This is a genomic window from Mariniradius sediminis, assembly GCF_021491425.1.
In the GTDB taxonomy this organism is placed as follows: Bacteria; Bacteroidota; Bacteroidia; order Cytophagales; family Cyclobacteriaceae; genus Mariniradius; species Mariniradius saccharolyticus.
In genome coordinates, this window is record NZ_JAKEVZ010000008.1 from 1 (window position 1) to 230,686 (window position 230,686).

Consider the following 230,686-nt stretch of genomic DNA (forward strand, 5'->3'; position numbering starts at 1 on the left):
TCTTTTTTGACTTTAAAATTAACTTATCCACCGTTTTCAACAAGTTATCAGTCTCCCCCCGGACCCCCCTCATTGTTGATAACTATACCGCTATTCTTAGAATATTAACATTTCATAAATCTAAAGGCTGGCAAAGTAGGAAATCGTCACACCAAATACTTCCCCTATGCCGTCAGCGAGATTTTCGTTGCGGGTACCTGATTTTTGCGTGGCTTGCTGTATTTGATTTTTACATTCCCGTTGAACCACCTTTTGTTGTCTTTTGGCGGAAAACTTTTTGATATCATCGGGACAGAAACGGCATACTTTCGTCCTTAGGCCATTTGAATATCAATTACTTGATTGGAAATTAAACCAAGAATCAAGAGTGATTCATGATGTTTAACCTAACCTTTCCAAACTATGAAGATTTTTAAGACAGTGATGGCGTGTTTGCTTACTATGATGCTCATGCCAGTTATTTCCCACGCCCAGGAACCCGTAACGACCCTGGAATTTCAAAATGCGGCAAAAGCTTTGGAGGTGGTGCAGAAATACACCAAAGCACTTCAGGCCGGAGATGTAGCCACCATGACAGCACAATTGGCGCCCGGAGCCATGGTCTATGGTTTGGGTGGTGGCTTGGATTCACTCAATGTGTCCCAGCACAAAGACTACTATACTAACAGCACAAATCAGTTCAAACACACGCTTTCGCAGGAACTTTATCTGCCCGTCAAAGTCACCAACAATTGGAACGAGGGCGAATGGGTCCTGTCTTGGGGCGTAAATACGGTTCAAAACAAGGCCACGGGCAAAACGACAAGGATCCCCTATCATACCGCAGGCCTGATTGTCAATGGCAAGATCGCTAGGTTACATTATTGGTATGACATGCTAAATGTCCTGAGGGGGCAAGGTTATGAAATAAAACCACCTTCCAATTGAGACTTTTTTTGTTGAAGACGATTGACTTTTTTCAGGCATTTGGAAATTGATTTTTCCAAGTGCCTTCATTTTTTTGATAGTGCTGAGTATCGAAAATCAGCATTTATTCTTTTATGGGAGCTTTGGCTATACTTTTTAGATTTTAAAGCCGGAAAGAAATCACCTGCATTCGGAAAGAAATACAGCACTTTGGTCCAAGATCGGTTTTGGGATTGTCTCATTCTCCTAATTTATATCTTAAAGTGCATGCCTCTCTCGGTACGACTCCAAGATGGCGTTCCACAAATCAATATTTATGTCTACCGAGTGCTAAAATCGCTTGGAAATGAGTAAATTATAAAGGGATTTTAAACTAATCTATTTCAACATCAACGAGCGATTACTGGTATGCATCAAGCTTGAATTTTAAACCCAAAAAGAAATGAAATTTTTGATTGTAGATGATGAAAGAGACGTGGAGATGCTGTTTCGGCAGAAGTTCCGCAGGGAAGTCCGAGATGGCTTGTTTGAATTGGAATTTGCCTTTTCGGGCAATGAAGCCCTAGAACTCCTGAGGAGTCATCTTCCTCCCGAGGTGATGTATATTTTTTCGGACATCAATATGCCGGGTATGACAGGATTTGAGCTCTTGGAAAAAGTGAAAGCCGAGTTTCCAGCAATTCAGGTAAGCATGATTTCAGCCTACGGTGATACCGAAAACCACGACAAAGCCATCAAGTCCGGAGCGAAAGAGTTTTTCACCAAACCCATTGATTTTGATTCCCTAAAGGCAGAGCTGCAAGAAATCCTCGACACCAACCAATAACACATGAACCCAGGCAAGCAAATAATCCGAGCTTTAACCATCGTTCTTTCCCTATTCCTGAATCTCGCCCAAGCGCAAACCATTGAAACACAGTTTGTTTCCGTTTCAGAAGGGCTGGCATCGCCTTTTGTGCGGGATGTAATCCAAGACAGCTATGGCTTGATTTGGGTGGCGACCAACAACGGGGTCCAAAAGTATGATGGGCTGAAATGGGAGACTTTCAAAAACATCCCCGGGAAATCCACCAGCATCCAAAGCATCAATGCCTGGGGACTCGAGGAAGATGCAGAGCGCAACATCTGGGTAGCCAACGAACGAGGAGTTTCCAAATATGATCGCATCAGGAACGTTTTTGTCAATTACGATTTCGAGAAGGAATTTGCCTTGTATGAAGGCGCTGGACGGACTTTCAATGTTTTTATTGATTCGGAGAATAGGGTATGGGCGACGACGCAGTACGTTGATTTGGTCCTTTTTGATCCCGAATCGGACAAGTGGGTATATCCAAAATATGAAATACCAAATATCAAGGAGCCGACACATAATGGGATGTCATTGGCGTTTGCGGAGGACAAAGGTGGCGGGTTGTGGTTTGGCTCTTTCATCCACGGACTGATGTACCGTCCCAAGAATGGCGATGCCTTTAGGCCCGCAGGACTGAATAATCAACCTACTTCATTTTTTTCCGATCCTGAAAACAGCATTACCGCGCTTTTTTCCGATCCAAGCGGAGTACTTTGGATGACCACGCTGCAGGGAGTCTACAAGTATTATCCAAAAGAGGGGATACTCAAAACGATCAAGGAGTATGATTTCGGAGCAAGAGAAGCGAGTTCCAATTGGAACAGGATACTCGCGGACAAAGAGGGCAACGTATGGATTTCCAACAACAATCACGGGATGCTGAGATTCGAGGGGCATTCGGATAATTACCAGGAGATCGCGCTTTCAGATAGCCGGAGGCTAAACAGTGGTGGATGGGAAATTATCCTCACTGATTTCATGATTGACAAATCGGGGATTTTTTGGTTTGGAAGTTCGACCAAGGGACTCATCAAATACAATCCTGTCAGTAAGCCTTTCGTCTATTTTTCACATGATGAATCCAATCCAAATAGCATCAGTCCAAATGGCGTATATGGACTCTTGGCTTCCAAGGCACGTCCGGGCATCGTGTATGTCGGTACCCGAGGCGGCGGAGTCAACGCATTCGATCCCCAAAAAAGGACTTTTTCCAAAATTACTTACAAGTCTTTCAACGATATGTTTGGAGGATCAGCAAGGAGCATAGCGGAGGATGCAGATGGGTCGCTTTGGGTCGGAACATGGGGAGACGGACTGATCAAGTTGGATCGAAATTTCAGGGAGGAAAAGCGCTATGTCTATGACCCCGCAGCCGGTACCGGAATTTCCAACAACCAGATCAGGGTAATCAAAAAGTCTAAGGAGGGAAAACTTTGGCTTGGGACCAATAATGGTCTGAATATCCTTGATCCAAAATCCGGGGAAGTCATCCGCATTCCCAGTACCTATTCCCGGCCCTATTCGGACGAAGTGATCGAGTTAGTCAGGGAACTTTTGGGCTCTGACAAAAAGGTCGGCAGCATCGAGGAAGCGACTGACTTCGCGGATGAAACTGCACCGTTTACAATCACCGAACCGGGAGAATATCTGCTTGTGTGTGTTGGGGAAGGGGATTTTCGGAGCATGGCGGATTACGGTTGGCTGGAAGATGAAAACAACGACACGATTGCGAATTTTCAGAATTTCCAAAAGAGTTTCTATGCCGGTGGACATGCTAAGAATAGGATAATTATCGAGCCGCTGAATTTGAATCCTGGCGCATATAAATTGCGGTACCGTGCAGATGATAGTCATAGTTGGGACAAATGGAACGAGGATCCACCTACCGAGATCCCACTATATGGGATCGCCTTGTTCAATTTATCTGACGAAAAGGTTTCCGGCAATCTTTCTGGATTATTGACCAAAGACAGTGATGAGGCTGTGGTATCAGGCTCAAGTGTCACGGCAATCGAGCACGGTACGGAGTATGTCTGGATTGGCACCAATCCTGATGGGCTTAATCGTTATGATTCCAAGACCAAGACGTTCCGCTATTATTTGCATGATCCTGAGAATCCAAATTCGCTGAGCAATAATACGATCACGGGCCTATTGGAGGACAAAAATGGGATACTTTGGATCACCACCAATGTTGGCTTGAACAAGTTTGACCCAAAAACCGAGACTTTTACGAGATATACCGATGAAGATGGATTGCCCACCAACCTGACGGAAGCGATCGTGGCCGGCGAAAATGGGGAGATGTGGATTTCTACCCAAAACGGGCTATCCCAAATGGTCACCAACGAAGCGCTAGGTAAAATCACTTTTATCAACTACAACTCGGAAGATGGCTTGGGAGGTGACACTTTTCTTTCGCTGGCGGGAGTAAGGACTCCTGATGGTAGATTTTACTTCGGAGGAGACCATGGTCTGACTTCCTTTGGAAACATTACTGCCAACAATACGCCTCCTTCACTTATTCTATCAAGTTTCTTGGTTTCCAACAAGTCGATCTATGATATGCGCGATGAATCGGACCTTCAGACCGATCTCGCCCAACTCGAACAGATCACGCTCAAACATGACCAAAATGCCCTCAGCTTTGAGTTTGCAGCCTTGCACTTTGCCAATCCCAAGAAAAACCAACTTGCCCATATGTTGGAGGGATTTGATGCCGACTGGATTTATGACAACCGGAATTTTGCTTCCTATACCAACCTTGAACCGGGAGAATACACCTTCAAGATCCGAGGTTCCAATGCCGACGGGATTTGGAATGAAGAAGGGAAATCCATCCGTATTGAGATACTGCCTCCCTGGTGGCGTACTTGGTGGGCATACTTCGGCTATGGGTTGGTTTTAGTTTTGGGCGTATTTTCTGTTGACAGATTCCAGCGGAAGAGGCTTCTCCAAAAGGAACGGGAGCATGCGCGAGACCAAGAACTCAAACATGCCAAGGAAATCGAGGTCGCCTACGAAAACCTGAAAGCGGCCCAAAACCAATTGGTACAACAGGAAAAACTCGCCTCACTGGGACAGTTGACAGCGGGCATTGCCCATGAAATCAAAAACCCCTTGAATTTTGTCAATAATTTTTCCGACCTGAGCGAAGAGCTAATCGAGGAATTGGAGGAGGCGCTTTCGAAAGGAGATACGAAAGAAGCCAACCAAATTGCCGCCGATATCAAGCTGAACCTCCAAAAAATCCACGAGCATGGCAGTCGTGCCGATCGGATTGTGAAATCGATGCTACTGCACTCCCGCGGTTCAGATGGCAAAAAGGAACCAACCGATCTGAATCAATTGCTGCGGGAATACACCAACCTGGCCTTCCACGGGATGCGTGCCGGCAAAAATCCCATCAATGTGGATATCCAATTTGATCTGGATGAAAGTCTAAAACCAATCCCGCTGATAGGGGAGGATTTTAGTCGCTTGGTTGTGAATCTAGCCAACAACGCCTTTGATGCAATGAGGGAGAAACTGTCCAAGACGCAAAACCTGCCTACCGGCCAGCCAGGCGCAAGACACAAGATGCAAGAAGCGTTGCCAACACATGCGGGTGAAAATGGAAAACCTGAATACCTGCCGACGCTGCGTGTGTCCACAAAATTACGTGATGGGAAAATTGAAATTGTGTTTGAAGATAACGGCCCTGGTATTCCCGAGGAGATTAAGGACAAAATCCTGCAGCCATTTTTTACCACCAAAAAGGGAACAGAGGGGACAGGACTTGGGCTGAGTATCACCAATGACATTATCAAGGCACACGGTGGCACATTGGACATTGACTCAGAGGCGAATAAGTACAGTAGATTTAAAATAACACTAACATAAACAATTAGTCATATGAAATTTTTGATTGTAGACGATGAAAGAGACGTGGAGATGCTGTTTCGGCAAAAACTCCGTCGAGAAATCCGGGAGGGTTTGTTTGAATTGGAATTTGCTTTTTCGGGCAACGAGGCCTTGGAAAAGCTACGCTCCCATAATCCGCCAGAGGTGCTGTACATTTTTTCGGATATCAACATGCCCGGGATGACGGGACTGGAATTGCTGGAGAAGGTAAAGACCGAATTTCCCACTATCCAAGTCAGTATGATATCAGCCTATGGAGACAGCGAAAACCACGACCGCGCGATGAGTTCGGGCGCCAAGGAGTTTTTCACCAAACCCGTGGATTTCGATACAATCAAGGCCGAGATGCATCAGATTCTGACGGGGTCGAAGTAATTGCTTCGACTAATTTGATCCGGATGCCCAATCGAGCGATCCAAGATATATATGAGAGAAACCTTGTCGGTTTTTCAAGCAGAATTGCCCAAAAGCCAATATGAAACAACGCCAAACAGACGCCGAGACTGAAGCCCTTCGCGTATATCAAAAGTACTGGGAAAGTTACCTCGGGGGAGACCTTGAGGCCTTTTCTTCCACGATTGATGACCGCCTCGAAATGATCGGCACCTCGGAAGGGGAGGTCTGTCATTCCAAAGCCGACGGGATTGCATTTTATAAGGCCCAAATGGCCGAGGTCGTGGGCAAAGTGGAAATGCGAAACCGCCAAAACACTTCCATCTGGCTCGATCCACTGGTGCTGATCAACGAAGCCTGCGATATCTATGTCAATACCGATGAAGGCTGGAATTTTTACTCCAAACTCCGGCTGTCTACACTTTTGAAAGAAACAAGCGAAGGCTGGAAGATCGTGCAGCAGCATGGTTCCCTTCCCGATATGCGTGTCGGGGATGGAGAGACCATAGCGATCGAGAAAATCAGCAAAGAGAACCTGGAACTACGCGACGCCATCAACCGGAGGACTATCGAACTGGAACAAAAAAACCGGGAGCTTGAGGTAGAAGCAGCGTTGGAAAGGGTTCGTGCCAGAACAATGGCGATGCAAAAATCCGAAGAATTGGGTGAGGTAGCCACGGTTTTGTTTAGTGAGTTGAATTCGCTGGTTGACGATCTTTGGACTTGCGGCTTTGTTTTCTGCGAAGAAAACCGCCCCGAAGATGAATGGTGGCTTAGCCTTGCCAATGGCTTAATCCAGCCATTTTTCTTGCCAAATGTGGGGGATTTTACACATGAAACCCTCTATAAGGGTTGGAAAAATGGTGAAGCCTACCGTACAGTCACGTTAGAAAATGAAATGCTGCGGGAGCACTATGACTGGCTGATGGAAATCCCCATTGCCAGGCAGATCTTTGATGAGATGGAAGGCTCTGGCATTCCACGTCCAAACTGGCAACGCCTGCATGCCGCGTATTTTAAGACTGGGTATTTGGTCGTCATCACAGAAATCCCCTGTAAGGAGGAGGAAATTTTCAAGCGCTTCGCCCAGGTGTTTGATTTGACCTACACCCGCTTCCTTGATCTCCAAAAAGCCGAAGCACAGGCAAGGGAGGCTGAAATACAACTGGCATTAGAACGTGTACGGGCCCGGAGTCTCGCCATGCATCATACCTCCGAACTACAGGAAGTGGTGAACATTGCTGCACAGCAATTACATGGAATCGGAATGGATATCGACGGGGGCGTATTTATCTGTATCAATGCCGAGATTGATGAGGATCTCACCATATGGGCATCAGGAGGTATGGCCGACTACGTGCAAAAAGTCGTGGCACCCGTATTGGATAAACCGATCTTCACGCAGATCCGGGATGCGATTCGAAAAGGCAACAGTTTCCTAGTCGAAAGATTCAGCGACAACGAAAAGCTGGAAATGTTTGCCCACTTATTCCAATTCCAACCTTGGAAAAGCTTGCCAAGTGAACGAAAGGACGAGCTGATGTCTCGGAGAGGAGGGTTTGCCAGATCGGTTGTGATTTCCCACTATACTAGCATCTCTATCACCAACCATCACGGCAAGGCCTTTTCGGAATACGAAAACGAAGTTCTAATACGGTTCGGGAAGGTCTTTGAGCAATCATATACCCGCTTTCTCGACTTACAAAAAGCCGAAGCCCAGGCAAGAGAAGCGCAGATTGAAAGCGCCATGGAACGCATCCGGGCAAGGGCCATGGCAATGCATTCTTCATCCGAACTGCTTGAAGTGGCGCAGGTGCTTCGGGAGCAGATGGGATGGCTTCATCAGCCCGACCTTGAAACTTCGGCCGTTTTGATTTATCATGAGGACCAAAAATCATGGGATTCCTGGTATGCATTTCGACCCACACAGGATTTTAAGGGAGTGATCCGTAACGGTATTGCCACTTTTAATAAAGATGACTGTAGATTTACAAGAGAGATTGCTCGGCGCTTTCAGTTGCCGGAAAAGGATTACACCCTTGCCTTGAGTGGTGCAGAGAGGGAAGAATGGATTGTAGTATTGATGAAGGCTGCGCCAGAGATTGCCGAAAATGCCCTGGCCAATGAAACCGTTAATTTTGATACTACTTATTTCCACTTCTCCGATTTTAGCGGGGGTTCTCTCTTAACGGTTACATACCATTCTCCTTCAGAAGAGATCAAATCATTGCAGCGGAGGGCGGCATCCGTTTTCGACTTGGCCTACAGGCGCTTCCTAGACCTCCAAAAAGCCGAAGCCCAGGCAAGGGAATCTCAAATTCAGTTAGCCATGGAGCGGGTAAGAGCAAGGACAATGGCGATGCAAAAGAGTAGTGAGTTGCCCGAAGCGGCTAACTTGCTTTTTCAACAAGTTCAATCACTGGGCATGCCCGCATGGAGCGCGGGCTATTGTACCTGGGATGATGATGAAAAATCATACGTTACGCTTTGGATGAGTAGTGAGGGTGTTTTGCAGCCACCCTTCTCTGCCCCGACTACAGAAGACCAATTGTTTATCCAGATGAGGGTAGGCGCTGAAGAAGGCAAGGATCTCCACGTGGTTGATCTGGGAGGAGAAGAATTGGAGCAGCATTATCGGTACATGCGGGGACTGCCTGTCGTGGGAGAGATTTTGGATTCCATTATTGAAGCAGGGCATCCATTACCCACCTTTCAGATCATGCATCAGGCTTATTTCTCAAAAGGGTTTCTGCTTTTTATTACCTATGAACCAGTTCCGGAATCACATGGTATTTTCAAGCGTTTTGCCAAAGTCTTCGACCAAACTTACACCCGCTTTCTTGATCTCCAAAAAGCCGAAGCACAGGCCCGCGAAGCCGAAATACAATTGGCGCTGGAGAGGGTGCGTGCAAGGGCCCTGGGCATGCACTCCTCGAACGAATTACCTGAAGTAATGTCGTTGCTGTTTCAGCAGTATGATGCGCTTGGAATAAAACCTGTTGTTGCGAATCTAAACATCATTCACCTCGAGAAAAATACATTTACACATATTTCTACGCTTAAGGGCGGTGGCACGGTGCTGCAACAACAGGAAATTTCTCTCGATGCCTCACCTGTATGGAAGACTGTTGTAGAGGATTGGAAAAAAGATAAAAGCCTAACTGTTTCTAAAATATTCTATCCACTAGATGTGATTCCAGGCATCCTCGAAATTTTTCATGAGATAAGATCAGCAATGCCTGAGGCACATAGACCAGAACTTGAAGATTTTCCAGAGGGGATGTTTCAGGTTTCTGTAAATTGTCAATTTGGCACCTTCGGCTTTTTGCACTCACGCGATGCCAATGAAGAAGAGTCGTCTATTCTTGTTCGCTTTGCCCTGGAATTTGAAAGAATGTATCAGCGCTTTCTTGAACTTCAAAAAGCAGAGGCTCGATCAAGAGAGGCCGAGATCGAGTTAGGCGTGGAAAGAGTAAGAGCAAGGGCGCTGGCTATGCATCAGTCAAAAGAAATAAGTGACTTGGCTGATACATTGCGCCACGAATTAGTCGCGTTAAAACTTCCGGTTGCTGCCGCCACCTTTTGTCTTAAAAGAGAAGATGGTAAAATTGGGTATTGGGACATCACATCAACTGTTGAATCTAAAGGAGGATATTACTTCAACAATGATTTTGTGTTAGACCTTGATGATGCAAGTCCCCAGGACTGGATTAGCAGAATCTGGGAACCTCAACAAAAATATTTTGTGATTATGCAGGATAAAGCCGATCTGCAGCGAACTGTTGCGTGGGTCCGGAAATATAGTCCTGAATATGCTGATATGGCCGAGCGAATGTTGATAGAGAACAACATAAAACAGGTTTGGCATCCCACCGTGTCGCTAGAGCATGGGAGATTGACGCTGGATATGGGGCAACTACCCCCTGCAGAAACAGAAACGATTCTGGTAAAGATGGGGGCTGCATTCGATTTGGCTTATAAGCGTTTCCTTGATCTGCAAAAAGCCGAAGCCCAGGCAAGGGAAGCACAGATAGAAGCAGCACTGGAACGGGTACGCAGCCGCACCATGGGTATGCAAAAGAGTTCCGAGCTCAACGAGGTGGCGTTTGTGCTCTTTGAACAGATAAGATTACTGGGCGGACAACTTTGGGGTACAGGCTTTGCCCTCTGCGATATGCCGGAAGGCGAGGATGAATTTTGGTTTGCCAATGAAATGGGTGTGATGCCCCCGGTGAGTATACCAAATACCGAAGACGATGTACATGTTGCCATGCTGCAGGGCTGGAAGAAACACAAGGATTATCTCTCATCACAGAAAGAAGGGGAAGCGCTGGTAGCACATTACCGGTACCTCTATTCGCTGCCCCAAATGAAGGCCTTCTTCGATCCAATGCTGTCAGCAGGTTTCGAATTTCCCACCTGGCAGCAATGGCACGCCGCCTATTTTTCAAAAGGCTACCTGCTCATCATTACGACAAAACCTTATACTGAGCCTGATATTCTCAGGCGCTTTGCCAAAGTGTTTGATCAGACCTACACCCGTTTCCTCGACCTCCAAAAAGCGGAAGCACAGGCACGCGAAGCGCAGATCGAAGTAGCTGTGGAAAGAGTGCGGGCCAAAGCATTGGCTATGCATAAATCAGAAGAGATCATTAGCGTGAATAAAGTGCTGATGCAAGAGCTTGGTAAACTACAAATACCAGGAGTGATTTCTACTACCATTTACCAGAAAGAGGAAGATGGCAGGATTCGCTTTTGGGACCTCACCGCCATGGAAGAGACTGAAGATGGCGAGCCACTCATCATGGATCAGTATTTGCGCTTGGAAGAGTGCCCCGACTTCCTCTGGTTTCAGCGCATGTTCCGGTCGAAAGAAAAGTACTCGATTGTTGAACAGGATCGGGATGAGTTAAAGCGGTCTTTGGAGTGGGTCAGGCAATCTGTTAATGAGGAAGTGGCTTCGTCAATGATCGCATTTTTTGAAGAAACCAATTCCTGGCATATTTGGCATCCACGGGTGCTGCTCGATCAGGGCATCATGAATATTGATCTTATCCAATCCCCGCCTGCTGAAGTGGAGACGATCCTGATCAAAATGGGTGCGGCATTCGATCTTGCACATAAACGCTTCCTCGATCTGCAAAAAGCAGAAGCACAGGCAAGGGAATCGCAGATAGAAGCGGCATTGGAAAGAGTTCGTTCTAGAACAATGGCCATGCAGCGAAGCGAAGAACTGCCTGAAGTAGCAGGTCTTCTTTTCCAACAGGTGAAAGCATTAGGCGTGCCTCAATTTCATTGCGGTTTCAACATTTTTGAAATTGATGATAAGGAATGTACATGGTATCCCGGAAGTGCTGACGGTGATATTCTTCCACCCTGCAAAATTCCGTTAACGGAACATCCGATTTTTATGAACTTCATCGAATCAAGAAAGAGAGGCGACGAACTTTGTATATATGAAAAGGAAGGCGAATATCAAGCTGGCCATTACAGGTATATGTTATCACTTCCAGTTTTGGGAGAGATATTGCAAAATATGTTGGATGCCGGCATCCCATTTCCAACTTTTCAAATAGATCATCTTGCAAATTTTTCACACGGCAACCTGCTTTTCATTACTTCTGAGCATTTTCCTGAAATGCATGATACTTTCAAACGCTTCGCCAAAGTTTTTGAACAAACCTACACCCGCTTCCTAGACCTTCAAAAAGCTGAAGCCCAGGCCAGGGAAGCGCAGATTGAAGCGGCATTGGAAAAGGTTCGTTCGCGCACCATGGCCATGCAATCTTCCGAGGAACTGGCAGATGCGGCCTACGTACTATTTGAGCAGCTGAAGTCGCTGGGCGTCACCCACGAGCGCATCAATATCGGTATCGTCAACGAAGACTACCAAACGATTGACTTTTGGATCACCGAACAGGGCGGGGATAAACTGAACACCAAATTCTCTGGCCGCATTTCTGAGCCTACGACGCTTTCCAAAGCCTATGCAGCGTGGAAGCATGGGGAGAAATCCCTGATGATTGATTTGCAAGGGGAGAAGTTGAAAAGCTGGTTATCCTATCTGAGCGATGAAATCAAAATCCCATTTAACAAATCTTTCCTGCACGACAGACGCGTGCAGACTGCGGGTTTCTTTTCGAAAGGAATGCTCATTTTGACAAGTCCCGAACCCTTGCAGCAAGAGGCCTTGTACCTTTTGGAGAAGTTTGCTGGCGTGTTCGATTTGACTTACACCCGCTTTTCCGATTTGAAATTGGCAGAGGCTCAGGCCCTTCAGGCCGAGAAGGATTTGATTGAAATCAAGATCGCAAGGAAAAATGCGGAAGATGCCCTCGCCGAACTCAAATCCACCCAAGCCCAACTGATCCAACAAGAAAAACTCGCCTCACTAGGTCAGCTTACCGCAGGCATTGCCCATGAGATCAAGAACCCGCTGAATTTTGTCAATAACTTTTCGGAGGTGTCGATAGAGATGATCGGGGAGGTAATAGATTCAAGACTCAAGACACAAGATACAAGACCCAAGACGGAGGCCGATGAAATTGAGGATGAGATTTTGGAGGATATAAAAGCCAACTTGGAGAAAATCCACGAGCATGGTTCGCGTGCCAATGGCATCGTGACGTCTATGCTTCAGCATTCCCGCGGAGGTTCGGGCAAGAAGGAACCCACCGACCTCAATGCCCTGATCAAGGAATATGTCAACCTGAGTTTTCACGGCATGCGGGCCGGCAAGAACCCGATCGATGTGGAGATTGCCTTGGAATTGGATGATACGATCAAGGAGATTCCCTTAGTCAGGGAGGATTTTACGAGGGTGATTATTAACCTGTGCAATAATGCCTTTGATGCCATGCGGCAAAAATTCAATTCAGAATTGAAAATTATGAATTCTGAATTATACCACCCCAAACTCACCGTCCACACCAAATCCGAAAAGGACCATATCCTCATTTCAGTCGAGGACAATGGCCCAGGCATTCCCGATGAAATCAAGGACAAAATCCTGCAGCCTTTCTTCACCACCAAAAAAGGAACCGAAGGAACGGGGCTTGGGCTGAGCATTACGCATGATATCGTGAAGGCGCATGGGGGGGGATTGGAAATCGAAACCGCAATAAACAAAGGGACCAATTTTACAATCAGGCTAAACAGATGAAAGCAAAATCAATCCAAGGAAAAACACCTTCAGAAATTCAGAAAGCTTTGGAGAAAAGTATAAGCGAGGGTTTCAGTCCTAATCTGGCCATCATCATGATAAGCAACATGGAAGAAGCTGAAGCGTTCCGGACCATTTTTGGGGAAAAAGGTATTGCAATCTTCGGAATCACAGCACCCCAAAAATTTTCCGAAGACGGAATTACAGAAGATGATATCCTCGTGATGCTCATGGATATTAAACCAGAGAATTTCAAAATAGTGTTAAACGATTATGAAGGATCGTCTGCCTATGAAGCCGCATATAATGCCGGTGTAGCTGGTAAGAACGCTTTTAAGAATCCGGGCTTCATTATTTCACCAATAGACTTCAGGGTTTCCAACGATGAACTGATCAGAGGATTGACGGATGCGGCGGGCCATGATGCCATGATTGCGGGTGGCGGTGCCGGTAATCCGGCTGACTTTTCAGGGGTCGTTTTTACCAATGGTGCGTCAAGTAAAGGGGGCTTGCTCGCACTCATTATTGATCAGGACAAAGTTTCGATAAGCGGTTTGGCAGTTTCAGGATGGAAGGCAATAGGGACAAGCAAAAAAATCACGAAATGTGAAGGCGACTGGGCGCTCACCATTGAAAATGAACCGGCGATGCATGTCATTCAAAGATTCTTAGGGAATGATATAGTAAGGAATAATTCAGAAGGAAGTGGATTTATTCCAACAGACCTTGGCTATCCGTTACAGTTTGAGAGAGCATCAGGGAATGCAATTATGAAACCTGCGCTCTTTTTTAATCCAGCCGACCAGTCCGTCATGATTGCAGGTGGTGTAAAAGAAGGAGATAATTTCCGTTTTTCCCTGCCACCGGATTTTGATGTGATAGACAAAGTGGTGGAAACCACCAGGATGTGTAAAGAAAAGGAGATGCCGGATGTAGATGTGTTATTTGTTTTTTCATGCGTGGGAAGATTAGGGACTTTTGGGCCTTTGATCTCCACAGAAATAGAAGGGCTGGCATCTACCTGGGGCAAACCCATGATAGGCTATTTCTCCTTGGGAGAATTTGGAAAATTGGATGAAGGTCGCTGTGAATTCCAGGGGACAACGGTGAGCTGGGTAGCATTAAAAGAAAATTAAACATCAGAAATAACCATGAAAGCTAAATCAATCAAAGGCACGTCTGCTGAAGAAATTAAATCTGCTTTGCAACAAAGTCTGGGGGATGGATTTAAACCGACCTTGGCCATTGCTTTTGTTTCTGTCAAACAAGACCGCAAAGCCATCTGCGAGGTATTGGATGAAGCGGGCCTTTCCATTTTTGGGGCGACCACCAATGGCGGTTTTATGGATGACCAGGTGGTTTTAGGAGAAGCAGCGATTCTGCTCTTGGATATGAATCCGGCATATTTCCAAATCTATTTTGAAGAATACCCACTCAAGAATTACCGTGAAGTTGCTGCCGGAATTGCAAATAAGGCATTGATGCGTTTTTCCAATCCTGCATTTCTAATGGCAGGCAGCCATATGGAAACCGATGCTGAGCAATTGCTATTTGGCTTTGAGGATGTCATTGGCAAACAAGTGAACATTTATGGCGGCATGGCAGGAGATGATTTCTCATTTACGAATCAATTTGTTTTCACTGCCAATGAAGAATCTAAAAGAGGTATAATCGTCTTAGCCATCGATGAGAATAAAATAAAAATAAAGGGGAGGGCTACCTGTGGTTGGAAAGCGGTGGGCACGGAACGAACCGTAACAAAGAGTGAAGGCAATCATGTTTTTACTGTGGATGATGTCCCGGTGCTTGACCTGACAGCAAAATATGGCGGTCTTGAAAATGTAACTCCGGAAAATGGTGGATTCTCCATTGAGGTGGCTGCACAGTTTCCCTTGCAGTTGCAACGGGAAGTGGGGGACCCGGTCATGAGACCCGGTCTGTTGGTTGACTGGAGTGACCATTCCTTTTATTGCAGCGGATCTGTGCCGCAAGGTTCAAAAGTTAGGTTTTCCCTTCCTCCGGATTTTGACGTGATCGAAAAGGTAATCAAAGCTTGCGAAGACTTGAAGGCTGAGGAAATGGCGGAAGCCGATGCATTGGTTATTTTCAGTTGTGCGGGAAGGTATATCACGCTGGGGCCTTTGATTGGGGATGAAATTGAAGGCATGGTCAACGTATGGGATGTGCCGATGGTGGGGATGTTTAGCAATGCAGAGCTTGCACGGGCAACGGGAGGAAACCTCGAGATGCATAATCTCACCACCTGTTGTGTGGTACTTAAGGAAAAATAAATGAACATACATCTCCAGCATATTCTCGACATCCTCCTTCAGCTTGAAGATATCTCTGAAGGGCAAAAAAATTCCCTCATTAAATCTTTGAAGGAAGCTGATAAAGAGTTGACGATTTTAGAATTCAAACTTGACCGCACTGAAAAGGTAAAAAGGACTACGGCCATTCTTTTGGAGGAAACGATCGAGGAGCTGGAGCTAAAGAGAGCAGCGGTGGAGGAAACGCTGAAAGAACTCAAAGCCACCCAAGCCCAACTTATCCAGCAGGAAAAGCTCGCCTCATTAGGCCAACTTACCGCAGGCATCGCACACGAAATCAAGAACCCGCTGAATTTTGTGAATAACTTTTCGGAAGTGAGTTTGGAGCTTTTAGATGAAGTAAAAGAGACAAGAATCAAGAACCAAGAAACAAGACCAAGGACAGAGGAAGACGAAATTGAGGATGAGATTTTGGAGGATATAAAAGCCAATTTGGAGAAAATCCATGAACACGGCTCCCGAGCCAATGGCATCGTCACCTCCATGCTGCAGCATTCCCGTGGTGGTTCGGGCAAAAAGGAACCCACCGACCTCAATGCACTGATCAAAGAATATGTTAACCTGAGCTTTCACGGCATGCGGGCCGGCAAGAACCCGATCGATGTGGAGATTGCCTTGGAATTGGATGATACGATCAAGGAGATTCCCTTGGTCCGGGAGGATTTTACAAGGGTGATAATCAACCTGTGTAACAATGCTTTTGATGCCATGAGAAGCAAAGTAGACCTGACAGGTTTTAAAAACCTGTCAGGTCTTGAACCTTACCACCCCAAACTCACCGTCCGCACCAAATCCGAAAAGGACCGCATCCTCATTTCAGTCGAGGACAATGGCCCTGGCATTCCTGATGAGATCAAGGACAAAATCCTGCAGCCCTTCTTCACCACCAAAAAGGGAACCGAAGGCACGGGGCTTGGGCTGAGTATTACGCATGATATCGTGAAGGCGCATGGGGGAGAGTTGAAGATTTTGACAAAAGTCGGTGAGGGGACTGAATTTCAGATACTGTTACCTTTTAATCAAACCGAAAAATGAGGTCAAAATCTAAGGGAATAATATTTAGAACGAGCATTCTGCTTACGATGCTGGTGCTAATGTGCACTCAAGTGGCTTATTCCCAACTTTCAGTAAAAAACCTGACCTGGTACACCGAAAAGGATGGATTGCCTGGCACCCAGGTAAATAAGATTATTGTAGACCAATTTGGGTATGTCTGGATAGGAACCATCAATGGTCTTGCGCGCTATGATGGATACAATTTCAAACGCTTTTACCAAAATCCCAATGACCCGGGATCTATCAAAGGACTGGTGGTCTGGTCGATTTTCGAAGACAGCAAGGGCAGGATTTGGGTGGGATCCCAGCCAGGCAACCTCAATGTGTATATCCCTGTAACCCAGTCTTTCAAACACTACAATTTTACCGACCTGGTGGAATCTGCACCAAATGTCGAAATGGGCATCGTTTCAATTACCGAAGATAATTCTGGTAAAATATATTTCGGCGTAACCGCGCTTTATTCCGACGAAATCACTTCCACCTTACTTTTTTTGGATGAAAAAGCGGATAAAATCGAAAAAGTAGCTGCGCCCGAAGGGCAGGTGATCAACAACATCAAGAGCTTGAACACGGACAGCAAAGGTAGCGTCTGGGTGAGTTGTTGGAATGGGATTTTCAAGATTGAAAATGATGGAAGTATCAAAAAAGTCAATCCAAGAATCAAATCAGGGGGACCGTTTTTGCTAGGCGAATATGAGGATCAGTTAATTTCTGATCCATCAGGCTTTGTGTGGGGGATCACGAATTTTGGCCGATTGTTGCGAATCGATATCGAAACCTATGAAACCGAGATCATAGCGCCTTTGGGAACCCTGGAGAATTATTACTTCAACAATTTGATGATGGATAAGCAAGGGAATATCTGGATTGGAACGAGCATTAACTTGTTTCAATACAATCCCGATACCAAAAAGATAATTGGATTTGACACCCAATCCAAAAGGGACTATCAGTATTCGGCGGTTAATACCCTGGCGCAGGATTCGTTTGGATCGGTTTGGATCGGTACCAATAGTACCGGGATGTACAAATACGAGGAACGATCGGTCTTCAAATCATTTGTCTCCAAAATAGATGACCCCAAGTCGTTGACCGCCGGCTGGGTCAACAATCTCCTTGAACTAAACGACGGAAAAGTTCTGGCGATAACTTCAGGTGGTGGGTTGAATGTTGTTGATTTGGAGAAAGATGAAGTAGTACCATTGCCGTACCAGCGATTCCTGCCTGGCATGCATGCGATTATCGGAGTCGTCGAGCATTTGCCCGGGGAATACTATTTAAGCACTGACATTGGTGTTTTTCGGTTTAGATATCCCAGCAACATATTTGAAGAAATGGACCTTTCCGGTGTTCCACCAAACGCCATTGTCCGACATTTTTTAAATGATAGGCAGGGGAATCTGTGGGCATTCACCTTCGAAGGTATATACAGAAAAGGTGCCTCCGATGTAGATTTCAAAAGACCCGAAATCAAAATTGAACCGGGTGATGAAGCTCGTCTCATGAGCTCCACCCGAGCTTTTGAAAGCACTGTCTATGGTTTATGGATCATAACAAATGATGGATTATTCTTATACGACTACAAATCCAACAGCATCACCCGCCTAGGGCATGACCCTTCCAAGGGCGATGTTTTTGTCACCCAGGATGTGAACGCGCTCTATGAAGATTCACCTGGGGTGGTATGGGTTGGTACCTGGCAAGGTGGACTGAGCCGTTTTGATGTAAAAAGTGGGAAGATAAGGACCTACACTACTGATGATGGATTGCCTTCGATGAGTATCCAGTCTATTGTCGCCGATGAAAAAAACCAATCGCTTTGGCTTAGCACATTCGAAGGTTTGAGTCGTTTTGACATCGCGACGGAGAAATTTTACAACTATTCAATTGAAGAGGGAATACAGGGGCAGCAGTTTGCCGATGGATCGTTTCTGAAAACCAAAAGCGGGAATATTCTTTTTGGCGGTTCAAATGGCTTTACGGTTTTCGATCCCGAATCAGTGAGGAAAGACTCAAAACCGCCTCTTGTTTTCCTAACAGATCTGAAATTGTTCAACAAATCGGTTGTTGCAGGGGACAATTCCGTACTCAATAAACCCATATATTACACCGAGTCGATTTCCTTGTCCCATGATCAAAACAATGTCTCGATTGAGTTTACAGCGCTACACTTCAGTAATCCGTCGAGAAATCGGTTTGCCTATAAGCTAGAGAACTACGACTCCGAGTGGAGAGAAGTCGCTTCCTTGCAAAGTGCTTATTATCCCAATCTTCCGCCCGGAGAATATGTGTTCCGAGTAAAGGCCGCCAACAACAACGGCGTGTGGAATGAAGAAGGGGCCACATTGGCTATTTTGGTTAGAGAGCCATGGTGGAACACGATATGGGCTTATGGTCTATATGGTGTACTTTTTCTTGCCGGTGTATTTGGCGCAGATAGGTACTTCAGAAACCGTGTCATTCAGAAGGAAAGGGAGCGTGCCCAAGCCAGAGAACTGGAACATGCCCGCGAAATTGAAAAAGCCTATTCCGAACTCAAATCCACCCAAGCCCAACTCATCCAACAGGAAAAACTCGCCTCGCTAGGTCAGCTTACCGCAGGCATTGCCCATGAGATCAAGAACCCGCTGAATTTTGTGAATAACTTTTCGGAAGTGAGCATTGAGATGATCGAGGAGGTAATAGATTCAAGACTCAAGACTCAAGATACAAGACCCAAAACGGAGGCTGATGAAATAGAGGATGAGATTTTGGAGGATATAAAAGCCAATTTGGAGAAAATCCACGAACATGGTTCCCGTGCCAATGGCATCGTGACTTCCATGCTGCAGCATTCCCGTGGTGGTTCGGGCAAAAAGGAACCTACCGATCTCAATGCCCTGATCAAAGAATATGTTAACCTGAGCTTTCACGGCATGCGGGCGGGCAAGAACCCGATCGATGTGGAGATTGCCTTGGATTTGGATGATACGATCAAGGAAATTCCCTTGGTCCGGGAAGATTTTACCAGGGTCATTATCAATCTGTGCAATAATGCTTTTGATGCCATGCGGCAAAAATTTAATTCAGAATTGAAAATTATGAATTCTGAATTATACCACCCCAAACTCACCGTCCGCACCAAATCCGAAAAGGACCGCATCCTCATTTCAGTCGAGGACAACGGCCCAGGCATTCCCGATGAAATCAAGGATAAGATCCTGCAACCATTCTTCACGACCAAAAAAGGCACAGAAGGAACCGGGCTTGGGCTGAGTATTACGCATGACATCATAAAGGCGCATGGAGGCAGCATCAAGGTGAACTCGGTGGCGGGGCAGGGTTCTGAATTTATCGTCGAAATTCCCGTTTGATTTTACGGAAGGGGTATGCGGATTTATCCTTATCCTGAAAAAAGAAACGAAGTACACGGCAACTAATTTTCGAAGTATATGCTCAAGCTTGAAAAAAACGAAGGTATTTCTAGGCCGAATTCATTACATTTGAAGAGGAGCAAAAAGGCGCATGGCTGGTTTGGGTTTTGAGGATTACGGCTTCGAGGTCTACTGTGTAATAGAAATTTATATAGCGAAATAATATGGTCTGGCAGATTGGGTCTGAATCCTTTTTTATGAAAAACAAGCATTTAATCTTCAATTCTATGGAGTGGCTCATTGATTCATCCAGACACCAATTCCAATATTTGGTTTTTTTTGATAAAAATAGTTCATTGGTCACCGTATGAAGTTTTTGAAGGTTATTCTTTTGTTCTTTTTGTTTCAGCTTGGGTTAATTGGCTATGCCGAGGCCCAGACCCCGAGGGCGGATAGCTTGCTGAATGTTGCGCAGACCGCCAAAGTCGACAGCCTTAAAATCCAGTCCTATATCGACCTGGGCAATGAGTTCATGGGTTCGGATGTCAACAGGGCCGACAGCTATCTCGATGAAGCGCTTCGACTTGCTACAGTTTCCAGTGACAGCATTAGATTGGCGCTTGTGTACAACACGAAAGGGAGATTGTTTGCCCAGCAGGGAAAGCTCCAGGAAGCAATGCAGATGTTTGAAGTCGCGCTCAGCCAATTCAGGCTGAATGGAGACAAGACCGGTGAAGCCAACGTCCTCAGCAACCTGGGTTCCATTTACTTTAGGATGGGCAATAACCAAAAAGCACTCGAACACCATTACCAATCCCTGAAAATTTCAGAGGAAATCGGGAATACCCTTCGGATTGCCACCTCGTACAACAACATCGGTACAGTATACCAGCAAGCGGAGGCAACTATGGACGATGCGCTAGCTTCCTACAAAAAGGCGCTTGAGGGATTCACCAAGATCGACAATCAACCTGGGATGGCAACTGTCGCCATGAATATCGGTGAGATTTATTTTTTGGAATCAAAGTATGATTCTGCGATACAGTACCATGAATTGGCACTTGGTCTTTGTGATGGAACCTTGGACGCTACTTTTCCATTGACCCAATTGGGTGAAATTCACGGTTTACAAGATAAATTCAACATTGCATTTGGATACCACAGGAGGGCCTTAGACATCGCAGAAAAACTGGACGCTAAGTATGAGGTAGCGCAGTGTTTGATTGGATACGCCAAAACACTCAAAAGACAGGGCGATATCGACGGCACGATTTCGGCACTGGAGAAGGCTAAGGATATCGCCATGGAAATCGACGCGAAAAGTGAACTTCTTAACGCCTACATGGTGCTTTCCGAGATGTATGCGCTTAAAGGCGATTTCAAAACGGCCTATCTCTATGAGCTGGAGGTCAAGAAGGTGAGCGATGAAATCTCCAAATCCAGTACCGAACAAATGATCCAACAGTTACAGTTTGATTTCGAATTGAGCCGGAAGCAGGCCGAAATCGAGCTGTTGCAAAAAGATACCGAGCTCAAAAATGCAGCGGTGTTCAACCAAAGGATTATCATTTTCACTGCGTTGGGCGGTTTAGTGCTTTTTATCGCGATTAGCATATTCCTTTTCCGAAACAATTTGAGCAAGCAAAAGGCAAACAGCCTCCTACAGGCACAACGGGATGAAATTCGAGAACAGCGGGAAAAAGTGGAATCAGCATTTGACCAGTTGAAATCAGCACAAGCCCAACTGATCCAATCCGAAAAGATGGCTTCCCTGGGAGAGTTGACCGCCGGAATAGCGCATGAGATCAGGAATCCGCTGAATTTTGTAAACAATTTTTCTGAAGTCAGCAACGAGCTCATCGTTGAAGTGCAAGAAGAGCGCGAAAAGCCAATAGAAATTCGCAACGAGAAGCTTATAGAGGATATTTTGGGGGATATCAAGGAGAATCTCTCGAAGATCAGCCACCATGGAAAACGTGCAGATGCGATTGTTCAAGGCATGCTGCAACACAGCAGGACAAGCACTGGCGAAAAAGCAATGACTGATATCAATGCCTTGGCTGCTGAATACCTGAGACTTTCTTACCATGGCATGCAAGCAAAGGACAATGCGTTCAACGTCCAATCAAAATCCTATTTTGACCCGAATCTTCCCAAAATAAAAGTGATTCCCCAAGATATCGGTCGCGTATTCTTAAATATCATCAACAATGCCTTTCAAGCTTGTGTCAACTACAAACCCGAGGTTGGTGAAGGTGACAACGGAAAGCCCGAGGATATTTACTTGCCGACCGTGACCGTCAAAACATCTCTGGTCAAATCCGCAGCGGGTGGTCTGTTGGCACAAGTCGCTATCGCCGACAATGGACCTGGAATTCCTGAATCCATCAAGGACAAGATTTTTCAGCCTTTTTTCACCACAAAACCAACTGGACAGGGGACTGGCTTGGGACTGAGTCTCAGCTATGACATCATCAAGGCACATGGTGGAGAGATAAGTGTTGACTCAACCGTCGGAAAGGGTACTGTGTTCACCCTTTCGCTTCCTGTTGTTTAGGTTTTTGAGATGGCTGGGATGAGGGTGGGAAATCGTAGCCCAGAATGCCAATGAGTTTCAGTTGTTGGGGTGAAAAGGCTTATTCCGTGCCGGTCCGTGGTTTTTTGTTTCGGTTTTTTCGATAAAGTACATGCATGATTCCATCCTTCAGTCCGACATCGGGTACGATCATTTTCTTGGAGGATGCGGCTTCCATCGCGGCCAGGTAGATTTTGGATGCGGGAATGATTACATCCGCGCGATCTGGATTTAGATTTAACTTATTCACCCGCTCGTCGATGGAAAACGATTCAAGGTAGGATTGGACTTCCTTGATTTTTTCGATGGTGAGAAACCGCTTGTTCTTACTTGGATTCGAAAGTTCAAAAATCTTGCTGATGTTGCCGCCGGTACCTATGGAGATGATTTGGTCTTTTTTGGTAACATGGTCGCCTATGAACTTGCTCATGCTTTTCCAAACTGTAAGGGGAATGGTATCTTCCAAGGCACGTACCGAACCGATTTTGAATGATTTGGTGGCGATTTTTTCCCGATTGATATAGATGTTCAATTCGGTACTTCCTCCGCCCACGTCGATGTGCAGGTAGGATTTGTCATCGATGTAATTGCCAAGGGCAAGGTTGATCAACTCGGCCTCGTGGTTGCCGTCGATGATGTTTATTTTTAGTCCAATATCCTCACGCACTTCTTCGACGATTTCTTTTCCATTGATGGATTCCCGCATGGCCGAAGTCGCGCAAGCCATATAGTCGTCTACTTCATAAAGGTCAATGAGCAGCTTGAATGCCTTCATCAATTTGACAAACTTCCGTTTGTTTTTGTCGGAAATCTTCTGCTCATGAAACACATCCAATCCCAGCCGTAATGGAAAACGCAGGTATTCCAGTTTCTTGAAGTTGGTATTGCCTTCGTAGTGCGTCACGTGGGTGATTTGGAGGCGGATGGCATTGGAACCTATGTCGACGGCGGCAAGTTTCAAAGGGTATAGGATTGGTTTTTTACAAATATCCTGATTTCAATTTAACCCAAGTTCTCCAAATATTCGAGAGGATTGTGATTTAAGTGCTCAAATAAAAAAGGGGTGATTTTTCACCCCAGCCAATTTCCCTCGATCACATTTCTTGATAATAGTGTTTTTTGAGCTTCTTTTTTACTCTGAAGAAGCTATAAACGCCAATTATCAGTGTCGCCAAACTCAGTGCAAAAGCCAAATAGCCTAGTTCGCGGATGTGTTCCAACGCATTCACTTCCATCAATGCGGTGCCACTTACCAAAAAATAAAGTGAAGTCCGAATAAAGGAAAGCAGGGTCCGGTCATTAGCCAAGTAGGTTCTCTGACGAGCCAAATAATCCCTCACAATCAACTCCTGTTCGGTAAAGTTTTCTTTTTCCATCTTTTCAATTTTTTTGCAAAGATAATTGTTTGTCATTTTTGCCAATGTGACAAAGATACCTGACCCCTAGGATCTGTATGTTCAATTCCTAATGATTCCTCTGACAAGTTCCATCTTCTGTTCCCATTCAAATCACTACCTTTGACCCATGATGGATTTTAGGACCAAGGGTAAGGTGGTCGTCACCTGCAAGGATAAGTTTGCACCCTTTTTAGAAAGAGAATTGTTAGAATTGGGTTACAAGCCCTTGTTGACCGGAAATACGCACGTGGAGTTGGAAGGCACCTTGTTGGATTGCATTGTGCTCAATCTACACCTCAGGACGGCAAGCCATGTTTTGTTTGAAATTCGCTCCTTTTACCTACACCATGCTGATGATATTTATCGAAGGATCAAGGCCATTCCCTGGGAAGAGTATATCACGGAGGATACCTATTTCTCTGTGATTTCTTCGGTGGATCATCCCAGTGTCAACAACCCGCTTTTTGTCAACGTCCGCATCAAGGACGCTATTGCGGATCGATTTCGTGAAAGGACGGGTGTCCGTCCGGATTCCGGTTCGGAATTGAGAGGAGCTGTTTTCCAAATGTTTTGGAAGGATACCCGGGCAAGTCTGTATTTCAATACTTCCGGCGAGACACTTGCCAAACACGGATACCGCAAGATACCTGGAAAGGCGCCTATGCTTGAGGCCCTTGCCTCATCCGTTATCATGGCGACCGAATGGGATATGTACAGCCCTTTCGTAAATCCGATGTGTGGCTCCGGAACCTTAGCGATCGAGGCGGCCATGATGGCAACAAATAGGTTTCCGGGTAGTCTGAGGGAATACTTTGCGTTTCAACATATTCTTGGCTATGAGGAGGAATTCCTCGAAAGGCAGCGAAGAAAGATGGAGGACAAAGTGACCAAAAAGCCAAACCTAAAGATCATCGCTTCTGACATCAGTACCCAAGCGATTTTGTTTGCTCGGGAAAATGCCATGCTAGCAGGAGTGGAAGATTTGATTGACTTTCAGGTTTGTGATTTTGAGGAGACGGAGTTTCCCGAAAATGCAGATGGAGTCGTGATTTTCAACCCAGAATATGGCGAACGGCTAGGAGAGGAGGGAGATTTGGCAGACACCTACAAGAGAATGGGGGATTTTATGAAACAGCGCTGCGCCGGATACACGGGCTATATTTTCACGGGAAACCCAAGTTTGGGAAAACGAGTGGGACTTCGCGCTTCGCGAAAAATTGAATTCTACAACGGCACCATCGACTGCAGGTTGATGAAGTTTGAATTGTACAAGGGAAAAAGTAATGCCTGATGGGCGCAGGGTTTGGAATACAATCGGATAAGATTGGCTCCTTGAAACGAAAAAAGGCTTCCGGAATCGAATCGGAAGCCTTTTTTATTTTCTGGTACACTCAGGATCAAAGCATCTTCAATACATTGTCGATTTTGGACTTGAGATCGATAATCGCCTTGCTGTAGCGCTCGTCCCATTCTGCGAGTCTTGCTGTGGATTTTGACTCTGTTTCGTATTTGATACCCGGCAAAATCCAAGAGGCATAACCGCTAAATGGGTCCGTGGACACGTAGAGCGAACGGTACCAATTTCCAAAATACATGCCTTTGGGATCGATGAAGCTTTTTTCCAGACTCAGCATAGCCTTGTTGATTTCCTTCGACTTTTTGCTTTCTATTTGGTCACTTGCTAGTGCTGCCGCCAATTTCTGATCCAAGGTTTCGGCACTTGCTTTTAATGCTTCGAGCGCTTGGGTTGATTTTTCAAAGCCTTTGAACCCGCTTTCGTATGATTTTACATTCTTTTCTGCCTGAGCGAAGTGTTCCTTGAGGTCTTTGGCATAGCGGCCTGCTTCATAAGGAATGATATCAGCATTTGCCAATCGAATCGCTGCAATACCTACAACCTGTTCGACGGTGCCACCCATCTTGAAGCTCGGGTCAGCGAATTTTTCATAAAAATATAGGTCATCATAGTTGGTGTGGTAGAGCGAGGGACCGCCGGCACCGCCACTCATGGACGGCACGCCCACATGCATGTAGAACGCGATATGGTCGGATCCGCCGCCAAGGCTCCCGATTACAGGTTCCTCCTGTTTTCCAGCCCAGACTTCGTAAACGGTCTTGGATGAATCCGGAAAAGCGACGGTTTTGGCTGATTCCATGATGATTTTCTTCAATGTTGGAGCCGCAGCAAATCCAAAATTCCTCCCCGAAACAGCCGCATCCAAGTTGATATAGGCAACAGCCTTGGCACTGAGTTCGTCGCGCAGTTGCTCCACCCATTCCGTCGAGCCGATGACGCCATGTTCCTCAGCATCCCAATGGGCGATCATAATCGACCGGGCCGGTCGTTTTCCTTCTTTTGCAAGTTTTCCTAAGGTCTCACTCATGCTAAGAAGCATTGCGGTCCCTGAGTTTGGATCTGTGGAGCCAAAATTCCAAGCGTCGTAATGACAGCCAAGAATTACCCATTCGTCTGGATTCGTGGCGCCCTTGAGTGTACCGACCACATTGTAGGCACGGGTGATGCCTTTTTCCTGGTTGACTTTGAGGCGTACGGTGAGTTCGCTGCCTCCCTCCAACCGATAGGTGAACGGAAGACCGCCCTGCCATCCAGCCGGAACAGGCTTCCCTTTCATTTTGCCAATGATTTCCTTCGCAGATCCATAGGAAATCGGAGTCACGGGAATGGTATGCAATCCGACTTCCTCGGGCTTCAGTCTTTTGATTTTGGTTTTCCCATCCATTGGCAATGCAGGTTCGAAGGGCGTAAGTGGATCGCCGGTCCAGTCCACGGTCAATAAAGATCCCCGTTGGATAGAACTTTCACTGAATCCCGTTCCTTCCGGAAAAACCAATCCCCTCATGTATCCCGCGTCGGCTGGGTCTGTAAAGATGATCAATCCCGCCGCACCGTATTGCTCGGCAAATTTTGCCTTATATCCGCGGAAGTTACCTCCATATCTTGCAAGCACTATCTTCCCCTTGATATCCACGCCCATTTCTACGAGTTTTTCAAAGTCTGCCTTGGTGCCATAGTTGGCATAGACTACCTCCGCCGTCACGTCACCACTTCCCGAATATGCATTCCAGCCTTTCCATAGGTTTGGATTGGCAGAATAAGGGTCCTCGGGCAAAATATTCTCCTGCTGGTTCAAAGGTTGCCGAATCGGTGTTACTAATTCGACGAGCGATTCCCCTGGCCCCTTTGAAAGGTAGAGGTCATATGGGTATATATTCACTTCCCAACCTGCGGCTTTCATTGCTTCAGCCATGTAGTCCCGTACCTTTTCGTTGGCAGGCGTGCCGGCGACATGGGGTTCGGAGGTAATCGCGAACAAATGCGTCTTGAATCTGCTAAAGTCGACAGATGATTGGAATGATTTTTCAAAGGCAACCTGTGCTGGTCGGTTTTTTGCGCTGAATCCGTCTAAATTTTGGCCCTTTGCCACAGAACCAAAAAGGACCAACAATGCCAAGAAAAGGAAATTTCGCTTTTTCATAAGGTCTTGGAATGTAATTCGTGTTTACGCAAAGATATTCAAAGGACCATTTGCAGTGTCCTAATCTTGTTGAATGGTATTTATTTTCCTTGGTCGAAAAAAGAAATCCCCACATGATTCATGCGGGGATTTCGACGGTTTAAGTTCAAGGGTAATAAATTCTTGGAGTATTTTTTAATTTCTAAGTCGGATGATTGAGTTAATTGATGGCTAACAAATAAACTATTGATTTTCTGTATTCCGAACGAATCCTTGATTTTTTTCGTGACTTTTCAATTGTCAACGTATTCAAATTTCAAGCCACTTATCCGATACCAATTCCCTCAAAAGAGGTAACATGAGAGAAGAATAGCAGCGTGGAATCTTTTTTGGAAACTATTTTGTTCAAAGGTAAGCATTTTCAACATCAATATGTAAAATTTACATATTGAAAATTTTATCGCAAATGATCGTTTCCAATCCCGAGTTACTGGCTATTCAAAATTCGGAAGTTGTTCCCCAATTGACCTTGGATTGTGTGATTTTCGGCTTTCATGCCGGTCAACTCAAAGTCCTTTTGGTCAAGTGGAAGGGCACCAGTTTTTGGAGTTTGCCGGGTGGAGTCGTCAGGCAGAGCGAATCCTTGAATGATGCCGCCACTCGAATTTTGACCCAAAGGACAGGATTGGTTGATATTTTCTTGCGACAGTTCTATACTTTTGGTGATAGTAATAGGTATGATAAGGAGTCTGTATCCGAGAAGCTCGCATCCGTTGTGCCGAAGCACATGTGGTATGACCGGGCGATTTCAGTTGGCTATTACGCTTTGGTGAATTATGCGCAGGTTTTCCCGACACCCGATGAGATGTCGGATTCCTGCGAGTGGAGGGGCCTGGACGAGCTGCCCGAGTTGCTTTTTGATCACTCTGAGATATTGAAAACCGCACTGGATTATTTGCGAAAGGAAATTGCCCATCAACCCGTTGGACTTAATTTGTTGCCTCTTAAATTTACCATGCCGGAAATGATGCGCATGTACGAGGCGATCTTGGGTAGAAAGATTGATCCAAGGAATTTCCAAAAGAAAATACTCAAGTCGGGAATCGTGATCAAGTCGAAAGAAGTGAAGAAAGGCACGGCCCACAGATCTCCGTTTTTTTACTATTTCGACAACAAAAAATATGGAGAAGTGCTTCAATCGGGCAGCCTGTTTTTTATTTGAAGCGTGATTGATACCTTGTGTATAGAATTGCCTACAATATGCCTTACAGCCTACCGAAGATCCAAAAAATAGCCTTTACGCTGGTCACGATAGTTTTTGGTGCTTTTATCCTCTATGTCGGTGATTTCATTTTTGTACCGCTTTTGTGGGGGACTTTCTTTTCGTTTTTGTTGTATCCAATCACGAATTGGCTGGAAAGTAAGCGCATACCAAGGGCCGTTGCCATATGGGTGACGATTGTGGTTATGGCGGCTTTGGTGGGCCTGATTTTTTACCTTTTGATCAATCAGGTATTGCAGCTGATTTTGGAAGTCCCCAACTTGAAGGTGGCATTTCAAGAAAAGATTAGTCGATATTTGGCCGATTTTTCTGAGATATTTGGTATTTCTTCCGAAACGGCAAATGGAAAGCAGTTTTTGACTTTCGAAAGGATCAACAGCGGGCTTCTTGAGACGGGGAAGTCGCTGGTACTAATCGGAATTATTCCACTCTATATTTTTCTGCTTTTGTACTACAAAGACTTTTTTATTGAGTTTTTGAAACGGATATCTGGGGCGCGTTTTGAGTCGGTTCAGTATTGGGTCAATGATTCGGGTGAGGTTATCAAATCCTACATCGTAGGGATGATCTTTGTAACATTCATTGTGTCCTGCATGGCTGGTCTACTTTTTTATTCAATCGGTGTCAAGTTCTATTTGTTGTTTGCGGTATTTATCGCGGTCATGAATTTGATTCCTTATGTGGGCGTATTGATCAGCTCATTTTTGGTCGTGTTTTATGTGCTGTTGACTACGGATAGTGTGTTTTATCCATTGTTTACGCTTTTTATGCTTTGGGTCATGCAGGGCGTGGAAAACAATATCATTACTCCATTTGTAGTGGGGACCAAAGTCAAAGTCAATGCACTTGCAGTTGTACTGGCAATCTTGGCTGGTGGCGCGTTGTGGGGCGTCTCAGGGATGATACTTTTTATTCCTATGGTTGGTGTATTGAAAATCACCCTGGATAGAATTCCGGGCTTGGCCCCATACGGGTATTTGCTCGGGGACAACGTGCCTGTGCTTGAGCGACGGGAGAATTTTTGGAAGATAATTATGAGGAAACTTGGCAAAAAGCAAAAAAACAAGTAGAGGGTCTCAGGTTTGTTTTGCGCACTGAGCAATAAAAAAAGAGGCCTTAAGACCTCTTGAGTGCGCACGAGAAGATTCGAACTTCCACGCCAAGGGCGCTGCCGCCTGAAGACAGTGCGTCTACCAATTTCGCCACGTGCGCAAGAATTAAATGGTCGGGGTGGCATCCCGATAGCTATCGGGAGAACCTACGACCTTTCTAACTTAGTGTCGGGGTGGCAGGATTCGAACCTACGACCTCCACATCCCAAATGTGGCGCGATACCGGGCTACGCTACACCCCGAACTGATATCTGAATTTATCCCCAAACTTGCTGGAGAAACCGGATTTTTCACACCCGTCAAATCGCAGAGAGTGGGGGATTCGAACCCCCGGTACAGTTTAACCCGTACGACAGTTTAGCAAACTGTTGGTTTCAGCCACTCACCCAACTCTCTTTTTCAGCTTTCGCTTCCCCTTTCCAATATTTAAACTGTCTGTCACAAACGGACGCATTTTTGGAAAGCGATGCAAATATAAACGATAATTTGCCACATTCACAAAGTACGATATTAATAAAACGCTCCTATTCGCGGGCGTTTCAGCATTGGATTTTTAATTGGTTGGAAATCAGAGTGAATCTGGAAGTATCAAGGCTTTACTTTTTTGAGTGGATTCAATTTGTTCTGCTGTTAAGTCAGCGCTGGGGTTTGATTGTTCATTTAAATGGTATTATGTAAATGTCTGATTTTTAAATTGATATTATCAATTTCATGTATCCCTACACTGAAATGGAACTCCAGGTTGTCAATTGGAGAAAAAATACCCTGTTTAGGGTATTTTTTGACTTCACGCTTATGTCTAGATTTATCAGCGCCAATTGGGCTACAGCAATCGGGCCAGCTTGGTCCAAGAAATTGGCGAAAAAAAAGACATATAGGCACAGGATTAAAAAATTTACGGCTATGATTATTCATTCTTTGTTTGGGAATTTTTGCGTCGTTGCAAATTCAAGGAAACCAGATGGTTTGTTGCTGCAATCCCGGTCAAGAATTGCCCTAAACAGAATTTTTGACGATAAGCGTGTAAGAGATAATGAATCAAGCGATTATCCTTTTGTTGTTGAGGTAGGCAGGCAGGAGTTTGCCCATGTGTTGATCACATTGACGAAGGATATTTCCTATGAGAATTTCGACAAGGATATATCGGAACTTGAAGTGATAGCATCGAGAGTGTAAGTCCGATAGCTTTATTTTTGAGGAAATTATTTCCAGGGTTTAAAAAAAATAGATTCATCGAATTGTGTTTTTTGTACTGTAAAATGTATTTTGTTGCCATTTTTTGCATTTTTTGATCAAATCATTACACTTAGATTGGTTAAGATTTATTATTTGGGTGATTTTGAAATTTGATTATTCAGTATATTTCAACCCTGATCACCCCAAAATCCCCTTAACTGAAGGCAAGTTTCGCTCCTTCATTCGTCAAAAACCATGTTGAGGTCCAAAGAAATCGAGATATACATGCCGTCGTATCTTTACGATTCGAAAAATCTATTGGTGTGTGTATTGGATGCTGATGGACAGATATTGCATGGTGGTGAGTTGTTTAAGTCTTTCTTTTCTCTTCCAAAGTTTTCCTTATTCACTTCCTTTTATAGTTTGACTCAGGATTCACAAAAATCTTATTTTGAGGATATTATGTTGGAAGTAATGGGGAGTCCTTATGAGATTTTTTCAGCAGTCCAGTATTATCCACGCGGCAACGTACAATGGGAATTTTCACTTTTGAAAAATAACGATGGCGATTTTTTGGGGATTATGGGAATTGGTACAGTTCGGAAGGAGTCTGATTCGAATATTTTGGCAACAACCGAGAATATTCGCCCAGAGAAGGATATCCATTTTCAACTCGATCAAAATTGGGAGATTATCCACCTTAACGACGCTGCGGAGGCCTTTTTTGGAGGAAATCGGCACGGACTTCTGAATCAAAAGGTTTGGCAGGTATTTCCCAACAGTAAGATATATGAGTATGCCTTGGAATTCAAAAAGGTAAAAGAAGACAAGCGGGAAAGGATTTTCGAGGATTTCATTCCAGAATTGGGGCGGTGGTACCAGATACACATCGACCCACGTTTGGAGCATTTGGACGTTTTCTTCAAAGACACCTCCGAGGTGCAATTGTTGGAGAATGAGCTTTCCAGATTGGGTTATTCCTTTGACGCGGTTTTAAATGGCTCAGAGGAAGCGATGATTTTGTTGAGCCATGATTTACGTGTACTGCGATTTAATCCGAAAGCTGCAGAACAAGTTGGCAATTTCTTAGACAAAAAGATCCAAGTAGGTGATAAATTCCTGCAAAATCTCCTCCCCGGAATTGAGCAAAAAATTCTCGGGCAATTGGAATCGATCATCAGCGGCCACGAGATTTGCTTTGAAAAGGAAATAGGAACCATTGGCAACCCAAATAACAAGCTTTTCCAACACCGAATTTTCCCAGTACGCGACAACATGGGCAAATTGATTGGATTCGTGTATGCCAACAGGGATGTACGCCAGGACGGTGATTTGGTCCTGAAATTGTCAAAAGACTACTACAACCTACGGGAAGTTACCTATCAACAATTTTTGGAACTCAGATCTCCTTTGTCTTCGATCTTAGGTCTGTTGGAGCTTTTAGATAAGGAACAATTGGACAACGAGAATCGAAAGTATTTGTCATATATCCGGATTCTTGCCGACGAATTGGATCAAATCATCCGTAAGAACTCGAAGAAAGTCAACGATTCCATTCATTGATTTTCGCGTATCCCGAAACATTTTTTTGGACAAACTGTTCCCAACCTGAATTCAAACTTTTGGGGAGATGAAAGAATTGTTGATTGAAGTGAAAAAGAATCGAAACGGTCATCATGGAATTGATGCCATCGAGCAAACTAAACCGCTTTTGATTTCGAACGGGCTTTTCATCAGGCACAAGGGAAACCTGATCAAAATCAAATGGTCAGATATCCTGTGGCTCAAGGGCGATGGCAACTATACTACCATGGTGACACGCCAACACGTGTATTCATTGAGAAATATTTTAAAGGAATTTGAGTCAATCTTGCCCGACAAGGAATTTTTTAGGATTCACAAAAGCTATATTGTAAGGCTCGACGAAATAATTAGTATAAACCCAAGAGAGATTCTGGTGGGTACCGATACAGTCCCGGTTGGGAGGTCTTACTTTCAAGAACTGCTGCAAGGGATCAGAAAGCTTGGAACCAACGGTACGGAGTAATTCAGAGGGTCTTTATGTAGCTGAATCAATACCAAAGTATGCTACTGTCCCCGTAACTCAGAAACCTATAATCGTTGTCTAGCGCAGTTTGGTACAATTCTCTCCACTTTCCTCTTGTAAATGCAGCGACCAATAGTATCAGCGTTGAGGAGGGCTGGTGGAAATTTGTAATGAGGCCGTCACAAACTTTGAATTCATAGCCGGGCATGATCATGATTTCCGTGTGGCCTGTTATTTCATATAGACCTCTTCTTTCCATCATTTTTAGGATTGCTTCAAAACTTTGTTGTCGATTCGGAAGCTCTTCATGACTTTGGTATGGGTACAATTTTGGAATCGAAAATTGCACATTTGCATCTGATCCCAACATCACGCCAAACCAATAAAGACTCTCCAAAGTCCGCATAGAAGTGGTCCCTACGGCGATGATTTTCTCTGAGTGTCGAGCCAATGCTTCAACAGTTTCTTTATTTATAACCATCTGCTCGCTGTGCATGGCATGGTTGGCGACCTGATTTTCTTTGACCGGAGCGAAGGTCCCCGCACTTACATGGAGGGTCAGAAATTCCTCCTTGACTCCTTTCCTTTTAAGGTTTTCCAGTACATCCTGCGTGAAATGCAACCCAGCGGTAGGTGCTGCCACCGCCCCTTCCTTTTCGGAATAGACCGTTTGATAGCGCGGCTTGTCCATCTCGGTGGGTTTTCGGTTGAGATAGGGTGGAAGGGGAACTTCGCCAGCTGCCTCTACGATGCTGACAAAGGGGATTTTTTCATGATTCCATTCAAAAGCGACAGCTTTGCAATCTCGATCTTCGAGAATGGCAAACACGGTGCAGGGCTGACCATTGATGAGGATTTCACCGCGTAGCTTTTCATTGATTTTCCATTTTTTCAGGTTGCCGATCATGCATTCCCACACAACCCGATTTGTCTGGAGCATGACTTCATTGATCAAGCCACTTGGTTCGAGTGGCTTCAGCAGAAAAATCTCTATTTTGGCCCCGCTTTCCCTTTGGAAGATTAACCTAGCCGGAATCACCTTGGTATTGTTGAAAACCATCATGCAATCGGCGGGTACCAAGTCGGGCAGGTGATAAAATTGATAGTGACTGATTTTTCCATCTCTGAGTTGTAGGAGTTTGGAATGGTCTCTCATTTCCAAGGGAAACTTTGCAATTCTCTCCTCGGGGAGGATATATTCGTAATCAGAGAGCCTGATCTCGGCTATGGATTTTGCCAACGAGTGCATATATTCAATTATCAGGCGGCAAATATAACCTCCATGTCAGAATATCTCCACAATATCCAATTTTCCTTCCAACCCTATGTGCTGAGGTTCAGGTTTGAGGCTGGCACCTCAAGAGGGGTTATGAATGAAAAAACGAGTTATCTTTTGAGGGCCTTTGAAAAAGACAATCCGTCTGTCGTTGGCTGGGGAGAAGCGGGGCCGCTGCCGAAATTGAGTGTGGATGATCTGCCGGATTTTGGGTCGATCATGGAGAATTATGTGGAGAAACTTTCAGGCAGCTCTATTCCCTGCGATCCAAAATCAGTTCTGGACTGGTGCAGTCGCCAAGTCCCGGAGAATCTTCCAAGCATACGTTTTGCCTTTGAAACTGCGCTGTTGGACTTGGCCCAGGGAGGCGAAAGGAAAATTTTTGACACGGGATTTTTTCATGGAAAAATGGCGATTCCTATCAACGGGCTAATTTGGATGGGAAAGAAGGAGATGATGATGGAGCAAATTGAAAAGAAGCTTTCCGAAGGGTATTCCTGCATCAAGATGAAAATCGGAGCTATCGGCTTTTCTGAAGAACTTGATTTGATCGCCCGTATTCGTAGTCGGTTCGGTGCAGACAAGATTGTATTGCGCGTAGACGCAAACGGTGCATTTTCTCCTGAAGAAGCTGGTGAAAAATTGAGAAAACTGGCGGAGTGGGACATTCATAGTATAGAGCAACCAATTAGGCCGGGTCAGCTTGATGAAATGGCAAGGCTTTGTCGAAGTGGAATTCTCCCAATTGCGTTGGATGAGGAATTGATCGGACTGACTGGAAGGGAGGAAAAACTGAGACTACTCGAAATAATAAAGCCCCAATACATCATCTTGAAGCCAACGCTACACGGAGGGATTCGGGCTAGTCAAGAGTGGATTCAGTTGGCGGAGGAATTAGGCATTGGTTGGTGGATGACATCCGCCCTGGAAAGCAATATCGGATTGAATGCCGTCGCCCAATTCACTTCAACCTACGCGATCAACATCCCACAAGGACTAGGAACGGGACAGTTGTACCACAACAATTTTAATTCGCCGTTGACAATATCGAATGGTTACTTACGCTATTTGCCGAATCCTTCACTTTGGGATATCAGGGTATAAACACGAAAAAGCCCCGGATGGCCAGGGCTTTTTCACTAGATGTCAATGTGGTGTATATAGATTAAACAACCTTTACATTCACTGCATTTAGGCCTTTTCTTCCTTCTTTCAGGTCGAATGTTACTTCGTCATTTTCCCTGATTTCGTCAACGAGACCAGTCACGTGCACGAAATACTCTTTGGAAGACTCATTGTCAACGATGAAACCGAAACCTTTGGTCTCATTAAAAAATTTCACTTTTCCTTTGTTCATGATAATTGTAATTGAATGAATAATTTGGGACAAATGTAAGGATACTTTTCGCATATCAAGCAGATATTCAGAAATATTCTTGATTTTGATTCGCTTTTAGCTTCCATCTCATTCCGAATGCTCGGCTATTGCCATTGGGCTGATTTAGTTTTACCTTGGAGTAGGCTTGTAGAGGAATTTTTCAAGCTTGATTGTATGAGAAAAACGCAGTTTATTTTGATATGGTTTGGATTTGCTTTCCTGATTGGGTCGCAGGTATGTGCGCAGGAAAAAGCCGATACGCTGCCGGAAAAGTCTCAATATGGTTTTTCTGGCGATGAAGCGGGCGAGGAATCCAGGCCTTTGGTGATCAAGCTATCGGACGATGGAAAAAAATACGTGCGCTTTATTCTTTGGGGGCAGATTTGGGCCAGGGCTTTGCAAAACAATCCCGGAACGCTGGGTGTGGATGGACGGCCTGTTGATTGGACGACAGACATTGGGATCAGGCGCGCGCGGATGCTAGCCTATGCCTCTGTTTCTCCGAGGTTTTTGATCATGCTGCATTTCGGGATCAATAACCAGACCTTTATGAACGGGGGTGTTCCGGGAGGAGGAGATTCCGGCAATGCAGGTCTATTGCCTATCGATCCGAATGTTCCAATCATTTTCAATGACATGAGTTCTGCCAAAAAGCCTCAGATGTTCATACATGATATTTGGAATGAGTTTAAGGTGACGCCTGAACTCTATATTGGGGCTGGTCTTCATTATTGGAATGGGGTTTCAAGATTATCGAGCGCGGGGACATTGAATTTTCTTACCATGGATGCGCCGATTTTCAATTGGGGAAACATCGAGCTTACGGATCAGTTTGCCAGGCAGTTTGGTTTCTATGCAAAAGGACAAATAAGGAACTGGGATTATCGAATAGCTTTGAACAAGCCTTTTTCTGTCGGCAGTGGTGGCACCTTTGATCCCGTGAGACAGCGTCCGATTGCATTCAACGATCAAAATGACAATTGGGCAACGCAGGGCTATATCGCCTATCAATTTTGGGAGCATGAGAACAATAAGCTGCCGTTTTTTGTGGGTAGTTATTTGGGAGACAAAAAGGTATTGAATGTGGGTGGGGGATGGCACCACCATCCTCAGGCAACCAGTTCAATCGATCAATCAGGATTGAAAAACCGTCATGATATCGGACTTTTGGGAATGGATGTCTTTTTGGATTTGCCTTTCCATACAGCATTGGGGATAGCGGCTATCACTTTTTATGGAGTTGCCTATCGTTATGACTTTGGGCCGAATTATATCCGAAACATCGGAATCATGAATACTGGTCTCGGCAGGGGAACGACCCAAAACGGACCTGGAAACAGCCAGCCGATGATTGGGACGGGGAATATTTTCTATTTCCAAAATGGATACATGCTCCCCAAAAAACTTATGGGAAACTTCGGTGGATTGCAGCCATTCGGTTCCTTGACTGTAAGCGATTTTGAGTATTTCGATCAGGCAGCGATGCAATACAGCCTCGGGTTCAATTATCTGATTTCGGATCACCGCGCCAAACTGAGTTTGGAATATCGGAGGAGGCCCTATTTCGAGAATTTCCTCCGCACAGGCGGTGCAGGGGAACTGATCCTCCAAACACACATTATATTATGAAGTACGCAGACTGCCAAAGTCTCGTTTTTTCCAGTGTCAATCCAATCCAAAGAAATAAACGGGTTTGTTGATTTTAGCTTCAAATGGAAGCTTGGTGAGTTTTCCCGTTTGAACGTTTCTTTCAAAAACCGTGATGTTGTTGGATGCTTGATGGGCGGCGAGGAGGTATTTTCCATCTTTTGTAAGGATGAAATTTCTTGGCATTTCTCCCCCCGTCTTTACCCTTTCCACCCACTCCAGATTTCCATCGCCCAATATTTTGAAAACGCTGATTTCATTGGCATCGCCGCGGTTGGAAACGTAAAGGTTCCTTGCATCCGGGGAAATCCGAACTTCAGCAGCACTTACATTTCCAACAAAATCATTTGCGGTGAGTGGAAAGGACGCGACGTACCCAACCTGCCCATTCTCAAAGGAATATGCCCCAATTTCTGCCGTGAGCTCATGAACCAAGTAAACTCTGCTACCATTTGGATGTATTGCCAAATGCCTTGGGCCTGAACCTGCAGCCACTTCAAAATAGGCCGGATCGGAATGGTTGAAAGGAACGGCGAAGCTGGGATTGAACTTGTAGATATGGATTTTGTCAGTCCCCAGATCTCCAACGAGTAGATATTTGCCATCTGGATGAAAGACAGTGCTATGGACGTGTGCCTTTTCTTGTCTATCGATATTGATACTTTGCCCCTCGTGCTGAATCGTCTGGACAGGTATGAGTTTTCCACCATCGATTTTAAAAGTCGAGAAATTTCCCCCGCTATAATTCCCAACCACCAAAAACCTCTCTTCTTCATCCATGGCAAGGTAGCAGGGGTGGTCGCCCTTTGTATCCTGCACGTCAATTTGTTCCAGCGAATTGTTTTGGCGGTCAAACCTGAATGACTTCACCTTTCCGCCATTTTCACCTGCTGTCTCTTCGACAGTATAGATCAATGTTTGGGCATTGTTGGCGATTACAAATGATGGATTCTGAATGCCGGGTGCCAAGACGGAGAAGTCCAGTACATTCCTTTTCGGGTCAAAGTTGAGTAGACCGATGCCTTGCGAATCATTATCGGTATATGCGCCAATGAGGAATGAATACGAAGTTTCCACTTTTTCTTCTTGGGGTTTATTGTCGCAAGCGATTGTGAGGCAGAGTGCGACAAGGATGCTGCCAACGATTTGCTTATTCCAGTTTTCCATCGGGCTTTTTGTCAAGTTTTGCTGGGTTTTTATCAGGAGATTCACTATGAAGGACGTGGGTTACCGGATCGTACTTTCCAGCCAATTCATCGATTTTTGTTCCTTTCCAAACAGGAATGTTGGTAATATAAGCCGCCTTTGCCAACATATGTCCTGCGATCGTCACTGTCAAAAATATAAAAAGAATGATAGCCAAAATCCTGGAAACCACCGGAAATGCTTCGAAATAAATGGCCGCAGCCAAGAGAATCATGCCGACACCCAAAGTGGATGCTTTGGCCGTCACCGAAATGCGGAGGTAAACATCCGGCTGGCGCAGCATGGCCACCGAGGTGGAAAGGATAAATAAAGCGCCCACCGTTGAGCAAATCATGATTATTACTTCCTTCATCTCTTGTTCTTTTGTTCGATGTAATAGGCGTATACAGTGGTACTGAAAAAGGCAATCAAGGCAAAGAGCATCGCAATATCCAGGAATGTACTTTGGTCAAATAACATGCTGAAAATGGCAATGATACAAATTGAAACCAAGAAAAGCATATCCAATGCAATCACACGGTCAGCCATGCTTGGTCCCTTCAGAAATCTGACGAATACCAAAATGACCGACACTGCCAACATTGGCACGATCACCCAATAGAAGTAGTTTTCGAAGCTCATGCGAATAATTCTATTAGTTTGTTTTCAAAATCTTCCTTCAGCTCCCGGATGAATTTGTCCTTGTCTTCCAGGTGCATGACGTGTACGTACATGACTTTCATGTCATCAGAAATGTCCATCACCATTGTGCCCGGCGTCAGTGACACCAAATTTGCCAGGGTGACTATATGAAACTCATCCTTGAGCGTGAGGGGTACTTTAACAATTCCTGGTTCGAGCTTGGATTTGGAATAAAGCGATTCTTTCACTGTTGAAATATTGGAGAGGATGAGTTTCCAAACCAAGAACAAGAAAAAATACACGAGTTTTGGAAGGATGACAAAATATTTTCGGTCCGATTTTTTTGTCGCCGTGATCCAAAGAATCCCAAGACCAATGATGAAGCCAAAAATGAAGTTCTCGGCAGTCGCTACTCCGGTGGCAATCACCCAAATTACTGCCAGCAGCAAATTGTTGAGAAGAAGTGACTTGTTCATGGTTGTGTGATTTGATTGCCCAAAACAGCCTGGATATAGGGACCTGTATCCATCAGGTCAGTGGAAATTTTCCTTGACACTTCGATGATATGTTCAGCCCCCAGGCCAATAAACAGAGAAACTGATGCCAGGAAAAAGATCGGCAAAACCATCAACCATCGGTTGGCTGCGCTCATTTGGTGAAAATATTGCCCATCGGCTGGCTTTGGTAGGTTTTCTGCTTGTTTCCAGAAAACCTCTAGCCAGATTTTCCCCACGACCCAAAGCGTGATGAAACTGCCCAAAATAATCGCTCCGATGAGGAAGTATTCCCGTGATTCGAGACCTCCTTGGATCAGGAATATTTTGGACCAGAAACCGGATAGTGGCGGAAATCCAACCAGGGAAAACAGTGGAATGGCCAAAAGAAGCGAAAGCAAGGCGTGGTTTCGATACATTCCGCCCAATTCATGGATATTCTCTGTCCCGTTCATTTTTAAAACCAAGCCTGAGATCATGAATAGGTTTGTCTTGACCACGATATCATGGATGAGGTAAAAAACCGCACCCATGATGGCCAATTCGGTAAACATTCCAAATCCCGCCATAATGAATCCAATATGACAAATGATCAGGTATCCGAATGTTTTGTTCATACTTTTCTGCAAAAGCGCGCCCATACCGCCCGTCAAAATCGTCAGCCCTGCGACCACGGAAAACAAAGGTCCGAGAAATTCGTCGCCGCCAAACATCAGCGTGAAGCAGCGGATGATCGAGTAAACCCCAAGCTTTGTCATCAAACCACCGAAAATGGCGGAAACCGCAGCCGGAGGTGTATGATAAGCTGCCGGCAACCAAAAATAAAGAGGGAATATTGCTGACTTGATCCCAAATGCAACAAAGAAGATTCCAGCCGTTGCATTGACCAGCCCGCGGTTGGGAATCTCTGCGATCTTGAGCGCCACATCGGCAAAGTTCAATGTCCCTGTCAATCCATAGATAAACCCGATTCCAACTAGAAACAGAGATGAAGCCAAGAGGTTGAGTGACACGTATTTCATCGCACCTTCCAATTGCTTTTTCTTTCCACCTAAAGTCAATAATACAAACGAGGAAATGATTACAACTTCGAACCAAACATAAAGATTGAAGATGTCGCCTGCTAAAAAAGCACCCATCAATCCCATCAGTAGAAAATGGAGGATTGGGAAAAAACCAAATTGTATCCGTTCCTTTCTTAAGCTTCCCGAAGCAAACATCGAAACCGCAAGTCCGGATAGGGATGCCAAAAGTACCATGGTGGCGCCAAAAACATCGGATACGAAACTAATCCCAAAAGGCGAATCCCAATTTCCGGCATGGCTGATTTGGATGCCTTGCTTCCAGGTAGTGTCAAACAGCCAAATTGCGATTCCCACCGAAATGAGCGAAAGCAGGATACTCAGCGTTTTTTGGATACCGATTTTTCCCCAACAGAAAAGCAGAATGATCCCTGCCAAAAATTGGAACACAATAGGCAATATCGTCAGGTTGTTGATCATATTTCCTCTTCGCTAGAATTCAGCTCATCCAGGTCATCCGTTTCGAGCACTTTGTACACTTTTTTGATCAAAATAATCGCAAATGACTGCAAGCCAAAGCCGATAACAATCGCCGTCAAAATCACCGCCTGCGGCAAGGGATCGGCATAGATATCGGTAAACACTTTCATCCCATCTGCCATCACCGGTGGATGTCCTTTGACCAATCTTCCCAAGAGAAAAATCAGTAGGTTGGCCCCATTTCCCAATAGGATCAATCCGATAATCATCTTGAACATGCTGCGGCGCAGCAGCATGTATACGCCGCCGGCATGCATCAATCCGATCAAAAAAACGAGCAACAACTCCATATCACACAGATTCAGAAATTGAAAAGAAAATTGTCAAAGTAGTTCCGATCACGACCAGATAAACCCCAATATCAAATACCAGCACGGAACTGACCGCACCGATAAACCTCAGTGGTTCGGAAAACCACAATCCGGTCAGAAACGGCAGCCCAACAAACCAGGGCGCGATTCCAGCCACCAAAGCCAACAAGAGTCCAACAGGCATAAGGTATCCAGGATTTACCCTGATGATTTTCCTAGTCTGGGTCAGTCCATATGCAAATGAATGGATCAAGAATGCCATGGATGCCACCAATCCGCCTACAAATCCACCACCGGGTTCGTAGTGCCCCCTCAGTAGCAGGAAAATGGAGAACAGGAGCAGCAGCGGCAGAAGATAATCTGAGGCTGTCCGGAAGATCAGTGATTTCATATCAGTGATTTTTTTGGGGATTTAGGTCCAACTTCATCAATGTGTATACGCCTATAGCAGCGATGACAAGCACGACCGTCTCAACGATGGTATCAGAAGCTCTGAAGTCCACCAAAATGACGTTTACGACGTTTCGGCCCTTAGCTAGGAGATAGGCGTTTTCCGCATGGAAAGTCGAGACATCAGTTTGTGATGGCGACTCAAAAACCTCCAAGGTCAGAATCGCAATAAATGCCCCAAAAACCAAGGAAATTATACCGTCACGGATTCGGATGGGATTGGAAGAAAGCTTTTTGTTTTTGGGTAGCCTGAAGAGCACCAGCATAAATAGAACCACCGTCAGCGTATCGATTGAAAACTGTGTCATCGCCAAGTCGGGTGCAGAAAAGAAGAGGAAAAAGAGACAATTGACAAAGCCAACAATACCCAAAGCGAGGATGGCCTTGGTTCGCGAATGTGTCAGGACGGCAATCCCAATAGAAACTGCCATCATGGCCGTCAAAATGACCTCGTAAAAGCTAACGGATGAGATTTGCTCCCAATCGATATGGATGTCCACACCACCTAAAAGGCGGTAACCCGTCACCAAAATAAGGAAGGCGAGGATGGTGATGAAATAGTTTCGCAAATAACCGTTTTGGAAGAAATCCGTCCAGAGTCTGGAAAACCGCAGGAATAGATTTCCGCCGCTTTCAAACAAGGTCTCCGGAGATGTGGACTCGAACCGAAACGTTTTGGCGAATTTGGTATCGCTGGGTTTCCAGAAAAAATACAAAGCAACACCCGCCCCAAGCGTGATTAAACTGAGCAATAGGACAAGGTTAAAGCCATGCCAAAGCTTCAAAGTAAACGTATTTGAACTCCCACTGATCGCCTGAAAGACTGGTTGAATCAAACTGCTGTCAATAAATACCGGAAATGCTCCGGTGAATATCGTAAGTGCAGCTAGCAGTAAGGGAGGTATCCAAAGTATGGCCGACGGTGACTTCACAGAGGACAGCGACGGGGGCAGCTTGCCCGCAAACGGTTTGATTCCGGCCCAAAAGCCTGCCACGAGCAGAAAAATTTTCGTCAATATCAATACCATCGCGGCAATAAGGCCAAAATCGCTCCTTGCCAAAACGCCTTCGTACATCACTTCCTTACTGAGAAATCCCAAGAAAAGCGGAAATCCGGCGCTACTCAATGCAGCCACCGTGCCACCTATTGCCACCAAAGGCATCACCTTTCCCAGTCCGGCCAATTCAGGAACATTCCGGGTACCCGTTTGGTGATCGATGATTCCTGTGACAAGGAATAATGCCGCCTTGTACAGCGCATGCGCCAGAATGAACAAGCCTGCTCCCAAAAGCGCTTTTTCGGTACCGACGCCCAGTAGAAAAACCAAAATCCCCAACGCCGAAATGGTAGAATAAGCCAATATGCTTTTCAAATCCACGCGGAATAAACTATGCGCCGCCGCATAAAACATCGTGATGCCGCCGACCCACAGAAGGGTATCATTCCAGATCGGATTAGCTCCCAAGACGGGAGTCATCCTTGCCAAAAGGTAGATTCCCGCCTTGACCATCGTAGCCGAGTGCAGGTAAGTGCTGACAGGCGTTGGAGCCTTCATGGCACCGGGCAGCCAAAAATGGAAGGGAAATTGGGCGGATTTGGTAAACGCGCCCACCATGAAGAGTCCTACAATCCAGACATAATGGGGGCTGTTTTGTATCGTTTCGGAAACCGGGGCTAAGGAAGAGAACGAGAAACTCCCACCAACCGCGCCCAGCAATACAACTCCTGCCAAAAGGACCAGCCCGCCGAAACCCGTAATACCCAGAGCCGTCAGTGCTGACTTGCGGGAGGACTTTTCCTCATGGTTGAAGCCGATCAAAAAGAAAGAGCTGATACTGGTCAGCTCCCAGAAAATGAACATCGCCATCAGGTTGTCCGATAGCACAAGTCCCAACATAGACGCCATAAACATGGACAGAAAGCCATAAAAACGATCAAGCGCCGGATGTCCCTTGAGGTAATAGGTCGAATAGAAGAAAACCAAACTACCTATGCCCGTGATTAAGAGTGCAAACAACAGCGACAATCCATCGATCCTGAAATCCAAATTGATCCCATAGCTAGGAATCCATGGATATCCGACCACTTGTGGACCGTTAGCCAGTGCCGGCAGCCAGCCAAGGAAATAGACAAACAATCCCAAAGGCAGTAGGGAATAAACCCAAGGAAAAACACCTTGGCCGAGTTTTCTTAATACAGGTGTAAAGGCCGCAAAGACAAATCCCAAAAAAACCGCTGTGATCATCCCGAATGCTTTCGATAATATGAAAATTCCATCGCCTAAAATACGAATTAATTTTTCCCGTATGGTCTCGCCTAAAAAAATCTCCAAGGTTTGATGTTGGGGCAATGTCGATCAATTTTTCCTTGAAAAACATACCAAGTCTGCCAGCCATTTCACGCCTTTATTTTCCACTTTTGCCCCAAATCCCTACCTTTGTGCCTTCTTCATCAAGGCTTCTACCGACACGCATGATCTTCTTTTTCCAATCCCCCCAGCACTTGGTCTATGCCGTCCAAGCGCAATTCCCCATTTCCGCCGCCGACACCGACAAATTGGTGTGGCTTTTTGGTGGCGCTACACTGCTCAACGGACCTTCAGTTACAGGTCGGTTTGCTGGACCGCGGAAGGAAATGATCACGCCTTGGTCCACCAATGCCGTGGAAATCACGGTCAACATGGGCATCGCGGGTATTCAGCGGATCGAGGAGTATTTCCCCTTGGGAGAAAAAGACAGTATAGATCCCATGCTGCAAAAGGCCTACACGGGTTTGGATCAGGATATTTTCGATATCCATTTGCAGCCCGAGCCTATCAGGGCAGTGGAAGATATCGGAGCATATAATGCCAAGGAAGGATTGGCGCTGAGTCAGGAAGAAGTAGATTATTTGGAAAATGTGGCCAAACAATTGGGCAGGCCACTCACAGATTCCGAAGTTTTTGGATTTAGCCAGGTCAATTCTGAGCATTGTCGTCACAAGATTTTCAATGGGACGTTTGTGATTGACGGGGAGGAAAAGGAAAAGACGCTTTTTCAATTGATCAAGGAAACTTCCAAGCGGAATCCCAACAAAATCGTCTCTGCCTACAAAGATAACGTAGCCTTCATCGAGGGTCCAGCGGTACAGCAGTTTGCGCCCAAAACGCAGGATAAAGCCGATTTTTTCGAGCCTGAGCCTATTGAGACAGTAATTTCGCTCAAAGCCGAAACACACAATTTCCCAACCACGGTCGAGCCATTCAACGGTGCCGCAACGGGTTCGGGCGGTGAAATACGCGACCGCCTCGCCGGTGGTACCGCATCCATTCCACTCGCAGGAACTGCTGTCTATATGACTTCCTATGCGCGTTCGGAGGAGGGGAGAAGCTGGGAAAAGAATCTTCAGCCAAGGAAGTGGCTTTACCAGACACCCATGGACATCCTGATCAAAGCCTCCAATGGGGCCTCGGATTTCGGAAACAAATTTGGCCAACCTTTGATCTGTGGATCGGTCTTGACCTTTGAGCATGAGGAAGCAGACAAATCCCATGGCTTTGACAAAGTCATTATGCTGGCAGGTGGTGTTGGATTTACTCGAAAAGAATTTGCGAAAAAACATGAGCCCGGCAAAGGGGACAAAATCATCGTCATGGGTGGTGATAATTACCGGATCGGCATGGGCGGCGGTGCTGTTTCCTCGGTAAATACAGGTGAATTTTCAAACGCCATCGAGCTGAACGCGATCCAGCGCTCCAATCCCGAGATGCAAAAGCGGGTTTCCAACGTCATTCGCGCTATGGCTGAAAATGCCGACAATCCGATCATTTCCATCCACGACCATGGTGCAGGGGGACATTTGAACTGCCTCTCCGAATTGGTTGAAAGTACGGGCGGGACGATCCATTTGGACCAATTGCCGGTGGGCGATCCGACACTTTCCGCCAAGGAAATCATCGGCAACGAATCCCAAGAGCGCATGGGATTGGTCGTTCACGAGAAAGACGTTGCAACCTTGCAGCGTATCGCCGAACGGGAGCGGGCTCCTTTCTATGTCGTCGGAGAGACGACTGGAGATATGCATTTCAAGTTTGAAAACAGAAAAACAGGGGAGAAGCCTGTGGATTGGGACTTGGCATACATGTTTGGAAGTTCGCCGAAAACTATTTTGGAAGACAAAACCCAAAGCCAATCGCTTGAAACCCCAAGTTACCAAGCTGAAAACTTACAGTATTATATAGAGCAAGTTCTCCAAATCGAGGCGGTTTCCTGCAAGGATTGGTTGACCAACAAGGTGGATCGGTCTGTTACCGGACGAGTTGCCAAGCAGCAAACGGTGGGTGAAATCCAACTTCCATTGAACAATGTGGCTGTGATGGCGCTGGATTTTACAGGAGAAAAAGGCATAGCGACTTCTATTGGCCATGCACCTGTCGCAGCATTGGCCAATCCCGAGGCAGGGTCAAGGTTGGCGATAGCCGAGGCTTTGACCAATTTGGTCTGGGCACCGCTGACACATGGGCTTGCGGGCGTTTCGCTTTCCGCCAACTGGATGTGGCCTGCCAAGAATTCCGGCGAAAATGATAGGCTTTACCGTGCGGTAAAGGCGATTTCCGATTTTTCAATTGCCCTCGGCATCAATGTGCCGACCGGCAAGGACTCGCTTTCGATGACGCAAAAGTATCCGGGTGGCAAAACGGTTTATTCTCCCGGTACGGTCATCATTTCCACGGTAGCAGAATGTGCTGCTCCCGCTAAAACAGTTTCTCCAAACCTGCAGCCGATTTTGGGCAGCAAGGTATTCTACGTTGATTTTTCAAAAACATCCGCCCAAATCGGCGGTTCGAGTTTTGCCCAAATCCTGAACAAAGTGGGCAATGAAACGCCTGACATACAGGATCACCAATATTTCTCAAAGGCATTTGGCGCTATTCAAGCGCTTATCGGCCAAGGACAGATATTGGCGGGACACGACGTTTCCTCAGGTGGTTTGGTCACTGCACTTTTGGAAATGTGCTTTCCATCCTCCAAAGTTGGTTTGTCGGTACATGTAAACCGTTTGGAAGAAAAGGATATCGTGAAAGCTTTGTTTGCCGAAAACCCGGGAGTCTTGATCCAGGTCATGAATCCTGAAGTGGTAAAGGGGTTCCTGGATAACCTTGGTATTACCTATATCTCCATCGCAGATGTGACAATGGATGGCAAGGTAGATTTGCAGGGTGCGAACCTGAGCTTGGAAGTAGCCGCCATGCGGGATATTTGGTTCAGATCTTCGTATTTGTTGGACAAGAAGCAAAGCGGCGAGAAACTGGCATTGGAGCGCTTCCAGAACTACAAGCATCAAACGCTTTCCTATAGATTCGGCAATGGCTTTTCGGGCAAATTCTCGAATTGGGCTTTGGACCCTTTCCGCAAGACAAAGTCAGGTGTCAAGGCTGCCATCATCCGCGAAAAGGGTGTAAATGGCGACCGGGAAATGGCCTATTCGCTATGGCTTGCAGGATTTGACGTGAAGGATGTCCATATGACCGATCTGATCAGCGGAAGGGAAAACCTCGCCGATGTACAGATGATCGTGTTTGTGGGAGGCTTTTCAAATTCCGACGTGTTGGGCTCGGCCAAAGGTTGGGCTGGGGCCTTTCTCTACAATGAAAAGGCAAAACAAGCCCTCGACAATTTCTATGCACGGAAGGACACTTTGAGTTTGGGCGTCTGCAACGGATGCCAATTGATGGTGGAGTTGGGACTCGTCACTCCCGAGCACGACCGGAAGCCGAAGATGCTGCACAACGCCAGCCACAAATTTGAGTCCTGCTTTGTCAATGTGGAAGTGCCTCAAAACAATTCCATCATGCTGGGTTCGCTTTCAGGCCAGCGCTTGGGCGTATGGGTTGCCCATGGTGAAGGCAAATTCAGCCTACCGAAATCAGAAGCTGATTACCATGTCGGCATGAAATACAGCTATAGCGCCTATCCAGGCAATCCTAATGGATCGGATTATGCCGTGGCAGGGATTGCCTCAGCAGACGGAAGACATTTGGCAATCATGCCGCATATCGAGCGCTCGCTGAAGCCCTGGAACTGGCCGTTTTATCCAACAGAGAGAAATTCAGACGAAGTCAGCCCTTGGATGGAGGCCTTTGTGAATGCTTTCAATTGGGTGAAAGCGCATTAAGAGCTCGCAAAGAAAAATGAGGTGCAAAGCGCGTGAACAAGTTTATGGCACGCAAAGGCGCAAAGCCGCCAAGAAAAAGAAATAGCGCCTGCAGCCACTTTGTACTCGTTGCCTTTCAGCGGTTTGCCGAGAAAAAAAATTGCCACGAATTCTCGAATGGCATTCCTCTGCCACCTGCCACAGATCTCTGTGTTCTATTAGTTGGCGTTCTTCGCGCCTGTGCTGTCTTTGCGAGAAGAAATAGCCAGGAATGATGTTCTCCGCTGCCAACTGCGACTGACCACTGCCTTCTATTTCTTCGCTCCTTCGCGGTCATTGCGAGGAAAAAATAGCCCCGAGTGTCTGCCAACTGCGACTGAACACTGCCTTCTATTTCTTTGCTCCTTCGCGGTCTTTGCGAGCGGCGCGAAAACACTATTCTTTTTTTCTTTCCATCACGACCACCAGCTTCTTCAATGGCTCGGAGTAGGCAAGACGAGTGATATTCTGGTATCCAACGACCTCGACGCTGCCGAGTGATTCCCAGCCTTCCTTTCCAATTTTTCGGATAAAAAGTTCATTGCCTATTCCCATCAGGAGTGTATTGGCATCCAGCCAGATAAAATCCTGTGATCCGGGCAGGCTCATTCCGAAGTCGATGTATTCCCTTTTCTCAATATCAAATCCAACAACACTGTAAGACTTGTGCCCATTCGATTCGGTCATTTTATCTAAGTCCAAATAGGCAATAGTGCTGGATTTTGGCCGCTTTTTGATGCATCGACCGACATTCTTGTCGATCGTGTGCAATTCGGACTTGCTGTCGGGATAGACCAGGGAATTCGGTTTGCCAAGGACAAACATCGCCGCCTTGTTGTCATACCAGTCATAATAACCGACAGGCTCTATATCATCGTAAAGCAACTCCGGTTCTCCAAAATTGGTGGGGTAGAGCCAAAGCCGTTGCTTTCCGTCCGGTTCAACGGTCACCGCCGATACGTAGAGGCCACAGTCGGTCAATGAAGGTGAAAACTCATTGCGATCTGCGGATTTCGTCAGGTTCGTGAATTTCCTCGATTCGAAGTTGTAAATGATGATGTCATGATTGCCTTTGTCGTCGGCTGCCGAGAAGGCCATTTGCTTGTCGTTGATAAAGGCGGGTTGATTGTCGTACAGGTCGCGGTCCGTGATCTTTTCAACGCCGTTGATACTCAAGGTCCATTTGCCCGTTTGTTTTTTCAGGTCGACAGCAATCAGGTCAAAACTCCCCTGGGCGATTAGTTGCGGGATACAAATAAGATAGGTAAAAAGGGTAATAAAGAATCTACGATACATAAATCAATTGCTTTTCGGAAACCAAATTACAAAATGAAGGTTAGAATGGGGTGGGAAAATTAAAATTATATACTGATGCCCGATTGGACTTGTTGCGGAAAAGAGGGGATGACCTTGCAGACCGGCTCGTGGTTTTTTTGATCCAAAATCCTGACTGGATCGAAAGGATCAATCATTGGGAGCAAATCCCTGCGGTACAGGAGGTATCGGATTTCCCGGAATTGGTCAAGGAATATTTCCTGTTTTTCCATGCCAAGCCCGATTTTATCGATCGGACGAGGACTGCCGCCGCGCAGGATTTTTTCCAGAAAAACTCCAACCTCTATCTCTCCCTCCTCGGATTTTATTCGCTTCCCTACTGCTATGCATTCGCCGATGGGGCGCAGGTTTTGGTGCGGTCCAAGCGGATTACGGAAGAAATTGGGGTCAGACTTTCTGAAACAGCGCTTTTCCTGATGGATGCGTTTTATCCCGGAATATTTTTGACAAATGACCAAAAGTTGATAACCTTGGCAAAGGTGCGTTTGACACATGCATTCAGCAGGTATTTTGTAGCGCGCTACGCAAAGGACTGGAATCCAGACTGGGGCATTCCGATCAACCAAGAGGATCTCATCGGTACGAATTTGGCGTTTAGCCTGATGGTCATGCGGGGCATGGAAAAGCTGGACAGATTTCCCGGCAAGGATTCCCTCGAGGACTTGCTGCACTATTGGAAGCTGATTGGTTTTTACCTTGGTTTGGAGATTGACTATTGGCCCGAGACTGCCAAGGAGGCTTTTGAACTGGAGAAATTGATCCGGAAGCGACATCTTAAGCCATCTGAGGCTGGGCGGATTTTAATGGATTCGCTTTTGAGATACTACAAAACGTCGATTCCGGATACCGCAATCACATCCGTAATGGATCAGTTTATTGGATATTTTTTGGGAATAGAGGCCTCTGCAGCATTGGGTATTTTAGCTGTTGGCAAATTGCCAAAGCAGGTATATGGTCTGGTATTGGACTTCAGCTTTTGGAAACAGGGGCGCACCCATGTAGGGTATGGGGGAATAAGAAGGGATTTGATGCAGCGCTTTAAAAGTGAATTTGGTCGTGACCTTGTCCTTAACCTGCCCATTCCAAAGCGTTCATAATCGTACACTTTTTGTCCGTGTGCGCGTCAGCGCTATTTCGAATGGTTCATTTTTGGCGTGATTTAAGGGTTTTTGGCATATGGCATCCTTTTCGTATTTTGAAGGACATATGAGAAATGTAAGTAACATTTTCCGCAAGTTTCCTTTGGAATTGGTCTTTTGGCTTGGTGCGATTGTTGGCATCTTTCTGATAGACCCTTATGGACCCCAACATTTCAGTCTATGCCCGTTGAGTAACCTAGGATTCGACTGGTGCCCAGGCTGTGGATTGGGGAGGTCCATGAGCTTGTTGACCAAAGGAGATATACAAGCATCCTGGTCCATGCATCCGCTGGCCATGTTTGCTTTCGCGGCGATTGGTTACCGCATCTATCAACTCATAAAACTCATCAAAACTTCTAATCACTATGGCTAATGTATTGAGACACCTTCCTGAATTGGAAGGAATGGAATTGGGTTACATCCAGGGAATCCTTAAAAACATGGATGACGATCAGGCTAACCTTTTCGCACAGGTTTACCGAGCAAGGAGGAAGGACAATCAGATGGTATTGATACTCTGTCTGTTGGGCTTCTTCGGATTTGCGGGTCTGCATCGCTTTGTTTTGGGGCAGATCGGATTGGGTATCCTGTATATATTGACAGTAGGTCTTTGCTTTATCGGTACGATTGTGGACTTGGTCAACTACAAGAGTCTTGCATACGAATACAACATCAAGGTAGCCCACGAAACGCTCTCAATGATGTCAAACGGTGGTATGGGCACCACATCAACCACCGCCTCAAATGTATAAGGATATAAAAGCAGTGTTTTTCGTAGCGGCCCTAGGCTTAATGCTTGGTGGCTGCTACGCACCTTCTGAAAAGACTGTTACCACAGATTATGAGGAAACCTTCTCGGGAGTCGAGGAAATCGTATTGGAAGGCAAATTCCTGGAAGTGTCCTATGAAGGGCGGGAAAATTCAACAGAAGTACATCTCAATGGCTATGTGGAGGCTCCGGAAAGTTCCGGTCTGCAAATCAAGTACCGAAAATCGGGTTCCAAGCTGATTGTCGAGGTTGTCGGTGACACAGAAATAATCGGCTGGAACTTCGGGAACAGATTTGACGGATTTATCAGCTTGACCGGACCCGAGAATATCAAGCTCGATTTTCAAAACGGCTCGGGTTCGATTGAGGTACTGAATGTAGTTCACGAGGTAATCGACCTGAAGGTTAATTCGGGTAGCATCAAGGCGATGGGCATAGAGTCAAACACCATAAACCTGCATGCATCCTCCGGAAGTATAACGGGCGAAGCTTTGACCGGGAAAGTCCTGGCCGAAGTCAATTCTGGTTCGGTCAAATTGACGGAGCTAGAAGGAGACGTGAGGGCCAACGCATCTTCCGGTTCCCTTAAGTTCGAAAATATCCAAGGAAAGGTAGACGCCAAGGTAAATTCCGGCAATATCCGGCTATCTGAAGTCAAGGAACTTGGACAGTTAGAGGCAAGTTCAGGCAGTATCAAGGCGGAAAGATCAGGTCTCGGACCAAATTCCAACTTCAAAGCCAACTCTGGTAGTGTATCAATCCAAACAACCTCTGATTTGAAAGCTTTCAATTATGACCTTTCGGCCACAAGTGGTTCGGTGAGGGTAGGTGACCAGGATTCAGGCAAAAAGTTGGACATCGATAATGGCGCAAGTGCTACTGTTGAAGGCAGGGTATCTAGCGGATCCATCAAAATTATCGTTGAAGGTTCTGAATCCCCTGAGTAGGTACTGTAAATTCGGTATCCATTACTTTCCCTGATGGTCTCGCGGTCATCAGGGATTTTTTTTTATTAAAGCAGGATGGGATCACAATCTCGAGATCTGCAACCAATAATTGAATTTCGATTCCAATGCGACTTGAATACTGCTTTGAAAAACTTGGGAATTTCCCACCATTGTCATGATAGCAATTCTAACGGCTGTGGATTACGGATTTTACGATCAAACAGGAATATATTTTAAAATAGAGCAACAGATTCTATTGGAATCATCGTTCCTGAACTTCAAAAATAGTAATACTAAAAACATAAAAGAAACAAGTAAAACGACTGTAATTAGTTTAAATGCAAAAAAAATGTAACAAAGTGCAAAAAAATGTTGATATAAATATTTTTTATGAATATCTTTCATTGAACTTTTAACCTTTCCCAATTATGAAAAATTTAACCAAAGCCCTGAGTACTTTTACAGGTCAAAGTTCTTTCAAAATCCAGCTAGGTTTCTTTGTTGCCTTGTTGTTTTTTTTGAACGCCTGTACGGAAAGTCTGCTGAAGGATGAAGACATCAGCAACGACTTGAGTTTGCTTTCACAAAACCTTGCGAAGGAGTTTGGAAAGCTAGGTATTTCGGACGCTGCCAACGGCGGCAGTGTGGACGAGTTTTATTTTCTGGCGCCGACTGTTGCCAAGGCTCCGAAGTATCACAAAAACTTTCACCCCAACCTCAGTCCAATTGTCGAAATCAGCGACGACTTGGGTTTTAAGAACTACCACGCTGTCTTCAACCGTGATGGTGCTGCAGACGGCAAAGTCGTAGTCAATAAGGCGGAGGAGAATTACTTTGTCGATTGGAATCCGAGTGAGACGAAGGCACAAATCGGGAAAATCTACCGGATTCGCGTTCGCATTGGGGAAAAAGTACTTGGCCACTTGGATGTGGGCGTAGTACCTTCCAATCAGACCAAATCACTCCAGGATGGTTTGATTCCTGTAGTTCAAAACCAGAATTTCAGAATCGCATTTCGGGTAGAGGAAAAAGAATGCCCGGCGCGTATTGAAATCAAGCCGGCTGAAGCAACAGTTCTTGTCGACGGTGAGCAGCAATATGAGGCAATCGTCTATAACTTTTACGGAGAAGTGCTGACAGATTTTGCGTTTTTGAATATCAAATGGTCTGTAGCGGATGGCGAGGTCGCCTCCATTGACCAAGATGGTTTGGCCAAAGGCAAGAAATTCGGTGTCACCGGTATCAAAGCCAAGTCTTTTGATGTAGAAGGAACAGCCACGCTTTTCGTACAGGAAGCAATTGCACCAAGGCCTGGTCGTGACGTCGTGGTATTCAACGACGTAAACCATTTGGATAATACGGGCCTAAACAACCCGAATAATAGACTTTTGGTACGTAATCTGATCGATTATCAAACTATCGGAAATCGTGCCAATGGAAAAACAGTATGGATGGACTGCGGCAGGAATTCCGGATATCCTCAGGCATGCCAAGGAAACAATACACATACGGCGTTGCATCAGTTTATTCAGAATTCTGGATATAGTCTCACATTTATCAATTCGACTAATACACCTTTGACCAATATTGATCCTGACGTGAAGATCCTTTTTTTGTGGTTGCCAAAAGTCCAGTTCTCTGTGGCTGAAATCAACGCAATGAAGGATTTTGCCAATGAAGGTGGGCGTATAATTTTCATCGGCGAGTGGGATGGTTTTTATACCAATGTCGGGCTTGCCGTAGAAAATCAATTCCTGATCAACATGGGCGCTGTCATGCGTAATGTGGGCAACGCAGTTGATTGCGGCTATAATACGCTTCCATTTGCATCGTTGAGGCCGCATCCAATTACGAGGGACATGACGGATATCACCATTGCCTGTGCGTCAGTTATCCAATTAGGTCCAAATGATTTTGCATTGTTCTACAACAGCACGAACTCACTTGTCCTTGGCGGCGTGGCCCAAATTGATACCAATCCGATAACAGAACTTCAGAATGCAAGGGTGGCGCCTAGCGATCAGTCAAGATTGAGGATTCTTGGCGAACTTGATCCAAGAAAAACTACAGGATTTTAACGGTTTCACTAAATAGCTTTTTTCAGTTGGACAGAGGGGAAATTTTTTCTCCTCTGTTTTTTTATTTTTGACGATCCAAGTATCTATTCATATGTCTTCGTCCCAATTGTTTTCCAAATCGATTCCATCCCTTTTGATTTGTATCGCGCTCATTTCCTGCAAGCCCAGCGCAGAGAGAAAAGCCATCGAATTGATTTCCAAATCCATCGATGCGCATGGCGGTTACAAGGAATGGAAAGCAATGGAGTCAATGACATTTCTGAAGGAAACGAGGCTTTACCATGCGGATTCCAGCCTTGAAAATGAGCTTTTCCAAGAAATCGAAATCAGGTTCCAGCCACATTTGGAGATTCGGATGAACTGGGAAAAGGACAGTATGAGGCATACAGCGTTGTTTGACGGTAAAAGAACAAGGTATTGGCTAGGGGAGAACGAAATCCAAAATGAAGACTTCTTGAAATCCAAAAAAAGGGATCTGGATGCAGCGGCCTATGTGATGACGAAGCCCTTTGATTTGTTGACGGGAGATAAACAAATTGAATACAAGGGGCTTGTCCTACTTCCTGATGGAAAAGAATATGAATCAGTACGGGTAGTCGATGGTCCGCACTCCAGTTCAAATGCTGACATTTGGGTGTACTATTTCAATCCGAGTGATAGTAGGCTGACGGCCTATTCAGTCAAGACCTTGGACCATACTAGTCTCGTTTTCAACGACGGATGGGATGTTTTTGGAGGTTTGATCCTACCTCTAAGAAGAAAGAGTTACCGGCTGCTTGAAAGTGGCGAAATTGAATACCTACGGGCTGAATATGAGTTTTCCGAATACCATATAAATAGATAGGCTATCACCGGCTCCAACTTTATTGGTTTCCCTACGCCCCGAGGCATTATTTCTTATTTATTTTATTGATTTTCAGATTAATAATTGATGATTTCTTAATTTATAAGCTATCGAATTTTTATATATTTGGATTTAGATATCCAGATTTTTGTATATGAAATTCAATTATTTGCATTCTCTTTTTCTCTTGGTTTTGATATGGTCTTGTCGGCCGACAGACGATCCGCCAAATCAGCTCATTTCCGACAACGTAGATGAAGGGATTATTTTTGTCAAACATTCCGATTCTGGCGTTTCGTTCCGGGTGAAAACAAACAATCCCGGCAAGTTTAAACCTTGTGCCAATAAACCCACTTTTGCAATTTCAGAGGATGGGCAAGCTGCGCTAACCTTGGAGCAGGGTGTTTATTGGATTGATATTCACTGGGCAAACGGTGAACCTTTGATCCAAACTGTACCTGTATTGGTTATAAAAGACGTCGAATACGCCAGAAAAACAGTGACAACACTGAAGAACCTAAAGCAGGGTGGGGGTGAATTTGCACTGGTTTTTAGACATGCAGATGCAAGTGTCGGCATCGATAAGCCTGCATCTACAATTCCCCAGTGGTGGAAATCCTGCGACCCGGATGTGGCACGGCAGCTTAGTGTAACGGGCATTGTTAGATCCCAGAGAATCGGGAAAATCCTTAAACAACTGCAGGTACCAATTAAGAAGGCTATAAGCAGTGAGTTTTGTCGAGCTGTACAAACCTTAGAGTTGATGGAACTCGGATTGCCAATCTCCCTTGACCCCAGACTCAACCATGAAAATGCAAATCCTGTTACTTTTAATTACCAAGAGGTATTCAATTCCTTGAATGAAAACCGAACTTCCTCGGGTGTATTGATTGCTAGTTTGCACTATAACATCTACAAAAACAACCCCCATTGGGATATTATAAGGCCCTTCAACATGACAGATGGATTCTTGGTGAGGGTTGAGGGGACTGGTGATCCTGAGCTTGTTGGAAGTCTGCCTTACTTCATTTGGGACCTATTTGAGGAGTAAACAGACGGTTAGATTTTTGCTCTGCTAATCGGCATCGTCATGCACCGCGGACCACCCAGACCCCGCGACAATTCTGAAGATGGAATTTCCAAAACCTCCACACCCATATTGCGGAGCGCATTATTGGTGTGTTTGTTTCTGTTGTAGGAAATCACCCTTCGCGGTCCGATGGCGAAGACATTTGCCCCATCAAACCACTGTTCACGCATCGAATAGTCGGGGTTACCATCCGCGGTTGATAGGATCTCGAGATGTGGAATTTCTTTTTCCAACACCGTCAACAAAGATTCATTAAGTACTTGGCGCTTGATATTCACTTTGTCGTCCCTGATTTCCTTGAGCGTGTATAGTGATGTCTGCAAAACCGCATTCAGGGCATCTGGATACGTCAGCACAAGATTTTCATCCAAGATCGTAAACACGGTGTCGAGGTGCATATAGTTCCGTTTTTTGGGAAGGTGGACCTCATAGACCCGCTCTACGGTTCCCTCCGCCAAAAGTGCCTTGGCGACCTGATAAATGGCTTTTTCATCAGTTCTCTCGCTGTTGCCAATGGCAATAGCTTTCTTGGAAAGTACGATGATGTCCCCACCTTCAATGCTTGGCGGGTTGTCGTTTCCGTTGATGGGATAGATCGGATTTACGTGATCCTTAAAATCGGGGTGGTTTTCAAAAATCGCCCTCAGAATGTCCGCCTCACGCTGACGTCCCTCCATCTTCATGCTGGAGAAAATGATGCCTCCCGGTGTGATCGCCATCGGATCGCGTTGAAAGTACAGGTTTGGACTCGGCGGAATCACGAAGGCGGAATCCATCAGCTCACCAGCAGGCAGATTCGGTATTTTTCTCTTGAGTTCATGCACTTTGACTCCTGCGGTAAGTGCCGTGGCGCATTCCGCTGTCGACAATCGGTCTAGGATATACTCTTGGAAATGGGTCAAACGCGACTTGACCAGCGCACTGTGCATCAGCTTTTCCAAAATTTCCCGGTTTGACAGGACCTGGATCAAGAGCTCGTGAAGGCGGTAGACGGTCGCACCAGTGGTTTGTTTGATAAGGTCGGTGAAGAAGTCATGCTCCTTTTGCATGGCCTCCAAGTAGGGGACATCTTCAAAAAGTAAATATTCCTTGTTGTAGGGGGTAAGACGGTCAATTTCCTTTCCAGGTCTGTGCATCAATACGGCCCTTAATGTGCCAAATTCAGAGTTTAATCGGAGATTCATGTCAAAAAAACACCATGTTTGCCGGAAAGATATTCAAAATTTAAATTCCTAAGCCCTAAAAAAAACTAATTTGACAATAATTTAAAAATGTCCTTTCTAAATCTACCTACGGTTGGATTCTTCAGCCACCTGAGAAAGGAGGCAACAGTGCCACTTCCGCTCCATGGGGAATAGCCGTGTTGCCGACGGTCTGCTTTCTATTTACCGCAATACTGAACTTCATGTGTCGCAGTTCGGGATATTGTTGGTGCAGGTGTCCCAACAGTGTATCCGTAGTCGGAATTCCATCGATCGTCAATTCCGAGGTTTTTATTTTCTCGGCAATAATTCCAAACGCCTTTACCGTGATCATTTCGCAACAATTCTGAGTTGAAAGGTAACCAAAATTGATCAGCCTGTCCATATTAATTTGACAGCCGCGACTACCAAGACCGCGGTTAGCAAATATTTGATGACCTTTGGCTGGAACTTGAATGCCCCCAAGTATGCACCAAGCGCGCCGCCCGCGATTGTCAGCGGCATCACTATCCATAGATTTGGATCGATCTGTGCGGCAAACCCACTTGCTCCCAGAAAACCCGAGACGGAATTCAGGAAGATAAACAAGGCCGATACCGCAGCGGTCTCCTTGATGTCTGTCCAGCCCAACATCAGAAGGATAGGAGAGAGGATGATGCCACCGCCGATACCTATCAAGCCAGAGACAAAACCGATTCCCAATCCCAAAACAGGCGCCATCCACCATTGTCTTTCTGAGGTTTGCTTTGGGCTGACGGGAAATACATTGAGGAATTTTAGGACAGGAAAAAACAACAGAATACCCAAAATCCTTTTGTACCATTCGGCATCGATACTGAGGCTTCCCCCAACATAGGCAGCTGGGATCGAGAAAAGCCCAAGTGAAATGAAAATCGCCCAAGGGAAATCGACCTTTTTACGAAAGGACAAAAAAGCCATCATCGAGACAAACATGTTCATTATCAACGCCGTAGGACGTATCTGTTCGGGGGGGAATTGCAACAATGCCAATACCATCAAGTAACTGCTCGCTCCGCCATGTCCGACCGAGGCATAGAGAAAGGCTGTTGTAGGTAGCAGCAGGTAAAGGAATATTTCTTCGAATCCCATATTTTACCATGAAAAGAATCTCACCATTGTCCCTTTTGGCAAAAAATCCAAATCTTTTGGGATTTCGGCAATGCCGTTTGCATTGCCATAGGCAATCAAATTGAAGGATTCCTGGCCGGGGAGGACTTTGATGCCTTCGTTTTCCAATTTGGCTTTTAGGAAAAAGGTCAAAGCACCCTTTTTGGAGAAATCTGTTTGCAGAGGGAAAGTGCCCATCGGTTGGAAGGTATTTTTTTTACCCATCCAAGCTTCTAAGCATGGTTTGACGTATTGGTTGAAGCAGGTGAGCGTGGAGGCGGGATTTCCCGGTAGGGCAAATACCCATTGCGTTTCGGTCCTACCTACCCACAGTGGCTTGCCCGGTTTTTGGGATACTTTGTAAAAAAGCTCCTCGACACCCTCGTTTTCCAAACCTTTTTTCACAAAATCATAATCACCGACCGAAATCCCACCCGAAATGACCAGCACATCCACTTCCTCCAAAAGCTCGTGCAATATGATTTGCAGCCGCTCCGGTTCATCGACCGCTTTGTAAATGGAAATATTGGAAATGCCCAAATCCCTGAGATAGGTGTTCAAGATGGGGCCATTGGCGTTGTAGATCTTCCCAAAGGAAAGTGGCTGCCCGACTTCCACCAACTCATCGCCTGTCAAAAGCAAACCTACCTTTGGCGCCGCGTAAACAGGAACTTCTGAGATTCCCACTGACGCCAGCAGTCCCACCATTCCAGGCGAAACGACCGTTCCTTTTTCAGCAATTAAATCGCCTTGACGGTTTTGGGCGCCCATTTTTCTGAAATTTGCGCCTTTTTCAAATCGCTCCCAATCAAAGTGAATACTTCCGTTTTGGACGGTGACATATTCTTGTGGGATGATGGTATCAGCGCCGGTCGGCGTTGGTGCTCCCGTAAAAATTCTGATGGCTTCGCCTGTTTGTATTGCGGTGTGATTGGTTTCACCGGCTCGCATCATGGATTGGGTTTTTAGCTTCCTGCTGCCGTTTCCCTGTTCCCAGCGGATCGCATAGCCATCCATCGCAGAATTGTCAAAGGAAGGAATGTCAATCGGTGAAAAAATAGCTTCTGACAATACGAATCCCAGCGATTCCAAAAGCGGGCACAAGGTGATTTTTCCATCAATCAAATTGGCTTCAAGAATGTTTTTAGCTGTTTCGACGGAAACCATGTACGACATCATCCACCTATTTTGATCATGCTTCTATTCTCGATTTCGTCGGCTTTTGCTTTGAGATAATCGGGACTGAATTGGCCGCCCAACATGGCGTGTTTGCGCTTTACGGATTCCATGATCAGCGATTCGACGTCCTGTCCTTTGCGGAGAGCGCCCAACAGGTCCATTTCTTCTTTTCCAAAGAGGCAGTTCTTCATCTTGCCATCGGCTGTAAGCCGCATCCTGTTGCAGTCACCGCAAAAGTGCTCGCTCATAGTCGTGATGAATGCAAAAGTACCCAGGAATCCCGGAACTTGGTATTTTTTGGCAGTGGCGTGTTTCTCATCCTGCAGTTTGACAATCGGAAAATTGCTGGAAACGATTTCCAGCATTTGCTTCGCAGTGATGACTTTTTCGCTCTTCCAATGATTGCCTTGAAATGGCATGAATTCAATAAAACGAACATGGAGCGGGAGCTTTTCCGTTATTCTGACAAAATCCAAAATCTCCTCTTCAATGATTCCTGCCAAGGCCACGGCATTGATTTTGACCCGAAAACCCTGATCCAATAGCAACAGGATGTTATCCCAAACCTTCTGGAATTGATCCCTTTTGGTAAGGTTGTGAAAAGTCTCACGGTTGATTGAATCCAAACTCACATTGATCGAGCGCATGCCTGCTGTTTTCATCAGCTCGATATGCTTGTGGACCAAAATCCCGTTGGTGGTCATGGTCAACTCAACAGGCAATTTTGAAAGTCTGTGGAGGATATCTGGAAATTCTTTTCTCACCAAAGGTTCTCCGCCGGTAAGACGGATTTTTTTTACTCCCAAACCTACAAAAGTCTTCGCCAGCGCCTCAATCTCCCCAGTCTGCATGAGGTGGGAGTGAGGCATTACTTCAATCTCCTCGTTGGGCATGCAGTAGGCGCAGCGGAAATTGCAACTATCCGTAAGGGATATTCTCAGATAATCATGAATTCTTTGAAATGAGTCGTAAAGCATTGCAACCAGTTACGAAATCGAATTCTAAATATCGCAAATGAGATTGGAAAAGCATCCGTTTGCTTGAGTAGTGGTTGGATTTACTTTTGAAATAATAAGATATCGGTGTCTTTTATCAGATACGGATTTGATCTATTTTTGGCGAAAATCCGCTATATGTTTTCCAAGGCCTGCCAATACGGTATCCGTGCCGTCATTTATATCTGTGGTGAAAGTCAAAAAGGCAACAAAGTTGGTGCGAAGCAAATTTCGGAAAAAACGGGCGTTCCTGAACCTTTTATCGCCAAGATACTCCAAGACCTTGCCCGCAAGAAGATCATTGGATCCACAAAAGGACCGACTGGTGGCTTTTTTGTAGACGGTAGTCACCAAGAATTGACACTAAAGCAGCTAGTGGATGCAATAGATGGCGAAGAACTTTTTACGGGATGCAGCCTTGGGTTGGAAAATTGCTCGGAAGCAAACCCCTGCCCGCTGCATGGCGAGATCAAACAGATCAGGTTAAGTATTGTCAGGATGCTTACCCAAAAGAGTATCAAGGAGTTTGCGGAGGAAGTTGAAAAGGGAGAGACTGTCCTCAGTAGGATGATTCAAACCTGATTTTCCGCGAATTCGGCCTTTCGCCGTACCGTTTCAAATATTTTTCCGAAAAGATTTAAAATTCACGTTTTTCATGATTTTTATCATAAAGGATAAAATTATCCTCTATTATCTTGCTCCCGCATTCAAAACCCAATCCATATGAAATCTCTATTTAAAAACTTTACCATTTTGGCGTTTTCAGCCATTCTTTTGTCTTGTGGTGGAAATCAACAGGCAAGCACCACGGCAGCTTCTTCTGCTGAACCCTCCGCCGGGCAGTCTGCAGTGAAAGATGACGTTTCCAATCCCAACATTGTACAAGTGGCGGTTGCTTCGCCAGATCACACGACATTGGTTGCTGCATTAAAGGCTGCTGAGTACGTAGACGCCTTGACCAATGTGGGTCCGTTTACGGTCTTCGCACCTACGGATGCCGCATTTAGTGCATTGCCAGCCGGTACGGTAGAATCTTTGGTGAAGCCAGAGAATCAGAGGAAACTCCGGGACATTTTGGAGTACCATGTTTTATTGGGAGTCTACAAAGCTGAGAGTTTTGTCAACGGCCAAAAAATTGGCACAGCCGAAGGAGGTTCCGTGACTTTGGAAGTACAGTCTGACGGAACAGTGCTCGTCAATGGCGCAAAAGTTATCGGATCGGTCCAAACTTCAAACGGCATGATCCACGTGGTAGACAAAGTGTTGTTGCCAGAATAAGATTAGCTTAATTTTAAGGTTGAATGGGTACAAAAATGCCGGGTCCATTGGATGCCGGCTTTTTTAATTTGACGCGGCGAAATCACTGATCACTAGCCTATTTTCACGAATTGGCTTATCTTTCCATCTCAACTTGATGCCATGTCAACAAACAATGCCATTTTCCGATTCATACTGCCGCTGTCGCTGGTTTTTGGTTTTTTTTCCTGTCAAGCCCCCGATCCTGCGCAAGGCATTGTGGACCAAAGTATCGTCGCACACGGAGGAAAAGCCTTTGAATCCAGCGTGATCAGCTTTGATTTCAGGGATCGACACTACCGGATTTTCAAGTCGTCGCAATCCTTTGAATACATTCGGGAATTTTCAGACAGCACCGGGCAAGTAAGGGATGTCTTGGACAACTCGGGCTTTGTCAGGACCATCAATGGCGCCAAGGTCGACTTGCCTGAGGAGCGAGTCGGTGCATTCAGTCGATCTGTGAACTCGGTTGCCTATTTTGCATTTCTGCCTTACGGACTCAATGATCCCGCGGTGAGAAAGACACTTGTAGGAGAGTCAGAATTGGAAGGGAAGAAGTACGATCTAATCCGGGTGACATTTGCACAGGAAGGAGGCGGTGAGGATTATGATGATGTTTTCCTATACTGGATCAATCAAGAAACGAAGCGTATAGATTTTTTGGCGTATTCATATCACACAGATGGCGGTGGCGTTCGATTCAGAAAAGCAGTGAAAACCCACGAGGTAGGTGGATTGGTCTTGCAGGATTATGAAAATTATGGTTTGGAAAGCAAAGAAACTCCGGTTGAGGAAATGGAAAGTCTCTATAAATCAGGTAAATTGGAGCTGCTTTCGACGATTGAATTGGAAAATATCCAAGTCGTAAAACGATAGCACCGACAAAAACCTGATTTACTTCCCTCCCTTGAAAAAGCCCATTTTTATTATTTCCATCTTTTTGATTGCTTTGGCCATTTGGACAATGCAGAATCAGGCAGCGGAGTTGGAGCTGGATTTTATTGTAGGGCAAAAACACAAAGGAGTTTGCTGGGTCGCTGGGCCGCGGCCACTCGAAGGCTGGGAACTGGATTCGCTGCGGGCATTTGGAGCGACGCACATTTCCCAAACTCCTTTTGGCTGGCAGCAGGACCCAAAGCAACCCGTAATCCGCTGGGAAAAGCATTCTGACCGTATGTGGTGGGGAGAGCGCCTGGCCGGATTGGAAGCAACATTGACAGATGGGCGAAATTCTGGCTTGGAAAGTATCCTGAAGCCCCACCTTTGGGTCCATGATGCATGGCCGGGAGAGATTGAAATGCAGTCGGAAGAGCATTGGGCGGAGTGGTTTGCCCAGTATGCGGAGTTCATTACCTACTTTGCGGACTTCGCGGAACAACACAAAATCCCGGTACTTTGCATCGGCACGGAGCTCGAAAAGACGGTCCACCGTGAGTCGGATTGGCGGAAAATCATCAACATCGTCCGAAGCCGCTACAATGGCAGGCTAGTCTATGCTGCCAATTTCACCGAGTACGAAAAGATAAAATTTTGGGATGCGTTGGACTATATCGGCATACAAGCCTATTTTCCCTTAGCCTCAACCGCAAACCCGGACCAAAAAGATTTAGATAAAGCTTGGGGGAAAGTGATTCCCCAAATTGAAAAAGTTGTCTCAAAATTTCAGAAGCCGGTGATTTTCACGGAAATCGGCTATTGTAATACTGCTGATGCGGCTGTGTCACCTTGGATTTGGCCACATGAGCGAAAGGGTACAGAGCTTTCCGAACAAGTGCAAGCGATATGCTACCGAGCCTTTTTTGACAATATTTGGAAGAAGGACTGGCTCGCAGGTGTCTATTTTTGGAAATGGTATCCTCAAGTCCGAGAATCTGAGATTGACTTTACCCCGCAAGGAAAAGAGGCGGCGGAAGTGATGCGGAGGGGATTTTTGGGGGAGATATGAGCATTTAGGGGAGGGAAGCAAGAAGCAAGATACAAGAAGCAGGAAGCAAGAGGCATGACGCAAGAGCCAGCGGTGGGAGAGAACGCGGTGGATGGAATCAGATTTTAAGCTCATTTGGCGGATTTTTACAGTGAAATTCAGGCCTCAAATTCACAGGTTTCCCACACTGCGACATCGGAGTTTTCGTGCATCCGTGGCTGACGCATTTCTTTAAAATGACTTCATTAACCAAAACTTAATCCCATACCCATCTGCTTTTTGGTATTTTTGGAACATGCCAATTCGTCGGATCATACAAAAAGCCAAAGGATTCCTTAGTCAGGGGTTGCAGCCCAGGGAATTGGCGGCAAGTATAGCTATTGGGACGTTGATTGGCGTTTTCCCAATCTATGGGACTACCACGGCGATCTTGGTTTTTTTGGCGTGGCGTATGTCGCTGAACTTGCCCTTGATGCTGTTTGTGAGTTACCTGATTACACCCCTGCAACTGTTGCTGGTGATTCCGCTGATGCGAGTAGGGGAGTGGCTGTTTGGATTTGACCATCTGGAATTGGACTTGGCTTCTTTGCAGCTTTCATTTCAGAACGGGATTTTCGAGACATTTTCCACGTTTTCGGGCAGGTTGGTGCTTTCTATCGTGGGATGGGGATTGCTTTTTGGTCCATTTGCTTTAGGGCTCTTTATTCTACTTTTTCAGATCTTCAGGTATTTCTTTAGGAGGAAAATGTTGGAGCGAATGGCCGAGTAGCGGATTTTTCTAAAGGAAAGGGCTAGTCGATTTTGATCTTGATTTCTCGGTTCTATTTGTGACAAATGTGACAGTCATTTTTTGAGGAGGGTTGTACTTTCAGCTTGTCTTAGGGAATAATTACCCCACCGACATTACATTCTTCCATTTACCATCAAACAAATGATTATGAAAAAGAACATGGGAAGTGCTGACAGGATTGTACGCATCCTGATCGCGCTATTGGCCGCTTATCTGTACTACGCCGGCATCGTCACAGGTACCTGGGGTATCGTGCTCATTGTCGTTTCCGTGATTTTCCTTTTGACGAGTGCGGTGGGTTTTTGCCCGCTTTATGCCGTCTTCGGCATCAGAACCTGCCCAGTGAAAAAGGCATAAATCAAACAGACTACTGTTTTATGTGAGACCTTGCGGAACAAAACCCGCAAGGTTTTTTCATTTTTTTGGGAGCGGACTGGATACAAAGCGAATAAAGTATAAATTCAAGCTTTACAAACTTTGGTAAATTATCGTCGCATCCAGATATCCTATACCCATGAGCAATAACCGCAGAGACTTCCTCAAAATCGCTGGCCTTGGCTTGGTTGGCGCGAGCATCCCCCATATCGGCAAGGCAGAAAGCCTGGACCAAGTCCACCAACTGAGTATGAAAAGCCATGTGCAGCAGTTCAACATGTGCAACTTTGCGGCTCCCAAGATTCCGGTCGTGCGCGTAGGTGTTGTTGGCTTGGGTATGCGGGGGCCGGGGGCAGTTGAGCGGCTGAGCAAGATTGAAGGAGTAGAAATCAAAGCCTTATGCGATTTGATTCCCGAGCGTGTGGACAAGGCAAAAAAGCTTCTGGAAGGTACCAAGCATGCCCCTGAATCCTATTCAGGCTCTGTTTATGCCTGGAAAAAGATGGTGGACCGCAAGGACCTAGACCTGATTTACATTGCCACGCCTTGGGATTGGCATACGCCGATGGCTGTCTATGCCATGGAAAACGGCAAACACGCAGCAGTGGAAGTGCCCGCCGCTAAGACACTGGAAGAGTGCTGGCAGCTGGTCGAAACTTCCGAGCGTACCAAAAAGCACTGCATGATGCTGGAAAACTGCTGTTATGACTTTTTTGAGCTGATGACCCTGAGCATGAAGCGGGACGGGTTTTTTGGGGAAATCGTCCATACCGAAGGCGCGTACATCCATGACCTGCTTTGGCTCAACTTTATGAAGGATTCGGAAGGCGGCTATCAGGATATGTGGCGACTCAAGGAGAACTATCGCAACGGCAACCTGTATGCCACGCATGGACTCGGCCCGATTTGTCAAATCATGGACATCAACCGCGGCGACCAAATGGACTACCTGACTTCGCTTTCCTCCATTGATTTCCAAATGGCCGGCAAAGCCCGCGAATTGGCCGAAGCAGATTCCTTTTTCGGTCCATTTGCAGAAAAGAAGTACCGTGGCAACATGAACACCACGCTCGTCAAGACCAAAAAGGGCCGCTCTATCATGATCCAACACGATGTGACATCACCACGGCCGTACTCGCGCCTGCATGTGATCAGCGGCACCGAAGGCTTTGCACAAAAGTACCCCAATCCGAAGGTCGCCAAGGGTCATAGCTGGATGAAGGATGAGGAGTTCAAAGCGCTCGAGGAGAAGTATACGCCCGAGATCGTCCGCAAGGTCGGGGAACTCGCCAAGCAAATCGGCGGACATGGCGGTATGGATTTTATGATGGACTGGAGGTTGATAGACTGCCTGCGGAATGGACTTCCGCTCGATCAGGACGTCTATGATGCTGCGCTGTGGTCGGCAATCTCCCCGCTGAGTGAATGGTCCGTGGCCAACCGCTCCAATGCCATTGACGTGCCTGACTTTACCGCCGGCGCCTGGAAATCCAACAAACCTGTCGAAATCACCCTGAAAGGGGGTGGGACGACGAAGGTGATTGTGTAGAGAGAATGCTGCCGAGATTTTTGTGATGGCAGACGACTTTGATCCAGCTTCCATGGACGAATTTCCTTTTTCCCAACAAAAAGAAATATTCAAAAACATGTCCTGAAAGACGGTGGAGTATGAAGCGCGTTTCAAGCAACTTGATCAAATCAAGCATATCCGCTTGGCGTTTGAAATTTACGCCTTCCTGTGTTTGTGGAAGTTCATTTACAAATTTCAACTAAATTTAACTGGATTTGTTTTTGCAGACTTGAAATGGAGAATGTAGAATTCAGGATTTTTAAAAAGGGTAGAGGCCCTATTATAACTGCAAATCGTGTTGTCTACGGGTTAGGTTTGATTTCGGCAAGCTTTATTTATCTGATTCCCAAATACCTTCAGGAAAGCGTAATTGAGAAAATTGGAGTTTTTGGAATGTTTTTAACATTAGTTTTGATGGTTATCTTGGGATTCACTAAGTTTTTTACAAGAAAATCGCTATCGGGTACATTGGATCAAGTCTTGAAGTTCTGTGAAAACGAGATTGGAGTCGGTGACCAGAGATTTAGCCTAAAAGACATCAACAAGATAGAGTTTACGGTTGGAGACTATTTTGACCAAATGGAATATTCAGAATCGAATCTCAATCCGGCTAGATCGAATGGAACCTCAAATACTTGCCGACTTATTTTGACAAACGGCACCCGTATTGAAGTTTCAATTGATTGAAAAATTTGAATTCAGGAAAATGAGGGAATTACTTATCCATTACCATACTAGTGGGAAAATCCACTTTCTTAGTCTTATTGATTATTTAGGAATTAAAGACTACAAAGAGATCCAAGAGTTCAAAAAATCATTACCAAGATAACGGCTAGGATGTATGTTGTCACCCATCCTCAAAAGCCGGTTTGATATTGGTCCAGAAGGCGTCGAGGGCGATGATGCGGGGCTTCAGGAAAGAGATGATTTCGGGCCAGGTATCCTTGTCCATCACGTTGGGGCCGGGCTTTACGGTTTGGATGCGGGAGATAAGTCGGCCTTCTGAATTCGGCACGTGCATTTCCCAAGTCCATGATTCGCCAAGTTCGGCTTCGAGGAGCTTTTTGAATTCCAGAAACTGCTCATAATACAGTTGCTGCATTTCCAGGTCCTTGTGGCAGATTTCGATCCCGATGGACGCGAAACCCTGCTCGGCACGCATCCTGAAGTAGATATCTTTGATGCCTGTCTTGTAGTTTTGCCAGTTGGTACGAAAACCCGTGGCCGAAGGGACCGGCTTCATGTACATACCGAAAGCCGTCCAAAAATCCTGTCTGACTTGGGAGTTTTCCGACCGACTGTACATGTCTCAGTAGCTTTTGTGGCTATCCAAAGGTAGGACAATGATGAAATCGGCTGAGCTTTGGTTTTTCGGATCCAAGGTGTGGATATTGTCCTGTTCTACAGTATTGATCGTCATGATTCGGACGGTGGGAAATTTCCGCTTGAGGTACCAAACGATTCCTTCATAGTTGTTGGAATGGTAGGAACCGTTGACATGGAAGATGGTTTTGCCTTTGTTGATATAGTCAAAAAGTGAATAGGCCATCGTCGCGTCCTTGACAGCCTGCGCCTCGATCATGTAGTCTAGGTTCATGCCGCTGCCATGCATCATATCCTTCATTCCGACGTAGCCTGGCAGCGTTTTATCCACCTCTATCGGCACGGGGGCGATATAGCTCTTGGCGGCATTGCTCAAGCTATCCAAGCCAGTCAAGCCCTGTCTGCTTACAAGAGATGCATATTTCCGCGGAATATTGGAAGCGACAAAGGGTATTTGGTTTTTTTTGGCATAGAGCATCAAAGGCTTGTAATCGGTCGCATAATTTTTCCACAGCTTCGCTTCCGCCTCAAAATTGCTGTCCCTCATTTTCCCCGCAAGCCATTCGTCGATGTTGAGTTGGTCGTCACGTTCAAAGAACTCGGCTCCGAGGACGACTTTTTTCCCAGATTCATGAAGTGATTTCAGCATTTGCAGCTGTAGCCAATGTGCCAGCGAGTTGTTGTGCAGCTCGCCAAAAAAGATGACCTCGTGCTGCCCGGCAATCTCCGCCATTGCTTCGAAGCGGACTTCATTCCCCTGATTGTTGTAGATTTTGTAGGGCGAAGTTTGCGCAATCGCCATTGCCGACAACAGGAATCCTGTGATTATGAGGCTGATTCTTTTAGACATAGTCTTGTGGATATTGTACCGTGACGACGGAGTAGTTTACCACGCCGCCGAGCGCGGGATTGTGTTTTTTGATGGTGATGGAGATATGCTTGAGGGCCGGATAGGTTTTGAGGATATCCTGGATCATCAGGTGGGCAAGGTGCTCGAGCAGTTTCACCGGTTCCTTCATGTGGGCCTGTGCAATTTTGTACAGCCTGCCGTAGTCGACGGTCTCTTTCAGGTCATCCTCGAGCATGGCTTTTTTGAAGTCAGTCTCGACGTGGATATCGACAGTAAACCTGTTGCCGAGGATTTTCTCCTCCGAGAACACACCATGGTATGCATGGAACTCAATTCCTTCCAAGGAAACCTTTCCCATCAGTCAAATTGGTCAAAAAATGAACTGCCCTTGTCGGGTTTGGCTTTTGGATCTTCTGTTTTTGGAGTTTCGTCCTCGCTTGGGCTTTCCTCGGTTTCAGCCTCTGCAAGTGGTTCTGAAGGAGCCTCAGCCATTTCATCCTCTACAGATTCCACTACTGAAACAGGCTCTTCTTTTGGGATTTCGACGGTTTCGGCGCCCACGTCCGGAACTGGCTGTTCGATGTCCGGGGTTGGCTCAGGTGTAGCGACTTCCGGTTCAGGTAGATTAGCAAGCGTAAATGCCTTTGACTTCTCCAATTCGCTGACCAAGTTGGCATGCGTTTGCACGTTTACCTTTTTGAAGGATTCCTGTGATACTTCGATGCTATGTTGGATATCTTCAGAGACTTTCTTTAGGTTTTTGAGTACCAAATCCCGCTCTTTCAAAAGTGATTCGTAGTCTTTGACCAATTTTTGGACATCGGCTTTCAGGTCTGCGAGGACCGTTTTTGCTTTGGCTTCGGATAGCTCCAGCAATTGGTTTGACCGCCTTCTGGCATCAGCAAGCATGGACTCTGCGTTGTTTTTGGCATCAGCGAGAATATCGTTGGCGGCTTGGTTGGCTTCTTCGATGATGCTTACGCCGGTATCTTCGGCGGTTTTCAAGGTTCTGAAAAGAGATTCCTCCACATCCTTGAGTTTTTTGGCCTCACGTCGGCTGATTTCGAGATCACGCTCGAGCGCGGCTTTTTCATCTTCCAGCTTGTCCCAAGCATCTGCTACGAGGCCTAGGTAGGCTGTGACTTCGTCTTTGTCATAGCCGCGGAAGTTTTTTTCGAATGTTTTTTGAAGGATGTCTTTGGAGGTTATTTTCATGTTTTTCTAAAATTCTAGGTTCCAAATGGAAATTTTTCTGTCGTCGCTGATGGAAATGATTTGTTGGTTGTAGGTACTCCAGAGGACTTTGTTGATGGAGGTGCCGTGCCCCGCATACCTTGCCTTGTCAATGACTTTGAGGAGTTTAAGTGTTTCGGTGTCCCAAACCTTAATGGATTTGTCCATGCTGCAGGTAACAAAATACCTGCCATCTTCCCGGAAGGAGAGGTAATTGATGGCATACATATGGGCTACGATGGATTCCTTGAGGGAGAAATCTGTGGTGTCCCAAATCTTAAGGTGTGCATCCCTTCCACCGCTGACCATGATCTTTGCATTGGGAGCAAATCCAAGTGCAAATACCGAGTTGGTGTGGGCGTTGAGGCTATGCAGTGGCTGTAGGGTTTGCAGGTCAAATACCTTTACGCTGTGGTCGCTCAATCCCGCCGCGAGGTAATTTCGGGATGGATCAATGGCCAATACGCGAACGCTTTTTTCCGAAATCTTGATATGTTTTCTGACGGACCTTTTGATACGGTCCACCACTGTAATCACCCCATCCGCTGTGGCGACAAATATATCGTTGCCAAATATTTTGATGTCGAAAATCGACTGGGAGGTAAGGTTGACAGACCAGAGTTCTTTTTGGTTTTCGAGGTCTATCACATGGATTCCCTCGAAATTGTGCCCAATGATCAGGTGGTTTTTTTCGATATCCACTTCAAGTGCATACACCGAATGTCCGACTTTGGCTACCAATCGCCCATCGGCCGGATTGTCCAAATCCCAAGCTACGACCATCCCATCTCCTGAACCCGTAAAAAAATACCTTGGGTCGGGGGCTTCTGCCAAGGCATAAATGCAGTCGTTGTGTCCGGTGAGGGTATGTAATTTATTTACTTGGATTTTCAGCATATTTTGATGTGATTAGCACTCATTCCCGGGTTGCGTCTATGCAAACAAAAATAGAAAAAATAAGTCCTTTGTCAGCCTTGGCTGTCAATAATATTGAGGAAGTCTCGCAGAATGGAACGGATTTTTTAAGTTTTAGGGAGAAGCTTGCGTATGCCAATATCTCCCGGCCAGACAAGCAAAAGGAATGGAAGGGCGCACGCCTCGCCATCAAGTTTGCTTTGGAATTGATCTCCCTGCCCTATCCCGGCTTCTTCAAAGATGAGCATGGTAAATCCCACCCAATGGATGGATATGGGTTTGTTTCCCTGACACATACCAAAGGTTTGGCAGCAGCCATTTTCCACAAAGAAATGCCCGTGGGAATCGATTTGGATTTCGTACGGGAGAAAGTTATTCGCCTGGGGCCGAAATTCCTGGACGAAGTTGAGATGGAATTTTTGGCCAACGACCCCTTGCTGTACACGATTGCATGGTCTGCCAAAGAATCCATATTCAAATGCCAGGGAAGAAAGGGAATCAGTCTCAGGCAGAATATCCGCTTGGAACCATTTACGATCGCGGATACCGTAGTGAAAGGTCGGGTCGAGCAATCCGAATTTTCGGACCATCATTACCAAGTGAAAGTGGAACATGAAAATGACATCGTTCTGACTTATACCATTTGGTAGGGAGATTGTATATTTGAATAAAGAGGGCTGAGGTACAAAGTACGATGTACCAAGTACAAAGTGCGGAAGACTTCGATGACTATTTAAGGAAGAAAAATTTGATGGGAAAAAAGAAAATGAAAAAGCTCATTACGTTTGTTTTGTGTTTTTTGCTGATCTGGCCTTCCTTTGGTCAGCGCGTGGAGGATTTCACGTTGACGGACGTGCTTAGTGGACAGGCTTTTTCACTAACTGACCACGCCGAATCGAAGGCGGTGGTGCTGGTGTTCACGAGTTTGAATTGCCCGTTTTCCAAATTGTACGAAGATAGGATTGCGCAAATGCATGCCGATTTTGGAGCAGATGGATTCGTGTTTACGATGATCAATCCCCATTTAGGATTGGAGGAGGGCGAAAATGTAGAGGCAGCCAAAGCCCGTGCAAATGAAAAGAAGTTCGTTTTTCCGATCTTGGATGACAAGTCTCAAGTTGTCACACGGCAATTTGGGATCACAAAGTTGCCTGAGGTGGTCGTTATTACACCCAGTCCCACGGGTTGGGCCGTTGCTTACCGGGGGGCGATTGACAACAATCCCCAAGTCGCAGCCAATGCCAACATGAAATACCTGGAAAATGCGCTTGCGGCCATCCAAAACAGGCGCAACCCAAGCCCCACATCCACCCGCCCAGTTGGATGCAACGTAAAGTCACGTTAATTCTCGAGTATCGAAAGCAATTCCCTGACTTCATCCATTTTTTCCACCTCGCCCAGCTTTTCGAATGCCCCGATCAAGTTTCTCAGCATGCGGGCAATGATGTCGAGGTTGGTGCAAGGCTCAAAAAACACGTCCTTCGGCTCTATCTGCAAGTGCTCCAGGTAGTTTGAAATATCGTTTTTTCCAAAAATCAGGCCTTTATTGAAAGCGTTGATGTAGAAGGTCGTTTCCTTGGATTTGTAGGTCAGGACAAAGAGGTTTGGTAAGTTGACGCCATAGATCGGCAGGCCCAGTTTCTTAGCCACCAAGAGGTATATGGCGCAAAGGCTGATGGGGTTGCCTTTTCTGCTCTCGATGACGTTGCTGATCATGCTGTTGCCGGGAGAATGGAAGTTTTTGGTATTGGCCGAAAAACGCAGCGTTCCGAAAAGCACCCCGTTGATGATCCGTACTTGCTCAAATGGCAACAGGTCATTTTTGAAAGCCGTCCAAACCTCAAAGTAGATCTGATGCATGTCGGCATTCAACTTTTCAAATTCCAAGTCGGGATATTGATAGGTATTGATGATCCAAAGCCCAGTAAGCAAATCCTGGTCTGGCGAATTTTTCCAATCACGAAGCCGGTCTTTCAAAAGAAAAAACTGCAAATGGTGGACGAGCTCCTCGATTTCCTTTTGTAGTTCGGGATTGAAAGAGTCCTCCCATTTCTTTTCCAAAAAAGGGATCACGGAGTGTCCGAGGGAAATGATTTTGTTCTTGACGTGGGATTTGACCTCTTGGTCCGTATCATCCAACAAGGATACCAGGGCGTTTAATTCGCTATCAGTCATTTTTTCTATGCCGATCGTTGGGTGAATAAGTTAACAAAATCTCTGCAGCAAGAAAAGGGCAAGAAGACAAAGTGTAGGACGAAATTTTGCCCACCTAGGTTTGGATAACGCCGACATTGAAGCGCTCGTTGATCGGGGCATGATTAGCGGCCTCAATACCCATGCTGATGATTTTTCTGGTTTCCAATGGGTCGATTACGCCATCCACCCAAAGCCTCGCCGCAGCGTAGTAGGGGCTGAGTTCCTCGTTGTATTTGTCTGTGATTTCCTTCAGCAATTGGTTTTCCTCCTCGGGGGAAATCACTTTGCCGGATTTTTGAAGCGCAGAGACTTTGATTTGCAGCAGGGTTTTGGCGGCAGATGCCCCACTCATCACGGCCATTTGCGCCGTGGGCCAGGAGAAGATCAGCCTCGGATCATAGGCTTTTCCGCACATCGCATAGTTGCCGGCGCCGTAGGAATTGCCAAGGATGAAGGTGAATTTCGGCACGACCGAATTGGCCATGGCATTTACCATTTTGGCTCCATCCTTGATGATGCCGCCATGCTCGGCTTTGCTGCCGACCATAAATCCACTCACATCCTGCAGAAAAACCAGTGGGATTTTGCGTTGGTTGCAGTTCATGATAAACCGGGCGGCTTTGTCGGCGGAGTCCGAGTAAATGACGCCGCCCATTTGCATTTCACCTTTCTTGGTTTTGACGATTTTGCGTTGGTTGGCAATGATGCCTACCGCCCATCCATCGATCCGGGCAGTGGCACAGATCAGTGTTTTACCATAGTCGGCCTTGTATTCCTCCCAATCCGAGTTGTCCACCAAGCGTGCCAAAACCTCATGCAAGTCGTAAGGCTTCACGCGATCGGTAGGGAACACATCATATAGGTCGGTAACATTTTTTGCTGGGGCCACAGGTTCCTTCCTGTCAAACCCTGCCTTTTCGCTTGCACCGATTTTGTCAAATATCTTCTTGATGGCATCGAGGCACTCCTGGTCGTTGGCGTATTTGTTGTCGGTCACGCCTGATATCTCACAGTGGGTAGTGGCGCCTCCAAGGGTCTCGTTGTCGACGACTTCGCCGATGGCAGCCTTTACCAAGTACGAGCCTGCCAGAAAAATCGAACCAGTTTTGTCCACAATCATGGCCTCGTCGGACATAATGGGCAGGTATGCCCCCCCGGCCACGCAGCTTCCCATGATGGCGGCCACTTGGATGATGCCCATGGATGACATGCGGGCATTGTTGCGGAATTGGCGTCCAAAATGCTCCTTGTCGGGGAAAATTTCGTTTTGCATCGGAAGGAATACCCCCGCACTGTCCACCAAGTAAATGATCGGGAGGCGGTTTTCCATCGCGACTTCCTGTGCACGAAGGTTCTTTTTGGCAGTCATCGGAAACCAAGCCCCAGCCTTTACGGTCGCATCGTTGGCCACGATGACACACATCCGGCCGCTGACGTAGCCGATTCCGGTCACCACGCCAGCCGATGGACAGCCGCCCTCTTCCTCATACATACCGTCCGCCGCGAATTGGCCGATTTCGAGGAATTCGGAACCAGCATCTGTTAGATAGGAGATCCGCTCTCTAGCGGTAAGTTTCCCCTTTTCATGTTCCTTGGCGATGCGGGATTTGCCTCCGCCAAGATGGATGGTTTCGGATTTGCTTCGTAAATGCTGGAGAAGCCGTTGGAATTCGGCTTCGTTGGCAGTGGGTGATTTGGTTTCCATCAAGTTATTTGGGTTCAGTTTTCAGGTGGTGCTAAAATAGGGCATATTTTGCCTAAACAAAACCCGTGGGTAGAGGAGTTTGTTGGAAAAATGAAATATCGTTTCAGTCAAGACCGCACCAGTTTAGGCCTGAGATTCCTTGAAATGGATTCAATGGGAAAGCGTGAAAAATGGAATTCATTTCATCCGATCGGTTGTCACCAAGACTAATCCTTTTGCCCCGCGCCAATTGGAATCCGCAGGTAGACGTTCAAAGAAGTGTTTTTGCTTGTGACGATTGGATCGACGCGGACGTCTACAAGGCCATAATAATACAGCATCCCAATACTCATACTCTTTAGCTCTTTTTTTAATTTGTATCCGACCCCGCCGATAAGGCCTGCATCAAGCCTGTAAAATTCATCACCAACTTCTCTCCGGAAATTGGCAGCACCATTTGCAGCCTCTACATCAAAATCATCGTAGGCTTTTGATCGTAAGCCTGCTTGGATACCTCCCTCCAAAAGAAACCTTTGTTTGATCCGCTGTTGCCACATGATGGGTACTGCGAATGTATTGATTTTGGTCGTAAGGGTCCCATTTTGAAAAATGGCGTCCAAGTTTGGGTCCCCAAGTTGGTAGGGCTTCATGCCAGTCGCTCCAAAGGAATTCTTCACCAAAACGCCGGTACTTAGAAATGAATTTTCCTTAAGCATAATATGAAAGTAAAACCCCAGGTTGAAGTTATTGAGGGCCTTTGTTTCCAATGTTCCGTTGAAGTCGGTACGGTTGAATCCGCCTGTAAGGCCAAACTCAATTTTGTCGGAATTGAGTTTATCACCAAAAAGCAAGGAAATCAGTACTTGTGAACGTGCCGTTCCAGAGAAGGAGAGGAGCAGCGTTACCAATATGATGGATTTTTTCATAGGGAATTCAGATGACAGGATATGGTTCTGTTTGCCATGACGAATGTATCCAAATTATATCAGGAAGGGAAGAAATAGGCGATGAGGTTTAATGCAAGGAGCGTTCCCTCATTGAAGCAGGAATTTTTCATCCACCAACTCCGGCAATGTCACCTTCAATCCAGGTGTTCTCTCCATTTCCCGCTTGATCGCAAATAAGGCCTCTTCGTTTCGTGCCCAAGCCCGGCGGGAAATGCCATTGTTGACATCGTAGAATAACATGGATTTGAGTTTCCGGTCTGCTTCGGATGTGCCATCAAGCAGCATTCCAAAGCCGCCGTTGATGACTTCTCCCCAGCCAACGCCGCCGCCGTTGTGGATGGAAACCCAGGTGGCACCGCGAAAACTGTCCCCGATGACATTGTGGATCGCCATGTCAGCGGTAAACTTGCTGCCATCGTAGATGTTGCTCGTTTCCCGGAAAGGGGAATCCGTGCCGCTTACATCGTGGTGGTCTCGTCCCAAGACGATTGGTGCGGAGATTTCACCAGCGCTCACTGCTTGATTGAAAGCCTCGGCAATTTTGATCCGACCTTCGGCGTCGGCATAGAGAATCCGAGCCTGTGAGCCTACAACAAGTTTGTTTTTCCCGGCTTCCTCAATCCAGCGGATATTGTCCTGCAATTGCTGTTGGATTTCCTTTGGTGCATTTGAACTGATTTTCTTCATCACCTCAAGGGCAATTTGGTCGGTCTTTTCCAAGTCGGCTGCGTTCCCCGAAGTACATACCCAGCGGAATGGCCCGAATCCGAAATCAAAACACATGGGTCCCAGGATATCCTGCACGTAAGAAGGGTACTTGAAATCGATGCCATTCTCTGCCATCACAGCTGCACCGGCGCGGGATGCCTCGAGAAGGAAGGCATTTCCGTAGTCAAAAAAGTACATTCCCTTGGCAGCATGCCTATTGATCGCGGTGGCATGGCGACGGAGGGATTCTTGGACTTTGCTTTTGAAGTTTTCAGGATCCTTTGCCATCATATCGTTAGCCTCTTCGAAACTCAGCCCCGCGGGATAGTAGCCCCCTGCCCAGGGATTGTGAAGGGAAGTCTGGTCCGAACCGAGTTCGACGTTGATGTTGTCGACGTCGAACTTTTCCCATACATCCACGACATTTCCCAAATAGGCAATGGACACAACTTCGGCGTTGTTTTGCGCTTGACGTACACGGGATACGAGCCTATCCAAGTCATCGACCAATTCATCCACCCATCCCTGTGCATGTCTCTTGTATGCTGCTTTCGGGTTGACTTCTGCGCAGACTGTGACACAGCCTGCGATGTTTCCGGCCTTAGGTTGGGCACCGGACATGCCGCCAAGACCCGCTGTCAGGAATACCTTTCCCCTTGGATTTACAGCCGTGCCCAGTTTTTTCCGAAAGGCATTCATGACCGTAATGGTAGTGCCATGGACGATTCCCTGTGGCCCAATATACATATAGGAACCCGCAGTCATCTGTCCGTATTGCGTCACGCCCAATGCATTGTAGCGCTCCCAATCGTCCGGCTTGGAGTAGTTGGGAATCATCATGCCATTGGTAACCACGACACGCGGAGCATCTTTGGAAGAAGGGAAAAGCCCCATGGGATGCCCTGAATACATGTGGAGGGTTTGTTCTTCGTCCATTTCGGCGAGATATTGCATGGTAAGCAGGTACTGCGCCCAGTTTTGAAATACCGCCCCATTGCCGCCATAGGTAATCAATTCGTGTGGGTGCTGTGCCACTGCCGGATCCAGGTTGTTTTGGATCATCAGCATAATGGCGGCCGCTTGTGGGGTTTTGGCCGGGTATTCAGAAATCGGCCGCGCATACATCTCATAATCGGGCCGAAACCTGTACATGTATATCCGCCCATAATCCTGTAGTTCGGCAAGAAACTCCTGCGCCAACTCTGCATGCCAAGCCTTCGGAATGTACCGAAGCGCATTTCTGACGGCCAGTTTTTTCTCTTCCAGACTCAAAATGTCCTTGCGCTTCGGCGCATGGGATACGTTCGGATCCAGTGGCTTTTTAGCTGGAAGCTCGGAGGGGATACCTTGGAGGATGAGTTCTTGGAATGTCATTGGGGGAAGTAATTGGCTGAGTGGTTATTGAGTTATTAGTTACCTGGATTGGAGGAGTGGTGTTTCGGGCGATATTTTTTTGGTGAATAACCAGAAAAAAGCAACGGGATAGAAGATTGAATTGCATCTTAAATCGTAATTGAGGGGCTATTTTCCAATCAGTTTCTTAAGTTGTATTTCCGGCTTGGGTAGATGGTATGAAAGAATTGACCAGATCATTTCGTCCGAAATACCATCGTAGGCATGGATGATTTGGTTTCGCAATCCGATAATGGAAACGGCTTCGGGCAAATATCCCAAGAATTCAGCATCCCGTTTCAGGATTCGATTGACCGCTTCACCAATGATTTCGAGATTCCGCTCGATTGCTCTTTTGAGCATCAACTTGTCTCGATATTCCTGAGCAGATGTCACATTTTCTTCGCTAAGAAACCCGTTGATTTCCGCTATCGCGAATTGGACATCGTAGAGCCATTTCTCTATTTTTTTATCCATAGATCAATTCTTTCGATTGGTTGATGGAATCGATCAGAACTGGATTTTTAAGGGTTTGTAACTCGACTAAGTCGATCTTGCGTCCAAAAACCCCTTGTAGTTCATTTTTTAGCACAAGGAAATTTTCGAAGTATTCGGTGGTTTTCATTTCCTTGAATTTGACCAAAAGATCCACATCGGAGCCTTCCGTCATTGTTCCTTTTGCGGCCGAACCAAAAAGATAAAGTTTCTCCACGTGGTGTTTATCGCAGAGCGTTTGGATTGAATCAAGCGGAATTTCCAAGGTTTTCATTCGCATAATTTACTTAATTTTTCCCTTTTTATCTTCATTTGATCATTTTCAGACTCTTTCCCCCCTTTTCCAAACGATCGAGGGCTTAAGCCTGCCTTGCTGGTAGGTGATCTCTCTGTAGTCGGCGGTTGGGAAAAGGATAAAGTCCGCGAGTTGTCCGAAAGCCAGGACTCCGCGATCCTGAAGTCCCAAAGCCGCTGCCGCCCGGAAGGTGATTCCAGCCAAGACCTCTGCATTGCTGAGTTTTTGGAAGGTCCCCAACACGCTTGCCTGCATCAGCAAATCACCCATGGGCGCGGAACCCGGATTCCAATCGGATCCGATAGCCAGGGAAGCACCTGCATCGAGGAGTTTCCGCGCGGGCGTGAAGCCTACCCCCAGTCCCAAAGATGCGCCGGGCAATGCCACGGGAATCGTATCGGAATTGGCCAGCAAGGCAATTTCTTTTCCCGTACTTGCCTCCAAATGATCTGCCGACATGGCCCCGAAATCCATTGCCACCTGCGACCCGCCCACATGAAACTGATCCGCATGGATCGTAATGTCAAAGCCCAAATCCTTGGCTTTTTCAAAATAATTTTGGATATCCTCGGCACTGAAGGCTGTGTCCTCTATAAAGGCATCCACGCGGTTTGTAAGGTTTTCAGATTTTAGGATGGGAAAGAGTTCATCGGAGATATTTTTGAGGTATTCCCGCTGGTTTCCCTCAAAATCCCTCGGTCGGATATGTGCGGCCAGGCAGGTAGCAATCAGGTCTGCCTCCGTGCTTTCGCCTGCAAGCTGGATGGCCCTCAGCATTTTCAATTCCTCTTCCACAGACAGTCCGTAGCCGCTCTTCACCTCGATCGTCGTAATGCCATCCTTCAGGTGCCTGTTGGCGCGCTGGGCGGTCAACTGGGCGAGTTTTTCCAAGCTCGCTTTTCGTGTCTGGGTTACGCTTTCCCAAATACCGCCGCCCGATTTGGCGATCTCGAGGTAAGATTTTCCCGCGTTGCGCATGGCGTAATCCTGTGCCCTTGAGCCGGCAAAGCAGATATGCGTATGGCAATCCACCATTCCCGGCATCGCTACAAAGTCGGCCTTGAGGTTGACCATCTCCGCTCCAATGGACTGAGCCTCTGGGAAAATATCCCAATAGCTGCCGATTTGGTGGATTTTGTCGTTTTTCAGGAGGATTCCAGCCTCTTGGATGATTTCCAAATCTTCATCTCGAAGTGCACCCTTCAGCGTCAGGTTTGCCATGGTGAGTACTTGCCGGATTGGGCCAATAAAGGTGTATTGGATGGTTTTCATCATAATGCCACAAATGCATGAATAAGTTTTTGGGACAAAGTCAGATTGGCAGCGGCCTTAGTCTTTTCAGAAAGACCTAAGGATTTTTAGGCTAGAAAGACACTGCAACATTATTTTTTTTCTTCCTTCTTAGTGTCTTTTTGGCAATTCAATCTAGAACCTATCAAACTCCTCCGACCACCTCGTATCCAGTGCCAAACCTGCCTTCGCGGCCACTTCTTTGGCTAAAGTTAGCAATTCCCCGCTACGGATGATCTCGATGGCCGTTTCCATATCCTCGTACATGATTTGGTCTTCGGTGACATGTTTGATTTTGGTGCGGACATGTTCGTAAAGGGCTGTCATGATCTTCCCCGACTTAAGTGGAGCATGGAAATCCACCGCCTGCGCCGCGCAGAACAGCTCGATGCCGAGGATTTTCTCCACGTTTTCGATGACCTGGAGGGCTTTTCGGGCGCCGATGCTGCCCATACTCACATGATCTTCCTGACCGAGCGATGTCGGAATGCTGTCTGCCGAAGAAGGAAAGCAGAGTCCTTTGTTTTCACTCGCCAAGGCAGCCGAGGTATACTGCGGAATCATAAATCCCGAATTCAGCCCCGTTTCTTTCAAGAGCAGCTTTGGCACCCCGGGCGTATCACCTTCCAGGGAAAGGTAAATCCTTCGGTCAGAGATATTGCCGATTTCCGAAGCTGCCAGGCAGGCATAATCCAAAGGCACGGCAATCGGCTGTCCATGGAAGTTTCCCCCGCTGATGGTATGATTTTCGTCAAACACGACAGGATTGTCCGTCACGGAGTTGATTTCTACTTCGAGCATCTGCTTCAGGTGCAGCCAAGCATTTCGGGAAGCACCGTGCACTTGTGGCATGCAGCGTAGAGAATAAGGGTCTTGGACGCGCGCACAGGCAGCATGGGAATGCACGATTTCCGATTCATGCAGCAGGTTTTGGATCGTTTGGGCCACATGCTGGTTGCCGGCGTAAGGTCTGAGTTGGTGGAGTTCTGCGGAAAAAGGTTTCACCGAGCCCAAAAGCCCTTCCAGCATCATCGCGCCTGTGATATCCGCATGGGCAAGGATATTGTAAAAACGCTCCACAACCTTGACGCCAAAGGCAGCTATGAATTGGGTTCCGTTGATCAAGGCCAGGCCTTCCTTGGGACCCAGACTGATGGGCTCGATGTCCAACAGTTGAAAGGCCTTGGTGGTCGACATGATTTCCCCTTTGAAATGGACCCGTCCCAAGCCAATCAAGGGCAGGAACAAATGGGAAAGGGGTGCCAAGTCACCCGAAGCACCCACCGAACCTTGTTTGGGGACGACGGGGATGATATTGTGGTCGATATGCCAGAGAATCCGATCGAGCGTACTTTCCCTAATCCCGGAATATCCTTTTGCCAGCGCATGTAGCTTCAGTACCAGCATCAATTTGGCAATGTCGATTGGGATCGGCTCGCCGATGCCCACCGCATGGCTTTTGAGTAGGTTTTCTTGGAGTTTTTGTGTCTGATCAGGGGAGATGAGCGTGGTGCATAGGGGACCAAATCCCGTGTTGATGCCATAGACCGGGTTTCCGTTGGCGACGATCTCTTGCACCGCTGCTGCTGATTTTTTGACCTGCGCGCGGGTTTCCGGGGATAAGACACCTTTGATTTCACCGTTAGCAATGCCGAGGGCAATGGAGGCAGTCAGGTGTTCTTGGCCGTATTGGAAGGTGTTTTTCATTGTTTCTTTTTTCTCACAAAGCCCCAATCGAGAAATGGGTGATTTGGATTATGGACAAATTTAGGTTCAATAATTCATACTTATAAATATCAAAAAGATCAGATAGTAATTACTATTGATTATTAAAAGCGATTTAAACGTTTAACTCGGGCCGTGAATTTTGTATCCAACGCCGTGCTTGGTAGATTGTCTTTATTCTTTCGGGGCGAGATGTGACAGATAGCGCCCTCTAACCTAAAGAGCGATGAAACATTCACAGGAATTGATATTACAAGAGCGGATTTCAAGAGCCATACATGTGGTCAGGAATCAAAAAACCATGATGGACAGTGATTTGGCTGAAATGTATGGTGTGGAAACAAAAGTGCTCAATCAGGCAGTGAAGCGGAATTTGGATAGGTTTCCGGAGGACTTCATGTTTCAGCTTACGGTCGAGGAGTGGGAGGGTTTGAAGGCGGAATTTGAGGAACAAAAAGGACGGGATTTTTTAAGGTCACAAATTGTGACCTTAGAAGATGGCAGGGGACGACACCGGAAGTACCTTCCCTATGTGTTTACCGAGCAAGGTGTCGCCATGCTGTCCTCGGTTTTGAACAGCCCCACTGCCATCCAGGTCAATATTTCGATCATGCGGGTATTCGTAAAAATGCGACAATGGGCAACAAACTATGAGGGCTTGGTCAAAAGGATCGAAGAGCTCAGCCAAAACCAAAGCGAGCACAACGAACATATCAGAAATATTTACCAAATAATTGAGGAGTTGATACGCCCGGGGTATTCCGAACGGAATCGCATTGGGTTCAAATAGGTGAGATGAATTCTTTCAGGGACGGTTAAATTCCCGTTCCTTCGAGAAAAGGCAGCTAGGGTATTTTATTCAAGGGGATTCGAATACATATACCATAGTATGCCCGCGTTCTAATGTATTGATTACTTTTGATTATTGAAGTAGAAACCATTGTGCAACAGCACCATTGTCTAATGTTGTGGAATTATTGGGAAAAGGCCACGAATGGACGAATGGCTCTCTGCCAACTGCGACTGCCAACTACTTTCAAGCTTTAGCATCTTCGTGGCAATAAACACATCAGTGCTTGAACATCGAACTCCGACACCTCGAATACTTCCGTGCGGTAGCCGAAGAACTGAACTTCGGGCGGGCAGCGGATCGCCTTTTCATTTCCCAACCGGGACTCAGCCGTCAAATCAAGCAGATGGAGGAAATCCTCGGCGTGCTGCTTTTTGAGCGGACCAAAAGGCATGTCGAACTGACCGCCGCAGGCATGTACCTCAAATCCGAGGTCGATTACATCTTCAACCACCTCCAACTCACCAAGTCCCAACTCCGGGAAATCGCCGCCGGGAATGTGGGCGAGCTTCGGATCGGATTCCTAGGTTCGGCAGCGCATACCATCTTGCCGGAGCTGTTGGTGAAGATCTCGCAAACCTTTCCCGGCATCCGCACCAATCTCGAAGAACTGAGCAATGCCAGCCAAGTCGAAATGCTCGAAAAGGACAAGCTCGATTTGGGATTTGTCCGCTTGGCACGGGTGCCGGATACGCTTCAGATGAAAATGGTGCAGCAGGACACCTTTTCGCTCGTCCTCCCACTTGGGCACCCGATAGAGGCGGAAAAGTTCAAGCATATCGGCCAGTTGAAGGACGAAAACTTCATCCTCTTTTCCCAAGACTACTCCTCAGTCTACTACGACAAAATCATGTCCATCTGTGAGGATAGGGGCTTTTCGCCCCGGATCACCCACAAGTCCGTCCATGCCCTGACGATATTCAAGCTGGTGGAGGCGGGTTTGGGCGTGGCGATTGTGCCGAGTTCACTGAAGGAGGGCTATGACTTGAAAGTGAAATTTGTCGAACTCGGAAATATTCGCCAAAAAACTGAGCTCTATGCCGTTTGGAAAAGGGGCAACCGGAATCCAGCTTTGGGAAAAGCCTTGGAATTGATTGTCGGATAGTGACAGATAGCCAGTTCGTTTTGCCTTCATCCTTGGCAATTCTCAAACTCGGAAATTGACCCTACTTCGTAGGACAACGAATTTTGTTTTATTATACGATATATGATCGTATTTTTGTAAAAAATTGATAACATGAAAGTTACTGCGATTATCCCGGATGATTTGGTGCAAGAAACGATCGAACTTTCTCAGGCTTCATCTGTGACGGAGGCTTTGAAGATTGCCCTAGTTTCCTACATCAGGTCGCAAAAGATCAAGAAGCTTGGTTCAAATATTTTGAACGAGCCCTTGGAGTTCAAGTATTCGGCCCAGGAACTTCGTGATCTGAACAGAAGATGAGAGGTGTAGTCTTGGATACCTCGGTATGGATTGAATACCTCCGTGGCAATCCCGATTTTTTTGGAACCTGCCAAGAACTTTTGGAAAATGGTAGGGTTTACGGTCTTGAACTGATTTTTGCGGAGCTGCTGCAGGGGGCAAGAGGAGAAAGGGAGATCGAGACCATTTTGGCATTTTCGTCCCTTGTTCCGAGTTTGGATGAACCTTTCATTGTCATTGACTCAGGTTTGATTTCGCAAAGGGAGAATTATGTCAATCAGGGTGTCGGCTTGATAGATGCGGTGATTGTCAATGCGGTAAGGAAAAATGGGCTCTTGCTTTGGACGCTCGATACCAAAATCCGCCGCGTGCTCGGATATGGTTTTTCTTTTGAGTTGGATTAGGTTGGTCTTTTTTGGGGATGTTTTCCGAAAAGAAATCGGGAATCCGCTTTAGTTAGTACGATCTCGATTTCTTCACCTGTCTTTTCTGGATTTCAGGGCCGAAACTAAAATCCCATATCTCATACCCCAAATTACAAATCTCACATCTCATATCACATATCACCCTTCTTCTCCCTCATTTTCCCAAATGCCGTGCAAATGTCGGGTCAAATCCGCTTAAATTGCGTGAGTGTTTCAATCATTTCCCTCCAAATTGCCATGGTCAAACAAACGATCTTAACAATGAAACAACCACAATTGGGCCAGAAGATCCAGGAATGGAGAAAGGCCAAAGGCATGACACAGGAGGAATTGGTCGAGCGCTGCAACATCAACGTGCGGACCATTCAGCGCATCGAGGCAGGGGAGGTAGCACCGCGTCCCTATACGGTAAAGGCGATTTTGGAGGTATTGGAGGTGAAATCGGAAGAAGTGAAGGAACTCAAATTGGATGGCGATGAGCCCGCAAAGCCTGATCAACTGCGCGCCTGGTTGCGGTTTTCTTTTGTCACGGGTATCATTTATTTGATTTTTGCCATCGTGGAATCCGTCCTTGACATGGCCTTGGTGACGGAAGGGCGTTCTATTGAAACTGGTTTCGGAATGCTCTATACCTCCGTCAAAATGGGGGTATTGGTCCTATTTATCATGTTTACCTCAGGATTCTTCAAGCTAGGGCAAGCGCATGGCAATATTTTGATCAAACTGGTTTCTATATTGATGATAGGTGCCACAGGTATCTTTATCGTCGATGATATCCTGACCTATTGGAATGGGTCGGATATTTATTCCGGCCTTATTTTTCGTTCGATAGTCGCTGGTTCGCTGTATGTGCTTTTTGCCACGGGTTTCCTACTCATGGCGCGGGAGAGGAGCAAATTGTACCTGATGACCGGCGTCATCGGCTTGATGACGGGCGTGAGTTTCCTGACTGTCGTGTTCGCGATACCGGGATTGGTACTGCTGACGGTCTTTGAGGTTTTCCTGCTTGTAGTCCTGCATTCTGAATACAAGGGGCAAGCCAGCACGGAGTCCATGGCCCTCGTCGGAAAAGCGCAGGTGCTTTGATTTGCAAAAACTGAGGAAATCGGATATTGGCGACTTTCTTCCAATTGAAAAAATTCCCATTCGGCTGTCAATAACTTGGCAGCCGTTTTTTATTTCAATACCGCAGCAATCTGCGCCTTGACCCATTTCAGCACCTCGGCGTTTTTTGGACTTTCGGACAGGATTTCGAGGATTTTGGGCCGCTCGCTTTTTTCGTAGAAATTGTTCAGTCCTGATTCCAGCGATTCTTGGTCGGCCGCTGCGTGGTAGCCAAAGCCGAATTCCGCTGCCAAGGATTTTCCGTCAAGCGGTTGCCGGGTTTCGAAATATTCCTCCAACTCCGGCTGCCGGGCCGGGCCATCGATCAGGCGGAAAATCCCACCCGCATGGTTATTCAGCAGAATGATGCGGAGGTTGGGCATAGGGTAATTGTGCCAATAGGCGTTGCGATCGTAGAAAAAGGCCATATCCCCGGTGATCAAGGTGACAAAACCATCGGAGACAAAAGCACAACCGACCGCCGTGCTGCTGCTGCCGTCGATGCCACTCGTGCCGCGGTTGCTATAGACTTCGGGGTCGATTTTTCCCAAAAAATTCAAATACCGCACGGCCATACTGTTGGCTACATGGATTTTGCTGGCTGCTGGTATTTTTGCCAAAACAGTTTGCAAAGCTTTGTATTCGCCAAAATCTGCCCCGTGGATCGTTGCAGGTAGGTGCTTGCGGACTTTTTCTTCCAGGGATGTCCAATGTTTTGCAAAGTCCAGGTTCGATTGGACTGTTTGCCCGATAAGCTGGAGGAAATCCAAAGCATCACAGGATATCGTTTTCTCCAGATGTTGGTAAGTGTCCGGTACATAGCCCGCTGGCTGGATGTGCCAATGGGCAGCTTCCGAGTTTCGCAGAAAAAGCTTCAAACTCTTGGATATGATCGATTTGCCAAAGGAAATAATCAGGTCCGGGTGAAGTGAATTTTTCAATTCCGAATTCCCAACATAATGGTCATGCAGGCAAATCGTACGGGAAGACTGTAGGTTGCTGATGCTATCTGTGACCACAACAGCCTGGTGATTGGCGGCGATTTGATCCAAGATCTGCCGCAATGCTAAATCCGGAAACTGCTGCCCCGGTACGATGAGGATTTTTCGATATATCAGCAACTCCTGTTCGATCACTTTCTTTTGATCCGTTGAGAGTGTCGGCCTTCCTTTGACTTGATTGATAACCTGCAGGTCTTTATCAAAGTCAAAGCGCTCTTCTTTTTCCGGATAGAATGGTTCCCTCAGGGGAATGTTGATATGTACCGGTCCTGCCGGGAAATCCGCCGCAAGATTGATCGCTTCATTCACGATCCGATTGGCATGCCAAACTTTGTCCGCGTGACCAAACTCATCGGGAAACTGGAAGAATCCCTTTACATGCTTCCCATAGATCTCGGTTTGGCGGATGGTTTGGCCGTCCCATTGGTCGATCCATTCGGGTGGTCTGTCGGCGGTCAGGATAAGTAAGGGAATCTGTTGGAAATAGGCCTCGGCAACCGCTGGAGCGTAGTTGTAAGCAGCGGAACCTGAAGTGCAGACCAGCGCTACGGGTTGTCCAAGCTGTTGCGCCATGCCCAGGGCAATGAATGCGGCTGACCTTTCGTCGGAGATGGTTTTGGTGTGGATTTCCGGATGTCTCGCAAAAGCCAAAGTGATGGGCGCACAGCGCGATCCGGGCGAAAGAATGGCATGTCTGATGCCCTTTTTGGCACAAAGGCTCACCAAGTCAACGATAGGCTGTAGGATCAAGGCCGTTGGTTTTTGAGGTGGTTGCCGATGATATCACATTTCATTTCGGTTTCTTCCCATTCGGACTCGGGGTCCGAGTCTTCCGTCACGCCCGCGCCGGCATATAGCCAAGCCGCGTTCTCGGTCAGCCTTGCGGTGCGCAGGTTGACAAAAATGGAAGTTTCCCCTTCCACATTGACAGGTCCGATGAAGCCCGCGAAGAGCGATCGGTCAAAAGACTCATTTTCCTTTAGAAACTCCAACGCTGCTTGTCTCGGCATGCCGCATACCGCGGAAGTCGGGTGAAGGAGTTGGAGCATCACGGAACCGAGTTGGGGGAAATTCGTCGCTTTCATGTCGACCCTAAAGTCTGAGCGCAGGTGCAGTAGGTTTCCGGCAACGACCGTCTTTGGACCGTGTTCGTCGTATTCCCGAAGACGTATTTTTTTGAAACAATCCACGATGTACCTACTGACCAAGGCCTGTTCCTCGATTTCCTTTTGGGTCCAAGCGGCATTTTTGATGGGATTGTCACCCTTTGCTTTTTGCGTGCCGGCCAGCGACATGGTATAAAAGGTATCACCCTTGGTCTGGATCAATACCTCGGGTGAAGCACCCAGCCAAGTACCGACTCCCGGTAGGTGGAAGAAATTAATAAAGGCGTTGGGGTAGGAGGAAAGCAGGTTTTTAAAGGCCGCTGCAAGGTCAAAGGAGGCTTCGAGCGGCAGGGTCTTACGCCGGGCGGGAACGATTTTGCTCAGTTGTCCGCTTTCGATCGACGCGATTCCTTTTTTCACCAAATCAAGGAATGCCGGCTTTTCCATGCCGACACCTGTTTTCCCTTCCTCGGTATGATCAACTTTTACAAAAAGATGCCTGATCTTTTGCACTGCCTCTGGGGTAGGGAGCATCAAAGGCAGTGGTTCCAATTCCTCCAATTGGCTTTCGATCGACTGCCCTAGGTCCACTTTGAAATATTCGCTTGCCTCCATGAAAAAGGCCATCCGGTCGGCTTGGTCTTCAAACGGATGCACAACAAATCCCGCAGGAAGCTCCTCGAGGTTGAGGGGTACCCTTTTCAACTGTCCCGATTTGTCGATCAGAACTTGGAGGAAATTGGATTTGGGCTTCCGCCAAATAGCGATTTGGCCACCCATTTCCATCCAATAGGCCAATAAATTGGCGAGGTAATGCTCGAGTCCTTCCAGTTTTGCCAGTGTGGTTTCCTGCATCTTATTTTTTGTCAATAATGGCCATGGTGATCCTGCTGATGCAGGTGAGTTCATCGTGGCTATTGTAGATTTTTATTTCCCAAACCTGCGTTTTCTTCCCCAAATGGATCGGCTTGGTCACGCCGCGAACCAGCCCATCCCGGACGGACTTGAGGTGATTGGCGTTGATTTCCAATCCTACACAATGCTGCCTGCTGGTATCCACGGTCAGGGTAGCCGCCACGCTACCCAGGGTTTCGGCCAGGACGACATTGGCACCACCGTGTAACAGTCCGAGCGGCTGTTTGGTTTTGTCCGTGACGGGCATGGTCGCCTCCAAAAAGTCCTCTCCAATCTGCGTAAATCGAATATCCAAAAAATCCGTCATCGTGTTTTTCCCCATTTGGTTGAGGGAATCCAAGCTTAAGTCCGGGGGAAATATCATGTATGAAGGGATAATTGCGTTTATTTGGGCTTCGAAACAAAAATAAAGAAACTTGCTAAGTAAAAAAATCTACCTCGTCCGCCATGGACAGACGGATTACAACCTCAAGGGTGTCGTGCAAGGCAGTGGTATCGACGCCCCGCTCAATTGGAATGGTCACAAGCAGGCGAGGGCTTTTTTTGAAGCGTACAAAAACGTGCCCTTTGAGAAAGTGTTTTACACCGGCCTGCAGCGCACCAAGCAGTCGGTGCAGGGTTTTTTGGATCTCGGAATCCCGCATGAGGCCGTACCCGAATTGAATGAGATTTCCTGGGGCCGCTATGAAGGTGTGCCGATGACGCCTGAGGAAAACAACTACTATACGGATATGCTTGAGCGATGGGCTTCAGGCGATTTGGACTATGCCATTGAAGGCGGGGAGAGTCCCGTATTGGTGGCAAAAAGACTAAGGAAAGGCATTGACCATATCCTCCGCCAGCCCGAACGAACGATCCTGATCTGCATGCATGGCCGTGCAATGCGGGTACTGTTGAGCTTGCTTTTGGGTTATGACCTCAGGCACATGGATACATTTTTACACCGTAACCTTGGACTATACGTCTTGAATCAGTCGGAATTGGGATTTTTCCGGATCGAAAAATACAATTGCGGGGAGCACCTCAAGGATTTGGATTTGCCTTAAGCGCTTTGTTGGGCTTTTTGGTTTTGGCATTGCGTGCCTCGTAGGATGCCAAAAGCGACTGAAAAGTGGATTTGGACTCGTCCAAGTCGATGATTTGGAAGGCGATCTCGTTGAGGGAAGCGGTACGGTGTTGGTTGATGCGGACAAACAAATCCCCGAGTTGGCAACGATCGATGCCTTCATAAGGCACTTGTACGAGGATTGCCGCATCGGAATTTCCTGAAAAAGATTTGGTGGTGAAAATATTCATCAAACTCAATTCGATGTAATCGGTACTGGTTTGATACTGCTTCAGTTCACTTTTGTTGAAGATAAGCAAAAACGTTTTCCCCTCAGGATCTTTGGAATAACCCGAGAAGACCAGCATAACCAACACTAACGCCAACAGATACTTTTTCATGAACGCAAACTAGGCATTTTAAACTTGGAAGTCAATGGTTTTGTTAGACTAAGTTTTGGGATTTTTGAAAGCGTCTTGAGGCTACGAGTCCATGCTTTCCTATTACCTTGAATCGCATCCGACAGTGATCGGATCTAAAAGAGAGCGGCTGTATACGAAAACCGTATGCCGTTAGCTATCGGCAGTGATGTGAGACCTGCCCGGCAGCAGGCGGGGACGCTCCTCACTGACTTAACGGTTGGCGAAACCATCTATCTGATCAGTTACAGTTTTTTCCTTTTATTCGTATAAAAATGGTTCGTTTCCTTCCGCCATTTTTCGTACATTCTCCAACACCTGTTTCATGTACATTTTGTAAAATGCGTTTGCGAAAAGCCACTGAAAAGGAATAAATAAAATCCCTTTTCCGTGAATGGTGTAGTCGTAGTTGATTTGTATTTTGTTAGGCTTGATTTCAGTTGTCGTCCACTCAAATGTGAATTTCCAAATGTTCAACATCCATGACTTAAAATTTCCAACTTCTACTTTCCAGTATTCATTTTCAATCCGCTCAATTACTTCGTCGGTCGAAACTTCACCACCCTTAAAGGTTAATGATCTTGCGGCATAAATATTCTTTATTGAACCGACCTTCCCCCAGTTCTCGTCATTTGTTGTCTTGGTAACGGCAGGCATAAGCCCGAATCCTGTGTGTACTTTAGTTACATCGCAAAGTATTGGTGCCCTAAATGCTCTTTCAAGTGAACAGTTGTAAATTGTTGTCGTGTGAATTTTGAAGTCCATTCATTATATTTTTCTCAATTGACTTTTCCTCTGTTTGAGGTATTTTTCATCTTTTCTGTTGTAAACGGTCGTATTTGAAATTGCCGCCGCCGATTTGCTTCACACAATCATTGCGCTATGGGAGGGAGTGAGCAACAGTCGCGGAAATTTTTCGATTACCTAAACTTAAACCTAAAGCTCTAAAAATCCAACCCGTCCATCCGCCATTTTTCTCGTCCGGTTTACTCTCTTCTCATTCAGGTCGTAGTCTGTGTTTTTCCGCCTGATACTTCGTTGCCTTTGGCAGATATGATTTTCTCGCGGTGCCCACTGCGTGAACCATTTTATTGTTTGCGAGTCCTCTTATATCAATTTAATAGACACGGGACCCCAGCCTCAGTCACAATCCACTGGAACTCCATGTAATTCCGCGTTTGATTTCGGGGGATTTTGGATAACTTGGAAATTCAATAGGGGTTTCAAAGCCTAATACTCGTCCTCGCGTTTTCTACTATTTCAACAATATTCATCAACATGCTTTCAAAAATATCTTCCCTGTTTCTTGGGGTATTCCTTTCGATTTCACTCTCTGTGTTTGCCCAAAAGAAAAAGGACATCGACCTCGAAACCGTCACCGAGAAGAACCTGAAGTCCGGCATTGCAATTCTGAATGACCTGATCTCGATTCCCAACGATTCCAATATCCCTGAGCAGCTCTGGCCAAATTTAGAATGGTGTGAACGGAACTTCGGTAGTCGGGGCTGGAAAACCCAAAGGCTCGAAACAGCAGGTTTTCCGCTGATGTTGGCAGAAATGTCAGTACCAAAAGCCACCAAGACCGTTTTGTTCTACTTTCACGTGGATGGACAGCCTGTCAATGCCAAGCAGTGGGACCAGGAAGATCCCTTTGGGCCCGTATTAAAACAGAGAAACAGTGTCGGAAAATGGGAAACCATTCCGATGAGTCGGCTGGACAATGGGTTCGATCCAGAGTGGAGAATTTTTGCACGCTCCGCTTCAGATGACAAAGGACCCTTGGCGATGTTCCTTACGGCTTGGGATGCGCTGAAGGCGGAAGGGAAATCACCCAATTTCAACGTAAAGGTAATATTGGATTTTGAGGAAGAGATTGGTTCTCCGCACCTCGGGCCCGCTGTAAACATGCATAAAGAAAAACTTGCGGCTGATATGATGTTGATCATGGACGGTCCCCGTCATATATCCAACGAGCCAACCTTGACCTTTGGTGCACGGGGAATCGCCGAAATTACGCTGACCGTATATGGGCCGCGCAACGATCAACACAGCGGTCACTACGGCAACTATGCGCCCAATCCGGCCTTCAGACTTTCTCAATTGCTCAGTAGTATGAAGGACGATGCCGGGAGGGTTGTGATTCCCGGTTTTTATGACGGTATTTCTTTGACAGAAGAAGAGAAAAGAATCTTGGCTGCGGTACCTCATGACGCAGAGACGGTCAAGAAATCCCTTGGAATTGGTTCCACCGACAAGGTAGGCGCCACGTATCAGGAGTCATTGCAGTATCCGTCATTGAATATTCGGGGACTGTATTCCGGAGGGGTTGGAAAAGAGGCAAGGACGATTGTCCCATCCACAGCGCTTGCTGAAATCGATGTGCGGCTTGTCCCCGAGAGCGACCCAGAGCGGCTTTTTGCCTTGATAAGGAAGCATATCCAACAACAAGGGTATCACATTTTGGACCAAGATCCGACCGATGTGGAAAGACAGAAATACCCCAAATTGGTCAAGTGGCAGGGGACAATCTCGTACAAAGCCTTTCGAACGCCCTTTGATTCAGCGCCGGGGAAAATGTTGAATAACGCCTATATCCGAGCCTTCGGGAAAGAACCCATCAAGAATCGAATATCAGGAGGGTCTCTGCCAATAGCGCCTTTTGTGGATGCCTTACAGATTCCGGCAGTGACGGTAGTTACGGTCAATTCGGACAACAACCAGCACGGCCCCAATGAAAATATCCGCTTGGGTAATTATAAAGAGGGAATCAAGACCGCTTTGGCGATCTTGACCGAAGAGTTGAAATAGGATTTTAGAGGGACTCGTCCTTCCGCATAAAACAAATTAAACCACAAACTAAACCCTATGAAGAAAATGAGCCATGAGATCCAAATCGTTGCCCCAGCAGCATCGGTTTGGGATGCGGTTGTCGATCCGCACAAATACCGGGCATGGACCCGGGAATTTCACCCGACATCCTATTTTGAAGGCGGATGGAATAAAGGCAACAAAATCCTGTTTTTGGGTCAAGACGATAAAGGAAGTATTGGAGGGATGGTGGCCGAGATTGCCGAGTCTGATTTTCCGAGATTCATCTCTATTCGCCACTTGGGCTATGTGCAGGATGGTTTCGAAGATACGCAGTCAGAGGCTGTAAGAGCCTTGTTTCCCAGTTACGAGAATTATTTTTTGGAAGAAATCGGCGATGGAAAGACCCGTTTCCGTGTCGAGTTGGATATGGATGAGAGCTATTGGGAAATGATGCAGGAAATGTGGCCGAGGGCACTCAAGGCCCTGAAAGATGTAGTCGAGCAAGCCGAATCACCTAAGATTTACCCCTGCCTTTGGTTTGACAAAGAAGCGGGCGAAGCCGCTGAGTTTTACTGCGGTCTTTTCAAACAGGGGCGCTTGCTAGAACAGAGTCCTATGGCGACGACTTTCGAAATCATGGGGACAAAAATCATGGGGCTCAATGGGGGACCGATGTACCAGAAGACAACAGCCGTTTCTTACTTTGTCTATTGCAACGGAACGGAGGAAATAGATAGGCTGTATGCCGCACTGAGTGAAAATGGCCAAGTGCTGATGCCATTGGACAAGTATGATTGGTCTCCAAGGTATGCATTTGTCCAGGACAGGTTTGGGGTAAGTTGGCAATTGGACGTCGAGGATATCAAATCTTCCCAGAAGATTGTGCCTTGCTTCCTTTTTGCCAATCGAAAGATGGGTATGGTAAAGAAGGCCATGGACAGGTTCGTGTCGATTTTTCCCAATTCACGCATATTGATGGAGGCGCCGTACCCGCCAGCGGCTGGCCTACCGGAAGGGACTTTGTTGTTTGCCCAGTTCAGATTGGCCGGCTTTATCTTCAACGCCATGAGTAGTACGCGTCCCGAGGAGTTTGATTTCAGTCCGGGAAATTCGATGGTTGTCGAGTGCGAAACCCAAGCCGAGATCGATCATTATTGGGAAAAGCTGGGTGAGGGGGGAAGGTACGAACAATGCGGTTGGCTTCAGGATGAGTATGGTATTTCTTGGCAGGTGGTGCCGGCGGTGCTTTCCCAGCTGATGGCAGACCCTGAGCGCTCCGGCAGGGTAATTGAAGCCTTTTTGAAAATGAAGAAATTTGATATCCAAAAACTTTTAGATGCATAAACCATGAAAAAATCACCGATTACCGTACAGGCAAGCATAGCCGCGCCACTTCAAAAAGTCTGGGATTATTGGACCGGACCTGAACATGTTACGCAATGGAACCAGGCCTCCGAAGATTGGCATTGCCCCAAGGCCAGCAATGACCTCAGGACCGGGGGTAAGTTTTCCTCTACAATGTCCGCAAAGGACGGCAGCATGAGCTTTGATTTCGAAGGCGTATATGATGAAGTTATCCCCGGTGAGTTGATCCGCTACACGATGGCGGATGGGAGGGAAGTCTCGATTTCGTTTGAAGTACAAGATGGGATGACCTTGGTCATTGAGACCTTCGATCCAGAATCCATGCATTCCGAGGAGCTCCAGCGTGCTGGCTGGCAGGCGATTATGGACAACTTCAAGCGCTATGTGGAAACCATGTCTAGAGACTAGTCCGCATTTTTTTGTGTTTATCGTTTTTCAAACCTGAAAACCGGCCACAATTGAAGTAGAATCTGCTACATGATTAAGATAAATAAAAAACCCCTCCAGAACATCCGGAGGGGTTAGTGTTCCATAGTGCTGGTACTTGTAATTGGCAAATGTTCAACTTGCGGGGGAATCGAATTTGACTCCTATTTCTTTTTTTGACATCAGTGTTGAATCCAGCGGAATCAGAGCCGGATTTAATTTAATACATAGTTAATCGGCAGCTTGACATTTTCTTTTTCGATTTCCTCTAGCGGATAGACTATCTCGTCCTCACCCAAGATCATGGTATGGAGAGAAGGCTTTTTTCCCGGATCTTTCCATTTGCTTCGGTCGAGGAAAAATTTGAGGTATTGGTACTGGACTTGGAGAAATACTGCCGCCTGAACCAGTTTCTCAGAGCGGATCGAGAACCCGTCGCCCTGTGCACCCTTGGACATGCCAGCCAAGGCGTCAACGGTATAGTCGTCCCAAATCCTTTCCTGCAAGCATTCATCGCGCAACTTGCCCGGAAAATGTCCAAAGAGGACAATTTCCCCGCAGTCAAACAAGTCAATCGCCGCGGCAATCTGATGGAGGGTAAATATCCCCGCGGCCTCAAGATTGAGGTCAAATACGGTTAGCAGACTTGTTTTTCCTCCGCAACTAAAGTCTATGCCGCGCGGCCAATGATGTGAACTGATGATCAGTGTGTTGGTTTCAATGCTTTCCAGAAATTCCGTTAGCGAACCCATCGGTGGGAAATTCATGCGTGGGCCGTTTTTTTGAGTTTTCTGGATGCCAATTCATGACTTGAACTTTTCTTCAAATGTCCCATTCCGCATAGCGTGAATTTTCCGCCGTCATGTTCATACTCATGCTGATAGTGGTGGAGGTTTTCCATCACAGTATGGTCGACTAAATTGGCATTGGTGAAGTCGATATTTATTGTCTTTTTTCTGGGAAGTGCATCAAGCGATTTTTTCAATTTGATGTAGTTGGAGAAAACAGCGGAGTGAAATACATCTACGGTATACACATCATCCTTGACCTGAACCGTAAATAGCGGCTTGAAAACGTGCTTCAGTGGCAGTCCATTGTATAAATGGAAAATGATCTTGGTGGTAATCCCGACTGCTATTCCGACTAACAAATCGGTCGCCAAAGTGACCAAAATCGTTACCAGAAATATCGCGAGCTGCCCTTTGCCGATCTGGTAGGTCTTGTAGAATTCCTTGGGGGACGCCAACCTAAATCCCGTATAGATAAGCATGGCTGCAAGTGCCGCCAAGGGGATTTGGTGGATAAGGTTTGGGAAAAAAGCCACAAAAACCAACAGGAAAACACCATGGAAGAAGTTGGACCATGCCGTTTTTCCACCATTGTTGATGTTGGAAGAGCTTCTCACGATTTCCGAGATCATCGGTAAGCCTCCGATAAAGCCAGCCAGGGTATTTCCAATCCCAACTCCGACCAAGTCTTTATTCATGTTAGACTTGCGCTTGTAGGGATCCAAGCCGTCGATTGCCTTAGTGCTTAGCAAAGATTCCAAGCTGCCTACTAGCGCAAACATGATGATGTATTTAATCGAAGTGCCGCTCAGGATTTGGGAGAAGTCCGGAAACGTGATGGCACTGAGTAGATTGTCAGGCAAGGTGACGAGAAATTTCGGCCCGATCGTGTATTCATGTCCATCAAGGAAAAGGTACTTGTGCTCGTGCTCTAGGTCAAAATAGATACCCAGCGGAATCGCTACCAGAATGACGATCAGCGGCGCAGGCAGCATTTTGAGGTATTTGTTTTTGAACAATGGAAAAAGAAACATGATCGCCAAGCTCACGAATCCGATGATGGCAATGTCGGGGTTCATTTCGCCAAATGCTTGGGGAATTTCCGCCAGAAGTTCCAAGGTCTCTTGTCCAGTTGCTTTTGCCCCAATGAGTGTGAAAAGCTGCTTCGCGATGATGATGATACCAATCGCCGCCAGCATGCCGTGCACAGCAGCCGAAGGGAAAAAGTCGGCCAATACGCCGGATTTGATCCAGCCAAAGACGATTTGGATGATGCCAGCGATCACGATCACTGCCAGCGTGAGTCGATAACCCAACATGGCATCTCCTTGGCCAAGTTCGGTGACAGCGCCGATTGCAATAACGATCAGGCCGGCCGCAGGTCCTTTGATCGTGAGTTGTGAACCACCTAGGAAACTGACCAATAGGCCACCAATGATGGCTGTGAAGATTCCCGCCACAGGCGGAAATCCCGATGCCATGGAAATACCCAGGCAAAGAGGCAGAGCAATCAGAAATACCAGAAAGCCCGAAGTAAGATCAGCTTTCCAGTTTTCTTTGAGACCGGCGAGACCAGTCGAGGGGATAGCGTGTTTTGAAGTCTTCATAATGATTAAGAAGATGGAAGTGCTTTTTGATGATAATTTTTGATATGAGGGCCCAAGAAAACCCGGGCATAAATCCGGATCAACGCTATTCCACCAAGAATAAAGCTAATCGCTGCAAATGAGGCCAGCAGGTATTGGTCCTCGTGGATATGGCTGTAAATCAGATCGAGTCCGATAAATGTCGGGCTGATCGGGAAGCCCATAACGCCAAGGGCGGTAAGCAGGAAAAACAGCCCGTACTTTGGGAATCGGCTGCCATGGCCGTAGTATTGGTTCAAGTCAAAGTGGTCGGGCTCTTTTTTCCTGACTTGGTCCAGCAGCCAGTATCCCAAAGTTCCGGCAATCGACACACCGCTGAGGTAGATGAGCGTTTGGCTGAAGTCAAAGGTCTCATTGAACGATACCCCGAGCGCGATCCAGAAATGGTTGGCCATGACAAGCATCAGCGCTAGACGTGGATAATTCCTTTCGGAAAATGCCTTGAACACCAGCATCATTCCAATAAATGAAAACAGCCCGGGGACATAGTGGCGAACCTGGACAGGAATCCATTCTTGATTGAAGTATAGCACCAAGCCCAGTCCATAAATCGGCAGGAAGTAGAGAAGGAGGTTCCGGGGTGTCAGGAAGTCGAGTTTTCGACCGATCTTTTTGATCGGATGGAAGACATACCGATTGAAGAACCTGTCCAGATTCCATTCCTTGAGCGACAGGATATAAAGGCTGTATTCCAACCTTTTGGGGAAGGTGTCCTCCAAGCTGATTTCTTTTGGCTGGAAATGGTAAAACTGATCCCGGATCATATAGGCCACGACCGACGGAGATACCAACAATTGGTAGGTGCGCAGGAAGGCATTTCCCGCAAAGTGGATCAGCGCCAAGACATGCCAACCCAGCGCCACTTCGACAAACATCAACCCGATCTGCGCGATCGACGCGTAGGCGATTTGGGTTTTAATCGTGGATTGGACCCGAGCAATGGGATAGGCCACGAGCGTAGTGGCCAGACCGACGGCTCCGATGAGGATTCTTGCCGTAAGCTGGTTTTCCCAGTATGGAAAAGTTCTCAGAAGCAGGAATACCCCGAAATGAACTGACAGGGAGCCGTAGAAAATCGCAGATGATGGTGTTGGCCCTTCCATTGCCCTGGGCAGCCAAGAAGAAAACGGCAACTGGGCTGATTTGGCCGCTGCCGCAAGCAAGAGACAAACGGCAATGAACAGGCCAATTCCACTGTGTTCCGCGATATGTTCGTTGACCGTTTCTTCGTTGAGTAGCGTGATGAAGTTGATGTTTTCATGCCAAAGGTGATGGCTAGCCCACATCGCCAGGATGATTCCGATATCACCAATCCGGTAGATCGAAAACACCTTTACTGCATTCCTCACCGGTAGGTATCTTTCCCTGTAGAATGCGATCAGGAGGAAAGACGATATTCCCAACATTTCCCAGCCTACAAAGAGGGTTTCAAAATTTCCTGCGAGGACTGTCAGGTTATAGGCCAGGTAGAAGAACAGGACGGTGTTGAAAAACCGCTTGTAGCCATCTTCCATATGGAGGTAAAACCTGCTGTATCGGGTAATCAGAAACGTCACAAACGCTCCGACGAAGAGATAAACCGCTGTAATTCCATCGAAATACAAATCGATGAGAAATCTGTAGCTCCCATTGTCGTATATCACCAGTTCTGGGATATTGATCGGGTTTCGCCCACCGAGGACCCATCCAATTGTGAAGACGACAATGACTAGCAGGTGAACACTTACCATTCCGACAGCCAGACGGGAAAATCCATTTTCATTTCCCGACCCAATCAGAAGCGAAGCCAGGAATCCAAATAGTGGAATCAGGACAAATGAGCTGATGATCAATTGGTTTTCCATGCTTTAGGCCAGTAAGTAAACGGGTAGGTTTTCGGATGTCGCTTCGAGGATCTTGTCCATATCCTGAGCCTTTTCGATCTTATCGGTGATTGGCACATAGGGTATCAATTCACCTTCCTTCAATACGAATGCCTCTTTGGTATCCGGATGGATACAGGCTAGCCGTACCCATTCATTGGCAAACCATTGGAAAGTAGGTTCATGAGCTTGGATGGTCTTCATCAGCACCTCCGGATAGTGCTCCACTGTTATCAATATCCTAAGCGGGTCATGGATATTGATCATTTGGAGTGGCAAGCCAGTCCTGAGGTCGCCATCCATACCATTGGCTACTCCGACCAATCCCATGACATTGTGTGGCAGTTTGCTTCCGGCACCAAGCATATGGTTGTCGACTTTGGAAAAATAGTATTCCAAGTTGATGCCTCCACAGACGGGAGCAACGGCTTTCAGAATACCCAGGAGGTATTGCCCGTCGGGATCAATCTCGTGGTCATAGGAATTTAGAAATGCACGTTTGTCGAGAAAAAGATGCTTATTGTTGGCCCTTTTTCCCACGACACAGAGGGCATTGGTAGCGTGGTTCCACTCTGGACGCGGCTCAAATAGCGAGAGCGCCCTCAATTTCACCTGTTCATGGATTTTTTCGGCATCCTGCGTGGAATCTATGGTATGAAACCTTCGGGAACGTTCCTTTGCATTGTAATTCAAGGCAATTTCAAATATCGACTGGTTTCGCTCATGGATAAGTTTCGAATCCATTTCGAGTTGATCCAGATCGTAAAACTCCATCTCATCCCGGGTAGTATCGTGCAGTCCGCCAACAAACCTTGTGCTTTCGGGAATGTCGATTCCGCGAAGTCGAAGCTGATCTCTGACCTCGGGATTGTTGCCAATCGTAGCTACCACACGGGCATTGACCGAACCTGACCTGCCACTGCATGCCCCGCAATCGTAACCCGCATAGTGGGTATTGTTGACACTGCTGGCACCGTGCCCGATGATATAGATGAATGGAGCGAAATCCTTGACCAAGCCAATACTCTTTAGCATGCCTTCCAGACTCGTGGTCATCTCCTCCAGGGTAAAGCCCACTTGCAGTCCGTGGTGGTGATCAGGATTTTTGCATTCGATACTCAGTTTGCCTTTCGGGTCCATGTGCTTGAAGGATGACACCATCGCAGGTGTCTCTCCCGGCCTCAGGATGTTCTTTGCCATTTTGATAGCAGACCAAAATCCCATCGTCTGGGAAATGGCCCAGCCGCCGAAAATGCCTTTTGAATGCTTGCTGAAATGTGCGTCCTTCTCGTGACGGATTTTGGCTTCGGTTTCCTTGATGACATGCTTTGGCGTTACGGGTGCGGGACAGACTTTGGTCATGAACTTGCCGTGCTCCGGTTGGAAGTAAAAGGGCAAATTGAAAAAGCCTGCTGTTCCAAATGTCTCACTATCGGGAGCAAACCGTTCGATGTATCTGCGAATGGAACATTCGCGATCATCTATGCACAAGACTGCCTGAAAGCTCTTTTGATTCTTAACACCATTGGTTTTTGGCTTAATCTGCAAGCCTTTGATGACTTGGTCAAAATAGCTCCATTCCAAAGCCTCCTGCCATAGTGAAAGCATGGTAAACCATTCGCTTGGCTGGAATTCTTTGAATAATCCCGGAAAACTGTCCTCCACATGAAGTCCAAGCGGCGTCCAAGTGCCGTTTCTTCTTCTGTCGAGTGCGTCTATTTCCAAAAGGGACTCTAGGAAAATCAGGTCGTGGAGCGAAACCTTCTTCTTGTCCAAAAGGGATTGGGGCTGATGCTCCAATACTGCTACCATGCCCGACCAGCCTGGATGGGCAAATTGCTGGTCAAACAGATATTGGGCATAGCGCTCCTCTTTACCGACCAATATGGCCAAGAGGTCCTGCAGTTTGGTTTTGGGATCAAATAGCAGGTTCCTTGCCCGTGAACTTTTTAGACAAGCCGTAAAGCTGCCTTCCTCGAGTTTTCTGAATGAAGTAAGAAGCCCTCCATTTCCAGCTGGAAATTTCCAAATCGCAATCCCCTGGTCCAGATAACTACTCACTAGCCTAAACAAGGTCTGATGGACTTCTTTGTCGAGATTGAGGTTGTAGGCTTTGCGCCATTGTTTTCGAAACTGGCCGATGGTCGGTTTTGGATATTCTTGGACGGGGCTTTCCAGCATAAGTTGTTTCCAGCGTCCGAGCTGGTCTTCGCCCATCTTTTCGCGAATTGCCCTTTCAAGTATGGCCGGCTGGATTTTGCCTTTGTGGTACAGGTCTTGGAATTTTTCCAGATCCCAATAAACCTTGTAGCCAAAGGTTTCCGACGCGATTTGCAAGGCCATGTGGAATGGCAAATCCTGAAAGGCATGGAGTGTGTTGTGGTGCACAAAATCCTTCAGCGGGGATTGCGCAGGTAAATAATGACCCAGTTCATGTAGAACATGATGCAGGTCAAATGAAGTCTTGGAATTCATTTGTTTGGGAATGAAATAAATGAAAGGGAGAGGGCATATGGCCCAATCTGAAGTATGAAGTCGGTTTAAAAAATCAACCCAAGTCGGACTTCAGACAGTGAAAAAGTAGATACAATTTAACCCTGGAATAGGATAGGAATTGCCCATTTGTGTCTGATAGACTGCCTCCGAAGATACTGATCGGAAATCCTTTACTTGCAGTGGCAAAAAATATATCAGAACCATTTGTTTCCGATTCAGACTCTTTTTCCTCTTTTTTTTCTTTCTCTTCGCTTTCTACCGTCGCGGACTCAATGCTGCTAGGGTCGGAAATAGTTGCGTGCTCGGAGGATATTTCGGTACTGTTAAGGAATTGGAACCCATCATTTCCTATTTCCAATTGGTGTGATTGGGCCCCAAAAAACAACCCAAGAGAAAGGCACAAAAAGAAAAGTGTATGAAAGACTATATGGTCATTCATCTTTTCAATCCTTATCGACGGCCTCTGTTTCATTTATTACAGTTAGCAACATCAAATGTAAGCTTATTGACAATCTTAAAGGAAAATTTTTGCAAATATTTTAATGATGTGTGACAGAGGTTACAATTCTAGAGAACCTGATTTCGGTCACGAAATGATCTTGATTCATCAAGAAGCTGCGATTTCCGAGATAAACGTCATCCCTTCCCGGTATTCTTCTGCGCTCTGTAGATGTTCAAGCATCAATGGAACTTCAGGGAGTTTTCTCAATTCAGCCACAAAAACCCGATAGTCCATTTTTCCCAAGCCCGGCCTGACTTCTTCAAATTGGGGCATGAATGTTCTTTGCTTGAGCACGAGGTCTTTGGCATGGCAGCTTTTGATATGGGGGCCAAGTTTGGCAAAACATTCCTTGATCAAATCTCCGTTCTTGTAGAAAATAGCGGGACTTGTGACCATGTTGACCGGATCGAGGTGCACTGCAAAGGCCTTTCTATCTATAGCCTTGAGCAGTTGAAGATAGGAATCGGCTGACTCGGGAAATATCCACGGCATTGCCTCTAAGGTAAAGAAGGTCCGTTTTGGATTGACCTCATCTATAATTTTTCGGGTGACTTCGACGATTTGGTCAAATGTATCTTCGGAAAAATTCTCCTCGTGGGGGCCGGACCAGTTTTCTTTGTGCCTTGATCCGGCGATATTGACGCAGCAGTTTGCGCCAATCTCCTCTGCCAGCTGCAGGGAGCGCACGCATTTTTCAAAAGCAGCATCTGCAGTCGCCTTATCGGGGCTCAGTGGATTGGACCAGGCACCAACCTCCGAAATCACTATATCCGCCTGTTTGGCCGCTTTTTCGTAGGATTTGATCGTCGATATGTCCGCGTCTAGTCCAACGGGACAGTAGGCAGCACGGCAACCAAGTTTTTGTAGGATTTGGACCCAGGCTTCCGGGCTGTCATATTTTTCGAACAGAGGCACTCCGATTCGAAGCCTTGAATTTGAAGCAAGTGTTGGAATCCCTGTCAGTGCACCCGCAGATGCCAACAGGGCTATTTTATGAAAATGTCTTCGGTTCATACTTTTGGTAGCTTTTAGGAGACATGGGCAGAAAGCTTAACGGGATTTGGGACAAAAAAAGAAAAAGGCCCGCGATTTTGGCGAGCCTTTTATTGAACTGAAAATTATTTCGTTCCCGCTATGACCCCATCTTTGATCATCCTATCCACGACCACTCTGGAGAAGGTCATTGCCGCGGATTCCAAATTGGATGGGTTGACGGTCTCTGACTGTGCAGACCAGACCATTGTCCCGGTTGAGAGGTCAAACAATTTGATTTCCACAAAGTAGGACTTGTCGGTGGCATAATAACCCGGCGTATAGGCCATTCCACCATAATATCCGTAGTATCCGCGGAAGCCATATCCCGCCATTGGGTACGCAGAACCTTGCACATACCTGGTTTCTGACGTTTGGTCTATAAGTCCCATGGTCATGATGGCATCACTGCTTCCTTTTTTGATGATTTCTTCGATATGCTCCGCGTTCTTTTGTTGAATGGCAGTACCGGGGCCGATTGCATCGACGCTGGCCGTACTTTTGACGCCTTTTTCCTTCAAAATGATCGCCATGTCTTCCTCAAAGGTTTTTCTGTTGATGAAATTGTCCGAAAGTCCTAGGATGAAAATATCCTTGAACGTCTTTGTGCCAAGTTCTGGGGACTTCCATGATCCGATGATTTTGGTGTTGGGGGCACAGGATACCATCAGAATAAAAATGACAATTGGAAAGGCTGCAAGTAGTCGAATTGGGGGTCTCATGGTTTTGGTTTTTTTTAACAGGTTAAATGAATGTTGAATTTACCAACATTCAGCTATTTTTGGTGAACGGGTACGTTCAAATTTTACATGCTACAAAAGATTCGGTTGATTTTTCTTGTATTTGTGTTTCAATGGATCGCTGTGGAGGCATCTGCACAAGAACGTGATACGCTTCATCTTCGCAACGGCCAAGTAATGATTGGCAGACTTTTGGCGATCACACTGGGCATCATCGAGTTTGACGATGCTGACTTGAATGTACAGAATGTCCGTTACCACAAAATCAAAACCATCAGTGCGGGTTCAAGGACCTTCCGTATTGAAACAATTGACAAAAACTTCTACTACGGTGTACTTAAGCCCTCTAATACTTACGGGGAAGTAATCATAGACAACTCTCTCGAAGAAAAAGCCTACCAGATTGCTGACATTTATGAGCTGAGGGTACTGGAAAACCGGTTTTTGAAAAAAATAAAGGGTACGATTTCCTTTGGATATTCCTATACCAAATCGAGTGATATTGGTAGAAGAAACATCGACGTGAACCTTAAATTCACGGAAAACAAGTTTAACGTTGCATTGACTGCATCATCAATATTCACCAATAACCAGGGGGACAAGACTCGGGACCGGGAAGGTATACTTCTTAACGGCTTCTATGATTTGGATGAAGTTTGGTTGACCGGTTTGTTGTTGAATTACCAGCGAAATATCGAGTTGGGTCTAGATCGAAGGTTCCAGCAGGGTTTGGGAATAGGTAGGCGGCTGCTTTTGAAAAACAACCTTCAGGGTGTTTTGGTGTCCGGCTTGGTAACGAATCAGGAGAGAGACCTGGAGGAAAATTCCAGCGGGAGCTTGTATGAATTTCCCGTTCAATTTTCAATGAATTATTTTCACTATTCTGCACCCAATATTCAGATTTCTTTTACCTCGGGCATGTATTTTGGCATCAATCAGGACGGAAGAAAACGTTTTGATGGTGAAACGAGGATTAACTGGGAAGTAATTTCCAACCTTAATCTTGGAATTCAATTTTACTCAAGCTTTGATAATGCATCCCTTGCAGGAAGCAGTAACAATTACGATTATGGTATCGTTTTCAACTTGGGATATAAGTTGAAGTAGGGATTTGCCGGGAATAAGGCAATGAAAACGATCCATGCAACAGCTGGAAGTGTGTCCTATACATTTGGTGGAAACAGGAAAGTGAATGCTTCGGATTTTAATACAGACGATTTATCAACATCAATAATTTGCTTAAATCACCATGATTAAAGAACATTTTAAAGGCTTTTCGCCTTTGGTAAACCCAGAGGAAGAGGAGTTTTTCGCAGGTCCGCAGACGCGTTGGAAGGAGTTTAAGTTTTTGGTCAAAGTGCTTTTGGAGTTTGTCCGAGGATTCCGGATGCTGCACTTTGTGGGTCCATGTGTTACGGTTTTTGGCTCAGCGCGTTTTGAGGAATCAGACAAGTTTTATCAATTGGCGGTAGACGTGGGAGAGAGGATCAGCAGAATGGGTTTTGCTGTCATGACCGGTGGTGGTCCCGGAATCATGGAAGCAGCCAACAGGGGAGCAAAAAATGTGGGGGGAAAATCAATCGGTTGTAATATCATCTTACCATTTGAGCAGCACCCCAATCCTTACCTGGACAAATGGATGAACTTCAAATACTTCTTCGTGCGCAAAGTTCTCCTATCCAAGTATAGTTATGCATTTGTGGTAATGCCGGGTGGATTTGGTACCTTGGATGAGTTTTTTGAAGCACTGACGCTTATCCAGACAAAGGTAATGAGGCGATTTCCGATCGTGCTGATGTGCAGCGATTTTCATGAGCACCTTTACGATTATATCCGTCACATGGCGGAATATGGCACCATCAACAAGTCGGATTTGGACTTGTTCCTATTGACTGATTCGGTCGAGGAAATGGAGACCCATATCAAAAAATACGCGATCGAAGGTTATGGTTTAAAGAGAAGGCATGAATTAAGACCTGCGGGCATCCTCGGAGAAAGGCGATGACCAGGCAACATGGAACCCGGTAGAATCTCCTTAGTGGGTTCTTTCATCTAAGTGCAAAAAAAACGCAGTCCACTTGGAACTGCGCTTTTTATTAACCTTTATAAACTAACTAACCTAAATTCTTTTGACTTATGGTTTGGAAATCTCCATGTTTACGGATTTTCCTTTGATAGTATTGTTTCGCATCACTTTGATTACGTGCTCTGCATCTTTGGAAGGGACGTCCACAAAGGAGAAGTTGTCAAAGATGTCGATTCCTCCGATGCTCTTTCCTGGGATACCGGTCTCACCTGCGATGGCCCCGACGATGTCGTTTGGTCGTACGCGGTCTTTCTTTCCGATATTGAGGAAAAGACGCTCCATACCCGGTTCACGCACGCCTTTGTCACGTGGTGCCCTGTCTGAAGAACGATCGCTTCTTTCAAACCTAGATCCTCTTTCGGACCTTTCACCTCTTTCAAATCTCTCTCCTCTTTCAGGTCTGTCACCTCTTTCGAATCTGCTACCTCTTTCGAATCTTCCACCACGTTCTCTTTCCCTGCCACGACCGAAATCCCTGTCACGGTCTCTCTCACGTCCACCTCTCTCACGTCCACCTCTGTCACGGTCCCTTCCGAGATCCAAGTCAAAGTTTTGTTCTTCCATTTCGTGGACTGCATCGGCCATTTGGATTTTGGCAAGACCAAGTACAACTTGTTCTAAGCTGAGGCCTTCTGCCAACATTTGTCCGATTGCCTCTTCATAGAAGCTATTGTCTTCTTCTTTGGCAAGTTGCTGATAAACCTCTTTAATCAAAGCTGCTTTTTTCAATTCTACCAAGTCAGCTACTGATGGCGGATCCATCCTATTGATGTTGGTCTTGATAAACCTTTCGAGATCCTTCAGCTTCTGCATGTCTCTTCTACCGGTCACGAAGCTAATGGCTGTTCCGGATTTGCCTGCGCGGCCTGTTCTACCGATCCTATGTACGTAGTTTTCTTCGTCCAAAGGCAAATCGTAGTTGAATACAGCCTCCACATCATTGACATCGATACCTCTAGCTGCTACGTCTGTGGCAACCAATACAGAAACATGACCTTTTCTGAATTTGCCCATCACTTTGGAGCGTTGCGCCTGGGAAAGGTCACCGTGCAGTGCTTCTGCCTGGATTCCCCTTGCCATCAATTCCTCGGTGACTTCGTCGGTGATTCTTTTGGTATTACAGAAAACCACGCTCAGGTTAAACTGATTGAGGTTCATCAATCTGGACATCAATTCCAGTTTCAAGGATGGTTTTACCTCGTAGTATACCTGAGAGATATTTTCTACTGTCAACTCTTTCTTCAATACCTTGACAATCTCGGGATCGTTTTGGTATTTTTTTGTCAAATCCAAAATTGGCTTGGGCATGGTCGCTGAGAAGAAGACGGTTTGTCTTTCCTCAGGACAATCGCTGAGAATGCTTTCGATGTCTTCCCTGAAGCCCATGTCCAACATCTCATCCGCCTCATCCAATACGATGATGCCAACGTGATCCAGTTTAAGCGTGCCACGATCCATGTGGTCCATGATACGACCTGGCGTACCGACAACAACCTGCACACCTTTTTTCAGATCCCGAATCTGCCTGTCCATAGAGTCACCACCGTAGATACAAGTGGATGAAAGACCCTTTTTGAACTTGGACAATTTGACGATTTCGCCTTCCACCTGCACAGCCAATTCCCTCGTAGGGCATAGGATGAGTGCTTGTGGCTTGTAAAGCGTCACATCGACTTGGTCGATGATCGGAATAGCAAATGCCGCTGTCTTTCCGGTACCAGTTTGTGCCTGGCCGATGACATCTTTGCCTTCCAACAACATTGGGATTGTTTGTGCTTGAATGGGTGAGGGATGGGTATAGCCCATATCCTCCACCGCCCTCAGGATTTCTTCCGAAACCCCAAGGTCTGAGAATAATAATTCTTTTTCCATGAAATGTTTCCTTACTTTTTCTCGCCATGCTCTCCTAGAATTATCCCGGTCATGCGACAGTAAGGAAACCCACGGCTCGAAAAATGTTTATGATTAATTCGGGTGCAAAGGTATGGTAAATAATTCTGATCGCCAAATCAATCTGGAATATTTTTAGAATAATATCAAAAAAATGAATGGATTTCTAATCAAATATTCTGAAAACCCTTGGTTTGTTTGCGGAATTACATATATTTTGTCGAAAGGCCATTCACCAATTCGATATAGGCGGAAGCAGCATCTTCTTTGGATTTTCCCTTCAAAGCAAGCCAAGAATTGTATTTCGCTGCCGCTACAAAGTCAAATCCACCTGGCCTTTCTTCGTTGTTGTCTCCTTCGGTAGCCTGCTTGTAAAGGCTGTACAATTTCAATAATTCCTCGTTACTTGGTTTGGAAGTAAATCTCTTGGTAAGGTCAAAGGCCTCTTGCAGTGTAATTGCTGTCATGTGTAAACTCGTTTTGATGTTTTTGGTTTCCAAATATAAATCCTTGACTCAAAAAAACCAGTGGAGTTGTTTTTTAGCTTAAATTCTTTTGGACTTTGGTAGGTCAAAAAAAGAAAACCCAAGCAGAAGGTATTGCTTGGGTTTTCGTTTTGAAAAAAGAAGAATGCCTAGCCTCTCTTATTCATTGAAACGTAGCCTCTTGTTTGGGCGCCAGTGTAGATTTGGCGGGGTCTTCCGATAGGCTCGCCGTTTTCGCGCATCTCTTTCCATTGTGCTATCCATCCTGGCAGACGGCCCATGGCAAATAATACCGTGAACATGTCGGTGGGTATTCCCAAAGCCCTGTAAATGATGCCGGAATAGAAATCAACGTTTGGATAGAGTTTTCTGTCGACAAAGTATTGGTCATTGAGCGCTGCGTACTCCAGCTCCTTGGCGATTTCCAAGACTGGATCATGGACACCCATTGCTTCCAATACGTCGTCCGCGGCTTTTTTGATGATTTTAGCACGTGGGTCAAAGTTTTTGTAAACCCTATGGCCGAATCCCATCAAACGGAAAGGATCGTCTTTATCCTTTGCTTTGTTGAGGAATTTTTTGGTATCGCCACCATCTGCTTTGATTGCTTCGAGCATCTCGATTACAGCTTGATTGGCGCCGCCGTGAAGTGGTCCCCAAAGCGCATTGATACCTGCTGAAATCGCCGCGTAAATGCTCGCTTGGGATGAACCAACCATCCGGACGGTTGATGTGGAGCAGTTCTGCTCATGGTCTGCGTGAAGGATGAGGAGCTTGTCCAAGGCTTTGGATACGACAGGATTGACTTCGTATTTTTCGGCAGGAAGTGCAAACATCATCTTGAGGAAGTTGGAACAATAGTCTAGGCTATTGTCTGGATAATTGACGGGGTGTCCCACTTCGTTTTTGTAAGCCCATGCGGCGAAGGTCGGCATTTTGGCCAAGAGCCTCACGATACTCAGGTTTACCGCATCCTCATTTCTAGTTGGATCCAACGAACCGGGGTAAAATGCCGTCAAGGAACAGATCAGAGAAGAAAGAACGCCCATAGGGTGGGAGTTGGACGGGAATCCATCAAGGATCTTTTTGATATCCTCATGCACCAAGGTATGGTATGTTATTTCCCTGGTGAACTTTTCGTATTGTTGTTGGGTAGGAAGCTCGCCATAAATCAGCAGGTAGGCTACTTCCAAAAATGTGGATTTTTCAGCGAGTTCTTCGATACCATAGCCACGATAACGAAGTATTCCTTCTTCTCCATCCAAAAAGGTGATTGAACTGGTGGTCGAACCGGTATTTTTGAAGCCTGGATCTATGGTGATTAGACCTGAGAGCCCCCTCAGTTTGGCAATGTCGATCGCCTTCTCATTCTCGGTTCCTTCGATCACTGGGAGTTCAAAATCTTTTCCCCCATAGGAAATTTTCACTGTTTCGGACATATATCTGTTTTTTTGTTTGAGCAGATTTTTGAATTAAAATGGTAAACTCTTAATAGCGGGCATAAGTTAGCAAAAACGAGTATTTTTTACATGTTCAATTATATTAGCCGTGCTTTTTAATGAATAAAGTTTCACAATTAGTGGGTGGTGGGCTATTTTCATGACCGCTAGATATGAATGCTGGGACTCGCAATCGTTTGGTCCTGTTTCTATATAAAAAGCCATGGACTGTTACGTTGTACAATATTCAATGCCTGAATATAAAAAAAGCCCCGAAGGGCAATTTTTTATTTGCAGAAATGTTCGAACACTTCCACCAGATGGTCACCGATCATTTTGGCGTTTCTTCCTTCGATATGGTGTCTTTCGATGAAGTGCACCAACTCACCATCTTTAAACAGCGCCATCGAAGGGGAAGAAGGAGGATAGGGCAGGTGAAGCTCTCTTACCTTGGCTACAGCGTCTCTGTCGTTGCCAGCAAATACTGTTGCCAAAACATCCGGCTTCGCATCACTTTGGTCAAGCGCATACCTCACGCCAGGCCTTGCCGCCCCTGCAGCGCATCCGCAAACGGAGTTAATGACGATGAAGGTCGTGCCTTTATGGTCTTTAAGGTGGTTCTCTACCTGTTCGGCGGTTCTGAATTCTTGAAAGCCAACGTTGGTCAATTCAGAGCGCATGGGAGCGATTAATTCCTCTGGGTACATAATTTTATTGCTTTTTAAGTTTATAGAAATCCTAATTCAAGTTTTGCGGCTTCTGACATCATGTCTTGGGAATAGGGAGGATCAAAAGTCAATTCCAATTCTACGTGGTTTATCCCCTGTATCTGCTGGATTTTGTTTTTGATCTCAGACGGTATGAATTCCGCAGACGGGCAATTGGGCGAAGTCAGGGTCATCAATATATAAACATTATTGACCGGATAAACGCTGATTTCATAGATCAAACCCAATTCATAAACGTCCACGGGAATCTCAGGATCATAGACCTGTTTGATGGCATTGATGACCTTCTGTTTCAGTTCCTGGGTCGAAATTTCCTTTATTTCCTGTGTTTCAGCCATGGTTTATGCATTTTGTTTGGCCTGAAAGGCCAAAGCGTAAAACTTCATTTGTTTGATCATCGAAGCCAATCCGTTTGAACGCTGGGAACCGATGATGTTTCCCATGCCGATTTTGTCAATAAAATATAAGTCGGCGCTGGATATTTCCATGGGTTTTCTTCCCGACAGCACCCGTACCAACAGACTGATTAGCCCCTTTGTAATATCCGTATTCGAATCTGCTTCAAAGATGACCCTACCGTCGACTTCGTGTGCTGTTAGCCAAACCTTCGATTGGCAACCCTTGATGATGTTTTCATCGACTCTTTCCGCTTCGGGAAATTCGGGTAGTCCGTCACCGAGTTCCATAATATAGTAGATCGTGGATTCCTTGTCGTCCCCCAAGATTTCAAACTCCGATATGATTTCGTCCTGGACTTCCTGAATGGTACTCATTTGTTTTTGATTTTGGCAATCCTTTCTACCGATTCGGCAAATTTTTCAACTTCTGATTTGGTATTGTAAACAGCAAATGAAGCCCGCACGGTTCCTTCAATGCCAAATCTTTGCATCAAAGGTTGGGTGCAGTGATGTCCCGTACGTACCGCAATTCCTTTGGCATCCAACATGACGCCAACATCGAATGGATGCATTCCGTTGATGTTGAAGGAAAGCACGCTTACCTTTTCTTTGGCGGTACCGACGGGAATAAACCCTTTGATTTTGGAAGTCAACTCCACAGCATATGCCAAAAGGCTATCCTCATGTGCCTTGATGAGCGGTTTGGTCAGCCCTGAGATGAAATTGAGTGCTTCTCCAAATGCTATTACATCCGCAATATTTGGAGTGCCTGCCTCAAATTTGAAGGGGATTTCATTGTACGTGGTTTTGGCAAAGGTTACCTCTTTGATCATTTCTCCGCCACCTTGGTAGGGAGGCATCTGCTCCAGGATTTCCCTTTTTCCATACAAAACACCCAAACCAGTCGGTCCATAAAGCTTATGGGCAGAAAACGCTAGGAAATCACAATCCAAGTCCTGCACGTCGATTTCCAGATGGCTCGTCGATTGGGCACCGTCCAAAAGCACTTTGGCACCAACGGCATGCGCCCGATTGATTATCGCTTTGACCGGGTTAATTGTGCCGAGAGAATTCGATGCGTGTACAATGCTCACGAGCTTCGCCTTCGGGCTCAGTAATTTCTCAAACTCTTCGAGGATTATCTCGCCGCTGTTCGAAATTGGAATTACCCTCAACACTGCTCCATTTGCTTCGCAAAGCATCTGCCAAGGAACAATATTGGAGTGGTGTTCCATGGTCGAGATGATGACCTCGTCACCTTTTTGGATAAACTTCCGTCCAAATGTACTCGCTACAAGGTTGATGCTCTCTGTGGTTCCTTTTGTGAAAATGATCTCTGCCTCTTCTTTGGCGTTGATAAAACTCCCGACCATAGTTCGGGTATTTTCATACTTTCTAGTCGCTCGGTCTGCCAAGGCATGTGCGCCTCTGTGAATGTTGGCATTGTCATGCGCGTAGTAAGAATTCAGAGCTTCCAAAACCTGTTTCGGTTTTTGGGTCGTGGCCGCATTATCGAGGTAAATCAAGGGTTTTCCATGCACTTCTTGGTGAAGCACAGGAAAATGCTCCCTGATCGATTCGATGGTAAATGGCATTGGTTTTTAAAAGTTGCTTCCTAATCTTTCTTGCACTAGCCCGTCTATATAGTTTCTGAATGACTCATCGTTGATATGTTCAAGCACTTCGCCGGCGAAGGCATAAAGCAAAAGTCCTTTTGCCTGCATCTTGTCAATCCCTCTCGCTTGGAGGTAGAAAAGTGCCTCTTCGTCCAGTTGTCCTGTTGTACAGCCATGCGAACACTTCACGTCATCGGCCCATATCTCCAATTGAGGCTTTGTATTCACGATGGCATCCTCTGAGAGCAAAATGTTGTTGTTTTGCTGGAATGCATTCGTTTTTTGGGCATCTTGACGTACAAATATCTTTCCGTTAAATACGCCCCTGGATTGGTCCGTCAATATTCCCTTGTACAATTCGTTCGATTCGGCATGCGGCTTTGTATGGTCCACATTGGTATGGTTGTCGACATGAGTCTTGCCGTTGAGCAAATAGAGTCCGTACATGTTTCCAACGCATCCGGAATCCTGCAAACGAAGGCTCAGATTGTTTCTCACCAAGTCACCCGAAAGTGATACGACCGTGGACGTAAACGTGGCATCTCGATGAATGTCGGTTTCAAAATTGCTCACTACGATAGCTTTAGAACCGTCATTTTGTAGCCGGCTGTAATGGACGTGTGAGTTTTGCCCAACTTTGATCTCAGTGACCGAGTTGCTGAAATAAACCGCTTCATCCAATGAGATCGAATGCTCAAGAAATGTAGCCTCCGCATTTTCGGCTACTTCGATCAATATTCTCGGGCTTATGATTTGTCCTTCGTTGGCCTGGTTGAAGAACAGAAATAGAATAGGCGAATCGACCTTCTTTCCTCTTGGAATCGAAATTTGGATTCCATCCTCAAAATAGATCGTGTTTAAGGCAATGAACGGATCTTTCTCCGCTTTGGCAATGCTTCCCAATGCTATTGCATTTGATTCGGACAGCATTTGCACACCGAAACCTGAATTCTCGAAAGCAGAGAGTTCCTTCGAGAAAATGCCATTGTTGAACACCAAATAGGATCCTTCAAATCCAGCCCAAAGGTGGTCTTTGATTGTGTCCTTGCTGACAGCAATTGGTTTTGCTGTAGAAAAGTCTGTGATGACCTGTTCAAGTTTTTTGCTGACGGAGGTGAATTTATATTCTTCGTCTTTCGCTGCCGGAAGGCCTTTTTCATTGACGATCTGCTTGGATTCTTCCCTCAGCGAGAGGAAAGAACCAAAAGAAGGCGCGTTTTCCAGGAACAAATCGGTGACTTTATTTTTGGTAACAGTTGTCATACAATAATATTGAATGGACTTGAATCAATGGGTTGATTAAACGGAAGCGGCATCTGCTTCTTCCTTGATCCAATCGTAGCCCTTTTCTTCCAATTCAAGAGCCAATTCTTTGGTTCCTGACTTCACGATGCGACCTTTGTACAAAACATGCACAAAGTCAGGCACGATGTAATCGAGCAACCGCTGATAGTGTGTTACCACGATGGTGGCATTATTTGGGGATTTCAGTTTGTTGACACCGTTGGACACGATCCTCAAAGCATCGATATCCAATCCTGAGTCCGTCTCGTCCAATATCGCCAATGTTGGTTCCAGCATGGCCATTTGGAAGATTTCGTTTCTCTTTTTCTCGCCGCCTGAAAAGCCTTCGTTTAGGGACCTGCTGAGTAACTTCTGATCAATTTCGACCAATTTCATTTTTTCCTTCATGACGGACAGGAATTTCACCGCATCGAGTGGTTCCAATCCTCTGTATTCACGGACTTGGTTTACCGCAGTCCTCAGGAAGTTGGTTGTGCTAACCCCTGGGATTTCAACAGGGTATTGAAAAGCCAAGAAAACCCCTTCTCTAGCACGGTCCTCCGGTGCCATTTCCAATAAATCTTTTCCCTTGAAAGTCACCTCTCCCTCGGTAACCTCATATTCCTCCCTGCCGGCAAGAACTGACGCGAGCGTAGATTTACCTGAGCCGTTTGGGCCCATGATGGCATGTACCTCGCCAGCTTTTACTTCCAGGTTGATACCTCTTAATATGGGAGCCCCGTCGATCGAGGCATGGAGATTATGTATGCTTAGCATTTCAATTAATTTTTCGGTTTTTCGATTGCACGTTTATTACCCAACTGATCCTTCCAAAGTCAACGCCAGCAGCTTTTGTGCTTCCACAGCAAATTCCATTGGAAGCTGATTGAGCACTTCTTTGGCATATCCATTTACGATCAAGGCCACAGCATCTTCTGTGCTGATACCCCTTTGGTTACAGTAAAAGATTTGATCCTCACCTATTTTGGAGGTGGTTGCTTCGTGTTCCACCTTGGCGGTTGGATTCTGGATATCGATGTAGGGGAAGGTATGTGCACCGCAGCGGTCACCCATGAGGAGTGAATCACATTGGGAGAAGTTGCGGGCGTTTGCAGCACGCTTCATTACTTGCACTTGACCTCGATATGAGTTTTGCGATTTACCTGCAGAAATCCCTTTTGAAACAATACGGCTGCGGGTATTTTTACCAATATGGATCATTTTGGTTCCCGTATCCGCCTGCTGATAGTTGTTTGTGACAGCCACGGAGTAGAATTCACCGACGGAGTAATCACCTTTTAATATACAGGAAGGATATTTCCATGTTACCGCAGAACCCGTTTCAACTTGGGTCCATGATATCTTGGAATGATCTCCGGCGCAGATGCCTCTCTTTGTCACAAAGTTGTAGATACCGCCTTTTCCTTCTTTGTCTCCAGGGTACCAGTTTTGGACCGTAGAGTACTTCACTTCGGCGTGGCTGGCCGCATAGATTTCGACAACCGCTGCATGCAGCTGGTTTTCATCCCTTTGCGGAGCAGTACACCCTTCAAGGTAGGATACATATGAACTTTCGTCGGCAATGATCAGCGTCCTTTCGAACTGCCCTGTATTTGCCGCGTTGATTCTGAAATAGGTAGAGAGCTCCATGGGGCATCTTACTCCCTTTGGAATATAGCAGAATGAACCGTCAGAAAATACTGCGGAATTCAGGGCTGCATAATAATTATCAGTCATCGGAACGACAGAGCCCAAGTATTTTTTGATCAAATCAGGATGCTCATGCACAGCCTCACTGAATGAACAGAAAATGATTCCGAGTTTGGAAAGTGTTTCTTTAAATGTAGTACCAACAGATACAGAGTCAAGAACCGCATCAACGGCAATTCCCTGCAAACGTTTTTGCTCATTCAGGTTGATGCCGAGCCTTTCGTAAATTTGAAGCAGTTCCGGGTCAACTTCATCCAAGCTCTTGGGTTTTTTGGTCTGTTTAGGCGCTGAATAATATTTCAATGCCTGGAAATCCACTTTGGGATAATGCACATTGGCCCACTCCGGCTCGGTCATGGTCAACCAGGTTCTAAATGCTTTCAACCTCCATTCCAAAAGCCATTCTGGTTCTTCCTTCTTGGCGGAAATCCAGCGAATAATATCTTCGTTTAGGCCAACGGGCGCTTCGTCTGTCTCCAGGTTTACCGACCAGCCATGCTCATACTCTTTAGAGGTCAATTCTTCTAAAATCTGATTGTCTTTGCTCATGAAGAGAGTTATTTAGACTAATTACATTTTGTGAGGCGAAGATAAAACATTTAAGCTTAAAATATTGTTCGAAGCCCCTCCAAAATTCCATGAAAAATCGATCAAATAGATCGTAAAATATTGTAATACAGTAAATTAAAAAAAAATAAAACCAAGGTTCTATTCCTTGGCTTTCTTAAATTAGTGTAAAAATCATATGGGTAAAATCCAAATAATTATATATTTAGATTTAATCTAAATAATTGAATTTACATGATTTGCTCATATTTTCGGGTGACGGACATCATCTATTTGTCAAAAAACTGGATGGGGCGGTTGATGCTTTCCTCCAAGACAATCAAAGTTTCTGTTCGATCGATACCGTCGACTTTTTGGATGTTGTCGAGCACAGTACGGAGGTGGTTGGTGTCTTTGCAAATTATCTTCGCGAAGATGCTGTAATTTCCAGTCGTATAATAGGCGTTGATGACTTCAGGAATTTGTTTCAACCGGTCGATTACCGCATCGTACAGCGAGCTTTTTTCAAGGTATATCCCCAGAAACGCCGAAATGTCATAACCGAGTTTTGAGAAGTCTATATTGAGTGTCGCACTCTTTACGATGCCCATGTCCTCCAGTTTACGCATCCTGACGTGGACAGTACCGGAGGATACATATACTTTCTTGGCTATTTCGGTGTAGGGTGTTTTCGCATCGTCATTGAGCAAAGAGATAATCTTCAAATCTACATTGTCAATATCTAAAATTTTGTCCATTTTTTTTGGGTTAAATTGAATCTATGTTAATCATCTTGCGGTCAAATTATGAAATAGTCAAAAAATAGCAAAATAAATTTTTCAATTTGTAAAATTGACCAAAATGAAGTTACTTTGGCGTTGGTCAATTGTTAAGATATTTTATTTGGCAAATAAGTAGATTGATCAAATATACATTTGAAAAAGGGGTAAATACCTGATTTCGAAGGTGCTTTCGAATGAAACTTTTAATCTCTAAAGTTATATTTGGGTTTATATTCTGAAAAGGGTCTTGCTAATGGCAAGACTTTTTTATTGCCTTTTTTAAAATTTCAAATGCAAAAATTTGCATGTAAAAATATTTTATATGTATATTTGAGCATCAAAACAAATCACCCTATGAAAAGCTACTCTTTCATCCTCATCTTGGTCTTCGGCTCAAACCTCGCATTTCACACTGCTTTTGCAAATTCAGCAGAAAAGGAAATATCATCTGAGAAAGGTTCAAAAACAGCAATGGTAAGTGAGAATCCAGCTATGATCACATTGAAGCCCTTTGTTTCTGAAGAAACGGCTTCTACGGAAAGTTCCGCCTATTTTTCTGATTACGCACAAGCGCACGATACGACATTCGCTCCTTGGGCATTTACTGAGGAAGCGGTTGAGATTCTCGATCATTATGTTCCTTTTATTTTCAGGACGAAGAAAAGTGCTTCAATAGAGGAGTTGAAGGTCGTCTTGAGTATCAACGAATTTGGTAAACTGACAGGATTCAGGATTTTGAACGAAGGTGCAGACAAAGGTCTTAAGGAGAGAATGGGCCATGTTTTGAGAAAGCTACCTGCCGCAGTTCCTGTTCCAGGTTTTCAGACATACGAGCCAATGGAGTTTCAATTGGTAATGGCATATTAAGGTTTAGATTTTGTGTTGTTTTAATCCCTTTTGCTCTCGCAAGAGGGATTTTTTTTGATCGGTTAGGAAGGTTTGGATAAGGGAGCATATTTTTATTCCGACCAAAAAAATCAACACCATGAGAAAAATATGCCTCTTCGCTTTATCGATTTTCTGTTTGATCGATATGGCGGCCTTTGCCCAAATGCAAAGCCTAGTTCCTGAAAAGGTATGGCCAGAACACGATAAGAAATCCAAACATTACACGATATCTGGTGAGCGCCACGGACAATCCTTCTACAAAAAGCAAACCTTTCCGGAGGTACAGTATGAGCCAGCTGAGACATTGACTTTTGATATCTACCATACGCCTGATGTAATGTACCATTGGTATAAGGTGTGGGCGGAGGAATATCCGGAAATTACCGAGCTCTATGAGGTTGCCAAATCCTACGAGGGTAGGCCGATTTTGCAGATGACCATCACCAATAAGAAAACCGGAAAACATACTGACAAGCCGGCTGCTTACTTCGAAGGAGGGCGCCACGGAGGGGAAGTTACGAGTAGTGAATCCGTGCTATGGCTGACAAAGCATCTATTGGAAAATTATGGCAAGGATCCAAAAATTACCCAGCTAATCGATACCAAAACAATTTATGTCCGTCCCCAAAACAATCCCGACGGTACCAACATGTACCTTTTTTCTGAACAAAGAAACAGAAGTACGGTCAGGCCTCATGACACGGATCGGGACGGCTTGTTGGACGAGGACCCAGAAGAAGATCTGGACGGAGATGGTGTAATCTATCAAATGCGAAAATTGGCGGTATCGGCCGAGGAAAAAGAAAAAGCGAATTATGTGGTTGATCAGAAAGACCCACAAGGACGCCTGCTGAAGCGTGTTTTTGATGGCAAGGGAGAATACATCATGTATACCGAAGGAATCGACAATGATGGCGACGGGCGATTCAACGAAGACGGAATCGGCGGGCTGGATTTGCATAGAAACTACCCAGAAAACTGGCGTCCGGATACAGGCGAAGATGCCACAGGTCGCGGCTATACGCAATTTGGTGCGGGAGAATATCCGCTCAGCGAAATCGAAACGCGCTCTACGTTTCTGTGGCTAATTTCCCATCCGAATATTTCCGTGGTCAATTCCTTGGATACCAGGGTTCCCATGCACCTTAGGCCGCCTTCGACTTCTTCGAGTGCTGAGTCCATGTTTCCAAAGGACCGTGCTATCTATGAATATTATGACAAATTGGGTATGAGCATCACGGGCTATCCTTGGGCCGGAGATGTGTATGAGACTTATAGCACCCGTGGCAAGATAAACCGACTAACCGGTGATCCTTTGAAGCCAAATCCACTTTTTGGCCATGGACCTGATTTTGGATACTTCTACTATGGCGCGGTTTGGTATGGCGATGAGCTTTGGAACAACGGCGCTATGAAGGATTACGACGGTGACGGCGAACGGGATGACTATGATGCACTTCGTTGGGATGACGAAGAAAACGGTTCAAAAGGATTCAAGAAATGGACAAAGTTCAACCATCCACAGTTGGGCGAAGTGGAGATCGGTGGATTTCACCCCAAGTTTTTTGGTCAAAATGGCCCTCCTTGGAATCTGGAAACATGGATCAGCAAGCAATCGCTGTTCAACCTCGCGATGGCAATGGACCTGCCGCAAATCGAAATCAAGGACGTAAAAGTGGCTAAGGTAAAAGGAAACTATGAAGTTACAGTCTCTTGGACAAATTCAGGAAAGCTTCCAGTCGCATTGGATCAGGCAAAACGAGTGAAAATAGTTCAAGAAGACCGTCTTTCGCTGGAATTTGACAAAGAGTTGACAAAGGGATACGAGGACGCAAAAGTCCAAATCGTCACCCCGCAACTTCATGATAAGACGATTTATGCTGGTTATACCGAAGCAGGAGAAACCAAGTCGGCGAAGTTTGTCGTGAAGGTCAATCAATCAGAACCTGTCAAGGCTAAAGTGAAATTGATGTCCACAAGAGGTGGCTACGTAGAAAGGGAGATTACTTTGGGGAATTAAATTCCAAAATATCATTACAATTCACCGGGGTCTTTTACGTCTTGTCATGTGACGCGCAAAAGGCTCCGGTGATTTTTTTAGATAATGTTCCTTCCATTGAAATAATATTTGGTCAGGGCCTTCCTGACCTTTTCTATTTTCAAAGCTTGAAAATCCTTTTGAGATGATGAAAAATATTCGCTTACAATGCGTGCTTGCTCTTTGGATGATTTCGCTTCTGCCAGCTTTGGCACAGGAGAAAAGATCGTTGACACACGCTGATTATGACCGATGGGAGACCATATCCTCTGACCGAATGACCAAAGATGGCAAATGGATTGGCTATGAAGTCAACCCGCAGGATGGTGATGGAAGATTGGAAATCGTGGCGACTGCCAACTCCCAAAACAGGTTTGTGATTCCCAGGGCCAACAGACTTGGGTTTTCCCACAACGGACAGTATGCCGTCGGAAGGATTGTTGCCCAAAAAGATTCCGTCAGATACCTCAAATTGAAAAAAACAAAGCCAGATGATATGCCCAAGGACAGCCTATTTGTCCTTGATTTGGCGAGTGGGGCAATGGAGAAATTTGGCCGTGTAAAATCCTTTTCGATGCCGGTGAAGGAAGGCAATTGGCTGGCGATCCAGTTTGAAAAAGAATTGCCTGAAAAACCCAAAAAGAAAGATCCAGCCGATACCACGCAAATCAATAACGTGAAGGAGAAGCCGAAAAAAACGGACGGAACAAAGCTGTTGGTCAAAAGCTTGGCTCAGGCGACAAGCTATGAGTTTGGAAGGGTTAAGTCCTTTGGATTCAATGAAACGGGCACTTTTCTGTATTATACTTTGGCTGAAGAAGACACCTTGAAAAACACGGGATTGTTTATTTTGGATCTCAGTACGGGAATCTCCAAGCCAATTGATGAGCGGAAAACGGAGTACCTCGGAGTTGCTTTTTCTCCTAAAGACAAATACGTTTCCTTCCTGACTACAGAAGATTCTGCTAAGGCCAAAAAGCCCTATTATGACCTCTACTTGTATGAAATCGCCAAGGCAAACAATCAAAAAATCGCCGGGAAATCGACCCCCGGGGTAAATGGCATGGTGAGTAAAAATGGAAATCTTTCCTTTTCCGATGATGAGACCAAGCTTTTCTTCGGCACTGCACCGGATTATGTAAGCTTTGCCTACGAAGACGATACGACCATTTTGGAGGAAGAAAGGGTAAAACTGGACATTTGGGGTTGGCAGGATGACGAAATCCAACCCATGCAACTCAAGAACCGGAGCCGGACGCAAAACAAGTCGTATTTGGCAGCCTATCAGATAAAAAGCAAAAAAGTGGTACCCTTGGCCGATGAGTCGGTTGCCGATGTCTCACTGGACCGAAAATCAAAGTTTGACTACGCATTGGGATTTGACAGTAGGCCATACAGAAGAAATTACAGTTGGGATATCCAAGTTGGCCGCGACCTATATCTCATCGATTTGGCGACTGGAGCCAAAACATTGGTGAAGAAAGATGTTCCAGGGTCGCCGCAACTTTCCCCGGCTGGGAAATATATCTATTGGTACGATAGCCGAGATTCCGCTTGGGTGTCCTATGAAATCAAAAAAGGAGCTTTTGCCAATCTGACCAAATCAATTCCAAGCGCATTTTATGACGAGTTACATGATTCGCCCTCATTGCCATCCTCTTATGGGGCCGCAGGATGGTTGAAGGACGATGCTGGATTTCTGGTTTACGACCGATTTGATATTTGGAAAATTGACCCGACCGGGAAAAAGCAGCCTGTCAATATCACCCAATCCCAAGGAAAAGGAACGGGCGTGATCTTCAGAAGGGAAAGATTGGATTTGTTGGAAGAAGGGATCGACCCAGCCAAGCCTTTGATATTGGAGGCCTTCGACGAAAAGACGAAGAAGAGCGGGTTTTTTATTGGTGATTTCGAAGGAAAGACCGCACCACAGGAGGTAATCTTCACAGACCACCGTTACCTAGGACTGCAAAAGGCTGAAAATGCAGATGTTTTATCGGTCCGTCGCTCTACCTACTTGGAGTTTCCTGACGTGTATGTCACGGACATTTTCATGAAAAATTTCACGAAAATTTCATCTGCCAATCCACAACAGGCACAAGTGAAATGGGGTTCGGTAGAATTGGTCGAGTACCTGGCCAACGACGGCACACCACTCCAAGGGTTACTTTTCAAGCCCGAGAATTTCGACGCCGCCAAAAAGTACCCGATGTTGGTTTATTTCTATGAGCGGAACTCTGACGGACTCCATTCCTACCGTGCGCCTGCGCCCAGTGCCTCCACGATTAATATTCCTTATTTTGTCAGCAACGGATATTTGGTGTTTGTACCGGATATCAAGTACGACCTTGGACTTCCAGGGCCTTCGGCTTACAATTGTATCATTCCCGGCGTGCAGTCCTTGGTGGCTAGGGGCTTTGTAGATGCCTCCAATATGGCCATCCAAGGTCAAAGTTGGGGTGGATACCAAGTCGCCTACCTGATCACCCAAACCAATATGTTCAAGGCGGCCGGCGCAGGCGCACCGGTGGTCAACATGACCTCCGCTTATGGGGGAATCAGATGGGGTACTGGTATGAGCCGTATGTTTCAGTATGAGCAGGCGCAATCACGAATAGGAGGCACCCTATGGGAAAAACCGCTCTACTACCTTGAAAACTCTCCTTTGTTCTTTATGGATCGTGTAAACACCCCTGTTCTCATTATGCACAACGACGAAGATGGGGCAGTGCCATGGTATCAAGGAATCGAGATGTTTATGGCACTCAAGCGTCTCAATAAGCCAGCTTGGCTACTCCAATACAATGGAGAAGATCACAATTTGGTCCAGAGAAAAAACCGCAAGGATTTGTCTATCCGGCTTGCGCAATTTTTCGACCACTACCTGAAAGGGGCTCCTGCGCCGCTTTGGATGACAGAGGGGTTGCCAGCGGTGGAAAAAGGAAGGACATTAAAATATGAACTTTCAGATCGATAAACAAAGAAGCCCGGATTCACCCGGGCTTCTTTGTTTTTCTTTTTTGAGAATTATCTTCCAATGTAACGCTTTACCATAAACTGGAAATTTGCAAGCAGATCGGGCTTAAAAAGCTTGTTCTGCATTTCGTTTCCGTCGATGGTGGAGTTTGTTAGCATGTTTGCCTGAAACTCAAGGGCAAAATCCCATTCGTATTCCAAATTGGAGGAAATACCAAATCGAAAAGGAATGTATGGCATTGAGCTAGTCTGGTTGGAACGCTCGACCCGTCCGCTGACGAAAACTCCGTCCTGGATTTGTCCATCCCGTAGCACCCGCTGTGCTCGTTCCGAAAAGAGGTATCCGAGACCAAGTCCCACATATAGGTTAACGGCTTCTCCAGCCCTGCCAGATTGGTTGGGATTGATTATAAAAAGTGGCACGGCATCGAATTGGTAGCTCATTCCCTTAAAGTAGTATGCCTGTCCATTGTCACCCCATTCGATGATGATGGGTGAATTCAAAGGGCGAAACTCGCCGCTTTCAATAACCTGCCCGCCGAAAGACGCACGAAGGTCAAATCTATCCGACAACTGTTTGGTGTAGGCAGCAGAAAAAGCTGGTTTCATCTTGAATTTCAAGAATTTATATAAACCGGCATTGTCGCCGTAAATCATCCCCCAGCCATATCCGACGGATATGTTATCTCTTGATTGGGCTAAGCTGGAAAATGATAAAAGTAATGCTGCAAGCAGGGTGATTGTTGACTTTGGCATACTTAACCATTTAATATCGGGACGAATATACATGTTTTGTAAAGTATTATCCAAGTGATTGGAATTTATGGGGTTTGCCTCAGCGGGAATTTTTACGGAAATGCGGTTATGTTCCGTTCTTGGCTAAAGGCCTAATTGGTCCAAAATTATCTCTGTTCAGGTACATCAAGTTTTGAATTGATCCAAATACCGTTTCAGCATGGAAATCAACTCATTGTATTTTCAATACGAACTTCGCCAAGGGGGCCATTTTTGCTTTGTTCAGCGTCATTATTGTATCCGCGACACTGTAGTTGTCTGTTTGCTTCAGCACATCATAAAATGCCTGCTCTGTCTCCATATCGGGGCAAGCCATCATGGTGCCCGCGATATTCCCAAATGTGATTTGGTTTTGGCCCTTCAATTCGTATCCGCCAGAAAAACCATTGCAGGTTGAATTTCCTGATGCGGAAGAAGTTTCCATGTCAAATTGGATGAATCCTTCTCGGCTGCCTTCTTTTTGGACCACGGGTTTGCCGCGCAATTCGACCAAAACCCATTTTTTTCCTTCAATTCTAGGGTCGGTAGGATTCTTAATCAATTTGTAGTTGTCAGCCAGATCTCCCGTGATGCGGTTTCCCTCTTTGTCCAAGTGAAACAATACATTTTCTCCAACCTGATACATTTGGGTTTCGCCGTTTTCTCCAGTCAGTCTGATTTTGGAACCACTGGTGTCCCAAGTGAGATTTCCTTGGTCAAAGAATGCATTTGGATCTTTTCCGAGATACTTGAGACTGCGCAGGAACGTCCCGTCAGACTTTAATGTGATTCGGGTTTCAATGCCTTCACAATCGGCACAGGGAACCACGCCCTGGTATACGCCGTTCCAATCCAAGCTGTTTTGGCTGTTGTGCGTATCAGGAATCGTGCTTGCCGCGATTGCTGTTGTTTCGGCCACGTCGGATGTTTTTTCTGATTTACAAGCGAAAAATGCCAAACTAATCATTGGAGCTGCGAGAAGTTTCAATTTGTTTTTCATATCAATTCGATTCATGTGTGACTGATTTTAAGACTATAAATTAACGGAGCAGGGATGAAAATGTCTAAAACAATCCCGATATATTTCCATCCGCATCGATATCGATATTTTCGGCGGCGGGCTTTGAAGGCAGCCCAGGCATCCTCATGATCGTACCTGCAATGGGAATGATGAATCCTGCGCCGGCAGCAATGTCAAACTCCCTGATCTTGACCGTAAAGCCGGAGGGACGGTTGATCAGCACCGGGTCATCAGAAAGCGAATACTGTGTTTTGGCGATGCAAACCGGAAGCTTGTCCAGTCCGATTTTGTTGAACAACTTGATCTGTTGTTTGGCTTTGACCGAGTACTCCACCTCTGCTGCACCGTAGATCTTCCGGGCGATTGTTTCAATCTTCTGCTCGATCGGCCAGTTGAAATCGTAGAGCGGGGTGAAGTGGCTTTTTCCTGTATCCACTGCCTGCTTGACGGCTTTTGCCAGTTCAATGGCTCCTTCGCCGCCCTTTTCCCATGCTTCGCAAACAGCTACCTCAACACCGAGCTTTTTGCAGCAATCCGTGACAACTGTGATTTCATCTTCACTGTCGGTCGAAAACTTATTTATCGCCACGATCGGCACAAGCATAAAATGTCGAATGTTTTCGATGTGTTTCTCCAAATTGGGCAATCCGTCGGCGACTGCTTTGGGATTCGGCTCCTTCAAATTCGCTGAAGCGATACCCGCATGGCTTTTGAGCGCCCTAATCGTTGCGACAAGCACGACGGCATCTGGTTTCAGTCCGCCGTATTGGCACTTGAGGTCGAGAAACTTCTCCCCACCCAAATCCGAAGCAAAACCAGCCTCCGTCACCGCATAATCCGCCAATGATAGACCCATTTTGGTCGCAATGATGGAATTGGATCCTTGGGCGATATTGGCAAAGGGGCCACCATGGATGATGGCCGGATTTCCCTCGATCGTTTGGACGAGATTGGGCATGATGGCATGCTTCATCAGCGCGGTCATGGCACCGTTTGCTTTGAGTTGATGCGCCCTTACGGGTTCATCCTGAAAGGTATATCCGACAATGATGTTGCCGAGTTTTTCTTTCAGATCCATCAAGTCTTTGGAAAGACAGAGCGCGGCCATCACCTCCGAAGCCGCCGTGATATCGAATCCGGATTCCCTCACCACGCCCTGTGCCGGTCCGCCAAGGCCAATCACAATGTCCCGGAGTGCCCGCTCGTTCATGTCCATTACCCGCTTCCAGGTGATTTTCCTCGGATCAATGTTGAGGGTGTTTTTTTGGCTGTGAATGTGGTTGTCGAGCAGCGCTGCGAGCAAGTTGTGGGCCTTTTCGATGGCGGCAAAATCCCCCGTGAAGTGCAGGTTGATATATTCCATGGGAAGCACCTGCGCATAGCCACCACCGGCTGCACCGCCTTTCATCCCAAAAACCGGTCCCAATGATGGTTCACGGATCACAACGGCGGCATTGATCCCGATTTTATTCAGGCCCTCCGTGAGGCCGATGCTCGCTGTGGTCTTGCCTTCTCCCGCCGTGGTCGGCGTGATGGCGGTCACGAGGATCAGTTTCTTCCCTTTCATCTTGGATTCATCGATCAACTTGAGCGGCAGCTTGGCGACATACTTTCCGTAGGGTCTGATGTCCTCCTCGGAGACGCCAAGTTTTGCGGCGATTTCCTGTATGGGCCTCATCTTGGAGGCTTTGGCGATTTCAAGATCTGAAAGGTTCATGGTGTATTTGGATTTGATGGCTGAAGTCCGGTTTTTTCTAGCCCAAAAGACGGCATTTCAGGGACAACTATTCATGACAAAAGTCAGTCGGGATATTGATTCGGGTGGTGGTAGTTGGGACTATTTGAGGGGATTACCATATCGGTAGCTATTGGTGCCACCAAACTGTCACAGAGAGTCATTTCAACACCTGTTTCAGGTGAATCCAATTATCGTAACAAAAAATACTGTAATAAATATTACAATAATTTGAGATATCAAGTAATCCACCTATATGATTCCGTAATTCTTCGTACGCGGTTAAAAACAAAAAAAGCTTGGACAGACACTGCCCAAGCTTTTTTGGTAGACGAATAGTTGGTTTATTTTTCGATAAACGTCTTGAAATCATCGATTTGGATCGCCTCGATTACGCTCTTTTTCACCAGGTTGTCGATGGTTTTTGCGTACTTGGAGCCGATGCTATCAAAGGCCGTTTTGGCTTTGCCAAGGTCTGCCGCCAAGTCCGTTTTGCTTTCGACCTGTGCCGGGGATGGTGCCTCGTAGTTAGAAACCACGATGCCATAGAGCTTGGAGATTTTCTCGCGCAACTGCGGTTCGGCCGTGCCGACATAGTTGTCTCCGGTCGTGATGACCAAGGTTTCCTTCAGCTTGTTGAGCTCGCCGATCAGCGCGTTCATGGACTTGGCCGATTTAGGATCAGCTGCTTTGGCTTTTTCAGCCTGTTCAAGTTGAAGGTCCAACTTGTACACGAGATAAGCCAAGTCCTGCGAGAGGTCAAACAGTTGCTTTGTCAGTTCCTCCTGCGCTTTGCGGTCGGCAAGGCTGATTTCAGATCTTGGGTCATAGATCACCTCGATCTTGTGGCTGAATTCTTCCTTGCCTTTTTTCATCACCACCTGATAAGTCCCGGCTGGCACCCTCGGCGCACTGAATCCATCAAAGGAGAAGGTCTTGCCTTTGGCGATTTTGGGTGCTTTGGATCGGAAGTTCCAGTTGACCACATTGATGCCCTTTTGTTTTCCGGGATCCAAGCTAGAGATTTTGTTTCCCTGCAAGTCTTGAACCTCCAAGGTCATCGCGCCAAAGGTGTGGCGTTTTTTCAGGTAATAGATGATCCTGCCGGACCTATCGGGATTTGGACCGACAAATGCCGTCTCTCCGCTTGATCCGCCAAAGTTGCTTTCCTCCCACATAGGCATGGGTTCGGATTTGAGGAAATGGACTTCTTTTGCGAGCATTTCTTGGTTGATCTGACGCAGCGGGCTGATGTCATCGATGATGATGATGCCGCGGCCATGGGTCGCCAGGACAAGGTCGTTTGTCTTCGGATGCATGGCAATGTAATGCACCGGTACCGAAGGCATATTGTTGGTGAATTTGGACCAGTTAGCGCCGCCATCGATACTGATGAAAAGGCCCGCTTCCGTTCCGAGGTAGAGGATGTTTTCATTTTTCAGGTCCTCCAGGATATGCCTTGCAAATCCGACGATATCCGGTGTCACGACCGACTTCCATGTCTTCCCAAAATCCGTCGTTTTGTAAGCGTATGGCTTGTAATCACCGCTTGTGTGCCCATCAAAGACCGCATAGGCAGTTCCTTTTGAGAAGTTGCTGGCTTGGACGTGGTAGGCCCAGGTGTTTTTTGGTAGGCCGGGAATATTGCCGACTACGTTGGTCCAGGTTTTTCCACCATCTTGGGTTACTTGGACGTTTCCGTCGTCAGTGCCTACCCAGATGATTTTCTCGTCAATGGGAGACTCGGAAATCGAGAAAATGGTCGTGTGGTTTTCAGCACCTGAATTATCTGTGGAGATGCCGCCGGATTCAGATTGGTTTTGTTTGGCGGGATCGTTGGTAGTCAGGTCGGGAGAGATCTTTTGCCAGTTTGCACCCATATCATTTGAAACCAGCAAAAACTGGCTTCCAATGAAGATACGATCCGGATTGTGTGTCGAAATCTGAATCGGGGTATTCCAATTGAAGCGGTATTTAGGTTCTCCTTTGGCAGGTGTCGGTTTGATATTTCTGATTTGGTTGTTGACCACGTCAAACCTCCATACGCCTTCAGCGCCCTGCATTTCGGAGTAGGTGATCTTTTTGGTAGGATGCCTGTACACCCTGAACCCGTCACCCATACCTACCGGAGTCCAATCGCGCGCTTCGACTCCACCGGGGCTGGCTGATGGCCCAAACCAGGATCCGTTGTCCTGAAGTCCACCATAGACATTGTAAGGTTCGTCGTTGTCGACGCTGACATGGTAGAATTGTGAAACGGGAATGCTTTCCACGATTTCCATGGTTGTGCCACCGTCCCAAGTTCTGTACACGCCACCGTCAGTAGCCGCAAAAAAGCGGTTGGGATCGTTGATATCAAACCATATATCGTGGATGTCGGAGTGCATGAAACCAAGATTTCGGAAGGTTTTTCCGCCATCCCGCGATATAGAGCCCGAAAGACCTGCTTTCACAACTACTTCTGGGTTTTTCGGATCCACGACAATCCTCGAGAAATAGAATGGCCTCACGGTGAGTTCAAAATCACCGTTGGAAAATACCCAAGTCGCGCCGCCATCCTCGGATTTGTAGAGTCCTTTGTTTTCCTTGGATTCCACCACGGCATAAACAACGTTGGTTTTCGAAGGTGCAACCGCCACTGCGATACGCCCTAATTCACCGCTTGGGAAGCCATTATGGATTTTGTTCCAGGTTTTTCCACCGTCTGTTGTTTTATAAAGAGCGGAATTGAGACCCCCTGAGCTAAAGGACCAAGCAGTCCTTCGAAATTCCCAAAATGCAGCATACAATACATCGGGATTGCTTGGGTCCATGATAATGTCAGAACAGCCCACGTTTGGCATTCCCGCCAGGACTTTGGTCCAAGTTGCGCCGCCGTCGGTCGTCTTGTATACCCCGCGCTCGTCGCTGTCGGCCCACAATGCTCCCAATACTCCCACATACATTTCCTTGGAGTTCTTAGGATTGATGGCTATCCCGCTGATACGGTCGGAGTTTTCAAAGCCAACTTTGTTCCACGAAGTTCCGCCGTCCACCGATTTGTACAAACCATCACCTGCGGAAACGGAGTTTCGCACCCAAGTTTCTCCCGTTCCGACCCAGATCGTGTTGTCGGGATCGTTGGGGTCGAGTTCAACGGCACCGATTGACTGATTGTATTTGTCAAAAATGGGTTTGAAGGATGCACCCCCGTTTACTGACTTCCAAAGGCCTCCGCCTGCAGTTCCGGCATAGATGACTTTCCCGTCGCTTGGGTGTCCTGTCAGGTCAGTGATGCGGCCGCTCATTACGGCTGGACCGATTTGTCTGGCGGAAAGGGAACCGAAGAGTTCGTCGCCTTTCAGCGTGACAATATCCTGTCCCGTAGAGAAAAAGCTGATCTGCAACAGGCCCAGCAACAGGCCTGCGATTCTCGATGTTCGCTTCATATGTTAGGGTTTTTTTAGTCTTTGAATTTGAAAGCAGCTTCGTCAACGCTTGGATTCAAGATCACTTTTGTGATATTGATTGCTTGGCTTTGGGGAGTTCCCTTCGCCTTCTCCGTAATGGAAAATGCGAAATACAAGCCATCGACTTCCTGGTAGTCACTGAACATGGTTTGGCTGGTAACACCCTTGGCAGGGCCATACTTCACTTCTTGTTCGACCATGATGGGCACGAAGTTTTCTGTATCAAAAAAGTAAAACACGAGGTTTTCCACTTCTTTGCCATCTACCATAAGTGGTTTTTTGGTCAGTTTTACCTTAAAGGTCTCGGTGCCGTCCACGGTTTCTTTTCCTATGAGCTCGGCTTTGAAGCCTTTCTCTTTATAGTTCAAAAATGGGTCTGGAAAATCACCGAGGTTACGCTTCATGTTTTCTGTGGTTTCACTGTCACTTTTTTCGGGCTTCATGGTCATGAAATTGATTCCCCAAGCTTCGTTACCGTCGAAAGCCTGCTGCGTAATCTCCTGTCCTTGGAGGGAGAATTTCATGTACATCTTACCTTCTTTGGTTTGCACCATTTCGATGGGGAGGTCCATACCCTGTACGGCCACTTTGCCTTCCATCTTGACGCTGCTGAGTTTCGCCCAATTGGCGGCGCCTCCGGTGTTTTCCAAGTAATTGTTGATGATTTCATCTACCGTCTGGGCATTTACGCCAAAGACAAACATTACGAATCCAAGAATAAACAATGTCTTTTTCATAGCTGATAAGTTTTTATTAAATATCCCTAAAGGTATTTAAAAATTGTTGGCTTGTTTGGTCAAATAAGGAATTTTGAGTTTGAAAGCAGATTTTGTCCGTTTGTAGTTGCCCAGCTAAGGATGTTCGCAGTATTTCCAGGAGGAAGAGGCGAGCTAGCAATATGACTTCTCGTCGAAGAAAAATATCCTATTCAATAGGTGATAAAATGACTGATCGGGATCTCGGGACCCGAAAACATGGTGTGATTGCCGTGTATGTTGGCCTGGTGTTTGTAAATGGAAGAGAGGCGCGGAGCCTTTGGATTTTCATCCAATGCTTTATATTTGCCACACGATTATTTAAACAAAACCTTAGTAGAAATGAAAAAATTCTTATTGGTGCCGTTTGTTTTTGCGGCAATGTTGTTTTGGAATACTGTTAGTGCGCAGGAAGTTGGTTTGAGGTTTGGGGACGTATTAGGCAATAACGTTGCGATTGACGGGGTTTTTGGTCTCGGTCAGTTCAGCAGGATCCACGCCGATGTTTCTTTTGGAGACAGGGGAGTAGGTATTGAAGCCCTTTGGAACCCTTTATATCGACCACTTGGTGACGAAGCCTTGCATTGGTACGTAGGTGTAGGTCCCTCTTTATTGTTGGGTGATCCGTTCATTCTTGGCGTCAGCGGTGAAATCGGTTTGGAATACAAGTTCAATTCCGTTCCGATCGTGCTGGGTTTGGACTGGAGGCCAAGGGTAGACATCATCGAAAATACCGACTTCAATGCTGGAGGATTTGGCTTTAACGTCCGTTACGTCTTTGGCTCAAATTGAGCAGTTCCCAAAACATAGAAACAAAAATCCCCAGCTGGTTAGAAGCTGGGGATTTTTTTATAACATCTTTTTCTGGATTCTTTTTCTGAGGTCTTCTGACGCGGGCAATAACGGAAGTCTGACCATATCGCTGCAGAGCCCCATCAGATTCAGCAGCGCCTTCACACCTACTGGATTGGCTTCTTCGTACATCAGCGGATTGATGTCGAGGATCTTGGAAGCGGCTGCTTCGGCTTCATCCAAGGGTGCATGGCTGATGGTCTTGAATAGCGCAGGGAAGGCATTTGCCAAGACAGAAATCACCCCCGCGCCGCCCATCACCCGCATCGCAGGCGTGAGGATATCGTCGCCTGAAATCAACAAAAACCCTTCGGGCATCTTGGACGAGATGCGCATACATTGTGACATGTCGCTGCTCGCTTCCTTCATCCCAATGATATTGGGGTGTTCGGAGAGTGCAATCGTCGTCTGCCAAGTCATATTGCTCATGGTTCGCCCCGGTACATTGTAGAGAATCACCGGGACTGGACTATGGTCTGCAATCTTTTGGTAGTGTGCAATGATGCCTGCTTGGGATGGTTTGTTGTAATAAGGACTGACCGATAGGATTGCGGTCACCTTTGAAAGATCTGTCGCCGCAATCTCATCCAAGATGCCTTGGGTATTGTTGCCGCCGATACCGTAGACGATGGGAAGCCTGCCATGATTGTATTCCAATGCTGCCTTGAGAACCTGTTTTTTCTCTTCTTTGGTCAGTGTGGCGCTTTCGCCCGTCGTACCGGCAACAACCAAGTAATCAACTCCTCCCTCCGTCACGTGGTCGATAAGCCTTTTGAAAGCAGGGAAATCGATCTGTCCATTTTGGTCAAAAGGTGTAATCAGCGCGACGCCTGTTCCGTGTAATTTCAGCATGTGGTTTTTATTTTTCCGAAGTACTTTAACAATTTTTCCAAGTTGGCCCGCAAGTCTTCGCCTTCTTTCTTGATCATCAAATCGAGGTAGGGGCTGTTTTCCTCCGAAAGGAAACCCATTTTGAAGCCGCTTGGGTTAAGGAGCAGCAAATAACGCAAATAGGCATTCAGGTTTAAAGACGGAACCAAAATAAAATCCAATTTTTCCTCCAACAGCGAATTGAAATAGTCGGATGGTAGGCCCCACAATGAGAATTGCTGTGGAGAAATTGACTCCACGGTATCATGGCGGTCCGCAAAATATCCTCCTTCAATCCGAATCTGAAATCCCCATTTGTCACGGATAAGTTTCTTTGCTTCCTCAAACTCCTCTTGGGTGGCTGCAAAAATCCCAGCTGTTTTTGGTTTTTTGGGCATGCCGATTTCACGCTCCTGTAAATTCGAGAGCGCTTTTTTGAGTTGGAAGTCGATAAGCTTGTCCTTGATCCAATTCATGCCTATCCGTTCACGATTTTTAGAAATTCCTCCTCGGAAATCATTTTGATACCCAGTTTTTCAGCTTTTTCTTTTTTGCTCGGACCCATTTCCTCGCCCTCGATGATGAAATCCAAGGATTTGGAAACCGAACCCACGTAGGTTCCGCCATGAGACTCCACAAAATCGATGATCTCGTCCCGCTTGAAATGGTTGAATCTTCCGGAGGCCAATATCTTCAATCCTGCAAGTTTGCTGCTTGCAAGCGAAACAGGTTGTTCGGAAACCGAGAAATTGAGGCCCGCATCCTTGAGCTTTTCGATCATTTGGAGGTTTTCCTTATCCTTGAAATACTCGTGTAGGCTATGGACGAGCGTTTCGCCGACACCGTTGATGTCCAGCAGTTGCTCCGTAGAAGCTTCCCGAAGTGCGTCGATATTTTTGAAATGCCTGGCCAAGAGTTGGGCTGTGTTTTCGCCAACATTCCTGATTCCGAGCGCAAAAAGGACTTTCTCAAAAGGTTGGTTTTTGGAGGCTTCGATCCCTTCCAACATATTTCCGATGACACCTTCCTGGAAACTATTGCCTTTCAGTTTCTTGATCCTTTCCTCTTGTTCTTCTCCGAGCTTAACGTCCAGTTTGAGTAGGGTCCCGTGCACTGTGTTTTGGTGGTAGGCTGCCTCTATGAGCTGATCGGTTGATGCCTTATTTCCGACCAAAAGACCCAAAACCACCGCCACCGGCACATAATCTTCCATCGGGGGCAGTGAAGAAACCAGCAGCGCATTCTCCAACAGTTGGACCATGCCCACATTTTGGGCCACTTTTTTCTTGCTGTTGCGGATATATCCCTGGAAAAGTTGCAGGACCTGCATCATGGGTTTTTCGATCTGTTCGGCGCAGAATTTTTCGATCGCTGAAAGTGAAACACCCTCTGTCAGCGCAAAAAGCGCCTTGGGAAGCCCAATGTACAGAATGCCGTCATCGGTTTTTTGGTACTGGTCCTGACCCATTTCGAGCCCTAGCAATTGATGTTGCTTTTCTTTCAAGCCGTAAAAATCCGCTGGGCTTTTGACGAATCCCTCGTCGATCAAAGTCCGCAAACGTTCCGTCCCGAGCGAATCGATATCCATCGCCCGCTTGTGGACAAAATGCTCGATCCTGCCAAGCAGCTGTGGCGGACAGGCTTTTGTATTGGGGCAAAAGTGCTTGGCTTCGCCTTCCTTCCGCACCAAATGGGTCCCGCATTCGGGACAATGGTCGATGTAACTGATTGGCTTGGCTCCGTGATGACGTTTCTCCAAAACCACGCCCGTGATTTTTGGGATGATCTCGCCGCCTTTTTCGACGTGGACAAGGTCACCTTCGTGGAGGTCGAGGCGGATGATTTCGTTGGCATTGTGCAGGGAAGCCCGCTTCACAGTCGTTCCGGCGAGATGGACGGGTGCCAAGTTTGCGACAGGTGTGATTGCCCCTGTTCGCCCGACTTGGTAGGAAATCGACAAAAGCCGCGTCTGCGCACTTTCGGCTTGATACTTATAGGCAATGGCCCAACGGGGGATTTTGGCGGTGAATCCCAATTCTTCCCTTTGGTTGTAGTCGTTGATTTTGAGGACGACACCATCCGTATCGAGGGGTAATGTGAACCTTTTTTCCCGCCAAGAGTCGATAAATCCCAATGCTTCCTGAATGTTGTTGGCTTTGAAATGGGTAGGGGAGACGTTGAATCCCCAGGATTCGATCAGCGCAATGGCTTCATCGTGCTTGCTGACCCCAATGTCCTCACCTAGCAATTGGTAGAAATAGCAGTTCAACCGGCGCTTGGCTACCACGCCGCTGTCCTGCATTTTTAGCGTGCCGGAAGCTGCGTTGCGCGGATTGGCGAGTGGCGCTTCGCCGAGGATTTCACGTTCGTTATTGATTTTTTCAAACTCCTTTAGCGGAAGAAAAACCTCTCCTCGCACTTCAAATTTATCCGGGACATTTTTTCCATGCACCACCAAAGGGATGTTGCGGATGGTCTTTACGTTTTCCGTCACCACGTCCCCACGGGTTCCATCCCCACGTGTCACAGCACGCACCAAACGCCCGTTTTCGTAAACCAAACTGATCGCGACGCCATCGAATTTCAACTCGCAGAAATACGCATAATCCCGGTGACCGAGACCTTTGGCTACCCTTTCGTCAAACGCGACCAATTCCTCCGGAGAATAGGTATTTCCCAAGGATAGCATCTTGTATTCGTGCTCGGCTGTTTCGAATTCCTTGGTGATAGTGCCGCCGACCCTTTGGCTAGGGCTGTCTGGATACAGGAATTGAGGGAATTCCTTTTCCAAGCGAATGAGTTCCTCGAGTAGCCTATCGAATTCAAAATCCGATATCTCTATCCTATCTTCCTGGTAGTAAAGGTGGTTGTGGTGGTTGATTTCTTTGCTCAGGGCCTCTATGCGGGCCTTGGCTTCAGCTGGGTTCATGGACATGGAATTGGCTATCGTCTATTTCGTCGCTTATCTTTCAAAATTAGAATTTGTCCATGCAAACACAAAGGAATATTATTCTGTGGAACCTCTTGGAAAGGCCGGGGAACTGAATTCTCACAGATTGGCTATATTTGCGCCACCGCATTAGATGATGAGCAAGAAATACGATATTGAACACCGAATCCTTGAAGTTGCCTACCGGTTTTTCATCCATCATGGCTACAAAAACACCACGATGGATGACATAGCCACGGAATTGGCGATGAGTAAAAAGACGCTCTACAAGTACTTTCCCGGTAAACTTGAACTCCTGGGCGCCGCTTTTGATATGCTTAAAACCAGGCTCGCCATAAAAGTAAATGCGCTACTGGAAAATCCCCATATTCCCTACACGGCCAAATTCAAATCCCTTCTCACCACTGTAGCCGCGGATATCTCCAGTATCAATCCGAAAATCCTAGACGAATTGCGTGATCATGCGCCTGAAATTTGGACAGAACTGCTGACTTACATTCGTGAGTCGGGTTACCTCCGCTTCCAAAAACTCATCCAGGAAGGTATTGCCAAAGGCTTTGTCAAACCCAACATCAATGTTTCTTTCGTGGTATTCATCTATACCTCGGCCATCCAAAACCTCATCGACCACAAGTTTTTGAGCCAATTCCCGGAAGAAATGCGGGCCGGCTTCAACCTCAGCCCGGCCGAAATCTACGACCAAGCGATCCAAGTCATCTACACCGGAATTCTTACCGATGATGCGAGAAAAGAGCTCCTGACGATGTGAGTGTCTCCTTTGAGTCATAGCCAATCTATTCCCTATCTTTGCCCCCATGAATCCCAAGAATTTCAAGAGATATACCGTTACTGCTGCATTGCCTTATGCCAATGGGCCGCTACACATTGGCCATTTGGCGGGATGCTATATTCCTTCCGATATCTATGTCCGCTACCTGAGATCCCGCGAACGGGATGTGGCCTACGTGTGTGGGTCGGACGAACATGGTGTTGCCATTACCATCAAAGCCAGAAAGGAGGGAATCAGCCCTCAGGAAGTGGTCGATAGGTACCATGAAATGATGAAAAAGAGCTTTGCCGAATTCGGCATCAGCTTTGACCATTATTCAAGAACCTCCGCCAAAATCCATCATGAGACTGCGTCCGGTTTTTTCAAAGACTTGTACCAAAAAGGTGAGTTTCTCGAGCAGACCACCCAGCAGTACTATGACGAAGAGGCGGGACAGTTTCTAGCCGACCGCTATATCGAAGGCACCTGTCCGAAATGCGGGCATGAACACGCCTATGGTGATCAATGTGAAAAATGCGGGTCTTCACTCAGCCCGACCGATTTGATCAATCCCAAATCCAAGCTTTCGGGGAGTACCCCCGTCTTGAAGGATACCAAGCATTGGTTTTTGGATCTGGCGCGGTATACCGATTTTCTCAAGAACTGGATTTTGGTGGACCACGAAAAAGATTGGAAAACCAACGTCCTCGGCCAATGCCGCTCTTGGCTCGAGGCGGGCGAAGGCTTGCAGGCCAGGTCGATGACCCGCGACATGGATTGGGGAATCCCCGTGCCGGTCGAAGGAGCCGAAGGCAAAGTTCTATACGTGTGGTTCGATGCGCCGATAGGCTACATTTCATCCACCAAGGAATGGGCAGCCGAAAAGGGGATCGACTGGGCGCCGTATTGGAAAGATGAGGGCACAAAGCTGGTGCATTTCATCGGCAAGGACAATATTGTGTTTCATTGCATCATTTTTCCCGCGATCCTCAAGACCCACGGCGGCTATGTTCTACCCGACAACGTACCTGCAAATGAATTTCTGAACCTGGAAGGGGACAAGATTTCAACCTCCAGAAACTGGGCCGTGTGGCTGCATGAATATTTGGAGGCATTTCCCGGAAAACAAGATGTCCTCCGGTATGTGTTGACTGCAAATGCGCCCGAAACCAAGGACAATGATTTCACATGGAAGGACTACCAATTGCGCAACAACTCTGAACTGGTCGCCATCTTCGGCAATTTTGTCAATCGTGCGGTGGTACTTACCCATAAGTTTTACAATGGATTGGTTCCCGCTTTGGGTGATTTGAGCGATATCGATCGGGATGCATTGGCGGCTTTGCTGGAGTTTCCCGAAAAAATCGCTGCTTCTATCGAGCGGTACCGCTTCCGTGAGGCATTGTCGTATGTGATGGATTTTGCCCGTACCGGCAACAAATACCTGGCAGATACCGAGCCATGGAAAAGCATCAAGGACAATCCTGAAAGAACCGCCACGGTTTTGAATATTGCTTTGAATATTGCGGCAAACCTTGCAATCGTTGCGGAACCTTTTCTGCCACATACGGCTGCGAAAATGTACAAGATGTTTGGACTGAGCGGCTTGAACTGGGGAGATGCCGGCAAGCATGGTCTTTTGAAAACAGGGAAAACAATACAGCCGGCGGAGTTGCTTTTTGACAAAGTCGAAGATGAAACCGTTGCCGCCCAAGTCAATAAATTGATGGAAACAAAGAAACAAAACGAAATGGCTGTCGCCCCGGTGACGCCGATGAAGGACATCATCACTTACGATGATTTTGCCAAACTCGATATGCGCGTGGTTAAGGTACTTGCGGCCGAACCGATGCCCAAGTCCAAAAAACTCCTCAAACTAAGCGTCGACACGGGATTGGGAACACGCACCGTACTGAGCGGCGTCGCGGAGCATTTCAAGCCCGAGGAACTTATCGGGAAGCAGGTTGTGATGCTGATCAACCTCGCTCCGCGGAAGATGATGGGGATTGATTCGGAGGGCATGATCCTGATGGCGGAGGACAAAGACGGAAGCCTCAGGCTGCTGCTACCCGGTAGCGAGACAGCCAACGGATCGACGATATCCTAAAACGACCAAAACCACCTGAGAGGGTGGTTTTTTTGTTTGAGGGAATTTCTAAAGACCGTGCAATTCATATCGTAAACAGCCTGATCCAAACTATCGCATACTTATTGCGACTTAAAACCATTCAATTTGGTAATTTGCTAATGAATAGCAGATTAATTTGAAGATAATTTAGAATAATAATTTTCTTATTGAAGAATAGGCAAAATATGGAATTGATTTTTGTTTGCTTTTCAAAAACAGCTATATTCAAATCGTTCCTTTTCAAAATCATTTTCGGATCGTAGATGGATACCAAAAATTACCACGTCGGAGATAATTTCGATGAGATGTTTACAAAAGAAGGTCAGGTGAGACCCCATTATGCGGATTTTCTCAAACTTTTGGGGAAAACAAGTGCAAAGAGGATGTCACACCTACAGCATTCCGCCAACAAGACCCAAGTGGCCATGGGGATGACTTTCAATGTCTACCATGACAACCAAGGGATCGAGAAAATCCTGCATTTGGATATCGTCCCCAGGATCATTCCGAATGCAGAATGGAAGAAGCTGGAGGCTGGTCTCAAACAGCGCATCTATGCCTTGAACCTGTTTATCCAGGATATCTATAATGATCAGAAAGCACTGAAGGATAAGATTGTCCCGGAAGACTTGGTCTTGGGATCCAAGGATTTTCTGAAGCCCTGTATCGGCATGACGCCCCCAAAGGGCATTTGGTGCCATATCACAGGCACCGATTTGGTCAGGAATAATGACGGAAACTATTATATATTGGAGGATAACCTCCGTTGTCCCTCGGGCGTGTCCTACATGCTTGAAAGCCGCGAAATCATCAAACGGGCCTATCCCGACCTGTTCAACCAGCTTGGTGTAATGCCGGTTTCCGATTATCCGGTCAAGCTGCTCAAGATGCTGCAGTACATTTCCAATAAGGAGAAGCCCGTGGTTGGCGTATTGACGCCAGGTATTTACAATTCAGCCTATTTTGAGCACTCCTATTTGGCGCTGCAGATGGGCGTAGAGTTGGTGTCGGGCGTCGATTTGCTGGTGAAGAACAAGAAAGTCTACATGCAGACCACCAAAGGTCTCGAGCAAATTGATGTGTTGTACCGTAGGATCGACGATACATTCCTGGATCCTTTGACCTTTAACCCTATTTCGATGCTGGGTGTACCGGGGATTTTTCAAGCCTACAAAGCTGGAAACATCGCGATCGCCAATGCGCCGGGGACTGGCGTGGCGGATGACAAGGCCGTATATGCCTACGTGCCTAGGCTTATCAAATACTATTTGGGAGAGGACCCGATTCTGGAAAATGTACCCACTTACCTCTGTCGGGAAGAAAAGGACCGGCAATATGTACTGGATCACATTGAAGATTTGGTGGTAAAGGAAACCAATGCCGCAGGTGGTTACGGAATGTTGATCGGTCCGAAATCCACCAAAGAGGAACATGCCAAATTCCGCAACCTAATCAAATCCAATCCGACGAATTATATTGCGCAACCGACGCTTTCGCTTTCGACCGTGCCCACTTTGACCGAAAATGAAGGGCTACAAGGGAGACACGTGGACCTTAGACCTTATATTTTGTACGGAGAAGATATTGAGGTAATTCCGGGCGCACTGACGAGAGTGGCTTTAAAAAAAGGCTCCCTTGTCGTCAACAGCTCGCAGGGAGGGGGCAGCAAGGATACTTGGGTGCTTTACGGGTGAAAAGGCGGTACCAAATACCAACACGATGTACCAAGCCTATCGACCCAAAATGATCCAATTTAAGTTTTAAGATTTTGCCATTTTACGAATAACTCAATAACCAATAACCCATAAATCAATTCCAACAGCTATGGTCTATCGACTATGGACTATTGACTAATGACCACTTTAATCAACGCATATGCTGAGTAGGGTAGCGAATTCGATGTATTGGCTGGGCCGATACCTGGAGCGGGCGGAGAATTACGCGCGGTTTATCGACGTCAATTTCAATTTGATGCTGGATCTGCCACCTGATTTGAAGGCCCAATGGGAACCTTTGATCTATATCACCGGCGACGAGCATTTGTACAAGCAGAAGTACACCGGATTTGACAGGAAGGACGTGGTGCACTTTTTGGCATTTGACAAGGATAATCCAAATTCCATCCTTTCCTCGATTTCCTTCGCCCGTGAAAATGCCCGCGTCATACGTGAAAATCTCACCAAGGAAACCTGGGAAAACCTGAATGAGTTGTTTCATTTTGTCCAGAAAAGGTCCGAAAAGAAAGACTGGATCAAGGATGACCCAAGGGCGTTTTTCGAAAGTGTGAAAAACCAGGTCCTTTTGCTCTATGGGCTGGCGGAAAGTACCGTCGCGAGAACGGAAGGTTGGTACTTCAGGCAGCTTGGGATGAACCTGGAGCGTGCCGACAAGACCAGCCGTATCGTGGACGTCAAATACCATATTCTGCTTCCTGCGCCTACTTTGGTCGGGACGCCGTTGGATTTCTTGCATTGGACGGCCTTGCTGAAGTCAGTCACGGCTTTCAACACGTACAGGCGACTGTATGGAAACATCGAACCCGCCAAAGTGGTGGAGTTTCTTCTGTTGAACAAGTACTTTCCGAGGTCCGCTTTTTATTGTATCAAGGAGGCCGAAAATTGCCTGCACAAGATATCGGGATATGCGGAGAGCGGGTACAAAAATTCAGCAGAAAAGGCTGTCGGCGAGCTTCGCTCGAGGTTGGAATTTACCGATGTGGAGGAAATCATCCAAGTCGGTCTGCATGAGTACATTGACAACCTTCAAGTCAAAATAAATCAGATATCCGACCAGGTGAACACCAACTTCTTCCAAATTAAGGATAACTTTATCAGCCAAAATTCAATTCAAGAATGACGTTTTGTATAGGGATTAAAACCAACAGTGGCCTGGTTGGGCTTTCGGACACAAGGATTACTTCCGGCACCGAGACGACCACTTCAAAAAAGGTCTTTACCGTCAACAGGGAAAAGCACTCGTTTTTCATCATGACTTCTGGTCTGAGATCTGTAAGGGACAAAGCCATTACTTACTTCACCGAGGTGATCGAAGAACAGGACCATAATTTCAACAAACTGTACAAGGCCGTCAATGAATTCGGAAACCAGGTCAAGAGAGTCGCCAAGGAAGACAAGGAGTATTTGGAAGAGGCAGGTTTTTCATTTAATCTGTTTTCCATCATCGGTGGCCAACTGGAGGACGATAAGGAAACAAAACTCTATCTGCTTTATCCCCAAGGCAATTGGATTGAAATCAGAAAAGGAACACCTTTTGTCATTATCGGCAATTCTGGTGCGGGTAACCCCGTGATGCGCAGATCCATGAGTTTTGAAGACTCTCTGGATTATGCCTTGAAATGTGCTTTTTTGGCTTTTGACGCGACGCGGATTTCAGCTAATGACGTAGATTATCCGATAGACACGGTCGTTTTGGAAAATGACAACTACCACATTGTCGAGAAGCGATTTGAACAAAAGCAGCTTGAACATATCTCAGCTTTTTGGAACAATAGGCTTAAAGAAGCTATCAGGGAACTTCCGACGGAGATTTTGGAGGAAGCGTTTCATGATTTGCCATTCCTCACCAAGTCATGAAGCTGCGGATTGAGCACCTGACCCAGTATAAGTACGAGCAGAAAGTAAAGCTCAACCTGCACGAAGTGTACATGATTCCCCTGCAGCGGTTTTATTTCAAGGTATTGAAGTCTGAAATAAAGGTAAGTCCGACTCCATCGGGATGGTACGAGCGGGTCAATTTTGAGAATAACCCCTACTATCAGACGTGGTTTGTAGACGAGACCAACGAATTGGAGATTCGCGCGTCATTTGAAATCCAACTTTTGGATTTCAATCCCTTTGGCTTTATCATTCATCCCGACGCGGAATACCCTTTTTCCAAATATTCCTATCCACAGCACCTGGAGCAGGCTATTTCGATTTATAAGATTCCCCATGGTTTTTCCCAATTGGAGCATTATGCGCTCTCGGTGATGGAGAACTCGGGTTCAATGGTGGAATTTTTGGTGAATTTGGTCGCATCGGTCCATGCCAATTGGAAACACGTCCATCGCAAGGATCCTGGTATTTTGCCGGTCATGATGACTTTTGACCGTAGGGAAGGTTCATGCAGGGACCTTTCATTCATGTTGATGTCTATGCTTCGGGAGTTGGGCTTGGCTTGCAGGTTCGTCAGTGGATATGCCTTCAACCCCGAGTTGGTCGAAGGTCATGAGTTGCATGCCTGGGTAGAGGTTTTTTTACCAGGTGCTTCTTGGATCGGATTGGACCCTAGCTTGGGACTCTTTACCGACAACCAATATATTCCATTGGCCGCAAGTTATAATCCCAAATACGCATCGCCAATCATCGGCACTTATGGTGGTAACTCCAAGTCCCACCTGCACGCTGAGGTTGATATAAAAGTGTTCTGAGTTTTGCTTAGCCGGATAACCTTTTCGGAGTTGAACAATTTTTTGCCAAAAGGTGTATAAGGGAGGAAAGCTAAACCACATGAATATATCGGGCCCCATGTTTTTTCTCCTCGTGATCATCACCCTCACGACCATTTTGCACTGGTATGTGTTCCAGGCGGTAAAGACAATCACCTACACTTTTGGATCAGATTGGTGGAGAAATGTCCTCCAGTGGTCGTATTGGATCGTTGCTTTGGGTATTTCGGCATATTTGGTGATCAAGACTTACCAATTGATGGGGAAAGGCGAGTTTGCATCGTCCGCCCAATCGGTTTCCAACGTGATGCTGACGCTTATTGTGACACAATTGGTCTGTGTGGTTTTTCTGCTTGGCGAGGATATTTTTAGAAATTTTCAGGCTTTTGGGACTTTCGTATTCAATGGTTTTCGAGATTTCTCATTTCCCTCCCGGACAACATGGGTGAGTGGCTTAGCCTTGTTCGCGGCTACATTGCCTTTGTTCAGTTTTGTGTATGGAATCAAATATGGCAAGTACAATTTCCAGGTCCATCGGGAAGTGCTGTATTTTGAAGATTTGCCTGACGCCTTTGATGGATTTACGATCACGCAGATTTCCGATATCCATTCGGGCAGTCTGAAGGACAAGAATGCCGTGGCCAAAGGGGTTGAAAAAGTGCTTGAACAAGGATCAGACCTGTTTGTTTTCACGGGTGATTTGGTCAATCACCGAGCGGATGAGATCGATCCCTTAAAGCCGATTTTCTCCCAAATCAAGGCTCCCTATGGGCAATTTTCTATTTTGGGCAACCATGATTATGGGGATTATGTCTCATGGCCTTCTAAGGAAGCCAAGGCGGAGAATTTCCAAATGTTGAAGGAGAAACATGGTGACCTTGGATTTAGGCTTCTATTGGATGAACACGTCGTGATCGAAAAAGACGGAGAAAAATTGATTCTTGCAGGCGTGGAAAACTGGGGCATTGGATTCAAGGAAAAAGGTGATCTTCAAAAAGCACTTTCCGGAACAAATCCAAATGATTTCAAGATTCTGCTTTCCCATGACCCTCACATTGGGATGCGCAGGTCAAAAACAGTCCGAATCCTATCCATTTGACGCTTTCGGGACATACCCACGGGATGCAGTTTGGAATTGAAACCTCGCTGGTACGCTGGAGTCCGGTTCAATACCGCTATCCAAATTGGGCTGGATTGGCGGAGGAAGCCGGCAAATACCTGTATGTCAATCGAGGATTCGGATTTCACGCCTTTGCAGGCCGTGTGGGAATTTGGCCAGAAATCACGGTAATTGAGCTAAGAAAAGGCAAGGAGCCACATGCGAATTATGCCATGAATCGAGATTGAGTGTCTTCATCGATTTGGTGGTTATTTTGAAAAGGGGATTTGAAAAGAATCCTTGCAATTGAAAAACAATTATCCGGGTTTGGGGTATTGATTTTATGAAATTGCTACTCTTCTGCACGCTTTATTTTTCTGTGATTCAAACGATGGAATTGAAATCAATTCAGGACTTGCAATGGAAGAACCGGGTTCTGGTATATTTTCCAGAAAAGGGAAAAACCATTGATGCGGCGGGATTGGAAGAGGAAATGCAGGAATTGAAACTCGTCTGGTTCAACTTGGACAAAGATCTCAAAACCAATTTCCCGCATCCCATTCATCCAGACTTTGTCCACAGCCTAAATGGCAAATTTCACGATGTTTCTCCTGGGAGTTGGGTATTGGTAGGTCTTGACGGCGGAGTCAAACTATCGGGCAAGGGTGTTCCTGACTGGAAGCTTATTTTTTCAACGATCAATTCTATGCCGATGAGGCGTGCCGAGACAAAGCGAGAAATATATTATTAGTGATTAAATGACTTTTTTGTCTAAAAATTAGATTTCGTTTAAAAAAATGTAGGCAAACTTTTAAAAATACCTTGATCAGAGTATTTTTTATAATGTTGGGATTAATTAGTTTTGAATCGCTTAAAAATCTAATTACATGAAGTTCTTTTACCTTTCGTCAGAGAGTACGGCCACCGGAGAGTTTGAGATTCATGAGAGAAATTGCCCAAAAATACCCTCACTTGCGGAGAGAAGTTACCTTGGGCCGTTTGTGACCTCAGCGGAAGCTTTGAAACAGGCAAGGAGATTCAAGCCAAAAGCTGTACTCTGTTCACATTGCAATGAACTGATTCATATTGCACCTATTGAAGCCACCAAGGTAGAGGATAGCAATTCCTAATATTGGTCCAGCATATAGCGGATAACATCCGTAGTAGTCACAATTCCCCTCAACTCCTCATTCTCCACAACCGGTAAGGCGTGAAATTCCTCCGAAGCGAAAATCTCCGCGACTGATTTGATGGTATCATCCTGTTGAACGACCCGCGGCTTCGAAGTCATGACCTGCGGTATGCTCAAAATTTCCAACACAGCCTCATCAGCACCTTCCTGATTTTCAAACAAGGCACCAAATGTAAGCCGATTGATATCCGTCCTGCTGATAATTCCACTGATTTTTTTACCGTTGAGTACGGGCAAATGCCTGATTTTATGTTTTCTAAACAGTTCTAAAACCGTGGATAGTTTTTGGTTTTCCTGTACGGAAAAGACCTCCTTGGTCATGATTTCCTTGACAGGTTCTCTCTTTTTCATGGCATGGGTTCATTTGATTCTATAGATCGAAACTACCTCTAACCTCAAAAACAAACGCTGACCAAAATCATTTAACCAATTGATTTTTGGAAGGCACCGTGGATGATTTTCGGAGTATTGCCACATTTCACGGCTGCATTCGGCCAAATATTTCAGCTCTGGATTTTCATTTCCTTGGGAAAATACTAATTTCGAACCCGAATTAGGGGTGTGGCGCATCCGCGATGGCTATCGGGACGGTTACCGCACACGTCGAGTCAAAGAGTAAAATATTAACATAAATTTCGGGGTGTGGCGCATCCTCGATGGCTATCGGGACGGTTGCCGCACACGTCGAGTCAAAGAATAAAGCATTAACATAAATTTCGGGGTGTGGCGCATCCGCGATGGCTATCGGGACGGTTAGCGTACACGTCGGGTCAAAGAGTAAAATATTAACATAGATTTCGGGGTGTGGCGCATCCGCGATGGCTATCGGGACGGTTACCGCACACGTCGAGTCAAAGAGTAAAATATTAATATAAATTTCGGGGTGTGGCGCAGTCCGGTTAGCGTACACGTCTGGGGGGCGTGTGGTCGCAGGTTCAAATCCTGTCACCCCGACTTTTGAAAGCAGCTAGAAATAGCTGCTTTTTTTGATTTGGTACTTGTCGGGAAAATAGAGCTGATTTTTTGGTGACGAGACAGTTACGAAGTCGGGCAGGTTATCGCGGATTTTATTATGCTAACGTCATATGCTTTGCTCAAGAACTCTTTATAGATTTAGTCTGGAATCAATCCTTTTCCAAAAGAAGATTATTCAAAAATGTTTCTCTAAATTTATGTAAGTCAACCACTACCCAACATGGCCTCCTACGACATCGAGATCATCCTCAATCGGCAGTTAGCTGATTGTTTGTCGATTCCAGTTTTTATTACAGACACGGTTGGCAATTTGATTTTTTACAATGAGCCTGCAGAAAAAATCCTCGGAACTTCCTTCGAAAGCACGGGGGAAATGCCTGTGTCCGAATGGGGTACGATATTCAAGCCCTTGGATGAAAAAGGGCGACCTTTGCCACCTGAACACCTTCCCTTGGTGAAGACAATCCATGATCAACTTCCTCATCATAAAGTGTTTTGGATAGAGAGCCTTCAAGGTGAGGCTGAGAAGATTTCTGTGACTTCATACCCAGTGATTGGAAGGACAGGAGCATTTTTGGGTGCGGTAGCCATTTTTTGGGAAAACAAAGACTCATGAAAGTCAGTATCAACGGAACGCGCGGATCTATTCCCACCACCGACCCAAAATCAAGTCGCTATGGTGGTAATACTTCCTGCGTCACAGTAGAAGAAGATGGACATATGTTGATTCTTGACGGCGGCACGGGAATCCAAAAAGTGCATCCTCCGTTGGGTATTTCTGGTCGGATTGATATTTTACTGACGCACCTTCATCTTGACCATATCCAGGGTCTGGGTTTTTTCAAGCCTTTGTTTGAACCCGATATCGAGGTGCATCTCTGGGCACCATTTACCTCGACTGATACCTTGCATGCGCGTCTGAGTAGGTATCTTTCGCCTCCGCTATTCCCGGTGTTACTACGTGATCTGCCATGTGAGTTGACGCTACATGAGATTTCCAACAGCCAGTTTTCGATCGGCCCATTTCTGGTCGATTCAAGATATGTGATCCACACAGGGCCTACAGTCGGGTATAAGGTAACAGGAAAAAATGCGTCCATGGCCTATATACCCGACCACGAGCCCGCATTAGGCCAGAGTGGAATAATACATGACCCTAAATGGATATCGGGTTTTGAATTGGCTGATCAGGTCGATCTTCTGCTGCACGATGGAAATTATACTGCCGAGGAATACCCAAAAAGGAAAGGTTGGGGCCACTCCAGCATGGAAGATGCGCTGGAATTTTCCAAATTGGCAAATGTGAAGCGGCTGATACTCACCCATCACGACCCGGGGCGCACAGATGATCGGTTGGACGAACTGCACACCGTTCTGGCCAAAAAATTTCATCATTCACTACCCTTTGAGTTTGCAAAAGAAGGCAGGGAGATTAGTTTGGGAGGCTGATGTAAATTGAACCAGCATGTGCCAGCTTAATGACCGTTTTTTCTTGATGTAGGTGGATATTCCAGCCAGTCCATTCCGATTTTTCAATATCCGTTTGGCCCGTTTAAATGCCATTCCTTTGGAGAGCTTACTTCTAAAGTCGGTGCCGTAGTATCTCAGCCAATAGAATCTGGTATTCATGCTCCGTCTTTAGGTAATTGGTAAAGGCCGAATAGAAGTAATTGCTTTCCAAGAAGTACTCGATCGTGGAAATATGGCCCACCGAAAGCGCCTTGTTGAGGTATTCGATATCGTTCAATGCCGAAAGGACGGAATGGTATTCTTCCAGAGTCATTCCTAGCTTCTCTAATTTTTCGGATTGCTGACGAAGCGTGAAGTAGCGCTCATTCTTGTAATCTTGTAGCACGAGACTCGAAAAGGTCTTTTCCTGTTGGCTTTGCCTCACTTGGTATTTGTTTTCCCACAGGGGGATCGTGGTACCGATGTGGAAGCCTTGAAAGCTCTGCCCCAAAATCGCCTGCTGCCGATAACCGGCCTCCAATTTGGGCAATGCAAGGGATTTGGTCAACTCTACCTGTTTTTCTGCGGAGCTATTTCCGAGAATGTAAAATTGCATCATCGGATCCATGGCTTGGATCTCAGCAAATAGATCCTCCAGGCTACCCAAAACTTCCGCGGTTGCATATTCTTTTTGGATGAAAGGCATTGGGATTCCTCCGTTTAATCCCTCAAGTTTTTCCTCAAGCTGACGGATTAGCGCCTGGTTCATCTGGTATTCCTTGTTGATCTCGATCAATTGGAGTCGGGCTTTGTTCACATCGAGGATATTGCCATCACCAGTTTGCAGTTTCTTCTCAAAATCCGCCAATAAGCGTTCGGTCATTGCTTTCCGTTCCTGGATTCGGGGGTCGAGTTTTTTTGCAAAAATCAACCCAAGGCAGGTGGTTTTGGCTTCCAGCAGGACAGACTGTCGGGTGGATAGGTACTCAAATTCATATTGGGCATCCAATTGGCCCGCCAATTTCTTTCGGATGCCGTAAGAAGTAGGGAAATCAAATGCCTGATTGACCAGCAAATCCTGTTGGTTACCGGCTGTCTCCGGAAAACCCTTCATGTAGTCATATTCCACATTGGGATTGTAAAGGGGCTGCGAGGATCGGAAGGCCATTTTTTTGGCTTCCAGGTTTTGTTGCGCGGCGATAAGGGTCTTATTGTTCTCGGCCACTGACGCCAACACCGATTCAATGTCTTGAGCGTGTGCGCTAGAACAAATGGCTAAAGCGGTCAAAAGGAAGCATATCTTTTTCATGATGATTTCTTGTCTGAGTGTGCGATCAAATACACCATCGGCACGATGATGATATTGAGTAGGGTAGAAGTGGTAAGACCGCCTAGGATGACTTTTGCCATCGGGCTTTGGATTTCGTTGCCAGGTAGGTCGCTCGCCAATGCCAGGGGAATCAATGCCAAAGCCGTGGTTATCGCCGTCATCAGGATCGGACTGAGTCGGTCTTTGGAACCGGTAACTACTGTTTGATACAATCCGAGTCCTTCTTCACGCAAGGTCTCATACCGCGAAACCTGTAAAATCCCATTTCTAGTGGCAATGCCAAACAAAGTGATGAATCCGATAATGGCCGGGATACTCAAGATTCCATTTGTGAAATAAATCGAAAGAATCCCGCCAATCAGCGCCAAAGGCAAATTGAGTAGAATGATGACGGCGATGTTGAGTCTTTTGAATTCCTGAAATAGAATCAAGAAAATCACCAATACGGCAAAAATCGACGTGACTAATAGGGTCGTACTCGCTGCCTCCTCTGCTTCAAACTGTCCGCCCAATTCGATATGGTAGCCCTCGGGAAGTTTGATTTTTTCCTCGATCGTATTGCGGATGTCGTCCACTGCTGATTTTTGATCCCGACCGGTGACGTTTGCGGATACGACTGTTTTTCTTTGGACATTTTCTCGGTTGATTGTATTTGGGCCGCTGCGGCTGACTACATCGGATACGTAGTAGAGCGGGATTTTTTCTCCGTCACCGGTATCGATTAATGACTCGGAAATGCTCTCAAGGGAATTTCTATAAGCTGGATCAAAACGTACGACGAGGTCAAAAGACCGGGCTCCTTCGTAGATTTCAGAAACTTTTTCTCCAGCAATCCCGACATCAACGACACGGTTGAACTGGCCTATGCTGATGCCATGTTGGCTGAGGAGTTCACGGTTGGCTTTGATTTGGATTTGGGGTATTTCGATCTGCGGCTCTACATGCAAGTCCACCAAACCCGGGATCTGCTGGATTTCTGCTTTGATTTGGTTGGAAATGGTATAGAGGCGATTGAGGTCTGAGCCAAATATCTTAATGGCGATATTGGCGCGGGTACCCGAAAGCATGTGGTCGATCCGGTGCGAAATTGGCTGCCCAATGATGACATTGGCCTCACTGATCTTCCCCAACTTCTCACGGACCTCCGCCATAAATTCATCCCTTTCCCTTTCCTCTAGGCGATAGGGCACTTCGATTTCCGAGGAATTTACACCTTGGGCATGTTCGTCCAACTCGGCCCTGCCCGTTCGTCTCGTGGTGGAAATAATCTCCGGGATCGAAAGGAGTGCATTCTCCACTCGCGTTCCAATCCGATTGCTTTCGTCCAGTGACAATCCCGGCTTCGCAATCACAGTGATTGTCAATGACCCTTCATTGAATTCGGGGAGGAAACTTCTTCCCAATTGCGAAAAGGCTAAAAGGGCCAAAACGAACATTGCCAAAGCTGACCCGATAAAATATTTCTTGTACCCAAGTGCCCATTCCAAAAACCGCCCATAATAGTCTTGGAGGTGTCGGACCAGCCAACTCTCTTTCTCCTGTTTTTGGAGGCTTTTTTCACTAGAGAGCATATAGGAACAAAGTACCGGGGTGAGTGTTATGGCAATGACCAAGGAAGCAAACAGGGAAACTACGAATGCAATTCCCAAGGGCATCAGCAGTCTTCCTTCCATTCCCGAAAGAAAGAACAGCGGCATGAAGGCCACGATGATAATGAAGGTCGCATTGATGATGGAATGCCGAATCTCAAATGAGGCGTCCAAAATGACAGTTAACTTGTCCCGTTGTTCCAAGAGTGGCTTTTTGGCGTTTTCCTTCAATCTTTTAAAGACGTTTTCGACATCGATGATGGCATCGTCCACCAAGTCTCCGATAGCGATGGCCATGCCGCCGAGACTCATGGTATTGATGGTGAAGCCAAGCCATTTCAGTGTGAGAATCGCCACCAGCAGGGAAATAGGAATCGCAAGAAGCGAAATGGCGGTCGCCCTCCAGTTCATCAGAAATAGAAATAAAACAATAATCACGAAGGCGCTTCCTTCCCAAAGCACTTTTTGGATGTTGCTGATCGAGTTATTGATGAAATCAGCCTGCCTAAAGACGCGCGTATCGATATGGATGTCAGCAGGGAGTGTTTTTTTCAGATCAAGAAGCGCATCATCGATTTTTTGCGTCAATTGGAGGGTGTTGACTTCGGGTTGTTTTGAAATGGAGAGTACCACAGACGGCTGTCCATTGTTGGAGGCGTCACCGATTTTTGGGGCAGCGCCAATTTGTACAGTGGCTATATCTTCGATCCGGATGACATGGCCATCGGTTTTTTTGATGATGGCACGGCCAATTTCCTCAACGCTGTTGGTTCTTCCAATGCCTTTGATCGTGTATTCGTTTCCATAGTTATAAATAAATCCACCTGCCGAATTGCCGTTTGATTCGGTGCCGGCTTTGACAAGTTCATCCAAGCTGACATCGTAGTAGAGCATCTTTTGTGGGTCAGCCAGGATTTGGTATTGCTTGTATTCGCCTCCGTAGACGATTACCTGTGCTACGCCCCCCGTCGAAAGCAGCCGTGGACGAATGACCCAATCGGCTATAGTCCTCAAGTCCATTTTGGATGTGCTATCTGCGGTAAGGCTGACAAACATGATCTCTCCCATGATGGAGGATTGGGGGGCCATCACGGGCGTGCCTACACCTAAAGGGAGCTTGTCAGTCACAGTGGCCATTTTCTCATTGACGATCTGTCTCGCGCGGAATGGATCCGTATCCCATTCAAACTCGACCCAAACTACCGAAAAGCCGGTCGTCGACGCACTTCTGACCCGACGCACATTGGCGGCACCGTTGACGGCCGTTTCAAGCGGAAACGAAACAAGGCGCTCAACTTCCTCAGGAGCCATCCCATGCGCTTCGGTTAGAATGACAACTGTCGGCGCGGTCAAGTCCGGAAGCACGTCCACATCCATATCGAAAGCGACATAGGTGCCGAATAGCGACAAAAGCGCAAAACCCACCAAGACGATGAGGCGGTTATTTAGGGAAAATTTTAAGATATTGTTCAGCATGTGATTTCTGTTTGGAGTGAAAAAACCTGATGAAATCAATGCGAATGGCCATGTTCGGGAAGTTCGCCTGAGGCACTCGCCAATTTGATGGCGTACGCACCCTTGCTAACGACACGCTCTCCGGCCTTCAATCCGCTTCTGACTACAATCATTTGTCCATCTGTGCCTCCAAGGTTGACTTCCCGTTTTTCGAAGGTTTCCCCACCTTTTTGGACAAACACAAAAAACAATCCTTGCTCCTCCATCAACGCTTCAAGCGGGATCACAACGGAATTTTCCTTCGCATTGGTTTTAAGAAAGACTTCGACCACGACGCCGGGGATAATTTGTCCGACATTGTCGATTTCGAAGGTAATCGGTACAAATGGGGAAGCAGCCGAAGTGGTTTTTCCAAAGGAAACGACCCTTCCGTTCATGCTTTTTGTACTAAATACTTCAGGATGTCCGGCCATTTTGAAATTGGCACCAGAGATTTCCGGGAGTTTCTGGAAGTATTTTTGGGAAACCTGTGCCTGAAGCAGCAGCTTTTTATTTTTTGAAATATGTGCCAATGGCGTACCTGCTTCGACAAATTGCCCCTCGGATACGAGGATGTTTTTAAGGAAGCCGGTACTGGGAGAGACCACACCTTGACCTGCGGCTGAATAGTTCTTGGCAACGACCTTGTATGTGTTTTGTGCCTGCTCGTATGCAGTCTTGGCACTGAGATAATCCTTTTCCGAGATGATCTTATCTGGAAGCAATGCCTGCGCCCTTTCAAATTCAGCTTTGGCCCGCTCGAAGTTAGACTTTGCTTCCAGGTAAATTACCTCAGGATTGGATTGGGTAAGGTCGGAGGCGGCGATGGTAAACAGCTTATCCCCGGCGGAGATTGCAGATCCGATGATGGTCTTGTTTCCTGAAAATAAGACCGTTCCACTGGACTTGGCAGTGAGCACTGTTTCGTCACCAGGCGCAGAGAGGATCGTTCCCGTGGTTTTGATGATTTCCTGAAATGGGACTTCAGCCGCTGGGACGGAAAGGAACTCCGTACCCCATGATTGGTCCTTCAGGTAGGTGATTTCAGTTCCTGAAGCCGATTCCTTTTTGCGAAGTTCTGCAGTTGCCCTGCTGGAAAAGACTTCGACCTGTCCCAGTTCAAAAGTTTCTTTTCCCATCTCTCCTTCAAAATGAATCTCCAACATACCATTTCCGGCAACCTGAGGTTGGATATCTACATGAAATATTCCCGGTTCGGAGGGCTTGTCTGCTTTTCCCTCAATTTTTTTCTCATCGATTGAAAGAATTGCTCGAACGCTGCCGGATTCGGCTGGTAGGAACCGGGTTCCTATTAGGGAGACGTGGATGTGAAGGGTGTTTTCTTGATTTTGAATCAGGGGTTGAAAGTCGACGAATAACTCCGCATTGGTGGAATAGGCTGTGAGTGATATCGATTCTGTATCCAAGGCGACTTCGTGTGAATGATCATGCCCGTCATCTTGGCTATGCTCATTGGGGGATTGGCACGAGGCCAGGCCACACAAAATGCCGATCAAATAAAAGAGTGGATTTTTCATTTTTGAATGGTTTTTTGGTTCCAAAACTGCCTTCGATTCCCCCGGGGCCTTCGGAGTGGTTCATTTCCACAATCGGCCCATAAGGGAATTTTTTAATCGAAAACCGCGACGCAGCTTTTGGAACTTGATCTGAAATCAAATGTCGGTGTGTAATTAAATCCCGGTTACACTGGAAGGCATAGCAGCAGTGTCCTGAGTGGGGAATTATTAACCCAGTGCAGGAGGCGCACGGAGGCCCCGAATATCAGATTGGTTTGAAAAATGGAAATCGGGTGGCGGAAGTGCCCAATCTTGGCTTTGTAAGGCCACAAAATCATAAAACAAGGTTTGGTGGAAAAAAGCCACAGAAGCTTTTTTTTCTGACTTCTTCTTCACCAATACATCCACTTCCAAATGGTCGAAATAAACCATTCCGGCGTGGTTGTGTGCTACGAGAGAGAAGATGTTACCCAACAAACCTTCATGCGAATGAAGTTGATCGTTTGGATTTTCGGGCGTTGCCTTATGCTCATCCCCACTATGCCCGTGATGGCAATGTGGGATGAGGTTGTGCCCCATCATCAGTGCCACTGATAACGTCAGGAAAAATATGGAGATACGCCGTTTCATATTTGAAATAGAAAATTACTCAAATTCCAAGTTCCTGAAAACCAATCGGGCTAATTTAAAAAAGGTCTTAGTAAAGTTAAGGATGCTGGGTCATTGCTGGGGGTAAAGTGCGAGGGTTTCCTGTATGCTTGCCTTGACCATTTTTGCGATAATTTCTGGATTGGCATCGGCCAGTTTATTGATGTATACGCAGGATTTTGCCGCTTTGTGTTTCCCAAGTTTGGAGAGTAGGTCTGCATGTTGGCCCCTGACATCGCATGACATATAAAGGCTGATGGACCCTTTTCGGGGGGAAAATCCTGCCAAAGGTGCATCACCTTCATGTCCAGAGGCATATTTGTAGTGATAGCTACCGAAACCGATGATGGATGGTCCCCACATTTTCGGAGGATAGCCGCTGGCATCCTCGAATATCTTGATCAACTCTCTACTGTCGGCTTGCTGCTGTTTTGACGCCAAAGCAGCAATAAATTCTTCCACGGATGCGGAGGTTTCTTTTGTCTTGTTTTCAGCCATGGTTAGCGGGGTTTGTATTTGTCATTAAGTCCTATTCCAGCCTTGATCATTGGGGTGATTTTTTCCAGTCTTGTGATTTGGGTTTCCAGCCTTTTTGCCTCATTGATATGGGTCGCAAATTCTTTCTTTTTGGAAAGGCTTAGCTTTTCGAAGGCCTCCTGTAAATCTTGATTTTCCGCTAAGGCTTTTTCGAGGATTTCTGGTAGATCGAGTTCGGTGGTCTTTTCCGTCACCCATCTCTTGCCAGCCTTTTCATTTTCGATTGTCTCACGTAGATAGGATAGGACTCGATCTCGATTGATATCTTCCTTGGATGCAAAGCGCCACTGCCGCATGGCTTTGGTCTTACCTTCTTGGGCATTGTTGAGCACTCCCAAGGGATCTGACAAAAATACGCCTTGGTAAAACCACAGTCCGACATAGGATTTGAAGGGTGCAATTCCTACAAGATTGGCCCCGTTGTAAGTGTACACATCGATGCCCCACTTGATGCTTCGTTCCATTTCTGTCTCGGCCAAAATGGATCTCAAAAGTTCGAGTTCTTCCTTCCAATTGTCTTCTTTTATCATCGGTGGTCCTTGGTTTGGATTCCCCAATTTACCCAAAAATCGGATTTCACGGCTGTGTTTTTCTGGATAAAGAAGATAAGGGGCTTGTCTAACACCAGAAAATGTAGTATCGGCGGTAGAGCGGATAACTTTTCTACAACCTCCACGACGGTGGAAATTGCGGCGTCTCTTCCTTATTCATCGGGCTTGACCATGACATCATGGATCAAAGGTCTGATTTCGGGAAAATGATGGATGTTATCAAAAAGGGAAAAACTTCATGGCCACCTCATGATTGGTACGATAAAGTTTGCGGCAGCCCAACTGACATCCAGTTCTTTTTGTGCCTTTATGGCTATTTCCAGAGGTTCAAAGCCAGTTTTCACATCTTTGACCACAAAACTTTGAGTCGAATAAGTTGATGACTCCCAATCCAATCCGTTGTCGAATGCCCATTCCAAGATTGCAGGTATATCTCCTTCGTTGTTTGGATGGATTGAAATTCCGTTGACCAAAGTCCATGGAATCTGGTCATTTATTCCATTTCTATCAAGTCTGAACCTCGGTGTAGCCGCGGCAACAAATTCATCCTGATTGAGGATTTCCAAAGATTGATAAAGGTCATCACATTCTTTGGATGTTAACCCAAAAGGAACCCTAATTGAGAAATTTCCTACAGGGAACAATTTTTCGTCTAAAAACTCATACCGATCAAAAAGAGATCGGATTTGGGTTTCCAAATTCTCAGAATCCAAAAACTCCACCCATAACACGCCTGTGATAGGTGTCAGTGACGTCGGTTCCCCAGATATCGCATACAAATAGCTAACCTCACAGGTTGGCTCAGGTAGTTCTTTTTCATTGGAACAAGAAGCTAGGATCAAGAATGGCAAAAGAAGCAGGATTCTGACCATGCATTTGCGGAAACTAAATTATCGAAGGATTCCCCAATTTACCCATAAAAAGAATAGCACCGCTGTGTTTTTCTTGGATAAAGAAGATGAATGGCTTATCCAATACCAGCACCTGGGGTATCGGTGGTCCCGCGGACGTTTTCTCGACAACCTCCACGACGGTGGCCGCAGCGGCTTCGCTGCCTTTTTCATCCACTTCTATCATGGCATCATGGATGACCCGGCTGATCTTTAGTTCATCCGTGGGATTGGAAAACAGCTTGGTGAAGTTTTCCCTGCTAAAGGAGAAAGGCTTTACCAATCCCATTTCTATGAGATCGTCCTTCATGTTGCCCATCTTCTGCCGCAGCTTGAATTTTGGCATTTTCAGAATCAGATTCGTCTCGGTGCTGTTTCTGCGCCATGATTGGATGTTTTCCCAGTTTACGAGCTGGGCGATCTCATTGATATTGCCTTGTGGATGGTAGAGGACTCCCATGCTGTATTGGCCGGTGCTGTAGGGGATTTCTATGTATTGGAAGCCATTGACAAAAGCCACCTTAAACGTGGAAGCTTTTCCAAGATCCATCATGTCTACTTGTACGCTTTGGCCGGGGGCAGGAAAAAATGGCTCCTTCTTGGTGTTTTTTGCTTCAAACTGGTATTTCCAGTCTGCCTTGAAATAGATGGCGTTGACCAGGTACATGACGGCATTTTCAGGAATTCTGTCCAACATATCCTGAATTAGGTTGTTGGTCTGCTTTTCGATCCAATCGTTGATTATGTTAACAGATTGCGGATCCAGCATGTCCAATCCCGCGATCTCTGCATCATAATATTCCTGTGCTGTCTGTTTGAAGGGAACCTGCACTTGGTATTCTTTTTTGTACCAAATGGCATTGGCAATGGCCAATTTGACTTTCGGATCTACTTGCAGTAAAAATTCCCGAAGATCTCTGCTGCCAGCGTTTGCTTGATCGAGGCTGATGTTTCCATAGCGCAGTACATCGACAAATTCCTTCAGCACATCGCCCTCATTGCCGTTCATGGTCATGGAAAGTGCCTGATGGATACTATAGGGGCTGAAGAATTGGTTGGTTTTCGCCGGGTCGTAAAGCTGCTGGAAAAGATCCAAGGCAAACTTGCCGCTTGCATCGGACAATTCGACTTCTGCAGCGGATAGGGTACGGAGATTTGGTTCAATGGGCTTCAGGTCTTCGGAAGGCTGGCAAGCCGCCAAAAAGACAAGCACAGCCGCAATCAGAATTTGGTAGGTTTTCATGGGTAATGGATTTGTATTCCTATGACGGCTTACTCGTTGGAAACGCTACACGATGCACTGAAAGTAGTGATCATTGTGTCGATAAATCCAATGCCCTTTCCACATCTTGGATAATGTCGTCCACATGCTCAAGGCCTACCGAGAGGCGCACCAAGCCGTCTGAAATCCCCACCAGTTGCCGCTCATCCACGGTAAGTTTGCTGTGTGTGGTGGAAGCCGGATGCGTCACAATGCTGCGGCTGTCGCCAAGATTGGGCGTGATAGAGACCATCTGAAGGGAATCGATAAACCTTTGGGCACGTTGGATACCTCCTTTTAGGGAAAGCGTAATGATGCCTCCTCCTTGCTTCATTTGTTTTTTTGCCAGGTCAAACTGTGGATGCGAAGGAAGGAAAGGATATTTCACAAAATCCAAATGTTTGTTTCCCCCGAAGTATTGTGCAACCCGGAGTGCATTGCTGCAATGCCGATCCATGCGGACAGCCAGGGTTTCCATGCTTTTGGCGAGCATCCAGGCATTGAAAGGGGAGAGGGCCGGGCCGGTATGCCTCGCAAAGAACTCCACTTCCTTGATCAGTTCTTTTTTCCCCAAAATCAATCCGCCCAAAACGCGGCCTTGTCCATCGATGTACTTGGTAGCCGAATGTGTCACGATATGTGCACCCCATTTGGCAGGCTGCTGTAGGTAGGGTGTTGCGAAGCAGTTGTCGACCACCAAAATCAAGTTATGTGTTTCGGCGAATTTACCTGCCCATTCGAGGTCTATGATCTCCAAACCTGGATTGGAGGGGGTTTCGATAAAGAGCATCTTGGTGTTTGGCCTCAGGAGGCTTTCCCAGTTTTGGATATCCGAAATGTCCCCATAAGTGGAGGTAATGCCCCATTTTGGAAACACGCGGGTCAATAGCTGGTGGGTAGATCCAAATAGCGATCTGGATGCCAAGACATGGTCACCTTGCTGCAGGAGTGCGGCAATGCTTCCAAACATCGCGGCCATCCCTGAAGCTGTAGCAATTCCGGCTTCGGTCCCTTCTGCGGCACAGACTTTTTGGATTAAGTCGGAAGTGTTGGGATTGGCGTAGCGGGAATAGATATTTCCCTCGATCTCCTCCGCAAACATTTGACGGGCTTCCTCAGCTGATTCGAACGTGAAGCTTGAGGTAAGGTAAATCGGGGCGGAATGTTCCCTTTGGTTGGATTTGGAAGTGGAAAGCCGTATGGCGTCAGTTTCGAAATGGGACATAGGTTTGGAGTGGGGAGTAATTATTGGTTGGTGGTAAATAGACAATAGTCCATAGACGATAGTCCATGGTTGGTGGGTTTCGGATTGGAAAGTCTTTGTATAATCCTCAGGGAAAAGGCCTCAAGCCTAAAAAAATCCAGTGATCGAAGTTGGCTAAGAACAGAAAGCTTTGTCATAATCTCCAATTTATAGTTCCCAGATGGGCAGGTTTTGGCACCTTTTCATAGTTTTTGAATGGTTGCCAGAGGGTCGTCGAGCCTGTTCTCTCGCCTCTTCTTTATAAATCAGTTTCCTGAAGTGCTGCAAAGTAATGCATCAGGGCTTGGAATTGCAAGGATGTGGGGAAATTGATTTGAACTTGAGATGGGAGATATGAGATATGAGATACGAGATGCGAGAGACAAGAACCAAGAAGCAAGAAGCAAGAGGCAAGAGGCAAGAACCAAGAAGCAAGAGAAAGAAACGTAACTCGGATTTAAGGTCGGGTATCGGGAATTCAATCCCTGGAGTCTGATTTGGGAAATCTTGGGTGAATTTTTTGGCTACGGACCCTTGACCCCAATCCCTTCCATAGACGGATGTCTTTCGACCCACCAACCCAAAACCATGGTCTATGGACTTTTTACCTAATAACCAATAACCAATAACCACTAACCACCAAGTCCCTTCACTCATTGAACTGCGTCATGGTCATATGGATGCCGATGGTGCAAAAGCTAAGGCACATATCGATGGCCTTGTCCATGAAAATCGGGAGTTCGTCAAATTCCTTCGCAGTGAATCTTCCCAAAACATACTCAACCTGCCGTCCTTTTGGGAAATTATCCCCAATGCCAAACCGCAAGCGTGGATAATCCTGGCCACCAAGCAGTTCTTCGATATTCTTTAGGCCATTATGCCCGGCGGATGAGCCTTTGGCACGCATGCGCAGTTTTCCAAAAGGCAGCGCGACATCGTCCACAATCACCATGATGTTTTCCTTGGGAATTCCCAATTCCTTCATCCAATAATTAACCGCCTTCCCGCTGAGATTCATGTACGTGGTGGGTTTGATCAAGTGAATCTGCCGGCCCTTGTGTTTGAATTCGGCGGTAAAGGCAAGGCGGTTGCTTTTCCAATCGGCGCCTTCCCGGTCTGCCAAGCGGTCCACAGTGAGGAAGCCGACATTGTGCCGCGTCAGTTCGTATTCGGGGCCAATATTGCCAAGACCGACGATGAGGTATTTCATGGTGTAAGTTTCTGGTAAGGTGTGCAAAAATAAAGATTCCTGCCTTTTTGGGGCAGGAATCTGATTTTGGATTGGAAGAAGTTACTATTCTTTCTTGCCTCTCAATGCTCTTGGAATACCGATAGTCGCGATGGTCACGTTTGGACTTGTAAGGATTTCAAAGCCCTCAGCCTTGACATCACTTACTCTCACTGATTTGCCCAAGTCCAAATTTGAAATATCAGCTTGGATCTTATCGGGAAGGTTTGCTGCCAAACCTTTCACTGCCAATCTTCTGGTTTTGAATTCCAACTTTCCACCTTTCTGAACGCCGGGTGCTGTACCTACGATTTCGACCGGGATTTCAAACTTGATCGGTTTTTCCGGGCTGAAAGCTAGGAAGTCGGCATGCAGCATCATTTCGCTCACTGGGTGAAACTGGGTGTCTTTCAAAACTGCCTTCATCTTTTCACCCTCGATATTCAGGTCTACGATGTGTACATCCGGTGTATAAACGAGGTCTTTGAACAAAATAGCTGGCGTGTAGAAGTGGATTTGCTCTTTCAGGGCAGGTCCATAAACTACGCATGGAACGTTGCCTTCTTCACGGATTTGGTTCAAGTCCCCTTTTTCGAGATTTGCTCTTTTAAACCCTATAATCTCTACTGATTTCATAAAATTTGTTTTAAGTGTATATAATTGATTGAAATTCTAGATGAACAACGCACTGATGGATGTATTTCCGGTCACTGCGTGGATGGCTTTGGCAAACAGATCGGCTACTGACAATACCCTGATTTTGGAAGAAGTCTGTTTCATCGGAATCGTGTCGGTGACGACAAGCTCCTTAAGGACAGAATTCTCGATATTCTCGTAGGCTTTTCCAGAGAGTACACCATGAGTGGCAATAGCCCTGACTGAGATTGCGCCTTTTTCCATCAGGATTTGGGCTGCTTTGCAAAGTGTGCCCGCCGTGTCGACCAAGTCATCGATCAATATGACGTCTTTGCCTTCCACGTCACCGATTACCTGCATCGATGCGACTTCGTTGGCCCTTTTTCTGTGCTTATCACAGACAACCATTTCTACTTCGAAATGCTTTGCATATGCCCTTGCCCGCGCGACTCCGCCCACATCCGGTGCAGCGAAAATCATGTTGTCAAGGTTCAGCCTTTCCAAATAGGGCACAAAAATAGCTGATCCGTTCAAATGATCCAAAGGTATGTCGAAAAAACCCTGGATTTGTCCAGCATGGAGGTCACAGGTCATGATTCTATCTGCGCCAGCTGAGGTAAGCATGTTGGCAATCAATTTGGCGGCAATCGAGACCCTCGGTCTATCTTTTCTGTCCTGACGGGCATATCCATAATACGGGATTACGGCACATACCTTGTACGCACTGGCCCTTTTGGCCGCATCGATCATCAGGCAAAGTTCGAGGAGATTGTCCGCCGTGGGGTTGGTGGATTGGATCAAAAAGACCGTGCATCCTCTGACTGACTCGTTGAAGCTAGGGGAAAGTTCGCCGTCGCTGAATTTCGACATGGTCAGGTCGCCAAGTCGTTTTCCATAGTATTTGGCGATTTTTTCTGCAAGCTGAAGGCTATTGGTACCGGAAAAGAGTTTGACCTCTGACATATTTTGATGGCTGGTTTTCGGTTGGGAAGGATTTGTTTTGCGCTTGGAGCAAAGGTAGATAAAATTGATTTGTTTAAGTATTTACCTACATCGATTCTGATATTTTATTTGGTTTTTTGAGCAATCAGTTCATTTCCACTCAGAATCCCAAGCAAATCATATTTATTGAGTGTGAGACAAAAATCTATATCCGCCTCGATATTGTGATTCTGCAGCCGCTTGGCGTGCGACGCTTGTCCCAAGAACAGGTTGAGGCGATGGGCATTGTCCTGATAAAGGTTTTTCATCGCGAAAACCGTATCACAGTCCGTGTCAAACTGCGGGAAAAGCAAACCCGCCAAAGCACCCGCATACAGCGAATCCTCCAAGTTGAACTTTCCTTTCCATCCTGCGCACAGGATCAAGACATCCTCGGGAAGTCCGATCAAAAAATCTGCCGTTGCCTTTAGGTTGACGAATGCGCCGATAATCACCCTTGTCGCCTCAGCCTTCGTTTTCTCTATGGCAAGGGTGCCATTGGTGGTGGTCATGGCGATTTTCTTGCCCGCATAGGCACCATCCAAATAGGCAATCGGGGAATTCCCCAATTCAAAACCATCCGCGGTCAGCCCGTTGCGTTCGCCGGCGATCACGTAGCCCTCGGCGGCTTTGGCACGGCAGCTTTCCAAATCCATAAAGGGGGTGATCGAGGCTACGCCATTGGCCAAGGCGGCCATCATGGTCGAAGTGGCCCGGAAAATGTCCACGATCACCACGTTTTTGCCTGCTACTTCATACAAATGCAGCAGTTCTGGACTGACGCAGATTTCTACTTTTTTCATAGGAGCTTGGAAATGGTCTTGGCTTCGGATGCTCACTTCTTGTAAAGTGGAAGTTTTTCGACCTTCGCGGCCAGGTTTTTGTTCCGCACGGTGATCGCAATTTCGGTACCGGGTTGGGCATACTCTGACCGGACGTAGCCAAGGCCTACGCCGACTCCCATGGTTGGGGAAATGGTACCGGAGGTCACCTCACCGATGGCTTCACCCGCCGCATTGACGATGGGGTAGTGGGCACGGGGAATGCCTTTTTCCTGAAGGATAAAGCCCACCAGCTTTTTGGAAACACCCGCTTCTTTTTGTTTTTTCAGGTTTTCCGAGTTGATAAAATCCTTGGTGAACTTGGTGATCCAACCCAATCCGGCTTCCAAGGGCGATGTCTCATCGTTGATATCGTTGCCGTACAGGCAATAGCCCATCTCCAAGCGCAGGGTATCTCTTGCACCGAGGCCGATTGGCTTGATACCATGGGACTTTCCTGCTTCAAAAATGGCTTTCCATACCCTTTCCGCATCCTCGTTTCTGACATAGATCTCAAAGCCGCCTGCACCGGTATAGCCCGTGCCTGAGATGATCACATCTTTGGCCCCGGCAAAGTCGCCCACGGTGAAGTGGTAAAACTTGATCGCCGACAAATCCACCGCGGTCAGGGATTGAACCGCCTCGGCGGCTTTAGGCCCTTGTATCGCAAAAAGCGAGATTTCATCGGAGATGTTTTTCATGTCGGCACCCATGGTGTTGTGTTGCTTCACCCAGTTCCAGTCCTTTTCGATATTGGAAGCATTGACCACGAGCATGTATTTTTCATCTTCCAATTTGTAAACAATCAGGTCATCGACGATACCGCCTCGGTCGTTGGGGAAGCAGGAGTACTGCGCCTGTCCGATGACCAACTTGGATGCGTCGTTGGAAGTGACTTTTTGGATGAGATCCAAGGCTTTGGGGCCGCTGATGATAAATTCCCCCATATGGGATACGTCAAAAACCCCAACCCCTTCGCGCACGGTTTGGTGCTCTTCGATATCAGAACTGTACCTGACGGGCATATTGAATCCGGCAAATGGAACCATTTTGGCTCCCAAACTGACATGGAGGTCGTTGAGGGGGATGTTTTTGATATTTTCTGTCATGACGAGGGTTTATTTTCTGGCGGCAAAGGTAACAAAAGGCCGCCAAGGTACTAACAAAAAAGCCGGCTGTTGGGCCGGCGATTGGATGGTTTTTTTTAGACCGAGAAACTTTCCCCGCATCCGCAAGTGCGAGAGGCATTGGGGTTGATGAATTGGAAGCCCTTGCCGTTGAGGCCATCGGAAAACTCCAAAACAGTCCCCGCCAGGTACAGCAGGCTTTTTCTGTCGACGATGATTTTGATGCCCTTGTCCTCAAACACGTGGTCCGTCTCCACTACTTTCGCATCGAATCCAAGGTCATACATCAGGCCCGAACAGCCGCCACCTTTGACAGAAACCCGGATGTTTTCGTCCGAGCTGCGTCCTTCCTCCTGCCTAAGCGTCAAAATCTGGTCTTTGGCTTTTTCTGAAACTGTGATCATATGGAAGTGAGTTTTATGCTTAATTTGGCAAGCAATGAGTGAACATGCTTGTTTTTGAAATGATTCAATACAAATGTAAAAAATTATCAGGATGAGAAAAATCGAGCATTTGGGTATCGCCGTCCGTGACCTCAAAGCAGCCAACGAGTTGTTTGCAAAACTGCTCGGAAAGGCACATTACAAGGAGGAAGGCGTGGAAAGCGAGGGCGTGAGGACCAGTTTTTTCCAAGTCGGGGAGACCAAGGTCGAATTGTTGGAAGCGACGCGGTCGGACAGCCCGATCGCGAAGTTTCTCGACAAGCGGGGCGAGGGCATCCACCACATCGCCTTTGACGTCGCCGATATCTATGCGGAGATGGAGCGGCTGAAAGGCGAGGGCTTCGAAATCCTGCATGAGACCCCCAAAAAGGGCGCCGACAACAAGCTGATCGTATTCCTGCATCCCCGCAGCACCAACGGCGTCTTGGTGGAACTGTGCCAGGAGATTGGGGGGTAGGGTTCGGTGGGATTAACTAACGGCAGCCGTAACACGCAGTCGGAATGAAATTATGATGAAAAGTGGCGGTTGTAAAATCTTGTTGAAAATTCTATCTAGAAGGAAAACAATATGATGATTGAAAAAGTACTCATCTCCTTTTTGTTTTTGGTGACCAATTTTACCGTGTATTCCTTAATGCAAGCCAGAGCCAAAAACTCATACAGATTGTTGTTTCTAGGATCTGTAATGATTGCCTTTTTTTTAATTCTGATCCAGACTGATGTTGTAGTTTTTCAAACCATGCCGAAAAGCACTTTCAACGGATTGTTGTTTTTCTCACTTGCGTTGCCAATTTTCCGGACACTTTCAAAAGTCCAATTACTCATTTTTGGGAAGAAAATTGATGAATCCTTTAAACCAGGTTATTCCAAGATAAAACCTGCAATGGAATTTATGTTCTTCAAATTGATTTTTGCAATGGTTTTCGTTTATCAACTTTATGTTGTTTGGGATGAAGCGGCTTCATTTAGGAAGTCTTTAGAATTGCCGTGATTTGGCCCAGTCTGAGTGAAAACTGACGAATGCGCTAGGTGTATTCCGTTCGATATCTATACTGAAATCTTCTCCACCTGTGATTAGATTGGTGTGGCGGCTGGGCGTATCCCGATGCCAGTCGACGATGCAATTTCGCCTTTCTATTTCTATGAATTTGTAATTCACCTGCCCTTCAACTATATTCCGTTGCGGTATTTGGGGGGTCATTTCCAATCACATCCCGATCGTTTTTGTGGATGGTAGAAATAGGAGGGTGGAATATCTCAGCGATGAACATCTGGATCCAGAAAGTAGGTTTATTTAGGGGTAGCTATTCCAGTTGCATCCGCCATTTTATAGATAATCAAGGCAGGAATGGATAACCAAATCGAAATTTATCAAGGGAGTGACGGTCAGACTCAAATCGAGGTGAAGTTTGATCAAGAGACGGTTTGGCTGAATCAGAAGCAAATGGCAGCTCTTTTTGAAAAAGACTCAGACACTATTGGCTTACATCTAAAGAATATCTACAAAGAAAAGGAGTTGGAAGAAAGTTCAACTACCGAGGAATCCTCGGTAGTTCAACAAGAAGGCGGGCGAATGGTTAGGAGGAAAGTTAAATTCTATAATCTGGATGCGATTATTTCAGTTGGATATAGAGTGAATTCTAAGCGAGGGATTCAATTTCGTCAATGGGCAACGAGGCAACTAAAGAATTATCTCATACAGGGCTACGCTATCAACGAACAAAGACTGGCACAAAAACAGCAAGAAATCCGGACACTTAAGGATGGAATCAGAATTCTCAGTAGAGTTATAGAACAAAAAGCCGATGATGGGAATTTGGTTTGGCTAAATCACTTCGCCAAAGGTCTCGAACTTTTGGATGATTATGATCATGAGAATCTGGATAAAAAGGGCTTAACCAAAAGGCAAGCAATCTACCCAACTGTAATGGATTACCAGCGTATAGTTCAATCACTGAAATCCGAATTTGAATCCGGAGTTTTTGGGAAAGAAAAGGATGGAAGTTTTGAAAGTGCAATAGCCCAAATTGGTAAAGGTTTTGGTGAAGAAGATTTTTACCCAACCCTAGAAGAAAAAGCTGCTACACTTCTTTATTTGATTATCAAGAACCATGGTTTTGTGGATGGAAATAAACGAATAGCAGCGGCATGTTTTCTTTTCTTTCTGCAAAAAAATGACCTGCTTCGAGACCGGAATGGGGAAATAATTATCAGTAACGATGCTTTGGCCAGCTTGACCTTGTTTATTGCTTCCAGCAAACCAGAGGAGATGGATACAGTTAAGAAATTGGTAATCAGTGTTTTAAACAGGAACCTAATTTAGAGGAACCCTTCACCTGGATAAAAATGATGTAGGCGCTAGGCATGTCCCGTTCGCTATCGACGATGCAATTTCGCCTTTCTATTTTTATGAATATGTAATTCTCCTTCCCTTCCACTAAAGTCAGTTGTGGTATTCTGTAGGGTATTCGATTTAAAAATCGGGTTGAAAACATTAGTGGAATTGCGTGTTGAAAGCTATCGGCACCCGCCCAGTCCACGGCTGAAAATCTATAATTCGTACCAGGCGGTTTTCCATCAAAAGACTCAGTAGAATAGTGCAAATAATTATTGGAATTATTTTTGAATAAATAAAAATAATTTATAAATATGATAAAAAATATGAATTTAAAAAAATCCTAACCTGTACAGTGTTTGAGTTATAAATTAGGCTATACATACTCACGCCCCTAAAACCAAACCACATTTTGCTTCCGATTTTGATTTCAGTTTTTTAGTTCCCAGTAGCTTTTTTCCATTTGAAAATCAGTCAAGTGCCGCGTATTTGGTAAGCTTCATTATTGGATTTTGTAACAATTGCGAGTAGCAGTTGGAATTCTTGCAAACATTTTCACAGTCCGTTTTAGTTGATTTCTGTTTTTCCCCTTTTCAAAGGAGGTTGCCGAAAATCCTTCAAAAGAGTAGGTCAAAACTTCAAATTCAATCACAATGAAAACCCTCAATTTCCAGAAAAATGGCACGGCGATTTGCCTTGTCCTCATGTTGCTTTTTGCTTCTTGTCAAACTGAAGAACCTAACCATGTGTCGGTAGTCGAGAAGGACTCGATCGTCACTGCTGAAGCGGAGCTAACGGATCCTACAGCAAGGATTAATCCATCGGCTGTATTTCCTGTTACGGCCCATCTCTTTGGGAAATCCACCGCTGATTGGGCTGAAATTTTCGGAAAGACCGTCATTTCCTTGGATTGTGAAAGTGTAAATGCCAATGGACTTTTGCCTTTGGCCGACAAAGTGGTGGCCCCTTTTGGTTCCCTAGGAAGTGCCCCCGCCGAGTACACGATTTCCAAAGATACGTATGTATTCCTCTCTCCACTTTTCATGTTCAACGATTATCCCTGTCCAGCAGAGTTTGAGTGGGAACCCGCGGAGGGACAGAGTATTGAAGACTTTTTGGAACAAACGGCCAAGGGGATAATCGATCCGTTCGAGTCCGTAACTGTAATTATAGATGGTCGTGAAATTGAAAGTATCGAAAAATACAGACAAAATACCGGCGTGTTCATCTTTACAGGAAATCCCGAACTAGCCCAATGCTTTGATCCCTGCGTTACAGGGAGTCCGCAACAGGGATTGATGGATGGGTATTTTATGATGCTCAAGAAGTTAGGACCAGGCAAACACACGATTGTGGTAAAAGGTGAATTACCGGCTGAGGATTTTCAATATGAGGACACGATTATCATAAACGTATCGAAATAGGCGCGGTAATGAAAGCGGCAGCTTTGGTCTTTTCAATTCACGATTTGTATGTGTACATATGTACCCGGTTTGGGTGGAAAAAGATTAAGGCAGAAGGTGTAGGTCGTTTCTACACCTTTTTTTTTTTTTAGGAGAATTTTTGATTCATTTCTTTGGGATTTGAAATGATAATCGGATAGGTGCATCCTCATCCAAATGGGTGCCGCGTTTGGGAATTAGGCGTATCTTTGCGGTTCCATTTACTTGAAATCGAAACCCCAATGTCAAAGGACAGAACTGAAATAAGCGAAATCGGCGAGTTTGGCCTGATTGATTTGTTGAACCAAAGGATTTCCATTAAGAATGCTTCCACGCTCAAAGGTATCGGAGACGACGCTGCCGTCATCGATGCGGGCGAGCATGTGAAGGTCCTGACGACGGACTTGCTCTTGGAAGGGGTGCATTTCGACCTATCCTATGCGCCACTGCAGCATGTTGGATTCAAGACCGTCGCTGTAAACGTATCGGATATCGCCGCGATGAATGCGATCCCAAAGCAAATCACGGTCAGCATCGCTTTGTCCAATCGGTTTTCGGTAGAGGCTGTCGAGGCTTTGTACAGCGGTATCAACGCCGCCGCCGCACACTATGGCATCGATGTGGTAGGAGGGGATACCACCGCGTCTAGGTCGGGATTGTTGATTTCGATCACGGCCATCGGGGAAGCCAAAAAGGAAGATATTGCTTATCGCTCGGGTGCAAAACTCAACGATATCATCTGTGTCACGGGAGATTTGGGAGGGGCGCTCGTGGGTCTCCAAATCCTCGAAAGGGAGAAGCAGGTTTATCTAGCTAATCCCGATATGAAACCAGAACTCGAGAAGTACAACTACGTGACCGCCCGCCAACTCAAACCCGATGCGCGGATGGATATCATCCACGAATTCAGGGATTTGGGTGTCGTGCCCACAAGTATGATTGATGTTTCAGATGGCTTGGCTTCGGAGCTTTTCCACATCGCAAAGGCATCCTCAGCGGGCATCACCATCTTTGAGGACAAGCTTCCCATCGACAAGCAAACCTATGAGACGGCGGTAGAATTGGGCCTGGACCCCATTACCTGCGCGCTCAACGGGGGCGAGGATTACGAATTGTTGTTCACTATCGACCAAAAGGACTTCGCAAAACTCGAAAAGCATCCCGATATCCACTTCATCGGCTATATCTCAAAACCCGAGGAAGGGAAAGTGATGGTCACCAAAAGCGGCACGGTAGTGAATTTGAAAGCACAGGGTTGGAAGCATTTTTAGAGATGGAGTTAGCAATCGTCAAGCGATGCTAATCCTTCGGCGGCTTTCGGTGCCAGTAGGATGCCAAGATGGATCCAGTGATATTCATAAACGGCCCAAAAACCGCTGAAGCCAAACCCACGGTTGCGATCTTGCCCATTTCCTTGGCTATTCCTGATGCCAATCCGGCATTTTGCATACCGACTTCCAAAGCGATTGTTCTACAGTCACGCTCGTCCATCCGGAGCAGTTTGGCAGCCCAGTAGCCCAAGGTATAGCCTGCGAGGTTGTGGAAAACCACCAGCAAAATCAGGATCGGTCCGATATTCAACAGGCTTTCCCTTCCAGCTGCCGTGATAATGGTAATGATCAATGCGATCCCGATCATGGACAGTAAAGGCATGGCCGCATCGAGCCATTTGACTTTTCCACTGAGAAACTTATTGAATAAAAGACCTCCTCCAATTGGGATGATCACGATTTTGATGATATCCCAAACCATTTTCATGACATCCACTTCCACAAATTCCCCAGCCAAAAAGCCCATAAGCGCAGGTGTGAAAAAGGGCGCCAGGATCGTAGTGAATGCCGTGATGGTGATCGAAAGCGCCAGGTTGGCTTTTGCCAAGTAGCTCATTACGTTGGATGCCATCCCGCTCGGAGAACATCCGATGAGGATGATGCCCGCGGCGATTTCGGGTGGAAATCCGCTCAGCTTGGCCAAAGTGTATCCAATAAATGGCATGATAGTAAACTGGAGCATGATCCCGATGATAACTCCTTTTGGCATTTTGACAACGCCGGCAAAATCACCTAGACTCATGGACGTCCCCATTCCAAACATGATGATCTGGAGTAGCGGCACAATGAGACCGCTGAGTTTGTAGTCTCCCACTTGTACGAAAACATCGGGATAAAACATGGCGGCAGTCACGCAGGCAAAGATCATTACGGTGTAAGTAAAGCCTTTCAACTTTTCGTGACCACGGAACATAATGCCAATTGCTATCAAAAAAAGGATCCAAAATGGACCCGAATCACTCACGCTCTGAAACAGGCTCACGCCAAGGGAAATCAATAGGAAAATGGCCGCAAGAATAGTGGCACTTTTGATTACTGAATTTTTCAAGGATGCACAGTTTTATTTGGTAAACAATTCTAACAAAAATATCCGAAAACCGGGATTGCTCCCGGCTTTCGGAACCCACTATAACCCAATCAATCTGCTTAACTCCAAGTCCTGTCCCAGGAACGTCTCTCATCCCACTCTGTCGTTGGTGCAAAGTAGGTAGAGTCTGATTTGTGAAGGTGCTGCTTCACGACTTCATCATTCAATTCAATTCCGAGTCCAGGGGCTGTTAGGGGTACATTCGCATACCCTTTTTCGATCATTTTGCCTCCCCAGGTGGTCTTGACGAGGTCTTCCCACCAGGCGAGGTCCACGGAATGGTGTTCCAGGGAAAGGAAATTTTGTGTTGCCGCTGCGCAGTGCACGTTGGCCATAAAGGATACAGGCGTACCTGCCTGGTGCATGGCCATGGCTATTCCAAATTCTTCTGCGTAATCTCCGATCCGCTTTGTTTCCAGAAGACCACCGGAGCTTGCCAAGTCCGGATGGATGATATCCACTGCATGGTTGTGGATGATATCTTTGAAGTTTTCTAAAAGATAGATATCCTCTCCGGTCGTTGTCGGTGTCTCTAGTGCTTCGGTAATCGTCTTGTGTTGTTGCCAATATTGCCATGGCACCATATCCTCCAGCCATGCCAATCTGTACTTGTCCAGTGCTTTTCCGAGTCGGATACAGTTATTCATGTCGATGTGCCCATAGTGATCTGTGGAAATTGGAATCTCATAGCCCACCATATTTCTAATGGCATCCACTCTTTTTGCCATTTCCTCGATGCCTTTTTCTGTAATCTGAATGCCGGTAAAGGGGTGCTTGGTGTTGGAGTATGACATGTAGCCTCCCTGATAGGCATTCGACCCTTGTTTCATAATTTCAGGGTTCACGATGCAGCCTGGAATGTCGATGATATCGCGGATGGAGACGTCCATTTTCAACCAGGTATAGCCTTGTGTTTTAGTTCGGTAGAGGATGCGCTCTTTTTGTTCTTCCGGATTTTTGCCTTCGGGGGTGTCGGCGTATAGCCTCACCTTGTCGCGATATCTACCTCCCAGTAGTTGCCAAGCCGGCACGTTGTAGGCCTTTCCGCAGAGGTCCCAAAGCGCCATTTCCACGCCGCACACGCCACCTGCCTGTCTTCCTTGTCCGCCAAACTGCTTGATGATCTTGAAGATTCTCTCCACGTTGCATGGGTTTTCTCCCAAAATTCTGCTTTTCAGCATCAGGGCATACCTAGGATCTGCACCATCGCGAACCTCCCCAAGTCCATAAATGCCTTGGTTTGTATCTATTCGGATGATAGCGGTCCTTCCCAAAACGGTTGTGACACAGTATCTTAAATCTGTGATTTTCAGGTCGCTGGGTGCCGATAATTTATTCACCTTTGAGGTGGTTTCGGCCATGGTATCTTCCATGCCAAGCCCCATCAGCGCAGAAATGCTCAGCCCGCCCAGGGCAGTCTTTTTGAGGAAATCCCTTCTATCCGACCGTGTACTTGGACTCTCTGTCTCCTGTTTTCTTTGGAGCGCATAGTTCTTTTCAGTTTCCTTGGTTTCTGCAATGATGTTTTGAAGAACACTTTTCATAGTTGTTATCGTTAAGTTGAGTTTATTGAATTGAATTTATTTCCGCTCGGAATGGGGCTACCAAGTCCTCTCCTTGAGGAATTTGTCGAGTTCTTCCCGACTCATTGGCAGATCCTGTTTCTTATTCACCCAGTCGAGGAAATCCTTCACAATATCCTCGCTCCATTTGCTGTCGATCTGTCCCGCGCTGTATTTGCCTTCCTTGAGCCTTTGGATTCCAAATTGGTCACGTAGCATGATAAACTCAGCGTTAATTACGCAATCTGCAAGCAAATGGGCGGGGATGAAGATCACCCCAAACCTGTTTGCCAGTACGGCGTCACCTGGAAGAACTGTCGCCCTCCCGACCCGGATGGGGTAATTGATCGTCGTGAGCATCATCTGTTGGATGAAGGATGGGTCGTGCCCCTTGATCCAACCATTGAATCCATTGATAGAACTGAGGCCTTGCATATCCCGGACCGAGCCGTAGAATATGACGCCACGCTTGGATTTGGCATAAATCGCATTGCCAAGGTTATCTCCAATCAATGTGCCGTCGACGATCTTGCCGTAGCCGTCGGCGACATAGATATCACCTTCTACAAGTTTGTCGATTGGCCAGGAGTTGGTACCGCCTGCCTGCACCCTGCCTTCGTTTTTACCGATTTCCTTTACCAAAGTATTGAGATCGTCTCGAAGGGGCATGTATTGCGCTGTCAGGGCACGGCCGGTCATGACCCGGTCGTCGTGGATGATGATCCAATCGTTTTCAAATTGGTTGTGGTATCCTTTTCCCCGCAAAAAGCCCCAAGCTTCCTCCATAGAGACCTTTTCCAGGCGTTTGAGCAAATTGTCCGGGACTTTTGGCCGGCCGTCGGGAAATCGCTCCCCGGTCCATTGGGAAGTCAGCATTTTGACTTGGTCAGGCGTTGGGCTTATTTGTTGGGCATGTCCTGTGGAAAACATCCAAAGGAATAGCGCCGCTGCCAACATGTAGGTGTGTTTTTTCATATCGGTTATTTTAGGTTAGTTTAAATTGAGTTTGGTACATACATCGAATCAATGATTGATCAATTCGGAGTTTATTCGAAAAAAGGAATATCCTTTACTGCCCATTTTCTCATGCCCTCTTCATTGATTTCGACGCCAATTCCAGGTTTTTCCGAAAGCGTAATGAAGCTCTTTTCGGTCCTTGGGCCATCGTACGTGACGATGTCCTGCCAAAGTGGGTCCGTGTCCATGTAGATCTGCCATTCCATAATCTGGAAGTTTGGAACGGAGGCGCATACATGGCATGCGGCCATCGCACCGAGAAAAGAGGCGACCATGTGTGGCGAGAATGGGACATAGTACAGATTCGCGAGGTTGGCGATTCTCTGGGCTTCGCCAAGACCACCGGCCTTTTGGATATCAGGCATGATGATGTCCACAGCCGATTCTGACAGCAGCCGGGTAAATCCGTAAGCCAAATAGATGTTTTCTCCGGTGCAGATAGGCGTGCTGGTTTGGGAGGTGATGGATTTGTACACTTCTGGATTATCTGCCGGAATGGGTTCCTCTAACCACATCAGATTCAGGTCTTCGTACATTTTTGCCATCTTCAGGCCTGTAACCGCATCGTATCGGCCGTGCATGTCTACGCAGATGTCAATATTTGGACCTACAGCTTCGCGGACTGCCGCGATCGCGTTGTACATCCGATCAATCTCCATGGGGTTTGCCGTCCAGTTGAAGCGGTCGTACTTATTGGGGTCACGTCCATCGTCCACGTCAAACTTGACTGCATTATAGCCTTTGGAAACCGCGTTCTTCGCTGCTGCGGCATAATCTGCTGGGGTTGGATTTGTGGAAGTGTACAAGGCAGTATCGCAGTAAACGCGGATTTTGTCGCGGAATTTCCCCCCTAGTAGCTGATAAACCGGAACGCCAAAAACCTTTCCCGTAATGTCCCAAAGTGCGGTCTCGATCGCCGTCAATACGGCGACGAACACACCAGACTGTGCCCCGCCGAAGAAAGCACCTTTCCGAAGCTGTTCGGCAAGGCGGTTGGGATTGAGTGGGCTTTGGCCTTTGATAAAATTACCGAGCCTCTGGACCAGAAAGTAGGTGCCGTGGATCGCATCCACTGCTTCCCCACAACCCCAAACGTCTTGGTTGGTATATATTTTGACATATAGCGCGCCACGCACATATCCGCATTTGACATCCGTGATTTTCAGGTCCGATGGGTTGGAGTAGGGGTTTTGCCTGTCTACCGCGGCTTGTAGGCCCTGCCCCAAATTGCTGAAGAGTGCGGTGCCTGCGAGACCGGCGGCCAATCCTTTTTGGAAGAAGGACCTTCTGCTGTTTTTGCTTTTTTCCATGTTTAGAATTTTTACTTAATCAAATCTTTAACTCGATCCATTTCATCAAAAGAATGGAACGTTCGCTACGGCGTATTTTTTGATCGCTTCTTCATTTGGGGTCACGCCCACCCCTGGCCGGTCCGTGAGATGGATGTAGCCGTCTTTGATCAGCGGTGCTTCCAAAATGAGTTCGTCCCACTGCTTCCATTTGCTAAACCAGTGCCATTCCAAGCAAAGGAAGTTGGAGATTGCAGCGCAGCAATGGCAAGCCGCCATCGCCCCAAATTGTGAAGCGACCATATGGGGAGCCACGGGGACATAGTAGAGATTGGCAAGGTTTGCAATCCGCTGACCTTCGCCGATGCCGCCACATTTGTGAAGGTCTGGCATGACGATATCCGCCGCCTTTTTCTCCAGGATTTTCCTGAAGTCATGTGCCAAATATTGGTTCTCGCCCGTGCAAATCGGAGTAGTCGTCTGGCTTGTGATTTCCCTCAGACTATCGAGATTCTCCGCCGGCACTGGTTCTTCGAGGAACATCAGCTTGAATTGTTCCATTTCTTTCGCGATTTGTATCCCCGATGGCAAATCATACCGTCCGTGCGCGTCAAGACAGAGGTCCATATTCATCCCGATCGCCTCCCTGACGGCAGTGATCTGCTTGACCATCCTGTCGATCTCTCCATTGGAAGCTGTGCGATTGAATTCGTCCTGTTTTGCAGGATCTTCCGCCCAATCGATGTCAAATTTCACTGCTGAAAATCCAGCTTTCTTTACTTCCAAAGCACCTGCTGCCATATCTTCCGGACTTTCCGATGCACTTGCACCATCGCAATACAGCCTGATTTTGTCCCGGAACTTTCCGCCCATAAGGCGGTAAACAGGCAGGTTCATGGCTTTGCCTGCCAAGTCCCAAAGTGCGATTTCGATTCCAGTGAGAACAGCGACGTACATACCGCCTTGGGCACCGCTGAAGTGTCCCCGTCTCAGGATTTGTTCTACAATCTTGTTGATTTCCAAGGGGTTTTGTCCGATCAGGAATTGGGTCATGTTGTCCCATCCTTCTGTACCCGTAGCTACGCCCCAGGTACCCCTGACGGCATCCATTGCCTCACCGTAGCCGGTTATTCCTTGGTTGGTCGTAAGTTTGACAAACATATGGGTGCCGTGACCTTTCATAAAGGCAGTCTTGACACCCGTTATCTTCAGATCCGACGGGTTTGAATATTTCGGCCCACGATCTACCGCAGCGATCAATTCATTTCCGAAACCAGGAACCAAACCCGCGGTCGCAATGCCAGCCAAGAGGCTTTTCTGAAAAAAGGAACGTCTGTTTTTGTCGGTTTTCATGATGAGGTAGGTTTATCGTCCAGGCTTTTTTACCAGGTCCTTTTTTTCAGGATTTCTTGGATTTGTTCTCTTGGGACCGGAAGCTCGTCGATATGGTCATTCAGCCATTTGGAAAAATCCCGCTCGATTTCTTCGGACCACCGTGTGTCGATCTGTCCTGCCGTGTAAACACCGGCACGAAGCCGTTCGTGACCAAACATGTCCCTCAGTCTAACGATTTCGGAAGTGATCACGACCTGTTCGGCCAAATGGGCAGGAATGAATGTCACAGCTCCATCTCGACCCAAAACCACGTCACCTGCCATTACGGTTACCTGTCTAATTCTCGTAGGCTTGTTGATGCCGATGAGCATTGTGTTCAGATCGCCGGGCTGGTTGTGGTGGGAGGGGTGGTAGGAGTTGAAATAGGAAGTGAAGCCACCTATTTCTCTCAATCCCGCGATGTCACGAATCGCGCCGTCGTAGACGATGCCATTGCCGGACTTGGCATAAATGGCATTTCCGACATTGTCGCCGATGGTGGGACCGCCATTATGGATACCAAATTGATCCACGACATAGACATCACCTTTGACGAGGAGGTCAACTGGCCAGGAGTTTTGGCCTTTTTTGCCTTCCGCTTTGCCTCGCGCATCGATGGCGTCATGGATATCAGGTCTTCCTGGCATGAATGTGGCCGTTACGGCACGTCCGATGAGGATACTATCCGGATTGATGGTCTGCCACCCGTCGGCATATTGATATTTGTAGCCTGCGTTTTTCATCACTGCCCAGGCTTCGTCGTGCGTCACCAAACGCATCCTTTTGAGGATATCGTCCGGGACTTTTGGGCGGCCATCTTCGAATCTTTCGCCTTTCCAAAGTGGCGTCAGAAAGAGCATTTCTTCCTTGGAGATTTGCTGGGCGCTGACAAAAGATGGTACCAAAAGGGAAATAACTACCACCACTATGAAATTTTTCATCGTTTTCATAGATGCAAAAGGGATGTAAGTGAATTTTTTGATTTGGAAAAAAGCGGGCTCAGGTCATGTCCTGAACCCGCTTTTTGGAGAGGCTTATTTGTTCCACCAGACTTTGGTCCCGAGGTCATCTGGACCTTGCGTTGAAATTGCTGCCTGTACATTTTCCGAGTTCACGGAAATCTCGGAATTTGGATAAGTGAGACGGTTGATAAAGAGCACTTCACGTCCTGGGAAAGGATTGGGATCAAGAGTTGGAAATCCAGTCCTTCTGAAGTTGGCAAAGGCTTCCGGGCCATTCATGAATGAGGAAATCCAGTATTGCTCATGAATCTGACGGATAGCAGTCGCGGCGTTGAATGGATTTGCGGCAAGATAGGCGTCAATGCTAGATACCGGAATGGACATGGCGGGATCATAAGATGCCATTTGAAGCATGTGCGCCCGTACGCCTTGATTGAAATAGTCCTCAACTGTTCCCGTGGTGATCCAACCCAATTGCCTTGCTTCGGCAAGCAACAGGAGCGACTGTGATGCTGTCACAATGAAATTTGGGGAAGTCAGCTTCACCATTCTTCTTCTATCCACTTGGCTGAAGTCATAAAAACTAGCCAAGCCTAGATCTGCTGCCGCCTTAACTGCACCGGTATTGTCGTTGCCCATTGGCATTCCAATCTGGAGCGCTGGGTCAAAGGTTTGTCTTTCAACGGTTTGCGTTGGTCCAGAAGTAGCGCCAACATATCTGACGGCTATAGCACTTAGCCTTGGGTCGTTGGAGTTTTTCAGGAAGTCCACAAAAGGCTTCGTCAAGTAGAAGTTGGCGGCCTCGGTTGCATTGAGCGTGTTTCCGATAGGGTTTGCGTAGTTGGCATCATGCCTGATGGTGGCATTGTCGATGTTCAAAGTGATGACACCGCCGGCAAATGCCTTCGTGACTGCTTGTTGGGCTAGGGTCGGATTGGCTTTGCTGATACGCATGCCTGCCCTCAGCAACAATGAGTAACCAAATTTTCTCCACTTCTCTACGTCACCGCCATACAAAATGTCAGCATTTTCTCTACGTCCTGAGGCATTCAATGCGGCAGATGCTTCATCCAGCTCCTTGATGATTTCGCTGTAAATGAACTCCTGTTGATCATACTTAGGGAAAAAGATCTGTTGGCCAAAGCCTACACCTGCCTCTGAGTAAGGCACAGAGCCATATGTGTCAGTCAAAACCATAAAGGCATAGGCCTGAATGATTCGGGTCATTTGCACCAGGTTACTCCTCGTGGGGTCATTTTGAAGCCGCGCCAAAGCATCTTTGGTGTTTTTGATGACGTTCCGGTAGTACTGCTGCCAGTTAGACTGGGTGGATGCCCTATTGTCCTGATTGAAGTTTGCCCCGGTGAGTACACCGGAGTTAGGGGAAATGACCTGTTGTACCGCCCCGACTTCATATACAAGAATACCGAACGAGGAAGGCGCAGAAGAAACTATAGCCTGATTGACCTGGAACATCGGATCAATCGCCGTGGCGTTTACCTTGTTGGTATTGAGGTCATCGAAATTTCGATCGCATGAGGTGCTGAATCCTAGCACCATCACTATCAACAAATATTTGAATATCGATTTCATGATTTTCCTATTTAGAATTTAACATTGAGGTTGAAACCTATCCCTCTTGTGGTTGGCAAGCCTGTTGCTTCCATACCGACAAGGTTGTCTGAGGTAAATCCAAAAGACTCAGGATCAATGTTGTCCACCCATTTTTTCAACATGAGAACGTTGTTGGCAACAAGGTTCAATCTGACGGCAGAAATTGGCCAATTTTCAGGAATGAACTTTGTGAAGTCATATCCCGCAGTCACCTGCCTCAATTTCCAGAATCCTGCATCATACACTATCGGCTCGACAAGGCCCTGTGACCTTACGATTTCCCAATAGGGCTGAACAGGCGCAACGACCGTGTTGGGTTCACCTGCTTGGTTGACACCTTCGCCAACAACGCCACCTTCACGGCCTTCCAAGGTCATTTTGTGCAATCCATGTCTGACGGCATTGAAGTTGGTGCCGGAAATCATTACACCTCCAAGTCTGAAATCAATGAGGAACGAAAAGCTGAATTGCTTGTAATTGAATGAGTTTGTGAAACCACCTATCCACCTTGGCAGGGCGCTTCCAAATTCAACCATTTCAAGTGTTCTCAAGGGAAGTCCATTTGCACCAAAGATAACTCTGCCTTGGTCATCTCTTCTGTAGCCGAATCCTGTTACTTGACCCATTTCCTTGCCGACAACCTGTCTGAGTTCTCCATTGAACACGTGGTTTCCAACGGTGATTCTTTCGCCCGGAGTGTCTGTCAGAAGGCTAAGTACCAGGGTTTTATTATATGCGACGTTGAAGGAGGATTCCCAGCTGAAATCACCCTTTTCGATTGGCACACCGGTGATCAATGCTTCCACACCTCTGTTGCGGCTGCTACCGCTGTTGATAGAGGTATTGATAAAGCCTGATGCATCGGAGATTTGCGCACTTACAATTTGGTCATTGGTGATCTTATTGTAGGCTGCCAAGTCTACCGCCAATCGGCCTTGGAAGAGCTTCGCGTCAATACCAATTTCCGTTTCTGCTACCCTCATTGGTCTCAGGTTTGGGTTAGGAAGGGTACTTCCGATTGGTTGTCCCACAGGCTGGCCGTTGAAAAGGTTGGCATTGATACCGTAGAAGAGCACGTTGGAATATGGAGCGACATCTGAATCGCTACCTACTTCCGCGTATGCCAACCTAAGCTTTCCGAAATTGAACCAAGAGTTCGTTCCAGTATTTTCTGTGAACACCCAGCTCGCTGACACGGATGGGTAAAGAATGCTTCTGTTTTCAGGAGAAAGGGTGGAGAACCAGTCATTTCTAACAGTACCGTTGACAAACAGGTATTTTTTGTAGGATACTTCAGCAAAAGCGAAGAGAGAATTTACGCCCCTTTCTACAAAGTCATATATCGGATCTTTAGCCCGTCCGTTTTGTACGGTGTAGAGGTCTCTTATAACAAAATCTGTCACCTGTGTACTCTGAAGTTCGGAGGTCCTTTTCATGTAGTTGCCACCAACGTTCGCATCTACTGCCCAGTCTCCAAATTCTTTGTTGGCAGACAAGATGACGTCAGCATTCACTTCCCTGAAGGTTCTAGCCTCTTGGGTCATAAGACCGTTGACAAATCCGGCAGGGGCTGGAGCACGGGAAGCCTGACCTGTTGGGAAGTTGTTCACCTTTTGTGTCCTTGACCAGAAGTCTTGGCCGACCCGTCCCTGAATGGAAAGCCAATCAGTGAAGCGGTAGATTGCGGTTAGGTTTCCAAATACCCTGTCGCGCTTGATCTCGTTGAACTGACGTGCCAAAGTAAAATAGGGGTTGGTCCTGTTCCGGAACCTTGAATAGACCGCTTCGTTGCCATTGGCGTCAAAAGCATTGTCCCGCAACACGTCAAACGGCATGGAGTTAGCCATATTGTAGATAGCGGTGGGAATAGAGTTGTCCTGATCTGCTACGTTTGGTGGATTGTTGTTTCTCTCGATAGAGTAGTTGATGTTCCCACTGAAGGTTAATTTTTTGTGGAAATCATGCGTGAATCCAAAGTTAAACGTCTTTCTATTGTAGGTATTGTTTGGTACGATACCCTTGCTGTTAAGGTCGGCGAAAGAAAAACTCATGCCGCCCTTATCGTTGCTGGTTTGGAGCATGATTGTGTTGGTCGTGTTTTGACCATTTCTGAAAAATGTATTGATTCTGTCTCTGACCGGCACGTAAGGTACTGTTACGCCATTAAATAAAACCTGTGTCATTCCAGGCTGGAACTTTTCACCAAATGACCATTGACCTGAAGTCGGATTTGGAGTGGTAGGTCTCACGCCATTTTCGCCTTGTCCGTATTCGTATTGGTAATCGGTAAAATCCAGCGGCTGCTCGATTGTGTGGTTGATATTATAGGTGATGCCGATTCCCTTTGCGGTTCCTTTGTTTTTGGTGTTGATCATGATGACACCGTCTTTTGCCCTCGAGCCATAGAGGGCAGATGCTGCTGCACCCTTCAGCACGGTCATGCTTTCGATGTCATCTGGGTTGATACTGCTTAGACCGTCGCCACCGTCGGAAGTGACACCGCCGCCGCCTCTTTGGCCAAAGGCATTATCTGCTCCAAGGTTACCAGGTCTGGTACCAAAATTGGTATTGTCTATCGGAATACCGTTTACGACGATCAATGGGTTATTCTGGCCTCCAATGGAGGACTGTCCCCTAATACGTACTTTGGAGGTTCCCGCAGGACCTGTACCGAGTGAAGTGATATTTACCCCGGCTACTTTGCCTTGGAGTGCGTTGATGAAGTTTGGAGTCCGGTTGATCGTGACATCATCAGAGCCCACATTGGTAGCTGAGTAACCGATGCTTCTAGAAGACTTTTGGATACCCAAAGCGGCGATAACCACTTCCTCAAGCGCTCTGGTTTCTTCCTGCATCACGACGTCAATCACCGTTCTGTTGCCAATGGCAACGTTTTGGGTCGCGAAGCCGATGTATGAGAATACCAAAGTAGAGCCTTCTGGAACGCTGAGTTTATACTTTCCGTCAATGTCAGTTACCGTGCCTACGGTAGTTCCCAATACGGAAATCGCTACACCAGGCAAAGTCTCACCTGCCGCGTTTTTCACAGTTCCGCTGACTTCAACATCCGCGCGATCGACGATGATGTCGATCTTCTTTTCACCCAAATCAGGCGAAAGTGCCTTGACGCTGATTACGTTGTTTACTTGTTTGAAATGCAGACTTTTCTTGCTTGCAATGTCCAAAAGGACATCCGCCACCGATCCACTGGTAGTGGAAAGTGAGAGGTTTGCATTGTCCCGGATGGATTTTTCGGTGTAGAAAAAGCTGTAATCTGTCTTTTCCTCGATGGCATTGAGGATAGTCTCCAGTTTTCCTTCTTTGATGTTGAGTTCAATATAGACTTCATCAATGCTCTTTATCTGGACCAAGTCGCCGTGTGCAAAGGCTGCACCGCATACAATCGTCAACAGCAGGGTTCCTAGTAAGGAGCCTCGCAGGACCATTTTCATTTTTTTTGGTAATGTTTGTAACATGTTCAGATTGGGTTATTGTCAAACTATTAATGTTCGAATCCGGCCTGACCGTGGGCTGGTAGGTCGCTTTGTTGTGGTTTGTTCCGTTAGGAAGGTTTCTCTTGATGTTTCATAGGCTTGTTTGTATTAAAGTCCAGCATTACATTTTTCGCATTTATTTCATAAGTAAAGTCAACGGAATAGCTCAATGCCTCGAGGACGTTGCTCAGGTACTCGTTGGGGCCAAATGTCCCCGAACACCGATATGTGGGCAGATTTGTCCTTGTAGGCACATCAAACTGGATTCCGTACCATCGCTCAAGTTCTGTCAAGACTTCGTTGAAAGGGACTTTTTCGAAGTGAAGAATACCGTCCTGCCAGCTAAGGGCTCCTTTCAAATCAACTTTTGATTTCAAGATTTTGGAAGTTTTTGGATCGAATCGAACACCCTCCCCTGGGTCCATCAAGATTGCGGGAGTCGATGGCAGATTGTCCTCGACTTTTACTTTTCCTGTAGCTAGGGTCACCTGTACCGGTGCTTCGGCGCCATAGGCTTTGATGTTGAAGCTTGTGCCTAGCGCAGTCGTGGTCAGGTCGTGGCTGACCACTGAAAAGGGATGCTCAGCATCTTTCACCACTTCAAAAAATGCTTCGCCTTCCAATTCGATCACCCTGTTGGTGCTGAAGTCCTGTCCGTATTTGATCTTGCTGTCGGCGTTCAAGGTTACCCGCGAGCCATCAGGTAACACGACGAGTTTCCTTTGACCAGGCGCTGTCGCCTTTATGGAAGGGGCAATTGGTTCGACATGAGCAATTGGGGGTTCTGATGGAGTCGGGTTTAACGAGAAAAATGCGAACCCAAAGGCAGTAAGCAGGACGACAGACGCCGCTACTCCAAACCAAACCTTGAATTGTATTTGTTTTTGGGGTTGAAGAGTTGGATTGATCGTATTTGGATCAACAAAACCACGGGTTTTGTTAAGGTTCTTTCTTTTTGGAGTTCGTATGTCGACTAGCTGATTTTCTTCCTTCCAAACTTCTTCGATCATGGAACCCATCTGAGCCTCACCCTCAGCAGAGTTGATCCAATCCATCATGGATTTGGCATCTTCTCTGGAAAGTTTCCTTTCAAAAAACTTCCTTATATCCTTTTGGCTGTATTTCATGAATTCCTGTTTCTATTATATAGCCACAGGTGGTTCGAATTACTTAGACCAGGGTCAAAAAAAATTTGATTTTTTTTCTAATGATGGTGTTTCGAGGCGTATTTATTGCTTAACGCATTAGAAAATTTGGAAGAAGGTCACTATTACAATAGACTTGATTGTGAGGATATGTTCGCTCAGGAGCTTTTCCTTTAACCGTTTGGTTGCGGCATAAATATGGCTTTCCACCGTTCGTTTCGAAATCCCCAACCTGCTGGCGATGTCACCTGCACGCATATCCTCGGCGGTTTTCATCATAAAAACTTCTTTCTGGGCTTTGGGAAGTTTTTGGATTAAGGAAAAAGAGTACTGCTCCATTTCGGAAAACTCCAGTTCATTCTCCGTTTCGCGCGTCTCCTCCTGGAACATTTTGAGCGAATATTTTTCGTAGGCTACTTTCCGTGCTTTTGCCTGTGCTTTTTTGATCATCATAGATTTGAGGATCGTAAGCAGGTATGCATTGAAAGATAAATCGGCCTTGAGTTGGGCGCGGTTTTTCCAAATCACCAAAAAAACCTCTTGCTGCAATTCCTCTGCATCCTCTTGGGCAAGGCCCATTTTCTTTGCTGTATTGAGGATTTTTGGGGCAAAAAAATCAAATAACAAGCTGAATGACCTTTCGCATCCTTCGCTGAGTTGCAGCACGAGAATAGAGATGTCTGATGGCTTGATTGGGTTCATTGTATAGGTTTGATTTTGTGATTTTGTGAACCAAAATCAATGTTGGCAAAGAGCCGATACACTGAAATTTTCTTTGGCCGCAAAAGCAAACCTTAATATATGCATCTTTTATTCAGATTGCAATCGTTTGCAATCGATTATATTTTTCTCTTTTTGTAAGTGAATCAATATGGCTTACCAGCGGAAAAGAAAAAAGGTGGACTCCTGATCCACCTTGACATTGATGAAGTTTTATTTTTTAGTCCTCAGGATAGGGAATGTACACGAAACTGGTAAAAACCCCATCCATTACAAATAGGCAACAAAACTCATCTGGGTTTTTGTAGGCCTTTTGGAAATCCTCCAAAAGCTCATCCGCGATGAGCTTCCGCTGTACAAACTCATCCACGTAGGTGATGTAATAATTCCAATCGAGGTTTTTGTCCTCTTTTCCCAAAAGCAATTGCCCGATGGGCTGTGTATCTTTTGATATAGGGAAGATTGGGAAATCGGAAAATTTCCTGCTGCGTACTTGGTAGGAAGCTTCCTTCAGTATATCGGAAATCTTCACAAAGTCCTTGGTAATCGTACCGAGGTACTTCCCGCTCAGTTCGGGATCGTTGAAATCTGAAATCATGGTTTGAGTCTTAGGCGTACAACGTTTTCGACATGGTAGGTCTGTGGAAACATGTCCACGGGCTGGATTTTTTCCACTTGGTATTTTTCTGCGAGCAAGGCAATATCCCGGGCTTGGGTCGCTGGGTTGCAGCTCACGTACACGATGACCGGGGCAGCGAGTTGGAGTAGCATCTTGACGACGTCTTCGTGCATGCCGGCCCTTGGCGGATCGGTAATGACGACATCGGGTTTGGGGTGCTTGGAAGCGAATGCAGGTGTCAGGATATCCTTCATATCTCCCGCATAGAAGCGTGTATTGTGGATATTGTTGATTTTGGAATTGAGCTTGGCGTCTTCGATGGCCGCTTCGACGTATTCGATGCCGATGACTTCTTTTGCTTGCTTGGCGATAAAGTTCGCAATCGTGCCCGTTCCTGTGTAAAGGTCGTACACAACTTCCTCGCCTGTCAAGCCCGCATATTCCCTTGCCACTTTGTACAGTTCAAAAGCTTGCAGCGAGTTGGTCTGGTAAAAAGACTTAGGCCCGATCCTGAATTTAAGGCCTTCCATTTCTTCTTCGATATAATCCTTCCCGGCATAGGTGACGATCACTTGGTCGTGGAACGTCTCGTTTTTCTTGAGATTGATGATATAAAGGAGTGAGGTGAGGCTTGGGAATTTTTCATGCAGAAATGCCATCACCTTCTCGATGCCTTCCGGGTCATCCTCCCCAAACTGAACAATCACCATGCTTTCTCCCGTACTTGTCGTGCGGATAATCAGGTTGCGCAAAAGGCCGACTTGGTTCCGCAAGTCATAAAAGCTCAAGCCTTCATTAAGGGCAAACTCCTTGAGGTTGTTTCTTACTTCATTTGACGGTTCGCTTTGCAGATAGCAGTGCTCGATGTCGATGATTTTGTCAAACATCTTGGGGATGTGAAAGCCAAGGGCATTCCGTTCAAACGCCTTTCCCGAGTTGATTTCCTCTCGCGTAAGCCATCGGCTATTGGAGAAAGTGAAGTCGAGCTTGTTGCGGTAGTATTGGGTTTGTGCTGAGCCGATGATGGGATTTACTTCGGGGATGGGCACTTTTCCGATACGGGTAAACTGGTCCACGACCTGCTGGCGCTTGTAGTCCATTTGGAGATCGTAGTGGATGTGCTGCCATTTGCAGCCGCCACAGATGCCGAAGTGACCGCAAAATGGCTCCACACGGTCCTTGGAGTATTCATGGAAATGAATCGCCTCGCCTTCCATAAAGGAGCTTTTGCCACGGTTGATGCGCACATCCACGAGGTCGCCAGGAGCCGCGTTTTGTACAAAGACCACCTTCCCTTCGTGATGGGCCACGCATTTTCCCTCAGCCGCTATCCGCTCGATCCGCAGGTTGTGGATCACCTTGTTTTTCATCTTTCTCGACATGGCCGCAAAAATAGGTAAAAAGGGGAGGGGCAAAGAAGCATTGGTGGAATATTTGATTCGCCTCATTAATTGTCTATTTTAAACCCCATGGAGTTAATTCTAATTAAAGGATTTGATGGTGGGGAGGAGCTGATCTCGAACTATGCAGCCTGGGAGGAAGTTGAAGCCTGTTTTGACACAATTGACTGGCATTCTTTTCACATCCTCATTTTACGAAAAGATAACCAAAATTCGGTCGATGTAGGCGGAAGCCTAGTGGACGATGGTTTGTCTGCGTCTATGATGGTAGCAGGAACAGTGCACGTTATAGAGAATCCTCCAGAGAATCTGAGAATGGCAAAGCAAATCCTTAAAGCCTATTTTGATGACTCTAAGTTGGCTTTTGAGAGATATTTCATAACCAAAGGCGACGACCCCAAGTATAAAGTCTATTCATACCAAGGAGAGTGCAGGAGGGTTAGAAGTTGGATTTATGGATTAGCTATCATAGCAATAGTAGCAATACTTGGATATCTGACGTTGGGAGATGAGCTGCGATTTATCGGCAAAGACATAGACCATGCTAGGGCTAAAGTCGTGGACATTCGACTCCAACCGTTTGGAGGCAGGTATTTTTTTCAGAAAGTCACCTATGAGTATACTCTAGATGGGGTTCCATATTCGGGTCAGTTCACGGCTGGAAAGCGTCAAGGATACATGCGACTCGGCGATGAAATAAAAGTGCGATACTTAAAATCGGAGCCGTCTGTGAGTGACTACGTGGGCAAGTTTGTGAAAGTAGAAAAGCATCGATTAAACTCAAGTGTGGAAGCGAAAAGACAAAAACACCTTGAAAAGGAACCTAGAGATAGTTTATAGGATTTGCTTTTTCTGATATTTTCTTCCCCTCCAACTTCTATATTTACCTGCAAACTTGCATTTCATGAAATTCAAAAATAAAGTTGTCCTTATCACCGGCGCCACTTCGGGCATCGGGGAAGCCTGCGCTTTTGCCTTTGGCAAAGAGGGTGCGAAGGTCCTCATTACCGGCCGTAACCAAGGCAAATTGGATGATTCGCTCCTCAAACTCCAACAAGCAGGGATCGACGCGGTCGGCATTTTGGCGGACGCAGGTTCGGAGGAAGAAAATAAGAAAATGGCCCAAGCGGCAATCAAGCATTTTGGAAAAATCGATATCCTGATCAACAATGCGGGTATTTCCATGCGGGCCCTTTTTGAGGACCTGGATTTGGATGTGTTTCGAAAGGTCATGGACACCAACTTCTGGGGAACAGTCTATGCGACAAAATTCTGCCTCCCTGAAATCATCAAAAACAAGGGATCCATTATCGGCATTTCCTCCATTAATGGCTATCGCGGTACGCCCGCCCGAACAGCCTACACAGCAAGCAAATACGCCATGAACGGTTTCTTCGAATCACTTCGTACCGAAGTCATGAAGCGTGGGGTGCACCTCTTGGTGGTCGCACCGGGATTTACAGCTTCCAATATCCGCAACAGCGCCCTCACCGCCGACGGTTCGGTTCAGGGAGAATCCCCACGCGACGAGCAGAAAATGATGACTTCCGAAGAAGTGGCTGACGCGATAGTCACGGCAACCCTGAAGCGCAAACGTGACTTGGTGCTCACCGGACAGGGCAAACTCGCCGTCTTCCTCAATAAATGGATGCCAGGAATCATGGATGGCATCGTGTACAACCACATGGCCAAGGAAAAGGATTCGCCTTTCAAGTAACCTTCGACAATGCTCAAAGATACCCTTCAGCTTTACCTCAATCGTTTGGTGGATCTTTCCAGCCGCAACAGGTCACTCTACCTTCCGCGATTGGTTCCCAGCCAAATGATCGACCTGAAGGATTTTGATTTTCTCAACCAGCATCCCGCCTATCAATACATCGAATCCTTGATCGGGCGCAAAAAGGAAATCCAACTCTTGCCTTTTTCCGACCCGAGGGACAAAAATGTCAATACCCTTTCCCAACGACTCAAACGTTTGTCGCATTTGGCCCAAATGGCAGAGGCCGAAACGGGCGAGAGAAGCCTTTACGTAGCATGGCCATTTATCGAGGGCAAAACGTTGGAAGGCCAAGTAATCCGCTGCCCACTGATGTTCTTTCCGGTAAGTTTGGCATTGGAGGGGAATCATTGGATTCTGAAAAAAGACCTTGGCGATGCGCCCTTTTTGAATCCTGCATTCCTCTTGGTCTATGCTCAGGCTTATGGAAAGGAGATGGGTTTCATCGGGGAGGACAATCCCTTGGAGGGTTTTTCGAATGATCCCCTGCTTTTCAAAAATGAGCTCTACGAATTGGTCAAGGAGCATTTCAGCCTACAATTCGGTACGGACTTGTATGAGGAAAAGGTTTCGTCTTTCCCAGACAGTGCCAAATCAGTGGACGAAGACAGGCTCCAAATAGGCAAGCTCCAATTGAAGCCATATGCGGTTCTCGGCCAGTTTTCCCAGAAAACTAGCTTTTTGATCGATGATTATCGGGAATTGCTTGCAGGGGAGGAGGGTGCCGATTTGGAGGAGTTGTTCCACAGGTATTTTTCTGCAGAGGAGGAAAAAAACACACCCGTCCGCGAAGACCAACTCTACACCGTGTTCCCCTTGGATGCCAGTCAGGAGGAAGTGGTACGTGCGGTGCGGGAAGGCAGGTCCTGTGTCGTGGAGGGGCCGCCGGGTACCGGCAAGTCGCAATTGATCAGCAACCTCGCGGTCGATTATATATCGAGAGGGAAAAAAGTTTTGATCGTTTCCCAGAAGCGGGCCGCTTTGGATGTGGTTTACAAACGCCTGGATGAAATCGGATTTGGGCCTTTTTTGGCCTTGGTGCATGATTTTCGTGCCGATCGGAAGGATTTGTACAAAAAGATCCACAACCAAATCCTTGCAGTCGATACCTACAAGGAAATGAATATCGGTATTGATGCCATCCAACTGGAGCGAGAGTTTTCGCGGCTTTCCCGTTTGGTGGATGGGCATTCGGAATACTTCGCCTCACTCAAAAAAGCACTCTTCAATACCGAGGAATGCGGCGTACCGATCAAGGAACTCTATTTGGGTTCGAAGCGGGACGAAGAGTATTTCGACATGACGCACCACTACCGGAAGTTTCCGGCCGAGAAGGCCGGTGAGTTTGCCCGCAACCTCAGCCAATACCAATACTATTTCAGAAAATTCCAATCCACCGATTCTTTTTGGCTACACCGGGTCGATTTTGGGGCTTTTTCGCCCTCTATTTCCAATCGAATCAAAGAAGTAGTCAGGGAGATAGCTGCCTTGAAGTCCGCTTTTGAAGCTGACTTTGCACATTTGGAGTCCTTTGACTTGTCGTTTCTGTTTTCATTTTTCGAGCAAAAGGACACATTGGTCAAGCTTACCAAGCTTTCCAAAGACAAGGAAATCTGGGAGGTCTTGTGGGACCTGCGGGAGATTGGGAAGGGCCAGATAGATCGGGAATGGTTGGAGGAGCATTTTGAGAAGATATTCCTGTTGTTTGACGAACACGGCATCGAATGGTACAGCAAGGACAATGAAGCCGATGAACTTTTGCAGCTGACCTTGCTTTTCAGGGAAAAGAAAAGGGGCTGGCGAAGGCTTTTGCCGGATGTGTTTGGGCGAAAGCGCTTCCACGAGGTGTACCGCCTGCTAATGGAAAATGACCTCGACAGCAACCGCTCAGGCATCGATCTACTGATCAAAAGGCTGGAAAACCGGCTGAACCTCAACCACTACTACACGATTTTGGCTGAGAAGCCTTGGTTGGATTTGCCAGCGAAACCATTCAGCGCCGATCAGTTCCAGCATTTTTCCCATCTCTACCGCCGGGCTGTCGGGGGAAAGGAAATGATGTGGAGCTTCGGTACCCTTGCAAGGTTCCTCTACGAAAAAACGAATTCTTCTACCCAACTTCTTGAGCGGATTACGATGCTCTTGCGGCATATTGAGGAATTTGAGCAAAAGATCCCCTATTGGTCATTGTACCTCAGCAAGGTGCAGATCCAGCATTTGGTTTCACATTCCGACAATGCCTTTTTCGAGTTTGTCTTGGAGGATATCGGGCAGAGTTTCGATGATTTGGTTGCCTTTGACCGGCTTCGGGCGGCTTTGAGCGAAACGGAAATAGATTTGATGGACCGCTTACTGAAAACCTATCCCGGGCAGGACTTTGAAGCGATTCGGGGCAAGTTTATGGCAGGTCTCAAACTGGCTTGGATTGGCCACATCGAGGCAAAATACCCCGTGCTGCAGGAAACGAGTGGTCCCAAGCCCTTGCAGTTCCAAGAGGAATTTATGGACTCGGTCGAGTCCAAATGGCAGCTTTCCCGCTACATCGCCGAGATCAGGTTGCGGGAGAATACCTACAAAAACCTGGAGTATAACCGCCTCGGCAATCGGGTCACGTACCGTGATTTGGCCCATCAGGTCAGCAAGCAGAAGCGCATTTGGAGCATTCGGCATCTGGTGGAGCATTTTGAGAAGGAGATTTTCAGGTTGATTCCCTGTTGGTTGGCTTCCCCCGAGACCGTTTCAGCACTTTTTCCACTGAATCAATCTTTTGATTTGGTGATTTTTGACGAATCATCCCAATGCTATGTCGAGCGGGGCCTCCCCGCCATGCTGCGTGGAAAGCAGGTCGTCGTGGCGGGCGATACGTATCAATTACGACCCTATGACCTTTACCAAGTGCGGTTGGAGACGGAAGATGAGGGCATCGAATCCGAAACGGAATCGCTCTTGGAACTCTGCTCGGCCTATTTTCAGAAATATTGGCTGCAAGGACACTACCGCAGTCGGCACTTGGGATTGATTCATTTTTCCAATGAGCACTTTTATGAAAACAAACTCCAAATGCTGCCAACACGGGACTCTGTCAATGCCAAGGAAATCCCTTTCGAATGGATCAAGGTCGATGGGATTTGGGAAAAGCAAACCAATGAGGTCGAAGCGCATGAGGTTTTGCATCGGGTGAAGACAAGTCAAAAGCAGCACCCGGACGATAAGATTGGCGTGATCACCTTCAATTATTTCCAAATGGAGTTTATCCACGAACTTTTACTACAGGACGGCTCCTTGGACATGGATAGGATCGCCGTGAAAAACATCGAGAATGTCCAAGGGGATGAGTTTGATCGGGTGATTTTCTGCATTGGATACGCCAAAAACAAAAAGGGCAAGTTGATTGCCAATTTTGGGACGCTTTCCAAAAAGGGTGGCCTCAACCGCCTCAATGTGGCGATCACAAGGGCTAGGAAAAAAGTCAGCGTTGTGACGAGTCTGCTGCCAACGGACTTTTCGACCGATCAAGTCAAAAATCCGGCGATTGCCTTGCTGAAAAATTACCTCCAATACGTCCGCAGTGTCCATGATGGGGCCGAAATCGTGATCCAAGAAGATGCTTCTTACCGGTTTAAATCCTCTTGGTCCTTGGCGGAGGACTTGTTGGGCAGTTACGAAGGATTCGATTTGGCCAAGTTTCCCGCTTCGAAGTGGATGGACCTTGCCGTGCGGATCGACGGCCAATGGGAAAAGGCGCTACTTACCGACGATCGTAGACTCCACGATTCTTATGGCCCCAAGGAGGCCTTTGTCTACCAACCGCTGCAGCTGCGGGAAAAAGGCTGGCCCTATCAGTTCTATTTCAGCAGGCAATTTTGGGTTGGGAGAGGCGTGGAGGAGTAGGGGAGGTTTGGGGGTTTTAGAGGTTGAAAGGTTTGAAGGTTTGTTAGGGGGGATTGAAAGATTGGAAAATTGAAAGATTGGAAAATTGAAAGATTGGGAAATTGGAGGATTTTCATCGTGAAGTTGATTGTTTTTTCGATGTAAGGAATCCTTCTTTTCAGGGGCAGCGCGGATGCTATCATTTGCCTTTTCCAAAAAATGCCCTTAATATGCCTATTCATTTTATAGAAGGAAATGGGAGATTTTATCATTCAGTTCAGTAATTGGATTTGGGATACGCCGATGCTCGTCCTGCTGATGGGCGGAGGGTTTATACTATTTGTGTATTCCGGGTTTGTGCCTTTCAGGTATTTTGGACATGCGCTCAAGGTCGTCAGTGGCAAGTACGACGACCAAAACCTCCCGGGGCAAATTTCTTCCCGACAGGCCTTGTCTGCCGCCATTGCGGCGACGGTGGGCCTTGGAAACATCTCCGGTGTGGCTATTGCCATCAACATGGGCGGGCCGGGAGCAGTGTTTTGGATGTGGATTTCTGCTTTTGTCGGAATGGCCACCAAGTATTTTACCTGTAGCCTCGCGATCATGTACCGGGGCAAAGACAGCGCGGGCGTAGTCCAAGGCGGCCCGATGTATGTGATAGAGCACGGAATGGGCAAGAAGTGGAAGCCTTTGGCTATACTATTCTGCGTCGCAGGAGTCCTTGGTTTGTTGGCGATTTTCCAAGCAAATCAGTTGACGGAGGTGACGCGGACCGTAATACTCAAACCGTATGGATTGGATGCAGGGGATACCACCAAGTGGATCCTCGGTATCGGTATGATGCTGGCAGTGGCAGTCGTGATTTTGGGTGGTATTCAAAGGATTGCTGTGGTTGCCTCCAAGTTGGTTCCATTCATGGTGGTGGTGTATTTTGCTACCGTCTTGATCATCATGTTGAAGTTTTATGACAAGATTCCAGCGGTTTTTTGGCAGATTTTGGAAGATGCATTTACAGGAAATGCTGTCATGGGAGGCGCTGTTGGTGCTGTGATGGTGATCGGGGCGAGGCGTGCGGCCTTTTCCAATGAAGCGGGAATCGGTACCGCACCCATGGTGCATGGCGCGTCCAAAAACAATGAGCCAGTGCGGGAAGGGATGATCGCGATGTTGGGTCCCTTTATCGACACGGTCGTCGTTTGTTCCTTGACGGCATTTGTGATATTGATTACGGGCGTTTGGGAAACCACGGAAAACGACGGGGTGACATTGACTTTGGCTGCTTTTGAAATGGGCTTACCTGGTATCGGCAAATACCTTTTGATGCTTTCGGTGCTGACATTTGCGTTGTCCACCATGTTCACCTATTCGTACTACGGACACAAATGCTTCAATTACCTCTTCGGTGCTGACAAGGCCAACTACTATAATTATTTCTATTTGGTCACGATTGTGTTTGGTGCTGTGGTATCATTGAACGTCGTGGTAAGTTTCATTGATGCGATGTATGCCATCATGGCGATTCCGACGATGATTTCGACGCTTTACCTCGCCCCGAAAGTGAAGGCTGCTACGAAGGATTATTTCATGCGCTTCGGCAATGGCTAGCCGCCAAAAGTTTCTGATTGCCCCCAATGCCTTCAAAGGTACGATCGCAGCGGACCGTGCGGCTGATTTGATCGCGGATGCAATTTTGGGGAAAACACCCCATGCGATCATTGACAAATTGCCGATTGCCGATGGCGGCGATGGTACTTGTTTTCTGCTGGGAAAAGTGCTGGGATTGCAGCAAGTGGATTGTATGGCTTTGGATGCTTTGGGAAGGCCTGTCCATGGATACTATTTTTTGGACCCGAAAAATCTAACAGCCTACTTGGACGTTTCGACAGTCTCAGGTATCAGGCACCTCAAGCCTGAAGAACGCAATCCCCATGTGGCAAGTACCTTTGGAACCGGAGAACTTATCGTCAGCGCCATTCAATCCGGTGCGAGCCATATTGTCCTCGGCTTGGGTGGTTCGGCCTCGGTAGATTTGGGAACGGGGATACTGAGGGCTTTGGGATTTCTTTTTTTGGATGAAAAAGGCAGGGAAATCCCTGTATTCTCGGATGGCTTTTTCTCTAAAATCAAACATGTGCAAGCACCTATCCAAAGAAATCCAATTCGGTTTACCTGTCTTTGTGATGTGCAGAATACCTTTTTTGGCCCGCTAGGAGCTGTACCCGTATTCGGGCCTCAGAAAGGCCTTTCCATTGCCGATATTCCTGCTTTTGAGTCGGAGTTGGCGAGGATCGTGAAAATGCTGATCAGGAAATCAGGAAAGGCGTTTACCGACCAAGCTGGTTTTGGGGCTGCGGGGGGTATTGCGCTTGGCTTGTCTTTGTTTTTTCCGGTTGAAATGCAAATGGGAGCCAAGTGGTTTTTTGAGAAAACGAATTTGGAAGAAAAGTTGGTAGATGCCGATTGGGTAATCACTGGAGAAGGCAAATATGATGGCCAATCGGAGGGTGGAAAGGGTTGCTTTGAATTACTTCAATTGGCGAAAAAGCATCAAAAGAAAATTGCCCTGATTACCTCCGGTTCGGAAATTCCCGCTTCGGGGTTTGATAAATGGATACGCCTTCCTGACTTGGATATGAAAGCTGGAAATCTGGTCGAAATGGCCGAAGAGGAACTGGAAAGGGCTGTCGAATTAACTCTGTGGGACTAAGTGAAAATACTTGGATTACTGACTTTTATCATGCTTTTCTGGCTGTGAATTGTTTACCTTTTCTCTGTCAAAAAAAACGAAAACTATCTATGAAAAAGCTCATTCTTCTACTTGTTTTACTAGTGCCTGTCTCCTTCCTTTTTGCCCAACAAAGCCGGGTTCAATTTGGTGGTGGGTACGTATTTGCAAACATCGAGGACGCCAACAGCAACGGTTCTGGCTGGAGAATCAATGGTAATTATGAGTATCAGCCAGCTGGCGGCTGGGTGGCGTATGGCGTAACCGCGGGCTACGTCAGTATCGTGGCCAATAACAACGGCAATGAGTACACGGTGAATACGGTTCCGATTTACTTTACGCCGAGATTTTTCTTTGGAGAGGGAAACTTCAAACCCTATTTGAAAGGCGTACTTGGATTCCAGTTTTCCGATATCAAAAGGGAAGGTACCTTGACCACGTTTACCGGAAAGGACTCAGGGTTGAACTTTGGTGCCGGCGCGGGCCTGCAGTACAACACCAGTGGCAACCTGTTTCTCAACCTGGATTACGAATTGATGTACGTAATGAACGGATTCTACCGCGATGGACTACTCAACTCGGTCAATCTAGGTATTGGATTCAACTTCTAACCAAAAAAGCCGGGAAAATCTCCCGGCTTCAATTTTAAAGACCAACTATCACCCGTTTCAGTTTTTCATAGATATCCCGGGCGAAGGGTTCGACCTCAGGAATTCCAATCCCTCCCATGGCCGCAATCGGATCGACTGCCGCGACCTCGATGTTTCCATCTTCCAGGGTCCGTACCGTGACATTGCAGGGAAGAAAGGCGCTGATGTGTGGATCGATACCAAGCACTTTGTCGGCATAGTTTGGATTGCATGCTCCGAGAATCACAAAAGGACGGTATTCTTTGCCCAATTTGTTTTTCATTGTTGCTTGGATATCAATCTCAGTTAGGATTCCAAACCCTTCGGATTTCAGGTTTTCGACGGTTTTCTCTTTGGCCTTTTCGAATGATATTCCACTGAGCGTTTTGTTGATTACAAATGTCATGGTTCGGCTATTTTTTTCCTGAATATCCGATGCTCAAACGCTTCAGATCTGTAACGAATGTTACTTTGTGAAACGGACGGTCACATCCACCTGGACCTTTTCGGGAATTCCGTCATCCGTGATATCATCGTTTTCAACTTCGGAGAACTTGATTACCAAGCGGGTTTGGTTCAGTTCCAAGACTTCCACTTCATCTGTGATGCCTCCCGAAGTCAATTTCAAAATGGTCTTCGCAGCATTCAGTTCATAAGTGCCGGAGTCCTGTACGGTCCCGTTTTCCTTTACTTCGTATTTGCCGTCGTTTGTAAAAGTGATTGTGGAGTTATTGAGCGGAAGCTCGCTTTCAATGCTTCCTTTCAAGAATGCCTCGAGTACTGCTGCTTCACTCGGCGGATAATCCAAATCGTTGATAAGAAAGTCAATGAGTGGCTTGTCATTGATCTTGATGTCAAAATCCAAACTGTTGAAATTCCAAGTAGCAACGATCTCCGGAATTCCAGGCTCTTCATCATCGTTGCAGGCGGTGGTCAGCAACAATCCCAAGAGTAGTGTTGCCAGCCAAAGGTGTTTTTTGAGTAACATGAGAGAAAAGGTTTAAAGTGGAAAAATTTGAACAAGGGCAAAACAAGGCCCTAATTCCTTTTACGGATAAAGGAGGTATTTCGATCTCAAAATGTTATACAATTCCAATTCTTTTTTCCAGCTTTCCCTGATTTCAGATTCGGACTTCCCTGCTAGGATATCTTTGCGGAGTTGGTCGGAACCGGCCAGTTTGTCGAAGAAGTTGTTGAAGAACTTTTCCTTTTTGCCAGAAATCTTGTAGGCTTCAAGTAGGTATTCCAGAGTGAAACGATGATCAAGGGAAGTATTGCGCAGGTCCCTGCCGTAGCATTTTTTGTCCTGTTGGGGTGGGGTTTTGGACATGCCCGGAATGCTTACAGGAGTGAAAGTGAATTCACCAAACTTCGGGTCAGGATAGCCATATACTTGGAATGGATAGTAGGTGCCTCTTCCCAAGGAAACGTCCGTCCCCTCAAAATAGCAAAGGGAAGGATACAGCCTGATCGCGACGTCATTGGGTAGATTTGGGGAAGGCTTGATGGGGAGGCTGTAACGCATGGAATGGTTCCAGTTTTTGACGGGAATCACCTGGATGTCCGCTTTGGCTTTTCCTTTGAGCCAACCTTCACCATTGATCATTTTGGCCAATTCACCGACGGTCAGACCGTGGACTACCGGAATCGGATGCATGCCCACGAAGCTTTCGTACCCAGGTTTCAAAACGGGTCCGTCCACATAATCTCCGTTTGGATTAGGTCGATCAAAGATCATGAGCGGTTTTTTGTTTTCAGCACAGCTTTCCATCACGTAGTGCATGGTGCTGATATAGGTATAAAACCTGATGCCCACATCTTGTAGATCGTAGATAAGGATATCGACATCCTTCAGGGTTTCTGCCGAGGGCTTTTTGTTGTTGCCATAAAGCGAAACGATCGGCAAACCAGTTTGCTTGTCGATCTCGGAATTCACGACTTCGCCCGCATCTGCTTGCCCACGAAATCCATGCTCAGGAACAAAAACCTTGGCGATCGTGACGCCTTCTTTCATGAGAAAATCCACCAGGTGCATATTGTCCCGACTTGTCAACACGGCCGTTTGGTTCACGATCAGGCCTACGCGTTTTCCTTTCAACAAGGGCAGGTAAAGCTCGGGTTGGTCGGCAGCGGGAAGGATGGGAGTCGCCGATTCTCCTGCTTCGGGAATGCCTACAGGGATTGGTTGATGTGATGAGGAAGCCTGCCACAAAATTGCTGCTAGGATGAGTATTTTCAAGGTGTTCATGATTACTTTGCAGATCGATTGACCTAAATAAAAGAATTCGTTGAATCTTTCCTATTTCATTGCCAAGAGAATCAGCTTTAAGGGGACAGGTGGCTTTACCGGCACCATCCATCGGATTGCGGTTGCTTCGGTGGCAATTGGGATCATCGTTTCGCTGATTTCCTTCATGATTTTGGGCGGGTTTCAGCAAGAGATATCGAAGAAGGTTTTTTCATTTACCGGACATTTTCAGGCACAAAAGTTTGTCGCCGGCAACGCCTTTGAGGAAAGTCCAATCTCCGTAAAGGGTGATTTTTTCAAGAACTTCCCCAACAATCCTTTGGTCAAACATGTACAGGTCTATGCCCACAAACCCGGTTTGCTCAAAGGAGACGAGGAGGTCGAGGGGGTATTGATGAAAGGCGTGGGAAGGGATTTTGACACGCTTGGATTCAAAAATTCGATTGTTGAGGGCCGATTCCCACAGTTTTCGGACACCGCCGCAAGCAATGAGGTAATCATCAGCCGAAAGATTGCGGACAAGTTGATCCTATCAGTTGGCGACCGCATCACGATGTATTTCGTGCAGGAGCCGCCCCGCTATCGGAGGTTGGAGATTGTGGGCATTTATGAGACTTTCCTCGAAAACTTTGATGACAAGATCATCCTCGGCGATATTCAAATGATCCGAAATCTCAATGGCTGGAAGGAAGATCAGGTGGGTGGTTTCGAGATTTTTGTCCATGAACCTGGCAGACTGGACGCGATGGAAGAGGATTTGTACGACGCTTTGGATTATGACCTCAAGCTGATCAAGGTGACGGATAAGTACCTCGAGATATTTGACTGGCTCAAGTTGCTGAACAACAACGTGTATATTTTCCTAGGTTTGATCCTCTTTGTAGCTGCCTTCAACATGGTGTCGATCTTGTTTATCCTGATCATGGAGCGTACGCAGATGATTGGGATTTTGAAGGCCCTTGGATCGAGAAACAAGCAGATTAGGCAAATCTTTGTTTGGAACGGCGTTCGTATCATCGCCAAAGGATTGCTAATCGGAAATGCGATTGGAATTGCTTTCGGATTTATTCAGGATCGATGGAAGGTGATTCAGTTGGATCCGATGAGTTATTACATGGCCTTTGTGCCGATTGATTGGAATTGGCCGGTGTTTTTATTGTTGAATCTGGCGGTGCTGCTCGTGACTTCGCTGGTGCTTTTTATTCCGGCCATGCTGATTTCCAATATTCAGCCGATCAAATCGATCAGGTTTGACTAAGGGGGTATTTGCGAAACCAACTCCTGATTTTCATATAAATCACACCAAAAACGGCCTCCCGAAAAATCCGCGTATTCATTTTGGAAGTTCCTTTGGTTCGGTCTGTAAAAATGATCGGAACCTCCTTGATTTTGAATCCAAGCTTCCAAGTCGTGAATTTCATCTCGATCTGGAACGCATAGCCGATGAAGCGGATTTTATCCAATTCCATCGTGGACAATACGCGCGCCCGGTAGCATTTGAAACCCGCGGTCGCGTCCTTGATAGGCATGCCGGTAATGAACTGTACATACTTGCTGGCGAAAAAAGACATCAAGACCCTACCCATCGGCCAGTTGACCACATTTACGCCGGTGATATAGCGTGAACCGATCGCGAGGTCAAAGCCCTCTTTGGCACAGGCTTCATACAAACGGATCAGGTCATTTGGATTGTGGGAAAAATCCGCGTCCATTTCAAAAATGTATTGGTAACCGTTTTGCAGCGCATAATGAAAGCCCGCGATGTAGGCAGTCCCCAAGCCCAGTTTTCCGGTTCGCTGGATCAAATGAATCCGTTCTGGAAATTCGGCCATGAGCTTTTTGACTTCGGCTGCGGTACCGTCTGGAGAGTTGTCATCGATGACCAAAAGTTCAAAATCCCCTGCCAATGCCATCACCGCCTGGGTAATATCCCGGATGTTTTCGATCTCATTGTAGGTTGGAATAATGACTAATTTCTCTTTCTTCATGGCTATGGGAGCCCAAAAATAGGATTAATCGCCCGTATTTTCCGAACCTGCAAAATAAAATGCTAACATTGCGCCCGAAAAGCCCCTGTCAATGTTGAAAGTTGCTGTCATTACCTACCATGCTCCTGAGGCCAATCATGGCGAAAATGTTGTGGACGAAGACAAACTCGTCGAAAGCGTCCTGCGCGAGTTGGGCGTAGAATTCAACTTTGAAGTATGGTCCCACCAAAACGTCGATTGGAGCCAATACAGCCACCTTTTGATGAAGTCTCCTTGGGATTATTTCGATCGATATCCGGAGTTTTTGTCTTGGTGCAAAAGAATCCAAAGTCTTAGGATACCGGTTTTGAACGATATAGAGACGGTTATCTGGAACTCGGACAAAAGGTATCTGGCTGATGTTGAGGCAAAGGGTTTCCCTATCGTGCCCACCCATTTTCTTGCAAAAGGCGAAGTAGTTGATTTGGAACCTGTCTTTGATCGTTTCCAAACCGATACGTTGGTCTTGAAACCATCGGTCAGTGGCGGCGCGAAAAATACCTTGAAATTGGATAGGGAAACGTGGAGGCAGGAATCTGAAAAGATTATGCACCTTGTTGGGGAGGAAGCGATGATGTTGCAGCCCTTTGTACCGCAGATTGCCGCAGTGGGAGAGTATTCCTATATTTTTTTCAATGGCAGATTTTCCCACGCGGTACTTAAAAGCCCCCAGAAAGGCGAGTTCCGCGTACAGCATTTCTTCGGCGGGGAAATCCACCCTTGGCTGCCGGTCGGTTCTGAACTTTCCTATATCCAAAAGATCGCGGATGAATTTGCTGCGGACAAACTCTATGCACGGATTGACGGTGCTTGGGTTGGGGATACGTTTTGGATTATGGAACTTGAACTGATCGAGCCGTACCTGTTTCTGTTTACAAATCCCAATGCTCTAGGTAATTACAGAAACGCCATTGCGAAGAAACTGAATATGGGTTCCTAACTCCCAACCTTTCAATTTTCCAATTTTTAAATTCCTAAATATACCCCGCCACCTTATACATCGCGATGCCAATCCATTCCTTGAAAAGCTTGTGCCACATCAGCATGGATTGTGGATCGGGGAAAAAAAGCACGGGGATATTGAAGCGCAGGTCTTCCCCATAGTAATCCACGGGGAAAATACTGGTCTGAAGGCCCACCTTGTCGAAGCAGGCTTTCGCCCGTGGCATATGCGAAGCTGAAGTAATCAAAAGATGTTTTTGTTGACTTGGATATCCCGAGGAATCGAGCAATTGCTTGCTGAAAAGCGCATTTTCACGGGTATTTTTTGCCAAAGGCTCAAGCAGGATTGAATCTTCGGGAACTCCCGCTAGTAGTAGCACATTTTTTAGAAGTTGGGCTTCGGGAGTATCTTGGCTTGGGTCGAGTCCCAGACCGCCTGTGATGAGGATTTTGTTGATTTTGCCCAGGCGATAGAGTTGCAGGGTGTGGGTGACTCGGTCCGCACCCCTTGCGAAGAAAGTGCGTTCACCGGAAGACTTGTTGATATTGGTAACGCCAGTCAGGATGACGCCGACTTCGTGATGTTCAAGATCATTGAAATCCACCACTTCAGGTTCCCACCAGCGCATCACGGAATTTGCCAAAAACTGATTGGAGAAAAGGTACAGCAACACGATACCGAGGAGAATGCTTTTCCGCCCAAATGGTTTTTTCCGCTTCCAAAAGCCGAAGGCCAAGAACAACAACACCAAGGTCAATGGCATCGCGAGGAAACTCAGGAACTGCGACAGGTAGAAAAACATGGACAACAAAAGATGTTTGCACAAAAGTAGCCCTGAAACAATAAAAAAATCAAAATCAGGAGCCTTGTTTAGCCTTGGAAGCTATATTGGGATATTAGAGATAGTAAAAGAAAAGAGCAATCAAAAGGGTAGCGATGATGAATACAGTCGTCCAAAAGCTGATACGTCGTGCGAATTCACGCCGTGCGAAGCGATGTTCTATCAGTTCGGAATAGTTTGTGGAATTGCGCTTTTCAATTTCCGGACCTGCTGGAAGGAAGGGATTTGCCTTTAGCCGATTTCTCTTTTTCAACAGACCAAGATTGTTCTTGATCATTTGATTCATCGTGGACATCGCTCCAAATCCGCTCATCATCAGATAATTTTGAAGATCAGTAAACCGATTGCAATCAGTGCCAAAATGCCAAAGAAAGCAAAAAATTGGAGGTTTCGCAGCGACTGTTTTCTGGCAAACCGATGTTTGATTCCCTCGTTTAGGAATGTTTTTTGGGCATTGATGTCCCGTTTTGGACCCAGATAGGGATTCTCCTGCATCTTCCTTCTGGACTTTTTTAAAGCCATGTTGTCCCGAAAGGATTGAATCATGTTGAAAGCCGATGTTCCTCCTGCCATATAGGCAAAATAAGAAATGTATAGTGAAAAGCAAAATAGTTTCTTTTTGTTGAGAACCTTTTTGCGTCAATGCTGGGATTATTTTTGTCAGTCAACCGCATCCATTGGGTACAGATTGGAAATACTTTCAAAATCCCGATGTTTGGATTTGGAATCCTTTTCTTGGGGATGATGAGCACATAGATTTCTTTGACTGCCAACCTTTCGATTTTCAATTTCCCGACCATGCTTGAGGTTTTTCTCACATTCATGATTTTGACGGGGCTGTACTTCTGGAACAGGAAGTTCGGCAACAGCCGTGGATTCCTGCCTTGGGAAAAGACCTTACTGCAGGTCTTATATGGCTATCACATGCTGTTTGCTGGAGTTTTCACATGGTATTTGCTGGAACATGGAGGCGATGCTGTTCGGTACTGGTCCTTGGAGGCAGATGTTTCCCAAAACCCAGTGAATTGGACGGATTATTGGGGACACGGGACATTTTTTCTCCAATGGCTCCATTATTGGCCTTCCAAGGTTCTTGGGCTTGAATTTTGGTTTGGGAATGTACTGTATGCCGGGATTTCATGGCTTGGATTTCGGGAGATTTTTTCCCTGATGCGGCCCTTCATAGCGAATTCGGGCAATCGCGTCCTGGTAGCAACTGGATGGTTGATTCTCTTTTTGCCCAATGCTCACTTCTGGTCTTCCGGAGTCGGCAAGGAGGCATGGTTGCTGCTTGGTCTGGCTTTGGTTTTGAAAGGGTTTTCCTCTTTGCGGGTAAACTGGTTCATTGCCGTTTTTGGTTTGCTGTTGGCATTTTGGGTGAGACCGGCGTTCGGGATCGTTTTGGGCTCGGTATCGTTCGTATTTGTCTTGGCGGATCGGAATTTGGGACTAAAAACAAAAGCCTTGGTTGGGCTCATTGGATTATTGGCTGGAAGTCTGGGTATTTGGAAACTCTCAGTCATGATGCATTTGGAGGACATATCTCTGGCGTCTATTCAGCAGTTTAGCGCATCGCAGCTTGATTTTTTGGCAGGATTCCAAGCCAGTTCCGAGATTCCTATGGCGGAATACAATTGGTTGCAGCGGTTTTGGGCGCTGTTGTTTAGGCCAAATATCTTGGAGGCATCGGATTTTTGGAGCTTTGCTGCTGCGCTAGAGAATATGGTTGGACTGGCATTGACGATTTCAGGTCTTATCGCAGTTTTATCTATTCCAAAATTCAAGCTGTTTGCTTCTTTACCCAAATTTCTGATTCTTGCCCTTTTCGTCTGCTTGGGCATGTGCGTGGTTTATGGACTGACCCTCAACAACCTCGGCATAATCATGCGTATGAAAAGCACCTACATGATATTTTGGTATTTTTCATTTTGGATGTTAGTCGTATTGCGAATAAAAAGTATAATTGCAGGAAAGGATAAGGATTGACTTTTTTCGCCAAATAATGATAATCGATTGAATACCGGGATTTTGACCATTTCTTTGGATTTTGAGCTGCATTGGGGACGTTTTGACAAATATCCCCTGAGTGGCTATGAAGCATACTATGCCCAAACCCGAGAAATTATACCGAGGCTTTTGGACTTGTTTGAGGAAAACAAAATTCGCGTGACCTGGGCGACCGTGGGCAGTCTGATGGCAGAAAGCCTCGAAGAATGGAACCACTTCAGTCCGGCCGTTTTTCCAAGCTACCAACTTGATAAGTTTTCGGCCTATTCTTGGGTGAAAAGCCAAAGAAACCTTCCGGGTGAAGCCCTCTTTGCCCCCAACTTGGTGAGACAAATACTGGACTGTCCCGGTCAGGAATTGGGAAGCCATACCTTTTCCCACTATTATACTTGTGAGAAAGGCCAAAACCATGAGCAATTCCGAATGGACCTGAAGGCTGCGGTCAGGATTTCGCAGGAGAAGTTTGGTAAATCACTGAAAAGCCTGGTATTCCCGCGAAATCAATATGACGAGCAATCGGTTCAAATCGCCGGGGAGGAAGGTTTTGAGTTTGTCCGGTCCAATCCTTCTGATTGGTTTTGGCAGCATACCGAGGAGGAAACCTTGGTCAAGCGGATATTTCGCACAGGTGACACTTTGATTTCGCTTGGAAAACAGAGTTTTTATCCAAAAAGCTCGTTAAGCCCATCCCGACCCGTGCGGCTACCTGCGTCACGATTGTTGAGGCCATACAAGGGGGATTCCATTTTGCATCGGCGGAGAATCGCGCGCATCAAAGACGAGATGGAAGCGGCGGCAAAATCCGGGCAGATTTATCACTTGTGGTGGCATCCCCACAACTTCGGTTTTTTTGCCGAAGAAAATATGGAAGGCTTGAGGCAGATTTTGACTTGGCAGAAAGTGCTTGAGATGCAGTATGGCATGCGGTCGATGCACATGGAGGATACGGCATCGGAAGTATTGGCCAAAGTCGGTACATAACAACTGTTAGACAGAGACTATCATGAAATTATTTCGAGACGTATTGAAATAATTATATTTTAACAGAAAAAGGTAAATTAATCATCAGATTTTTATTGAAATAAATGAAAAAATACCCCAAACAGGGTATTTTTTTTTATTTGTGCTTCCTCTATTTTTGACATGGGTGATTAAGCGACTTTTCGCATTGACTTTTTATCGAGCAGATCATTAAGTAGGTAGGGATTCTAAAACTTAAATTTTTTAGCCCTACTTTTTTTATTCCCATTTCTGGACGAGTCCTGGGATCCGGTTGCCTTAAATTGAATTCCTCCAGCGAAATGTGACAATTTGTTTTAAAGGTGTTTTCACAATATGTCCACTCGGTAAACGTGGGTACCTCGTAAACTGTGATTTTGCGTTATGAAAGATTGCGGGAGATCGAGGTTTTAAAAATCAAGAAATGATACTGTTTTTTGTGAAAATTGTATATTGACTACCTTTAAGGCCTAAAATATCTATATTTGACCAAACGATTCACCCGAGTTACCTTTATGAAGCACGCTTTGATTTGGATGGTAGTGGTGTTTTTTTCGGTTTCGTGCATTAGCAATAAGCGACTCACTTACCTCCAAAACCTTCCCGAAAACCAATACATCGATTTGGATGAATTTATCCCCTATGCACAAGTGGAGTACAAATACATCCTTCAGCCATTCGACATTGTTGATATCGATTTTGCTTCTTCAAACGAGGAATTGACCAAGGCATTTGAATTTCAAGGTTCGCGGGCGATGCGTGGAGGTGGAATGATGGGAGGCGGTGGAGATATTTTCTATTTTACCGGATATTCGATCGACCAAGAGGGATACGTACTTCTTCCAAAATTGGGAAGGGTCCATATTGCAGGTTTGACGGAGGAGGAAGCAAGATTAAGAGTGCAGGAAGCCATCAACGCTTATTTTAAAGAAGATGTTTTTGTGAAATTGCGCACAGGGGGAATCCGATTCACGGCTTTGGGCGAGTTCAACAGTAGTGGAACGAAGGTGATCATGAAAAACCGTGCAACAATCTTCGACGCCTTGGCACTTGCAGGTGAATCCAATATTTTGGCGAGGAAAAATAAGCTCTTCATCATCCGTCAATACGACGGAGGCACGAAGATCCACCAAATCAACCTCAACGACCGGCAGCTGTTGGCCTCTCCCTATTTCTTCATTCAACCGAATGATATTCTCTATCTAGAGCCTATGAAAATCCGTCAAATCGGGAACGCTGACAATTTTTCGGCGTCATTGGGTTTGATAGTTTCGATCACCACTTCCATCCTGTTAATTGTTGCATTGGCCACTGGGAATTTATGATAGACGGGAAAATAGATTTGTCCAAGTTTGAGCAGGAAGCCAAACCCATCGATATCAAGTACTACCTGATCAAGTATTCAAGGTATTGGCCACTTTACGCAACTTTTATTTTTATCGCATTGGTGATTGTTTTTCTGTTTCACAGATATGCCGTTGAGGAATATGAGGTGCGGGGAAGTGTATTGATCAAGCAGAAAAATTCTCCCGAGACCCGAATTTTGGACCGTTCCAATATCTTCAGCGGAACTAGCAATCTTGAGAATGACATTTTATTGTTTACCTCAAAGAACTTGGCAGAAGAAACACTGAAAAAGCTCCATTTTGAGGTTAGCTATTACGCGTCCACTAATATCAAAGAGGTGGAGCTCTATGACAAATCCCCGATAAGGGTAGAGGTCGATAGGGATTTCCCTTATCTGGAATCCGGCACCATCCACTTCACGATGGTTTCGGATGGAGAATTTACCCTGACACGCGAAGACAAGGGGATTTTTGATTTTATGAATGCAAAGGCGAACGGACCTTTTGATGAAGAGATTCTTAACAAAACCTATCACTTCGGTGAATGGATAGAGTCAAGCAGATCTAGATTCAAAATCAACAAAGTCAAGAATATCCAATCTGGGGACAAGCTCTACTTCATCATCCACAATCCAGCCGATATTCTGGACAAGTATTCGAAATCCGTCGTTGTCCGTCCAGTGAATAACCTTGGAACCGTACTTCAAATTTCTATGGTTTCACCAGTGGTGGAAAAAGGCCGCGACTATGTCAACGCGCTGATGGATTCCTTTATCGAGTACGATTTGAAGGAGAAAAACCGAATGTCGGAAAACACCCTGCGCTTTATCGACGAGCAGATGTATATCCTGTCGGATTCGCTCAAGGTTGTCGAGCAACAGATGCTGAATTTCAAGGTTGAAAACAAACTCCTTGACGTCAATTCTGAATTTGGGGGCGTATTGGGCAATATCCAAAGCATGGAGGACTTAATCCAGCAAATTGAGTTTCAGTTGAGTTATTACAAATCCCTGCAAAACTATCTCGAAAAGAAGTCCAAGGACTACTCCGATATCATCGCGCCGTCGATCGTTGGAATTGAAGATGGTTTTTTGAACAACATGATCGGCAATCTCGTGGAAGCCTCACTCGAGAGAAGGAAGTTGCTTGCCGTCGTCAATGAAAATCACCCCAACGTCGCCCAAGTCGACGAACAGATTACGAAGTTGAGGGAGAATATATTTGAGAACATTGATAATCTCGTCGCGAATACGGAAAGAAGAAAGGCCGAGGCGCAGAAGAAGATGAAGGAGTTGAACCAGGATTTTGCGCGCCTTCCCAAGACTGAATCCGACTACACCAACATTTTCCGGCAATACCGCCTCAGGGATAATTTATACAACTATTTGTTGGAAAAAAGGGCAGAGGCCGGCATTGCAAAGGCTTCCAATGTGCCCGACAATTCGGTCTTGGACTATGCCCGTCGAGGCGCCTTGATTTTCCCCAAGAAAACCCAAAACTATGGTTTGGCGGTCGGTTTGGGATTCTTCATTCCATTGGCGTTTTTGTTGGCTTACCATTATTTCAACAATCGGATCATGGATCAGATCCAGCTAAGGAATTCGATCCGGATTCCGCTGTTGGGTACGATTGGACATAGCACCAAAGAGACCAACATGCTGGTTGCGGAACATCCAAAATCGATGGTTTCGGAGTCGTTTAGATCTTTGAGATCGGCCTTGTTCTATATCGCAAGCGAAAAAAAATGCAAGAAAATCTTGGTGACATCCTCGGTTTCAGGGGAAGGGAAAACCTTCGTCAGCCTCAATCTGTCTGCGGCCATGGCGCTGAGCGGTAAAAAGACTTGCCTCATTGGATTGGATTTGCGAAAGCCGAAGATTGCGGATTATGTGGGGCTTGGAAATAACAAGGGTTTATCATCCTACTTGGTCGATAGGGCTTCCAAGGAGGAAATCGTATTGAAAACCAAATACGATAATCTGTACTTGGTACCGTCCGGACCGATTCCGCCAAACCCTGCGGAATTGTTGCTAAAGGATAAGATGAAGGAATTCCTCGATTACCTCGAGCAGGAGTTTGAAGTGGTCATCATGGATACCCCGCCTATAGGTTTGGTATCAGAGACAATGGATTTGTTACGATTTTCAGACGTGAACCTGTATATCGTTCGGCAGGATTATACCCATAAAAAGTACTTGCTAATGATCAATGACCTCTATGCCAATGACCAGGTTAGGGATTTTTATGCCGTGTTCAACGGGATTCGCGCGGGCGGTGATGTCTATGATTTCGGAGGATACAATTATGGTTACGGCTACAATTACTCTTACATGCGCAAAAACAAGTACACAGGAAACTATTACGAAATGGATGAGGAAAAAGCCAAACCAAAGCAATGGCTCAAAGGATTTGTGGATAGGTTTAGGGTTTAGGTAATTGCTTTTTCAAAATACGTTTTTTTCACCGATCTAAAATTCCTCCGAGAGAATGGTCGCCACCCTCTTCATTTGAAAAGTGTGATTTTGATTTTTCCCGAATTTTGGACGTGGCTTGTTTCAGGCTAATTCAAAGATTTTTCTTACTGAAAGCCATGCAACCAACTGAAGTGATTTTGCATCTATTGTTTTTGATGAGCAGCAAAAGATCCGCATGTATCCAGCAAAGACGATTTTACTTTTAGGCGCCACGGGAAGAACGGGGCAAGAGGTTTTGGGTATGGCACTCGCGAGGGGATTTAACGTCCACGTCTTGGTCAGGAATCCCGATAAACTGAGATACAATAGCCAGAATTTAAAAGTTTTTCAGGGAGATACACGGGATCCAAAGGATGTCTCGGCTGCCATGACCGGCGTTGGATACATCGTAAGTTGCCTGAACATTTCCCGAAAAAGTGACTATCCATGGTCCTCGCTACGTACGCCTCCGGATTTCCTATCCGAAACGATGAAAAATATCCTTCATGTCGCGAAGGTCCATGGTGTAAATCGGCTGGTTTTTACATCGGCTTGGGGTGTCGCCGAAAGTCGGTCCTTTATCCCAGGTTGGTTTGGGTGGCTGATTGATAACAGCAATATCTCAGCAGCCTATTTGGAACATGAGCGGCAGGAAGCTTTGGTCAAGGCATCTGATTTTGATTGGACGATTGTTCGCCCGGTTGGTCTCATTAATTCAAGCTGCGCAAGACCCACGCGGGTTTTCTTGGAAAATAAGGCAAAACCTGCGCTTACCATCTCGAGACGCAATACCGCTGGTTTTTTGTTGGATACATTAGAAAGTGGAGAATACATCAGACAAATACCTGTAATCAGTCATTGATACCTCCATTTTCAAAACCATAGTCGCGCTCAACCAAGCAAATTCTCGTCTTGTAAGCCTGATACCATTTTTCTCGACCTAGCCTTTGGGCCAATCGGTGCTCGGCGACCATTTTCCAGTTGCGGATGGCTTCGAGCGATTCCCAGTAACTCACCGTGATTCCCAATCCGTCCCTGACAGATTCATGCCCGAGGTAGCCCGGTTGCTTTTCGGCTAGTTCGACCATTTCCTCGGCCATGATCCCATAGCCTTCGTCCACCTGTGTGCGGATGTTGGAGAAAATGACTGCGTAATAGGGCGGGGGAGGTGTTTTTGCGATCATATGACTTTGGTTATGGGATTTTTTTCAAAAGCCGGTGTACGGCATGGAAAGACTTTACTGGGTTTTCAAAAGACCAAGGAAAAGCCCAGTTCGATTAAATGTATGAATTAGCACTGTAATATTTGCCTGGTTCAATGCAATATCCCAAACCGATTCGAGCCATTTGACCGATTTTCCTGCGTAGTTGCCTCACAGCGCCGGCAGGGTGGATATGGCACAATTATTCCGAAAGTTTGTTTGATTTGAGCTTCAGGGCATACCTTTGCTAATCTCCGTTTCTTAAGCCATTATTCAAATTGAAGATTTGCTCGAAACCATTTTTGAGATTTGGTATAGGCCCCTTGATCGCCGCGATCAAAGCAATGGCCAAAAACTATTCCATTTTTTGGGTTCTTTTGCTTGTCGGAATGCTCCAAGTGCTATCCTGCGACAATCCGGATTCTGATCCCGGAGGACCGTCGTTGGTAAAGGTACTTGTAGGCGACATAGAGATTTCCCTTCGCCCACCAGGTAGTTCAGGATTGGACCTTGACAAACCAATTTCCCTTTTCTTTTCAGATGAAATCGATGCTTCCACCTTGATAAGTGCTGTCGGTCTTTATAATGAAGGTCAGCTTGTGAGATCTATTTTGACACTCCTTGGAGACAAAAAGACCGTTATCCTCGTTCCAGAGCAAATACTCCAACCGGGAATTCACTACAGTATTTCGGTTTCGGATAAGCTAAAAGGTATCAATGGGGATGCTTTTAATCCTATTGAAGTCAAGTTCGAGACGGTCACAAGTGGATTGTTTGTAAACTCGGTTGAATTTCTGGAATCGTCAAAAACCAGCACAGGAAGGATTGTGGACGTCTCCTTGGGACTTGATTTGGTTTTGGGTTTTTCAGAACCAATCGACGCGGCGACTGTCACAGCTGCTTTGCGATTGGTCAGGGACGGGGAGGTTCCAGTGAACTTTAGACTTGAAGACGGGGGCAGGAAGCTAAAGGTAATGTCCCAAAGTAAACTTGATTACCTGCGAAAGTATGAGATCAGCATCGATAGCAAGTTGAGGGCGAAGGATGGTAAAGTATTTTCCGGCTGGAGATCCTCTTTTTTCACTGCCATAGACCCATCTCCGAAGTTCCCTTTGATCTCGGACGATGAACTGATGACAAAGGTACAGGCGCAGACTTTCAAATATTTCTGGGATTTTGCCCATCCCGAGTCTGGGATGGCAAGGGAAAGAAATTCCTCCGGCAATTTGGTGACGATGGGCGGATCGGGATTTGGCCTCATGGCGATTTTGGTTGGGATTGAGCGCGGTTTCATCACGCGGCAGCAAGGTGTGGATCGGCTCACTAAGATTGTAGAATTTCTCGAGCGCGCTGACCGATTCCATGGGGCTTGGCCGCACTGGCTTGATGGAAATACTGGGGATGTGATTCCCTTTAGTCAATTTGACAACGGTGGTGATCTCGTGGAAACCGCCCTGATGGTGCAGGGGCTGCTAACGGCGCGTGCCTACCTGCAAGATGCCAATCCTCAGGAGAAGGCGATCAAAGAGAAAATCACCCGGCTATGGGAGGAAGTTGAATGGGATTGGTACACGCGGGGTGGACAGAATGTGCTTTTCTGGCATTGGTCGCCACAACACCAATGGCAAATGAACCTGCCGATACAAGGTTGGAATGAGTCCTTGATCGTGTATGTTTTGGCAGCTTCTTCTCCGACACATCCCATTTCCAAATTAGTATATGATGCGGGTTGGGCAAGAAATGGTGCGATGAAAAATGGAAAGCTTTTTTACAATTTTACACTGCCGCTCGGTGAAGACTTTGGTGGCCCTTTGTTTCTTTCCCACTATTCCTTCTTGGGGCTAGATCCGCGAAATCTCTCCGACCAATACGCCAACTATTGGACCCAAGCCGCCAATCATACCCGTATCAATCGGGAGCATTGTATACAAAATCCACTGGGATTTGTCGGATACAGCGCGCAGTCTTGGGGCTTGACGGCAAGTGATAATCACCTTGGTTATAGCGCCCATTCACCCACCAATGATTTGGGGGTAATTTCTCCGACGGCGGCGCTATCCTCCATGCCTTTTACACCAACAGAATCTATGGACGCGCTCCAACATTTTTATTATCTGATGGGCGACAGGTTGTGGGGTGAGTTTGGATTTCACGATGCCTTCAATGTGACCGAGGAATGGTATGCAGAATCGTACTTGGCGATAGACCAAGGCCCTATCATTTTGATGATTGAAAACTACAGATCCGGCCTTTTGTGGGAGCATTTTATGTCAAATCCAGAGGCGAAAGTGGGGCTGGCTAAGTTGAACATTGATAGTCCGCACCGAGATTGATGTTTCGTCAATCATACTTTTTTCGACTCCATATTCTGGCATTCACTGGCCAAAATAAATCGATATTCAGTTTGTTGAAAGTGTCAAATGGATTACGGCAATGGTCCGACACCATGCTCAAAGCGGTTTTCAACCGAATAATGAGGCATTGGCTTGCCTTTTCCTTTCTTTTTTCAATATTAGCCGCCTGAAAAAATCAAACCCATGAGAATTGCCCGCTTGTTATCGCTTTTTGCCCTTCTGTTTACTTTCCAACATACCATCGCCCAAGAAACTCCCAAATGGCTTCGCTATCCGGCAATTTCGCCCGACGGAAATACAATTGTATTTACATTCAAAGGTGACCTCTATACCGTGCCAAGTGCCGGAGGAAGGGCAACCCAGTTGACGTTCCACGAAGCGCATGATTTTATGCCTGTTTGGAGCAAGGATGGCAACAAGATCGCCTTTGCATCTGATCGCTACGGCAACTTTGACGTGTATGTGATGTCCTCACAGGGCGGAAATGCGACGCGGTTGACTTACCATTCTACAGATGAAATGCCCTACAGTTTTTCTGCCGACGACCAGGCCGTGATATTTGGAGGCGTAAGGCAGGATTTGGCGGAGCACAGGCAGTATCCTACAGGTTCCCAACCTGAACTTTACCAAGTTCCAGCCAAGGGAGGACGGGTAGATCAGGTGTGGACGATTCCTGCCGAATATGTAAAGGTCAGCGCCGACGGCAAGAAGATGATCTATCATGACAAGAAAGGTGGCGAAAATGAGTGGAGAAAACGCCACCAATCCGCGATTACGCGAGATATCTGGATGTATGACGCCACCACAAATTCCCATACCCAAATCACATCCTTTGCCGGAGAGGACAGGAATCCTGTTTTTTCTCCAGATGAAAAGTCGATCTATTACCTCAGTGAGGAAAAGGGGAGTTTCAATGTTTTCAAAACCTCACTTTCTAATCCTAAAGCAAGTACGCCGCTGACAAGCCTCAAGGATTTTCCGGTTCGCTTCCTGAGTATTTCCAATACAGGCACCATGGCATTTTCCTACGACGGTGAGTTGTACACCTTGAGGGAAGGCACCCAACCGCAGAAGCTTGAAGTAACCATTACCACCCAAAAGGCTAGCAATCCCGATTCCTATATCAGCATCAATGGAGGTGTTCGCGAAATGTCCATTTCCCCTGACGGAAAAGAAATCGCTTTCATCGCGCGCGGTGAAGTATTTGTGACCGCCGTGGATGGTTCCCTGACCAAAAGAATCACCAATACTGCTCAACAGGAGCGATTTGTGCAATTTGCACCGGATGGAAAATCGGTCATTTATGCTTCCGAACGAAACGGGAAATGGTCCATTTTCCAAACCAAGAGAGTGAGGGAAAAGGAAGAACCATTCTTCTATGCCAGTACCTTGCTCAAGGAAGAAGTATTGGTGGATTCGGAAAAGGACTGCTACCAGCCACAGCTTTCACCGGATGGTAAAAAATTGGCCTATATCGAGGGAAGAAGATCGCTGGTGGTGATGGATTTGGCAACCAAAGCCAAAACGAACTTGATGACTCCAGAGCAGCTCTTTCACATGCAGGATGGCGACCAATATTTTTCATGGAGCCCCGACAGCAAGTGGCTGCTTGCTGAGTACAATCCGACAATGGCAAACGGTGAAGTTGTGCTTCTGGATGTCACAGGCAAAACAGCCATGGAAAACCTGACGCGCAGCGGCTACGGTGATGGCAGGCCGAAGTGGGTCAATGGCGGAAAACAAATGATCTGGTTTTCCAACAGGGATGGTTTGAAGGGTTTTGCGACAAGTGGAGGTTCACAAAATGACGTATATGGGCTGTTTTTTACCAAGGAAGCCTATGACCGGTTCAGGTTGAATAAGGAGGAGTTTGAACTTCTGAAGGATGTAGAGAAAGCCGCGAAAAACGGAGAGGAAAAAAAAGACGAAAAGAAAGAGCCTGCCAACGTGGAGGACATCAAGATCGATTGGGATGAATTGAGGGATAGAAAAGCCAAATTGACTATCCATTCTTCTTCCTTGGGCGACGCTGTGCTTGACAAGGATGGAGAAAAGCTATTGTATCTGGCTCGCTTCGAAAAGGGCATGAACCTTTGGAGTACTGACCTGAGGACCAAAGAAACAAAGCTCGAATTGAAGTTGGATGCTGGGTTCGGCCGCTTGGAATGGGACAAGGAGATGAAAAACCTCTACCTATTGGCCGATGGCAATATTTCCAAAATCACGGACAAAGGGTCCAAGCGTGAGCAGGTCAAAATCGCGGGTGAGATGACATTGGACACGGAAGCAGAGCGTGCCCAGATGTTTGAGCATATCCGAATCCGTACCAAGGGGGCATTTTACACCCCGGATTTTCATGGGGTGGATTGGGATGCGCTGGCTGCTCAATACCAGAAATACCTTCCCTCCATCGGCAACAGCTACGAATTTGCTGAGATGGTTTCGGAGATGATAGGGGAATTGAACGTGTCCCATGCAGGGGCGAGGTTTAGCAGAAGCATTCCACAGGCAGATGCGACTGCTTCATTGGGAATTTTCATGGATTACGCTTTCAAAAGCCAGGGTATCAAGATTGTTGAGGTGCTCAAGGGCGGACCTTTGGACAAAGCCGGCATGAATGTGCAGCCGGGCATGGTGATAGAGAAAATCGACGGAGAGATGATTTCCTTGGAAAAGGACATCGCACAGTACCTCAATAGAAAAGCGGATAAGTTCACGCTTTTGGAAGTATTTGATCCGAAGACAAATGCACGGCAACAAATCACCGTCAAGCCAGTTTCCCTTGGCGAGGAAAGCCAATTGCTTTACAAGCGATGGGTGCGCAAAAACCAAGAGGAGGTCGAACGCCTGTCAAACGGTGCACTGGGCTATGTACATATTCCGGGCATGGCAGACGGCCCCTATCGGACTACTTATGAGGAAATGATGGGTAAATTCCATGACAAAAAAGCCGTCATCGTCGATACGCGCTTCAATGGTGGGGGTGATTTGGTGGCAGATTTGGCGATGTTCTTCACTGGGGAAAAATTCATCACCTATGCCACCGAGGATAGGGTAGTGGGTTATGAGCCAACATTCCGCTGGACAAAACCTACTTTGGCGATGTTCAACGAGGCCAATTATTCCGATGGACATTGTTTTGCCTGTGGTTATACGGATTTGAAAATCGGCAAAACGGTCGGTATGCCGACTCCGGGGACCTGCTCCTTTGCAGGTTGGGAAATGTTGCCGGACGGAGGCAGATGGGGTATTGTTCCGATTTCGGCTAAAGACAAGCAAGGCAACTGGATGGAAAACAACGAGACAAAGCCCCAATTCCAAGTCAAAAACATGCCTGGAAAAATCGACAAAGGTACCGATCAACAGCTTGAGAAAGCCGTGGAGGAACTGCTGAAAGATGTGAATTAGAGTTCAGTGTTCAGTAGCAGTTGGCAGAGTTCAGCCAACTGCCACTGCCAACTGCTACTGATTCTTTGCCCGTCTGCGCTCTTTGCGAGCATCGATAGCCACGAATGCACGCATGTGATTTTGGAACTGCCAACTGCCACTGCCAACTGCTACTGATTCTTTGCTCCTCCGCGCTCTTTGCGAGCATCGATAGCCACGAATGCACGCATGTGATTTTGGAACTGCTAACTGGAACTGCCAACTGCTACTGATCCTTTGCTCCTCTGCGCTCTTTGCGAGAACCGCAAATCACTCCACATAGAGCACCAAACCCTTCAAGTACTCCGTCTCGGGATGGAAGATGTTGACCGGATGGTCGGCAGGCTGGGATAAATAGTGCAAAATCCTGACGCCCCGCCCCACTTCCAATGCCGCTGCCGTCACCGTATGGGCAAAGAGCTGTTTGTCCACGACCTGTGAGCAGGAAAAAGTAAAGATCAATCCACCTGATTTGATTTTTTTCAAAGCCTCGGCATTGAGTCGCTTGTAGGCTTGCACGGCGTTGTGTTTGGCTTTCAGGTTTTTGGCAAATGCAGGTGGATCCAATACAATGATATCAAAATCGGCTTCGATGTCCCGGATGTATTTGACGACATCGGCCACTTTCGAATGGTGTGAGCCTTGAAAACCTGGATTCAGCCCGACATTCCGCTCCGTCAGCTCGATGGCTTTGGCTGAAATGTCCACTGAATGTACCTCCGCAGCACCCGCATTGAGGGCAGCTATAGAAAAGCCTCCCGAATAGCAAAACGTGTTTAGGACCTTTTTCCCCGCACTGTATCGTGCAAGCAGATGGCGGTTCTCACGCTGGTCCACAAAAAAGCCTGTCTTTTGACCTTTTTCCCAGTCGATTTCGAAGCGATTGCCATATTCCAACACCTGGTTGGAGATGGGTTCTCCCCAAAGCAAACGATTTTCGACCCCGCTGTTTTTTGGCAAAGTCTCGGCGCTTTTGTCATAGACTGCCTGAAGTTTTTCACCGTAAACTTCCTGCAATGCTACGGCAATTTGTTTGACTTGTTTAAACATCCCCATGTGATGGGTTTGGATCACGGCTGTTCCATTGTAAAAGTCCACAATCAATCCGGGTAGGCCGTCTCCTTCACCATGGATCAGCCTGTACACGTTCGTTAATTCATTGTCAACCAATCCAATAGCATTTCTCAATTCATACGCTGCTTGAATTTTTGTTTTCCAAAAACTCGCATCAATCTCGGTCTCCTCAAAGCTGACCAAGCGCACCATAATGCTACCGTATTGAAAATGACCGACGCCCAAAAACACGTCCCGATGACTGCAGACTTGCACCAATTCACCATTTTGGAGACTATCGTCTTTGTTGCCAATGGCACCGGAGAATATCCAATGGTGCCGTCTTTGGATGGAAATTTCTTTTCCGGGCAGTAATTTAATTTTGGGATATGGAAGCATGGATTTCTTTGTTTTTGGGGAAAATGAAAGAACCAACCACCATCATCACTGCGCTCACGATCAATGCAGGTAGATGGGGATAGAATGGAAGTTCGAATGAGGAAAGGCCCATGTAGGCAATCATGCCGAAAACAATCGACATCAAGGCTCCCATTTCCGAAGCCTTTTTCCAATACAAACCAGCCACCAAAGGAACGAATAGCGAAACAAGCATCAGAATCGAAGCGCCGGCAACCAACTCATAGATGTTGGACTTCCATTGGGCCATAATCGTGGAGATGATCGCGATGCTGACGATATTGAAGCGAAGGATCCAAAGGAAATGCTTGTCTTTGAGCTTTCCGCCGAAATAGGGTCTAATGAGGTTCTCTGATACAATCGCTGATGGTGCCAAGAGTCCCGCACTAGTCGTACTCATAATCGCCGAGATCAGGGCTCCAAAAAACAAAATCTGAACATGGAGACCACTGTGCCGCAGTACCATCTCCGGAAGCAAGAGTTGCTTGTTTTCCAAGTAGATTTCGGGATATAAATGTTTGGCGCCCAATGCGATAAATAGCGGTAGCAAACCAATGGTTACATAAAAAGTCCCAGCCAAATAAGTCGATTGCACGGCAACTTTCTCGGATTTGGAAGACATCACGCGCTGGTAGATGTCTTGGCTTGGAATGCTGCCCAAGCCCAAAATGATCCAAGCACCGATGTAATTGGTCCAATCCAACACCTTCGCGTCTGGGATAAATTGGAAGCTTCCTTCGGGCGCTGAATCCAATATGGGGGAAATGCCGCCTGCTTTTTGGGCCACCAAAACAGCCACCCAGACCAAGCCGATCACGATGAAGGTTGTTTGGATAAAATCCGTGATCGAGATTGCCCACATTCCTCCGAGGAAAGTGTAAAACACCACAATCGCAGCCGAGAGTATGATTCCTTGGGTAATGCTGATATCGGCGACAGTGGTGAAAATCAAAGCCAATGCGACCAACTGTGCCGCTACGTATCCGAAGTAAACCGGCACCATAAAGATGGAAGCAAAGAACTCCACCTTTTTTCCAAAAATCCTTTTATAGACGTCTCCGATGGTCAGGACATTCATGCGGTACATTGGGCGAAGGAAAAACCTGCCGAACAGAATAAGGCATAGCGCCCCTCCAAATGGATCTTCGATCACGCCCAAAAGCCCATTTTCCAAATATTCCGACGACGCCCCAAAAATCGTCTCCGATCCAAACCATGTCGCAAAGAGCGCCGATGCAGAGAGAAACAAGGGCAACTGCCGGCCTGCCAACACAAAGTCATTTGAGTTTTTGACCAGTTTGGAGGACCAGGCACCGATCGCCACGGTAATCAAAAGGTAAATGATGATGGCTGTTAGGAGCAAAGTCTGAAGAGATTTGAGAGTTTAGAGGTGAGATATGAGATTCGGGTTTCTACCGCCATTGGGATTAATGCCTAGATTCGATAATGGAAATTCGATGTTCGATATTCTAAATTCGACATTCATTATTCGGCAGTTCAGAAGATTTAGCTAGTCCTGCCTTTTCCCCAATTTCTCCATCGTATATTAATTGCAGGAGACTCAAATCTTGTGTCTTGAGTCTTGCGTCTCAATTCTCAAATCTCCAGTTTCAACCATACATTTTCTCCCTCAAAGCCTTGATTTCGGCGGATTCGAGGTAGTCGTCGTAAGGCATCCTGCGGTCGATGGTTCCTTTGGGGGTAAATTCAATGATCCTATTGGCGGAAGACTGTACAAAGGCATGGTCGTAGGATGTCATCAGCACAGTCCCGTTGTAATCGATGATGGCATTGTTGAAGGCTGTGATCGATTCAAGGTCCAAGTGGTTGGTAGGTTCGTCCATGACGAGGAGGTTGGGGTTTTGGAGCATCATCCGAGATACCATGCAGCGGACTTTCTCACCACCCGATAGGACCGAACATTTTTTCAATGTTTCTTCCCCGGTGAAAAGCATCCTTCCCAAAAACGTCCTGACATAAGCCTCTTCCTGATTGGAAGAATATTGCCGCAGCCAATCGATGAGGTTCAGTTCGGTTTGGAAATATTTGGAGTTATCATTCGGCAAATAGGCCTTATTGATCGTGACGCCCCACTTGTAATGGCCTTTTTGGACGGGAATTTCGTCCATGATGGTTTGGAAAAACTTAGTGACAGCCTGTTTGGTCTTGGAGATAAAGGCGATTTTGTCGCCTTTGTCCACCATCAGGTTGACGTCGGTGAAGTAGATGGCATTTTCATCCTTGAGTTCCAATCCCTCGGTAAGGAATATCTGGTCACCGGCCTCACGCTCAGGCTTGAAGATAATGCCCGGGTATTTTCTCGTGGATGGCTGGATGTCATCGATATTGAGTTTTTCCAACATCTTTTTTCTGGCTGTGGCTTGGCGTGACTTCGCCACGTTGGCCGAGAAGCGTTGGATAAATTCCTGCAGTTCCTTCCGCTTATCTTCGATCTTTTTATTCTGATCGGACTTCTGCTTGGCGGCCAATTGGGAGGATTCGTACCAAAACGTGTAGTTACCAGAGTAGATCCTGATTTTCCCAAAATCGATATCCACGATATGTGTCGAAACCGAATCGAGGAAGTGTCGGTCGTGGGAAACGACGATGACAAGGTTTTTGAAATTGACCAAAAAGTCCTCCAACCACACGATGGTTTCGGCATCAAGGTCGTTGGTGGGTTCGTCGAGGATGAGGATATCAGGATTTCCAAAAAGCGCCTGGGCTAATAATACCCGTACTTTTTGGTTTCCAGCAAGTTCCTTCATCTGAAGGTAATGGAGGCTTTCCGAAATACCCAAGCCCGAAAGCAAAGCTGCGGCGTCTGATTCCGCATTCCATCCGTCCATTTCGGCAAATTCCGCCTCCAATTCAGAAGCGCGGAGACCGTCGGCCTCCGTAAAGTCAGCTTTCATGTAGATCGCGTCCTTTTCCGCCATGATTGCATAGAGTTTTTTGTGCCCCATGATGACGGTTTTGAGCACTTCCACCTCGTCAAATTCAAAGTGGTTTTGTTTCAACACGGCCATCCTTTGGCCTGGGGTGAAATTCACCGAACCCGAAGTGCTGTCTACCTCGCCAGACAGGATTTTCAAAAAAGTGGATTTTCCCGCACCGTTGGCACCGATGACGCCATAGCAGTTGCCGGGGATAAATTTGAGGCTGACATCCTCAAACAAGGTCCTTTTCCCAAACTTCAGGGAAAGATTATCTACTGAAATCATTTTTGGCTATTTGATAAGAAGCTGCAAAGATAAGGAAATTGGGGAAAAGGGGTAACGACGACCGAAAGCTTGCCCTACTTGGAACATGAAGCGCTATTCCCTGATAAAATACACCTCCGCGATCTTCCCGTCCTTGATTTTGTAAATGGCGATGGCACGGAACGGCGGGTCTTTCGGCGAAATCGTGACTTCCTCTTGGTCGATGACGGTATTGCCCATTACGATGCGATTGACGAGACGGCAATGGAGGTCAGGAGTCCGCACAAACATCCTCCCGTAGATGTCCTTCATTTCGGTGAGGCCTTGGAACTGCAGTTGGTCGGGAAAGTTGTACACCTTGACGTCTTCCGCATAGGGGAGGAGAAATGCGTCTATATTGCGGTTGTTGTAGGCATCCAATTGCTGTTGGGCGAGCATTTCGGCTTGTTTTTCAAGATCTGATTGAGCCATCGCAGTGCCGATTAGGCTAAGAAAAAAGAAACTGAGCATACATTTAAACACGGTGTCTGTCCTCCTGCCAGTCGGTGACCGCTTTTTTGATGTCGTCTGCTTTCATTTTTTCCTTGATTGCCCGATCCATCAGTGGCAGCAATTCCGCATCCCCGGCAAACCGCAAGGCGATGATCTGCGACAGGCGCAGTTGGCTTTCCTTTTCTTTGAAAGACTTCCCCGTCATCTCAAAGTAACGTTGGCGCATTTCCAGGCGAATGATCCGGTTTTGGTTTTTGAGCGCATAGATACGAGCCAGGAAAGGAAAAGAGACGAACAAAAATGCTCCCATTAGCTGCTGCAGCGTAGGCGCCAAATCTTCCCCTCCCATTATTCCGTGGATGAGGTTTGCCAGGCTCCACAAGAAATACAGCAAGGTGATTGGCACGAGAACAAAATGGTGAAAGGGATACAACCTCCTGTGGTTTTTGTAGTTCTGCATGGGTTTGATTTTCATTTTCGTTAAAAGTAGCAAAATTCCACGTCCGAAATATTGCCAATGCGCTGGTTTTGGAAAGCAAGGGCCTTCTTTTTACCTTCGTGCCAAATTCATTAGGTGGACATGGACTTCAAAAAACTCAATGCCGAATTGGCCAATATCGTGGAAAAGAGAATCGCCCTTAGTAAGATTTCCTATGCCGACGAGGCATACGATACGATTGAGGAGGAATTGCACGACTTGGAGGACGATTTCAACGAGGCCTATGGCGACGAATTGGAGTCGGCGCTGGAGAAAATCTATGACCAGTTGAAATCAGACAATGATGTCCTCTTGCCTTCCGCTTATCTTGCCAATTCCTATGTGGCGATGAAGCCTGATGCTCAAGGTTTTATCAATTACGAGGTAAAGGGAAATGAAGGCGTTCCCTTGGAATCCGAGCAGTTTGACAAGATGGATGTTAGGCTTGTCTTGGTTCCAAATCCCACCCGCTTTGTCCTTCGGATCAACGGCAAATCCATGAAGGACCTGTGGATTGCGAAATAATCCCTAGACGTTCCTGAATCGATAGAATATGCCGAGTGGCAATTTTTTCTTGAACCGATCGATGAGATAAAGCTCTCCGTGTTCGGCATTTTCAACTTTTTCAAAATTGCCTTCAATAAGGTTGGCGGCAATCATCGAACTGAAGCTCAAGGAGTACATGTTGAGGATCAGAAAGTGATGATCAGGGTGTAACAGCTCTGCGCAACTTTTGAGCATTTCATTGATCTGTTCTTCCAAGATCCATTTTTCCCCGTCCGGCCCGCGGCCGTAAGCGGGCGGGTCAAGGATAATCCCGTGGTACTTGTTGCCGCGTCGGACTTCCCGTTTGATAAACTTCATGGCGTCATCGACAATCCAGCGGATACCGTCCAAGCCCGAAGCTTCCATATTGAATTTGGACCAAGTGACTACTTGCTTCACGGAATCCAAATGTGTGACATCTGCGCCAAAAGCCCTGGCGGCGACAGATGAAGCTCCCGTATAGGCGAATAGATTCAGGATTTTGGGGTTTTTCACTGGGAATTTCCGGAGTGTGTCCGAGATATAGTCCCAATTAACGGCTTGTTCAGGAAACAAGCCTATATGCTTGAAAGCCGTCATGGCGAGGTTGAGCCGCATTGATAGGCCGTCAGGGTTTTTGTAGTTGACTTGCCATTGTTGGGGAATCTTTGTGTACTCTTCCCATTGTCCCTTTTCGGGATTGTTTTTTTCCTTGGCAAAATGCGCGTCAGCCATTTTCCGCCATTCGGAATCGGGAAGCGACTTGTCCCAAATCGCCTGTGGTTCTGGTCGGCTCAGGACATATTTCCCAAACCGTTCCAGTTTTTCAAAACCTCCGGTATCGATCAACTCGTAGTCTTCCCAATGCTGGGGGGAAAGGGACAAAATCGTTTCTTTCATGCCACAAAAGTAAGCAGATAATCGAAATGCGGTTGGATTAAATAAATGCGATTACTTTTCGGTACCTTCGATAGGTAAATCCAAAAAAAATGATCCTTAGATCCGTATTCCTTTTGTGTTGCATGCTTTGTCCCTCGGCTTACCTGTGGGCTCAAAGCAACGCCAATGTCCAACCTGCCGAAAGCAAGTACCTGGGGACTTTTAGAATCAATGCCAAAAGCGACGGCGTCAAGGGCACTCCATTTTTGTTTGACAATCCCCCAAACGGAAAAATCAAGTTGTCTGGCGGCAAAGAATACGAAAGCATTCCTTTCAATATCCTCCTGGAGAAAAACGAAGTATACATTCAGACTGATGGGGTCGATTCTGACCCGCTTCCGGTCAGGAACTGGGAAACAATTGTCATTCCTGGAGATGGCAATAGGCTTTTTCGCACTGAGTATTTGAGTGGAAAACCTCAGGTTTTAGAGATCTTGTTTGAAAAGGATGGGGAAAAATTTGTGGCCCAACACTCAAAAACGCTGATCCGCCCAACCCAGCAGCGGGATGGCTATACTGGTCCGCAGTATGATACTTTTCGACATGATATCAAGTATTTCAGAATCAAGGGTATGCAAACCATTGAAATCAAGGCGAATGCAGCCGGATTGAAGGAGTTGGCGGGAAGCAAGTACGAGGATGTTAGGGATTATATTAAAAATGAAAAATTAAAGCCCGAGGACCCAAAGGATATGTCAAAAATTCTTTCGTATATTTTCGGCAGTTGACGCGCTCCAAATCCATGAAAACCAGCATTTCTCCCCTGTTATTGTTATTTTTTGCTTTACTGGGCATTTCCTGCGTTCCCGAAGAGACAGCCCCTTCCAATGAATTGGAGGCTCCTCTATCGATCGGTTCGATCAAGACACAGGCCATCGTGGATCAGTATATTGTGGTATTGAACGCTACCGATGCTTCGAGCCGGAAGTTCTGTGACGGTCGGGTGGATGAAGCGGGATTTCGTATTTCGCTTGGGAAACTGTTGGCAAGCCATCGAATCAGTGAAGATAATGTGGTACGCACATACAGTTCAGCTTTGAATGGTTTTTGCGCAAAACTGACGCCAGAAGAAGTCGAAAAATTGAAAGCAGACCCCTCCGTGAAATACGTAGAGCAAGATAGGCAGGGGGAACTAGGTTTCGGGGTCAATAATTTGCCTTGGGCCAATTCCGGCACCTTTCAGACAGGCCAAGTCATCCCTTGGGGGGTCAAAAGGGTGGGAGGTCCATTTCAATACAGCGGGCCAAATCGTGTATTTGTGATCGATACCGGGATTGATCTCGCCCACCCGGATTTGAATGTCGATATCGAAAGGGGCTTTGATGCATATCAGTTCAATGACAAGGTGAACTTGGGCGACGAACATGGTCATGGTACGCATGTGGCGGGCACAATCGGTGCACTCGACAACAACTTTGGTGTGGTAGGTGTAGCCGCTGGCGTACCCGTGGTACCTATCAAGATCTTTTTTGGGCGGAGGGCCGCCTTTACCTATTCTGGAATGCTCGCCGGTGTGGACCATCTCTGCAAATGCGCAGGTCCCGGCGACGTCGCTAACCTGAGTTTTGGTGGTTTTGACAACAGCACTGCGATGGATGAAGCGGTGGTAAATATTTCGGAGAGCCGAAAAATCTGGATGGTGATCGCGGCAGGAAATTCCAGCCTTCCTGCCAGTTCCTTCAGTCCAGCCCGAGTCAATGGAAAATACACAATTACGGTATCCGCGATCGATGCGTTCAACAGATACGCTTGGTTCTCACACTATGGATCGCCGGTCAAATACGCCGCACCAGGTGTCAATGTGGTTTCAACCTGGATAAATGGAGCCTACAGCAACCAAACTGGAACATCGATGGCTGCCCCACACGTCGCTGGATTGCGGGTCTTGGGCGAAATTGGGACAGATGGAAATGTCGTCAATTACCCCGTATCTCCCGCGGACCCAATCGCGGTGCGGAAAACTGCAAATTAAATTCTTGATCTCTTGGATAACTTATTTTTTTTCAACACCTTGTAGGGCTTAAATCATCCCTATAATTATCTCGCATATATGCTCAGGCTTTTTTTGATGTTGTCGGTATTTGGCATTACCGCTATGCTGCACACAAAGGCTTCAGAATTGGATAGCCTCAAAAAGGTTCTCCAAGGCCTGCCATCTGAGCAGAAAAGGTTGGAATTTTTAAATCAAGCAGCATTCAATCTCCGGGAAAAAAATCCAAAGCAATCCTTGGAATGGTCACTTCAAGCTGAGCAGTTGGCCGTTCATTTGGAGGATAGTGTACAATTGGTCGCATCAAAAGGCAACTTGGGATGGGTTTATTACAGATTGGGTATTTGGGATAAATCATTCAAGTATTCAAAAGATGCCTACCTCATCGGTACCAAGATCGGAGATCGGAAAGAGATCGGGATGGCGCTCAACAACCTTGGGTCCCTTTATTACCAAAGGAGAAACTATTCCGAAGCCATCCAAAAATTCAAGGAAGCATTAGAGGTAGGGTACGAGATCAAAGACGATTACTTGATCATCAGGAGTATGAACAACATCGCGCTCAATCTTTCCAAGGTGGGTGAATTGGACTCGGCCTATTGGTATGCGAAGCAGGCCCTGAAACAAAACGAAGAAGTTGGAGCTGCATATTTCAGCAGTTTCACCCATCGTGTCATCGGTGATATTTTGCTTGCAAAAGGAGAATTGTCGAATGCGATCAATTCTTTTGAGCGAGCGCTTGATGTTTCCACCTCCCATAACTTGGCTTCTTTTGAGGCGTCTGTTTTTCACCGATTAGGCAAAGCCTATCTACAGTTTGGGGATAAGGCAAAATCCAGAGAATACTTGGAAAAAGGCTTGAAAATCGCCAGCGAAGGAGGATTTAAAGACGAATTGCTGCATACCTATCAGGAGCTCGCGAATTTGTACCATGCACTTGGCAATGTGGAAAAGGCCTACGAATACCACCGGGATTTCATTGAGTTGAATAGGATACAGGATGAAGCAAACGACAAGGAAAGGATTGCGGTGCTTCAGGCCATGTTTGAGGTTGAGAAATCGGATGCAGAGATCAATTACCTCAAGATGGAGAATAATCTTAAAGAGCTAGAGATCCAAAACTTCAAACGATTGGTTGTCATTATCGCCATTTCCGTCGTTCTGGCCTTGTTTCTATTGATCCGGCTTTTGGTACTCAATAAGCGGCTGAAGCAAGCGCACCGGGATTTGGAGAGAAAGAAGAACGTTTCTGAAATTCAGCGGAAAGAATTGGAGGAGAAATCCATGGAGCTTGCGGAGTCCAACCGTATGAAAAACAGGATTTTCTCTATCTTGGGTCACGACCTCAAAATGCCTGTGGCCCAATTGAAAGGTGTATTGGAGCTTCTTCACAATCAGGAATTGTCTAAGGAGGAGTTTGAGGGAATCTCCCATATCCTAAAAAGAAATGTTGATGGGCTTTTTGAAACGATTGACAACATTCTTATCTGGTCAAGGTCCCAAATGGAGGGATTCCGTGTGCAGCCTTCGAGGGTGAGGATGATTCGTGTCGTCCGGCCTTGTTTGGAATTATTGCAGTATCAGGCTAGTTCAAAGGACATCATCGTTTATCTATATGTCGATCCGGATGTGGAAGTTTTTGCCGACCCGGATTTGCTGCAAATCATAGTTAGAAACCTTATCAGCAACGCGATCAAATTTTCCAATAAGGGTTCCCGTATCGACGTGATGACCAAAGGCGAACGCGATATCCTCAAGCTGATTGTCCAGGATTTTGGCACAGGAATGAGTGAGGTCAAGCTCGATACGATACTCAACCAACAGGTATTGCTGCTTGAATCGAGTGTCGGTACGGAAAAGGAAAAAGGTACGGGTTTGGGATTGAGCCTTTGCAAGGAGTTTTTGTCCAAAATGCAGGGATCTCTTGAGATCGAAAGCAAAAAGGGAGAGGGAACAAAGGTAACCGTCGTATTGCCAAGGCTTACGAATCAACCAGTGCTGCCAGTGACGGCGCAATAAACTTTTCAGCATTTATTTTTTTATCGATCAGCCCGAGTTCCAGTAAAATCTGTTGGGTGTTTTCGACGTCGGGTTTCCGGATATGGTTGTCTTCTGCCCATTCAGTTTGCTCCAGCCATGTTTTGATATCGTCCACTTGAATGCCGTAGACTGCCGAAATTTGCTCTGCCAAGGTTTTCCCCCTTCTTAAATCGATGGATTTCTGGTAAACCAAATCCCTTAGCTCGCCTATGATTTCGCCGAATTTCTTGATGGAGTTTTCGTGCGCTACTATCGCAAAACAAGGCCAAGGCGTGGGGATTTCCCCGATTCTTTTGAACAACCCACGGTCAACAAGGGGCTTGGTCGTGAATTTTTCCCAAAGGAACAGTTTAGCCTTGCCATCTTTCATACTTTCTATGGCACCATTCAGGTCACCGATGATTTCAAATTTCAGCCTATCGATATCCCAACCTTCTCTTTTTGCCAAAATAAACGCCATCAAATGGGAACCGGAGCCCATTCGCGAAACCAGAAATGGGGCTTCAGCAAATGCGGCGATTTCAGACCTTTCTGAGCTGCCTGGAGCATGAATACCCCAAATCAGCGGCGAACGGACATGCATACCGACCATCAGCCCTGGATTGCCTTCGATTTTATCCTTGATATAGCTCTCGGTGAGCACGATTGCGATATCGGTTTTCTCCTCCCTGAGAGCCTTGTTCATCGCTCCGGAGCCCTTCGGCTCGTTTTGCCAGACAAGTTCGATTCCATCTGCCAAAAATGGCTGAGAGTCTACAACCTTTACCCACGGGAAATTGAAATGCTCAGGGACGCCAGTGATAATCAATTTTTCCATATTCGATTTAATTCAAACAAAAATACCGCTATTTGATCGATAGCGGTATTTGTGACAGGAACCATTTTACGATCAGCCATCATGTGTAGCTGACCGGTCGGTGATCAGCAAGTTTGCCAAGCCGGCAATAATCAGTGAGGTGCCAGCCAGGACCATTGTGTAAATGACTTCCTCTCCAAACAGCAGCTTGTAGCTAAAGTTAATTCCCCCCAATGCTGCCACGATCTGCGGGATGACGATAAACATATTGAAAATCCCCATGTAAACGCCCATTTGCTTGGGATTTACAGCACTCGAAAGCATGGCATAAGGCATTGACAAAATGCTCGCCCAAGCGACACCGACCAATGCGAAACACAAATGCAACATCCAGGGTGTCTGCACGAAATAGATGGAAATAAACCCAACCCCACCTGCGATCAGACTCAGCATATGGACCATTTTTCTATTGATTTTTACCTTGCTCGTCACAAATGCTAAAATCAAGGCAAAAAACATGGAAACTAGGCCGTAGGTACCCAAGTAGTTTCCGACACTGTCAGCCGCATCATTGTAGATTTGGGACGTAGTATCGGTGGCTTTGAATACATGTTCCGTAATGGCAGGCGTGGCAAAACTCCACATTGTGAAGAAAGCAAACCAGGAAAAAAACTGGACAATGCCCAGCTGTTTCATGACCGAGGGCATGCCGGCGATATTTTTGAAGATCTCTTGAAGCCCATTGAGGAAGCCTTTACTTTCCTCATTTTCCCGCCTAAATGCGTCCAAATCCTCGGGAGGATACTCATCCGTAGTCAAGATGGTGTAAAGGATCGAACCGAAAAGCACCACTGCACCTACGGCAAATGCAAACTTGACTGAATCTGGAACCACGCCGGCCTCTGCTGTATTGGGGATGCCTATTTGGGTCATGAACCAAGGGAGGTTGCTTGCAACCCAAGTTCCAATGCCAATGATCAAGGTTTGTACAACAAATCCATAGGACCGCTGGCTATCGGGAAGCTTATCGGCAACGAGTGCCCTGAAAGGTTCCATCGAAATATTGATCGACGCATCCAAAATCCATAAGGCCCCGGCCGCCATCCACAGCGCGGAGGAATACGGGGCAAAAAACAGCGCAATTGTACTCATCACCGCGCCAATCAAGAAGAATGGCCTCCTTCGTCCAAATCTGGAATGCCAAGTACGGTCGCTGAGGTAGCCGACTATTGGCTGTACCAACAATCCTGTCAGGGGTGCAGCGATCCATAACAACGGAATAGCATCTTTGTCTGCTCCGAGGGTTTGAAAAATCCGGGACATGAATCCTCCCTGCAGGGCAAATCCGAACTGGATGCCCAGAAATCCAAAGCTCATGTTCCAGATTTGCCAGAAGCTGAGCGTGGGTTTTTTACTGTCTTTTGCGTGCATTATTTTGGGTCGGGGAAATACGCTTGAATTGTCTATGTCAGTTGAATCTGACCGTAAACTCGTCCGCTGAATGGTCAATGATTACCGTCGGAACATCCTTCATTTCGAAATAGGGGTGACTGTGATCCGGAAGTGGATCAAATTCTGTCAGTTTTTCCAAGAAAGCAAAAGACTCCAGTTGAATGGGAAGCATGTGTCCTTTCCAGTGGATTTCCTCGACGCTCGCACCGTGGAAGTAAAGTTTGATCTTTGAAAATGTACTTTTGAATTTTCCTTCGGATGCCGAAAAGCGGATTGTTTTGTGGGTAGGATCCACGGCAATACTGCGGCGAAGGTATTCGCCGTTTTTATAGCCGAATCCAATACCGTCATCTTCGTAGTGCTGGTAAGAGAATGGCCTTTCACCCATGAAAAGATGAAGTCGAAGCATTCCGTCATGGCGCACAGAAGTATGGGGGACCATTGATTGCATGGCCAGGATTGAGCCAGCACGGACATACACCGGTAGGTAACTAATTGGACAATCCTGATAGACGACCTGATTTCCATCATGTATTTTACCGTCAAACAGGTAATACCAATCTCCCTCAGGAAGAAAAACCTTGGTGATTTCCTTGGTGCTTTCTACTGGCGCAACGAGAAGGTTTTCACAAAACAAATACTGATTTTGAAAAGCTGAATCATATACCAAAGAATCATGGGGATGATCGATTGCAAGGCTTTTCGCTAGTGGCAAGCCAGTCAATGTACTTTGATAAAAATTTGAATAAATCGTAGGTAAAAGTTTGTATCTCAGATTCATATAATTTCTGGATATCTCCTCTACCTCTTCTCCGAATGCCCAAGGTTCAGCATCGTTGCTATTGATCATGGAATGTGCTCTGAAGAAAGGCGCAAACGCTGCAATACTCATCCACCTTGCAAAAAGCGATTTGCTTGCCTCGCCCGCAAATCCTCCCACATCATAGCCCGAAAAGGAAACACCGCTCAAACCTAGGCTATTGACAAGTCTGATACCTGCCATCATGTGCTCTTCACTTGCGACATTGTCACCGGTCCAAGCGGCTGCATACCTTTGGATACCTGAGAATCCGGAGCGGGTAAGGATGAAAGGACGTTCTTCGGGCCTTTGTTGGATGCTTCCCAATTGTGCGCTCTTTGCCATTTGAAAGCCGTAGATGTTTCTTGCTTTTCTGTGTGAAACCTGTTCACCTTCGTAGTCGAATTCGATCAGGTTTGGCGTGAATTGGCCCCAAGAAGCAGGTTCATTCATATCTGTCCAGTAACCGTCGACACCGGCCTCTTCATAAAACTCCATCTTTTCTGCCCACCATTGCCTTGTTTCGGATTTGGTGAAGTCCGGAAATGCACACCAACCGGGCCAGACTTGGGCTTCATATACCTCTCCGTCGGGGTATTTCACGAACAGATCCCGCTCCAGGCCTTCGTCGTATGGAGCATAGCCTTTTTGGGTCTTGATTCCCGGGTCCATGATGACCACTACTCTGAATCCTTTTTGCTTCAAGGCTTTGATCATGGATTTTGGATCTGGAAACTTCTCTCCGTCAAAAGTGAATACCTTGTACTTTTCCATGTGGTGGATGTCAAGGTAAATCACATCAGCTGGCATTTTTTTGTCCCGGAAGGTATTTGCCAATGTAAGTACCTCAGAATCGGGATAATAGGAGTACCTGCACTGTTGGTAGCCGAGTGACCACAAGGGTGGCATTTCCATTTTCCCCGTTAATTCTGTGTAGGCGCTGATGATTTTCCCCACATGGTCATCATGGAAGAAATAATAGTCCAGATCGCCGTCATCCGCAGAATAGTAGACAAAGCGGTTGGTCGAAGCTCCAAAATTGAAGATTGTCTTATGGGTGTTGTCCAAAAAAATACCGTAAGCCAATTTGTTGTGTACACCTATGTAAAAAGGAATACTCATATAAAGTGGATCGTCACCGACGCCGTAGGCAAAGTAGTCGGTGTTCCAGTTTGTATAGGCTTTTCCAAACCGGTTGAGGTTGCCGGTTTTTTCACCAAGACCGATGAATTTCTCATCTTTTTGAACCTTCTTATAATTACTCACCTCGGTGCCAAGCCATGAGACCGCAAAAGCTGGATCATCCTCATTAATGATTTGGCCAAGCGGAGTTTGGAAAGAAAGATGAAAAGGGTCAAGATTGACGTTTAAGTGAATTTTGGAGGTCTTGATCCAAATGTTCCCGTCAATCTTCAAGATTTCCACGGCAACTTCCCTTGGGTTTTTCACCACCGAATAGGGGTTGGGCAAGAAAGTCTCATCCCGACCGATCTGTACCCTGATTGTATGTTCGTCGTAGACCGTGATTTCAAAATTGGCTGAGGATGTCCTGCCTATTATTCCGTTTGGTTTTTCTTCCCAAAAAATAACATTCCCAATGGGAAGGTTTCGCTTGTTGGACTTTTGGATTTCTATTGTGGCCATGCTGCTGCACCAGTTTAATGTAACTTTGATCGAAGCTTTGTGATGCTTGTTCGGGCTAATTTAGAAACTATCATCAAAGGATAAAATCTCTGAAGGCATCGTTCCAATGCGCCTAAATGCCTTGTATAGGAGTGCCAAGCCCGTTTATTTTGAAAAAATCAAGATTCAATCGTTTGCACTGTGATATAAAAAAAAATGAAAAAAATCATCGATGATTCGAAGAATTTGTGGCAAAAATCCCGAATGGGGAAAAATTCCGCAGTCTTCTACAAGATAAGTTTTTGCTAAGGCATTCTCAGCGATGATTTTCTGATGACCAATTCCGTGTCCAATACGACATCTTGTGGTCTTTGATAACCCGGCTCTTTGCCTCCAATCATGTCCAAAAGGAGATGGGTGGCATTTTCCCCGATGCTGAATCCCGGCTGCGACACCGTAGACAGGGGAGGATCAATCATGGAGGAAAATTGCCAATTGGAATAGCCGACAATCCCAACGTCTTCCGGAATTCTCAATCCCAGGTTCTTTATAGCTATCATGGCGCCGGCGGCGACGATATCATGATGGGCAAAAATGGCATCCGGCCTGTCGGATTTGTCCTTGAACAGTTCCATGGCAATTTGGTAGCTTTCCGACTCCGATCCACTGGGACATTCCACTATCCAATCGGGACGGCCGCCGAGCCCTGCGTCTTCCAAAGCTTTCAGGTAGCCTTCTTTTCTTCTTTTGCTGATCGCGAGGTTGCTCGGACCCGCCAAATGTGCGATTTTTTTATACCCTTGTTTCGCAAGGTGGATTGTCGCATCATAGGCGCCCTGATAATCGTTGACAGTGACATTTACGGTATTTTCCAGATCGGGCTTTCGGTCAAAAAAAACGATCGGAAAATCCAGATCCATCAATTTCTTGAAATGAGAGAAATCCGTCGTTTCTCGTGAATAACTCACAAGCACTCCGTCAATCTGATTTGAAAGCATGGTTTCGATGGAGCTCTTTTCCCTGCTCAATTTCTCATTGGTTTGGACCAGGATAACATTGTATCCATTGGCATGTGCGACCTCTTCCACGCCGCTGATGACGGTCGAAAAGAAAAAATGAACAACCTCCGGAATAATCACGCCTATGGTAAAGGACTTGCTTTTTCGCAAACTGAGCGCAACCGCATTTGGGCGATAGTTTAGCCGG

Annotated in this window: 196 protein-coding genes, 4 tRNA genes and 1 riboswitch (1 of these 201 cut by a window edge); of the genes, 88 read left to right on the forward strand and 112 right to left on the reverse strand. The window is 46.5% G+C overall.

Annotation, left to right across the window (positions count from 1 at the left end):
• The first annotated feature begins 402 nt into the window (after nucleotides 1-402).
• From L0U89_RS11205 to L0U89_RS11250, 10 genes are all read left to right on the forward strand, one after another.
• Complete coding sequence (locus L0U89_RS11205) at nucleotides 403-927, forward strand: nuclear transport factor 2 family protein (protein ID WP_234861610.1); 525 nt, start codon at nucleotides 403-405, stop codon at nucleotides 925-927.
• Between the two features lie 421 nt (nucleotides 928-1,348).
• Entirely contained in the window at nucleotides 1,349-1,732 is a 384-nt protein-coding gene (locus L0U89_RS11210) for a response regulator (RefSeq protein WP_234861611.1), read from the forward strand.
• Between the two features lie 3 nt (nucleotides 1,733-1,735).
• On the forward strand, nucleotides 1,736-5,638 hold the full coding sequence (locus L0U89_RS11215; RefSeq protein ID WP_234861612.1) for a sensor histidine kinase: 3,903 nt from the start codon (nucleotides 1,736-1,738) through the stop codon (nucleotides 5,636-5,638).
• Nucleotides 5,639-5,650: 12 nt separating this feature from the next.
• Nucleotides 5,651-6,034, forward strand: a complete 384-nt coding sequence (locus tag L0U89_RS11220) for a response regulator (RefSeq protein WP_234861613.1) — start codon at nucleotides 5,651-5,653, stop codon at nucleotides 6,032-6,034.
• Nucleotides 6,035-6,134: 100 nt separating this feature from the next.
• Nucleotides 6,135-13,214, forward strand: a complete 7,080-nt coding sequence (locus L0U89_RS11225; protein ID WP_234861614.1) for an ATP-binding protein — start codon at nucleotides 6,135-6,137, stop codon at nucleotides 13,212-13,214.
• The gene (locus L0U89_RS11230; RefSeq protein WP_234861615.1) at nucleotides 13,211-14,350 is read left to right on the forward strand and encodes an FIST N-terminal domain-containing protein; all 1,140 of its coding nucleotides are present in this window, start codon (nucleotides 13,211-13,213) and stop codon (nucleotides 14,348-14,350) included. The genes L0U89_RS11225 and L0U89_RS11230 overlap by 4 nt, the downstream gene beginning before the upstream one ends.
• A gap of 15 nt (nucleotides 14,351-14,365) precedes the next feature.
• Nucleotides 14,366-15,505 (forward strand): FIST signal transduction protein, encoded by a 1,140-nt coding sequence (locus tag L0U89_RS11235; RefSeq protein WP_234861616.1) that lies wholly within the window; start codon nucleotides 14,366-14,368, stop codon nucleotides 15,503-15,505.
• The gene (locus L0U89_RS11240) at nucleotides 15,506-16,579 is read left to right on the forward strand and encodes a sensor histidine kinase (RefSeq protein ID WP_234861617.1); all 1,074 of its coding nucleotides are present in this window, start codon (nucleotides 15,506-15,508) and stop codon (nucleotides 16,577-16,579) included. It begins immediately after the preceding gene.
• Complete coding sequence (locus L0U89_RS11245) at nucleotides 16,576-19,956, forward strand: sensor histidine kinase (protein WP_234861618.1); 3,381 nt, start codon at nucleotides 16,576-16,578, stop codon at nucleotides 19,954-19,956. Before L0U89_RS11240 ends, L0U89_RS11245 begins: the two co-directional genes overlap by 4 nt.
• Nucleotides 19,957-20,323: 367 nt before the next feature.
• Nucleotides 20,324-22,513 (forward strand): tetratricopeptide repeat-containing sensor histidine kinase, encoded by a 2,190-nt coding sequence (locus tag L0U89_RS11250; protein WP_234861619.1) that lies wholly within the window; start codon nucleotides 20,324-20,326, stop codon nucleotides 22,511-22,513.
• Between the two features lie 79 nt (nucleotides 22,514-22,592).
• On the opposite strand, the gene L0U89_RS11255 is transcribed toward L0U89_RS11250, so the two are convergent.
• The gene (locus L0U89_RS11255) at nucleotides 22,593-23,492 is read right to left on the reverse strand and encodes a Ppx/GppA phosphatase family protein (protein WP_234861620.1); all 900 of its coding nucleotides are present in this window, start codon (nucleotides 23,490-23,492) and stop codon (nucleotides 22,593-22,595) included.
• Nucleotides 23,493-23,625: 133 nt separating this feature from the next.
• Entirely contained in the window at nucleotides 23,626-23,907 is a 282-nt protein-coding gene (locus L0U89_RS11260) for a DUF202 domain-containing protein (RefSeq protein ID WP_008623216.1), read from the reverse strand.
• A 148-nt stretch (nucleotides 23,908-24,055) separates the two neighbouring features.
• Here L0U89_RS11260 and L0U89_RS11265 point away from each other — a divergent pair, with 148 nt between their 5' ends.
• Nucleotides 24,056-25,219: a THUMP domain-containing class I SAM-dependent RNA methyltransferase gene (locus L0U89_RS11265; RefSeq protein ID WP_234861621.1), complete on the forward strand. Its 1,164-nt coding sequence runs from the start codon at nucleotides 24,056-24,058 to the stop codon at nucleotides 25,217-25,219.
• A 106-nt stretch (nucleotides 25,220-25,325) separates the two neighbouring features.
• Here L0U89_RS11265 and L0U89_RS11270 read toward each other — a convergent pair whose 3' ends face one another.
• Entirely contained in the window at nucleotides 25,326-27,425 is a 2,100-nt protein-coding gene (locus L0U89_RS11270; protein WP_234861622.1) for a M28 family peptidase, read from the reverse strand.
• Between the two features lie 427 nt (nucleotides 27,426-27,852).
• Between L0U89_RS11270 and L0U89_RS11275 the strand changes: the two genes are divergently transcribed.
• Nucleotides 27,853-28,626, forward strand: coding sequence for an NUDIX hydrolase (locus tag L0U89_RS11275; protein ID WP_369413248.1), 774 nt, complete (start codon nucleotides 27,853-27,855; stop codon nucleotides 28,624-28,626).
• 38 nt (nucleotides 28,627-28,664) lie between these two features.
• A complete protein-coding gene (locus tag L0U89_RS11280) occupies nucleotides 28,665-29,756 on the forward strand; it encodes an AI-2E family transporter (RefSeq protein WP_234861623.1) in 1,092 nt (363 codons plus the stop codon).
• A gap of 61 nt (nucleotides 29,757-29,817) precedes the next feature.
• Here the strand turns inward: L0U89_RS11280 and L0U89_RS11285 are convergent.
• The 3 genes from L0U89_RS11285 to L0U89_RS11295 all read right to left on the reverse strand — a co-directional run bounded on the left by L0U89_RS11285 (nucleotide 29,818) and on the right by L0U89_RS11295 (nucleotide 30,194).
• Nucleotides 29,818-29,898: transfer RNA gene (locus tag L0U89_RS11285), tRNA-Leu, on the reverse strand.
• Between the two features lie 68 nt (nucleotides 29,899-29,966).
• A tRNA-Pro gene (locus L0U89_RS11290) sits at nucleotides 29,967-30,040 on the reverse strand.
• Between the two features lie 65 nt (nucleotides 30,041-30,105).
• Nucleotides 30,106-30,194 (reverse strand) — tRNA-Ser (locus tag L0U89_RS11295).
• Nucleotides 30,195-30,701: 507 nt separating this feature from the next.
• On the opposite strand from L0U89_RS11295, the gene L0U89_RS11300 reads away from it, so the two are divergent.
• The 3 genes from L0U89_RS11300 (at nucleotide 30,702) to L0U89_RS11310 (ending at nucleotide 33,021) form a co-directional block, all read left to right on the forward strand.
• Nucleotides 30,702-30,974 carry a hypothetical protein gene (locus L0U89_RS11300; protein ID WP_234861624.1) on the forward strand — a complete coding sequence of 91 codons (273 nt, stop codon included), beginning with the start codon at nucleotides 30,702-30,704 and terminating at the stop codon, nucleotides 30,972-30,974.
• A 255-nt stretch (nucleotides 30,975-31,229) separates the two neighbouring features.
• Nucleotides 31,230-32,537, forward strand: coding sequence for a PAS domain-containing protein (locus L0U89_RS11305; RefSeq protein WP_234861625.1), 1,308 nt, complete (start codon nucleotides 31,230-31,232; stop codon nucleotides 32,535-32,537).
• A gap of 67 nt (nucleotides 32,538-32,604) precedes the next feature.
• The gene (locus tag L0U89_RS11310; RefSeq protein WP_234861626.1) at nucleotides 32,605-33,021 is read left to right on the forward strand and encodes a LytR/AlgR family response regulator transcription factor; all 417 of its coding nucleotides are present in this window, start codon (nucleotides 32,605-32,607) and stop codon (nucleotides 33,019-33,021) included.
• Between the two features lie 25 nt (nucleotides 33,022-33,046).
• On the opposite strand, the gene L0U89_RS11315 is transcribed toward L0U89_RS11310, so the two are convergent.
• Nucleotides 33,047-34,270, reverse strand: coding sequence for an S-adenosylmethionine:tRNA ribosyltransferase-isomerase (locus L0U89_RS11315; RefSeq protein ID WP_234861627.1), 1,224 nt, complete (start codon nucleotides 34,268-34,270; stop codon nucleotides 33,047-33,049).
• Nucleotides 34,271-34,303: 33 nt separating this feature from the next.
• On the opposite strand from L0U89_RS11315, the gene L0U89_RS11320 reads away from it, so the two are divergent.
• Nucleotides 34,304-35,401 (forward strand): o-succinylbenzoate synthase, encoded by a 1,098-nt coding sequence (locus L0U89_RS11320; RefSeq protein ID WP_234861628.1) that lies wholly within the window; start codon nucleotides 34,304-34,306, stop codon nucleotides 35,399-35,401.
• Nucleotides 35,402-35,462: 61 nt separating this feature from the next.
• Here L0U89_RS11320 and L0U89_RS11325 read toward each other — a convergent pair whose 3' ends face one another.
• Nucleotides 35,463-35,654 (reverse strand): cold-shock protein, encoded by a 192-nt coding sequence (locus L0U89_RS11325; RefSeq protein ID WP_008623186.1) that lies wholly within the window; start codon nucleotides 35,652-35,654, stop codon nucleotides 35,463-35,465.
• 195 nt (nucleotides 35,655-35,849) lie between these two features.
• Here L0U89_RS11325 and L0U89_RS11330 point away from each other — a divergent pair, with 195 nt between their 5' ends.
• A complete protein-coding gene (locus L0U89_RS11330; RefSeq protein ID WP_234861629.1) occupies nucleotides 35,850-37,304 on the forward strand; it encodes a porin in 1,455 nt (484 codons plus the stop codon).
• Nucleotides 37,305-37,340: 36 nt separating this feature from the next.
• On the opposite strand, the gene L0U89_RS11335 is transcribed toward L0U89_RS11330, so the two are convergent.
• Genes L0U89_RS11335 through L0U89_RS11370 form a run of 8 tightly spaced genes read right to left on the reverse strand, consistent with a single transcriptional unit; the run spans nucleotide 37,341 to nucleotide 44,212 of the window.
• Nucleotides 37,341-38,489, reverse strand: coding sequence for a lactonase family protein (locus tag L0U89_RS11335; RefSeq protein WP_234861630.1), 1,149 nt, complete (start codon nucleotides 38,487-38,489; stop codon nucleotides 37,341-37,343).
• On the reverse strand, nucleotides 38,473-38,880 hold the full coding sequence (gene mnhG, locus L0U89_RS11340; protein ID WP_234861631.1) for a monovalent cation/H(+) antiporter subunit G: 408 nt from the start codon (nucleotides 38,878-38,880) through the stop codon (nucleotides 38,473-38,475). The genes L0U89_RS11335 and mnhG overlap by 17 nt, the downstream gene beginning before the upstream one ends.
• Nucleotides 38,877-39,149, reverse strand: a complete 273-nt coding sequence (locus tag L0U89_RS11345; protein ID WP_234861632.1) for an MrpF/PhaF family protein — start codon at nucleotides 39,147-39,149, stop codon at nucleotides 38,877-38,879. Before L0U89_RS11345 ends, mnhG begins: the two co-directional genes overlap by 4 nt.
• Nucleotides 39,146-39,625: a Na+/H+ antiporter subunit E gene (locus tag L0U89_RS11350; protein WP_234861633.1), complete on the reverse strand. Its 480-nt coding sequence runs from the start codon at nucleotides 39,623-39,625 to the stop codon at nucleotides 39,146-39,148. The genes L0U89_RS11345 and L0U89_RS11350 overlap by 4 nt, the downstream gene beginning before the upstream one ends.
• Nucleotides 39,622-41,145, reverse strand: coding sequence for a proton-conducting transporter transmembrane domain-containing protein (locus L0U89_RS11355; RefSeq protein ID WP_234861634.1), 1,524 nt, complete (start codon nucleotides 41,143-41,145; stop codon nucleotides 39,622-39,624). The genes L0U89_RS11350 and L0U89_RS11355 overlap by 4 nt, the downstream gene beginning before the upstream one ends.
• On the reverse strand, nucleotides 41,142-41,495 hold the full coding sequence (locus L0U89_RS11360) for a Na+/H+ antiporter subunit C (protein ID WP_008623166.1): 354 nt from the start codon (nucleotides 41,493-41,495) through the stop codon (nucleotides 41,142-41,144). Before L0U89_RS11360 ends, L0U89_RS11355 begins: the two co-directional genes overlap by 4 nt.
• A 1-nt stretch (nucleotide 41,496) precedes the next feature.
• Complete coding sequence (locus tag L0U89_RS11365; protein WP_008623164.1) at nucleotides 41,497-41,907, reverse strand: Na+/H+ antiporter subunit B; 411 nt, start codon at nucleotides 41,905-41,907, stop codon at nucleotides 41,497-41,499.
• A gap of 1 nt (nucleotide 41,908) precedes the next feature.
• Nucleotides 41,909-44,212 (reverse strand): putative monovalent cation/H+ antiporter subunit A, encoded by a 2,304-nt coding sequence (locus L0U89_RS11370; RefSeq protein WP_234861635.1) that lies wholly within the window; start codon nucleotides 44,210-44,212, stop codon nucleotides 41,909-41,911.
• A 227-nt stretch (nucleotides 44,213-44,439) separates the two neighbouring features.
• On the opposite strand from L0U89_RS11370, the gene purL reads away from it, so the two are divergent.
• Complete coding sequence (gene purL, locus L0U89_RS11375; protein WP_234861799.1) at nucleotides 44,440-48,120, forward strand: phosphoribosylformylglycinamidine synthase; 3,681 nt, start codon at nucleotides 44,440-44,442, stop codon at nucleotides 48,118-48,120.
• A gap of 414 nt (nucleotides 48,121-48,534) precedes the next feature.
• Here purL and L0U89_RS11380 read toward each other — a convergent pair whose 3' ends face one another.
• Nucleotides 48,535-49,434 carry a TolB-like translocation protein gene (locus L0U89_RS11380; RefSeq protein ID WP_234861636.1) on the reverse strand — a complete coding sequence of 300 codons (900 nt, stop codon included), beginning with the start codon at nucleotides 49,432-49,434 and terminating at the stop codon, nucleotides 48,535-48,537.
• A 50-nt stretch (nucleotides 49,435-49,484) separates the two neighbouring features.
• Here L0U89_RS11380 and L0U89_RS11385 point away from each other — a divergent pair, with 50 nt between their 5' ends.
• From L0U89_RS11385 to L0U89_RS11415, 7 genes are all read left to right on the forward strand, one after another.
• Nucleotides 49,485-50,570 (forward strand): oxygenase MpaB family protein, encoded by a 1,086-nt coding sequence (locus L0U89_RS11385; protein ID WP_234861637.1) that lies wholly within the window; start codon nucleotides 49,485-49,487, stop codon nucleotides 50,568-50,570.
• Nucleotides 50,571-50,679: 109 nt separating this feature from the next.
• Nucleotides 50,680-50,985, forward strand: coding sequence for a DUF2752 domain-containing protein (locus tag L0U89_RS11390; protein WP_040478430.1), 306 nt, complete (start codon nucleotides 50,680-50,682; stop codon nucleotides 50,983-50,985).
• Nucleotides 50,978-51,364, forward strand: coding sequence for a TM2 domain-containing protein (locus L0U89_RS11395; RefSeq protein WP_008623151.1), 387 nt, complete (start codon nucleotides 50,978-50,980; stop codon nucleotides 51,362-51,364). The genes L0U89_RS11390 and L0U89_RS11395 overlap by 8 nt, the downstream gene beginning before the upstream one ends.
• Nucleotides 51,357-52,328, forward strand: a complete 972-nt coding sequence (locus L0U89_RS11400) for a DUF4097 family beta strand repeat-containing protein (RefSeq protein ID WP_234861638.1) — start codon at nucleotides 51,357-51,359, stop codon at nucleotides 52,326-52,328. Before L0U89_RS11395 ends, L0U89_RS11400 begins: the two co-directional genes overlap by 8 nt.
• A gap of 428 nt (nucleotides 52,329-52,756) precedes the next feature.
• Nucleotides 52,757-54,406: an Ig-like domain-containing protein gene (locus tag L0U89_RS11405; protein WP_008623146.1), complete on the forward strand. Its 1,650-nt coding sequence runs from the start codon at nucleotides 52,757-52,759 to the stop codon at nucleotides 54,404-54,406.
• Nucleotides 54,407-54,497: 91 nt separating this feature from the next.
• Entirely contained in the window at nucleotides 54,498-55,250 is a 753-nt protein-coding gene (locus tag L0U89_RS11410) for a hypothetical protein (RefSeq protein ID WP_234861639.1), read from the forward strand.
• 154 nt (nucleotides 55,251-55,404) lie between these two features.
• Complete coding sequence (locus L0U89_RS11415; RefSeq protein ID WP_234861640.1) at nucleotides 55,405-56,301, forward strand: histidine phosphatase family protein; 897 nt, start codon at nucleotides 55,405-55,407, stop codon at nucleotides 56,299-56,301.
• Between the two features lie 8 nt (nucleotides 56,302-56,309).
• Here L0U89_RS11415 and L0U89_RS11420 read toward each other — a convergent pair whose 3' ends face one another.
• The 5 genes from L0U89_RS11420 to moaA form a co-directional block, all read right to left on the reverse strand.
• Complete coding sequence (locus tag L0U89_RS11420) at nucleotides 56,310-57,524, reverse strand: arginine deiminase (protein WP_234861641.1); 1,215 nt, start codon at nucleotides 57,522-57,524, stop codon at nucleotides 56,310-56,312.
• Nucleotides 57,525-57,645: 121 nt separating this feature from the next.
• Nucleotides 57,646-57,876: a MoaD/ThiS family protein gene (locus tag L0U89_RS11425; RefSeq protein WP_234861642.1), complete on the reverse strand. Its 231-nt coding sequence runs from the start codon at nucleotides 57,874-57,876 to the stop codon at nucleotides 57,646-57,648.
• Nucleotides 57,877-57,914: 38 nt separating this feature from the next.
• A complete protein-coding gene (locus L0U89_RS11430; RefSeq protein ID WP_234861643.1) occupies nucleotides 57,915-58,652 on the reverse strand; it encodes a sulfite exporter TauE/SafE family protein in 738 nt (245 codons plus the stop codon).
• A gap of 3 nt (nucleotides 58,653-58,655) precedes the next feature.
• Nucleotides 58,656-59,849 carry a molybdopterin molybdotransferase MoeA gene (locus tag L0U89_RS11435; RefSeq protein WP_234861644.1) on the reverse strand — a complete coding sequence of 398 codons (1,194 nt, stop codon included), beginning with the start codon at nucleotides 59,847-59,849 and terminating at the stop codon, nucleotides 58,656-58,658.
• Entirely contained in the window at nucleotides 59,846-60,826 is a 981-nt protein-coding gene (gene moaA / locus L0U89_RS11440) for a GTP 3',8-cyclase MoaA (RefSeq protein ID WP_234861645.1), read from the reverse strand. The genes L0U89_RS11435 and moaA overlap by 4 nt, the downstream gene beginning before the upstream one ends.
• Before the next feature lie 156 nt (nucleotides 60,827-60,982).
• Here moaA and L0U89_RS11445 point away from each other — a divergent pair, with 156 nt between their 5' ends.
• The 8 genes from L0U89_RS11445 to L0U89_RS11480 all read left to right on the forward strand — a co-directional run bounded on the left by L0U89_RS11445 (nucleotide 60,983) and on the right by L0U89_RS11480 (nucleotide 67,486).
• Nucleotides 60,983-61,426, forward strand: coding sequence for an RrF2 family transcriptional regulator (locus tag L0U89_RS11445; protein ID WP_234861646.1), 444 nt, complete (start codon nucleotides 60,983-60,985; stop codon nucleotides 61,424-61,426).
• 141 nt (nucleotides 61,427-61,567) lie between these two features.
• A complete protein-coding gene (locus tag L0U89_RS11450) occupies nucleotides 61,568-62,122 on the forward strand; it encodes a fasciclin domain-containing protein (RefSeq protein ID WP_008623132.1) in 555 nt (184 codons plus the stop codon).
• 141 nt (nucleotides 62,123-62,263) lie between these two features.
• Nucleotides 62,264-63,016 (forward strand): DUF6503 family protein, encoded by a 753-nt coding sequence (locus tag L0U89_RS11455; protein ID WP_234861647.1) that lies wholly within the window; start codon nucleotides 62,264-62,266, stop codon nucleotides 63,014-63,016.
• A gap of 31 nt (nucleotides 63,017-63,047) precedes the next feature.
• Nucleotides 63,048-64,085 (forward strand): glycoside hydrolase family 113, encoded by a 1,038-nt coding sequence (locus tag L0U89_RS11460; protein ID WP_234861648.1) that lies wholly within the window; start codon nucleotides 63,048-63,050, stop codon nucleotides 64,083-64,085.
• Nucleotides 64,086-64,359: 274 nt separating this feature from the next.
• Nucleotides 64,360-64,833 carry a DUF2062 domain-containing protein gene (locus L0U89_RS11465; protein ID WP_234861649.1) on the forward strand — a complete coding sequence of 158 codons (474 nt, stop codon included), beginning with the start codon at nucleotides 64,360-64,362 and terminating at the stop codon, nucleotides 64,831-64,833.
• A gap of 168 nt (nucleotides 64,834-65,001) precedes the next feature.
• Nucleotides 65,002-65,211: a YgaP family membrane protein gene (locus tag L0U89_RS11470; RefSeq protein ID WP_008623117.1), complete on the forward strand. Its 210-nt coding sequence runs from the start codon at nucleotides 65,002-65,004 to the stop codon at nucleotides 65,209-65,211.
• 157 nt (nucleotides 65,212-65,368) lie between these two features.
• The gene (locus L0U89_RS11475) at nucleotides 65,369-66,778 is read left to right on the forward strand and encodes a Gfo/Idh/MocA family protein (protein ID WP_234861650.1); all 1,410 of its coding nucleotides are present in this window, start codon (nucleotides 65,369-65,371) and stop codon (nucleotides 66,776-66,778) included.
• 189 nt (nucleotides 66,779-66,967) lie between these two features.
• The gene (locus L0U89_RS11480) at nucleotides 66,968-67,486 is read left to right on the forward strand and encodes a hypothetical protein (RefSeq protein ID WP_234861651.1); all 519 of its coding nucleotides are present in this window, start codon (nucleotides 66,968-66,970) and stop codon (nucleotides 67,484-67,486) included.
• 160 nt (nucleotides 67,487-67,646) lie between these two features.
• On the opposite strand, the gene L0U89_RS11485 is transcribed toward L0U89_RS11480, so the two are convergent.
• Genes L0U89_RS11485 through L0U89_RS11505 form a run of 5 tightly spaced genes read right to left on the reverse strand, consistent with a single transcriptional unit; the run spans nucleotide 67,647 to nucleotide 71,102 of the window.
• Entirely contained in the window at nucleotides 67,647-68,105 is a 459-nt protein-coding gene (locus L0U89_RS11485; RefSeq protein ID WP_234861652.1) for a DUF4268 domain-containing protein, read from the reverse strand.
• A gap of 3 nt (nucleotides 68,106-68,108) precedes the next feature.
• Entirely contained in the window at nucleotides 68,109-68,972 is an 864-nt protein-coding gene (locus tag L0U89_RS11490; protein ID WP_234861653.1) for a ChaN family lipoprotein, read from the reverse strand.
• Nucleotides 68,965-69,330, reverse strand: a complete 366-nt coding sequence (folB, locus tag L0U89_RS11495; RefSeq protein WP_234861654.1) for a dihydroneopterin aldolase — start codon at nucleotides 69,328-69,330, stop codon at nucleotides 68,965-68,967. The genes L0U89_RS11490 and folB overlap by 8 nt, the downstream gene beginning before the upstream one ends.
• Complete coding sequence (locus tag L0U89_RS11500) at nucleotides 69,330-70,187, reverse strand: DivIVA domain-containing protein (RefSeq protein WP_234861655.1); 858 nt, start codon at nucleotides 70,185-70,187, stop codon at nucleotides 69,330-69,332. Before L0U89_RS11500 ends, folB begins: the two co-directional genes overlap by 1 nt.
• 6 nt (nucleotides 70,188-70,193) lie before the next feature.
• Nucleotides 70,194-71,102 (reverse strand): WD40 repeat domain-containing protein, encoded by a 909-nt coding sequence (locus L0U89_RS11505; RefSeq protein WP_234861656.1) that lies wholly within the window; start codon nucleotides 71,100-71,102, stop codon nucleotides 70,194-70,196.
• 38 nt (nucleotides 71,103-71,140) lie between these two features.
• Here L0U89_RS11505 and L0U89_RS11510 point away from each other — a divergent pair, with 38 nt between their 5' ends.
• Together L0U89_RS11510 and L0U89_RS11515 are read left to right on the forward strand one after the other, a co-directional pair.
• Nucleotides 71,141-71,770, forward strand: a complete 630-nt coding sequence (locus L0U89_RS11510; protein ID WP_234861657.1) for a 4'-phosphopantetheinyl transferase family protein — start codon at nucleotides 71,141-71,143, stop codon at nucleotides 71,768-71,770.
• Between the two features lie 116 nt (nucleotides 71,771-71,886).
• Entirely contained in the window at nucleotides 71,887-72,465 is a 579-nt protein-coding gene (locus L0U89_RS11515; protein WP_234861658.1) for a redoxin domain-containing protein, read from the forward strand.
• Here L0U89_RS11515 and L0U89_RS11520 read toward each other — a convergent pair.
• The 8 genes from L0U89_RS11520 to hutH all read right to left on the reverse strand — a co-directional run bounded on the left by L0U89_RS11520 (nucleotide 72,462) and on the right by hutH (nucleotide 81,834).
• Nucleotides 72,462-73,295, reverse strand: a complete 834-nt coding sequence (locus L0U89_RS11520) for a transglutaminase-like domain-containing protein (protein ID WP_255777890.1) — start codon at nucleotides 73,293-73,295, stop codon at nucleotides 72,462-72,464. The genes L0U89_RS11515 and L0U89_RS11520 overlap by 4 nt on opposite strands.
• Before the next feature lie 94 nt (nucleotides 73,296-73,389).
• The gene (locus tag L0U89_RS11525) at nucleotides 73,390-75,021 is read right to left on the reverse strand and encodes an acyl-CoA carboxylase subunit beta (RefSeq protein ID WP_234861659.1); all 1,632 of its coding nucleotides are present in this window, start codon (nucleotides 75,019-75,021) and stop codon (nucleotides 73,390-73,392) included.
• Nucleotides 75,022-75,227: 206 nt separating this feature from the next.
• Complete coding sequence (locus L0U89_RS11530) at nucleotides 75,228-75,926, reverse strand: outer membrane beta-barrel protein (protein WP_234861660.1); 699 nt, start codon at nucleotides 75,924-75,926, stop codon at nucleotides 75,228-75,230.
• Nucleotides 75,927-76,034: 108 nt separating this feature from the next.
• Entirely contained in the window at nucleotides 76,035-78,029 is a 1,995-nt protein-coding gene (gene hutU, locus L0U89_RS11535; RefSeq protein WP_234861661.1) for a urocanate hydratase, read from the reverse strand.
• Between the two features lie 147 nt (nucleotides 78,030-78,176).
• A complete protein-coding gene (locus L0U89_RS11540; protein ID WP_234861662.1) occupies nucleotides 78,177-78,524 on the reverse strand; it encodes a HepT-like ribonuclease domain-containing protein in 348 nt (115 codons plus the stop codon).
• A complete protein-coding gene (locus tag L0U89_RS11545; RefSeq protein WP_234861663.1) occupies nucleotides 78,517-78,816 on the reverse strand; it encodes a nucleotidyltransferase family protein in 300 nt (99 codons plus the stop codon). The genes L0U89_RS11540 and L0U89_RS11545 overlap by 8 nt, the downstream gene beginning before the upstream one ends.
• Before the next feature lie 48 nt (nucleotides 78,817-78,864).
• Nucleotides 78,865-80,109 carry an imidazolonepropionase gene (gene hutI / locus L0U89_RS11550; protein WP_234861801.1) on the reverse strand — a complete coding sequence of 415 codons (1,245 nt, stop codon included), beginning with the start codon at nucleotides 80,107-80,109 and terminating at the stop codon, nucleotides 78,865-78,867.
• A 153-nt stretch (nucleotides 80,110-80,262) separates the two neighbouring features.
• Nucleotides 80,263-81,834: a histidine ammonia-lyase gene (hutH, locus tag L0U89_RS11555; RefSeq protein WP_234861664.1), complete on the reverse strand. Its 1,572-nt coding sequence runs from the start codon at nucleotides 81,832-81,834 to the stop codon at nucleotides 80,263-80,265.
• Between the two features lie 244 nt (nucleotides 81,835-82,078).
• Here hutH and L0U89_RS11560 point away from each other — a divergent pair, with 244 nt between their 5' ends.
• The 5 genes from L0U89_RS11560 (at nucleotide 82,079) to L0U89_RS11580 (ending at nucleotide 85,636) form a co-directional block, all read left to right on the forward strand.
• Nucleotides 82,079-82,642: an ORF6N domain-containing protein gene (locus L0U89_RS11560; RefSeq protein ID WP_234861665.1), complete on the forward strand. Its 564-nt coding sequence runs from the start codon at nucleotides 82,079-82,081 to the stop codon at nucleotides 82,640-82,642.
• Between the two features lie 286 nt (nucleotides 82,643-82,928).
• On the forward strand, nucleotides 82,929-83,807 hold the full coding sequence (locus L0U89_RS11565; protein WP_234861666.1) for a LysR family transcriptional regulator: 879 nt from the start codon (nucleotides 82,929-82,931) through the stop codon (nucleotides 83,805-83,807).
• Nucleotides 83,808-83,939: 132 nt separating this feature from the next.
• Entirely contained in the window at nucleotides 83,940-84,146 is a 207-nt protein-coding gene (locus tag L0U89_RS11570) for a DUF2191 domain-containing protein (protein WP_234861667.1), read from the forward strand.
• Nucleotides 84,143-84,529 carry a PIN domain-containing protein gene (locus tag L0U89_RS11575; protein ID WP_234861668.1) on the forward strand — a complete coding sequence of 129 codons (387 nt, stop codon included), beginning with the start codon at nucleotides 84,143-84,145 and terminating at the stop codon, nucleotides 84,527-84,529. The genes L0U89_RS11570 and L0U89_RS11575 overlap by 4 nt, the downstream gene beginning before the upstream one ends.
• 282 nt (nucleotides 84,530-84,811) lie before the next feature.
• The gene (locus L0U89_RS11580; protein WP_234861669.1) at nucleotides 84,812-85,636 is read left to right on the forward strand and encodes a helix-turn-helix domain-containing protein; all 825 of its coding nucleotides are present in this window, start codon (nucleotides 84,812-84,814) and stop codon (nucleotides 85,634-85,636) included.
• A gap of 89 nt (nucleotides 85,637-85,725) precedes the next feature.
• Here the strand turns inward: L0U89_RS11580 and menD are convergent, their stop codons facing one another.
• Genes menD through L0U89_RS11595 form a run of 3 tightly spaced genes read right to left on the reverse strand, consistent with a single transcriptional unit; the run spans nucleotide 85,726 to nucleotide 89,040 of the window.
• Complete coding sequence (gene menD / locus L0U89_RS11585) at nucleotides 85,726-87,405, reverse strand: 2-succinyl-5-enolpyruvyl-6-hydroxy-3-cyclohexene-1-carboxylic-acid synthase (protein WP_234861670.1); 1,680 nt, start codon at nucleotides 87,403-87,405, stop codon at nucleotides 85,726-85,728.
• On the reverse strand, nucleotides 87,402-88,616 hold the full coding sequence (locus tag L0U89_RS11590; RefSeq protein ID WP_234861671.1) for a chorismate-binding protein: 1,215 nt from the start codon (nucleotides 88,614-88,616) through the stop codon (nucleotides 87,402-87,404). Before L0U89_RS11590 ends, menD begins: the two co-directional genes overlap by 4 nt.
• Before the next feature lies 1 nt (nucleotide 88,617).
• Nucleotides 88,618-89,040: a hotdog fold thioesterase gene (locus tag L0U89_RS11595; protein WP_234861672.1), complete on the reverse strand. Its 423-nt coding sequence runs from the start codon at nucleotides 89,038-89,040 to the stop codon at nucleotides 88,618-88,620.
• A 52-nt stretch (nucleotides 89,041-89,092) separates the two neighbouring features.
• On the opposite strand from L0U89_RS11595, the gene L0U89_RS11600 reads away from it, so the two are divergent.
• The gene (locus tag L0U89_RS11600) at nucleotides 89,093-89,722 is read left to right on the forward strand and encodes a histidine phosphatase family protein (protein ID WP_234861673.1); all 630 of its coding nucleotides are present in this window, start codon (nucleotides 89,093-89,095) and stop codon (nucleotides 89,720-89,722) included.
• Here L0U89_RS11600 and L0U89_RS11605 read toward each other — a convergent pair.
• Together L0U89_RS11605 and L0U89_RS11610 are read right to left on the reverse strand one after the other, a co-directional pair.
• Complete coding sequence (locus L0U89_RS11605; protein WP_234861674.1) at nucleotides 89,700-90,122, reverse strand: hypothetical protein; 423 nt, start codon at nucleotides 90,120-90,122, stop codon at nucleotides 89,700-89,702. The two genes, L0U89_RS11600 and L0U89_RS11605, sit on opposite strands and share 23 nt — an antisense overlap.
• Nucleotides 90,123-90,401: 279 nt before the next feature.
• On the reverse strand, nucleotides 90,402-90,905 hold the full coding sequence (locus L0U89_RS11610; RefSeq protein WP_234861675.1) for a hypothetical protein: 504 nt from the start codon (nucleotides 90,903-90,905) through the stop codon (nucleotides 90,402-90,404).
• A gap of 513 nt (nucleotides 90,906-91,418) precedes the next feature.
• On the opposite strand from L0U89_RS11610, the gene L0U89_RS11615 reads away from it, so the two are divergent.
• Genes L0U89_RS11615 through L0U89_RS11625 form a run of 3 tightly spaced genes read left to right on the forward strand, consistent with a single transcriptional unit; the run spans nucleotide 91,419 to nucleotide 94,724 of the window.
• Nucleotides 91,419-92,948, forward strand: coding sequence for a M20/M25/M40 family metallo-hydrolase (locus L0U89_RS11615; RefSeq protein WP_234861676.1), 1,530 nt, complete (start codon nucleotides 91,419-91,421; stop codon nucleotides 92,946-92,948).
• 57 nt (nucleotides 92,949-93,005) lie between these two features.
• The gene (locus L0U89_RS11620; protein WP_234861677.1) at nucleotides 93,006-94,295 is read left to right on the forward strand and encodes a VOC family protein; all 1,290 of its coding nucleotides are present in this window, start codon (nucleotides 93,006-93,008) and stop codon (nucleotides 94,293-94,295) included.
• A 3-nt stretch (nucleotides 94,296-94,298) separates the two neighbouring features.
• Nucleotides 94,299-94,724: an SRPBCC family protein gene (locus tag L0U89_RS11625; protein WP_234861678.1), complete on the forward strand. Its 426-nt coding sequence runs from the start codon at nucleotides 94,299-94,301 to the stop codon at nucleotides 94,722-94,724.
• Between the two features lie 233 nt (nucleotides 94,725-94,957).
• Here L0U89_RS11625 and L0U89_RS11630 read toward each other — a convergent pair whose 3' ends face one another.
• The 6 genes from L0U89_RS11630 to L0U89_RS11655 all read right to left on the reverse strand — a co-directional run bounded on the left by L0U89_RS11630 (nucleotide 94,958) and on the right by L0U89_RS11655 (nucleotide 103,790).
• Complete coding sequence (locus L0U89_RS11630; RefSeq protein WP_234861679.1) at nucleotides 94,958-95,509, reverse strand: hypothetical protein; 552 nt, start codon at nucleotides 95,507-95,509, stop codon at nucleotides 94,958-94,960.
• Nucleotides 95,506-97,137: a SulP family inorganic anion transporter gene (locus L0U89_RS11635; protein ID WP_234861680.1), complete on the reverse strand. Its 1,632-nt coding sequence runs from the start codon at nucleotides 97,135-97,137 to the stop codon at nucleotides 95,506-95,508. Before L0U89_RS11635 ends, L0U89_RS11630 begins: the two co-directional genes overlap by 4 nt.
• A 5-nt stretch (nucleotides 97,138-97,142) precedes the next feature.
• Nucleotides 97,143-99,020 (reverse strand): proton-conducting transporter transmembrane domain-containing protein, encoded by a 1,878-nt coding sequence (locus L0U89_RS11640; protein ID WP_234861681.1) that lies wholly within the window; start codon nucleotides 99,018-99,020, stop codon nucleotides 97,143-97,145.
• 3 nt (nucleotides 99,021-99,023) lie between these two features.
• Entirely contained in the window at nucleotides 99,024-101,513 is a 2,490-nt protein-coding gene (locus L0U89_RS11645) for a YbcC family protein (RefSeq protein ID WP_234861682.1), read from the reverse strand.
• 628 nt (nucleotides 101,514-102,141) lie between these two features.
• The gene (locus L0U89_RS11650; RefSeq protein ID WP_234861683.1) at nucleotides 102,142-103,050 is read right to left on the reverse strand and encodes a sugar phosphate isomerase/epimerase family protein; all 909 of its coding nucleotides are present in this window, start codon (nucleotides 103,048-103,050) and stop codon (nucleotides 102,142-102,144) included.
• A 104-nt stretch (nucleotides 103,051-103,154) separates the two neighbouring features.
• Nucleotides 103,155-103,790 (reverse strand): hypothetical protein, encoded by a 636-nt coding sequence (locus L0U89_RS11655; RefSeq protein WP_157198605.1) that lies wholly within the window; start codon nucleotides 103,788-103,790, stop codon nucleotides 103,155-103,157.
• Nucleotides 103,791-103,877: 87 nt separating this feature from the next.
• Here L0U89_RS11655 and L0U89_RS11660 point away from each other — a divergent pair, with 87 nt between their 5' ends.
• Together L0U89_RS11660 and L0U89_RS11665 are read left to right on the forward strand one after the other, a co-directional pair.
• Nucleotides 103,878-104,915 carry a DUF481 domain-containing protein gene (locus L0U89_RS11660; RefSeq protein ID WP_234861684.1) on the forward strand — a complete coding sequence of 346 codons (1,038 nt, stop codon included), beginning with the start codon at nucleotides 103,878-103,880 and terminating at the stop codon, nucleotides 104,913-104,915.
• 142 nt (nucleotides 104,916-105,057) lie between these two features.
• Nucleotides 105,058-105,813 (forward strand): LOG family protein, encoded by a 756-nt coding sequence (locus L0U89_RS11665; RefSeq protein WP_234861685.1) that lies wholly within the window; start codon nucleotides 105,058-105,060, stop codon nucleotides 105,811-105,813.
• A gap of 129 nt (nucleotides 105,814-105,942) precedes the next feature.
• On the opposite strand, the gene L0U89_RS11670 is transcribed toward L0U89_RS11665, so the two are convergent.
• From L0U89_RS11670 to L0U89_RS11720, 11 genes are all read right to left on the reverse strand, one after another.
• Nucleotides 105,943-107,766: a DEAD/DEAH box helicase gene (locus tag L0U89_RS11670; protein WP_008630635.1), complete on the reverse strand. Its 1,824-nt coding sequence runs from the start codon at nucleotides 107,764-107,766 to the stop codon at nucleotides 105,943-105,945.
• A gap of 224 nt (nucleotides 107,767-107,990) precedes the next feature.
• Entirely contained in the window at nucleotides 107,991-108,251 is a 261-nt protein-coding gene (locus tag L0U89_RS11675) for an acyl-CoA-binding protein (protein WP_234861686.1), read from the reverse strand.
• 167 nt (nucleotides 108,252-108,418) lie between these two features.
• Nucleotides 108,419-109,708, reverse strand: a complete 1,290-nt coding sequence (locus L0U89_RS11680) for a citrate synthase (RefSeq protein WP_008630641.1) — start codon at nucleotides 109,706-109,708, stop codon at nucleotides 108,419-108,421.
• Between the two features lie 287 nt (nucleotides 109,709-109,995).
• Nucleotides 109,996-110,415, reverse strand: coding sequence for a BrxA/BrxB family bacilliredoxin (locus L0U89_RS11685; RefSeq protein ID WP_008630644.1), 420 nt, complete (start codon nucleotides 110,413-110,415; stop codon nucleotides 109,996-109,998).
• A gap of 20 nt (nucleotides 110,416-110,435) precedes the next feature.
• Nucleotides 110,436-110,774 carry a DUF59 domain-containing protein gene (locus L0U89_RS11690; RefSeq protein WP_234861687.1) on the reverse strand — a complete coding sequence of 113 codons (339 nt, stop codon included), beginning with the start codon at nucleotides 110,772-110,774 and terminating at the stop codon, nucleotides 110,436-110,438.
• Between the two features lie 3 nt (nucleotides 110,775-110,777).
• Nucleotides 110,778-111,209 (reverse strand): SufE family protein, encoded by a 432-nt coding sequence (locus tag L0U89_RS11695; protein WP_234861688.1) that lies wholly within the window; start codon nucleotides 111,207-111,209, stop codon nucleotides 110,778-110,780.
• A complete protein-coding gene (locus tag L0U89_RS11700; RefSeq protein ID WP_234861689.1) occupies nucleotides 111,206-112,429 on the reverse strand; it encodes a cysteine desulfurase in 1,224 nt (407 codons plus the stop codon). Before L0U89_RS11700 ends, L0U89_RS11695 begins: the two co-directional genes overlap by 4 nt.
• Nucleotides 112,430-112,435: 6 nt before the next feature.
• Nucleotides 112,436-113,713, reverse strand: coding sequence for a Fe-S cluster assembly protein SufD (gene sufD, locus L0U89_RS11705; protein ID WP_234861690.1), 1,278 nt, complete (start codon nucleotides 113,711-113,713; stop codon nucleotides 112,436-112,438).
• A gap of 36 nt (nucleotides 113,714-113,749) precedes the next feature.
• Complete coding sequence (sufC, locus tag L0U89_RS11710) at nucleotides 113,750-114,511, reverse strand: Fe-S cluster assembly ATPase SufC (RefSeq protein ID WP_008630654.1); 762 nt, start codon at nucleotides 114,509-114,511, stop codon at nucleotides 113,750-113,752.
• A 36-nt stretch (nucleotides 114,512-114,547) separates the two neighbouring features.
• Nucleotides 114,548-115,993 carry a Fe-S cluster assembly protein SufB gene (gene sufB, locus L0U89_RS11715; protein WP_008630656.1) on the reverse strand — a complete coding sequence of 482 codons (1,446 nt, stop codon included), beginning with the start codon at nucleotides 115,991-115,993 and terminating at the stop codon, nucleotides 114,548-114,550.
• A gap of 287 nt (nucleotides 115,994-116,280) precedes the next feature.
• The gene (locus tag L0U89_RS11720) at nucleotides 116,281-116,748 is read right to left on the reverse strand and encodes an Lrp/AsnC ligand binding domain-containing protein (protein ID WP_008630657.1); all 468 of its coding nucleotides are present in this window, start codon (nucleotides 116,746-116,748) and stop codon (nucleotides 116,281-116,283) included.
• Nucleotides 116,749-117,126: 378 nt separating this feature from the next.
• On the opposite strand from L0U89_RS11720, the gene L0U89_RS11725 reads away from it, so the two are divergent.
• The 3 genes from L0U89_RS11725 (at nucleotide 117,127) to L0U89_RS11735 (ending at nucleotide 122,675) form a co-directional block, all read left to right on the forward strand.
• On the forward strand, nucleotides 117,127-117,639 hold the full coding sequence (locus L0U89_RS11725) for a hypothetical protein (RefSeq protein WP_234861691.1): 513 nt from the start codon (nucleotides 117,127-117,129) through the stop codon (nucleotides 117,637-117,639).
• A 118-nt stretch (nucleotides 117,640-117,757) separates the two neighbouring features.
• Nucleotides 117,758-119,680: a M14 family metallopeptidase gene (locus tag L0U89_RS11730; RefSeq protein ID WP_234861692.1), complete on the forward strand. Its 1,923-nt coding sequence runs from the start codon at nucleotides 117,758-117,760 to the stop codon at nucleotides 119,678-119,680.
• 163 nt (nucleotides 119,681-119,843) lie between these two features.
• Nucleotides 119,844-122,675, forward strand: a complete 2,832-nt coding sequence (locus tag L0U89_RS11735; protein ID WP_234861693.1) for a S9 family peptidase — start codon at nucleotides 119,844-119,846, stop codon at nucleotides 122,673-122,675.
• A gap of 50 nt (nucleotides 122,676-122,725) precedes the next feature.
• Here L0U89_RS11735 and L0U89_RS11740 read toward each other — a convergent pair whose 3' ends face one another.
• The 5 genes from L0U89_RS11740 to L0U89_RS11760 form a co-directional block, all read right to left on the reverse strand.
• Nucleotides 122,726-123,430, reverse strand: coding sequence for a hypothetical protein (locus L0U89_RS11740; protein ID WP_234861694.1), 705 nt, complete (start codon nucleotides 123,428-123,430; stop codon nucleotides 122,726-122,728).
• Between the two features lie 211 nt (nucleotides 123,431-123,641).
• Nucleotides 123,642-124,448 carry a copper resistance protein NlpE N-terminal domain-containing protein gene (locus L0U89_RS11745; protein WP_234861695.1) on the reverse strand — a complete coding sequence of 269 codons (807 nt, stop codon included), beginning with the start codon at nucleotides 124,446-124,448 and terminating at the stop codon, nucleotides 123,642-123,644.
• Nucleotides 124,449-124,512: 64 nt separating this feature from the next.
• Nucleotides 124,513-126,186, reverse strand: a complete 1,674-nt coding sequence (locus tag L0U89_RS11750; protein ID WP_234861696.1) for a formate--tetrahydrofolate ligase — start codon at nucleotides 126,184-126,186, stop codon at nucleotides 124,513-124,515.
• 362 nt (nucleotides 126,187-126,548) lie between these two features.
• Entirely contained in the window at nucleotides 126,549-129,632 is a 3,084-nt protein-coding gene (locus L0U89_RS11755; protein WP_234861697.1) for a WD40/YVTN/BNR-like repeat-containing protein, read from the reverse strand.
• 14 nt (nucleotides 129,633-129,646) lie between these two features.
• Nucleotides 129,647-130,390: a LolA-like protein gene (locus tag L0U89_RS11760; protein WP_234861698.1), complete on the reverse strand. Its 744-nt coding sequence runs from the start codon at nucleotides 130,388-130,390 to the stop codon at nucleotides 129,647-129,649.
• A 360-nt stretch (nucleotides 130,391-130,750) separates the two neighbouring features.
• Between L0U89_RS11760 and L0U89_RS11765 the strand changes: the two genes are divergently transcribed.
• The gene (locus L0U89_RS11765; protein WP_234861699.1) at nucleotides 130,751-131,200 is read left to right on the forward strand and encodes an outer membrane insertion C- signal; all 450 of its coding nucleotides are present in this window, start codon (nucleotides 130,751-130,753) and stop codon (nucleotides 131,198-131,200) included.
• Nucleotides 131,201-131,257: 57 nt separating this feature from the next.
• Here the strand turns inward: L0U89_RS11765 and dapA are convergent, their stop codons facing one another.
• From dapA to ligA, 3 genes are read right to left on the reverse strand one after another with little or no spacing between them, the layout of a single operon-like run.
• Nucleotides 131,258-132,112, reverse strand: coding sequence for a 4-hydroxy-tetrahydrodipicolinate synthase (gene dapA / locus L0U89_RS11770; RefSeq protein ID WP_234861700.1), 855 nt, complete (start codon nucleotides 132,110-132,112; stop codon nucleotides 131,258-131,260).
• Nucleotides 132,106-132,606, reverse strand: a complete 501-nt coding sequence (locus L0U89_RS11775; protein ID WP_234861701.1) for a DUF6913 domain-containing protein — start codon at nucleotides 132,604-132,606, stop codon at nucleotides 132,106-132,108. The genes dapA and L0U89_RS11775 overlap by 7 nt, the downstream gene beginning before the upstream one ends.
• 2 nt (nucleotides 132,607-132,608) lie before the next feature.
• The gene (gene ligA / locus L0U89_RS11780; protein ID WP_234861702.1) at nucleotides 132,609-135,059 is read right to left on the reverse strand and encodes an NAD-dependent DNA ligase LigA; all 2,451 of its coding nucleotides are present in this window, start codon (nucleotides 135,057-135,059) and stop codon (nucleotides 132,609-132,611) included.
• Between the two features lie 157 nt (nucleotides 135,060-135,216).
• Here ligA and L0U89_RS11785 point away from each other — a divergent pair, with 157 nt between their 5' ends.
• From L0U89_RS11785 to L0U89_RS11825, 10 genes are all read left to right on the forward strand, one after another.
• Nucleotides 135,217-135,849, forward strand: a complete 633-nt coding sequence (locus L0U89_RS11785; protein ID WP_234861802.1) for a TetR/AcrR family transcriptional regulator — start codon at nucleotides 135,217-135,219, stop codon at nucleotides 135,847-135,849.
• Nucleotides 135,850-135,895: 46 nt separating this feature from the next.
• Entirely contained in the window at nucleotides 135,896-137,956 is a 2,061-nt protein-coding gene (metG, locus tag L0U89_RS11790; protein WP_234861703.1) for a methionine--tRNA ligase, read from the forward strand.
• A 284-nt stretch (nucleotides 137,957-138,240) separates the two neighbouring features.
• The gene (locus L0U89_RS11795; protein ID WP_234861704.1) at nucleotides 138,241-139,671 is read left to right on the forward strand and encodes a circularly permuted type 2 ATP-grasp protein; all 1,431 of its coding nucleotides are present in this window, start codon (nucleotides 138,241-138,243) and stop codon (nucleotides 139,669-139,671) included.
• Nucleotides 139,672-139,852: 181 nt separating this feature from the next.
• Complete coding sequence (locus L0U89_RS11800) at nucleotides 139,853-140,833, forward strand: alpha-E domain-containing protein (RefSeq protein WP_234861705.1); 981 nt, start codon at nucleotides 139,853-139,855, stop codon at nucleotides 140,831-140,833.
• Entirely contained in the window at nucleotides 140,830-141,570 is a 741-nt protein-coding gene (locus tag L0U89_RS11805) for a proteasome-type protease (RefSeq protein ID WP_234861706.1), read from the forward strand. Before L0U89_RS11800 ends, L0U89_RS11805 begins: the two co-directional genes overlap by 4 nt.
• Nucleotides 141,567-142,406, forward strand: a complete 840-nt coding sequence (locus L0U89_RS11810; RefSeq protein WP_234861707.1) for a transglutaminase family protein — start codon at nucleotides 141,567-141,569, stop codon at nucleotides 142,404-142,406. Before L0U89_RS11805 ends, L0U89_RS11810 begins: the two co-directional genes overlap by 4 nt.
• Nucleotides 142,407-142,485: 79 nt before the next feature.
• Complete coding sequence (locus tag L0U89_RS11815) at nucleotides 142,486-143,523, forward strand: metallophosphoesterase (protein ID WP_369413250.1); 1,038 nt, start codon at nucleotides 142,486-142,488, stop codon at nucleotides 143,521-143,523.
• Between the two features lie 23 nt (nucleotides 143,524-143,546).
• Nucleotides 143,547-143,771 carry a hypothetical protein gene (locus tag L0U89_RS20615; RefSeq protein ID WP_369413251.1) on the forward strand — a complete coding sequence of 75 codons (225 nt, stop codon included), beginning with the start codon at nucleotides 143,547-143,549 and terminating at the stop codon, nucleotides 143,769-143,771.
• A gap of 143 nt (nucleotides 143,772-143,914) precedes the next feature.
• Nucleotides 143,915-144,274: a DUF4174 domain-containing protein gene (locus L0U89_RS11820; protein ID WP_234861708.1), complete on the forward strand. Its 360-nt coding sequence runs from the start codon at nucleotides 143,915-143,917 to the stop codon at nucleotides 144,272-144,274.
• A gap of 136 nt (nucleotides 144,275-144,410) precedes the next feature.
• Entirely contained in the window at nucleotides 144,411-144,653 is a 243-nt protein-coding gene (locus tag L0U89_RS11825; RefSeq protein ID WP_234861709.1) for a hypothetical protein, read from the forward strand.
• On the opposite strand, the gene L0U89_RS11830 is transcribed toward L0U89_RS11825, so the two are convergent.
• Entirely contained in the window at nucleotides 144,650-145,066 is a 417-nt protein-coding gene (locus L0U89_RS11830) for a CBS domain-containing protein (RefSeq protein ID WP_040481300.1), read from the reverse strand. The genes L0U89_RS11825 and L0U89_RS11830 overlap by 4 nt on opposite strands.
• A 528-nt stretch (nucleotides 145,067-145,594) precedes the next feature.
• Between L0U89_RS11830 and L0U89_RS11835 the strand changes: the two genes are divergently transcribed.
• The 3 genes from L0U89_RS11835 (at nucleotide 145,595) to L0U89_RS11845 (ending at nucleotide 147,139) form a co-directional block, all read left to right on the forward strand.
• Nucleotides 145,595-145,669 (forward strand) — tRNA-Pro (locus L0U89_RS11835).
• A 241-nt stretch (nucleotides 145,670-145,910) separates the two neighbouring features.
• On the forward strand, nucleotides 145,911-146,306 hold the full coding sequence (locus tag L0U89_RS11840) for a PAS domain-containing protein (RefSeq protein WP_008630702.1): 396 nt from the start codon (nucleotides 145,911-145,913) through the stop codon (nucleotides 146,304-146,306).
• Nucleotides 146,303-147,139, forward strand: a complete 837-nt coding sequence (locus tag L0U89_RS11845; RefSeq protein WP_234861710.1) for an MBL fold metallo-hydrolase — start codon at nucleotides 146,303-146,305, stop codon at nucleotides 147,137-147,139. The genes L0U89_RS11840 and L0U89_RS11845 overlap by 4 nt, the downstream gene beginning before the upstream one ends.
• Before the next feature lie 133 nt (nucleotides 147,140-147,272).
• On the opposite strand, the gene L0U89_RS11850 is transcribed toward L0U89_RS11845, so the two are convergent.
• The 15 genes from L0U89_RS11850 to L0U89_RS11920 form a co-directional block, all read right to left on the reverse strand.
• Nucleotides 147,273-148,448: a TolC family protein gene (locus tag L0U89_RS11850; RefSeq protein WP_234861711.1), complete on the reverse strand. Its 1,176-nt coding sequence runs from the start codon at nucleotides 148,446-148,448 to the stop codon at nucleotides 147,273-147,275.
• A complete protein-coding gene (locus L0U89_RS11855) occupies nucleotides 148,445-151,534 on the reverse strand; it encodes an efflux RND transporter permease subunit (protein WP_234861712.1) in 3,090 nt (1,029 codons plus the stop codon). Before L0U89_RS11855 ends, L0U89_RS11850 begins: the two co-directional genes overlap by 4 nt.
• Before the next feature lie 35 nt (nucleotides 151,535-151,569).
• On the reverse strand, nucleotides 151,570-153,090 hold the full coding sequence (locus L0U89_RS11860) for an efflux RND transporter periplasmic adaptor subunit (protein ID WP_234861713.1): 1,521 nt from the start codon (nucleotides 153,088-153,090) through the stop codon (nucleotides 151,570-151,572).
• Nucleotides 153,091-153,297: 207 nt separating this feature from the next.
• Nucleotides 153,298-153,699 (reverse strand): hypothetical protein, encoded by a 402-nt coding sequence (locus L0U89_RS11865; RefSeq protein ID WP_234861714.1) that lies wholly within the window; start codon nucleotides 153,697-153,699, stop codon nucleotides 153,298-153,300.
• A gap of 90 nt (nucleotides 153,700-153,789) precedes the next feature.
• Nucleotides 153,790-154,215, reverse strand: a complete 426-nt coding sequence (locus L0U89_RS11870; protein ID WP_234861715.1) for a DUF1801 domain-containing protein — start codon at nucleotides 154,213-154,215, stop codon at nucleotides 153,790-153,792.
• Nucleotides 154,216-154,217: 2 nt separating this feature from the next.
• On the reverse strand, nucleotides 154,218-154,784 hold the full coding sequence (locus tag L0U89_RS11875; RefSeq protein WP_234861716.1) for a YdeI/OmpD-associated family protein: 567 nt from the start codon (nucleotides 154,782-154,784) through the stop codon (nucleotides 154,218-154,220).
• 257 nt (nucleotides 154,785-155,041) lie between these two features.
• A complete protein-coding gene (locus L0U89_RS11880; RefSeq protein WP_234861717.1) occupies nucleotides 155,042-155,677 on the reverse strand; it encodes a hypothetical protein in 636 nt (211 codons plus the stop codon).
• A gap of 13 nt (nucleotides 155,678-155,690) precedes the next feature.
• Complete coding sequence (locus L0U89_RS11885; RefSeq protein ID WP_234861718.1) at nucleotides 155,691-156,938, reverse strand: serpin family protein; 1,248 nt, start codon at nucleotides 156,936-156,938, stop codon at nucleotides 155,691-155,693.
• A 70-nt stretch (nucleotides 156,939-157,008) separates the two neighbouring features.
• Nucleotides 157,009-158,181, reverse strand: a complete 1,173-nt coding sequence (locus L0U89_RS11890) for a trans-sulfuration enzyme family protein (RefSeq protein ID WP_234861719.1) — start codon at nucleotides 158,179-158,181, stop codon at nucleotides 157,009-157,011.
• Between the two features lie 183 nt (nucleotides 158,182-158,364).
• Nucleotides 158,365-158,467, reverse strand: a riboswitch (SAM riboswitch).
• A 381-nt stretch (nucleotides 158,468-158,848) separates the two neighbouring features.
• On the reverse strand, nucleotides 158,849-159,409 hold the full coding sequence (gene pth, locus L0U89_RS11895; RefSeq protein ID WP_234861720.1) for an aminoacyl-tRNA hydrolase: 561 nt from the start codon (nucleotides 159,407-159,409) through the stop codon (nucleotides 158,849-158,851).
• 84 nt (nucleotides 159,410-159,493) lie between these two features.
• On the reverse strand, nucleotides 159,494-160,063 hold the full coding sequence (locus tag L0U89_RS11900) for a 50S ribosomal protein L25/general stress protein Ctc (protein ID WP_234861721.1): 570 nt from the start codon (nucleotides 160,061-160,063) through the stop codon (nucleotides 159,494-159,496).
• 36 nt (nucleotides 160,064-160,099) lie between these two features.
• A complete protein-coding gene (locus L0U89_RS11905; RefSeq protein ID WP_234861722.1) occupies nucleotides 160,100-161,026 on the reverse strand; it encodes a ribose-phosphate pyrophosphokinase in 927 nt (308 codons plus the stop codon).
• A 104-nt stretch (nucleotides 161,027-161,130) separates the two neighbouring features.
• Nucleotides 161,131-161,847 carry a 2-phosphosulfolactate phosphatase gene (locus L0U89_RS11910; RefSeq protein ID WP_234861723.1) on the reverse strand — a complete coding sequence of 239 codons (717 nt, stop codon included), beginning with the start codon at nucleotides 161,845-161,847 and terminating at the stop codon, nucleotides 161,131-161,133.
• Nucleotides 161,848-161,879: 32 nt separating this feature from the next.
• Complete coding sequence (gcvT, locus tag L0U89_RS11915) at nucleotides 161,880-162,974, reverse strand: glycine cleavage system aminomethyltransferase GcvT (protein ID WP_234861724.1); 1,095 nt, start codon at nucleotides 162,972-162,974, stop codon at nucleotides 161,880-161,882.
• Nucleotides 162,975-163,069: 95 nt separating this feature from the next.
• Nucleotides 163,070-163,396, reverse strand: a complete 327-nt coding sequence (locus L0U89_RS11920) for a HesB/IscA family protein (RefSeq protein WP_008630760.1) — start codon at nucleotides 163,394-163,396, stop codon at nucleotides 163,070-163,072.
• A gap of 91 nt (nucleotides 163,397-163,487) precedes the next feature.
• On the opposite strand from L0U89_RS11920, the gene mce reads away from it, so the two are divergent.
• The 5 genes from mce to thiL all read left to right on the forward strand — a co-directional run bounded on the left by mce (nucleotide 163,488) and on the right by thiL (nucleotide 168,483).
• On the forward strand, nucleotides 163,488-163,892 hold the full coding sequence (gene mce, locus L0U89_RS11925; RefSeq protein ID WP_234861725.1) for a methylmalonyl-CoA epimerase: 405 nt from the start codon (nucleotides 163,488-163,490) through the stop codon (nucleotides 163,890-163,892).
• Between the two features lie 111 nt (nucleotides 163,893-164,003).
• On the forward strand, nucleotides 164,004-164,426 hold the full coding sequence (locus L0U89_RS11930; RefSeq protein WP_234861726.1) for a hypothetical protein: 423 nt from the start codon (nucleotides 164,004-164,006) through the stop codon (nucleotides 164,424-164,426).
• A gap of 357 nt (nucleotides 164,427-164,783) precedes the next feature.
• Entirely contained in the window at nucleotides 164,784-165,758 is a 975-nt protein-coding gene (locus L0U89_RS11935; protein ID WP_234861727.1) for a virulence RhuM family protein/type II toxin-antitoxin system death-on-curing family toxin, read from the forward strand.
• 665 nt (nucleotides 165,759-166,423) lie between these two features.
• Complete coding sequence (locus tag L0U89_RS11940; RefSeq protein WP_234861728.1) at nucleotides 166,424-167,194, forward strand: hypothetical protein; 771 nt, start codon at nucleotides 166,424-166,426, stop codon at nucleotides 167,192-167,194.
• Between the two features lie 260 nt (nucleotides 167,195-167,454).
• Nucleotides 167,455-168,483, forward strand: a complete 1,029-nt coding sequence (gene thiL, locus L0U89_RS11945) for a thiamine-phosphate kinase (RefSeq protein ID WP_234861729.1) — start codon at nucleotides 167,455-167,457, stop codon at nucleotides 168,481-168,483.
• Between the two features lie 28 nt (nucleotides 168,484-168,511).
• Here thiL and L0U89_RS11950 read toward each other — a convergent pair whose 3' ends face one another.
• The 12 genes from L0U89_RS11950 to rlmD all read right to left on the reverse strand — a co-directional run bounded on the left by L0U89_RS11950 (nucleotide 168,512) and on the right by rlmD (nucleotide 184,808).
• A complete protein-coding gene (locus tag L0U89_RS11950) occupies nucleotides 168,512-169,591 on the reverse strand; it encodes a bile acid:sodium symporter family protein (protein ID WP_008630767.1) in 1,080 nt (359 codons plus the stop codon).
• A gap of 98 nt (nucleotides 169,592-169,689) precedes the next feature.
• On the reverse strand, nucleotides 169,690-171,174 hold the full coding sequence (locus tag L0U89_RS11955; protein WP_234861730.1) for a mandelate racemase/muconate lactonizing enzyme family protein: 1,485 nt from the start codon (nucleotides 171,172-171,174) through the stop codon (nucleotides 169,690-169,692).
• 57 nt (nucleotides 171,175-171,231) lie between these two features.
• Nucleotides 171,232-172,167: an RraA family protein gene (locus L0U89_RS11960; RefSeq protein ID WP_234861731.1), complete on the reverse strand. Its 936-nt coding sequence runs from the start codon at nucleotides 172,165-172,167 to the stop codon at nucleotides 171,232-171,234.
• Nucleotides 172,168-172,238: 71 nt separating this feature from the next.
• Nucleotides 172,239-173,519: a mandelate racemase/muconate lactonizing enzyme family protein gene (locus L0U89_RS11965; RefSeq protein WP_008630776.1), complete on the reverse strand. Its 1,281-nt coding sequence runs from the start codon at nucleotides 173,517-173,519 to the stop codon at nucleotides 172,239-172,241.
• A gap of 45 nt (nucleotides 173,520-173,564) precedes the next feature.
• The gene (locus L0U89_RS11970; RefSeq protein ID WP_234861732.1) at nucleotides 173,565-174,851 is read right to left on the reverse strand and encodes a mandelate racemase/muconate lactonizing enzyme family protein; all 1,287 of its coding nucleotides are present in this window, start codon (nucleotides 174,849-174,851) and stop codon (nucleotides 173,565-173,567) included.
• 29 nt (nucleotides 174,852-174,880) lie between these two features.
• The gene (locus L0U89_RS11975; RefSeq protein ID WP_234861733.1) at nucleotides 174,881-175,813 is read right to left on the reverse strand and encodes an RraA family protein; all 933 of its coding nucleotides are present in this window, start codon (nucleotides 175,811-175,813) and stop codon (nucleotides 174,881-174,883) included.
• 93 nt (nucleotides 175,814-175,906) lie between these two features.
• The gene (locus tag L0U89_RS11980) at nucleotides 175,907-177,427 is read right to left on the reverse strand and encodes a SusD/RagB family nutrient-binding outer membrane lipoprotein (protein ID WP_234861734.1); all 1,521 of its coding nucleotides are present in this window, start codon (nucleotides 177,425-177,427) and stop codon (nucleotides 175,907-175,909) included.
• A gap of 11 nt (nucleotides 177,428-177,438) precedes the next feature.
• Nucleotides 177,439-180,900, reverse strand: a complete 3,462-nt coding sequence (locus tag L0U89_RS11985; protein WP_234861735.1) for a SusC/RagA family TonB-linked outer membrane protein — start codon at nucleotides 180,898-180,900, stop codon at nucleotides 177,439-177,441.
• Between the two features lie 110 nt (nucleotides 180,901-181,010).
• Entirely contained in the window at nucleotides 181,011-182,069 is a 1,059-nt protein-coding gene (locus L0U89_RS11990) for a FecR family protein (RefSeq protein ID WP_234861736.1), read from the reverse strand.
• A 117-nt stretch (nucleotides 182,070-182,186) separates the two neighbouring features.
• Nucleotides 182,187-182,789 (reverse strand): RNA polymerase sigma factor, encoded by a 603-nt coding sequence (locus tag L0U89_RS11995; RefSeq protein ID WP_234861737.1) that lies wholly within the window; start codon nucleotides 182,787-182,789, stop codon nucleotides 182,187-182,189.
• 238 nt (nucleotides 182,790-183,027) lie between these two features.
• Complete coding sequence (locus tag L0U89_RS12000) at nucleotides 183,028-183,405, reverse strand: hypothetical protein (protein ID WP_234861738.1); 378 nt, start codon at nucleotides 183,403-183,405, stop codon at nucleotides 183,028-183,030.
• Entirely contained in the window at nucleotides 183,402-184,808 is a 1,407-nt protein-coding gene (rlmD, locus tag L0U89_RS12005; RefSeq protein WP_234861803.1) for a 23S rRNA (uracil(1939)-C(5))-methyltransferase RlmD, read from the reverse strand. The genes L0U89_RS12000 and rlmD overlap by 4 nt, the downstream gene beginning before the upstream one ends.
• A gap of 87 nt (nucleotides 184,809-184,895) precedes the next feature.
• Here rlmD and L0U89_RS12010 point away from each other — a divergent pair, with 87 nt between their 5' ends.
• From L0U89_RS12010 to L0U89_RS12035, 6 genes are all read left to right on the forward strand, one after another.
• A complete protein-coding gene (locus L0U89_RS12010) occupies nucleotides 184,896-185,666 on the forward strand; it encodes a DUF3592 domain-containing protein (protein WP_234861739.1) in 771 nt (256 codons plus the stop codon).
• Between the two features lie 64 nt (nucleotides 185,667-185,730).
• Nucleotides 185,731-186,543 (forward strand): SDR family oxidoreductase, encoded by an 813-nt coding sequence (locus tag L0U89_RS12015; protein WP_234861740.1) that lies wholly within the window; start codon nucleotides 185,731-185,733, stop codon nucleotides 186,541-186,543.
• Nucleotides 186,544-186,552: 9 nt separating this feature from the next.
• Nucleotides 186,553-190,494 (forward strand): AAA domain-containing protein, encoded by a 3,942-nt coding sequence (locus tag L0U89_RS12020; RefSeq protein WP_234861741.1) that lies wholly within the window; start codon nucleotides 186,553-186,555, stop codon nucleotides 190,492-190,494.
• A gap of 234 nt (nucleotides 190,495-190,728) precedes the next feature.
• A complete protein-coding gene (locus L0U89_RS12025; RefSeq protein ID WP_234861742.1) occupies nucleotides 190,729-192,078 on the forward strand; it encodes an alanine/glycine:cation symporter family protein in 1,350 nt (449 codons plus the stop codon).
• Nucleotides 192,071-193,180, forward strand: a complete 1,110-nt coding sequence (locus L0U89_RS12030) for a glycerate kinase family protein (protein ID WP_234861743.1) — start codon at nucleotides 192,071-192,073, stop codon at nucleotides 193,178-193,180. Before L0U89_RS12025 ends, L0U89_RS12030 begins: the two co-directional genes overlap by 8 nt.
• An 89-nt stretch (nucleotides 193,181-193,269) precedes the next feature.
• Nucleotides 193,270-193,809: an outer membrane protein gene (locus L0U89_RS12035; RefSeq protein WP_234861744.1), complete on the forward strand. Its 540-nt coding sequence runs from the start codon at nucleotides 193,270-193,272 to the stop codon at nucleotides 193,807-193,809.
• Between the two features lie 34 nt (nucleotides 193,810-193,843).
• On the opposite strand, the gene L0U89_RS12040 is transcribed toward L0U89_RS12035, so the two are convergent.
• From L0U89_RS12040 to L0U89_RS12050, 3 genes are read right to left on the reverse strand one after another with little or no spacing between them, the layout of a single operon-like run.
• Nucleotides 193,844-194,233, reverse strand: coding sequence for a DUF302 domain-containing protein (locus L0U89_RS12040; RefSeq protein ID WP_234861745.1), 390 nt, complete (start codon nucleotides 194,231-194,233; stop codon nucleotides 193,844-193,846).
• Between the two features lie 60 nt (nucleotides 194,234-194,293).
• Nucleotides 194,294-194,815 carry a lipocalin family protein gene (locus L0U89_RS12045; protein ID WP_234861746.1) on the reverse strand — a complete coding sequence of 174 codons (522 nt, stop codon included), beginning with the start codon at nucleotides 194,813-194,815 and terminating at the stop codon, nucleotides 194,294-194,296.
• A gap of 60 nt (nucleotides 194,816-194,875) precedes the next feature.
• A complete protein-coding gene (locus L0U89_RS12050) occupies nucleotides 194,876-196,075 on the reverse strand; it encodes an exo-beta-N-acetylmuramidase NamZ family protein (RefSeq protein WP_234861747.1) in 1,200 nt (399 codons plus the stop codon).
• Between the two features lie 40 nt (nucleotides 196,076-196,115).
• Here L0U89_RS12050 and L0U89_RS12055 point away from each other — a divergent pair, with 40 nt between their 5' ends.
• Complete coding sequence (locus L0U89_RS12055; RefSeq protein ID WP_234861748.1) at nucleotides 196,116-197,333, forward strand: ABC transporter permease; 1,218 nt, start codon at nucleotides 196,116-196,118, stop codon at nucleotides 197,331-197,333.
• Here L0U89_RS12055 and L0U89_RS12060 read toward each other — a convergent pair.
• Nucleotides 197,320-198,063, reverse strand: a complete 744-nt coding sequence (locus L0U89_RS12060) for a polyprenol monophosphomannose synthase (RefSeq protein ID WP_234861749.1) — start codon at nucleotides 198,061-198,063, stop codon at nucleotides 197,320-197,322. The genes L0U89_RS12055 and L0U89_RS12060 overlap by 14 nt on opposite strands.
• Nucleotides 198,064-198,154: 91 nt before the next feature.
• Here L0U89_RS12060 and L0U89_RS12065 point away from each other — a divergent pair, with 91 nt between their 5' ends.
• Complete coding sequence (locus tag L0U89_RS12065) at nucleotides 198,155-199,042, forward strand: ATP-grasp domain-containing protein (RefSeq protein ID WP_234861750.1); 888 nt, start codon at nucleotides 198,155-198,157, stop codon at nucleotides 199,040-199,042.
• Nucleotides 199,043-199,076: 34 nt separating this feature from the next.
• Here the strand turns inward: L0U89_RS12065 and L0U89_RS12070 are convergent, their stop codons facing one another.
• The 4 genes from L0U89_RS12070 to L0U89_RS12085 form a co-directional block, all read right to left on the reverse strand.
• Nucleotides 199,077-199,847, reverse strand: coding sequence for a YdcF family protein (locus L0U89_RS12070; protein WP_234861751.1), 771 nt, complete (start codon nucleotides 199,845-199,847; stop codon nucleotides 199,077-199,079).
• 94 nt (nucleotides 199,848-199,941) lie between these two features.
• A complete protein-coding gene (locus L0U89_RS12075; RefSeq protein WP_234861752.1) occupies nucleotides 199,942-200,202 on the reverse strand; it encodes a hypothetical protein in 261 nt (86 codons plus the stop codon).
• Nucleotides 200,202-200,408 (reverse strand): hypothetical protein, encoded by a 207-nt coding sequence (locus tag L0U89_RS12080; RefSeq protein WP_234861753.1) that lies wholly within the window; start codon nucleotides 200,406-200,408, stop codon nucleotides 200,202-200,204. Before L0U89_RS12080 ends, L0U89_RS12075 begins: the two co-directional genes overlap by 1 nt.
• Before the next feature lie 20 nt (nucleotides 200,409-200,428).
• A complete protein-coding gene (locus L0U89_RS12085) occupies nucleotides 200,429-200,704 on the reverse strand; it encodes a hypothetical protein (RefSeq protein ID WP_234861754.1) in 276 nt (91 codons plus the stop codon).
• Here L0U89_RS12085 and L0U89_RS12090 point away from each other — a divergent pair.
• The 5 genes from L0U89_RS12090 (at nucleotide 200,685) to L0U89_RS12110 (ending at nucleotide 207,553) form a co-directional block, all read left to right on the forward strand.
• Nucleotides 200,685-201,872 carry a hypothetical protein gene (locus L0U89_RS12090; protein WP_234861755.1) on the forward strand — a complete coding sequence of 396 codons (1,188 nt, stop codon included), beginning with the start codon at nucleotides 200,685-200,687 and terminating at the stop codon, nucleotides 201,870-201,872. The two genes, L0U89_RS12085 and L0U89_RS12090, sit on opposite strands and share 20 nt — an antisense overlap.
• Nucleotides 201,873-201,899: 27 nt before the next feature.
• Nucleotides 201,900-202,874: a polysaccharide deacetylase family protein gene (locus L0U89_RS12095; RefSeq protein WP_234861756.1), complete on the forward strand. Its 975-nt coding sequence runs from the start codon at nucleotides 201,900-201,902 to the stop codon at nucleotides 202,872-202,874.
• 533 nt (nucleotides 202,875-203,407) lie between these two features.
• Nucleotides 203,408-204,217, forward strand: coding sequence for a polysaccharide biosynthesis/export family protein (locus L0U89_RS12100; RefSeq protein ID WP_234861757.1), 810 nt, complete (start codon nucleotides 203,408-203,410; stop codon nucleotides 204,215-204,217).
• Nucleotides 204,214-206,670 (forward strand): GumC family protein, encoded by a 2,457-nt coding sequence (locus tag L0U89_RS12105; protein WP_234861758.1) that lies wholly within the window; start codon nucleotides 204,214-204,216, stop codon nucleotides 206,668-206,670. Before L0U89_RS12100 ends, L0U89_RS12105 begins: the two co-directional genes overlap by 4 nt.
• Before the next feature lie 217 nt (nucleotides 206,671-206,887).
• Entirely contained in the window at nucleotides 206,888-207,553 is a 666-nt protein-coding gene (locus L0U89_RS12110; RefSeq protein ID WP_234861759.1) for an NAD(P)-dependent oxidoreductase, read from the forward strand.
• Here the strand turns inward: L0U89_RS12110 and L0U89_RS12115 are convergent.
• The gene (locus L0U89_RS12115) at nucleotides 207,543-207,875 is read right to left on the reverse strand and encodes an antibiotic biosynthesis monooxygenase family protein (RefSeq protein ID WP_234861760.1); all 333 of its coding nucleotides are present in this window, start codon (nucleotides 207,873-207,875) and stop codon (nucleotides 207,543-207,545) included. The genes L0U89_RS12110 and L0U89_RS12115 overlap by 11 nt on opposite strands.
• A gap of 320 nt (nucleotides 207,876-208,195) precedes the next feature.
• Here L0U89_RS12115 and L0U89_RS12120 point away from each other — a divergent pair, with 320 nt between their 5' ends.
• Nucleotides 208,196-210,226, forward strand: a complete 2,031-nt coding sequence (locus L0U89_RS12120) for a glucoamylase family protein (protein WP_234861761.1) — start codon at nucleotides 208,196-208,198, stop codon at nucleotides 210,224-210,226.
• A gap of 204 nt (nucleotides 210,227-210,430) precedes the next feature.
• Nucleotides 210,431-213,655: a S41 family peptidase gene (locus L0U89_RS12125; protein ID WP_234861762.1), complete on the forward strand. Its 3,225-nt coding sequence runs from the start codon at nucleotides 210,431-210,433 to the stop codon at nucleotides 213,653-213,655.
• A gap of 288 nt (nucleotides 213,656-213,943) precedes the next feature.
• On the opposite strand, the gene L0U89_RS12130 is transcribed toward L0U89_RS12125, so the two are convergent.
• The 5 genes from L0U89_RS12130 to L0U89_RS12150 all read right to left on the reverse strand — a co-directional run bounded on the left by L0U89_RS12130 (nucleotide 213,944) and on the right by L0U89_RS12150 (nucleotide 219,298).
• Entirely contained in the window at nucleotides 213,944-215,125 is a 1,182-nt protein-coding gene (locus L0U89_RS12130; protein WP_234861763.1) for a class I SAM-dependent rRNA methyltransferase, read from the reverse strand.
• Nucleotides 215,103-216,506 (reverse strand): high affinity choline transporter 1, encoded by a 1,404-nt coding sequence (locus tag L0U89_RS12135; protein WP_234861764.1) that lies wholly within the window; start codon nucleotides 216,504-216,506, stop codon nucleotides 215,103-215,105. The genes L0U89_RS12130 and L0U89_RS12135 overlap by 23 nt, the downstream gene beginning before the upstream one ends.
• 247 nt (nucleotides 216,507-216,753) lie before the next feature.
• Entirely contained in the window at nucleotides 216,754-218,367 is a 1,614-nt protein-coding gene (locus L0U89_RS12140) for an ABC-F family ATP-binding cassette domain-containing protein (RefSeq protein ID WP_234861765.1), read from the reverse strand.
• A 93-nt stretch (nucleotides 218,368-218,460) separates the two neighbouring features.
• Nucleotides 218,461-218,817 carry a nuclear transport factor 2 family protein gene (locus tag L0U89_RS12145; RefSeq protein WP_234861766.1) on the reverse strand — a complete coding sequence of 119 codons (357 nt, stop codon included), beginning with the start codon at nucleotides 218,815-218,817 and terminating at the stop codon, nucleotides 218,461-218,463.
• A gap of 43 nt (nucleotides 218,818-218,860) precedes the next feature.
• A complete protein-coding gene (locus L0U89_RS12150; RefSeq protein ID WP_234861767.1) occupies nucleotides 218,861-219,298 on the reverse strand; it encodes a DUF6526 family protein in 438 nt (145 codons plus the stop codon).
• Between the two features lie 120 nt (nucleotides 219,299-219,418).
• Between L0U89_RS12150 and L0U89_RS12155 the strand changes: the two genes are divergently transcribed.
• On the forward strand, nucleotides 219,419-219,841 hold the full coding sequence (locus L0U89_RS12155; protein WP_008630848.1) for a hypothetical protein: 423 nt from the start codon (nucleotides 219,419-219,421) through the stop codon (nucleotides 219,839-219,841).
• Between the two features lie 3 nt (nucleotides 219,842-219,844).
• Here the strand turns inward: L0U89_RS12155 and L0U89_RS12160 are convergent, their stop codons facing one another.
• Nucleotides 219,845-220,741: a class I SAM-dependent methyltransferase gene (locus tag L0U89_RS12160; RefSeq protein WP_234861768.1), complete on the reverse strand. Its 897-nt coding sequence runs from the start codon at nucleotides 220,739-220,741 to the stop codon at nucleotides 219,845-219,847.
• An 89-nt stretch (nucleotides 220,742-220,830) separates the two neighbouring features.
• Between L0U89_RS12160 and L0U89_RS12165 the strand changes: the two genes are divergently transcribed.
• The 3 genes from L0U89_RS12165 (at nucleotide 220,831) to L0U89_RS12175 (ending at nucleotide 224,789) form a co-directional block, all read left to right on the forward strand.
• Nucleotides 220,831-221,508, forward strand: a complete 678-nt coding sequence (locus tag L0U89_RS12165) for a hypothetical protein (protein WP_234861769.1) — start codon at nucleotides 220,831-220,833, stop codon at nucleotides 221,506-221,508.
• 14 nt (nucleotides 221,509-221,522) lie between these two features.
• Nucleotides 221,523-222,752, forward strand: a complete 1,230-nt coding sequence (locus L0U89_RS12170) for a S8 family serine peptidase (protein WP_234861770.1) — start codon at nucleotides 221,523-221,525, stop codon at nucleotides 222,750-222,752.
• A 78-nt stretch (nucleotides 222,753-222,830) separates the two neighbouring features.
• The gene (locus L0U89_RS12175; RefSeq protein ID WP_234861771.1) at nucleotides 222,831-224,789 is read left to right on the forward strand and encodes an ATP-binding protein; all 1,959 of its coding nucleotides are present in this window, start codon (nucleotides 222,831-222,833) and stop codon (nucleotides 224,787-224,789) included.
• On the opposite strand, the gene L0U89_RS12180 is transcribed toward L0U89_RS12175, so the two are convergent.
• The 4 genes from L0U89_RS12180 to L0U89_RS12195 form a co-directional block, all read right to left on the reverse strand.
• Nucleotides 224,752-225,627, reverse strand: a complete 876-nt coding sequence (locus L0U89_RS12180) for a type 2 periplasmic-binding domain-containing protein (protein ID WP_234861772.1) — start codon at nucleotides 225,625-225,627, stop codon at nucleotides 224,752-224,754. The two genes, L0U89_RS12175 and L0U89_RS12180, sit on opposite strands and share 38 nt — an antisense overlap.
• A gap of 72 nt (nucleotides 225,628-225,699) precedes the next feature.
• The gene (locus L0U89_RS12185) at nucleotides 225,700-227,037 is read right to left on the reverse strand and encodes an MFS transporter (protein WP_234861773.1); all 1,338 of its coding nucleotides are present in this window, start codon (nucleotides 227,035-227,037) and stop codon (nucleotides 225,700-225,702) included.
• A 37-nt stretch (nucleotides 227,038-227,074) separates the two neighbouring features.
• On the reverse strand, nucleotides 227,075-229,501 hold the full coding sequence (locus tag L0U89_RS12190) for a glycoside hydrolase family 31 protein (protein WP_234861774.1): 2,427 nt from the start codon (nucleotides 229,499-229,501) through the stop codon (nucleotides 227,075-227,077).
• Nucleotides 229,502-229,785: 284 nt separating this feature from the next.
• On the reverse strand, nucleotides 229,786-230,686 hold the 3' portion of the coding sequence (locus L0U89_RS12195; RefSeq protein WP_234861775.1) for a LacI family DNA-binding transcriptional regulator. The gene runs 134 nt beyond the window's last position; 901 of the gene's 1,035 nt are visible here — the last part of the coding sequence; its start codon lies off the right edge, out of view — the gene reads right to left on this strand; it ends in the stop codon at nucleotides 229,786-229,788.

What these genes read in the sequence shown, in the direction of transcription:
- L0U89_RS11595 (WP_234861672.1), bottom strand. Translation starts at nt 89,040, where the DNA reads ATGATATTTCCCCCGGACTTAAGCTTGGATTCCCTCAACCAAATGGGG.
- L0U89_RS12165 (WP_234861769.1), top strand. Translation starts at nt 220,831, where the DNA reads ATGATCCTTAGATCCGTATTCCTTTTGTGTTGCATGCTTTGTCCCTCG.
- folB (WP_234861654.1), bottom strand. Translation starts at nt 69,330, where the DNA reads ATGGGAAAGGTTTCCTTGGAAGGAATTGAGTTCCATGCATACCATGGT.
- L0U89_RS11630 (WP_234861679.1), bottom strand. Translation starts at nt 95,509, where the DNA reads ATGAATTTCCCACCGATGGGTTCGCTAACGGAATTTCTGGAAAGCATT.
- L0U89_RS11215 (WP_234861612.1), top strand. Translation starts at nt 1,736, where the DNA reads ATGAACCCAGGCAAGCAAATAATCCGAGCTTTAACCATCGTTCTTTCC.
- L0U89_RS11605 (WP_234861674.1), bottom strand. Translation starts at nt 90,122, where the DNA reads ATGAAAAAGTATCTGTTGGCGTTAGTGTTGGTTATGCTGGTCTTCTCG.
- L0U89_RS11490 (WP_234861653.1), bottom strand. Translation starts at nt 68,972, where the DNA reads ATGTCTAAAAGAATCAGCCTCATAATCACAGGATTCCTGTTGTCGGCA.
- L0U89_RS11240 (WP_234861617.1), top strand. Translation starts at nt 15,506, where the DNA reads ATGAACATACATCTCCAGCATATTCTCGACATCCTCCTTCAGCTTGAA.
- L0U89_RS11510 (WP_234861657.1), top strand. Translation starts at nt 71,141, where the DNA reads ATGCAAACAAAAATAGAAAAAATAAGTCCTTTGTCAGCCTTGGCTGTC.
- L0U89_RS11795 (WP_234861704.1), top strand. Translation starts at nt 138,241, where the DNA reads ATGGATACCAAAAATTACCACGTCGGAGATAATTTCGATGAGATGTTT.
- L0U89_RS11910 (WP_234861723.1), bottom strand. Translation starts at nt 161,847, where the DNA reads ATGAAAAAAGTAGAAATCTGCGTCAGTCCAGAACTGCTGCATTTGTAT.
- L0U89_RS11870 (WP_234861715.1), bottom strand. Translation starts at nt 154,215, where the DNA reads ATGGCTGAAAACAAGACAAAAGAAACCTCCGCATCCGTGGAAGAATTT.
- L0U89_RS11905 (WP_234861722.1), bottom strand. Translation starts at nt 161,026, where the DNA reads ATGTCAGAGGTCAAACTCTTTTCCGGTACCAATAGCCTTCAGCTTGCA.
- L0U89_RS12180 (WP_234861772.1), bottom strand. Translation starts at nt 225,627, where the DNA reads ATGGAAAAATTGATTATCACTGGCGTCCCTGAGCATTTCAATTTCCCG.
- L0U89_RS11475 (WP_234861650.1), top strand. Translation starts at nt 65,369, where the DNA reads ATGAGCAATAACCGCAGAGACTTCCTCAAAATCGCTGGCCTTGGCTTG.
- L0U89_RS12105 (WP_234861758.1), top strand. Translation starts at nt 204,214, where the DNA reads ATGATAGACGGGAAAATAGATTTGTCCAAGTTTGAGCAGGAAGCCAAA.
- L0U89_RS11985 (WP_234861735.1), bottom strand. Translation starts at nt 180,900, where the DNA reads ATGAAAATGGTCCTGCGAGGCTCCTTACTAGGAACCCTGCTGTTGACG.
- L0U89_RS11655 (WP_157198605.1), bottom strand. Translation starts at nt 103,790, where the DNA reads ATGAGACCCCCAATTCGACTACTTGCAGCCTTTCCAATTGTCATTTTT.
- L0U89_RS12065 (WP_234861750.1), top strand. Translation starts at nt 198,155, where the DNA reads ATGTTGAAAGTTGCTGTCATTACCTACCATGCTCCTGAGGCCAATCAT.
- L0U89_RS11760 (WP_234861698.1), bottom strand. Translation starts at nt 130,390, where the DNA reads ATGAAAAAGACATTGTTTATTCTTGGATTCGTAATGTTTGTCTTTGGC.
- L0U89_RS11485 (WP_234861652.1), bottom strand. Translation starts at nt 68,105, where the DNA reads ATGTACAGTCGGTCGGAAAACTCCCAAGTCAGACAGGATTTTTGGACG.
- L0U89_RS12040 (WP_234861745.1), bottom strand. Translation starts at nt 194,233, where the DNA reads ATGACATTTGTAATCAACAAAACGCTCAGTGGAATATCATTCGAAAAG.
- L0U89_RS11615 (WP_234861676.1), top strand. Translation starts at nt 91,419, where the DNA reads ATGCTTTCAAAAATATCTTCCCTGTTTCTTGGGGTATTCCTTTCGATT.
- L0U89_RS12080 (WP_234861753.1), bottom strand. Translation starts at nt 200,408, where the DNA reads ATGGCTTTAAAAAAGTCCAGAAGGAAGATGCAGGAGAATCCCTATCTG.
- L0U89_RS11560 (WP_234861665.1), top strand. Translation starts at nt 82,079, where the DNA reads ATGAAACATTCACAGGAATTGATATTACAAGAGCGGATTTCAAGAGCC.
- L0U89_RS11540 (WP_234861662.1), bottom strand. Translation starts at nt 78,524, where the DNA reads ATGGATAAAAAAATAGAGAAATGGCTCTACGATGTCCAATTCGCGATA.
- L0U89_RS12075 (WP_234861752.1), bottom strand. Translation starts at nt 200,202, where the DNA reads ATGATGAGCGGATTTGGAGCGATGTCCACGATGAATCAAATGATCAAG.
- L0U89_RS12160 (WP_234861768.1), bottom strand. Translation starts at nt 220,741, where the DNA reads ATGAAAGAAACGATTTTGTCCCTTTCCCCCCAGCATTGGGAAGACTAC.
- L0U89_RS11210 (WP_234861611.1), top strand. Translation starts at nt 1,349, where the DNA reads ATGAAATTTTTGATTGTAGATGATGAAAGAGACGTGGAGATGCTGTTT.
- L0U89_RS11400 (WP_234861638.1), top strand. Translation starts at nt 51,357, where the DNA reads ATGTATAAGGATATAAAAGCAGTGTTTTTCGTAGCGGCCCTAGGCTTA.
- L0U89_RS12090 (WP_234861755.1), top strand. Translation starts at nt 200,685, where the DNA reads ATGCTTGAGGTTTTTCTCACATTCATGATTTTGACGGGGCTGTACTTC.
- L0U89_RS12050 (WP_234861747.1), bottom strand. Translation starts at nt 196,075, where the DNA reads ATGAACACCTTGAAAATACTCATCCTAGCAGCAATTTTGTGGCAGGCT.
- L0U89_RS11530 (WP_234861660.1), bottom strand. Translation starts at nt 75,926, where the DNA reads ATGAAAAAATCCATCATATTGGTAACGCTGCTCCTCTCCTTCTCTGGA.
- L0U89_RS11855 (WP_234861712.1), bottom strand. Translation starts at nt 151,534, where the DNA reads ATGCTGAACAATATCTTAAAATTTTCCCTAAATAACCGCCTCATCGTC.
- L0U89_RS11505 (WP_234861656.1), bottom strand. Translation starts at nt 71,102, where the DNA reads ATGCTGAAAATCCAAGTAAATAAATTACATACCCTCACCGGACACAAC.
- L0U89_RS11315 (WP_234861627.1), bottom strand. Translation starts at nt 34,270, where the DNA reads ATGCACTCGTTGGCAAAATCCATAGCCGAGATCAGGCTCTCTGATTAC.
- L0U89_RS11515 (WP_234861658.1), top strand. Translation starts at nt 71,887, where the DNA reads ATGAAAAAGCTCATTACGTTTGTTTTGTGTTTTTTGCTGATCTGGCCT.
- L0U89_RS11720 (WP_008630657.1), bottom strand. Translation starts at nt 116,748, where the DNA reads ATGGACAAAATTTTAGATATTGACAATGTAGATTTGAAGATTATCTCT.
- L0U89_RS11995 (WP_234861737.1), bottom strand. Translation starts at nt 182,789, where the DNA reads ATGAACCCAATCAAGCCATCAGACATCTCTATTCTCGTGCTGCAACTC.
- L0U89_RS11610 (WP_234861675.1), bottom strand. Translation starts at nt 90,905, where the DNA reads ATGGACTTCAAAATTCACACGACAACAATTTACAACTGTTCACTTGAA.
- L0U89_RS11420 (WP_234861641.1), bottom strand. Translation starts at nt 57,524, where the DNA reads ATGAATCTCCGATTAAACTCTGAATTTGGCACATTAAGGGCCGTATTG.
- metG (WP_234861703.1), top strand. Translation starts at nt 135,896, where the DNA reads ATGAATCCCAAGAATTTCAAGAGATATACCGTTACTGCTGCATTGCCT.
- L0U89_RS11640 (WP_234861681.1), bottom strand. Translation starts at nt 99,020, where the DNA reads ATGGAAAACCAATTGATCATCAGCTCATTTGTCCTGATTCCACTATTT.
- L0U89_RS11815 (WP_369413250.1), top strand. Translation starts at nt 142,486, where the DNA reads ATGAATATATCGGGCCCCATGTTTTTTCTCCTCGTGATCATCACCCTC.
- L0U89_RS12025 (WP_234861742.1), top strand. Translation starts at nt 190,729, where the DNA reads ATGGGAGATTTTATCATTCAGTTCAGTAATTGGATTTGGGATACGCCG.
- L0U89_RS11690 (WP_234861687.1), bottom strand. Translation starts at nt 110,774, where the DNA reads ATGGCTGAAACACAGGAAATAAAGGAAATTTCGACCCAGGAACTGAAA.
- L0U89_RS11850 (WP_234861711.1), bottom strand. Translation starts at nt 148,448, where the DNA reads ATGAAAAAGATATGCTTCCTTTTGACCGCTTTAGCCATTTGTTCTAGC.
- pth (WP_234861720.1), bottom strand. Translation starts at nt 159,409, where the DNA reads ATGAAATACCTCATCGTCGGTCTTGGCAATATTGGCCCCGAATACGAA.
- L0U89_RS11350 (WP_234861633.1), bottom strand. Translation starts at nt 39,625, where the DNA reads ATGAACAAGTCACTTCTTCTCAACAATTTGCTGCTGGCAGTAATTTGG.
- L0U89_RS11415 (WP_234861640.1), top strand. Translation starts at nt 55,405, where the DNA reads ATGAAATTCAATTATTTGCATTCTCTTTTTCTCTTGGTTTTGATATGG.
- L0U89_RS11575 (WP_234861668.1), top strand. Translation starts at nt 84,143, where the DNA reads ATGAGAGGTGTAGTCTTGGATACCTCGGTATGGATTGAATACCTCCGT.
- L0U89_RS11455 (WP_234861647.1), top strand. Translation starts at nt 62,264, where the DNA reads ATGTCAACAAACAATGCCATTTTCCGATTCATACTGCCGCTGTCGCTG.
- L0U89_RS11660 (WP_234861684.1), top strand. Translation starts at nt 103,878, where the DNA reads ATGCTACAAAAGATTCGGTTGATTTTTCTTGTATTTGTGTTTCAATGG.
- L0U89_RS12155 (WP_008630848.1), top strand. Translation starts at nt 219,419, where the DNA reads ATGGACTTCAAAAAACTCAATGCCGAATTGGCCAATATCGTGGAAAAG.
- L0U89_RS12125 (WP_234861762.1), top strand. Translation starts at nt 210,431, where the DNA reads ATGAGAATTGCCCGCTTGTTATCGCTTTTTGCCCTTCTGTTTACTTTC.
- L0U89_RS11380 (WP_234861636.1), bottom strand. Translation starts at nt 49,434, where the DNA reads ATGTATCGTAGATTCTTTATTACCCTTTTTACCTATCTTATTTGTATC.
- L0U89_RS12030 (WP_234861743.1), top strand. Translation starts at nt 192,071, where the DNA reads ATGGCTAGCCGCCAAAAGTTTCTGATTGCCCCCAATGCCTTCAAAGGT.
- L0U89_RS11810 (WP_234861707.1), top strand. Translation starts at nt 141,567, where the DNA reads ATGAAGCTGCGGATTGAGCACCTGACCCAGTATAAGTACGAGCAGAAA.
- dapA (WP_234861700.1), bottom strand. Translation starts at nt 132,112, where the DNA reads ATGCTGAAATTACACGGAACAGGCGTCGCGCTGATTACACCTTTTGAC.
- L0U89_RS11545 (WP_234861663.1), bottom strand. Translation starts at nt 78,816, where the DNA reads ATGAAAACCTTGGAAATTCCGCTTGATTCAATCCAAACGCTCTGCGAT.
- L0U89_RS11320 (WP_234861628.1), top strand. Translation starts at nt 34,304, where the DNA reads ATGTCAGAATATCTCCACAATATCCAATTTTCCTTCCAACCCTATGTG.
- L0U89_RS11635 (WP_234861680.1), bottom strand. Translation starts at nt 97,137, where the DNA reads ATGAAGACTTCAAAACACGCTATCCCCTCGACTGGTCTCGCCGGTCTC.
- L0U89_RS11235 (WP_234861616.1), top strand. Translation starts at nt 14,366, where the DNA reads ATGAAAGCTAAATCAATCAAAGGCACGTCTGCTGAAGAAATTAAATCT.
- L0U89_RS11830 (WP_040481300.1), bottom strand. Translation starts at nt 145,066, where the DNA reads ATGAAAAAGAGAGAACCTGTCAAGGAAATCATGACCAAGGAGGTCTTT.
- L0U89_RS11805 (WP_234861706.1), top strand. Translation starts at nt 140,830, where the DNA reads ATGACGTTTTGTATAGGGATTAAAACCAACAGTGGCCTGGTTGGGCTT.
- L0U89_RS12140 (WP_234861765.1), bottom strand. Translation starts at nt 218,367, where the DNA reads ATGATTTCAGTAGATAATCTTTCCCTGAAGTTTGGGAAAAGGACCTTG.
- L0U89_RS12185 (WP_234861773.1), bottom strand. Translation starts at nt 227,037, where the DNA reads ATGCACGCAAAAGACAGTAAAAAACCCACGCTCAGCTTCTGGCAAATC.
- L0U89_RS11675 (WP_234861686.1), bottom strand. Translation starts at nt 108,251, where the DNA reads ATGACAGCAATTACACTGCAAGAGGCCTTTGACCTTACCAAGAGATTT.
- L0U89_RS11300 (WP_234861624.1), top strand. Translation starts at nt 30,702, where the DNA reads ATGATTATTCATTCTTTGTTTGGGAATTTTTGCGTCGTTGCAAATTCA.
- L0U89_RS11975 (WP_234861733.1), bottom strand. Translation starts at nt 175,813, where the DNA reads ATGAAAAATTTCATAGTGGTGGTAGTTATTTCCCTTTTGGTACCATCT.
- L0U89_RS11580 (WP_234861669.1), top strand. Translation starts at nt 84,812, where the DNA reads ATGAAACAACCACAATTGGGCCAGAAGATCCAGGAATGGAGAAAGGCC.
- L0U89_RS11360 (WP_008623166.1), bottom strand. Translation starts at nt 41,495, where the DNA reads ATGGAGTTGTTGCTCGTTTTTTTGATCGGATTGATGCATGCCGGCGGC.
- L0U89_RS11755 (WP_234861697.1), bottom strand. Translation starts at nt 129,632, where the DNA reads ATGAAGCGAACATCGAGAATCGCAGGCCTGTTGCTGGGCCTGTTGCAG.
- L0U89_RS11245 (WP_234861618.1), top strand. Translation starts at nt 16,576, where the DNA reads ATGAGGTCAAAATCTAAGGGAATAATATTTAGAACGAGCATTCTGCTT.
- L0U89_RS12190 (WP_234861774.1), bottom strand. Translation starts at nt 229,501, where the DNA reads ATGGCCACAATAGAAATCCAAAAGTCCAACAAGCGAAACCTTCCCATT.
- rlmD (WP_234861803.1), bottom strand. Translation starts at nt 184,808, where the DNA reads ATGTCGAGAAAGATGAAAAACAAGGTGATCCACAACCTGCGGATCGAG.
- L0U89_RS12100 (WP_234861757.1), top strand. Translation starts at nt 203,408, where the DNA reads ATGAAGCACGCTTTGATTTGGATGGTAGTGGTGTTTTTTTCGGTTTCG.
- L0U89_RS11435 (WP_234861644.1), bottom strand. Translation starts at nt 59,849, where the DNA reads ATGATGTCGTACATGGTTTCCGTCGAAACAGCTAAAAACATTCTTGAA.
- L0U89_RS11250 (WP_234861619.1), top strand. Translation starts at nt 20,324, where the DNA reads ATGAAGTTTTTGAAGGTTATTCTTTTGTTCTTTTTGTTTCAGCTTGGG.
- hutU (WP_234861661.1), bottom strand. Translation starts at nt 78,029, where the DNA reads ATGACATTCCAAGAACTCATCCTCCAAGGTATCCCCTCCGAGCTTCCA.
- L0U89_RS11920 (WP_008630760.1), bottom strand. Translation starts at nt 163,396, where the DNA reads ATGATCACAGTTTCAGAAAAAGCCAAAGACCAGATTTTGACGCTTAGG.
- L0U89_RS11840 (WP_008630702.1), top strand. Translation starts at nt 145,911, where the DNA reads ATGGCCTCCTACGACATCGAGATCATCCTCAATCGGCAGTTAGCTGAT.
- L0U89_RS11665 (WP_234861685.1), top strand. Translation starts at nt 105,058, where the DNA reads ATGATTAAAGAACATTTTAAAGGCTTTTCGCCTTTGGTAAACCCAGAG.
- L0U89_RS12020 (WP_234861741.1), top strand. Translation starts at nt 186,553, where the DNA reads ATGCTCAAAGATACCCTTCAGCTTTACCTCAATCGTTTGGTGGATCTT.
- mce (WP_234861725.1), top strand. Translation starts at nt 163,488, where the DNA reads ATGAGAAAAATCGAGCATTTGGGTATCGCCGTCCGTGACCTCAAAGCA.
- L0U89_RS11740 (WP_234861694.1), bottom strand. Translation starts at nt 123,430, where the DNA reads ATGCCAAAGTCAACAATCACCCTGCTTGCAGCATTACTTTTATCATTT.
- gcvT (WP_234861724.1), bottom strand. Translation starts at nt 162,974, where the DNA reads ATGACAGAAAATATCAAAAACATCCCCCTCAACGACCTCCATGTCAGT.
- L0U89_RS11620 (WP_234861677.1), top strand. Translation starts at nt 93,006, where the DNA reads ATGAAGAAAATGAGCCATGAGATCCAAATCGTTGCCCCAGCAGCATCG.
- L0U89_RS12110 (WP_234861759.1), top strand. Translation starts at nt 206,888, where the DNA reads ATGTATCCAGCAAAGACGATTTTACTTTTAGGCGCCACGGGAAGAACG.
- L0U89_RS11980 (WP_234861734.1), bottom strand. Translation starts at nt 177,427, where the DNA reads ATGAAATCGATATTCAAATATTTGTTGATAGTGATGGTGCTAGGATTC.
- L0U89_RS11735 (WP_234861693.1), top strand. Translation starts at nt 119,844, where the DNA reads ATGATGAAAAATATTCGCTTACAATGCGTGCTTGCTCTTTGGATGATT.
- L0U89_RS11225 (WP_234861614.1), top strand. Translation starts at nt 6,135, where the DNA reads ATGAAACAACGCCAAACAGACGCCGAGACTGAAGCCCTTCGCGTATAT.
- L0U89_RS11425 (WP_234861642.1), bottom strand. Translation starts at nt 57,876, where the DNA reads ATGATCACGGTAAAGGCGTTTGGAATTATTGCCGAGAAAATAAAAACC.
- L0U89_RS11645 (WP_234861682.1), bottom strand. Translation starts at nt 101,513, where the DNA reads ATGAATTCCAAGACTTCATTTGACCTGCATCATGTTCTACATGAACTG.
- L0U89_RS11695 (WP_234861688.1), bottom strand. Translation starts at nt 111,209, where the DNA reads ATGAGTACCATTCAGGAAGTCCAGGACGAAATCATATCGGAGTTTGAA.
- L0U89_RS12015 (WP_234861740.1), top strand. Translation starts at nt 185,731, where the DNA reads ATGAAATTCAAAAATAAAGTTGTCCTTATCACCGGCGCCACTTCGGGC.
- L0U89_RS11650 (WP_234861683.1), bottom strand. Translation starts at nt 103,050, where the DNA reads ATGAACCGAAGACATTTTCATAAAATAGCCCTGTTGGCATCTGCGGGT.
- L0U89_RS11890 (WP_234861719.1), bottom strand. Translation starts at nt 158,181, where the DNA reads ATGTCCCATTTCGAAACTGACGCCATACGGCTTTCCACTTCCAAATCC.
- L0U89_RS11205 (WP_234861610.1), top strand. Translation starts at nt 403, where the DNA reads ATGAAGATTTTTAAGACAGTGATGGCGTGTTTGCTTACTATGATGCTC.
- L0U89_RS11820 (WP_234861708.1), top strand. Translation starts at nt 143,915, where the DNA reads ATGGAATTGAAATCAATTCAGGACTTGCAATGGAAGAACCGGGTTCTG.
- L0U89_RS11880 (WP_234861717.1), bottom strand. Translation starts at nt 155,677, where the DNA reads ATGGTCAGAATCCTGCTTCTTTTGCCATTCTTGATCCTAGCTTCTTGT.
- L0U89_RS12045 (WP_234861746.1), bottom strand. Translation starts at nt 194,815, where the DNA reads ATGTTACTCAAAAAACACCTTTGGCTGGCAACACTACTCTTGGGATTG.
- L0U89_RS11260 (WP_008623216.1), bottom strand. Translation starts at nt 23,907, where the DNA reads ATGGAAAAAGAAAACTTTACCGAACAGGAGTTGATTGTGAGGGATTAT.
- L0U89_RS11405 (WP_008623146.1), top strand. Translation starts at nt 52,757, where the DNA reads ATGAAAAATTTAACCAAAGCCCTGAGTACTTTTACAGGTCAAAGTTCT.
- L0U89_RS12000 (WP_234861738.1), bottom strand. Translation starts at nt 183,405, where the DNA reads ATGATTTCAGATTTCAACGATCCCGAACTGAGCGGGAAGTACCTCGGT.
- L0U89_RS11450 (WP_008623132.1), top strand. Translation starts at nt 61,568, where the DNA reads ATGAAATCTCTATTTAAAAACTTTACCATTTTGGCGTTTTCAGCCATT.
- L0U89_RS11370 (WP_234861635.1), bottom strand. Translation starts at nt 44,212, where the DNA reads ATGATCACAGCGGTTTTTTTGGGATTTGTCTTTGCGGCCTTTACACCT.
- L0U89_RS11310 (WP_234861626.1), top strand. Translation starts at nt 32,605, where the DNA reads ATGAAAGAATTGTTGATTGAAGTGAAAAAGAATCGAAACGGTCATCAT.
- L0U89_RS11750 (WP_234861696.1), bottom strand. Translation starts at nt 126,186, where the DNA reads ATGAACCTTTCAGATCTTGAAATCGCCAAAGCCTCCAAGATGAGGCCC.
- L0U89_RS11430 (WP_234861643.1), bottom strand. Translation starts at nt 58,652, where the DNA reads ATGGGATTCGAAGAAATATTCCTTTACCTGCTGCTACCTACAACAGCC.
- L0U89_RS11930 (WP_234861726.1), top strand. Translation starts at nt 164,004, where the DNA reads ATGATGATTGAAAAAGTACTCATCTCCTTTTTGTTTTTGGTGACCAAT.
- mnhG (WP_234861631.1), bottom strand. Translation starts at nt 38,880, where the DNA reads ATGAAGGAAGTAATAATCATGATTTGCTCAACGGTGGGCGCTTTATTT.
- sufC (WP_008630654.1), bottom strand. Translation starts at nt 114,511, where the DNA reads ATGCTAAGCATACATAATCTCCATGCCTCGATCGACGGGGCTCCCATA.
- L0U89_RS11625 (WP_234861678.1), top strand. Translation starts at nt 94,299, where the DNA reads ATGAAAAAATCACCGATTACCGTACAGGCAAGCATAGCCGCGCCACTT.
- L0U89_RS11305 (WP_234861625.1), top strand. Translation starts at nt 31,230, where the DNA reads ATGTTGAGGTCCAAAGAAATCGAGATATACATGCCGTCGTATCTTTAC.
- L0U89_RS11330 (WP_234861629.1), top strand. Translation starts at nt 35,850, where the DNA reads ATGAGAAAAACGCAGTTTATTTTGATATGGTTTGGATTTGCTTTCCTG.
- L0U89_RS11355 (WP_234861634.1), bottom strand. Translation starts at nt 41,145, where the DNA reads ATGATCAACAACCTGACGATATTGCCTATTGTGTTCCAATTTTTGGCA.
- L0U89_RS12145 (WP_234861766.1), bottom strand. Translation starts at nt 218,817, where the DNA reads ATGGCTCAATCAGATCTTGAAAAACAAGCCGAAATGCTCGCCCAACAG.
- L0U89_RS11525 (WP_234861659.1), bottom strand. Translation starts at nt 75,021, where the DNA reads ATGGAAACCAAATCACCCACTGCCAACGAAGCCGAATTCCAACGGCTT.
- L0U89_RS11845 (WP_234861710.1), top strand. Translation starts at nt 146,303, where the DNA reads ATGAAAGTCAGTATCAACGGAACGCGCGGATCTATTCCCACCACCGAC.
- L0U89_RS11365 (WP_008623164.1), bottom strand. Translation starts at nt 41,907, where the DNA reads ATGAAATCACTGATCTTCCGGACAGCCTCAGATTATCTTCTGCCGCTG.
- L0U89_RS11680 (WP_008630641.1), bottom strand. Translation starts at nt 109,708, where the DNA reads ATGTCCGAAACAGTGAAAATTTCCTATGGGGGAAAAGATTTTGAACTC.
- L0U89_RS11230 (WP_234861615.1), top strand. Translation starts at nt 13,211, where the DNA reads ATGAAAGCAAAATCAATCCAAGGAAAAACACCTTCAGAAATTCAGAAA.
- L0U89_RS11270 (WP_234861622.1), bottom strand. Translation starts at nt 27,425, where the DNA reads ATGAAAAAGCGAAATTTCCTTTTCTTGGCATTGTTGGTCCTTTTTGGT.
- L0U89_RS11800 (WP_234861705.1), top strand. Translation starts at nt 139,853, where the DNA reads ATGCTGAGTAGGGTAGCGAATTCGATGTATTGGCTGGGCCGATACCTG.
- L0U89_RS12130 (WP_234861763.1), bottom strand. Translation starts at nt 215,125, where the DNA reads ATGCTTCCATATCCCAAAATTAAATTACTGCCCGGAAAAGAAATTTCC.
- L0U89_RS11220 (WP_234861613.1), top strand. Translation starts at nt 5,651, where the DNA reads ATGAAATTTTTGATTGTAGACGATGAAAGAGACGTGGAGATGCTGTTT.
- L0U89_RS20615 (WP_369413251.1), top strand. Translation starts at nt 143,547, where the DNA reads ATGCAGTTTGGAATTGAAACCTCGCTGGTACGCTGGAGTCCGGTTCAA.
- L0U89_RS11935 (WP_234861727.1), top strand. Translation starts at nt 164,784, where the DNA reads ATGGATAACCAAATCGAAATTTATCAAGGGAGTGACGGTCAGACTCAA.
- L0U89_RS11825 (WP_234861709.1), top strand. Translation starts at nt 144,411, where the DNA reads ATGAAGTTCTTTTACCTTTCGTCAGAGAGTACGGCCACCGGAGAGTTT.
- L0U89_RS11725 (WP_234861691.1), top strand. Translation starts at nt 117,127, where the DNA reads ATGAAAAGCTACTCTTTCATCCTCATCTTGGTCTTCGGCTCAAACCTC.
- L0U89_RS11345 (WP_234861632.1), bottom strand. Translation starts at nt 39,149, where the DNA reads ATGAGCTTCGAAAACTACTTCTATTGGGTGATCGTGCCAATGTTGGCA.
- L0U89_RS11470 (WP_008623117.1), top strand. Translation starts at nt 65,002, where the DNA reads ATGAAAAAGAACATGGGAAGTGCTGACAGGATTGTACGCATCCTGATC.
- sufB (WP_008630656.1), bottom strand. Translation starts at nt 115,993, where the DNA reads ATGAGCAAAGACAATCAGATTTTAGAAGAATTGACCTCTAAAGAGTAT.
- L0U89_RS11335 (WP_234861630.1), bottom strand. Translation starts at nt 38,489, where the DNA reads ATGGAAAACTGGAATAAGCAAATCGTTGGCAGCATCCTTGTCGCACTC.
- L0U89_RS11730 (WP_234861692.1), top strand. Translation starts at nt 117,758, where the DNA reads ATGAGAAAAATATGCCTCTTCGCTTTATCGATTTTCTGTTTGATCGAT.
- L0U89_RS11875 (WP_234861716.1), bottom strand. Translation starts at nt 154,784, where the DNA reads ATGATAAAAGAAGACAATTGGAAGGAAGAACTCGAACTTTTGAGATCC.
- L0U89_RS11500 (WP_234861655.1), bottom strand. Translation starts at nt 70,187, where the DNA reads ATGAAAATAACCTCCAAAGACATCCTTCAAAAAACATTCGAAAAAAAC.
- moaA (WP_234861645.1), bottom strand. Translation starts at nt 60,826, where the DNA reads ATGCTTTACGACTCATTTCAAAGAATTCATGATTATCTGAGAATATCC.
- L0U89_RS11410 (WP_234861639.1), top strand. Translation starts at nt 54,498, where the DNA reads ATGTCTTCGTCCCAATTGTTTTCCAAATCGATTCCATCCCTTTTGATT.
- L0U89_RS11390 (WP_040478430.1), top strand. Translation starts at nt 50,680, where the DNA reads ATGAGAAATGTAAGTAACATTTTCCGCAAGTTTCCTTTGGAATTGGTC.
- L0U89_RS11960 (WP_234861731.1), bottom strand. Translation starts at nt 172,167, where the DNA reads ATGAAAAAACACACCTACATGTTGGCAGCGGCGCTATTCCTTTGGATG.
- L0U89_RS11265 (WP_234861621.1), top strand. Translation starts at nt 24,056, where the DNA reads ATGATGGATTTTAGGACCAAGGGTAAGGTGGTCGTCACCTGCAAGGAT.
- L0U89_RS11775 (WP_234861701.1), bottom strand. Translation starts at nt 132,606, where the DNA reads ATGAATTGGATCAAGGACAAGCTTATCGACTTCCAACTCAAAAAAGCG.
- L0U89_RS12175 (WP_234861771.1), top strand. Translation starts at nt 222,831, where the DNA reads ATGCTCAGGCTTTTTTTGATGTTGTCGGTATTTGGCATTACCGCTATG.
- L0U89_RS11765 (WP_234861699.1), top strand. Translation starts at nt 130,751, where the DNA reads ATGAAAAAATTCTTATTGGTGCCGTTTGTTTTTGCGGCAATGTTGTTT.
- L0U89_RS11570 (WP_234861667.1), top strand. Translation starts at nt 83,940, where the DNA reads ATGAAAGTTACTGCGATTATCCCGGATGATTTGGTGCAAGAAACGATC.
- L0U89_RS12115 (WP_234861760.1), bottom strand. Translation starts at nt 207,875, where the DNA reads ATGATCGCAAAAACACCTCCCCCGCCCTATTACGCAGTCATTTTCTCC.
- L0U89_RS11325 (WP_008623186.1), bottom strand. Translation starts at nt 35,654, where the DNA reads ATGAACAAAGGAAAAGTGAAATTTTTTAATGAGACCAAAGGTTTCGGT.
- L0U89_RS12060 (WP_234861749.1), bottom strand. Translation starts at nt 198,063, where the DNA reads ATGAAGAAAGAGAAATTAGTCATTATTCCAACCTACAATGAGATCGAA.
- L0U89_RS11465 (WP_234861649.1), top strand. Translation starts at nt 64,360, where the DNA reads ATGCCAATTCGTCGGATCATACAAAAAGCCAAAGGATTCCTTAGTCAG.
- L0U89_RS11445 (WP_234861646.1), top strand. Translation starts at nt 60,983, where the DNA reads ATGTTTTCCAAGGCCTGCCAATACGGTATCCGTGCCGTCATTTATATC.
- hutI (WP_234861801.1), bottom strand. Translation starts at nt 80,109, where the DNA reads ATGAAAACCATCCAATACACCTTTATTGGCCCAATCCGGCAAGTACTC.
- L0U89_RS11395 (WP_008623151.1), top strand. Translation starts at nt 50,978, where the DNA reads ATGGCTAATGTATTGAGACACCTTCCTGAATTGGAAGGAATGGAATTG.
- L0U89_RS11990 (WP_234861736.1), bottom strand. Translation starts at nt 182,069, where the DNA reads ATGAAATACAGCCAAAAGGATATAAGGAAGTTTTTTGAAAGGAAACTT.
- L0U89_RS11940 (WP_234861728.1), top strand. Translation starts at nt 166,424, where the DNA reads ATGAAAACCCTCAATTTCCAGAAAAATGGCACGGCGATTTGCCTTGTC.
- L0U89_RS11885 (WP_234861718.1), bottom strand. Translation starts at nt 156,938, where the DNA reads ATGAAAACCTACCAAATTCTGATTGCGGCTGTGCTTGTCTTTTTGGCG.
- L0U89_RS12010 (WP_234861739.1), top strand. Translation starts at nt 184,896, where the DNA reads ATGGAGTTAATTCTAATTAAAGGATTTGATGGTGGGGAGGAGCTGATC.
- L0U89_RS11865 (WP_234861714.1), bottom strand. Translation starts at nt 153,699, where the DNA reads ATGAAACGGCGTATCTCCATATTTTTCCTGACGTTATCAGTGGCACTG.
- purL (WP_234861799.1), top strand. Translation starts at nt 44,440, where the DNA reads ATGATCTTCTTTTTCCAATCCCCCCAGCACTTGGTCTATGCCGTCCAA.
- hutH (WP_234861664.1), bottom strand. Translation starts at nt 81,834, where the DNA reads ATGAAAAACACCTTCCAATACGGCCAAGAACACCTGACTGCCTCCATT.
- L0U89_RS11280 (WP_234861623.1), top strand. Translation starts at nt 28,665, where the DNA reads ATGCCTTACAGCCTACCGAAGATCCAAAAAATAGCCTTTACGCTGGTC.
- L0U89_RS11970 (WP_234861732.1), bottom strand. Translation starts at nt 174,851, where the DNA reads ATGAAAACCGACAAAAACAGACGTTCCTTTTTTCAGAAAAGCCTCTTG.
- L0U89_RS11955 (WP_234861730.1), bottom strand. Translation starts at nt 171,174, where the DNA reads ATGAAAAGTGTTCTTCAAAACATCATTGCAGAAACCAAGGAAACTGAA.
- L0U89_RS11685 (WP_008630644.1), bottom strand. Translation starts at nt 110,415, where the DNA reads ATGTACCCAGAGGAATTAATCGCTCCCATGCGCTCTGAATTGACCAAC.
- L0U89_RS12070 (WP_234861751.1), bottom strand. Translation starts at nt 199,847, where the DNA reads ATGTTTTTCTACCTGTCGCAGTTCCTGAGTTTCCTCGCGATGCCATTG.
- thiL (WP_234861729.1), top strand. Translation starts at nt 167,455, where the DNA reads ATGTCAAAGGACAGAACTGAAATAAGCGAAATCGGCGAGTTTGGCCTG.
- L0U89_RS11700 (WP_234861689.1), bottom strand. Translation starts at nt 112,429, where the DNA reads ATGCCATTTACCATCGAATCGATCAGGGAGCATTTTCCTGTGCTTCAC.
- L0U89_RS11785 (WP_234861802.1), top strand. Translation starts at nt 135,217, where the DNA reads ATGAGCAAGAAATACGATATTGAACACCGAATCCTTGAAGTTGCCTAC.
- L0U89_RS12170 (WP_234861770.1), top strand. Translation starts at nt 221,523, where the DNA reads ATGAAAACCAGCATTTCTCCCCTGTTATTGTTATTTTTTGCTTTACTG.
- sufD (WP_234861690.1), bottom strand. Translation starts at nt 113,713, where the DNA reads ATGACAACTGTTACCAAAAATAAAGTCACCGATTTGTTCCTGGAAAAC.
- L0U89_RS11520 (WP_255777890.1), bottom strand. Translation starts at nt 73,295, where the DNA reads ATGACTGATAGCGAATTAAACGCCCTGGTATCCTTGTTGGATGATACG.
- L0U89_RS11670 (WP_008630635.1), bottom strand. Translation starts at nt 107,766, where the DNA reads ATGGAAAAAGAATTATTATTCTCAGACCTTGGGGTTTCGGAAGAAATC.
- L0U89_RS12035 (WP_234861744.1), top strand. Translation starts at nt 193,270, where the DNA reads ATGAAAAAGCTCATTCTTCTACTTGTTTTACTAGTGCCTGTCTCCTTC.
- L0U89_RS11860 (WP_234861713.1), bottom strand. Translation starts at nt 153,090, where the DNA reads ATGAAAAATCCACTCTTTTATTTGATCGGCATTTTGTGTGGCCTGGCC.
- L0U89_RS12150 (WP_234861767.1), bottom strand. Translation starts at nt 219,298, where the DNA reads ATGCAGAACTACAAAAACCACAGGAGGTTGTATCCCTTTCACCATTTT.
- L0U89_RS11965 (WP_008630776.1), bottom strand. Translation starts at nt 173,519, where the DNA reads ATGGAAAAAAGCAAAAACAGCAGAAGGTCCTTCTTCCAAAAAGGATTG.
- L0U89_RS11590 (WP_234861671.1), bottom strand. Translation starts at nt 88,616, where the DNA reads ATGCAGGAAACCACACTGGCAAAACTGGAAGGACTCGAGCATTACCTC.
- L0U89_RS11745 (WP_234861695.1), bottom strand. Translation starts at nt 124,448, where the DNA reads ATGAAAAACAAATTGAAACTTCTCGCAGCTCCAATGATTAGTTTGGCA.
- L0U89_RS11900 (WP_234861721.1), bottom strand. Translation starts at nt 160,063, where the DNA reads ATGAAATCAGTAGAGATTATAGGGTTTAAAAGAGCAAATCTCGAAAAA.
- ligA (WP_234861702.1), bottom strand. Translation starts at nt 135,059, where the DNA reads ATGAACCCAGCTGAAGCCAAGGCCCGCATAGAGGCCCTGAGCAAAGAA.